Genomic DNA, 230,686 nt, shown 5'->3' with positions numbered 1-230,686 from the left:
AAATTGCCGAACAATGTCTGACGCAACTGACGGGCGATTTGAAACGAACCCGCGATTTTGATCCGCAGGCGATGGCCCCCAAGAAAATCCGGCCGAAAGCGCAGGAGTTTTACATCCGGGGCGAGATTCCGAAGGGCGAACTGGGCTTCTTTTTCCGGGCCGATGGTCGGTCGGATGTGCCGTTCCGCTGCCGGGCGCGGTCGTGTTCCTACCACAATCTGTCGGTCATCAGCGAAATATCCAAAGGCGCGATGATTGCTGATTTAGTCGCGATTATTGGCTCGATCGATGTCGTGATGGGCGAGGTCGACCGTTAGGCGAGCACCAGAATTTCTTTCGTGTTGCGGCCAAAACCGTCGTAATCCAGGCCGTAGCCGACCACAAACTGGTTCTGAATTTCAAAACCGACGTATTTAATGGAGACCTCAACCTGCAAAGCTTCGGGTTTGAACAGCATCGTCGCGATTTCGAGCGATGCGGGTTTTTGCTCCATCAAGTGCTGAGAGACCTGCTGAATCGTCAGACCGGTGTCGATAATATCTTCAATCAGAATCACATCCTGGCCGGCCAGCGATTCACTCAATCCCAGAATCTCCCGGACGACGCCCGTCGAAGTGGTTTTCTGGTAAGAATTCACGCGAATAAAGGTTACCTGGCACGGAATGGTGAGGTGGGTCATCAGTTCAGCCGCAAAAATGAATGCGCCGTTCAGTACCACCACCAGCATAGGCTCCTTGTTCTGGTAATCCTGATTGATTTGTTCGGCCAGCTGAACAATGCGGTTTTTCAGCGTGTTTTGATCAATGAACGGAACGAAATTCTTGTCTTTGATAGTCAGCATAAAGTGCCAGTTGACGCAAAAGTCAAAGGTAAGGCATCCGGCGGGTTCGTAAAAACATTTACTCGCGTAAACTGGAAATTCAAAAACTTCGTTGATAGAAGACGATACCAGTGTCCCTTAAAAATGAAAAAAAACATTCTTGTTCTAATCGGCCTTCTATTGACCCTGTCGGCTCGCGCTCAGGTCTATTCACTGGCTGAATTTGACAAAAAATACGATATGCTCCTGAAGCATCCGGGCGTTCAGATCGAGTCGGCGGAGGCTATCAATAACTTGTATAATTACAAATTTTACGAAGCCGACAAAGAGTTTCGCTGGCTGAAACTGCGGTATCCTGACCACCCGATGCCCTACTTTCTGATGGCGCTGGCCGAGTGGTGGAAAATTGTTCCGAATACCGAAAATACCGACTTCGATGACAAGTGTCTGGCGTATCTGGACACCACGATTACGAAGGCGGAGAAACTCTACGACAATAAGGAAAACAAAGTTGAACCGGCCTTTTTTCTGGCGGCTGGCTACGGTTTCAAGGGGCGGTTGTATTCCGAGCGCAAGAAGTGGGCAAAGGCCACCTGGGCCGGTAAAAATGCGCTGAAATATTTCGATAAATGCAAAGGCAATGGCGATTTGACACCGGAATTGCTTTTTGGCGACGGTCTTTTCAATTATTACGCCCAGTGGATTCCTAAGAATTATCCGGCCCTGAAGCCTATTCTAATGTTTTTTCCGAAAGGAAACAAAGCAGAAGGGATTCGACAGTTGGAAGCAACCGCCAATAACGCTTTTTATACCCGAACGGAGGCCCGGTATTTCCTGCTCCAGATTTATAGCATGGAAAACCAGTACGATAAGGCGTATGATCTGGCCAAATACATGTGGCAGCAGTATCCTGACAATCCCTATTTTGAGCGGTATTATGCCCGAACGGCCTTCGTCCGCGGCTATACCAACGAGGCAACGGCGGCTTCCAACAGTATTTTAAGCAAAATTGAACGGGGAATGGATGGTTACGAAGGCGTTGGCGGGCGAACGGCAGCGTATATTCTGGCGTATACCAACCAGCATTATACCCACGACTTAGCCAAGGCAAAAGCCTATTACCAGAAAACCATCGATTTTGCCAAGCAAACCAATTCCTACGATGCGGCTTATTACTGGGCGTCGGTATTGAGTCTGGGCAAAATTGCGGCTGCCGAAAAAAACTATGATCAGGCGCAAACGTATTATAAGGAAGTTATCGACAAAGCCGACCGCAAATCCAGCCAGCACAAAGAAGCCAAAGACGGCCTGGATAGTTTGAAGAAACTGAGAAGAGAGGAGCGGAGAAAAGCTAAAAGGGGTTAAGAGTGATGAGTTAAGAATTAAGAGTTAAATGCTTCGCTATATTAAATGCGTCAGCTAACTCTTAATTCTTAACTCTTAATTCATAATTCTTAACTCCTTCAGGGAATTGGAAGTACTTTGCTTTCTTTAAAAGTGGACAGAATCACCATCGTTTGGGTACTGGCCACTTCTTCAATTTCGTTGATTTTTTCCAGCATCAGAACCTGATACGAGGCAATGTCTTTAGCGATGACTTTGAGGAGAAAATCGCCTGAGCCGGTAATGTGGTGGCACTCAATAATCTCCGGAATTCCCTTCACGGCATTGACAAACGATTCGGTCACCTGCTTCTTGTGACCAACCAGCGACACCTGCACAAACGTAGTAACACCCAGGCCAACCCGATCCCGGTTCAGTTGAGCGTGGTAGCTCTGAATAATTCCTGAAGTTTCTAGTTTTTTGACGCGCTCAAGGGTCGGGGCAGGGGATAAACCAATTTCCTTTGACAGTTGAGCGTTGGTGATTTTGGCGTTTGTCTGTAGAATTTCTAATACTTTCCGATCGATCTGATCGAGTTTGATTCCTGACATGATAGTAATGACCTTAAAACTTTATCCAACCAATATGAGATCCCACAAAACTAAACACAATCCTTTTATTTTTATAAAAAAATATGGATTATTTACTAAAACGTAAAATAATGATTGGTTTTGTGCCCCAATTTTCTCCTCAAAATTACTGTATACAATAGTTATACCAAATACTGTTCAACATCAAAATCCGCCGTTCTTAATTTTTTTCCAAATATTATTTTGTGGCTAAACGAGCGGTTTCATAAAACGGGTTTGAAAAGAAAAGTGATTGTCTTCTTAAAATCCAAAAAGGAAAGCGGCTTTAGGCTGTATGGCGTAGGCGCAACGCAATAAACCAATTGGTAACAAAGTTTGAAAGGGGAGACGGTTCTTCCGTATCTTTGAGCATCATCTTTTATTGATCAACCGTTTGCGCATGCGCTTTCATTCCCCGGCTTTCTTCGTCTTTTTCGTGTGTTTTTTTTGGAAATTGAGTGACGCAAGTGCGCAAAATCCGCCCAAACGGGAGTTTCGTGCGGTCTGGATTGCGACGGTGGATAATATCGACTGGCCGAGCGTGCGAGGGATGCCGGCCGATAGCCAGCGGGCGGAATTTATTGCGATGCTCGATCAGCACCAACGGGCGGGTATCAATGCGGTGGTGGTACAGATTCGGGCGGCTGCGGATGCCTTTTATGCCAAAAGCACGGAGCCGTGGTCGTTCTGGCTGACGGGGCAGCAGGGCCGCGCGCCAGTGCCTTTTTATGATCCGCTGGAGTTTATGATTCGGGAAACCCACGATCGCGGTATGGAATTTCACGCCTGGTTCAACCTCGACCGGGCCACTTATAGCAAAAACTCCACTGTTACTTCCGATCACATTAGCCTCCGCAAACCGGAATGGATGCTTCAATACGGTGGTCGGAAATTATTCAATCTGGGCTTGCCCGAAGTTCGGAATTACGTAACCAGTATCGTGACCAACATTGTCCGAAATTACGATGTGGACGGAATTCACTTCGATGATTACTTTTATCCGTATGGAATTGCCGGACAGGTCATTCGGGACGAAGTGACGTACAAGACGTATTTCAACGGCATGAACCTGGCCAACTGGCGCCGGGAAAATATCAATCAGCTGATTCTGCAACTTCGGGATTCGATTCGGGCTTTGAAACCGTACGTAAAGTTTGGCGTCAGTCCGTTCGGGGTTTGGAAAAACCGCAGCCAGGACCCTGAAGGTTCTCAAACGACGGGCGGTTTAACTTCCTATTTCGATCTGTATGCCGATACCCGCAAATGGATACGCGAGGGCTGGATCGATTACATTGCTCCCCAAGTGTATTTTAGTACGGATTTTCAGAAGGTTCCGTATCGGCTTTTGGTCGATTGGTGGATCAAAAATGGGTTTAACCGGCATTTGTACATTGGCCAGGGAGCCTTCCGCATCAACCGCTCGACTCCGCGCGACCGGGCCTGGAACAACCCCGAGGAAACGCCGACCCAGTTGCGCTACAACCGGCAGTTCCCGCAGATTCACGGTAGCATTTTCTTCAGTTCCCGTTCACTTACCGATAATTTAAACGGTGTTCGTGATTCCTTGTTGACCGATTTTTACCGGTATCCGGCGCTAATTCCACCGATGCCCTGGAAAGATCCCGAGCCACCTCTTTCGCCGAAAGATTTGAAAGCAACGCCCACACCGGAAGGCGTCGAACTGTTTTGGCAGGAACCCGGTCCGGCCCCGGATGGCGACAAAGCCCGGTATTACGTCGTATACCGTTTTGAAAAGAAAGAAAAGATTAACACCGAAGATCCCACTCGAATTCTGGCCATTTGTGTGGGCGAACGAACGACCCATTTCATCGACCGAACTGCCGGGTCCGACAAGCGGTATGTTTACGTCGTCACCTCGTTTGACCGGTTGCATAACGAAAGCGCCCCTAACCAGGTCAATGTCCGGGTGCCAGAACAGTAGAGACGCGATTCATCGCGTCTCCGTATTTCAATGCACGGTTATTTTATGTTTGGAGACGCGACGCGATGAATCGCGTCTCTACCAATTTTAAACCGTTTTCAAAAATGCCAGCCCTTTCACGGCAATATCTTCACCCGAGGCTTCAATATCACGCCAGATGGCCGCGGCTTTGGCAATGGCTTTCACTTCGGGCGTAAACGACTCAATGACCAATTGCCCTTTAAAATCGATGTCTTTCAGCGCCTGACGAATAGAATTCCAGTCGATGTGATCATTGCCCGGAATACCGCGGTCGCAGCCACAACTGTGCAGCAGATCCAGGCGTGACCCGGCTTTGCGAATAGCGTCAGCCTGAAATTTCTCCTCGATGTTCATGTGGAACGTATCCAGGTGCAAACGAACGGCGTCGTTCCCGACCAGATCCGCCAGATGAATTGCCTGATCCGCCGTATTGATGAAGTCGGTTTCAAAACGGTTCAGCGGTTCGAGCGCAATTTTCAACCCCTTGCTTTGCGCGTAAGCAGCCAATTCCTTCAAGTGACCAACTACGGTTTTTTCCTGCTCTTTATACACGTCTTTCGGTGTGGCTTCGGCGCGCCCAACGCTCGAATACAGAGGTCCCACCAACATTTCGGCACCGATTGTTTCCATGAAATCCAGCAACGCTTTCAAATACGTCATGGCCGTTTGCTGCTGCTCATCGTCTCCGCGAAAATCCCGGTCCGGGCCCATAGCCGCGCAAACCGTTTTGCAACCTAAATTGGCATCGGTCAGCGCCTTTTTTACGAGTTGGGGATCGACATTCCAGGGTTCTTCTAATCCGATTTCAACGGTATCGAAACCCCATTCCGCGAATTTTGAAAACCACTTTACACTCTCATTCGTGAAGGGCGACGTAAACAAAAACGTGTTGATTCCAATGGTGTACATACTTGCTGATTAGTTATGATCCGATCTTGTTTCTACGGTTTTCCGGATCGACCTGCCGTTTAAAGTACGGCAAATCGCCCGGCACCTTTTAGAGAAGGCAAAGGCCGGTTTTCGATCTTTTTACTGTGATCGGGAGACATTTGTGGTGATTTGTCCCGGTATGTCAGGCTGCAAACTGCTGCGTGACTTCCGCCATAACCTCGTCGATTGGCCGGGCGTCGTCAAAAAAGGAAACGATTTTGAGAAGAATTCCTTCGACTACCGCGTCGGGGCAGGACGCTCCGCAGGTCAGCAAAACGGTGACCGGTTTTTTATCCGGAAGAAAGTTTTCCGTAACAACTTCCTGTTTGAGAGGAATATTAAAATGCCGGATCAGGTCACGGGACAGGATTTTCTGCTCGGTTTCAATGAAATACGTCGGCAGTTTTTCTTCGCATAACTCCACGATGTGCAGGGTGTTGGAACTGTTGTAGCCCCCCGCGACAATGGTGAAATCGGCAGGGTAAGCCAGCAGTGCGTAAGTCGAATCCTGGTTGTCGTTGGTCGCGTAACAAAGCGTATCACGAGTATTGGCAAAACGATTATCAATTTCCTCCGGCATCAAACGATGGTGGCGAATCATGACGGTTTTCAGAAAATCCGCAATTTGCTGCGTATCCGATGCCAGCATGGTCGTTTGATTTACTACACCAATACGCTGTAAATCCCGCTCGGGGTCGAAACCGGGCGAAAATTGCCCGTCGAATTCGATATAAAACTGTTCTTTGGTGGATTCTCCGGTCAAATACGTTGCCAGTCGCCGGGCCTGCGCCATGTCTTTAACCACAACCGTCGGCGCCGACTCTTTGCTGTGTGAAAATGTGGCGCGGGTTTCTTCGTGAGACGGTTTTCCGTGGACCACTACAGTATACTCTTTCTGCCCGATCTGGGTAGCTTTATTCCACACTTTTTCGACAAACGGGCAGGTCGTATCGTATTGCTCCACGTTCAGGCCAATGTCGGTGAGTTTCTGCTGAATTTCAATCGTCGTACCAAAGGCCGGAATCACCACCACATCGTCCGACCGCAGGTCTTCCCAGGGAATAATTTGTTTACCAGAGGTTTCCATGATAAACCGCACGCCACGTTCCTGCAAATCCCGGTTTACATCCGGATTATGAATCATTTCACTCAGCAGAAAAATGCGTTTGCCGGTATTTTCGGCAATGGCTTTGTAGGCAATTTCAATCGCATTTTCCACGCCGTAACAGAAGCCAAAATGCCGGGCAATCAGAAAGCGAACCGGGCCGAAATCAAGCGTCGTGGGCGTAAAATCGCGTTTGAGTTTATCGCGTTTCCGTCGAAGCTCTTTGAGCGGACTAATAATATGGCTGCGGTAATGATCCGGTATGTTGAAGGATTTCATTCGGGCAAAATTAGACAGACTTCGTCGGAAGAACAACGGCAGCAAAAGCTTCGTTCGGCCAGCCCTTTCGGCTTGTCAGGAGAATGTAGTCAAGCGGCCCAGAATATCGTCCAGATATTCCCGGTTGTTGCTCAGACGCGGCACCTTGTGTTGCCCGCCGATTTTACCCCGGGTTTTCATCCAGTCATAAAACGTTCCCCGCGGAACGGCGTGGACGATGGGCGGGTGCAACACCATATCGTTATACCGCTTGGCGTCGTAGTCGGAGTTGACTTGCCGCAGCGTCTGATCGAGAATCTTGCAAAACGTATCGAAGTGGTTGGGTTCGCTCGAAAATTCGATGATCCATTCGTGACGGCCATTGGTGCCGCTGCCCATGTAAACCGGACCGGCGGTATAGTCGCTTACCGTTGCGCCCGTGGCTGCACAAGCCCGTGTGATGGCGGTTTCAGCATTTTCAATGATGACTTCTTCCCCAAACGCGTTGATAAAATGCTTGGTCCGGCCACTTACTTTTAGCCGGAACGGGTATTTTGAGGTAAACCGCACGGTATCACCAACCCGGTAGCGCCACAGGCCGCCATTGGTCGTGATGATCAGCGCATAATTTTTATTGAGTTCAACTTCCTCGATCGTGAGGGCTTTCGGAAACGGCTTATCGGCTTCGTCCATCGGGACAAACTCGTAAAAAATGCCGTAATCAAGCATGATCAGCATTTCGCCAACCCGCTTCAGGTCATCCTGAATCGCAAAAAAACCTTCCGAAGCATTATAGATTTCGAGATACCGGATTTCCTGGGAAGGAAAAATTTCGTTGGAAAACAAGTCCCGGTAGGGCTGGAAAGCCACCGCACCGTGGATGAAAACCTCAAAATTGGGCCAGACTTCCAGAATATTCTGCTTTCCGGTTATGGCCAGTACTTTTTCCAGCAACACCAGCGCCCAGGTCGGCACGCCCAGAATGCTCGTTACATTTTCGCGGGCCGCTATCTCGGCCATGCGGTCGATTTTTTCTTCCCATTTGTCCATCAGCGCTACCTCGATGGAAGGCGTGCGGATGTATTGAGCCCAGGGGGGAAGATTTTTCATGATAACCGCCGACACGTCGCCTGCGTAGCCGTGCGGGCCATACGGATTTTCGTGTAAACTGCCGCCGATGGACAGGCCTTTGCCTTCAAAGGTGAGGCTGGTGGGATTGTTGGCAATGTACAACGCCATCATATCCTTGCCGCCCCGAAAATGACTTTCGTCTAGCGATTCCTGCGAAACCGGAATGAATTTGCTGCGGGCATTGGTTGTTCCCGACGATTTGGAAAACCAGTGAATGCGGGAGGGCCAGAGCAGTTTTTGCTCCCCTTTCATCGTCCGCTCAATATATGGAAAGAGGTCTTCGTAAGAAGAAACCGGCACGCGCTCCTGAAAATCCCGGACGGTCCGGATGGAGTCATACTGATGTTGCCGCCCCCATTGGGTATGCCGCCCTTTGCTGATGAGTTGATGAAAAACCGCCTGCTGGATTTCGCCGGGGCGCGCCATCATAGCTTCAATGCGCGGCACTCGCCGGAGCAGCAGCCATTTCAGGGTCGTATTCAGCAGGGTCATACGTGGAAAGGTAATTCTAATTCAAACTTACTAAAAATGTTGCATTTAGAAGAACTTTGCTTCATAACCTGATTAGACGGATATTGTTCGGTCGACCCGTTTTGCGCGTGAAAGGGAAAAAACATTGTTCAGGTGCTCGTATGGGTATAAAGCGGGAATAAAGTTTCTTTGTATAGATTCCGGTACGTTCCGATTCCCGTATGAAAGTATTCAAAGCCCTTCTTAGCCTGCTTGTTGCCATTAGTCTACTGGTTGCCTTAAATCGGCCGTGGGGCAGTGTTCCGGCTTTTGGCCGTTTACTAAGCCCGTTTGAGGGTTTTTGGCAAAATGCCGAAACGAAGGACCACGCAACGGGCCAGAACATCGCCGTCGAAGGTGCGCGCGACGAAGTCACCATTTTATATGACGACCTGCATGTTCCGCATATTTTTGCCAAAAACGATTACGACGTTTATTTTGCGCAGGGGTATGTAACCGCCCAAGACCGGCTGTGGCAGATGGAGTTTCAGACCTACGCGGCCGCCGGGCGGATTTCGGAACTGATCGGCGACCGGGCTCTCGAACTCGATCGCTATAACCGCCGACTCGGAATGGCTTACGGGGCTGAGAAATCGCTGAAAGGCATGTTGAGTGATCCCGTCACAAAATCAGTACTCGAAGCGTATTCGGCGGGCATCAATGCCTACATCAATCAGTTAAAACCGGCTCATTACCCCATTGAATACAAATTGCTGGGCTACGCTCCTGAGCCGTGGACGCCCATAAAAGTTGCTTTTCTTCTCAAACAAATGACCCAGACGCTGGCCGCCGGTGCCGACGATCTGATGATGACCAACGTCCGGCAGAAGCTTGGACCGGCACTGACGGCCGACTTATTTCCGGATTATCCGTTTAAAGAAGATCCGATCATACCGGTCGGAACTCGCTGGGATTTTACGCCCGTCAAACGACCTGCTCCGCCCCAAAACGCCGATACCGACAGCAGTGTTGCGCTGAACTGGCAACCGCACGACCCGGCTATCGGTAGTAACAACTGGGCCGTTGGTCCGCAGAAATCGGCGACGGGCTACCCGATTCTGGCCAATGATCCGCACCTGACGTTGAGTTTGCCTTCCATCTGGTATCAGATTCAGTTGGTTACGCCCACCCTGAATGTGTATGGCGTGTCGTTACCCGGTGCGCCCGGTGTCATCATCGGTTTTAATAAGGATGTGGCGTGGGGCGTTACCAATGTCGGAGCCGATGTGCTGGACTTTTACAAAATTCGCTTTCGTGATAATCGGCGGCAGGAATACTGGCACGACGGCAAATGGAAACCGGTCCGTCAACGGATTGAAACCATTAACGTTAAAGGAAAACGGGCGGTTGTTGACACCGTATTATATACCCATCACGGTCCGGTGGTTTATTTGCCGGAAGAAAAGCCTTTTCAAAGCTCTATTCCCACGGGTTACGCGGTTCGCTGGATTGCGCATGAAGTTGACAACGGAATCAAGACTTTTTATGATCTGAACCGGGCCAAAACCTACGATGATTATGTAACGGCTTTGTCGTATTACGTGGCTCCGGCGCAAAATTTTGTTTTTGCCAATACTGCCAAAGACATCGCGATTTCACCCAATGGACGGTTTCCGCTAAAATGGCGCGATCAGGGCAAGTTTCTGCTCGACGGCACCAAGGCCGCTAACGATTGGCAAGGCTGGATTCCGGCCGCTCAGAATCCGCGGGTCAAAAATCCGCCGAGAGAGTTTGTCAGCTCGGCCAACCAGTCGTCAACCGATCCGACGTATCCGTATTACATCAACTGGGAATTCGAAACGTCGGACCGGGGTATGCGGATTAATCAGCGGCTTGCGGGTATGCAAAAGGTAACGGTGGATAGCATGCGCCGGTTACAAAATGATGTGTATAATCATCAGGCTTCCAAGTTTCTACCTGTTTTGTTGCCACGTATTCAGGAAACCAACCTTTCCGAGCAGCAGAAGCAGGCGTTGAAAACCGTTCGGCAGTGGAATTACCAGCAGGATACGGCTACCATTGCCGGAACCATTTATGTGGACTGGATCAATCGCCTGGAAGACGCCATCTGGGCCGACGATTTTCCGTATGAGGCCAGCCGCCCCATGCGGTATCCCAACGCCGACCGAACGTGGCAACTCCTGCTGGAAGAGCCTGATGCCCGCTGGTTTGATAATGTCCAAACGCCCAACCGCAAAGAAACGATTGGTGATATTGTCACCGGCAGTTTTCAGGCTACGGTCGATTCGCTGAGCAAGCGGCATGGGCCGCTGGGACAAACCTGGGCGTGGGCGGCTCATAAAAAGACCGCGGTGCGACACCTGATTCCTGGTCTGGATGCGTTCAGCGCCCTGGATGTACAGATTGGTGGCGGTAGCGGGATTGTCAATGCGGCCGGGCGACGAGCCGGGCCGTCGTGGCGAATGGTGGTTCAATTGGGCCCCGAAGTCAGTGCATACGGCGTTTTTCCGGGCGGCCAATCGGGCAATGCCGGGAGTCCGTATTACCTGAATATGCTCGAAACCTGGCGGAAAGGCGACTTATACGAACTGCTTTATTTGAAATCGGTAACCCAAAAACACCCGCGAATCCAATCTACGCTCAAACTGACCCATTAAAATGATGCTGCCTTTTTTAGTAATTGCTCTGCTGAGTGCCGTAGCACAGTTGTTTTTGCCGTGGTGGGTCATTGCCCCGGTTGCTTTTGGCGTTTGCCTGTGGCGCAGCAAAACCGGCTGGCGGGCCTTTGGGAACGGTTTTTTAGGAATCGCCGTGGTTTGGTTTGTCTATGCATTGAGTATTCATCTGCAAACCGACGGTATTCTGACGGGCCGGATGGCGGATCTTCTTTTCAAAATTAAAGCGCCCCTGGTATTACTTTTGCTTACGCCCCTGATTGGCGGTCTGGTGGGTGGATTGGCCGGTTTGGCGGGCCAGCAACTTCGGGCCGTTTTTTCGACAGATCCTAATCATAGGGCTGCGTAGTCTGATCGGATTGCTACGTAACTAGTAAATCGTACCTTTGTAAAATCATTAATCCATTAATTAACTGTTTCTTGTGAAAAACGCATCTCTTGTTTTAAACGCCGTGTTGGCGGTTGCTGTAGCAGTTTTGTACTACCTGCACTTTTCGGATAAAAAAGCCACTGAACCTGTAACTGCCAGTACAACGAAATCGGCGCCCGTCCGCAAGACGGTTTATGTCAATGTCGATTCGTTGCTGACTAATTATGATTTTTTTAAAGATACCCGGAAAGTGCTGGAAAGCAAGCGGTTTCAGCTTGACAACGAGTTGAATAACAAAGGGCGTTCACTGCAAAACGAAGTCGCTTTTTTTCAGCAACGTGCTCAGACAATGACGATGGAACAGGGACGCGCAACGGAAGCGGCCTTGCAAAAAAAGCAACAGGATTTGATGGCTTACCGCGACCGGATTGTCCAACAATTAGCTGCCGAGGAACAGAAAAAGAACGAAGAGCTTTACAATCAGATTTACGATTATCTGAAAAAAGTTAATAAACAGAATCAGTATGACTTTGTAATGGGTTATTCAAAAGGGGGCGGAATTCTCTTTGCTGATACCACACTGGACGCTACTAAATCCATTATCGGCGGTTTGAATAAAGAATATCAGGAAAAGCAGACTAAGAAATAAAAAAGGCTCTAGACTTTATTAAAGAGCGTCATCTCATCAGGGGTGGCGCTCTTTTTTTGTTCTTTTCTAATAAAATAAGGATTCATTATAGGTTTTTAGAATGCCGACGGCAATGCGGCATAAAATTTGTTAAATGTTGTATGTATCGACAACTAGCAGAGCCGTAATCTTCAATATTGTTTCTAAATAACGACTGTTGAGACGGGAAGGCACTATTTATTTCAAAATTCTTACATGCATACGGTGTGTATGAATAAAAATATCCTGGAGAACGCCGGTGTGTACAGAAGGGTCTTGAGGCTGTGATTCGGCTGTGCGCCTTGTCTTTTGATAAGGTTAAAACACCGGCTTCGCCAGGAAATCGTAGAAAGTTAAGTACAGAACTTGTCCATCATTTGATACCCCGGAGAATTACTTCGGGGTATTTTTGTTTACAAATCGGTAATTTTGAATTAAAATTTTAAACTGTGTCAGTTATCGGTCTGCCCGAATTCCGGTTTCAATAAAAAAGCGGAATAGGTAGGGACTCGATTACCAGACAGATCATACTATAATTATGTCTGATAAAACGCTTGCAAAACACATTGAGATCCGGAACCGCCGGGCCTCATTTGAATATTTTTTTCTGGAAACCTTTATTGCAGGAATTATGCTAACCGGCACGGAAATCAAATCGGTGCGCCAGGGAAAAGTGAATTTGGGCGATGCCTACTGTCTGTTTTCCAGAGAGGAGTTGTATGTCCGGCAAATGCATATTTCACAGTATACGGAAGGAACCTACAACAATCATGAGCCACTCCGCGACCGGAAGCTGCTGCTGCAAAAGCGGGAACTCAAACGGCTGGTAAATAAATTGACGGATCAGGGGCTGACTATCATTCCGACCCGGCTTTTTATCAACGACCGCGGTTTTGCCAAGTTAGAGATTGCGTTGGCTAAAGGGAAAAAATTATACGACAAACGCGATTCGATCAAAGACCGGGATGTTTCGCGGGAAATGAGCCGAGAGCAATTTTGAGCCCTACCCGCTGACAGTCAGGATGATAAAGAACATCTAAAAAAATACGGAGGATTCATCCAATAACCTGTTATTTATAATGATATTTCATTAACTTGCTTAAAAAAGTAAGGAGTCAGATACATTGTTTATGGGTAGGAAGGTCCTGGTACTTAATCAAGACTATAGCGCATTAGGCATCTGTTCTGTACCGAAAGCGTTCTTGTTAGTCTACCTGAACAAAGCGGAACTGGTTGCCAAATCACAGGGTTTCGTCCTGCGAACGGTAGACGATGAATACCCGTCTCCAACCGTCATCCGCCTGCATCGTTATATTCACCTGCCCTACAAGGGCGTTATGCTCAACCGTCAGAATATCTTCAAACGGGACGGAAACCGCTGCCAGTACTGCGGCAAACACGAGGATTTAACCCTCGATCACGTACTCCCAAAATCACGGGGTGGTAAAACCAACTGGGATAATCTGATAACGGCCTGTAAACGCTGCAATTCTCAAAAAGGCGACCTCACTCCGGAAGAAGCCGGAATGAAATTATACCAGAAACCCTTCAAGCCCTCGTTTCTGGTTTTTCTGCGCGACTTCTCCGGCTCGGTAGAGGAAACGTGGATGCCCTTCCTGGCTAAACGCGAAAAAATGTACTGACCCGCCTTTTCATCGGCGTTCTGTTGATGGAATTGATATTTTTTTGCCTTCATCGGATACAATTCCAGAAAACATTACTATTTTTGCACCTCGTTTTTGGGGCAGTGTCTCCATGTATCAACTTAAAGTCAGCCAGGAAGGCCCGGGGGCTGATGTATCGATGGGCCACAACCAAACTTTTATGAGCAAAACGCAAACACTGCCTGATTTTGATTGGGATAAGGCAGACAACCGGGGTTTTGGCAGCGGTTATTCAGACGAAGAACGCAATCGTCTGTCTGAGCTGTATGATAACACTCTGGCGCAAGTAAATGAGAAGGAAGTAGTGATCGGAACCGTTGTCGGTATTACCGACCGGGAAGTTATTCTAAACATTGGTTTCAAATCGGATGGTCTGGTTCCTGCGTCGGAATTTCGCGACCTGCCCGATATGAAGATTGGTGATGAAGTAGAAGTTTACGTAGAAAATCAGGAAGACCCCAACGGTCAACTGGTGTTGTCGCGCAAGAAAGCCAAAGTCATTACGGCCTGGCAGAAAATTCAGCGTGCTCTGGACGAAGACTTGGTAATCGAAGGTTTCGTAAAACGCCGGACCAAAGGTGGTCTGATTGTCGATATTTATAGCATTGAAGCTTTCTTGCCCGGTTCACAGATCGACGTGAAGCCGATTCGTGATTTCGATGTGTTCGTTGGCAAGAAAATGGAAGTGAAAGTGGTGAAAATCAATTACGCTAATGATAACGTAGTTGTTTCGCACAAAGTACTGATCGAAAAAGATCTCGAAGCACAGCGTCAGCAGATCCTGAACAACCTGCAAAAAGGTCAGGTGCTGGAAGGGGTGATCAAGAACATGACCAACTTCGGGGTATTTATCGACCTCGGTGGTGTCGATGGTCTGCTGCACATCACGGATATTTCGTGGGGCCGTATCAGCCATCCGTCCGAATTACTGCACCTCGATCAGAAAGTCAATGTCGTTGTACTCGATTTCGACGAAGACAAGAAACGGATTTCTTTGGGTATGAAGCAACTCCAGGCGCATCCGTGGGATTCGCTGCAGGAAGGTTTGCAGATCGGCTCGAAAGTGAAAGGCCGGATTGTCAACGTGGCGGATTACGGCGCATTCCTGGAAATCATGCCGGGTGTCGAAGGTCTGATCCACGTATCCGAAATGTCGTGGTCGCAACACCTGCGCAATCCACAGGATTTCCTGAAAGTGGGCGATGAAGTGGAAGCGGTTGTGTTGACGCTGGATCGGAATGATCGCAAGATGTCACTCGGTATCAAGCAACTGACGGCTGACCCCTGGTCACGTCCGGAGCTGGTCGAAAAATACGCCATCGGTACCAAACACAAAGGTGTGGTTCGGAACCTGACCAACTTCGGTTTATTCCTTGAACTGGAAGAAGGCATCGACGGCCTGGTCCACGTATCGGATTTGTCGTGGACGAAAAAAATCAAACATCCGTCCGACTTTATTAAAGTTGGTGAAGAACTGGAAGTAATTGTTCTGGAACTGGATGTTGAAAACCGCCGTCTGGCACTGGGTCACAAACAACTCGAAGAAAATCCTTGGGATACGTTCGAAAGCGTCTTCACTCCGGGTTCTGTTCATCGTTGTACGATTCTGTCGAAAAACGACAAAGTAGCTACGCTTGAATTACCGTACGGGATCGAAGGTTTTGCTGCATTGAAAAATCTGCAAAAAGAAGACGGTTCCTGGGCTGATGTAGGCGAAACGGTTGATTTCAAAGTCATTGAATTTTCGAAGGAAGAAAAACGCATTATGTTGTCACACTCAAAAACGTGGCAGGAAAAAGGCGAAGATCGCAAGCCGGAGAAAAGACAAGCCGTTGCGAAGGCCCCGGCAACCAGCAGCAAAGAGCCCGAGCGCGCAACGCTTGGTGACCTCGATGCCCTGGCCGCTCTGAAAGAGCAAATGGAAGGCCGCTCTTCGAAAGGAGAATAAGTTTGATTTTTTGAAAAGCCGCGCTGTCTGGAATGAATTTTGTAGTAAGTTTGCGGCATAGTAATAAGTAGTGGAGTTTGGGAATTTAAGAATTCAGGCGGTTTTTCTAAGTAGAACTCCCCATTTTTTAGATTCCCAAACTCCAACACAAAAGGTCCTGTGGCCGAGTGGCTAGGCAGAGGTCTGCAAAACCTTTTACAGCGGTTCGAATCCGCTCGGGACCTCTTCCGGTGTATCGTACGGATACAATATTATTTAAATACCCAAATGCCATCTGACACTGCTCTTGCAGGCATCAGATGGCATTTTTTTTAGATTTAATTACTGATTAGAATGATCTTTCCGCTCTTGGAAAAGTAATTACTTAGACAAAGTATAAATAAAATTGTGTACTAAAATATCAAACCGCAAGTGTTTGATTAAAACCGTTCCTGTGCTACTTTTGTGCGTTAATGGAAAATAATTAGTAGGTATGCATACTGATTTTGTCAGTTTCTCATGGATTAAAATGTATTCGAAAAGTGTAATAAGTACGTTAGTAATTGTACTGATAGCACTGTTCAGTAGCTATCAGTCTGTGGCTCAGGAAGCCCCCGCTGCTGGTGGTGATGCGGCAAAAGGGAAGGAATTATTCTCTACTTTATGTCAGCAATGCCACGCGGTAACGGATGAAAAAGTGATTGGCCCCGGTCTGAAAGGGGTCACGAAACGCCGTGATACCGCCTGGTTGATAAAGTGGGTCAAGAATCCACAGGCGGTTATTTCCAGTGGTGACCCATATGCCACTGCCCTGTACGCTAAGTTTCAGCCCGTGGTGATGCAGAGCTTCCCGGACCTGTCGGATGATGATATCAAGAACATCCTGGCACACGTCGACGCATCTGCGGCTCCGGCTGCTGCTCCAACTTCGGGAACCGCAAGTGGAGGACAAACGGCAGGTACTGCTGCCAGCGAAAGCCCGTCCGGTTTATTTACGGCGGTATTGATTGGCCTGCTGGTCGTCATGCTGCTGGTGCTGGGCGTTTTACTGGTTCTGGTAACGATCCTGTCAAAAGCCGTTGGTCCAACTCCTGCCGGTGCGGCTGATCAGTCGGTGCCTTTCTTCCAGCGGTTGAAAAGCAACCTGAGTGCCGCAGCCAGTAACAGTACACTGCGTTCCATCGTTCTGTGGCTCTTTGTTTTTGTTGTAACCAAACAAACGTTCGACGGCTTATACAGTGTCGGTGTTTCGCAGGGGTATGCCCCCAAGCAGCCCATCGCGTTTTCGCATAAATTACATGCCGGTCAATACCAGATCAACTGTAATTACTGCCATACCGCCGTTTATAAAGGAAAATCAGCGACCATTCCGTCGGCGAATATCTGTATGAACTGCCACGGTGAGATCAAACGGGAATCACCGGAAATCCAGAAAATCTACAAGGCCATTGAAGAAGATCGCCCTGTTGAGTGGGTACGGGTTCACAATCTACCGGACTTTGCGTATTTCAACCACGCCCAGCATACCAATGTAGGTCAGGTTCAGTGTCAAACCTGCCACGGAGAAATTGAAAAGATGGAAGTGGTGGAACAACGGTCGTCACTCACGATGGGTTGGTGTATCGATTGCCACCGGAAAACCGAAGTTGCTACGAAAGATAATGCCTACTACGATAAATTAGTTGCCCTCCACAAAAAGGGAAGCAAAGAACCGTTGCGAGTGGCTAATATTGGTGGCCTCGAGTGTTCAAAATGCCATTATTAATCACACCGAATCCCATTAAACAGTTGAACGAATCAAAAGGACTGTATGGAAAGTACAAATAAACGGTATTGGAGGGGACTGGAAGAGCTACGAAACGACGAATCTTTTGTTAAAAACGCGTATAAGGAGTTTCCAGAAGCCACTGATAATAAGTCTACCGAATCAGGAAGTATAGTCGATGGCATTAGCAGTGACCGTCGGGATTTCTTAAAAGTATTAGGATTTGGCATGGCAGCGGTAACGCTGGCTGCCTGCGATACGCCGGTTCACCGCGCTATACCTTATATTAATAAGCCGGAAAGTACATTTCCGGGAATTGCCGATTATTATGCTTCTACTTATACGGAAGGAGGAGATTATGCCCCGATTCTGGTAAGGACCCGCGAAGGTCGACCGGTCAAAATTGAAGGAAATAATTTGTCGAGCATAACCAAAGGAGGCACCTGGGCACGGGTGCAGGCTTCCGTTTTGTCACTTTATGATATCGACAAACTGAAAGGACCAAAGCGGGGTGAAGCTGACAGCGACTGGGCAACGGTTGACAAAGAAATTCCAGGTCTGCTGCAACGTGGTGGTGCCATTCGGATTGTTTCCTCAACACTGGTAAGTCCGGCCACAAAATCTGCCATTGCCGCTTTTATTGCCAAATATCCGACGGCTACGCATATCCAGTACGACGCGAACTCCGTTTCCGGACTGATTCAGGCCAACCAGACTTCGTTTGGTCAGGCAGTAGTGCCTTCTTACGACTTCAGTAAAGCTAAAACGATTGTCAGCATTGCTGCCGACTTTCTGGGTAGCTGGATCGCTCCGTTAGAATTTTCGAGACAATACGTCGCAACCCGGAAAATCGGAGCAAACGCCGGTAATAAGAAAGACATGTCCCGGCACTACCAGTTTGAAACCGGTTTGTCCATTACGGGTTCCAACGCCGATTATCGGACACCCATTAAGCCTTCGCAGGAAGGGCTGGTTGTTGCGGCATTATATAATAAGGTAGCGGCTAAACTGGGTGGAACCCCGGTAAGCACGGCTGCTGTCGATGTTGCTTACCTGGATAAAGCTGTCACTGATCTGGTGGCTGCCCGGGGGAGTGCGCTGGTCGTTTCCGGTTCAAATGATCCCAACGTTCAGGTGATCGTTAATGCTTTGAATAATCTGCTGGGTAGTTACGGCACAACCATCGATCTTACCCACCCGGTTAATTACCGTCAGGGGAATGATGCCGCCATGAACACCTTCATCAGCGATGCCAAAGCAGGACGGATTCAAGCGGCTATCTTCTATGGAGCAAACCCGGTCTATGATCACCCACGGGGTGCCGAACTGAAAGAAGCTTTGCCAAAGATCGGTTTATCGGTTTCGTTTGCCGACCGGTCTGATGAAACGGCTTCACTTTGTAAATACACGTGTCCGGCTCCTCACTATCTGGAATCATGGGATGTGGCCGAGCCGAAACCCGGGTTCTACAGCCTGACTCAGCCGACGATCAATACGATTTTCAAAACCCGTCAGCCACAAGTTTCATTGTTGAAATGGGCCGGGTTAAATTCAGATTACGAGGCATTTATTAAAAATTACTGGCGCACCACGGTTTATCCACAAGCCGGAAGCGGTTTGCCCTTTGATCAGTTCTGGATTCAGTCCCTGCACGATGGGGTACTTGAACTCAAAACCGCTCCGGCTACCGCAGCAGGCACTTTCAGACCGGAAACCGTGGCCGCTGCTGCTGCTGCTGTAGCGCAACGCTACAAACCCACTGCAACAGGACTGGAATTAGCGCTCTATGAAAATGTAAGCATTGGAACCGGAGCGATGGCCAATAACCCCTGGCTTCAGGAGTTGCCTGATCCGGTTACTAAAGCGTGCTGGGATAATTACGCCTGTCTTTCACAGAAAACCGCCCGTGAACTGGGTGTTGAACAAAACGATCTGGTCACGATTGAAGTAACGGGTAAAACCGCTATTGAGTTGCCGGTTTTGATTCAGCCCGGTCAAGCCGACGGTACTGTTTCTGTTGCGATTGGCTACGGTCGTGAGAAAGCCGGGAAATCGGCCGATGGAGTTGGCAAGAACGCCTATCCGTTGGCATCGGTTTCGGCCAATTCGGTACTGTTTGCCGCTACAGATGTCAAAATTACGAAAGCAGGCGGAAGCCGCGCAATTGCTCAGACGCAAACGCACGATACCGTAATGGGTCGTCGGGCGGTTATTCAGGAATCGATCCTGGCAGCGTATAAAAAAGATCCTAAGGCCGGTCGGTATTTCCCGAAAGTAGTCACTTCGGAAGGTCCGGTTTCGCCGACAGATATCACGCTTTGGAAAGGGTACGAAAAACCGAACCATTCGTGGGGGATGATTATCGACCTGAACTCCTGCACCGGGTGCGGAACGTGCGTGATTAGTTGCAACGCCGAAAACAACATCCCGGTCGTTGGTCGGCAGGAAGTGATCAACCGGCGCGAAATGCACTGGATGCGGATCGACCGTTACTACAGCAGCGATGCGGAAGCGGAAGATCGGAAAGGGCTCGAAGTAGCTTCGGCCAATCCGGAAGTCGTATTTCAGCCGATGCTGTGTCAGCACTGCTCCAATGCCCCTTGCGAAACGGTATGCCCGGTATTGGCAACGACGCACAGCACGGAAGGCTTGAACCAGATGACCTACAACCGGTGTGTTGGTACCCGGTATTGCGCCAACAACTGTCCTTATAAAGTTCGCCGGTTTAACTGGTTCAAATATTTCGACAACGACAATTTCGATTACCACTTCAACAACGATCTCGGAAAGATGGTTATCAATCCGGATGTAACCGTTCGTTCGCGTGGTGTCATCGAGAAATGTTCATTCTGCGTACAGCGTATTCAGGAAGGCAAACTGACGGCCAAAAAAGAACGCAGAAGACCGGAGCCAGATGAAATCCAGTCGGCCTGTGCGCAGGCTTGCCCAACCGGAGCCATTATTTTTGGCGATATGAACAATCCGGAGAGCACGATTTCACAACTGCTGAAAGTGGAAAATGAAGGCCGGGCTTTCCAGGTGCTGGAAGAAATCAACACCAGACCGCAGATTTCGTACCTGACCAAGATTCGGAATAAGGATGAAGAACATAAGCCGGTTGCGGCTGTAAAAGAAGGGGCGTAGTTTCACCTCAGATTGTGAATCCATAGTTCATTAACTAGTAAAATCAACTACCATGCACGTTACATCACCCGTGAGAACCCCACTGGTAACCGGGGGCAAGACATATGCCGACGTGACGGAAGACATCTGCAAGCAGGTTGAAGGCAAACCTACCCGCGCGTGGACGATCGCTTTTGTCATTTCTTTTGTCGTATTGATTTACGGTACCTGTTGCGTCTTCTGGACCTGGTGGGAAGGTCTGGGCGTCTGGGGATTGAATAAAACCGTTGGCTGGGCCTGGGACATCACCAACTTCGTGTGGTGGGTGGGTATCGGTCACGCCGGTACGCTGATCTCCGCCATTCTGTTGTTGTTCCGGATGAAATACCGGACATCGATCAACCGGGCGGCTGAAGCCATGACCATCTTCGCCGTTCTTTGTGCGGCCAGTTTTATCCTGATGCACATGGGCCGTCCCTGGCTGGCCTACTGGGCGTTACCCCTGCCAAACACCTTTGGCTCGTTGTGGGTGAACTTCAACTCGCCCCTGGTCTGGGACGTATTTGCCATCAGCACGTACTTCACGGTATCACTGGTTTTCTGGTACATGGGGTTAGTGCCTGACTTGGCCACCATCCGCGACCGGGCAACGAGTAAAGTATCGCGCTATATTTATGGTGCTTTCTCACTCGGCTGGAATGGCGGTGCCAAAACCTGGGCACGGTATGAATACATCAGCTTGATTCTGGCCGGTATTTCAACGCCACTTGTATTATCTGTTCACACGATTGTAAGTATGGACTTTGCCACGTCGGTTATTCCGGGCTGGCACACGACCATCTTCCCGCCTTACTTCGTTGCGGGTGCTATTTTCTCCGGTTTTGCGATGGTACAAAACCTGATGCTCATTACGCGGGTCGTTTTCAAACTGGAAGACTACATTACGTTCGAGCACATCGAGTCCATGAATAAAATCATTCTGCTAACGGGTTCGATCGTAGGGGTAGCTTATATTACGGAGTTCTTTATCGCTTGGTATTCGGGCGTCGAGTATGAGCGGTATGCGTTTCTAAACCGGATGATGGGACCGTATTGGTGGGCCTACTGGATGATGATGAGCTGTAATGTAATTTCTCCACAGCTATTCTGGTCACGCCGGATTCGCCGGAGCATTACCTGGACCTTCGTATTGTCCGTAATTGTAAACATCGGTATGTGGTTCGAACGGTTTGTGATTATTGTTACATCACTGCACCGCGATTACCTGCCTTCAAGCTGGGCCATGTTTACTCCCACGATGTTTGACATTGGTGATTATATTTTCTCATTCGGATTTTTCTTTACGCTGTTCCTGCTATTTGCTAAATTCTTGCCGGTTATCAACATGTTTGAAGTTAAGGCAATTATCCGCTCAGCATCCGAAAGACTACCAACGTCGGTATCGGGTGTTGCAAAGGGCGAAAGCGTTACAAATCCAACCTTTAATAAAAACGTCGAGTAATTGGGTTTTTCCATTACCTGCTTGATTACCCTGGACAACCAGTTACTCATTTACCAAAATTTCATTAAAAGCAATGTCAGTTCAACATAACGATAGCGCGAAATTTCTGGTAGGCGTTTATGATGACGATGAAGTCGTCCTGAAAGCCGTTACAGAAGTTAAAAGCGCGGGTGTGCGGATTCACGAAGTCTACTCCCCATTTCCCATTCACGGGCTTGATGTCGCATTAGGCCACCCACGTACGCGGATTGGTATTGCTGCCTTCCTGTTTGGTTTATCAGGGCTGCTTACGATGATTGCCCTGACGTACTACACCATGGGCTATGACTGGCCTATGATTATTGGGGGGAAAGATCATTATGCTTATCCCGCCTACATACCGGTTATGTTTGAGCTTACGGTACTTTTTACGGCGCTTGGCATGGTCGGTACGTTTCTGGTATCCAATGGCTTAGGTCCCACGGTGAAACCGCTGATGTTTGATCTACGCAGTACGGATAACAAATTTGTAATGGCAATCGATTTGAGCAAAAACAAGCAATCAGAAGCTGAGATTGCAACGGTTTTGCGCGCATCCGGCGCTGCAGAAGTAAATGTAAAACAATTTTAATCCGACTGACGACACATGAAGTTTATGCGATTGAACCGCTCTCTTCTGGTGATGGCAGCCGCCATGCTGACAATAACCGCCTGCAAGCGGGGTCACGACAATCCAGGTAGCGAGTATGCACCAAATATGTACGAGCCGGTCGGTTATGAGCCTTACAAACAAGTTGATGGGTTCAAAACTCCTTATAATAGATATGGTACGGCTTTATGGCTGCCCGTAAAAGGAACCGTCTCGCGTCGTAATTACAATACGACTTTCGGAGAAGGAGATAGCACGGTTAGAAACCTGATGATTTACAACATCCCTTCGGATAGTATTGAAATTGCGGAACGGACCCTGGTAAATCCCATTCCGCTCAACGAGAAAACCCTGGCCGAAGGAAAAGAATACTATACCCGTTTCTGTCAACACTGCCACGGTGAAACCGGTAAAGGCGACGGGCTGGTAGGAGCCCAATATAAAGGGGTTCCTAATTATGCTTCCATGTCGGGCATGAAAGAAGGGCATATTTTTCACGTGATCACCTATGGTAGAAACCGGATGTGGCCTCATGGCTCCCAGATTACACCCGAGGATCGCTGGAAAATCGTGCATTACGTCCAGAAATTGCAAAACGGCGGTTAAACAGTACATTGAATACTCATTATAGTTCACAAAGGAATGGCTCATACACATTCAATCCCGTCTGTTGACGAACAATTTGAATTTACAGCCGAAAGCAAACGCCGACTGACCATCGGTATTATTGCTGGGGTCGTACTGGTTGGCATTGGTGCTTTCATGGCCGCAAAAGGAATTGGCGGACACGAACATGCTGAAGCGGCTCACGGAGCTGCTGCGCATGGCGGGGCTGCTCACGAAGCCGCAACGGAAGCACACCATTACAAATGGACTACCCGTTTGTGGGCCAACGTTTGGGTGAATAGTATTTATTTCACGGGGGCGGCCGTAGCAGGCATGTTTTTCCTGGCCTATAACTACCTGGGGCAGGCCGGCTGGTCGGCCGTATTCAAACGCGTTCCTGAAGCCTTGCCGGCTTTTCTGCCGGTAACAGGTGTCATCATGCTGATAACCTTCTTTGTTGCCGGACATGATCTGTTTCACTGGACGCACGAAGGCTTGTATGAAGTAGGTGGCCCGGAATATGACCCAATTATTGCCGGCAAAAAGGGCTTTTTAAATACGCCCTTCTTCCTGGGACGAATGATTTTTTACTTCGTATCCTGGTACGGATTGTGGAGAGTAGTTCGTAAATACTCTTTGCAGGAAGATCTGGAAGGTGGAACAGCCTATTACGAAAAAAGTATCAAGTACTCGACGGCGTTTCTGGTTGTTTTTGCTGTCACCTCCTCCACCTCTGCCTGGGATTTGATCATGTCGATCGATACCCACTGGTTCAGTACCATGTTTGGCTGGTATACGCTGGCAAGCTGGCACGTAACGGGCTTAGCCGTGATTACCCTGGTAGTAGTAAGCCTGAAAGAAAAAGGCTATCTGAAAGGTGTCAATGACAGCCATTTTCACGATTTGGGCAAGTTTATGTTCGCTTTCAGTATTTTCTGGGCTTATGTATGGTTTGCACAATTTATGCTCATTTACTACGCTAACTTACCGGAAGAAACCATTTACTATCGGGAACGGTTTAGTGGGTATGGCGGTATCTATAAGGCCCCGTTTTTCATCAATATCTTCATGTGTTTCGTCTTCCCTTTCCTGGTTCTCATGACACGGGATGCTAAACGGACGCCTATTATTCTGAAAATTGCCTGCTGGGGAATTCTTGTCGGTCACTATTTTGACTTCTACACGAATATTATGCCTGGAACGGTGGGAGAGCATGGCGGATTTGGACCGATTGAGTTCGGAATGATTCTGATCTTTGCCTGTGCCTTCATATGGTCAGTATCTGCACAGTTAACGAAAGCAAACCTGATTCCTAAAAATCACCCGATGCTCGAAGAATCTTTGCATCACGATATTTAAGAACCGGTTCTTTTTTGTATTCAAATTCATTCACAGATTGCTATGGTTTACATTGTAGGACTGTTGTCGTTGGTATTTCTCGTACTGGCTATTCTGGTACTGACGCGATTGACCTCTGTTTTAAAAGGCGTTAACACTGACGCAACAACCGAGGAAAGTATAGGATCAAGTGTAAATAACCGGATAAACGGGTTTCTGTTCCTGGCGTTTTTTGTGGTAGGGCTGATAGCCGCAGGTTGGTCATTTATACATGCTTCACAGTTTTTTCTGCCCGAAGCATCGTCACCGCACGGTCGCCATACGGATAGCTTGTTTTGGTTAACAATGACCATCATCACTATTGCTTTTGTGGTGACTAATGCACTCTTGTTTTACTTTGCCTTTAAATACCAGTACCGGAAAAATCATCGGGCAACGTATTATCCGGAAAATCACAAACTTGAGTTGATCTGGACCGTTATCCCGGCGATAGTTATGGCGTTGCTAGTCTTTACCGGCTGGCGGGCATGGCGTGATATTACCAAAGAAGCGCCTGAAAACGCATTGGCGATTGAAATTGTGGGTAAGCAGTTTAACTGGGAAATGCGGTATCCCGGTGTTGATAATGACAAACTGGGCAATTACAACTATAAGTTGATCGATGCCGCCAACAGTCTGGGGATCGACCTGGAAGATGAAACGTCGTTCGATGACGTAACGGTATCGAGTGAAATGCACATTCCGGTTAACCGGCCGGTTCTGCTCAAAATCCGGGCGAAAGATGTACTCCACAGCGTTTTTATTCCGCACATGCGGGTGAAAATGGATGCGGTACCGGGAATGCCTACGCGGTTCTGGTTTATTGCCGATAAAACAACGGAACAGATGCGGAATGAAACCGGTAATCAAAATTTCAAGTATGAGATTGCCTGTACGGAAGTGTGTGGCCAGGGGCACTTTTCGATGAGAACAACACTAGTTGTTGAAGACGAAGATGCCTACAACAAATGGATGGCTGAACAGAAACCGTGGCTGACCAAAAACCCGGATTATCTGGCACGTGTACCGGAAAAACTGAAAGCAAAAGCGGCAAAATATATACCGGCAACTCCGGCTGAAACCCCAGCGGACAGCACAGCAGCACCTGCTGAAGGAGCCGGAGCAACTACCAGTGCATCGTTGCGCTAACTAATTAACCTACGACTTTATAAATCTGATACTATGGCAACCGTTGAAACGAATGCAGCATCATCGGCGGTTCATGTTGAAGAACATGACCATCACGAGGAGCTAAGTTTCTTAAGGAAATATGTATTCTCGGAAGACCACAAGACGATTGCAAAACAATATATGTTCTCAGGTATTTTCTGGGCCATTATTGGAGCATCGCTTTCCGTGCTGTTCCGTCTGCAATTGGGCTTCCCGAACATGACCCTCGAATGGCTTCGCCCCATTCTTGGCGGATGGATCGACGAATCCGGAAAGCTTGATAAGGAATTCTATCTGGCGATGGTTACCATGCACGGTACCATCATGGTTTTCTTTGTGTTAACGGCCGGATTGAGTGGTACATTCAGTAACTTCCTGATTCCCCTGCAGGTTGGTGCCCGCGATATGGCATCCGGTTTCCTGAACATGCTTTCTTACTGGTTTTTCTTCATCTCCAGCGTTCTGATGTTTTCGTCGCTGTTTATCGAAACAGGACCAGCCTCCGGCGGTTGGGTAATTTATCCGCCCCTGAGCGCTTTGCCACAAGCCATGTCCGGCTCTGGTTTGGGGATGACTCTCTGGTTGATGAGTATGGCCATTTTCATTGTCTCTCAATTGCTGGGCGGTATCAACTACATTACGACCGTCATTAACCTGCGGACGCGGGGTATGTCGTTCAGTAAAATGCCATTGACCATCTGGGCTTTTCTGCTGACGGCTATTCTGGGTTTGATTTCTTTCCCGGTATTATTGTCAGCAGCTCTGCTGTTGATCTTCGACCGGAGTATGGGAACCAGTTTTTACCTGTCAGAAATTTACATTGGCGGAGAAGCGTTGCCGAACATCGGTGGTAGCCCGATTCTGTTCCAGCATTTATTCTGGTTCCTGGGCCACCCGGAAGTATACATCGTATTGCTCCCGGCGCTGGGGATCACCTCCGAAATTATCGCTACGAACTCCCGTAAACCCATCTTCGGGTATCGGGCCATGATTGCCTCCATGATCGGTATTGCGTTCCTGGCGTTCATTGTGTGGGCTCACCACATGTTTGTAACGGGGATGAACCCATTCCTGGGATCAATCTTTATGTTCCTGACGCTGATCATTGCCGTTCCATCGGCGGTAAAAGCGTTCAATTACATTACGACGCTGTGGCGCGGTAACATTGTGTTTACACCTGCCATGCTATTCTCGATTGGCCTGGTATCTTTCTTTATCTCGGGCGGTTTAACAGGTATTATTCTGGGAAACAGCGCGTTGGATATTCAGCTGCACGATACCTACTTTGTCGTTGCCCACTTCCACCTGGTTATGGGGGCTGCATCGGCTTTCGGATTCCTGGCCGGGGTTTACCACTGGTTCCCGAAATTCTTCGGTAGAATGATGAATTCTACTCTGGGACATATTCACTTCTGGCTCACCTTTGTCGGTATTTATCTGGTATTCTTCCCGATGCACTACATTGGTATTGCCGGTTTCCCGCGTCGGTATTATTCATTCACTACCTACGAAGCATTCCGGACGTTCGGTGATCTGAACATGTTTGTGAGTATCGCAGCTATTTTCACCTTTACAGCTCAGTTCATCTTCCTCTTCAACTTCTTTTACAGCATTTTTAAAGGCAGAAAAGCTTCGCTGAATCCGTGGAGATCGAATACGCTGGAATGGACTACTCCGCTGCATCCGGGACACGGCAACTGGCCGGGCGAAATCCCACCGGTATATCGCTGGGCTTATGATTACAGCAAACCGGGTGCGACTGATGATTTCATCCCCCAAAATGTACCTTACTCCCAAACGCCGGAGTCCAATCTGCCGCATGAAAATGCACTGATTGCCATCGAGAAAGAGATTGAGGCACAGAACTATAATGACCAGTTCAAACAGCCTCACTAATCAACGTGAACACCTGTTCCGGCGCCTGGCCCTTCTGACAGTTATTTTCATTTACCTGCTGATTCTTGCAGGTGGGATTGTCAGAAGTACCGGCTCCGGAATGGGCTGTCCCGATTGGCCGAGGTGTTTTGGACGATGGGTGCCGCCAACGGAAGTTTCTCAACTGCCTTCAAATTATCAGGAAATCTACGGCGCAAAACTGAAAGGAGAAGTTGAGTTCAATGCGGTTAAGACCTGGATCGAGTACGTTAATCGCCTGTTGGGTGCTTTTGCTGGTCTATCGGTTTTTGCCCTGCTCGTTGTTTCGATTCCTTACCTTCAAAAAGACCAGCGGTTTTTTTACGGCAGCCTCATTTCGTTCATACTGATTGGCCTGAACGGCTGGCTGGGTTCGCGCGTGGTGGCAACGGAATTAGCCCCGTATCTGGTAACCTTGCATATGTTGTTGGCAATTCTGGTTGTATTTGCCCTTCTTTATGTAATGGCTATTTCGTATACCGGCCGGGTCGCTGTTGAAACCATTGTTACGAACAAAGCCAGTGTTAACCGGATCCTGTTTTGGGCGATGATTTTTTCGGTGGTTCAGGTGTTGATCGGAACGCAGGTGCGGGAGTCTATTGACGAAGTCATTCAGCGAATTGGCTACAGCGAGCGGTATCGGTGGATTGACAGCTTGGATTTTCGCTTTTACGTTCACCGGTCATTCTCTTTGATTATTCTGGTATTCCATCTGGCCGTTATTTACCAGTTGCGGAAAAATACCACCACCAAAGGACTGCTTTCTCAACTGACCACCGCTTTACTGGCCTTGGTTCTGATCGAGATTTTAACGGGCGTCGTGATGGCGTATTTTGCGGTTCCAGCCGCGGCCCAACCCATTCACCTGACGCTGGCCATTGTGATATTAGGAATACAATTTACGGCGATGCTGATGCTGAATGCCGACCAATTGTTAAAAAATCGGGCTGTTCAACAGCCTCATTATTCAAAACTATAGAATGCAACAAACCAAAACCATTGGTATCAGTGCGTTTGCATTAAAAGGTAAAGCGTACTTCGATTTGCTGAAGTTCCGGCTATCGGTTTTTGTCGCCTTGTCGGGCATGTTCGGTTACAGCCTGGCTGTTAGCCGGATCGACTGGTTAAAGCTGGGTTTATTGTTTATTGCGTCGCTGGCTATGACCGGTTCAGCAAACATCATCAACCAGATTATTGAGAAGGAATACGATAAATTGATGAAACGAACGGCGGGGCGGCCTTTGCCGACCGGTCGGTTAACGGTTCAGGAAGCAGCCATTTATGCATTTGCCCTGTTCATTGTTGCCTGTTTTCTGTTCATTGTATTTTTCAACCTCCGGTCCTGTGCGCTTTCCGTTCTTTCTTTGCTGCTCTACGGATTTGTGTATACACCCTTGAAGCGTGTTGGGCCAATTGCGGTTTTTGTTGGCGCCTTACCGGGAGCATTTCCCCCCATGATTGGCTGGGTTGCGGCCACCAATCACTATGGTCTCGAACCCGGTATTCTGTTTGCTATTCAGTTTTTCTGGCAATTCCCTCATTTCTGGGCTATTGCTTGGGTTGCCGATACCGATTATACCAAAGCCGGTTTCAAATTGCTGCCATCGACGGGTGGTAAGGATGAAAAAACCGCTTTGCAAATCATGATTTACACCCTTTTTCTGTTACCGGTTGGCTGGCTGCCTTACGAATTAGGCATGACCGGTATCAACTCGGCAATCGTTGCCATGGTGTGTGGAATTCTATTTCTGACTCAGACGTTTTACTTAATGAGAAAGCGAACGGATAAGGCAGCTTTACAGATCATGTTTGGATCATTTCTGTATTTGCCGATTCTTCAAATCGCCTTTTTGTTAGACAAATTGTAACAGACTATGAGCGAAACGATTAAAATCTTGCCGATGGTTGAGGAGCCCGAAGAAACCCTATCAATGAACCCCAAAAAGTTCATTGTCTGGATGTTCGTGGTCAGTATTGTGATGTTGTTTGCAGCTATGACGAGTGCTTATCTGGTTCGTCGGGCAGAGGGAAACTGGTTGGAGTTCAAAATGCCGGCTATTTTTATGTATAGTACGGTGGTATTGCTCATCAGTAGCGTATCGATGCATTGGGCCTACCGGGCGGCAAAAAAAGATGATTTTGGGGTATTGAGAACAGCAATTTCTATTACTTTTGCGTTTGGGCTGGCGTTTTTAGTAATGCAATTTATAGGTTGGAAAGATCTGGTAGCTCAAAACGTGTATTTTGTCGGTAATCCATCCGGCTCATTTATGTACGTTTTTACCGGGCTTCACGCTTTTCACCTGGTCAGCGGTCTGATTGTGCTTTTATATGCACTGCGGGCGGCTTTTCAGTTGAAAATTCATGCTAAAAACCTGACTCAGATTGAAGTTTGTATGACCTACTGGCATTTTTTAGATATCTTGTGGGTCTATTTGTTTGGCTTTTTATTGTATTTTAATTGATTCAATTTCCGTAAAGCATGGCTGCTACTGCAACAACCGAGGCACCGGTGTTCGACAAGAAGACCTGGATGGGTGGGGTAGAACCGATGAGAGTGAGCTACGGTAAGCTCATGATGTGGTTCTTCCTGATTTCCGATACCTTCACCTTTTCTGCATTACTGGTAACCTACGGGTTTATCCGTTTCAGTTACCAGGCCTATGATCCGGCCATATTTGGAGAGTATCATTTTTCAAATCTCTACTGGCCAATCCCGGAGCGGGTGTATGAATCTGTGCCCTTTTTGCATGGTGTTCAGTTGCCGCTGGTGTTTGTCGGTATCATGACCTTTATCCTTATTTTCTCATCGGTTACAATGGTTCTGGCCGTTGAAGCCGGTCACCGGATGGACAAAGCCGCCGTCGAGAAATATATGCTCTGGACTATTCTGGGTGGGTTGACTTTCTTAGGCAGTCAGGCCTGGGAATGGACTCACTTTATTCACGGAACCGATGAGGGAACCGTGATCAGGGAGTTGGTGAATGGCCAGTGGATTGAACGCACTATTTTTGGTGCTAATCTCACCGAAAACCAATACGGTCCTCCGGCTTTTGCGGATCTGTTCTTCTTTATCACCGGATTTCACGGTACCCACGTGTTGAGTGGCGTTGTCTTGAATATCCTGATTTTCTACCGGACTTCCTTTGGCTTGTATCAGCGTCGCGGCCATTATGAAATGGTTGAAAAAGTAGGGCTGTACTGGCACTTTGTCGACCTGGTTTGGGTATTCGTCTTTACGTTCTTCTACCTGGTTTAATTTTTTTGGAGATACAATTATGGCAGATCATAGCTCACATCACCACGATACGGAATCCGGCGTTATTGCCGAGCCACAAACCAAAGCAATCTGGAAAACCTTCGTTATTCTTTCCGTTCTGACGGCGTTTGAATTCCTGATTGCTTTTACATTACACCACGGTTTTCTCAAAACGTCGATTTTCGTCTTAATGACCATTGTGAAAGCCTTCTACATTGTTGGTGAATTCATGCACTTAAAGCACGAAGTGAAATCACTGATCTGGGCCATCGTGTTGCCCTGTATCTTTGTAGTTTGGTTGCTGCTTGCCTTGCTGATGGAGGGAGGCTTCGTTTTCATCGCAAGATAATATGGCGCGCATTATAAAAGCCGGAATCCTCCTGCTCCTGTTGGTGGTTCCGGCTTTTGTTTTTATCTTCCTCAAGCTCTTCGGTCAGAACCAGTTCACGCTCCAGACCTTTTTTCCGGTTATCGACGCCAAAACCGGGAAGATAGAAACCCGGCCTGCCGCCAAGTCTGGTTGGAGCGGAGAAACCCGGGATACCGTTTTCTACACCATTCCCCAGATCACAGGTGCATTACCGGATAAAAAACCGTTTTCTACGGCGGCCTTAAAAGGTAACGTGTACGTTGCTTCCTTCTTTGGTCTAAACTGCGATACAACCTGTGCCCGGGTGGCCGGTCAATTGAATCGGGTACAGGACATTTTTACCCAAAACCCGAACGTAACTCTGGTCTCTTTTGTCGACACGGATTCGGCCGCAAGGCAGGTTGTAAAATCGTTTGAAGTGCAGCCCGATCGATGGCTTATCGCTAAACCGGATACCCTGGAAACCACCTTTATTGGCGAACAATATTACCGGATCAAACAACGCCCGATGACGGGCCGTAAACACGAAACTTTTACGCTTTATGAGGGGTTGGTATTGGTAGACCACGAAGGACACATCCGGGGGTTTTACAATGGAACCGACAAAACCGACGTTGATCGTTTGGTGCTGGAAATCAGAGTTCTACTAGATATTTACGCAAAATAACAGGCCGATTCAGGTATGGTAACCTTGCAAATTGAACAAAGTAAAAAATACAGCCGGCTGATTAATATTCTGGCGATTGTCATTCCGCTGGTAGTGGCGGTTCTGTTGGGAATTCGTCAGAAAGTCGATCTGGGCGATTGGACCACCTATTTGCCACACATCAATGCGGTTATTAATTCGGTGACGGCAATTTTATTGCTGATGGGCTTGTACTTCATCAAACAGAAAAATAGAGCGGCTCACCGCACAACAATGCTTACCGCCTTTGCGCTGGGTTTTATTTTTCTTCTGAGTTACGTTTTATACCACCTGTCGAACGAGTCGACGCCGTTTGGCGGGCAGGGCTGGATTCGGCCGGTCTACTATTTTTTGTTGATCAGTCACATTAGTTTATCGATTGTCGTAGTGTGGTTCGTGCTGCGGGCGGTTTATTTTGCCTTGAGTGGCCAGATAGCCAAACACAAGGCGACCGTGAAGTGGGCGTATCCCATCTGGTTATATGTCAGTATTACCGGTGTGGTCGTTTATTGGTTAATTGCTCCCTATTACAATCATTAATCCATCGGGCTATGAAAATCTGGAAAAGCTTTTTGGCCATTGTCGTACTTTACCTGCTTACTTTCACCGACACGTTTGCTCAATGTGCCATGTGCCGGGGAACGGTAGAAAGCACCATGAGCAACGGACGTAACCATGTCGCTGTTGGATTGAATACCGGTATTCTCTACTTGCTGGTAACGCCCTATTTGCTGGTAGCAATCATTATTTTTCTTTGGTTAAGAACCAGTAAAAAAGAACATGGCAAACGTCTCGCAATTGCAAGCCGTGTCAAAGGGGCTATGTCCTAGGTGTAGACAGGGAGCGATTTTCAAGTACCCGGTTTATGAACTCCGGCGATTTGATGAAATGTACAAACACTGTCCGCACTGCGGCATAAGGTACGAAATTGAACCCGGTTACTTCTGGGGTGCCATGTTTGTCAGTTACGTTCTGTCAGCCGGTGTGGCTCTGGTGCTCGGTTTTTTAATTTTCTACGGATTGAATGATCCAGGTGGTTGGACCTATGCGCTGCTCATCTGCCCGGCACTAGTTTTAATTACCCCCGTCAATTTCCGGATTTCCCGCATCGTCTGGCTTCATTTCGTCTCGGGGATTCAGTATGAGCCGGATAAAACATCCGAATTTTAAGACATTTCAAGCCCGGTCCTGCAGGACCGGGCTTATTTTTTGAATAATTTCAACCCACCATGCAACCTCGACCGACCCGGTTTGCATCTTGTTTCTGAAAACGATTTTTAACCTGCATGATTCGACGATTACTCGGATATTCAACGGAAGCGCAGATGATCACTGCACTGCAACGGGCCGACGGCCGGGCGCAGAAGGCATTGTTTGAGCGGTATTCGTCGAAAATGCTGACAATCTGCGTCCGGTATGTCTCTAACCGCTACGAAGCGGAGGAAATCCTGATGGACGGTTTTATGCGGGTTTTTGAAAAAATCGGGCAGTACAAAAGCGAAGGAAGCTTTGAAGGCTGGATTCGGCGGATCATGGTGAATGAATCGCTAATGTATCTGCGGAAGAACAAACAATGGCGGGCCGAAATAGCGCTGGAAGATACACTGCCGGAGGCAGACACGACATTTGCCGATCAGGATTTGATTGCGGAAGATTTAATGAATCTGCTCGACCAATTGCCCGCAGGTTACAAAACGGTATTCAACCTGTACGCAATTGAAGGATACAGTCACGCTGAAATAGCCGAATCATTAGGAATAACCGAAAGTACCTCCAAATCGCAACTGCACCGCGCGCGGGCTCTCCTGCAACGGTTGCTGATGCAGTTGGACGTAAAAAAAAAATCAATAAGTTATGAGCCAACATCCTATTGACGATCTGTTCGCCAACCAGCTAAGGGATCACGGAGTAAAACCGCAACGGGCTTCGTGGGACGAATTACAACGCCGGATGAACGAGAAGGAGGAGCGTAAATCGCCCTTCATCTGGTGGTATGCGTCGGCAGCCAGTGTTGCGGTAATCCTGTTGGCATCGTGGTGGCTATGGTCAGGAAATGAAACCGGGAAAACCGGTTTTTCAACCAACCCGATTGCGCAACGATCCCATAAGAAGTCCGTACCTTCTCAAACTCACACACCGGCTGCGGAACGGAAGACGGAAGAGGTACAGCACGCTGAGGAGCCGGTAGTTGCTTACGAAAAACCGATCGATTCCCGACAAAATGCCCAAACCGTAGCGCATCGCCAACCCGCTAAAACCGTACAACCGGCGCGTGAAGAACCATCCGTGATTGAGCCAGTTGCAACACCCGGTTTGTTGGAAGAAGCTCGGAAACCGGAAACGGTCGTCGCCGAAGTGAAACCGAAGCAGACCGAACGGACCTTGGTCGTACAGATTGCCGCTCCGGAACTTGCAGCAACGTCTTTAGCTGCGTCGGCGGAGTCGGAAACATCCGGATTTGCCGAAAGCAACGACGATCAACCGAAGAAAAAGCGCTTCCGGCTGGGCCGGGTTCTGCGCCAGTTCAATAAGCTGAAAGCCGGCGAGTCCGTTGAGTGGGAAGAAGTTGGGGTTCAGCCGGGCGCTCTGCTGGCGCGGGCATCGGAACGTGTGCAGGAAGGAAAAGAAAAAATATCGAATTCCTACGAAAACCTGCGCTACAACGCATTCAAGAAAAATTCAAACAACAAATAGGACCATGAAATACGTAGTCACCACCCTCCTGATGCTGTTCGGAAGCCTGGCGTGGGCCGCTCCCGAAAGTCTGAAAGCCGATTCGCTCGTTATTTTATTCGGCAATAAAACCCGTTTGGTGATCCATTCCAATGATAAGGAAGGAATCCGGCAGTTGTCCAATTATGACATCAATAAAATTATCCGGGATATGGGTCTGAAACTGGATTCGGCCAAAGCGGGAGAAACGTTCATTGTGATTGATGAAAACCGGGTGCAGCGGTATTTGCAGGATACGGTATTGGTTGTAACGCGGAGAGATGGCGAAGTTCAGGTGACCATTAAAGAGTCGGAAGGAAGGCCGTCCAATCGTTCTGATAATGACAATGATTCGGATTGGTCCAGTCGCAACCACAGCCGGCGTCGGAAAAAAGACAACTGGGACATCGGAGCCGAAGGCGGTGGTATTGGCTTGAATAGTCTGATTGAGAAAAGTCCTACCGCCGGTTATCCTGGCGAAAGTTACCGACTGCGCCCCCTGGGATCGCGTTACATCAGCCTGGCATTAAGTCAGGCACCAACGCTGGCCCGGAGCCAACACGTTTCGTTCAAGCTCTTTTATGGTCTGGAGGTGTCGTGGAATAATTACATGTTCGACAACGACGTAATTGCCCAGAAAGGACCCAATGGCGTTGTGTTTGCGGAGGCCGGGCGGGAATTGAAGAAAAGCAAATTAACGGTTTGCTCGGTGAATTTGCCGGTAGTACCCCGATTGAGCTTCTACAACAGCAGTGGCCGTAAGCTGGGGCATCTGGGCTTCGGCGGGTATGCGGGGTATCGGGTGGATAGCTATACGAAAGTAAAAGAGCTGGATAGCAAGAAAGATCGTCAGCACTCAAACTTCTACCTGAATGATTTCCGCTACGGTCTGATTGCACACATCGGGATTGCCCGCACTAACTTTTTTATCAAGTATGATCTGAACCCCTTGTTCGTTGCCGACAAAGGTCCAAATGTTCGTTCATTGAGTTTTGGGATCGGTTTATAATATTTCTTCTGCCGTAGAAACCGCCCTCTGCTTACGTCAGGGGCGGTTTTTAATTGCCTCTCTATCGACTGAACTAAATTTATTTTAAGTGAATAGTTGACTTAGCAAAAAAAGCATGTAATTTTGCAACTCCATTGGCAGAAGTGCTGGTTGAATGACATCAAAAAGTACTTTTTAAGGGCTGAAAGGGGAGTTTCCAGAGTGGCCAAATGGATCAGACTGTAAATCTGCTGGCGTACGCCTTCGGAGGTTCGAATCCTCCACTCCCCACAAAGTAAAAGTGTAGTTAGTTTATAGTTTTAAATTTATCGTTTTGATCAGAAACGATAAACCACAAACTTAAAACCGACAAAAGCGGGAGTAGCTCATTTGGTAGAGCGGTAGCCTTCCAAGCTTCAGGTGGCGGGTTCGAGCCCCGTCTCCCGCTCCAGATAATGAATAGTGTATAATGAACGTGACGAGTCAATCATTTTCATTCTGCATTATTCATTTTTCTTAGTATACGAGTACATAAAAGCCGTTGTAGCTCAGTGGTAGAGCACTTCCTTGGTAAGGAAGAGGTCAGGGGTTCAAATCCCCTCAACGGCTCAGAAACGGCAAATTTCAATCAATTATAATAACCAGTTCAATTTAAGCTTTTCCAACAATGGCTAAAGAAAATTTTGACCGTTCCAAGCCGCACGTCAATATTGGTACGATTGGTCACGTTGACCACGGTAAAACGACCCTGACCGCTGCCATCACGAAAGTGTTGTCAGAAAAAGGTTTGGCCGAAAAACGCGACTTCTCGTCCATCGACAATGCTCCGGAAGAAAGAGAGCGTGGTATTACGATCAATACCTCGCACGTAGAATATCAGACGGTAAACCGTCACTATGCGCACGTTGACTGCCCAGGCCACGCTGACTATGTGAAAAACATGGTTACGGGTGCTGCTCAGATGGACGGTGCCATTCTGGTTGTGGCTGCTACAGACGGCCCAATGCCCCAGACGCGTGAGCACATTCTGCTGGCTCGTCAGGTAGGTGTACCTCAGCTGGTTGTTTTCATGAACAAAGTGGATATGGTCGACGATCCGGAACTTCTGGAACTCGTTGAAATGGAAATCCGCGAACTGCTGAGCTTCTATGAATACGATGGTGACAACATTCCGGTGATCCAGGGTTCTGCTTTGGGTGGTCTGAACGGCGACGCCAAATGGGTAGCAACCATCGAAGATCTGATGGCCAATGTCGATAGCTACATCCCACTGCCTCCGCGTCAGACGGAACTTCCGTTCTTGATGCCGGTAGAAGACGTGTTCTCCATCACGGGTCGTGGTACGGTTGCTACGGGTCGGATCGAACGCGGAATTATCAACTCTGGCGAGCAGGTTGAAATTCTGGGTATGGGTGCTGAAAACCTGAAATCAGTTGTTACAGGGGTTGAAATGTTCCGGAAAATTCTGGACCGTGGCGAAGCCGGTGACAACGTAGGTCTGCTGTTGCGGGGTATTGAAAAAACCGATATCCGTCGTGGTATGGTTATTTGCAAGCCCGGTTCAGTAAAACCGCACGCTAAATTCAAAGCAGAGGTTTACGTTCTGTCGAAAGAAGAAGGTGGTCGTCACACGCCATTCTTTAACAAATACCGTCCGCAGTTCTACTTCCGTACCACGGACGTAACGGGAGAGATCTCCCTGCCTGCGAACGTCGAGATGGTTATGCCCGGTGATAACATCACGATTGAAGTGCAACTGATCAACAAGATCGCCATGGAGAAAGGTCTTCGTTTCGCTATTCGCGAAGGGGGCCGGACGGTTGGTGCAGGTCAGGTAACTGAAATCCTCGACTAAAGTAACGTCGTTAACAGAGCAAGTGCATTTCTTTCGGGGAATGCACTTGTTTTTTGTGAATATTTAGTAACTTTGCAGTCCGTTTCGGCGGGCAACAGAAACGAAGAGAAAAGAGATAGGATAAAAGAGTCGATTACGCATCTTTTGTCTTATTTCCGCATCAGCGGTCCGATTTTTTTTCTTTCTTCTAACTAAACACGGGTGTAGTTCAAGGGTAGAATAGCGGTCTCCAAAACCGTTGATGGGAGTTCGAATCTCTCCACCCGTGCCAATCACATCACAGATGGACAAGGTTACCTCATTTCTGAAAGACTCCTGGGAGGAGGTTCAGCATAATGTTACATGGCCAAAGTTTGGCGATCTCCAATCCAGTTCAACGCTGGTATTGATTGCATCGCTGATTTTTGCACTGCTGGTAGGAGGCATCGATTTTTTGTTTGAGAACGCGCTGAATCTTTTTTATCAGTCGTTTTGATGCCAGGTCATAATTGTCTCTGTGTGATTCGGAGTTGGTAATCATTCAGTAACAATTACAAATCGTAACGAATTCACGATGGAAAGCGGAATCAAATGGTATGTCGTCCGGGCCATTTCTGGTCAGGAAAAGAAAGTCAAGTCTTATCTGGAAAACGAAATTACCAGACAAGGTTTGGGTGACTTTGTTCCACAGATTCTGATTCCTTCCGAGAAAGTTTACGAAATGCGGAACGGAAAAAAGCGGGTTCGTGAGAAAACGTTCTTTCCGGGCTATATTTTGATTTCCGCCGATCTCTCCAATGGGGAAGTCTCGCACTTAATCACCAGTATGCCCGGTGTACTGGGTTTTCTGGGAAACGCCAACGGCCCGACCAAAATACCGGTACCGTTGCGGCAGGCCGAAGTAAACCGTATTTTGGGGAAAGTCGATGAGATTACTCAGGAAGTGACAACCCCAACGGTTTCGTTCCTGAAAGGCGAATCGGTGAAAGTGGTGGATGGCCCCTTCAGTGGCTTTATCGGAACCGTCGAAGAAGTGTTCGACGAACGGAAGAAACTGAATGTTGTGGTCAAAATTTTCGGTAGAAATACCCCTGTAGAGCTGAGTTACGCACAAGTAGAAAAGGAAAATTAACTGGCTATGCCCGAGACAACGCCGTCGTATGCTTCCCACTGGACGGCCCAGTCATTCGCAGGGCTTAGCGTAACAAACCAGAAGCAATGGCAAAAGAAGTAGTTGGCTACGTGAAATTGCAGGTGAAGGGTGGTGCTGCCAACCCCTCTCCTCCGATCGGACCAGCGTTGGGTTCCAAGGGTTTGAACATCATGGAATTCTGCAAGCAGTTCAACGGACGGACGCAGGACAAGGCGGGTATGATTCTCCCGGTACTGATCACGTACTACAAAGACAAATCGTTTGAATTTGTCATCAAAACACCGCCTGCACCCATCCTGTTGATGGAGGCCGCCAAAGTAAAAACCGCATCGGCTCAACCGAACCGGAACAAAGTTGGCTCAGTAACCTGGGATCAAGTTCGGCAGATTGCCGAAACGAAAATGCCGGATCTGAACGCCTTTACCATCGAATCAGCGATGAAGATGATTGCCGGTACCGCCCGGAGTATGGGCATCACGGTATCGGGGAAAGCTCCCTGGGACAATTAATTTCAGCAGTCAAATTCAGAGAAGATAATGGGAAAATTGACTAAAAAACAAAAGGATGCTCTGAGCAAATACGAAGCTGCGAAAGAGTACTCATTGGCGCAGGCTGCCGAGATTTTAAAGACAATCTCGTATACGAAGTTTGACGCTTCGGTGGACATCGACGTTCGTTTGGGCGTTGACCCCCGGAAAGCCGATCAAATGGTACGGGGTGTTGCTACACTGCCACACGGTACGGGTAAAACCGTTCGGGTGTTGGTATTGTGCACACCGGATAAAGAAGCCGAAGCGAAAGAAGCCGGTGCTGATTTCGTTGGGTTAGACGAATACATTACCAAAATCGAACAAGGCTGGACGGACGTCGATGTGATCATCACGATGCCGAATGTAATGGCTAAAGTTGGTAAACTGGGCCGGGTTCTGGGACCGCGCGGATTGATGCCAAACCCGAAATCGGGTACGGTAACGCCGGAAGTAGGCAAGGCCGTTCGTGAAGTGAAAGCCGGTAAAATCGACTTCAAAGTTGATAAATTCGGGATCATTCACGCCGGTATTGGTAAAGTGTCGTTCGACCCGGACAAACTGGCCGAAAACGCACAGGAAATTATTGCAACCCTGCTGCGCCTGAAGCCTTCGTCCTCAAAAGGTACGTATGTAAGAACGATTCATTTGTCAAGCACGATGAGTCCGAGTGTAGTAATTGATAAAACGACGGTATCAGGACTGTAACATGACACGGGAAGAAAAAGGAGCGATTATTGAGGAACTGAGCGAGAAGTTCAAGACGGTTCCCTACTTCTATATCACCGATGCCAGTGGCATGTCGGTTGCCGAAGTAAACAAACTGCGTCGGATGTGTTTCGACCAGGGTATCGAATACCGGGTTATCAAGAACACGCTGATCAGAAAAGCATTGGAAACACTGGATACCGATTATACCTCCTTCGACGGAACGGTATTGGCGGGATTCTCCGGCGTTATGTTCCACGCTGAATCGGGTAAAGTTCCGGCCAAGCTGATCAAACAATACCGCAAAGAAGCCGGTAATGATAAGCTGAAACTGAAAGGCGCTTCGGTTGATTACAGTCTGTTCATTGGTCACGACCAGTTGGAGACGCTGTTGACGCTGAAAACCAAGAACGAACTCATTGGCGACGTTATCGCCTTGCTGCAATCACCTGCCAAGAATGTTATTTCTGGTCTGCAGAGTGGTGGCAACAAACTGGCCGGTATCCTCAAAACACTGTCGGAGCGCGAAGCCGCCTGACGCCATGTACCCACGGACGTCGGTCCGTGAGCGTACAGACTAGTAAAACACGGATTAAAGGCCGTGGATATTTTTAATCAATTTTGTAACAATCTAATCAAGAATACGAAAATGGCAGATTTGAAAGCGTTCGCGGAGCAGCTTGTCAACCTGACGGTAAAAGAAGTTAACGAACTGGCTGCTATTCTGAAAGATGAATACGGCATCGAACCAGCAGCAGCAGCTCCCGTTATGGTAGCCGGTGGTGGTGGCGGTGAAGAAGTTGCAGCCGCTCCTGAGAAAACGTCTTTTGACGTGATCCTGAAAGCAGCAGGCGCCAGCAAACTGGCCGTTGTGAAATTGGTGAAAGACCTGACGGGTCTGGGCCTGAAAGAAGCCAAGGAATTGGTTGACACAGCTCCAAAACCAGTGAAAGAAGGTGTTGCGAAAGACGAAGCGGAAGCGCTGCGCAAGCAACTGGAAGAAGCCGGAGCAGAAGTTGAAGTGAAATAACCCTGCTTAGGGAATCACATTCTCCCCCGGGAATAGGCCTGGCATCTGTCAGGTCTTTTCCTGTTTGGGGAGTTTTGCGCTGTACACACGGGAAAGCAAACTATTTTCCTGTATATTACGTTGTCCGTTTACGCCCTTTTGTATACTAAAAGTAAGCGGACGAGTTAATCTCGATCACTATAACTAAACGCAACGAAGTCTTGGCTACGAAAACAACCACGCGTATAAGCTTTGCGAAAATCAAACCAGTGATCGAATATCCGGATTTTTTGGATGTTCAGATACAATCTTTCCAAGATTTTTTTCAGTTAGACACCCCTTCTGATAATCGTTCGAAAGAAGGTTTGTTTAAAGTTTTTCAAGAAAATTTCCCGATTTCCGACTCCCGCGAAAATTTCGTGCTGGAGTTTATCGATTATTCGGTGGATCCCCCGAAATATTCGGTCGATGAGTGTATCGACCGGGGTCTGACGTATTCGGTGCCGCTGAAAGCTAAATTACGGCTTTCCTGTAACGATGCGGATAACGAGGATTTCGAGACGATCGAACAGGAAGTGTTTTTAGGGAATATTCCGTACATGACAGCGAAAGGTTCGTTTGTCATTAACGGAGCCGAACGGGTAATTGTTTCTCAGTTGCACCGTTCACCGGGCGTGTTCTTCTCCATGAGCAAGCACACCAACGGTACGAAATTGTATTCAGCACGGATCATTCCGTTCAAAGGATCCTGGATTGAGTTCTCGACCGACGTCAACAACGTCATGTATGCCTACATCGACCGGAAGAAGAAATTCCCGGTAACGACGTTGCTGCGTGCCATTGGCTTTGGCTCGGATAAGGAAATCCTGGACCTGTTCGGATTATCTGAAGAAATACCGGCAACCCCGGCAAACCTGAAAAAAGTGGTGGGCCGTCGGTTGGCTGCCCGGGTTCTGCGGACGTGGACGGAGGATTTTGTGGATGAGGACACGGGTGAAGTGGTGTCAATCAGCCGGAATGAGGTATTGATGGAGCGTGATTCCGTTATCGCGGCTGATCACATCGACACCATTACCGATTCAGGACAGAAGTCGATCATCCTGCACAAGGAGGATATGAACGTCGCTGATTATAACATCATTTATAATACGCTGCAAAAAGATAGCTCCAACTCGGAGAAGGAAGCGGTTGAGCAAATCTATCGGCAGCTCCGGAATACGGAAGCTCCCGATGAGCAAACCGCTCGTGAAATCATCCAGAGTTTGTTCTTCTCGGACAAACGCTACGATCTGGGCGATGTTGGACGCTATCGGATCAATAAGAAACTGGGTCTGGATGTCGCGCCCGATACGAAAGTATTGACGACCGAAGATATCGTTTCCATTGTGAAATACCTGATCGGTCTGATCAACTCCAAAGCTGTTGTCGATGACATTGACCACTTGAGCAACCGGCGCGTCCGGACGGTCGGTGAGCAATTATACGCCCAGTTTGGTGTCGGTCTGGCACGGATGGCGCGGACGATTAAAGAACGGATGAACGTTCGGGATAACGAAGATTTCAAACCGGTCGATTTGATTAATGCCCGGACATTGTCTTCGGTCATCAACTCGTTCTTCGGTACGAACCAGTTGTCGCAGTTCATGGACCAGACGAACCCGCTGGCCGAAGTGACGCACAAGCGTCGAATGTCGGCACTCGGGCCCGGTGGTCTGTCGCGCGAACGGGCCGGATTTGAAGTACGTGACGTTCACTACACGCACTACGGTCGTCTGTGTACGATTGAAACGCCGGAAGGGCCGAACATCGGTCTGATTTCGTCGCTTTGCGTCTACGCGAAGGTAAACAGCATGGGCTTTATCGAAACGCCTTACCGGATCATTGATAGCGGTAAAGTGCTTCCCGATACGCCGGTCAAATACCTGACTGCCGAAGAAGAAGATACGCACTACATTGCTCAGGCCAATACGCAGGTCGATACGAAAGGGGTACTGACGGGTGACCGCATCAAGTCGCGGTTTGAAGGTGACTTCCCGATGTCGGAACCGTCGAGTGTAACGTATATGGATATTGCGCCGAACCAGATTGTTTCGGTGGCCGCTTCGATGATTCCGTTCTTGGAACACGATGATGCCAACCGGGCCTTGATGGGATCGAACATGCAACGTCAGGCCGTTCCGCTGCTCCGTCCGCAGGCTCCGATTGTCGGAACCGGTCTGGAAGGGCGCGTCGCGATTGACTCCCGTGCGCTGGTCATTGCTGAAGAAAACGGGGTGATCGAGTTCGTGGATTCAACCAAAATTGTGGTTCGCTACGATTTGGCCGACGATCAGCGATTGATCAGCTTTGACGACGATCTGAAGACCTACAACCTGATTAAATTCCGCCGGACGAACCAGGATACCTGTATCAACCTGCGGCCGATGGTTCTGAAAGGGCAGAAAGTGAAAAAAGGCGAACCGCTTTGCGAAGGCTACGCAACAGAAGGTGGTGAGCTGGCGCTGGGCCGGAACATGAAGGTGGCCTTCATGCCCTGGCAGGGCTATAACTTTGAGGATGCGATTGTGATTTCGGAGCGCGTTGTTCGCGAAGATATCTTTACGTCGATCCACATTGAAGAATTTGAACTCGAAGTACGGGATACCAAACGTGGTGAAGAGGAATTGACGGCTGAAATTCCGAACGTTTCGGAAGAAACCGTGAAGAACCTCGACGAAAACGGGATTGTTCGGGTCGGTACGGAAGTGAAGGAAGGCGATATTCTGATTGGTAAAATTACGCCGAAAGGAGAAAGCGATCCGACGCCGGAAGAAAAACTGCTTCGTGCCATCTTTGGTGACAAAGCCGGTGACGTGAAGGATGCTTCCAAAAAAGCACCACCGTCGTTGAAAGGCGTTGTGATCGATACCAAACTGTTCTCCCGTCCGAACAAAGACGAACGGTCGAAACACAAGGATGAGATCAAGGCGTTGATGAAACGGTATAGCCGGGAGTTGATCGGTGTGCGTGAGCGCATGATCAACAAGATGTCGACGCTGCTGGAAGGGAAGACTTCGCAGGGAATCAACCACAAATTTGGCGACAACATCACGAGCAAGGGCGTTAAGTTTACCCGTAAGAATATCACGGATAACCTGTTCCCGGACAAAAACCCGTATCGTGATGAAAGCAGCTATTCGGTTCCGGAAGAAGTAAACTTGTTGGGTGACCTGTTGATCGAAGGATGGACAGATGATCCGCACACGAACAAGTTGCTGACCCAGATGGTTAAAAATTACAACAATCGTCGGAACGAAATCACCGGCCGCTTCAAGCGGGAACGGTTTACGCTGGAAGTTGGTGACGAATTGCCGGCCGGTATTGTAAAACTGGCGAAAGTCTACGTTGCCAAGAAGCGGAAGCTGAAAGTGGGTGACAAGATGGCCGGTCGTCACGGGAACAAAGGGGTTGTTGCGCGGATTGTTCGGGATGAAGATATGCCGTTCCTTTCTGATGGATCGCCGGTCGACATCGTATTGAACCCGCTTGGTGTACCTTCCCGGATGAACCTGGGTCAGATTTACGAAACCGTCTTGGGCTGGGCCGGTTTGAAATTGGGTCGCAAATACGCAACGCCCATTTTCGACGGTGCCACTGAAGATCAGGTGGTTGCGGAATTGAATGATGCCGGGCTGCCTTCGTTTGGCCGTACGTATCTCCACGATGGTCTGTCGGGCGAACGCTTCGATCAGCCGGTAACCGTGGGGGTGATTTACATGCTGAAACTGGGTCACCTGGTTGATGATAAGATGCACGCCCGTTCGATTGGGCCTTACTCACTCATTACGCAACAGCCGTTGGGTGGTAAGGCACAGTTTGGAGGTCAGCGGTTTGGTGAAATGGAGGTTTGGGCGCTCGAAGCATTCGGAGCATCGCACATTCTCCAGGAAATCCTGACCGTCAAATCCGATGACGTTGTGGGTCGTGCCAAAGCATACGAAGCAATCGTGAAAGGCGAAAATCTGCCGAAGCCTAATATTCCGGAATCGTTCAACGTGTTGGTACACGAATTGCGCGGTCTGGCCCTTGAGGTGACGATGGACTAATAAAGATAGCTTTACCGGTCGATTCAGCTGAATCGACCGGTATTGATTATTCGCTCAACGGATTTTTCGGTGTGACACCAAAACTCATAAATTTCTGAAAAAGCTACAAGTACACGGTTGAAAGTCATCAATCTACGTGCTTGTTTTTTATGCATATGCGCTTTTACATTGCCAGATTTAAATTTCTTTCTCTCCCATAAGAAGCGCAGGATGATTTACGATTCGCTACATAACCCAGAGAGTGCGTGCGGGCAATCACGCCGGTGAATGATAGTTACGTAAAAGTTGTTAAATCTAGTGATGGTTAGCTTTTAAAAAATCCATACAAGTATGTCCTTTAAGAAGAACAAAAAACTCAACAGCGACTTTTCCAGGGTGCTGATAAGCCTGGCTTCGCCTGAGTCCATTCTGGAGAGTTCGTACGGGGAAGTGACCCAACCTGAAACGATCAACTACCGGACTTACAAGCCTGAGATGGGCGGTTTGTTCTGTGAGCGGATCTTTGGGCCGGTCAAAGACTGGGAATGCCATTGCGGTAAATACAAACGGATTCGCTACAAGGGCATTATTTGCGATCGCTGTGGGGTGGAAGTAACGGAGAAAAAGGTGCGCCGGGAACGCATGGGACACATCGAACTCGTGGTTCCGGTAGCCCACATCTGGTATTTCCGGAGTCTTCCGAATAAAATTGGCTATCTGCTCGGACTTTCTACTAAGAAGCTCGACCAGATCATTTATTACGAACGATACGTTGTCGTTCAAACCGGTATCAAAGGTGAAGATGGTATTCAGGAACTTGACTTCTTAACGGAAGACGAATACCTGGATATTGTTGATAAACTGCCGAGTGGCAACCAGCTTTTGCCGGATTCTGATCCGCAGAAGTTCATTGCCAAAATGGGCGCTGAAGCGCTCGAGATGCTGCTGTCACGCGTGAAGTTGGACGAACTGTCGTACAACCTGCGCCACGCTGCTGCCACGGATACGTCGCAACAACGGAAGGCAGAAGCCCTGAAACGTCTGAAAGTTGTTGAAGCTTTCCGGGATGCCAACACCCGCGTGGAAAACCGCCCCGAGTGGATGGTGATTCGCATGGTGCCGGTCATTCCGCCGGAACTTCGTCCGCTTGTTCCCCTGGATGGTGGCCGGTTTGCTACGTCTGACTTAAATGACTTGTATCGTCGGGTGATCATTCGGAACAACCGTCTGAAACGCCTGATCGAAATCAAGGCGCCGGAGGTGATTCTGCGGAATGAAAAACGGATGTTGCAGGAAGCGGTCGATTCTCTGTTCGACAACTCGCGGAAAGTAAACGCGGTTCGCTCAGAAGGAAACCGGGCGTTGAAGTCGCTGTCCGACATGCTGAAGGGAAAACAGGGACGGTTCCGTCAAAACCTGTTGGGTAAGCGGGTCGATTATTCGGGCCGTTCGGTTATCGTCGTCGGACCGGAATTGAAACTGCACGAATGCGGTTTGCCGAAAGATATGGCGGCTGAATTATTCAAACCGTTCATTATTCGGAAACTCATCGAGCGCGGTATTGTAAAAACCGTCAAATCGGCAAAGAAAATCGTTGACCGGAAAGACCCCATTATCTGGGACATTCTGGAAAACGTATTGAAAGGTCACCCGGTTCTGTTGAACCGGGCTCCAACGCTGCACCGATTGGGTATTCAGGCTTTCCAGCCGAAACTGATTGAAGGAAAAGCCATTCAGTTGCACCCACTCGTTTGTACGGCATTCAACGCTGACTTTGACGGTGACCAGATGGCCGTTCACGTTCCGCTGGGACAGGAAGCCATTCTGGAAGCCTCAATGCTGATGCTGGCGTCGCATAATATCCTGAACCCGGCCAACGGTGCACCAATTACCGTACCGTCGCAGGACATGGTTTTGGGATTATATTACGTAACGAAAGGTCGCAAGAGTACGCCCGAATATCCGATCATCGGCGAAGGCATGACGTTCTACGGTGCTGAAGAGGTAATTATTGCCATCAACGAAGGCAAAGTCTCGAAGCACGCGAATGTGAATGTTCGGACGAAGGTTCGGAATGAAAAGGGTGAGCTGGAAACGAAAATTATCGAAACCGTAGCCGGTCGGGTACTGTTCAACCAGTCCGTGCCGGAAGAAGTTGGTTATATCAATGAACTGCTGACGAAGAAAAAACTGCAGCAGATCATTTCGTACATCTTCAAGATTTCGGGTGTATCGAAAACCGCTCAGTTCTTGGATGATATCAAAGAACTCGGTTTCCAAATGGCCTTCAAAGGCGGTTTGTCAATCGGTTTGAGTGACGTGAAGGTCCCTGATGCGAAAGAAAAACTGATTGGTGAAGCCAAACAGGAAGTTGAAGTGGTTTGGAACAACTACCTGATGGGTCTGATTACGGAAAATGAACGCTACAACCAGGTGATCGACATCTGGACGCGTGTCAACAGCCGGATCACCGAGACCCTGATGAAGCAGTTGGAAGCCGATCAGCAAGGATTCAACTCGATCTTTATGATGATGCACTCCGGTGCCCGGGGTTCACGCGAACAGATTCGTCAGTTAGGCGGTATGCGGGGTTTGATGGCCAAGCCACAAAAGAACCTGCAAGGTTCAGTGGGTGAAATCATCGAAAACCCGATTCTGTCGAACTTTAAAGAAGGTCTGGACGTACTCGAGTACTTCATCTCGACGCACGGTGCGCGGAAAGGTTTGGCCGATACGGCTTTGAAAACGGCGGATGCCGGTTACCTGACTCGCCGTCTGCACGATGTGGCGCAGGATGTGATTATTACAGAAGACGATTGCGGTACGTTGCGCGGTCTTCAGATTTCGGCATTGAAAGACAACGAAGACATTGTTGAACCATTGTCGGAGCGGATTCTGGGTCGGGTCACGGTTCATGATGTCTACAATCCGTTGACGAAAGAACTGATCGTGGCGGGTGGTAGCGAAATCAACGAAGAAATCGCAGCCGCCATCGATGAAACCAGTATCGAAACCGTTGAAATCCGGTCGGTATTGACGTGCGAAGCCAAAAAAGGCGTATGTGCGAAATGCTACGGCCGGAACCTGGCAACGGGTCGGATGGTCGATATCGGTGAAGCGGTCGGCGTGATTGCCTCGCAGTCCATCGGTGAACCGGGTACGCAGTTGACGCTTCGGACCTTCCACGTTGGGGGTACGGCTTCAAACATCGCGGTCGATGCGTCCATCCGGGCGAAGTTCGACGGGGTGGTTCAGTTTGAAGAAATGCGGACGGTTGAATCCGTCGATAACGAAGGCAACCCGATTACGGTTGTGATGGGTCGTTCCGGTGAAGTTAAAATTGTTGATCCGGCTAATCCGAATCTGGTGTTAATCAGCAACAACGTGCCGTACGGTGCTTTCCTGCGGGTTAAAGAAAACCAGCCGGTCAAGAAGGGTGACGAACTTTGCGCCTGGGATCCGTACAACGCCGTTATCTTGTCCGAATTGACGGGTAAAGTAGAGTTTGAAGCCATCGAAGAAGCCATTACCTACCGCGAAGAGTTTGACGAACAAACCGGCTTCCAGGAAATGGTGATCATCGAAAGCCGCGACAAAACCAAAAACCCGGCGATTGTAGTAAAAGGAACCACGACACTGCTGGAAGACACGACGGAAAAAGGGTATAACCTGCCGGTTAGTGCCCGTCTGGTTGTGAAAAACGGTCAGTCGATCAAAGCCGGTCAGCCGGTGGCAAAAATTCCGCGTAACGTCGGTAAAACCCGCGACATCACGGGTGGTCTGCCCCGGGTAACGGAACTGTTCGAAGCGCGTAACCCGTCGAACCCGGCGGTTGTGAGCGAAATCGACGGTGTGGTAACCTACGGTACGATCAAACGCGGTAACCGCGAAATTTATATCGAGTCGAAAGACGGAACGAAGAAAAAATACCTGGTACCGTTGTCGAAACACATTCTGGTTCAGGACAATGACTTCGTTCGGGCGGGTGATCCGCTGTCGGATGGTGCCATTACGCCGTCGGACATTCTGTCGATCAAAGGGCCAACCGCCGTGCAGGAATACCTGGTGAACGAAATTCAGGAGGTATACCGTCTGCAGGGTGTGAAGATCAACGACAAGCACATTGAAGCGATCGTTCGTCAGATGATGCAGAAAGTTGAAATCATGGACGCTGGGGACACGATCTTCCTGGATATGCAATCGGTTGACAAGTGGAGTTTCCGGATTGAAAACGACAAAATCATGAACATGAAAGTGGTCATGGATCCGGGTGATTCCGAAACGCTGAAAGCCGGTCAGATTATTTCCGTACGTCGTCTGCGCGATGAAAATTCGAGCCTGAAACGTCGGGATATGAAACTGGTTGAAGTTCGTGACGCGATGCCAGCTGTTTCACAACCGACTCTGCAGGGTATTACGCAGGCGTCGTTGGGTACGGAAAGCTTCCTGTCGGCGGCTTCGTTCCAGGAAACGACCAAAGTATTGAGCGAAGCGTCGATCCGTGGAAAAGCGGATTACCTCGAAGGCTTGAAAGAAAACGTGTTGGTAGGCCACCTGATTCCGGCTGGTACGGGAACACGCCGGTACGCCAACATCATCGTCAACTCGAAAGAGGAATACGAATCGTTCGTTGAGACGCGTGAGAAATTTACGCGCAGCAAAAAACGCGAAACGGTTTAGTTTCACTAGCTGAATGATAAAGAACAGGGTCAGGCCATAGGGTCTGGCCCTGTTTTTGTATTGATGAAGGCCAACTGCGTCAGGTGTTGCGTGCGGTGTATAGCCAACGGGTTGTTTATCAGGCGGGTAAAAAATAAACGCACTTTCTTTGAACTACGTAAAACCGCAGAGAGTTCATTATCTTTGATTCTTACATGCAATGAATATGGAAAACCAGTTACCTGATCAGGACGGCCAGATCAATATCGAATTGACGGAAGAAATTGCCGAAGGTATCTACGCCAATCTGGCCATGATCGCTCACTCCAACAGTGAGTTTATTGTCGATTTTATCCGGTTGATGCCCGGTATTCCCAAAGCCAAAGTCAAATCCCGGATCATCCTGACGCCCGAACACGCCAAGCGGTTATTGACGGCTTTGAAAGAAAACATCCGCAAGTTCGAAGATACCTACGGCGACATCAATGGAGCCGATGAAGCGTTCCGGTTTCCAACTCAGTTTGGCGGGCCTATCGGTGAAGCCTAAACCGGTAATAAACAGATCGCTACTTGAAAATAATTCCGTCAGCCCTTTGGTTTTCCAGCCGATTTAGCTAATTTTGCACTCCTATTTTTCCAGAGGACTGTAGTAATACCAATTCTGATACAATGCCTACGATACAACAATTAGTACGCAAGGGCCGTGAAAAGCTGACTTTTAAATCAAAGTCGCCGGCATTGGACTCTTGCCCACAACGCCGTGGTGTGTGTACGCGTGTGTACACAACCACCCCTAAAAAGCCAAACTCGGCTTTGCGTAAAGTAGCCCGTGTGCGACTGTCACATGGCAAAGAAGTTAACGCCTATATTCCGGGCGAAGGCCACAACCTGCAGGAACACTCCATCGTTCTGGTACGTGGTGGTCGGGTGAAAGACCTTCCGGGTGTGCGTTATCACATCGTTCGTGGAGCACTTGATACGGCTGGCGTAAGCGGCCGGAAACAAGCCCGCTCGAAATACGGTACGAAACGTCCGAAACCGGGTCAGGTAGCTGCACCGACGAAGGGAGCCCCAGCTAAAAAGAAAAAATAATAGCTCCCGGATTTAAGTAACTGAGCGTTGCCAACGATGCACAACGTTTAGAGTAAGATTTATCATCTGAAGATCATGAGAAAAGCAAAACCAAAAAAGAGATACGTTCTGCCCGATCCTAAATACAAGGAGACGCTGGTAACGAAATTTGTAAATAACCTCATGTACGAAGGTAAAAAAAGCCTTTCGTACTCCATTTTCTACGACGCACTGGCGCAGGTTGAGAAAAAAACCAACGACAACGGCTTAGACGTTTGGAAAAAGGCGTTGAACAACGTAATGCCTTCAGTTGAGGTGAAAAGCCGCCGGGTAGGTGGTGCCACATTCCAGGTTCCGACGGAAGTACGTCCTGATCGTAAAGTATCAGTAGGCATGAAATGGCTGATCAAGTATGCCCGTTCACGTGGTGAAAAAACCATGGTCGATCGTTTGGCAGCGGAAATCGTAGCAGCAGCAAAAGGTGAAGGCGCTGCCGTCAAGAAAAAGGATGACACCCACCGGATGGCCGAAGCCAACAAGGCATTCTCCCACTTCCGGTTCTGATCCGAACCAATCCAGTATGAAAAAAGCCGCCTTTCCGGGCGGCTTTTTTTCGTTTAAAACGCCATCATAAACTCGTTCAGGTTCGCTTCCTGCGGCAGATCCAATCGTTTCCGCAAGCGGTATCGTTTCAGTTCGACGCCACGAACGGTAATGTTGAGCAATTTGGCGACTTCTTTACTCGACAGGTTCATTCGCAAATAAGCCGCCAGCCGCAGGTCGTCGGGCGTTAAACCGTCGTACTGGCTCAACAATCGTTTGAAGAATTGCTCGTGAACCTTATTGAAATTCTTCTCAAAAACTTTCCAGTCCTGACGGCTTGAGATGTTGGAATCGATCAATTTGACAAGTTGATTGATGTGTCCCGTCGCCTGATCGATGGTTTGCCGTTGCTGAACTTCATCTTTCAGCTTTTCGACTTCGCCCTTTAATTTGAGCAATAAATCGTTTTTATGAATCAGGTTCATCGTCGTGTTGGCCAATTCTTCGGACTTGCCGATGACGTCCTGCTCCAGTTTTTCCTTCTGAACCTGAATAAGTTGCTGCCGGTGACGCTCCTGTTCCCGCGCCAGTTTCTGTTCCATTTGCTGCCGAACCTTGGTTTGATGAGCCGCTACCTGACGTCGGTGGACATAAAAACTGAGGCCAACCAAACCACATCCAAGCAAGCCATAGGCAACATACGCCCACAGGCTCTGGTACCACGGTGGCGAAATTTCAAAAGGAAGCGATGTGACGGAACCGTCCGAGGTAGAGCGTACCTGAAATTCATAGCTCCCCGGCATCAGACTGGCGTACTCTTTTTCGGCCAGCGGACTGAAATCAGACCAGTTCTCATCCAATCCGATCAGACGATAGCTGAATAAAGGCTCCTGAATGGCTTCGGGTTGACTAAACTGAAAAACCAGATGGTTTTCTTTTGCCTTTAAAACGGGTAAAAACGATGCCAGGGCCGACGCCGTACGAAAGGTATAAGAGCGACTTTGAGTACCGTTTATAACGGCCAATTGCCGGATCAGGGGTTTGTTTTTTAGTTGCTGATGTTGCACGGCCGAAAGCTCCTGCCGGGGTAAAAGCGCGTAGCCTTTTTCAAAACAGAGCAGGTAAAACGTAGAGTCCAGCGGCACAATAGCTTCGTAATCGTCCATCCAGGCGATAGGACTGATGGCAAACTCCGCTTTTAGTCCGTTCGGTTGAGTAACCAGAAGGCTACCGTCCTGTCGCAAAAAAAGGTGCTCGCCCTGCCAGCCGGTAAAAATCCGCCGGATTTTACCGGATACGTTCAGGCTTCGTTTTAAGGCTTCGTCCTGAGCAGAAGCCGGTGTCCACCTGAGCCGGTTTACGGTCCGCAAATCCGCCGATAGCTGAATGGAATACACCCCGCGGTGGGCGTGACGCAACCAGATCCGCCCGTCCGAATCTTCCCAAACTTCCCGAATGGGTTCGCTAAAACCCGCGATTAAATGGCTGAATTGCCATTTCCCAGCCGCATCACGGCGATAAACGCCTAAACCGGTGTAGGTCCCCTGCAAAGCAAAGCCGGGTCGGGAAGCCAACGCTCGCAAATTCCAGCCACCCGCCTGCGTAAAAACCGCTTCCCAACCACCCGCGGGCGTTATCCGAAACGTGCCCGCATTATGTCCGCACAACAACTGTCCGTCGAGCACCGTCAAATCCCACACTTGCCCCTGCGAACCTTCAATTAGATGGTAAGCCGGTACGCCGGAAGTCGGAAAATCGCACCAGTAAACGCCGTGGTTCGTCCCTAAATAGAGCCTGTTGTTATACAAAACCGCATCATAAGGCGTTCCTAACTGTCCGTTGGGATCGGTGAAATATTTGAGCGGATAACCAAATGCAATAGCAGTGATACCGTCGTCAAGCCCGGCCCAGACACTGCCCTTGGCGTCGAGCGTCAGGGAGAGAACCGTGTTGTTCTGCAAGCCTTCCCGCTGATTGAGCGAATACAAAATGGCACCCGTAGTATCGGTTATGATAATGCCGTTGAGAATCGTACCGAACGCATACCGCCCATCCGGTAAGGCCAGACCTTTGTTGCATTGATACCGCTGCAAAAACCGGCTGGCTGCGTGATTCAAACGGGAAAGGTGTCCCTTTTCATACTGGAACAAACCATGATCGCGAGTACCGATCAGCAGCCCTTTAGTACCGTATGGTAGAATCGAATGAACAGCCGTAGAAGCCAGTTCATTTGTACCCGGAAGGGTGATGAACTTTCCATTTACTAACTCATACAACCCTTTTCCAATGGATTGAAGATAGTATCGGGTACCGACTTGGTACAGGAAGAGCACATTGCCCGGTAAACGAACTTCGGTAACCTGACCATTCTGGTACAAAAAGCCGGTCGAAAAAGATTGAAAGAATACAAAATCCGGCCCGGGAACGATATTCCAGATTTCTTCCTTTGGAAAAAGCCTGTTGGCGATTAGCCGGGTGAGTGAATGGTAACGCAGTAATCCGGTGGCTGTAGCCTGCCAATAGCCGATCTCGCCCAAACCGCCGGTGTAAATTCTCCCTTTCTGATCACTGGCAACTGAGCGGACAATCTGCTGTTCAGGCAACCGATAGGTCTGCCAGCGTGTTCCGTCGAATTCCAGCAAACCCCTGGAGTTGGCGGCATACAGGAAGCCGGTGGTCGTATCCTGGCAAAGTGACCAGTTTTGGTTGTAGGCCTGGTAGTCCTGCTTGGAAAAATTACGAAGATACGGGGCAAAGAATAAATTTCGGGAAGTTGGTGCAGCATTCAAATTGGATACAAAGAGTAACCAAATAAGGATATTTATAAATAGAGCTGTTGGCTGATTTCTAATTGGCATGATGAGTAAGCGTAGTCTTCAAGAAAAATTATCTAAAATATAATTTCCTGTTTATTAGGTTATTAACTAATTATTATATAGCATTTTCTATCTTTTAACTATTTTTATAGTTAAAATGATGTAGTACTGATGTACCCCTTTTTAACAGAATCTGGTAGGAGTTCGTTTACCTTTGAGCTAAGAATAAGCAAACTATTTATCAGAAAAATTATGGAGAGGGGTGTACTGGGTTTAATTACTCTTTTGCTGTTTACGGCCTCGGCCTGGGCGCAGCAACGGGTCAATGGGAAGGTGACGGCAGTCGACGGTTCGGTATTGCCGGGCGTTAGCGTTCAGATTAAGAATACAACAAAGGGAGCGAATACCGATGCGAACGGTCAATACAGCATTGAAGCTAACCAGGGAGACGTTTTGGTTTTCAGCTTTATTGGAATGAAAACCGCCGAACGCACCGTAAGCGGTTCGACGGTGGATGTCCAACTGGAGGAAGATGTAACGACGCTGACGGAAGTTGTTACGGTTGGATACGGTGTGCAACGGAAGGCGGACGTAACGGGGGCCATTTCTACCGTGAGAGCCCAGGATATTGCCAGCCGTCCGGTTTCTACTGCGACACAAGCCCTGCAAGGCAAAGCCGCCGGGGTGTTGATCACCACCAACCAGGGCTTGCCGGGAGCGGCACCAAACGTTCGGATTCGGGGCGTTGGTACGGTGGGCAATAGCAATCCGCTGTATGTGGTCGACGGGATGTTTGTCGATGACATCCGGTTTTTGAACCCATCCGACATTCAGACTATCGATGTATTGAAAGATGCCTCTTCGCTGGCCATCTACGGGGTTCGGGGCGCCAATGGCGTGGTTTTGGTGACAACCAAAAGCGGCAAATCCGGCCGGACAACGTTCAATTACGAAGGCTTTGGCGGGGTTACGCAGCTCAGTAAAAAGCTCAAAATGACGAATGCCAGCGAGTTTGCCACTTTGGTAAATGAAGTGGCCGTCAGTGAAGGCGGGCAGCCCAAATTCCCGAATCCAGCCTCCTTTGGTGCCGGAACGGACTGGTTCGATTACATCTTCCGCAACGGGAGTGTGCAAAGTCACCAAATTACAGCTTCGGGTGGGAACGAGCGGGTTACCTTCAACGTGAGTGGCAGCTATTATGACGAAAAAGGAATCGTCGATCAGTCAGCCTACAGCCGATTGACGTTCCGGTTGAACAATACCTACAAGCTAACGGGCAATTTCCGGCTTGGCAACAACCTGGCGTTCTCACGGTCGCAATCCAATAACATTCCGGCGGGAATTGTTCAGACTGCCTACAACGCCGATCCGACCATCACACCGATCAATGCCAACGGAACCTACGGTTTTTCGAGCGTCAGTACGGTGGCGAATCCGGCAGCGGTATTGGCTTATCAAACCGACGACATTGCCAAAAGTGGCCAGCTGGTCGGGAATATTTATGGTGAGCTCGACTTTCTGAAATCGTTTACGGCACGTTCCAGCTTCGGAGTAGATCTGGGACTGACCAACAGCAGCGTTTATCTGCCGCAATATCTGGTGTCGGCCAGCCAGCGGAATGACCAAAGCAAACTGACCCGTGAATATGGCCTCAATACCACCTGGTTATGGGAAAATACGCTGACATTCAACCGGACGTTCAATAAGATTCATAACGTGAACGTACTGGTGGGAGCTACGGCGCAGAATAGTCGTGCCGACGTGTTGCAGGGCATCCGATTCAACGTGCCGGGGTATAACAACAACGTTAAATTCCTTTCGCTGGGCAGTACCGTCGGCGCGCAAACGACCGACAATCCCGACAACCGGAGTTACGAATTCACCTACGCATCGTACCTGTTTCGGGTCAACTACAATTTGCTGGACCGGTATTTACTGACGGTGAGTCTCCGGCGGGATGGCTCGTCGCGCTTTCCGCCCGAAAGCCGGTGGGCCACCTTTCCGGCCGTTGGTCTGGGCTGGCGTATTATCGACGAACCCTTCATGGCAAACCAGGAGTTGTTCAGCAATCTGAAATTGCGGGCTAGCTATGGCAAGCTCGGTAACACCAACATTCCCAATTATTTGTACTATTCCCGCATTAGCAGCGGCCTGAACGCCATTTTTGGATCAGGACAAACCCTGCAGCAGGGCGCCACGTTGCAAAGTACCAACACCTCGAACCTGCTCTGGGAAACCGTTACCCAAACGGATATTGGCCTGGAAATGGGATTTTTCAACAACCGTCTAACGGCCGAAATTGACTATTACAACCGGAATACGTCCGACATGATCCTGAATGTCAACATCGGGAATGGCCGTCAGGTGCAGGCCAATGCCGCCAGTGCCTACAACCGGGGTTTTGAATTAACGACGGGCTGGAACGATACCGCAGGGGACCTGAAATACAGCCTGAACGCCAACCTGACGACGGTACAAAACGAAGTGACGAACCTCGGCAATGGCGGTATTCCAATCATTGGCGGTAGCCTGGGCAACGGACGGACGGCCACACTGACGGACGTGGGCCGACCCATTGGTGCGTTCTTCGGCTACAACCGGGTGGGCGTTTTCCAGTCCGCCGACGAAGTGCGGGGCAGTGCTCAACCCAACGCCAAACCGGGCGATTTGCGGTATGAGGACGTCAATGGCGATGGCGTAATCAATGGCGATGACCGCGTTTACCTGGGAACACCCATTCCGAAACTGTTCTGGGGCTTCAATACCAACTTTGCCTTCAAAGGCTTTGATCTGGGCGTCGATTTGCAGGGATCGCACGGAAACAAAATTTACAACGGTCGGCGGGCCGTGCGTTTCGGAAACGAAAACTACGAACGGATTGCTCTGGAACGCTGGACGCCCCAAAATCCGTCGACCACCCAACCGCGCCTGACCAACGGCGGACCCAACTACGATGTGTCGAATTACTTCATCGAAAGCGGTTCCTTCGTCCGGATCCGGAACATTCAGATCGGCTATACCCTGCCTGCGACCTTGCTGCGTTCGCTGGGCGTTCGCTCCATCCGGGCGTATGTCAACGCGCTGAACCCGGTTACGTTCACCAACTATTCGGGCTTTTCGCCGGAAGTGGGCGGCAACGACGCCAGTACGCTGAGTCGTGGGGTCGATCTGGACGTCGTACCGGTATACCGCACGACAACGGTGGGTTTACAAATTGGATTTTAATCTTAAAACGGGCAACAACCATGATTTCCATATCGAAACAGTTTTTAAGAATCGCCCTGGTGGGTTCCCTCATGCTGACGGGGCAGGCCTGTAGTGAAGAATTTCTGGACAAAAAACCGCAGGGCGAACTGATTACCGAGGATTTTTTCAACAGCCAGGAAGGGGCTGTTCAGGCTACCAATGCCATTTACTGGCAGCTTCGCCAGTGGCCAACTCACGTTTTTGCGTTTATCGGTATTTCAAGTTTAACGTCGGATGACGCCGAAAAAGGGAGCGAGCCGGGCGATGCGAGTTTCCTGAGCGAGTTCGACCAGTTTACGGTTACATCGACCAACGGCGGGTTGAATGATTTCTGGAATGGTCAGTATCTGGGTATTGCCAAAGCCAACCAGGTGATCGAACGGGTTCCGGCCATCGAAATGGATGAAACCCTCAAAGCGCGGCTGATTGGCGAAGCGAAAATGCTGCGGGCCTACCTGTACTTCAATCTGGTGCGGGCCTTTGGCGGTGTTCCGCTCATTACGCAGTTGCAGGACGACAACGCCCCGGCCGTGCCGCGGGCCAGTAAGCAGGCGATTTACCAGCAGATTGAAAAGGATCTGAACGATGCCATTGCGGTACTGCCGGAAAAATCACAATATGCAGCCACCGAACTGGGCCGGGCCACCAAAGGAGCGGCCAAAGGCTGGCTGGCGAAAGTGTCGATGTATCAGGGAAAATGGAGCGAAGTGCTCCGGCTGACGACCGAAATCATGCAATCGGGCCAGTACGACCTGAAAACGCCTTACGAAGTCATTTTCACCGAAGCCGGGGAGAATACATCCGAATCGCTGTTTGAAGTACAAAATGCTGCCTTGCCACAAGGTGGGGGAGGATCGCAGTACGCGGAGGTTCAAAGCGTGCGCGGACAATTTGGCTGGGGATTCAACGTGCCATCCGAAGATCTGGTGAAATCTTACGAACCCGGTGATCCGCGAAAAGCGGCCACGATCATCGAGCGGGGCGAAACCATGCCCGATGGGGTCGTGATCATTCAGAATGCGACAAATCCATACTACAATCAAAAGGCGTATGTGGCGCAGAATGAAACCAGGTCGCCCAACGGTCTGGGTGATTCCAACAAGAACATTCGCCTGTTGCGGTATGCCGATATTGTGCTGATGAATGCCGAAGCCGCCAACGAACTGGGGCAATCCCAGCAAGCCGTCACGTCGCTGAATGCCGTTCGGGCGCGGGCGCGGGGCAGCAATGCCGCTATTTTGCCAAACGTGGTTTTCGCCAGCAAAGAGCAATTGAAAGCCGCCATCTGGAAGGAACGCCGGGCCGAACTGGCCATGGAACACGACCGCTTCTGGGATCTGGTCCGGCAGGGCAGAGCCGGTACGGTCTTGCGGGCGCTCGGGAAGCAATTTGTCGACGGAAAGAATGAAGTAATGCCCATTCCGCAGCCGCAGATCGACGCCAGCGGGGGCATCTTGACGCAAAATCCCGGTTATTAATTTGGTGATGATGGGAACGCGGATTGAACGGATTGAACGGATCAAAACTGATTTTTATCTGTGTTAATCCGTTGTATCCGCTCAATCCGCGTTCCCATCCAATTCTGTAAGCATGAGAATTTTAAAAGTACTTTTTCTCTTTTTCCCGGTTTTGAGTTGGCTGGCCACCTGTTCGGCGCAGTCTCCGAAAGAAACCCTTCTTCCCCTTGCCAACGAATACAGTGAGTACCTCGAAACCGTCCAGAAAGCAACTTTTCAGTATTTCTGGGATTTCGCGCACCCGGTTTCCGGACTGGCTCCCGAGCGAACCGCCACGCCCAACATCGTGACGACGGGCGGCAGCGGTTTTGGTATTATGGCCATCATCGTGGCCGCCGACCGCCGTTGGGTAACCCGCGACCAGGCCGTGCAGCAGTTGCAGAAGATAACCGGTTTTCTCGAAAAAGCCGACCGGTTTCACGGCGCCTGGCCGCACTGGCTTGATGGCAATTCCGGGAAAGTGATTCCGTTTTCGGAACACGACAACGGCGGGGATCTGGTCGAAACGGCTTTTCTGATCAACGGCCTGCTGAGCGCGCGGACGTATTTTGATGGCAACACCGCTGCCGAAAAAGACCTGCGGCAACGGATCGATAAACTCTGGCGGGACATGGAGTGGGACTGGTACGTCCGCGACGGCAAACTGCTCTGGCACTGGTCGCCCAATCACGAATGGAAAATGAATCATCCCCTTCGCGGGCACGACGAAACGTTCATTACTTACGTGCTGGCGCTCGGTTCGCCGACCCACGCCATCAAACCGGAGGTGTACCAGAACACCTACAAACAAGGCGACCATTACGTCAACGGGCAGACGTATTTCGGGTATAAACTGCCGCTGGGTTTTCCGATGGGCGGGCCGTTGTTCTTCACGCATTATTCCTTTTTGAGCCTCGATCCGCGGCTGATGCAGGATGAGCAGACAAACTACTGGCAGCAGAACCTGAACCACACGCTCATCAACCGGGCGCACTGTCTGCAACCGCGTCAGGCGATGTTTGGCTACGGGCCGGGCAACTGGGGACTGACCGCCAGCGATGACTATAATTTCTACGACGCCCATTCGCCAACGAACGACAACGGTACCATCAGCCCGACGGCGGCCTTGTCTTCATTTCCGTACACGCCGTATTACTCGATGCAGGTGCTGCGTAATTTGTACTTGCGGGAAGGCAACCGGTTTTTTGGACCTTACGGTTTTTACGATGCCTACAACAAAGGATTGAACTGGTATTCCAACCAATATCTGGCGATCGATCAGGGTCCAATTGTGGTCATGATGGAAAATTACCGCTCGGGTCTGCTCTGGAAACTGGGTGAAAAAACGCCGGAACTCTGGACGGGATTAACCAAAATGGGTGTCAAAAAACCGGTTTATCCGACCGGTTTCTATGCCTACGCCCCGGACTTCCGGACCGGGTATGTCGATCTCTGGAAACACCCCGACCGGGGCGCGTATGTACTGGATTTTGCCGTAAAAGGCACCCAGGCCGTAGTGCTGACGGTTTTTGACGAATCAGGCCGGGAGGTACGCCAACTAATCGACAACAAAACCTGTCCTGAAGGCATGCAGCAACTGACGTTCCAGATTCCGCAGGGGAAATACGAATTTGAATTTGTGCAGGGCGCTGAAAAGCAGCGTGTTAAGATGTCACTTCATCAAAGTGTTGACAACCAGTAATAGGACTAGAAAAGTGAATAAATAAACGGAGCCAGCGCCGAACCCGTCGTTAAAATCGTCAAGGCACTCAGGAGCAGCAGGAGAATCAGCAACGGATAGAGCCAATACCGCTTGCGGGTGCGCATGAAAAGCCAGAATTCGCGTAGAAACTCCATCACTCGGATTCGTTTTTAATTGCCTGAAGTTGGGATTTTAATTGCAGAGCCACGGCATTCCGGGGGTCGGTTCGGAGCGATTTCGCCACGTACTTAGCCGCCCCGGCGGTATTGGCAAATTTCAAATAACCGGCGGCTAACTGATTGCTCATCAGCACGTTCGTAGTGTCTGTTAAATACCGGTTTTTGACGGCAACCAACTGCTCGACGAAGGTTTGCAGCTCGTTCAGGCTGAACTTCGTTTCGTTGTGGGCGGCTGCGTAGCGCAGATAAACCAGTGCTTCGTCCGGACGATCCAGTTTCAAGAGTGTAATAAACAAGCTCTGCGCCGTAGAAAAGGTCTCCTCCAGTTGAAAGGCTTTTTTCAGGTACCAGACCGCCTGCTCATGCTGGTTTAGATTCAGGGATAATTTCCCGGCCTGTTCGTAAAAACCGGGTTCATACGGATATTCCAGCGACAAGGCTTCGGTGACCCGTAACGCGCCCTGTGGATTATTCACTTTCTGGTAATGCGCCAGCAGTTGATCCATCGCGTCGCGCCAGGAAATCTGTTTTACTACCAACGCCCCCGCCAGTTGCTCTTCCACGGTTTTGGCCCGCTTTTCTTCCGGCGGCATCCGTTCGTTAAAAGGCCAGCCTTCCTTCAGAATCATCATTTCAAACACCCCTTTCAGCGAATCGACCGGCGTAATTGGCATCTGCTTTCGTACTTGATCGAACGAAATTTCGTTTTTCCAGTCGGCGGCAATGAGTCGCTTTTTTTTCAGGGCTTCGTAAAATGCATCCGACAGGAGCGCATACCCGTACAAATTGGGGTGAACATGTTCCAGTAAGGTTTCTTTGCCCAGAATCCCGTTGGGTGAATTCCGTTCAAAAACCGCTTTGGCGTCCACTTCCGTCACGTTCGGGTAGTGGGCGGCCAACGCCCGAATGACCTGGTTGATGGCTTCCGGTGCCCGAAACCGCAACAAATCCAGCTCTTTCGCCCGACTAAACCGCTGCTTGGCTTCTCGAAAATGGCCACTCGTATAAGCTTGATTAGCAAGGCTATACTGGTATTGAGCCGATTTTTCGGTAGTACCCGGCGCACTGATGAACGGTTTCAAATCTTTTTCGTTACTGACCAGATTGCTGATCAAGACCGGAATGCGACGTTCCGAAAAGAGCTGGCAGAGGTCGTTGAGGTTAGTTTTGAACTGGTCAATTCCGGTCTGATACGTGTCCGAACCGTACGGGATTTGCTGGTCGGCGGCCATGCGTTTCATCAGGTTTTCGCGCAAATCAACGGTTCCGCCCGACGCGATTTTGCGAACCCCGGCCAGCGTGCGGTTCAGAAGCTGCATCAACCGGAATTCGCGAAGTTTCAGAACCAGCCGCACCAGGGCCGGATGACCGCCCAGCGAACTGGTGGAACCAACGCCCATCGCGCCGTAATATTCATTGTGGCCGGTGTAAATCAAAACCGCATCCGGCTCATACTCAATTAGCTGCTTGCCAAAACCGAAAACCGTGTAGGAGTTAACCGCCGTCAGCGACAGGTTGATAATTTCAAAATTGCGGCCTGGAAACGTGTGCAAAAGCCGGTAGTGCAGCCAGCGATGGAACGACCCGTTGTGGAAATACGGATAGCCAATCGTAGTCGATTCGCCCAGCACAAAAATCCGGAAAGTACCCTCGGACTTTTTTTGCCGGAAAGGCTCAAAATTACCGACGGTGGCGTTTTCGGTTTCGGTAAAATACCGCTCCGACGCGTGCGGATTCATGATCAAATAGCCTTTGCGCTGCGGATCGTCCACGAATAACCGGTAATCATGGCCATAGCCGAACAGCCGGAGCAGCCCTTCGGCCAGCGCCAGGGCCAGCAACGGCAACAACAACGCCAGTCCTTTAAATAGCCATATCCGCTTCTTCATCACTAAAATACCCGGCGGTTAGGGGAAGGTTTGAAATTCTTCATGACAGAAAACGAAATGCCCTACAGTTTTTCAACGGGCTGGTTGGGCAAAACCCCGGAGGGGTTTCATGTTAATAGCCATTGCTGCAATGAATGGCGCATAAGCTCCGGAGGAGCGTCCTAGGATTAAGGACGCTCCTCCGGAGCTCATCATGAAGAATTTGCCGATTCTGCTATTAACATGAAACCCCTCCGGGGTTCAAGCGGCCCGTTGAAAAAGAGAAATTCTTGCAAAGAAAAGCTATTTAGACTTCCTTACCGGTCTTTTATGGCCGGATAATGGTTCCGTCAATTTTCCGTACCTGCCAGTTCGACTTGGTACCGATGGGGTATTTGGCCGCTTCTTTTTCGTTGATGTCCACACCCAGACCCGGCACTTCGTTCACCGACATATACCCTTTATTCATTGTCGGACAGCCGCTGAAGACTTCTTTCATTTTGTCCGAAAACTGCACCGCTTCCTGAATACCGAAGTTCCAGACTGCCAGGTCGATGTGTGCGTGAGCCGCGTGACCCACCGGCGACACATCGCCCGGACCGTGCCAGGCTGTCCGAATATTGAACCATTCGCCCAGTCGGGCTACTTTCATGGCGGGCGTAATACCGCCGATCTGTGAGACGTGAATCCGGATAAAATCGAACCACTGATTCACCATCGGCTCTTTGAATTCATTGATGTTGTTGAACAGTTCGCCCATCGCAATTGGCACCGACGTCGCCTGACGAAGCTGCGCAAACCACTTCATGTTTTCGGGCGAAAAGGGATCTTCGATGAAGAACGGGCGGTATTCCTCCACCTGCTTGATCATGTTGATGGCATCGATGGGCTGAACCCGCTCGTGGATGTCATGCAGCAATTCGATCTCATCTCCGCATTGTTTCCGAACATACTCAAACATTTTGGGAACGGATTTCAGGTACATCCGCTCGTTCATGTAGTTGTCGGTTTGACCCCCAAAACCGGCGGCTTTGAAGTCAGGCTGTGCGGTATTGGCTCCCACGGCCCCGTAGCCACCCTGCTGAATCCGGATGTATTTGTAACCGTCTTCCATGAGCTTTTTCACGCTTTCGGCGGCCGCTTCGGGGGTGTTGCCGCCCGCGTGGGTGTAACACGGAATCGCAAACCGCGCTTTTCCGCCCAGCAACTGATACACGGGCATGTTGGCGCGCTTGCCCTTGATGTCCCACAGTGCCTGATCAAGCCCCGAAAGAGCGTTGTTCAAAACCGGGCCGTTGCGCCAGTAGGAACTGACGTAAGCCGCCTGCCACATGTCTTCGATGTTATCCACATCTTTTCCCACACAAAATTCATTCAGGTAGGTATTGATGGCGACCACCACCACCGCAGCCCGTTGTGTAAACGTCGCGCAGCCCAGACCGTATAAACCCGGTTCGGTGGTTTCAACTTTGACCACGATGAGGTTCGATCCCTGGGGCGCGGTGGCAATCGCTTTCACCGATTTGATTTTGACCGGAGCCATTGCTTTGGCGTACGAGGGCGTCCCTTGCTGCTCGCGGGCTTCGGCGGTGGAGATGCCCCCGAATAAACCCAGCAAACCGGCTGACGAGCCAAAACCTATTTTCTTCAACGTCTCGCGACGGCTGTTCATTTCGGCAAAGTTTTCGTTTTTTTCCATGTTTATCAGAAAAAGGTTTAGATGCAACTTTGAATGAGTTTATGGTTTAAAGTTTAGCGTTTACAGTTGAAGCCGGATAAGGATAAAAATGGCTAAGTGACAGAACTTAAAAACCATAAACTTTAAACCATGAACTGTCTTACGGCAAGGCAAACGCAATGTACGAACCGCCCGGTTTGTGACCATTTTTAACTCCACCGGCGGCAATGACGACGTATTGTTTGCCACCAACCTGGTATGTGATCGGCGTAGCAAAACCGCCCGCCGGAAGTTGGTATTCCCAGACTACCTTGCCGGTTTTTTTGTCAAAAGCCCGGATTCGCTCGTCTTTGGTAGCGGCAATAAAGACCAGGCCGCCCGCCGTGACGATTGGCCCGCCGTAATTTTCGGTGCCGGTAATCGGTACGCCTTTTTTGGTTAACTCCGGAAATTCGCCCAGCGGAACCCGCCACAAATACTCACCGGTATTCAGATCAATGGCGTTGAGCGTGCCCCAGGGCGGTTTTACGGCCGGATACCCGTTCGGGTCGAAAAACCGCGTGTAGCCATTATTGATGTAAGGCGGGATGTACGGAAAATCTACTTTTTCATCCGTTGCGGTCAAAACCGGGGCGTTGTGCTGATCCTGACTTTCGGCGGGTTTGGGTTCCGCTTGTTTGGTGTCGGCATTCATCAAATACCGGACGAGCGTAAAGCGGTCCTGATCGGAAATGTGCTGAAACGACGGCATCCGGCCCCGGCCGGATTTCAGCACGGCGTTGATTTCGGGGGGCGAAAGCCGCTTGCCAATGTCGACCAGGCTGGGGTATTCCTGGCCGCTGCCTTTCCGGTCGGGCCCGTGACAGGCCGCGCAATTGGCCTGATACAGCGTTTTTCCTTTCGAGGCAATTTCGGCGTTTCGGGCCGCCAGGTCCGCCATCCTCAAATCCCAAACCATTTCGTTCGAGTTCTGGTACAGAATACCCTGCGGATCGCTGGCGTTTCCGCCCCATTCTGCTCCGCCACCGATTCCGAAAAACAGCGTTCCTTCCAAACTGGGGGGCATGAACTTGTCGCCGGAGCGGGTTTTCGAAAACCGTTCTTTCACAAAGGCGTGCGCTTCGGGTGTGAGGTCGGTGATGTCGGCTTCCGTAAACACCTGCCGGGCAAAGGGTGCGGGTTTTAGCGGGAACTTCTGCGTCGGCCAGGGAACTTCGCCGGGCAGCGCGGGCGAGGTCGGCACGTTTCGTTCTTCCACCGGGAAAAGCGATTCGCCGGTATCGCGATTGAGCACATACACCAGACCATCTTTGGTGGTTTGGGCCACGGCGTCGACGGTTTTTCCGTGGTGCTTCACCGTCACCAGATTGGGCGGACAGGGCAGATCGCGGTCCCACAAATCGTGGTGAATCGTCTGGTAAAACCACTGCATTTTGCCGGTTTCGGCATTCAGCGCCAGAATGCAATCGGAATACAGATTTTGTCCGGCCCGAATACCGCCGTAGAAATCTACGGAAGGCGAACCGGTTCCGAAATAAACCATTCCCCGCTTTTCGTCGAGGACCATACCAGCCCAGTTGTTAGCACCGCCAATGCGTTTGTAGGCATCTTTGGGCCAGGTTTCGTAGCCTTTTTCGCCCGGTTGCGGAATCGTGTGAAAGACCCACAACACCTTTCCGGTCCGGATGTCGAAACCCCGAACGTGGCCCGGTGCCGCATCGCCCTGTTCCGAAACCGCCGAACCCAGCACCAGAACGTCTTTGTAGATGACGCCCGGCGTGGTGGAGGTCACCGACAGTTTGCTCAGATCCCGCTTCGATTCGTCTTCCAGCCCCAGCCGCAGATCGACTTCGCCGTTTTTGCCAAAACCGGCAACGGGTTCGCCCGTCAGTGCGTCGAGGGCATAAAGCGTTGAACCGGCGGAATACAGAATGCGTTTGTCGGTGCCCGGTCCGCCGTCGCGGCTTTCCCAGTACATAACGCCCCGGCTCTGGTTGAACCGGGGTGATTTGTTCTTAAACGGATCGAAAATCCAACGCTGTTCGCCCGTTCCGGCATGAACGGCAAAAAGCTTCAACATTGGCGTAAGCCCGTAGAGAATTCCGTTGACCATAATAGGCTGGCATTGAATTTCCAGCGGTCGACCGGCTTTACCATCGGCACCCGCTGCGTCGAACGTCCAGGCTACTTTCAGGTTTTTTACGTTTTGAAGGTTGATCTGGTTGAGGGGCGAGTAGCGGTTTCCGGCTTTGTTGCCCCCGTAGGAAGGCCAGTCCTGGCCCGCCGGTGGGTTGTTCCCTCCGCCTTTCTGATTCGGAGCGATGGCGGAAATTCCCCAAACCAGCAGCCCCAGCACGATGAATTGCAGCGCATACTTCATGATTGTATCCGGAATAGAAAAGGATGAATTAGCGAGTCGATGCGGTTTTAGGTAGGGTGTAATAGTCGTACGAAATTTTCCACCTGAACGTCTGTCCCGGTTCGGCTTTTATCTGAATATACGGTTCGGGGCAAACCGTTGTGTTGATGGACCAGAACGCCAGTTGCACGATGGGCTGATCACCAACGACGCGGACACCAGCGCCGGTTTTGCGGTTTTCAACGCGAAAATCATAGTCTTTCGCCGAGTCGCCAAAACCGGTCAGGTAACAGTGGGTACTTTCGCCTTTGGGCAATTCGTTCAGATACACAAACCGGTTGCCCTGAATCGTAGCGAAGGTGCCGATGCCCCGCGTGGGTTTTATTTGTAAATCGAAAGGAAAGGTAACCGAAACATCCGGGCCGGTGGGCTGGTGGTCCAGCATGAAGAAGTTGTGATCATACACCGTCGTTTCGATGGTTTTCGGTCCGGTATTTTTCAAACTGTGTTCCAGAACGAGTACCGGTTTTCCCTTTAGAAGTTTGACGGTTTTCTGGTAAACATACGAATACCCGGCGGCATCGCTCAGTTCGTGCGTGAAAACCACCGCATCGCGACCGGTTTTGACAGTCCGTTTTCCGGGATTGACAATGGCATACGGTGTGGCAAAACGATACGGTGCCTCCTTCGATTTTCGCAGCGAGCCGACGCCAATCTTCAGGAAATCGCCACCCGGTTTGGCTTCGTCGTACCCGATGGGCGTGAATTCTTCGACCGGGCCGCTGATGGCGTCGTGCCCTTTCGGATCGTTTTTCTCAAACCACTGACCGAAATACGAATGGTCTTTGTAATCGAGGCTGGCAATCACGCCCGACCAGTCGAACCGGACGCCCTGGTAATACCCGCTGACCGAATCCGGCAGATAGAGTTTTGCCCGAATAATCCCGTTGGTAATTTCCGTCTGCGGGAAGGGCGGCAGGAGAGTGGCGCTGGCCAAACCGAGGAGAATGCCGATAAAAACAACGATTTTTTTCATACGAAAAACTAACCCCAATAGATTCTATTGTGCAGCCGAATCACCCCGGAGGGATGTCCTGTTAATAGCCATCCGAATTATGATTTATATGCAAGCTCCGGAGGAGCGTCCTAGATAGCGGTTTGGGATTTCAGGACGCTCCTCCGGAGCTTAAAACGATTGATCGATCCGCTATGCTATTAACAGGACACCCCTCCGGGGTGATTTAGCTGCACAATAGACATTTTGGGTTGAATGAATTGATCAATACCCCGGATTCTGCTTCATCTTGACGTTCGAATTGATTTCGTCGATGGGAATGGGCTGCGCATAATCGGTGGCTTCCCATTGAATGGTGCCGCCCCGAATCCGCTGGTAATAAGCCGCTTCCTGTGGACCCAGCTGCCAGCGCCGGACATCGATCCACCAGTGACCTTCGCCGAACAATTCCGCCCAGCGTTCATACTTGAGCGGGTCGGCTTTGAGCACGGCGTCGGGCGCTTTAGTGGCATCGGTCAGGCTTTTGTAATCGACCGGCGATGCGGCATTGACCGGATACCCGTACGCCCGCCGTTTCACCTTGTTGATGTATTCCAGCGCCGTGGCATTATCGCCGGTATGGGTGAGCGTTTCGGCATACAGCAGGTAGACATCGGCTAACCGCAGCAGCAGGATGTTGTTGCCATTGGCCATATTGAGTTCGGTTTCCGTGGCATCGATGCTGAGGTATTTGCGGAAGCTCCAGGCTTCCATATCCATTTCACTGATGTCGAGAAAGTGCGAAATAGGCCGTTTTTTGCCGTTGACCACCATGCTGTCCACGTACGGCTGCCAGCAGGAAACCCACAAACGCGGATCGACGGTTTTGTTCTGACGGGCCTGAACGGATCGGGTGATGTAGGCCGGATCGACGTTGGTGGCCAGCGGTTGGGTGGTTCCCGGTTTGAAGTAATGTCCCTCATTGAAGCCGAAGCGGGCGAGGTTTTTGGCGTGCGGAAACACGTTCGACCAGGCCGAAGCCGCCGGCAGGTTGTTATCGCCCACATACGTTGGGGCCAAAACCATCCCGATGCTCGATCCCATCGACGTTTCCGTGTTGCCGCGGGCGGTCAAATCCACGTTCAGATTCATTTCCAGCAGCGATTCGGAATTGAATTCGTTTTTGCCGTTGAACATGTTCTTGTACACATCGAACGCAACGAGCGACTTGCCGCTGTTGTTGATCACATCCGCCAGCGAGGTTTTGGCGTTGTTCCAGTCCTGCGTATACACATACGCTTTACCCAGAGCGGCTTTTACCGCCCAGCCGCTGATCTTGTGCTTGTCGTTGGCACCTGTCCAGGTTTTACCCGCCAGCAGGGTTTCCGCCGATTTCAAATCGCTGATGATAAAATCCCAGACCTGCTTTACGGTGGCCCGTTCCACCTGCGTTTGGTCAAGGCTAGTGGATGCTTCGGTGATGATAGGAACCCCCATTTTATCACCGCCCTGGCCGTTGATGATGAAGGCTTCACCCCAGATCGTAATCAGATACTGATAATACCAGGCGCGGAGGAAAAGTGCCTGACCTTTCATGAGGTCAATCGCCACTTTATCGGATTCCAGCGTTGCTTTCGGACGGTATTTTTCGATGTTGACCAGCAGTGTATTCGCCCGCTGAACCCCTTTCCAGGTATCCCGCCAGGTTTCCGACAGAAAACCGTCGTTGGGCTGCGAGTTGTTCTGACCGAGTTGAATCCAGGTGGGTGTTCCCTGCCAGCTCAAATCAGTGGTATGATCCCACATGTAAAAACCTTTGCCGTAAATATTGTGGCCGAAAAGGCCCGGCGTATGCTGCGTACCGTAGACGCCCGTCAGCAACTGCTCCAGATCCGTCACCGTACCGGGGTAATTGTTGGTGGAAAGCGCACCGGGATTGGTCACATCGATAAAATCTTCTTTACAGCCGGCCAGACCGAGCAAGGCCATAAAGAGGGTAATTTTCAGAAATGGCTTCATCGTATGAAACATAGTTGTATCAACTGAGTAAGATCTGGTGAATTAGAAAGTGGCATCGATTCCCATCGACATCAGTGTGGTGCGCGGGTAGGAATAAATCGCGTCGATTCCGCGTCCGGTTGTTCCGTTCCGGCCCAGCACTTCCGGGTCCATGCCCTTGTACTTGGTCAGCGTCATCAGGTTTTGCCCCTGGAGGTAGATGCGAAGGCTGCCCATTTTGATCTTGCTGGTAATCGCCGTCGGCAGCGTGTAGCCAATTTGCAGGTTACGCAGTTTCAGATAAGCTCCGTTTTCCACGAAATAATCCGAGATGCGAGTGTAGTTGGAGTTCGGGTCGCGGATGTAGTTGCCGGACGCATCCTTGTAGCCCACGCGTGGCCGGTCGGTCAGGCCGTTTCCGTTGAAGAAAGACGTCTGGAAAATGTCGTTGGTGGTGTTGTAATCCCCCACGAAAAACTGCGTGTAATACCGGTTGGCGTTGTAAATATCCAATCCCTGCACACCCTGAAACAAGGCCGAAATGTCGATGCCTTTCCAGCCCAGATTCAGCGTCAGGCCGTACGTCATTTTTGGCCAGGGAGTTCCGATGTAGGTTTTGTCGTCGATCGTGATGCGGCCGTCACCGTTGGTATCTCTGAATTTGAGGTCACCCGCGCCGGTTCCGGCAGCCTGGTAAAATACGCCCGTTGTGGGCTTTCCGGCGGCTGCGGCTTTTTCCTGCGCCTGCTGGTTGAGTGTCGTTACTTCCGCATCGCTCTGGAAAATGCCTTCCGTGATGTAGCCGTAATACTGACTCATGGCGTATCCGGCCTGCGTGCGGGCGATGGTGCTTTCCAGGTAATCACCGCCCGTTCCGTCGTTGATCGGGTTGTTGTTGGTGCCACTCAACTGCTTCACCAGGTTCTTGTTGAAGGCCGCATTGGCGGCAATGCTGTAGGTGAAAGCGCCTTTTTTGCCCCGGTAGTCAACGGCTATTTCAAGCCCCTTGTTGCTCATCTGCCCGATGTTGGTGTACACTTTGGAACCCGCAAAACCCGCTGAATTGGGAACCGGCACCTGATAAATCATATCCTGGGTCTGGCGGCTATACCAGTCGATGACCAGATTCAGGCGGTTATTGAACAGCCCGATGTCGGCCCCAATATCGGCCTGGTTCACCTCTTCCCACTTGATGTTTTCGTTGGGCAACTGGGCGGTCAGGGCGTATCCTTTAGAACGGCTGCCGTCCGGTAATCCCTGAATGTTGGTGCCGCCCGTACCGCCGTAAGACGCCTGATAGGTAAACTGCGGAATGTTGCTGGTGCTTCCGAGTTTGCCATAACTTCCCCGGATTTTAAGATTCGAAACGGCCGGAATATTCCGCATAAACGCTTCTTCGGTTACCCGCCAGCCTACCGAAAACGACGGGAATACACCCCAGCGGTTGGCGGGACCAAACCGGTCGGAACCGTCCCGGCGGATGTTGGCCGTAAACAGGTATTTGCCAGCGTAGGTGTAATTGATCCGGCCGAACTGTGACAAAAGCCGGGTTTGCGGGTATTCGCCACCGCTGGCGCGGTAGGTGCTGGGGTCGGTGCTCAGGCCCAGGTTATAGGTAATAATCTGAAAGCCCTGCGCTTCGGCCGTTAAATTGCTCAAATCCTGTTGAAAGGCTTCGTAACCCGCCATCGCCTTGAATTCGTGCTGACCAATGGCTTTGTCGTAGGTCAATACGAAGTTGGCCGTCAGGTTGCGCTGATTTTCCTGCGTCCGGGTTAAGTAGGCGAGGGTGTTTTTAACAACGCCAAAATCATGCGCTTCCCGGAACAGATAGTTCCGGCGGCTGTAGATCGACGCCCCGAAGGTCGAGCGGAAGTTTAACCCTTTCGTGATTTCCCAATCGGCATATAAATTTCCTTCGAGCGCATACGTATCTTCCAGCCGGTGGTGAATATTTTCCCAGCCAACCAGGTTTGGACCGGTGAAAAACGAACCGGTTTTGGCCCAGCCACCGAACGGATTCGTTTCGTCCCGAACCGCCACCAGGGGTGCCGAGCGGAAGGGAAACGTGGTGCTTTGAACGGGATTCGTACTGGTTTTCCAGGCAAACAGCGTTTCGCCGATCTTCAGGCGTTTGTTGATCTTGAAATCCGCATTGGAGCGAATACCGTACCGTTCAAACGAGTTGTCGATGATGGTACCGCCTTCGCGCTGGTAATTGGCCGACAAATAATAGTTGGCTTTGGCCGATGCGCCCGCCAGCGAAAGCGAATAGCTCTGCTCTTTGCCGTTCTGGAAAACTTCGTCGACCCAGTCGGTATTGGGTAAGGTGGCCGGATCGCCATATCCGCTCGTATTGACCCCAAAAGCCTGTTTGGCTTTGATATAATCCGCCGTATTCAGCATTTTGTACAGATTCCGGGGCTGACGAACGCCGTAGTACGCGTTGAAGTTGATGCTCATTTTGTCCATCTGGGTTCCCCGCTTGGTGGTTACCAGCACGACGCCCCCCGCAGCCTGGGCTCCGTAAATGGCGGCTGCACTGGCATCCTTCAACACTTCGATGGACTCGACATCCTGCAGGTTGAAGTTGTTGCCCGCGCCCATCCGGATTCCATCCACAATATAGAGGGGCGACATGCCGCCGATGGAGCCAATACCGCGGATGACGATATCGGAGCTTCCACCCGGTGTGCCGTCCGGACGCGTTACCTGCACCCCGGCCGCCCGGCCCTGCAAGGCTTCATTGACGCTGCGAACGGGAAGGTTTTTGATTTCCTGCGCTTTGACGGACGATACCGAGCCCGTCAGGTCCGACCGTTTCTGCGTGCCGTACCCGACCACGACCACTTCGCTGAGGTTTTTGGTATCGGTCAATAAGCTGACGTTTATCTCCGTCCGGTTACCCACCGTAATTTCCTGGGACGTATACCCGACAAAACTGAACACCAGAATGGCGTCGCCCGTAAGCAGGTTCAGGCGGTATTGACCATTGCCGTCCGTGGTCGTACCGCGCGTGGTGCCTTTTACCACCACACTCACTCCCGGAAGACGAACACCGGCTTCGTCAGAAACCGTTCCCGCTATCGTTTGGTCAACAGCGGCTGCGTCGTTGTTGCGCAACACCTCTTCCGCCGACGGAATGGGCAGCGGTTCCAGATTGAGAATAATCTGGCGACCTTTTACGTAGTAGGTCAAACTGAGCGGTTTCAGTAATTTATCCAGTATTTCGCTCAGCGGTTGGTTAGTGGCGTTGAACGATACGCGCTGATTCAACTGCACCAGGGCCGAGCGGTAGGCAAAGCGAACGTCGGCCTCTTTTCCGAGCTGGCTCAAAACCGTCTTCATGGGCTGGTTGGTGGCCTGGATCGTAATGCGCTGATCCATGATTCGCTGCGCTTCAACCGGGCGGGCAAAGGCCAGTCCGGTGAACAGCGCGGCCAGGAGTAACTGGTAGAAAGTCAATTTCATAAAGCTACGCAACAGGCTAAGCGGTTGTCGAAGTTTTTTCATACTTTTGGTTGTTTTTTGGCTGTTTGGGGTTACGAATAGACAAAAAATACCCTTCTTCATCCTGGATGAGGTTGCTTAAAAAGGGTTTTGTAGGGTCAGTGATGCTGGTACCATCATTGACCTTTTTTTGTATTGCACGGGTTAATCAGGCATAGGCGAGGGGATTAAGGGTCGAGATGGTACAAAAATGTATAGGGTTTAGGAATAAGTTCAATGGCATCCTTTGCTGGTAATGACAATCTGCCCGTCCAGCATCTCATACGAAGCCCCGATAATCTGACAAATGACATCCAGCCGCTCCAGTAAATTCTCTTCGTTAAACGTCACGTTTACCAGACAGGCCGCCAACGCTTCTTCGTCAAAAAGCAGTTTGATTCCGTAGGTTCGCTCGATACTCGAAAACACTTTGGCAACGGGAGCGTCCTCAAAAACCTGCTCGCGGCTGGGCCGGTTGGCAATCAGAGCCGCCGGTTTTTCAACCAGCGCCTTCACCAGCTTATTATCTTCCAGGGTATACGTCATCTGCTGGTTTGGGGTCAAGACCACGCCCTCGACGCGCCGGAGACCGGATTGCTGCGCCAGTTCATAATCCTTCTGCGAATACACCGAAACCCGCCCGGTTTTTACCATCACTGTTACGTCTTTTTCGCCCCTGTAAGCCCGCACTAAAAAGCTGGTCCCCAGTACTTTGGTAACGGTTTTGTTGGCATAGATTAAAAACGGTTTGGCCGGATTCTTCATCACGTCGAAGAAGGCTTCACCACTGAGGTAAACCGTGCGTGTAGTGGCGTCGAAATGATTCGGATAACTCAATCGGCTGTTGGGATTCAGCGTGACCACGCTGCCATCACTCAGCAGAATATTGATCGCTTTCGGACCGGTATTGACTTTTTCCTGAAGCGGTATCGGTACGGTTTTCGTCAGGTATTCGTACGGATCCGGCGCTGGTTTGGGAACGCGATTCAGGTAAAGCCACGTACTGATGCCAACCAGCAGCACCGAAGCCGCTGCTGCCCAGCGCCACCAGGATCGCCGATTGAGCGGCAGCACCGGTGCCTCCGACTCGGCATCCCGGTGTTCGACGGCTTTGTTCATCAACTTCGTCAGTTCATGCGTCAACCGGTCGTCGGAAGCATCGTCGCGGTAATGGTCGTCCAAAGCCCGAACCAGCTCCCGGGCCTGCCGAACCACATCGGCGCGATCCGGATTCTGAGCCAGCCACCGATTCCAGAAAACGGCGGCTTGCGGAGAACCCTCCGCCGTCCACTGTCGGAATGACTCATCGAACAGGAAGTCTTCAGCTTCGTACGTTCTATAATTAATCATTGAGTAAATAGTATTCTAGGGCTTCTGCTTCTATAGTGCCGGATTTGGTGGGGCAATACTCAAAAAGAGGATATTTTTTTTGGAGAAAATTCAAAAGTGGCTTCAATCAGATTGAAATACGCGAAGAAGGCTGTTCATCTTACCCCGGCGGGGTTTGCTGTTAATAGCATTTGGGCCGTTCGCAACGTTTCCAAGCTCCAGCGGAGCGTTCTACGAACAGGCCAGGACGCTCCGCTGGAGCTTGGTGTCCCAACCCATAGGATTGCTATAAACAGGTGGCCCCGGCGGGGCCAGAAGAGGGTCGGGATTTACGCTAATCGGACCATTTCCAGAAAAACCAGCAACAGACTGGACGACCATTGGTGGCGGAGTTCTTTGAAGGTTCGATGAAGCAGATTGGCCACGCTTTGCCGCTCCAGGCCCATGATCTGGGCGATTTCGTGATTTTCCAGATTCTGGTAAAACCGCAGATACAACACTTCCTGCTGGCGTTTGGAGAGCGACGCCATGAGCTGGTGCAACAGGCGGGTTTGTTCCGTCTGGTTTTCGTCGTCAATAATCTGCTGTTCGATGGAGTCGGAAAAGGGCAGTTGAGCTGGCTCCGATTCGTCGAGGTGAACAGCCAGATTTTGGGGAAGAACTTTTAAAAGTTTATACCGGAGGGCTTTCAGTAAATACGTTTTGACAAATACCGCATCGCCGACGGTCGTTCGGTGATCCCACAATTCCAGCAGCAAATCCTGAATGGTATCCCAAACCAGTTCAGAATCCGTCGTGAGCCGCAAACCGTAGTTATACAAACTGCGGTAATGCACCTGGGCCAGTTCGCCGAAAGCCAGTTCGTCACCGGCTTTGAAGCGTTGCCATAGTTCCTGGGGTGCAAGGGTTTTATAATCAGCGGCAGTAAAGCGTTCCAATGGATGATGACCGTCAAGGACTAACTTTAATTGTACCAAATGTAGTGTTATTTTAACACAGATGGTATTTTGTGGGTGAAATCTATAATTAAAAGAATTTAAAATATGCCCATCCGCGAGGCTGAAAAAAGACCGGACGCCGGAAGAAAAGCAAAAAGCAGCAGACGGCTTTAAATAAACCGGCAGATGGCTAACTTTGATGAATTATTTCTTTCAGAACTGACGGGTTCAACACCGGGATTGATCTAACGAATAAGCCACACCATGAACAACCGTTTTAAAATATGGCTCAAGCGCGTCGGCTGGCTGGGTTTTCTCTTCTTCCTCATCAAAGGCCTGCTCTGGCTGCTCATTCCCTATTTGATTGCGAAAGGCGTTTTTTCGAAATAAACTAGTGCCAGAAAGCCCGATAACAATAACATAATCACTTTCCAGGCGGTTTAGTGGGTAACGGAAAGGGGACCGGATGCAAGGCCGGACGGTTTTTTTAATGGAAAGATGACCCGCTATCCAACATTCATCGTCTAAAGTGCGTATTAAAGAGAGATTAAGACGGAATGTAGGCGATTGGCTACCCGGTGACTGATAAAAGGAACGTGAAAAAATTTCTGACGGTTTTTTTTCTTGCCATACTGGCCCTGATTTTTCTGGTAATTGGCTTTTTGGGAGTTGTCGCTACGACCTCCTGGGGGCAGGAATTTGTGACCCGCCAGGTGAACAGTTACCTCGCCGGAAAGCTGAAAAGCCCCTTTCGGATCGGCCGGATTACGTATGATATTCCGGATTATGTCGGCCTGGAAGATGTGCTGTTTATTACTCCCAAAGGCGATACGCTGCTGGCGGGCCAGAAGCTCCGGGTTGATCTCGATATGATGGGGCTGTTAAAAAACCGGGTTGCCCTCAACCAGATCGAACTCGAAAACATCCGGGTGAACCTGAACCGGACCCTGCCGGATACCGCCTTCAATTTTCAATACATTATCGATGCTTTCGATACGGGTGGACCCGCCGAACCCGTCGATACGACAGCCACTCCGCTGGACATCAGCCTGACCGGAATTTCGCTGAAAAACGTTCGGATTCGCTACAAGGACGATGTGGTTGGAGCCGATGTCGGCGCGTACCTCGACAGCCTGCGCGCTACGTTCGATGAAACCAACGTGGCCAAATCCCTATACCACCTTCGCGATGTCAACGTCGACGGACTGGTGGCCACCACCCGGCTGTATAAAGGCATCGATACGCCCGAAACGCCGACTACCGCATCGCCAGGCGATACGCTCGATTTGAAATTAGGTACCTGGAAATTGACCCGCACGCGCTGGGATGTTAACGTGGAAGAGGCTGATTTCCAAACCAAAGGGACGGCCGGGCGACTGGCGATGAACGCTGATTATTTGTACCTGGAGGGGCAACGCATCAGGATCAAATCCCTCGAACTCGAAAATTCGGACATAACCGCTATCCTGACCAAAGCGACTAAAAAAGCAAGTTCGCCCACCTCAACAACGGCCGCCACTGCCGACGGTTCGGGCGGCTGGCAAGCCACCATCGGGCGGGTGGCGCTGGCCAAAAACCGCATCCGGTTTGATGACCAAAACCAGCCTAAACAGAAAACCGGCCTGGATTACGGCCACCTCGATCTGCGCGATTTGTCGCTAACCGCTCAGGCACTCCACTATACCCCACAACTGATTTCCGGGAAGTTTCGCGGAGGTCGTTTCCGCGATCAAAGCGGTTTTGCGCTCCAGCGGCTCGATGCCGACGTCGTTTATAGTGACACGCTCACGTCCGTCAACCGGTTATATGTGCAGACACCCCAGACGCTCATCCGCGATCAGCTGATTCTGCGGTACGATTCCATCGGTCAACTAAGCCGTCCGCGCGAAGCCGGGCGCGTGGGGGTGCGGGTCAATCTGAAACAAAGCCGGCTGGCAGTGGCTGACATTTTGCAACTGGCTCCTTTTCTGGCCGATACACCCCCGTTTTCCGGAAACCAACAGGCGGTTATTCGCGTCAATACGCTGATGCGCGGGACCCTGGCCAATCTGAGCATTCCGACGTTTGAACTGGATATGCTGTCGGGAACGCGGCTGCGGGCCAGCGGTCGATTGCGCAATGTGACCGACATGAACCGGATGGCAATGGACATTAACCTGACTGAAGGTTCGACGCAACTTCGCGACATTCGGCAACTGGTGCCCAAAGGAACCTTGCCGGATTCGTTCAACATTCCACCCAAACTCCGGCTGACGGGCCGGTTTCAGGGTGAACTCGACAACCTGAATATCAAGTCTGCGCTGCAAACCGACTGGGGAAATGTCGATTTCGATGGCAACGTCCGGGGTTTTGTGGCCGGCAAAGGCCAGGCTTATAAAGGAACGCTGGCCCTGGCGAATTTTGAAGCCGGACGCTGGCTGAATCAGCAGGGAATGATCGGGAGTATTACGGCCGATGCTACCGTCGATGGCCACGGAATCGATCTCAAAACCATGCAAACCGCTTTCCGGCTCAACGTCCGGCAGGCAGAGTTGAACGGCTATACTTACCAGAATTTTGCCGCCGAAGGCGAACTGGACCGGGGCACGCTGGATGTAAAAAGCACGCTCGACGATCCGAACGCCAAACTGGCGCTGAATTCGCAGGTGGGTTTGCTGACCACCTACCCCAGTATAAAAGGTGGAATGACAATTGATAAACTGGATGTAACCGCGCTGAAGTTCTATAAAGATCCGCTCAGCGTGGAAGGGCAGATGCGCTTCGATTTTACGTCTACCGATCCGGTCAATCCGGTGGGAATGCTGACGGCCCGCGAAACCGTTGTCCGACTGAATGGAAAAACCTATCCGTTGGATTCGTTCTACGTCAAAGCCGCCACGGAAGGTGTTCGCAAAATTGTGGAGGCCCGATTGCCGTTTGCCAAAGTGAACCTCGACGGCCAGTTTGAATACACGCGCCTGTATGACATTGTTGCCGGTGAATTCAGTAAATACATCGCCTTGCCTGATCTGACGTACAATCCGGTGAATCCGCCGTACAGTTTCAATATTACGATGGCGGTCAACCAGCACCCGCTGCTGACGGCTTTTCTGCCCGCGCTCACCCGAATGGACCCGGTCACGCTGAGGGCCTACATCGATAACACGCGGGATACGACTTTTCTGGCGTCGCTCAAAACCGGCACGATCGAGTATGATACCATGCGGTTTCAGGCAGTAACGATGGGACTTCAGGCCGTCGCGGGTCGTTTGACGGTGCAGAGTCAGATCAACGCCGTTCATACGGCCCAGGTCGATCTGAACGTGACCCGATTCAACGCCGAAGCCATCAAAAACCGCCTGCATTTCGACATTATTTCGGAAGATTCAACGGGCCGCGCCTGGTATGCTTTATCCGGAAATCTGGGGGTAGCCGACCGGGCCTATCAGTTTCGTTTCAACCCGGACGGCATGATGACCAATTACCAGCGCTGGACGGGCGACACAACGGGGTACATTCAATACAGTAAAGAAGGCATTTTAGCCAACAAGTTTTTACTCCAAACCGGATCGCAGAAAATTCTGGTCAACAGCATTGCTCCGCAACCGAATGCACCCCTGGAGGTGAAGCTGGAGAACATTGATCTGACAAACATGGCCAAACTGGCCAATCAGGACACCACGATGGCGGGCGGATTGCTGAATGGCGATGTTGTGCTGCGGAATGTGATGACCAATCTTTCGTTTACCGGTAATCTGACCGTCGATAGTTTGAAAGTAATGGCCAAGCCGCTGGGAAATCTGACGGCCCGTTTCGAAAACACGACGGATCAACGGATTTCGACGGAAATTGCGCTGACGGGTGCTGGCAACAGGGCGCGGGTATCGGGATTTTACAAGGCGTCGGACCCGGCGAATGCGCTGGATTTCAAAATCAATCTGGATGAATTGAGCGCCCAGACGATCGAAGCGTTCAGTTTCGGGCAATTGCGGCAGACTTCGGGCCGGTTGCGCGGGCAGGTCGATGTGTCCGGTTCAATGGATCAGCCCCGGATGAATGGATCGATGTTGTTCGATTCGCTGGCGTTCAATGTGGCGTATCTGAATGCCACATACCGGATTGACGACGAAACCATCCGGTTCAACGAGAAAACTATTACGTTCCAGGATTTTAGCATCCGGGATGCCTTAAACCGCAGCCTGACCACCAACGGAACGATAACACTGCGGAAACTGCCCGACGTGGCGTATAACCTGCGCATCAATGCCACCAATTTTCAGGTGCTGAACGCAACCCGGAAAGACAATGATCTGGCGTACGGAAAAGCGGCCATCAGTGCCAACCTTACCGTTCGCGGCAGCGGCACCAGCCCCACCATCGGTGGTTCGGTCAAGCTGGAAGACGACAGCAAGGTGACGATGGTTTTGCCCGATCAGACGGCGTCGGCCAACGAAGCCCGCGAGATCGTTACGTTTATCGATCACAACGATACACTGGCCTTGCGGAAGTACCTGACCGTAGCCAGGCCAGATACGGCTTTACCCCGAATTGCTTTTCGGGAACTGAGCAATGCTCAGATTGACTTAAGTCTGGAGGCCACCGAAAAATCAGAAATTACCGTCATCGTCGACGAACTCAACGGCGATAATCTGCGCATCAAGGGGAATGCCCGTTTGAACGTCGGCATGACCCAGAGCGGGGCCATTTCGCTGCTGGGCCGGTATGATGTAACCGAAGGAGAATATTCGCTGACCTATCAGGTCCTGAAACGTACATTTTCCATTCAGAAAGGCAGTTTCATCACCTGGACCGGCGATCCGTTACGGGCCCAGCTCGACATCACCGCGATTTACCAGACCACGGCGGTGCCCTCCAATCTGATTGCTAACGAAACCAGCGAGCAACTCCGGACGGCTTCCAAACAAAAAATACCGTTCAATGTTTTGCTGAAGATGAAGGGCCGTCTGGCGGCTCCCGACATCAGCTTCGATATTGTGATGCCGGAGGAAGATTTTCTGGCTTCCCGCACGGTAATCGATGCCGTGAATTCCAAGCTGACGCAGTTACGCAACGATCCTTCGCAGTTGAACAAGCAGGTCTTTGGATTGATGGTATTGGGCAGCTTCATTGCTGAAACCTCCTCCAGCTCGTCCGGGGGCGGAATCAATACCGAAGAAATTGCCCGCAGCAGCGTCAGTAAAATCCTTTCCGATCAGTTGGAGCGCTTTGCGTCCAGCCTGCTGAAAGGATTCGATGTCGATTTTAACCTGCTTTCATCGACCCAGTCGGCACAGGCCAATAACACGGTGGGGTCCCGAACTGACCTGAACGTGGGCGTTTCCCGCAGCTTCTTGCAAGGGCGACTGACGGTTTCGGTCGGGCGAAACTTTGTGCTCGAAAGCAATCAGAATACGATTACCCGCAATCCAAACGAGGTATTTGATAACCTGTCGTTAAACTACAATATTACCCGCGACGGTCGGTACATGATGCGCGGCTATCGCAAGAGTGATTATCAGGCGGTATTGGAAGGATACGTAATCGAAACGGGCATTGGCTTTGTGATTACCGTCGACTACAATCAGTTGAATGAGATATTTCGTAAACCGGAGGAAAAAGTGAATCAATGAAAAAGGGTCTACTCTACATATCTTTTTTCCTCCTTCTGACGGGGTGCCACATTGCCCGACACATTCCGACCGGCGAGAAACTGTACGTCGGCACGGACATTAACGCTCAGGTCGATTCAACCGTTTCCAAAACCGAAAAAGGCCAGATTGAAACGGCATTGGCTGAAATGGCGCGTCCAAAGCCCAACAAGACCTTGTTCGGCTATCCGTTTCGGGTGGGCTTATACTACTGGGTAGGCGAGCCTAAAAAGGAGAAGGGATTTCGGGCCTGGTTCCGGCGGAAACTCGGTGAAGCCCCGGTTTTTGCCAGCGCTAAAGCCTTGTCGTCCAACTCCGCGATCTGGATGTCTTTTCTGGAAAACGAAGGGTATTTCCGGTCAACGGTTTCGGGTAGTTTAAAAGAAGACGGCTACAAGGCCACCGGCGTTTATCAGGTGCAGGTCCAACCGCGTTATTACATCGATTCGGTGGCTTTTCTGATGGATTCAACTACGTTGCGAAAGCCGATGATCGAAATTCGAAAGCGATCGTTGCTGCAAAAAGACAATCCGTACCGGTTTGATCTAATAAAAATCGAACGGGAACGCATCGCCGATGCCTTGCAACGCCAGGGCTTTTTCTACTTTCAACCGGATTACCTCGCGGTATTGGCCGACAGCGTCCAGGGCAATCACCGGACCCGTCTTTATCTGGCTGTGAAGCCCGAAACGCCCCCAGCCGCCTTGCTGCCCTATTCGGTTCGGGATATCTATGTCTATCCAAATTACAGCCTTTCCTCCAATACGACGAACCGGGACACGTCATTGAGCCAGGCCGTTCAGTTTGGCAAACTCAATATCGTGGATCCGGCCGGTATTTATAATCCCAAACTCTTCCGGGATATTATTGCTTTACGGCCCGGGCGACGCTACAACAGCCGGGCGCAGGACCAGACGTTGTCGCGGTTCATCAACGTGGGGTCGTTTAAATTTGTCCGGAACCGGTTTGAGCCGGATCAACAGGGCGACTCTGCGGTACTGGATGTTCATTATTACCTGACGCCCTATCCTAAAAAATCGGCCCGGCTTGAAGTGGCCGGTACCAGTCGCTCCAACAACCTCGTGGGGTCGCAGCTCTCGCTGAACTGGCGAAACCGGAATGTATTTGGCCGCTCGGAGCTGTTTACCATCAGCGCTAATGCCGGAATTGAGTTTCAGGTCGGTTCCCGCGGGCAGGGCGTGGCCAATTACCGGTATGGCATTCAGAACAGTCTGACGTTTCCGCGGCTGGTGTCTCCCATTCCCATTAAATACTACCAGCGCGGGCAGGCATTGCCACAAACGATTATTTCCCTGGGCTACGATTTGATTGTTCGGGGCGAACTGTATCACCTCAATTCCTTTCTGACGACCTATGGGTACTCCTGGCGGAGCAGTCCGCAGACGGAGCACATCTTTCAGCCTATCAGCATTAACTACGTCTTGCCCTCCGGTTTTACGGAAAAATTCTACGCGCTGGAAGACGACCCCAGTACACGGCAGCAATACATCAATATCCTTCGTTCCGAACAGCTTATTCTAAGTACATTATATACGTATAATACCGGCTCATCGCCCCGCACAACGTCGGCGTATACCCACCGGTTGAGCATAAATGTTGAACCCGCCGGGAATCTGGCATCTCTGCTGGTTAACAAAAAAAATGAATTGGGAGAAGAAGTGATTTTTGGTGTGCCGTATTCGCAGTTTATTCGAATGGATTTGGATAGTCGGCATTTCTTCAAGTTATCGCCGGGCATGACCTGGGCCAACCGGTTTTTCGGCGGCTTTGGTATTCCCTACGGCAATTCCGATCAGTTACCCTTTGTCAAACAATACTTTGTGGGCGGGGCTAACAGTTTGCGGGCCTTCCGGCCCCGGGCCGTTGGGCCGGGTATCTTTACCCGAAACCTCGATGGTACCGTGCAGCTTCAGGACGGCGGGGGGGATATCAAGCTGGAATTTAACACGGAACTGCGCCCTAAATTCAATAAATACCTGCAGGGGGCTTTATTTCTGGACGTCGGCAATGTCTGGATGTATTCCGACAACACCTTGTACGGGGCCGGAACGCAGTTTAAATCCGACTTCTACAAGCAACTGGCCGTGGGTACCGGTGTTGGCCTGCGGATCGACGTATCCTATTTTGTCGTCCGGTTTGATTTGGCGTTTCCCCTCCGCAAACCGTGGCTACCCGAAGGCCAGCAGTGGGTTTTTGATCAAATCGATCCCGGCAACCGGGCTTGGCGCCGGGACAATTTGATCCTGAATGTGGCCGTTGGCTATCCATTTTAATGACCATTTTCGCTTAATCTTCCCGCCCTTCCTTGCGGTTGGCGTCGGCCATCCGGACGATTTTTGGCGTAAACTTTGCCAGAACCGACACCAGATCGCGCTGGGCGTCGAGAACGGTTTCGATGTTTTTGTACACCATTGGGGCTTCGTCCAGGTCCCCGCCGATCAGTTGAATATCCGCTTCTCTTAAAGCCGTGTTCCATTGGGAGCGCGTCAGGGTATTGAAGGCCTGCGTCCGTGACATCAACCGGCCCGCTCCATGTGAGGCCGAGTTCAGCGAATCCGCGTGGCCCCGTCCGCGAACCACAAAACCGGGTTGCGTCATCGACCCCGGAATAATGCCCAGCACACCAGCACCGGCAGGCGTAGCGCCCTTGCGGTGCACAATGACGTCACGACCGTCGGCCAACTGCTCCTTCCACGCGAAATTGTGGTGGTTTTCAACCATCGTCAGCGGCTTTTCACCCAGTGCTTTCGCCAGTTTACGGTGAATTTCGTGGTGATTGGCGGAGGCATAGTCACCGGCCAGATTCATGGCAATCCAGTATTCCTGGCCTTCCTCCGTGTTCAGATCCAGCCAAGCCAGATGAGCTGCCTGTTTAGGCAAGCGGGTTTTCTGCATCGCCAGTTTGGAATAGTAATTGGCGACCGTACCACCAAAACCGCGCGAACCGGAGTGCGACAACAACGCCAGGTATTCGCCCGGCGGCAGGCCCAACTGGTCGTCCTGTTCAGGCACGTCCACAATTCCCCATTCCACGAAGTGGTTTCCGGTACCGGAGCTTCCCAGTTGCCGATACGCCTTATCTTTCAGGTCACGAATGACCTTCGTTGCGCTCCATTCCGGCAAGTCCATGACGCTCTCGTCGAACTTTTCGCGGGTTTCGCCCCCCATTCCAAATTTGGTTTTCTCCACTAATGCTTTCTTCAGCAAATCCGGCTGACGTTTCAAAAAAGCCGGGGGCAGATCGAACACCGACAGACACATGCGGCAGGCAATATCGACCCCGACGGCAAACGGAATAACCGTATTGGCTTCCGTCGCCAGAACGCCCCCGATTGGCAGACCGTAGCCCTGATGAGCATCGGGCATAAGCGCCCCGGCTACAGAAATCGGCAGGCTGGCCGCTGTTTCCATCTGTTTCAGAGCACCCTCCTCGATCTGCTCACGACCAAAAACCGCATACGGCAGGGAATCGGTACGCAGGTCAACGGTGCGATCTGCCTGTTTTTCACTGACGCCCAGCACATACGGAGCCGGTTCGGGTGGCAAATACGTCAGGCCAATTTCACTCAGTGGAACCGCAATTCCCTGCTTGTTCAGTGCGTAAACGGCCTGAGCCAGGTTGGTGACTTTATTTTTGGAAAAAGCGAATTTTTTCGGATTATGAAGCATCTGCGCCAGCAAACCCATCACTTTTTCTTTCGGAAAACTGGCGCGTTGCATCAACCCGTTGGCCACACGCAGAAAAGGCGTTTGCAACGATTCCGGGATGGGCCCCAGCGTAAGAATATCTTCAATTTGAACCGATGTTTCCATGATTTTACGGTTTACCCGACCCTCCCGAAAGATCAACACGTTCGGGAAGGCCCAGGAGTTTTACAAAATTTGCCGATCTGGCCGACGGACGAGAATTTCCTTCAACTGATCGACCATCGAGCCGCTGTTGGAGACCGAAATCGAACCAATCTTGTCCGCAATTTTTTCGACGTACTCCATCTCTTTCAGTTTCCAGAGCATCTCGTTGTCCTCCATAAGTTTGGCGGTATTCAGCAAACTGCGGGTCGATGCGGTTTCTTCCCGGCGCATGATGCTGTTGGCCTGTGCTTTCTTTTCGGCCATCAACACCTGGTTCATGATGTCGCGCATATCGCCCGGCAAAATGATGTCACGCACGCCACCACCCCGGAGTTCGACGCCCAACTGGGCTGCCGTTGCCGCCGTTGCCAGGAGGATGTACGGGGCTACCTCGCCTTTCCTGTCCAATAACTCATCGAGCGTCAAACCGCCAATGTATTCGCGCAACGCTAACTGGACCGAAACGTACAACTGCTTCTCGTAGTCCTTGTTTTCAACCAGCGCTTTTATCACATCCTGAACGATATATTGGACGAAGAAGCTCAGCCGCAGCGACGCTTTGTCTTTCGTCAGGATTTCCTGTCCCGCGATTTCAACCTGTTGCTGGCGCGTGTCGACCTTGGTAACGTGGACAGGAATGGTATTTTTCCACCAGTAATAAGTGCCGGGCGTTAGAATCCGGTCAAACTTCCAGTCGATGAACAGGACCCCTTGTTCGTAGGCTTCAACCGTATGGGTTCGCACAAAAGCCGACAGCGGTTGGGGCATCAGCGAAAGCAGGTTGATAGCAGCCGGGATCTCAAGCTGGCTCAGATCGGCCTTGATGTAGGAATACTGTTTTATACCCTTCCAATACGCCCAGCGACCTTTTTGCAGAATGGTCTGGAAGCGGTCACTCTCGAATTGCAGGGCAATCTCGTTATCTTTGACCTCAATCACGTCGAGCCGATCGGCAATCGCCGGATACGACAGCAATGCCGTCAGGTCGCAGGGCGGGTTCTGCAAGAGGGAGCCCTGGTCGTAAACCGAGACGCTTTCACCCGGCCAGATCCAGTGGTTTCCGGCCGAAAGCAATCTTTTAAATTCGCCATGTTTAAACACCAGCCCGATTTGGCGGGACAGAACGCGTACGGTTTTCATCATTTTATGAACTAAAAAAAGAGTGTCAATTTTATAGACCGTTCGGAGCTACCCGTTTAGGCAGAGCGGAAATCCGTTGGCAGTTGTCCTGATACGAAGGTTCGGAAAAAGCAGGTTGGCAGCAGAATTGTCCTGGCACTCAATGAAATTACCAGGAGCACTCCAAGCAACTCAACGCTTTCTTCAAAAACAACGCACGCCCGACAAGTGCGGTAAGGATCTGCTGGCGCTGGCCAAACTGTTACCCGTTCATTCGAACGTGCAACGGGGTAGCTCCTGCCGGTTTTATACAGCAAGGGGCCTTTTTAGAAGTCGCCGTCTTCTCCATCCACCGGATCAACGTGTCAAGTTGAAGCAGGAGTCGAACCTGCATTTTGGGGATAGAAAACATTCCTGGCCAACAGCATATCGGAATCAGCCAGAGGCTGCGATACTATGGGGCTATTCAGAAACCCGCATCTGGTTTGGCCATTGACGTTTCTAATCCGCTACAAAGATTCCGGGTACCTGCGCAGTGTTTTTGCGTAGTTCAGAATATTTGTCGATTTTTCTCAAAAAATTCAGATTGCTCCATGCCTGTCAACCGGAATGCCCTAATTCGTTATAAAACGCTGGATGCCTGTCTGCGAAACCGGCAACGCAAATGGACGCTCGACGACCTGATCGAGACGGTATCGGAAGCGCTTTATGAGTATGAGGGAATTGACAAGGGAATCAGCCGACGTACCATTCAGGCCGATTTGCAACTGATGCGGAGCGACAAACTCGGTTATTTTGCGCCGATCGTCGTTCTGGAGAAAAAGTATTATACCTACGAAGATCCTACTTATAGCATCACGAATATTCCGCTGTCGGATGGCGACTTGCTTCGAATGAACGAAGCCGTTGAGGTGCTGAAACAATTCAAAGGGTTTTCGCACTTTGCGTCCCTCAACGAAGTCGTTCAGAAACTCGAAGATCACGTGTATTCGACCGTCCGGAGGTCGGCCCCGGTGATTGATTTCGAGAAAAACGAAGGCTTGAAAGGACTCCATTTCCTGGAAGAACTGTATCAGGCGGTAATTCAGAAACGGGCGCTTCAAATCCAGTATCAATCTTTTTCGGCGCGGCTTCCGCAGGTCTTCACCTTTCATGTCTGGTGGCTGAAGGAGTTTAAAAACCGCTGGTTTGCGGCCGGGGTTCAGAAAGAGAACCAAAAACAGGGTATTCTGCATCTGGCGCTGGACCGCATGCTGGCGATCACCCCCGCACCGGATGCCGATTACATTCCAAACCGGCACGTTGACGCGGATTTGTATTACCGCGATGTAATTGGCGTGACGGTCAGCGAGAATCTGCGCGCTATGTTGGTAAAGTTGTTCGTTACCCGTCTGCATGCCCCCTACGTGGAGACCAAACCGCTTCACCATTCCCAGCAGGTAGTTGAACGAACGGCTGAAGGCATTGTCATTCAGCTCCGGGTGCAACACAATTATGAACTGGAGAAAGAGATTCTGGGATTTGGCGACGGCATGATCGTAGTGGCACCCGAACGACTTCGGGTAGCCATCCGGCAGCGCTTGCAAGCGGGCCTGAAGGCCTACGAAAGCGAATCCCCGCAGCCCGATGCAACGGCGTCGTAAGCCGGGGCTTTTAAAACCGGTAGGGCTTCATTTCCTGTCTATTAACTTTTAGAATAGTCTTTGCAATAGTTTTGTTTTTCCACGCCAAATTCCCTATCTTTGCGCTCTGATTCGCGAAAAGTGCCTTTTTACTACCATTGAGTTGCTTTTTCGGATCCCTGCAATTGTAAATTAACTTCTGTAATTATACTTCATTATGGCAACTGATCTTCGATACCTGCGAAACATTGGTATCGCTGCCCACATCGACGCCGGTAAAACGACTACCACCGAGCGGATTCTTTATTACTCCGGGGTCAGCCACAAAATCGGCGAAGTACACGAAGGGGCCGCTACCATGGACTGGATGGAGCAGGAACAGGAACGAGGGATCACCATTACGTCGGCGGCAACCACCGTCAACTGGAAATACCGCGACCAAAACTACCATGTGAACATCATCGACACCCCGGGTCACGTTGACTTTACGGTGGAGGTAAACCGCTCCCTGCGGGTTCTGGACGGTCTGGTGTTTTTGTTCAGTGCCGTCGATGGTGTTGAGCCTCAGTCGGAAACCAACTGGCGGCTTGCCAACAACTACAACGTAGCCCGTCTGGGGTTCGTCAATAAAATGGACCGCGCCGGTGCCGACTTCCTGAACGTCTGCCAGCAGGTGAAGGACATGCTCGGTAGCAATGCCGTGCCGCTGCAATTGCCGATCGGCGCCGAAGATAACTTCAAAGGGGTGGTCGATCTGGTAAACTTCCGCGGTATCCAGTGGAACGAGCACGATAAAGGCATGACCTTCCAGGAAGTTCCGATTCCGGACGATATGCTGGAAGAAGCCAAAGAATGGCGTGAAAAACTCCTCGAAGCCGTCGCTGATTACGACGAGTCGCTGATGGAGAAATATTTCGAAGATCCGGAATCCATCACGGAAGACGAAATTCTGACCGCCTTGCGTCAGGCCACCATCGAGATGAAAATCGTTCCGATGTTGTGTGGTTCATCGTTCAAGAACAAAGGTGTTCAGACGATGCTCGACTACGTGATGTCGTTGCTGCCTTCTCCGCTCGATAAACCGGAAATTAAAGGTACCAACCCGAATACGGATCAGGAAGTGGTTCGTCATCCGACGGAAACCGATCCGTTTACGGCTTTAGGTTTTAAAATTGCTACGGACCCCTATGTTGGTCGTCTGTGTTTTGTGCGGGTTTATTCCGGCATCCTGGATTCCGGTTCTTACGTTCTGAACACGCGTTCGGGCAACAAGGAGCGGATTTCGCGGATTTTCCAGATGCACGCCAACAAGCAAAATCAGATCGATAAACTGCGGGCGGGTGATATTGGTGCGGTTGTCGGGTTTAAAGACATCAAAACGGGCGATACGCTTTGTGATGAGAAACACCCGATTGTTCTGGAATCCATGGTTTTCCCGGATCCGGTTATTGGATACGCCATCGAACCGAAGAAAACGGCTGATCAGGATAACTTCTCGAAAGCCATCGGTAAACTGATCGAAGAAGATCCGACCCTGAAAGTCGAAACCGACGAAGAAACCGGTCAGACGATCATCCGGGGTATGGGTGAGTTGCACCTTGAAATTATTATCGACCGGATGCGTCGTGAGTTCAAAGTGGAAGTCAACCAGGGCGCTCCGCAGGTAGCTTACAAAGAAACATTGACCAAGAGCTTCGAACACCGCGAGCTTTACAAAAAGCAAACGGGTGGTCGTGGTAAATTTGCCGACATCGTGTTCGAAATCATGCCGGGCGAAGAAGGCAAAACCGGTCTGGAATTTATAAATGGTATCGTGGGTGGGGTTATTCCACGCGAATTTATCCCGTCGGTTGAAAAAGGGTTCCGCGAAGCCATGTCGACGGGTCCGTTGGCGGGTTATCCGTTGGATTCGATGAAAGTACGGTTGTTCCACGGTTCTTTCCACGATGTTGACTCCGATTCACTGTCGTTCGAATTGGCGGCTCGTCTTGGTTTCCGGGAAGCGGCTAAAAACGCGGGTCCGCGACTTCTTGAGCCGATCATGGCCGTTGAAGTACTGACGCCGGAAGAATATACCGGTCCGATCACGGGTGACCTGAACCGCCGTCGCGGTATCATGAAGGGGATGGATTCACGGGCAGGTTCGCAGGTGATCAAAGCTGACGTTCCCCTGTCGGAACTGTTCGGATATGTAACCGACTTGCGTACGATGTCATCCGGTCGCGCCACGGCTAACCTGACCTTCTCGCACTACGAACAAGTGCCAACCAACTTAGCGGAAGGCATCGTTGCGAAAGCAAAAGGAACCGTTAGAGCTTAATTCTAAATGAAGAATGAATGGTTGTTTGCAGTGAAAATAACCATTCATTCTTTCAATACACCTTCCCTGCTGGAGTAAATGGTTCTTTCGGCAGCGGATTTCCGTCGGTTACTTACCGGCTCACTATAACCAGAACCACAACTTGTCATGAATCAAAAAATTCGGATTAAACTGAAGTCCTTCGACCACATGCTGGTCGATAAGTCGGCTGAAAAAATTGTTAAGGCGGTAAAATCAACGGGTGCGATTGTCAGCGGCCCAATTCCTCTGCCGACGGAGAAAGAAATCTTTACGGTTCTGCGGTCTCCGCACGTCAATAAAAAATCCCGGGAGCAGTTCCAGCTTTGCACGTATAAGCGTTTGGTGGATATCTATTCAACTAGCGCCAAAACGGTCGATGCGTTGATGAAACTGGAGCTACCGAGCGGGGTGGATGTTGAAATCAAGGTATAACGCTAAAATCTTCATTAACTTTTGCTGAAAAAGTTTTTTGAAGCCAGAAAATAGCGTACCTTTGCAAGCCGAATTTAGAATTAAGGGCAAAGACATACCTCGGGTGAAGGTCCTTTCCGGAAACCGCATCTGACTAATTTAGTACGGTAACACATGCATTTGTGTCAACCGAGCGAAAAGGTCAGGTGGAACACGCCTGGCCTTTTTTGTTTTTGTCTGATTTTGAATTGGTTGGAATAAATAAAATACGGTTTGGAATAAAAGTTACTAATTCCTACCTTTGCACTCCGATTTTTCGGGTTCATAACTATAAATTCCTGCTTTACAACCACTTATTTATGTCTGGTTTAATTGGAAAGAAGATTGGGATGACCAGTCTGTACAATGCTGACGGGCAGGCTCTGGCATGTACAGTTATTGAGGCTGGTCCCTGTGTCGTTACACACGTAAAAACGCAGGATACGGACGGCTATCAAGCTGTTCAGTTAGGGTACGGCGAGAAAAAAGAAAAACGTACAACCAAGCCATTGCTGGGGCACTTTAAAAAGGCCGGTACGACGCCGAAACGCAAGTTAGTTGAGTTTAAAACATTCGAAAGAGAGCTGAGTCTGGGTGAAACCTTACAAGCTGCGGATGTTTTTGTCGAAGGCGACTTCATTGATGTCGTCGGAACGGTTAAAGGTCGCGGTTTCCAGGGCGTTGTGAAACGTCACGGTTTCGGTGGTGTTGGTGGACAAACCCACGGTCAGCACAACCGCGCTCGTCACCCGGGTTCTATCGGTGCCTGTTCATTCCCTTCACGGGTTTTCAAAGGCATCCGGATGGCCGGTCGCATGGGTGGCAACCGGGTGAAAGTTCAGAACCTTCGTGTTTTGAAAGTACTGTCAGAGCAAAATCTGATCGTTGTGAGCGGCTCGGTACCGGGCGCAAAAAATTCGTTCCTCATTTTAGATAAGTAAATCATGGAGGTAGCAATTTATAACTCGAAAGGAGAGGATACGGGCAAGAAAATTACCTTGTCTGACGATATCTTCGGAATTGAGCCGAGCGAGCACGCGATCTACTTAGACGTGAAACAATACCTGGCCAACCAACGTCAGGGAACGCACAAGGTTAAAGAACGTGCCGAGAATGCTCACTCGACCCGTAAAATCAAGAAGCAAAAAGGTACGGGTGGTGCTCGTGCCGGTTCAATCAAATCGCCGGTATTTGTTGGCGGTGGAACCATCTTCGGTCCTCGTCCCCGCGATTACTCGTTCAAATTGAACAAGAAGGTGAAGCAACTGGCCCGTAAATCGGCTCTTGCTGCCAAAGCGCAGGGAAACAGTGTCTCCATTCTGGAAAATTTCACCCTGGAAGGACCACGTACGAAGTCATACATTGAGTTTCTGAACGGTTTTGAGGCATTGAACACGAAAACATTGTTGATTCTGCCGGAGGTAGATACCAACGTAGTTCTTTCCAGCCGCAACCTGAAAAAAGCGAAAGTGGTGACGACCGATAGTCTCAATACCTATGATTTGATGCATGCCGACCGTCTGCTGATTGCTGAAGGGGCTTTGTCGAAATTAGAATCTCTTCTCCAGTAATTGATTATGGAAAACGTACTGAAAAGACCGATCATTACCGAAAAAGTGACGGCCCAGAATAAGAAGGGACAATACGGGTTTGAGGTGTCAATGAATGCCAATAAAATCGAGATCAAAAAGGCTGTCGAGAAATTGTATGGCGTTACGGTGAAGGAAGTCAATACGATGCGTTGCTTCGGACACATGAAGTCGAAGAGCACGAAGAAAGGTGCCGTTACGGCGGGCCGGACGTCCACCTGGAAGAAAGCAATTGTTACAGTTGCTGACGGGGAGATCATCGATATTTACGCGGAAGCATAAGGCAACCCAACCACGAACGACTAAACGAAGTAGTTAGGAATCATGGGAGTTAAGAAACTGAAACCAACAACCCCGAGTCAGCGTTTTCGCGTGGCCCCGGACTTTGCCGAGATCACGACGGACAAACCGGAACGGAGTCTGCTGGTATCGATAAGCAGATCAGGTGGCCGCAACAACCAGGGCCATCGTTCGATGCGCTACATTGGTGGCGGTCATAAAAAACAATACCGGATTATCGACTTCAAACGCGATAAAACAGATGTACCGGCAACGGTTAAGACCATCGAGTATGATCCAAACCGTTCGGCCCGGATCGCCCTGTTGTTCTACGTTGATGGGGAGAAGCGTTATATCATTGCCCCACAAGGCCTAACGGTTGGACAGCAGGTCATTTCAGGCCCGTCCGTTCCGCCGGAAGTTGGAAACGCGCTGCCCCTGTCGGCCATGCCGATTGGTACGATCGTTCATAACGTGGAACTGAAACCCGGAAGGGGAGGAGCGATGGTCCGGAGTGCCGGAACGTATGCTCAGTTGGTAGCCCGTGAAGACAAATACGCCATTCTGCGGATGCCTTCGGGTGAGCAGCGGATGGTACTGGGCACCTGTATTGCCACAGTCGGCTCGGTCTCTAACCCGGATCACATGAACGTGAGCATGGGGAAAGCCGGGCGGAACCGTTGGTTGGGTATTCGTCCCCGCGTCCGTGGTGTTGCCATGAACCCAGTCGATCACCCCATGGGTGGTGGTGAAGGTCGGGCTTCGGGTGGTCATCCACGTTCACGTACAGGTCTGTACGCGAAAGGCAAGAAAACCCGTCCGGTGAAGAAGTATTCAGATCGTCTGATCATTAGTAAACGAAAAAAATAAGAGGTAGATGGCACGCTCACTTAAAAAGGGTCCCTACATAGATTTTCGTCTGGAAAAAAAGGTGGATACTATGAATGATGCGGGTAGAAAATCCGTCATCAAAACCTGGTCCCGCCGTTCAATGATTTCTCCGGATTTCGTTGGCCATACGTTCGCTGTACACAATGGCAATAAGTTTATTCCGGTGTATGTCACCGAGAATATGGTGGGTCATAAATTAGGCGAATTTTCGCCTACCCGTAACTTCCGGGGGCACGTTGCGAAGAAAGACAAAGGCAAACGGTAATAATAGTTTACGGTTTTTGGTTTAGGTTTTTAGTTGAAATACTAGCGCGACCGAAGGCCACAGACTACAAACGGAAAGAAACATGGAAGCAATAGCAAAGCTAAAAAATGTGCCTTCGTCTCCTCGTAAAATGCGGCTGGTAGCCGATATGATCCGGGGTCAGAAGGTTAGCAAAGCATTGGGTATTCTGCGTTATCAACCCCAAGCCGGTGCAGCGCTGCTGGAAAAGCTGGTGCTCTCGGCGGTTGCTAACTGGCAGCAAAAAAACGAAGACGAGCGGGCTGAAGACGCTGACTTGTACGTAAAGACAATTTTTGTCGATGGCGGTCGGATGCTGAAACGTCTGCGCCCTGCACCACAAGGTCGTGGCCACCGGATTCGTAAGCGCTCCAACCACGTTACCATCGTGATTGAAAGTGCCGCAGGAGCACTGACGGTTGCACCCGTAGTATCAACAGAAAACGCAGCATAACAAGACAATAAAATGGGACAAAAAGTAAACCCCGTTGGTTTTCGGCTTGGTATCGTCAAAGGATGGGATTCAAGCTGGTATGGCGGCAAAGAGTTTCCTGATAAGCTGGTTGAAGACGAAAGAATTAGAAAATATATTCAGGCACGTATTCCGAAAGGATCGATAGCCCGGGTTGTTATCGAACGTACCCTGAAGCGGATTACCCTGACAATTCACACGGCGCGTCCGGGTATTGTGATCGGTAAAGGCGGTGGCGAAGTCGATAAAATCAAGGAAGAGCTAAAGAAAATTACCGGTAAAGACGTTCAGATTAACATTTTCGAAATCAAACGTCCGGAAATCGATGCTAAACTGATTGGCGAAACGATTGCCCAACAATTGCAGGCACGGATTTCCTACCGTCGTGCTATGAAACAGGCGATCAGCTCCGCGATTCGGGTTGGTGCTCAGGGAATCAAAGTTCGCGTATCAGGCCGTCTGGGCGGTGCCGAAATGGCCCGTACGGAAGAATACAAAGAAGGTCGGGTGCCTCTGCACACGCTTCGGGCTGATATCGATTATGCGATTTCAGAAGCGCAGACGATTTACGGAAAAATCGGTATCAAAGTTTGGGTATTCAAAGGTGAACTGTACGGCAAGCGTGATTTATCACCGGCTGCACAAATCACGGCCGCTCAGTCCGATCGCAGCGGTGATCGGGGTGATCGCCGGAATGATCGCGGAGACCGTCGCGGAGAACGCGGGGGTGAAGGTGATCGCGGTGATCGTCGCCGGGGCCGTAATGATCAGAATCGGGGTGGTGCCGGTGGTGGCGCTCCGCGTGGTCAGGGCGGACAAGGCGGTGGTGGTCAACGTGGCGGACAGGGCGGAGGTCAACGTGGTGGTCAAGGCGGAGGCCAGCGACCGGGCGGTGGCGGAGGCCAAGGTGGTGGCCCGCGCAAAAGATAGTAAGAACATCGGACGTCATACCAGGCACGTCCTTTAGATACGACTAAAGATGTTACAACCAAAAAGAACCAAGTTTCGTAAGCAGCAGAAAGGCCGTGTCAAAGGCATAGCCGGACGGGGTCACCAAATCGCTTTCGGATCGTTTGCCATCAAGTCGCTGGAACCCGGTTGGATTACAGCCCGTCAGATTGAAGCGGCCCGTATTTCCGTAACTCGTGCCATGAAACGTGAAGGCCAGGTTTGGATCCGTATTTTTCCAGACAAGGTAATTACGAAGAAACCCGCCGAAGTACGGATGGGGAAAGGAAAGGGAGCTCCTGAGTATTGGGTGGCTGCCGTAAAACCGGGCACCATCCTGTTTGAAGCAACAGGTGTTCCCCTGGACGTAGCCAATGAGGCTCTGCGTCTGGCGGCTCAAAAGTTACCGATTAAAACAAGATTCGTTGTTCGTCGGGATTATCAGGAAACAGAAGACTAATCAGTCATGAAAAAGAACGAGATCAAGTCGCTGACGGTTGAACAATTGAATGAGCAGGTAGCGGCTGAGAAAGATCGCTTGCAAAAATTAAAGTTTGCGCACGCTATTTCGCCCATCGAAAATCCGATGCGAATTCGCACCACGCGTAAATTGATTGCTCAATTACTGACCGAGCTGACTGTTAAACAAAGCGCCAGCTAATAAAACGGTATCGACTCATGGAGCAGCAAGAAAGAAATTTAAGAAAAGAACGAATTGGTAAGGTAGTAAGCAACAAGATGGAAAAATCCATCACCGTTGCGGTCGATCGGAAAGTGCAGCACCCTATTTATGGGAAATTTATGCACCGGACGAAGAAGTTCATGGCTCATGACGAAAAAAATGAATGCGGTATCGGTGACACCGTTCGCATCATGGAAACCCGTCCGCTGAGCAAGAACAAATGTTGGCGATTAGTCGAAATCATTGAAAAGGCGAAGTAATCATGATCCAGCAAGAATCACGTTTGGGCGTAGCCGATAACAGCGGTGCCAAAGAAGTACTCTGCATTCGGGTACTGGGTGGAACCGGAAAGCGTTTCGCTACGGTTGGAGATAAAATTGTAGTGACGGTTAAGCAGGCGCTTTCTTCGAGTAACATGAAGAAAGGAACTGTTTCCAAAGCGGTAGTTGTTCGCACCAAAAAAGAAATTCGTCGGAAAGACGGTTCTTATATCCGGTTTGAAGACAATGCGGCCGTACTGCTGAACAACAATGACGAGCCGCGCGGTACCCGCATTTTTGGGCCAGTTGCCCGCGAATTGCGCGAGAAGCAGTTTATGAAAATCGTTTCTTTGGCTCCAGAAGTATTGTAACCCATGAAGAAAGTAGCAGACAAGCCTGCGAAGTTACACATCAAAAAGGGAGACGCTGTCAAAGTGCTCTCTGGTAACTCGAAGGGCCAAACCGGCACCATATTGCGCGTTTTGGTCGATAAACAACGTGCCGTGGTTGAAGGGGTAAACATGATAACCAAACATGTGAAACCATCCGCAGCCAACCCACAGGGAAGTTTGGAAAAACGCGAAGGAACCATTCACATCAGCAATCTGATGGTGATCGAACCCGCTACCAAGGAACCGACTCGTACCGGCCGCAAACTGAATGACAAAGATAAGTTGCAACGGTACTCGAAAAAGACCGGTAATTTTATCTAATTGATTAAGAATCAGGAACGTATTAAACAGATACGAAAGTGGCAACACCGAGGCTGAAAGAGAAATATACAAACGAGATCGTGGCCCAGTTGAAGGAGCGGTTTCAGTACAAAAGCGTTATGCAGGTACCGAAACTCTCTAAGATTGTTGTAAACAAAGGGATTGGAGCCGCTGTCGCTGACAAGAAGTTGGTCGATGTAGGTGTCGAAGAACTGACGATGATTACAGGCCAGAAAGCCGTGGCAACCATTGCGAAAAAAGCCGTCTCTAACTTTAAGCTGCGCGAAGGCATGCCGATCGGCGCTAAAGTGACACTGCGCGGAGAGAAGATGTACGAATTTCTGGATCGTCTGACTGCGGTTGCACTACCGCGCGTTCGTGACTTCAAAGGAATTAGCGACAAGGGCTTCGATGGTCATGGAAATTACACGTTCGGTGTCCAGGAGCAGATCATCTTTCCGGAAATCACGATTGACAAAGTGAGTCGGATCTCAGGAATGGATATCACGTTCGTCACTACGGCGAACACGGATGAAGAAAGCTTTGCATTGCTGAAAGCGCTGGGTATGCCCTTCGCCGGAGGTAAAAAATAACGCATAACGCGAATAAAAACATGGCAAAAGAATCCATCAAAGCAAGAGAGCGTAAGCGGATTGCCCTAGTTGCGAAATACGCTACCAAGCGTGCCGCACTGAAAGCTGCCGGAGACTACCTCGGGTTAGACAAACTGCCGAAGAATGCTTCGCCGGTACGTCTGCACAATCGGTGTAAGTTAACGGGCCGCCCTCGCGGGTACATGCGGAAGTTTGGTATCTCCCGCGTGACGTTCCGTGAAATGGCATCGGCCGGTAAAATTCCGGGTGTAACAAAGGCAAGCTGGTAAGTTTTACGCCATCTTAGCGATTATCGAAACAATTCCCTAATTTTGCAGGCCCGTTTAAAACGGCTATTCCGTCAGCGAGGTTTGCAGTTACTAATCAGGAGGAAATGAATACTGATCCCATAGCAGATTATCTGACTCGCATCAGAAATGCGATCCGCGCCAAGCACCGGGTCGTGGAAATTCCTGCTTCCAATATAAAGAAGGAGATCACTAAGGTACTCTTTGATAAAGGCTTTATCCAGAACTACAAGTTCGACGAGACAGGCCCGCAAGGAAGTATTAAAATTGCACTGAAGTACAATCCGGTTACGAAACAACCTGCAATCGTTGATTTGCAGCGCGTGAGCCGCCCGGGTCTGCGTCAGTACAAAGGTGCTACGGATATTCCGCGGATTCTGAACGGCTTAGGTGTTGCCATCGTCTCGACGTCAAAAGGCGTGATGACGGACAAAGAAGCCCGGACGCTGAACGTAGGCGGTGAAGTGTTGTGTTACGTATATTAATCAGAAACTATGTCACGCGTAGGTAATAAATCCATTGCACTGCCCGAGAAAGTGTCAGTTTCGGTCGAGAACGGTAACACAGTTACGGTGAAAGGCCCGAAAGGGGAACTGTCGCAGAGCATCAACCCGGATATTAAAGTAGAAATCGTCGACGGAGAACTGAAAGTGGTTCGCCCGAACGACCAGAAGCGTTTCAAAGCTTTGCACGGTCTGTATCGTGCGCTGGTCAACAACATGGTGACGGGTGTTAGCACCGGTTACCGGTTGGAACTCGAAATCGTCGGTGTCGGTTACAAAGCCGTTGCAACGAATAACATTTTGCAGTTGACGCTGGGGTATTCACACGATATTTATGTGGCCATTCCAACGGAACTGAAAGTAACGGCTGTAACGGAAAAAGGGCAAAACCCGAAAGTCATTCTGGAAGGAATCGACAAGCAACTCATTGGCGATGTAGCGGCTAAAATCCGTTCATTGCGGAAAGTTGAACCGTACAAAGGGAAGGGTATCCGCTTTGTGGGCGAGAAAATTCGTCGGAAAGCTGGTAAGTCTGCTTCCAAGAAGTAATAGGTGAACCATATAATAAGCACAGGCGAAAATGGCTGTCACGAAAGAAAGCAGAAGACTGCGTATCAAGAATCATATCCGGAATAAAGTTTCCGGAACGGCTGACCAGCCGAGACTATCTGTCTTCCGGTCAAATGCCCGTATCTATGCCCAAATCATTGATGATGAAAAAGGCCATACCCTGGTCAGTGCTTCATCTGTCGAGATTACCGGCAACGATAAGAAAGGTGTAAACGTCGAACTGGCAAAACAAGTTGGACAGGCTTTGGCAGAGAAAGCAACGACCAGCGGTATTTCCAAGGTGGTTTTTGATCGGAATGGTTATTTATATCATGGTAAGGTGAAAGCTTTGGCCGACGGTGCCAGAGAAGGCGGCCTTAAATTTTAAGCAAAACAATGGTAACCAATACAAGACCTGCTAAAGTTAACGAGTCTGAACTGAAAGAACGCGTTGTTGCGATCAACCGCGTTGCCAAGGTAGTGAAAGGTGGTCGGCGTTTTAGCTTTGCGGCCATTATCGTAGTCGGCGACGGCAACGGTGTGGTTGGCTACGGCCTCGGTAAAGCAAACGAAGTAACGGATGCGATTGCCAAAGGAATTGAAGATGCGAAGAAAAACCTCGTTCAGGTTCCATTGTTGAAACACACGGTTCCTCATTCGATGGAAGGTAAATTCAGCGGTGGCTTTGTCCTGCTGAAACCAGCTTCTGAAGGAACGGGCGTTATTGCCGGTGGTGCTATGCGTGCGGTACTGGAAAGCGCCGGTATTCGCGATGTATTAGCAAAATCGAAAGGTTCATCCAATCCGCATAACGTCGTAAAGGCAACCATCGATGCCCTGCTGAAAATGCGGGCTCCGCATCAGGTAGCGTTCCAGCGTGGCGTGAAACTGAGCAAAGTTTTTAACGGATAAGCATCCTTAACAGCGGCAATAAAATGGCACGGGTTAAAATAACACAGGTTCGCAGCATCATCAAGCGGCCAAAAACACAGAAACTGGCGATTCAATCGCTTGGTCTGGGTAAAATCAACCGCAGCGTTTCATTGGAATACAATGACGCAGTTGGTGGTATTATCCGCAAAATTCAACATTTAGTTACTGTAGAAGAAATCTAAAATTATGAATCTTAATACACTTAAACCTGCGGAAGGATCAGTCCGTCAGCGCAAGCGAGTAGGTCGGGGTACGGGTTCTGGGATGGGTGGAACATCAACCCGTGGCCATAAAGGTGCCCAGTCGCGTTCCGGTTACAGCGCCAAGAAGAACTTCGAAGGTGGCCAGATGCCACTGCAGCGCCGGGTACCGAAATTCGGCTTTAAGAACATCAATCGGGTTGAATACAAACCGATTAACTTAGATACGCTTCAGCAGTTGATTACCAGTGCAGGGGTTACCTCAGTCGATATGGATGTATTGATGCAACACGGTCTGGCTGGTAAAAACGACAAAATAAAAATCTTAAGCCGGGGTGAAATCTCTTCAGTAGTGGAAGTGAAAGCGCATGGCTTTTCGCAGAAAGCGATTGAGGCTATTGAGAAAGCAGGCGGTAAAGCAATCAAGCTCTAATCAGCTTGTTCGTTCAATGAGTAGAATTAGCCAATATTTTTTCGTAAATTTGGTGACTTTTTTCGGACGAGCAGCTTGAGACACTAATGAAACGATTCATCACGACCCTTCAGAATATTTTTTCGATCGAGGAACTGAGAACCCGCATTCTCAACACATTGTTGTTTGTGACGGTTTTTCGATTCGGTTCCCAAATCGTACTGCCCGGCGTTGACCCGAGCAAACTGAATCTGACTCCGCAAGGGTTGTTAGGATTGCTGGATACCTTCCTGGGTGGAGCGTACAGCAAGGCATCGATTTTTGCGCTGGGTATTATGCCGTATATCTCGGCATCCATTGCCATTCAGTTGCTAACGCTAGCCTTACCTTACTTTCAGAAAATGCAGAAGGAAGGTGAGTCGGGTCGGAAGCGTCTGAACCAGATTACCCGCGTTCTGACGATTTTTGTGACGGCTGCCCAGGCAATTACTTATTTGACCACCACCATTCCGAATGAAGCTGTGATGATCAGTCCGGCGACGTTTCGGATTGTATCTGTTTTTATTCTGACCGCCGGTACGATTTTTTGTATGTGGCTGGGAGAACGCATTACGGACAAGGGAATTGGAAACGGGATTTCGATGTTAATCATGATCGGGATTGTATCCCGGTTCCCGGGTGCGGTATACGGAGAAGCTTTATCCCGTGGATCAGGAGGGGCGTTACTTTTCGTTCTTGAAATTGTCGCCCTGTTCTTTGTGGTCATGGGCGCAGTGGTATTGACTCAGGCGGTTCGCCGGATTCCGATTCAGTATGCCAAGCAGGTAGTTGGCAATAAAGTAGTAGGCGGTCAACGTCAATACCTTCCTTTGAAATTAAATGCAGCCGGCGTAATGCCGATCATTTTTGCTCAGGCTCTCATGTTCGTCCCGTCACTGGTGGCTTCCCTGTTTGCCGAAAAAAGTGATTTTGCCGGCTCGGTGCAAACGGTTTTTGCCGATTACACCTCGTGGCAGTATAATGTGTTGTTTGCCGTTCTGATTATCGTCTTTACGTTCTTTTACACGGCGATTTCGGTCAATCCGAATCAGATTGCAGATGACATGAGACGGAGCGGAGGTTTTATTCCGGGTGTGAAGCCGGGGTTTATGACTTCTGAATACATTGGTCAGGTATTGGATCGAATCACTTTACCGGGTGCTCTGATGCTGGCAATTGTGGCTATTCTACCCGCTATTGCTTCGCTGCTGGGTATGACCCGCAACTTCTCGCAGTTTTTCGGAGGAACGTCGCTGTTGATTATGGTTGGCGTTGTACTCGATACCCTGCAACAAGTTGAAAGTTATCTTCTGATGCGTCGTTACGAAGGCCTGATGCAGTCAGGACGGGTGACGGGCCGCACGGAGAGTATAACGGCTTAACGAAATGATTTACCTGAAATCAGACGCCGAAGTAGAACTGATCAAGATCAGTGGGCAGGTTCTTGGTAAAGCACACGCCGAAGTGGCTAAACGGATTCGTCCGGGTGTGACTACCAAAGAATTGGATCGCGTGGCTGAAGAGTATATTCGCGACAACGGTGGAATTCCTTCTTTTAAAGGATTCAATAATTTTCCGGCCGCTTTGTGTATTTCGGTTAATGAGACCGTTGTACATGGGTTTCCGAGTAAGTATGAATTGAAAGAAGGCGATATTATATCGATCGATTGTGGTGTAAAACTGAACGGATACCATAGTGATAGCGCTTATACCTATCCGATTGGTGAAATTAGTCAGGAAGTCCGTGACCTGCTGATCCGTACCAAACAATCCTTGTATTGTGGTATTGAGAAGGCGACAGAAGGAAACCGGATTGGTGACATTGGGTATGCGGTACAGAGCCACGTCGAAAAATTCGGGTATTCAGTAGTTCGTGAATTAGTGGGTCATGGACTCGGAAAGAGTCTTCATGAGAGCCCGGAAGTTCCCAATTACGGTAAACGCGGCCAGGGTGTCAAGCTGAAAGAAGGCATGGTGCTGGCCATTGAGCCGATGGTAAATCTGGGTAAAAAGAACATTATTCAGGAACGGGATGGCTGGACCATTCGTACGGCCGACCGACGACCGTCTGCTCATTACGAGCATTCGGTTGCCATACGGAAAGGGAAAGCTGAAATCTTGACCACCTTCCAATACATTGAAGAAGTAACGGCCAATACCAGCTTAATGATTGAAGTCAACGAAGTGACCATAGCGTAACGAATGGCAAAACAGACATCCATCGAACAAGACGGTACCATTGTAGAAGCACTCTCGAATGCCATGTTTCGGGTACAACTCGAAAATAAGCATGAGGTAATTGCTCATATTTCCGGAAAAATGCGGATGAATTACATCAAGATTCTGCCCGGTGACCGGGTAAAATTAGAAATGTCTCCGTATGATCTGACCAAAGCACGAATTGTTTATCGGTATAAATAAGGTTTAAAGTTTACGGTTTATGGTTTACGGTGGGCTGACACAAGGCAGCCATAATCGAAACCTGAAAACCGAAATCTGAAAATCGTAAAACGGAGAGTAAAACCATGAAAGTCAAGGCGTCGATTAAAAAGCGCAGTGTTGATTGTAAGGTGATCCGCCGGAAGGGGAAGCTTTACGTTATCAATAAGAAGAATCCTAGGTATAAACAAAGACAAGGTTAATCACTGAATATGGCACGTATTGCAGGGGTTGATATTCCCGACCGGAAACGCGGTGAAATTTCGCTGACTTACATTTTTGGCATTGGCCGGAGCTCAGCGCAGAAAATTCTGAATAAAGCAGGTGTTTCTGTTGATAAGAAGGTAAGCGAATGGAACGACGAAGAGTCGAACGCCATCCGGACCATCATCAGCGCAGAACACAAGGTTGAAGGGGCCCTGAAGTCGGAAGTCCAATTGAATATCAAGCGATTGATGGACATTGGTTGCTACCGCGGATTGCGCCACCGGAAAGGCCTGCCGGTTCGTGGACAACACACGAAAAACAACTCCCGCACGCGGAAAGGTAAGCGTAAGACGGTAGCAAATAAGAAGAAAGCAACTAAATAATGAGTTGGAGGTTTAAGGTTTAAATTCGGTCGCAAAGACGTTTTTAAGCTTTAAACCTTAAACTGATCAACTGAAAAATGGCTCAGGCAAAACGCAAAGACAAAGCGAAAAAGCGGGTAGTGGTGGTTGAACCCGTTGGACAGGTTCACATCAGGGCTTCGTTCAATAACATTATCATTTCTATTACGAACAGCTCCGGACAGGTAATCTCATGGGCATCGGCGGGTAAAATGGGCTTTAAGGGTTCAAAGAAAAACACGCCATATGCTGCTCAGACTGCCGCTCAGAACTGTGCTACCGTAGCGCATGATTTAGGGATGCGCAAGGCAGAAGTGTTTGTAAAAGGTCCCGGTTCCGGTCGTGAATCAGCCATCCGGACCATCCAGAACACCGGTATTGAGGTTATGTCGATCAAAGACATTACACCCCTGCCGCACAACGGTTGCCGTCCTCCAAAACGCCGTCGCGTTTAACTAGTAATTACATTCTGCGGTTTGCCCCAGGCAAGCTGCTTCACCAATGAATACGGGCAGGCGACATTCGGTTGTGTCTGTTCATCGTTTTTCGTTATTCATTCTTAGCACAAATGGCAAGATACACTGGCCCCAAGGCCAAAATTTCCCGTAAGTTTGGTGAGCCTATTCTAGGCCCCAGCAAAGCACTGCAAAAGAAAGCCTACGCTCCCGGCCAGCACGGACGGGGTCGGAAACGGAAACAGTCCGAATACGCTGTTCAGTTGCAGGAAAAACAGAAAGTAAAATATATCTACGGTATTCTGGAGCGCCAGTTCCGGGGTTTATTTCACCGGGCGGTTGTTAAACAAGGCATTACGGGTGAAAACCTGCTCAAACTTTGCGAAGCGCGTCTGGATAACACGGTTTACCGTTTAGGCATCGCGCCAACCCGCCGGGCTGCCCGCCAATTAGTCTCTCACAAACACATTGCCGTTGACGGCGAAGTGGTAAATATAGCTTCCTACTCATTGAAACCCGGTCAGCTGATCAGCATCCGTGAGAAATCGAAGTCACTAGAGGCCGTTACAACCAGTTTGTCTGCCCGCAATGCAAAGCGCTACAACTGGCTGGAATGGGATCAACAACAATTGCAGGGTGTGTTTACCAACTACCCGGAACGTGATCAGATTCCTGAGAATGTGAACGAGCAACTGGTTGTCGAATTATATTCTAAGTAACAGTTTTGGTTTTTGGTATTCTGTTTCGGATTTCCGTCAGATTGCAAATCAGTCGCACCGGCAACCCGGCAAAAACAAGATACCAAAACCGTAAACTGAATTTCATTAGTTGAACGGTTAAAAACAAATTCGTATGTCAATATTAGCGTTCCAAATGCCCGATAAAGTTGTCATGGAGCGAGCTGACGACTTTCACGGGTTGTTTGAGTTCAAGCCACTCGAAAAGGGCTATGGCGTGACCATAGGGAATGCGTTGCGGAGAATTCTGCTGTCATCGCTGGAAGGCTATGCCATTGCCAGCGTACGTTTCCCTGGCGTACTGCACGAGTTCTCATCAATAGAAGGCGTCGTTGAAGATGTTACCGAAATCATTCTGAACCTGAAAATGGTTCGGTTCAAGAAAATTTCGGACATGGTCGACAACAAAATTACTGTTACGATCAAAAACCAGTCGGTTTTAAAAGCCGGTGATATATCGAAATTTACCGCATCGTTTGAAGTGTTGAATCCTGAACTGGAGATCTGTCATATCGACGATACGCGTGAGTTGGAAATGGAAATCCACGTTGAAAAAGGTCGGGGTTACGTTCCGGCTGACGAGCCACGTGCCAACGAACTGCCTTTCGGACACATTCCGATCGACGCGATTTATACGCCGATCAAGAACGTTCGTTACAGCGTTGAAAACACGCGGGTTGAGCAGAAAACCGACTACGAACGGTTGCTGCTGGACATCGAAACCGACGGTTCCATTCACCCGGAAGAAGCGTTGAAAGGCGCGGCAACGATTCTGATTCAGCACTTTATGCTATTCTCCGATCAAACCATGACGTTTGAAACGGCGAAAGCAGAAGAAGATAATGTGGTAGACGAAGAAATGTTGCACATGCGGAAGTTGTTGAAAACTCCGCTGGCCGATCTGGATCTGTCCGTACGGGCTTACAATTGCTTGAAATCAGCCGATGTTAAATCCCTCGGCGATCTGGTTAAACTGGAGATTTCAGATATGATGAAATTTAGAAACTTCGGTAAGAAGTCACTGACTGAGTTAGAACAGCTGGTGGCCGAAAAGAACCTGACTTTCGGCATGGACATTACCAAATACAGATTAGACGAGGACTGATACCATGAGACACGGTAAAAAAAATAATCACCTTAGCAGGACCCATTCCCACCGGGCGGCAATGCTGTCGAATATGGCATCCTCGCTGATTCTGAGCAAGCGCATCGAAACGACGGTTGCCAAAGCGAAAGAACTGCGGAAATACGTTGAACCCCTGTTGACCCGCGCCAAAGACGATTCATACCAGAACCGCCGGGTTCTTTTCTCGTACCTCCAGAACAAGGAGACGATGAAAGAATTGTTCAACGTTGTATCGGACAAAATTTCAAACCGGCCAGGTGGCTACACCCGCATTATCAAACTGGGAAACCGGTTGGGCGACAATGCTGAAACCTGTATCATCGAACTGGTTGACTTCAACGAAACGTTGTTGACAGCCGCTTCTGAAGAACAGAAAGCAACCCGGACCCGTCGTGGTCGTCGGGGTGGTCGGAAAGCTGGTGAAACGACTGGCGCTGAAGCGGCAGAAGCTACGCCGGTTGCTGTAGCTACGCCGGAAGCCGCTCCGGTTGTGGAAGAAACCGCAACTGAAGCAACACCGGAAGCTTCGGCAGAAGCCGCCCCGGAAGCAACGGATGACGAGGTAAAAGCCTAAAAAGGGCTATTCAAGCGCTAGCAGGTAATGCTGGCCCGCGATAGTAACTTTATTGAGTTGGAAATCCCGCAGGATGAACTAAATGCCAGTCGAGCTAGTTAATTAGTCATTGTGAAGAACAAACTCAAATATCAGATAGAGGGTTAACCGTAACGGGTTAGCCCTTTTTTTTAACTAAATAATCCAGCGTAATTCATGAAACAGGTTCAGCAGCCAGATGCTTTACTGGTTTTGAAAGATGGTTCCGTGTTCAGAGGAACAGCACTCGGTAAAATTGGAACGGCAGGCGGTGAAATATGCTTTAATACGGGCATGACCGGCTATCAGGAGATTTACACGGACCCTTCGTATTACGGACAGGTGATCGTGAACACGACTTCGCACATTGGAAATTATGGTGTGCAATACCAGGATGAAGAAGAGTCCGGAAGTGTAAAAATCCGGGGAATGGTCTGTAATTTCTTTTCGCAGATCCATTCGCGGCATACGGCTGACACCTCTTTACAGGAATACTTCGAACGAGCCAACATCGTTGGTATCAGTGGAATCGACACCCGGCAGGTCGTTCGGCACATTCGGGATAAAGGCGTAATGAACTGCATTATTTCATCCGAAATTATGGATCCGGCCATTTTACTGGACCGGTTGCACCAGATTCCGGACATGGAAGGGCTGGAACTATCGTCGGAAGTCAGTACCCCAAAGATTTATGAAGTAGGTGATGCCGGCAGGGCCGAATTTAAAGTGGCGGTTCTGGATTTAGGAATCAAAAAAAGCATTCTGAACAATCTGGCCAGTCGGGGTGCGCATTGCCGGGTGTTTCCGGCCAAAACGCCATTTGAAGAGATTAATGCCTGGAACCCGGACGGCTACTTTATATCCAATGGTCCCGGCGACCCGGCAGCAATGCCTTACGCTGTTCAAACCGTAACGCAGGCGCTGGAAACCGACAAACCGCTGTTTGGTATTTGCCTCGGACACCAGATTCTGTCGCTGGCCAGCGGTATTACAACTTACAAAATGCACAATGGCCATCGGGGGTTGAACCACCCGGTCAAGAATCTAATCACGGGCCTCTGTGAAGTGACGTCGCAAAATCATGGTTTCGCGGTAAGAGCCGATGAGGTACTGGAAAATCGTGATGTTGAGCTGACGCACGTGAACCTGAACGATAAAACGATTGAAGGAATCCGTCGGAAAGACCGCCCGGCCTTTTCCGTGCAATATCACCCTGAAGCTTCGCCGGGACCACACGACTCCCGGTATCTGTTCGATGAGTTCGTAAAACTGATCGAAGTAGAAGTTCGATAAGATGAAAAACCGGCCACGCGCCGGTTTTTTTGTGGAGAATACCCGCGCTATGTTGCTGCTATTTGGCGGAAAGCTAACTTGTGAATAGAAATAAAACCCTACGCCATGTCAGCCACCGCCATCCTTCCACTGAACCGAGTAGCCGCCCGCATTCTGAGCATCGACGCGGTACGGGGTATTAGTATGGTCATCATGGCGTTGGATCACACCCGTGATTTCATTCATTACAACGGGTTTTTCTATAATGCCACGGATTTGAATACCACCACGCCCATCATTTTTATGACGCGCTGGATAACGCACTTCTGTGCGCCAACGTTCGTCTTTCTGGCGGGAACATCGGCTTATTTGATGAGCCGTAAAAAGACCAGATCGCAACTGAGCCTGTTTCTGCTGACGCGCGGTTTATGGTTGATGATTTTTGATGTAACCGTCGTCAACCTGACGATCTGGTTCGATTTAACGTTTTCCGTGACGGCTCTGGAGGTCGTTTGGGCAACGGGATTCGGGATGGCGGTTTTAGGTGGAATGCTGTTTTTGCCCCAACGAGTCCTTTTAGCACTTGGTCTGCTGATTTTGTTCGGGCACAATGCTCTGGATGGCGTTTCCTTTCAACCCGGAACCGCAATGGACATCATCTGGTCGATGCTGCACCGGCGCAATGCGATTCCCCTGGGCCCGGATCGGGTTGCTTTTACGAGTTATCCGGTGCTTCCGTGGATCGGAATTATAATCCTGGGCTATTGTTTGGGGGAATTATTCCGCTCTGATAGCGAACCTGAGCAGCGTCGACGGAAGCTCCAATGGATCGGAATAGGCGCTATAGCGATTTTTATTCTGATGCGCACCCTAAACCTATACGGCGATCCTGCTCCGTGGACAGCGCAGAAAACGCCGTTGTTTACCTTCTTTTCGTTTATTAATCTGACCAAATATCCGCCATCCCTGCTCTACACACTGATGACGCTGGGACCGGCCATTTTGCTACTGAGCTGGCTGGAAGGCAAGCGGGCCACCTGGGTGCCGTTTTTTATTGTTTATGGCCGCGTTCCTCTTTTTTATTTCGTTGTCCACTTCTTCCTTATCCACGTTTTATCGATTGTTCTCCTGCTGGCGGACGGCATTCCCTGGTCATCCATCAATTTCCAGAATAAAACTGCCGGAACCCTACCCAATCACGGTTTGTCGCTCGGTATGACCTATTGCGTATGGATTTTGGTGGTGTTGGTGATGTATCCGCTTTGTAGATGGTATGGGCGGGTTAAAAATCAGAGCAGCAGTCCGATCTGGAGCTATCTTTAAGCTACTGCCATATCGGTGGCGAACCATTGCAGTTTTGCGGCCCGGCTCGGCGTAAATCGCGCTGAATAATTTTCATATTCAAGCGTTCGGTAATGAAGCGAAATTAAATAAAGCTGATACGTTTCTTCAGTAGGAATATCCAGGGAAAGATCCATGCAACCATCCCAGGTCTTCGATTCAGCGAGTGAATGAGTCATACGTGCGTTAGAGAAATAGCAAGTACGGGCTCATGGTATTATGAGCCCGTACTTGAATGCATGATCCGAACAGAGAAAAAAGCAATGTGCAATATTGAAGAATTTATCGCAAAGGGATTCGCAATTTCCGGACAATTACACTCAATTTTCAGACAATACATTACGAATGTAGTCGGAAGGAGACAAGGTGAAGAGTTCTTTGAAGCATTGGCCGAAATAGGAAGGGCTCTCAAAACCAACCTTATAGGCGGTTTCTGAAACCGGATAACCAGCTTTTAACAGGTCGGCTGCTTTTCGGAGTCGATAAGTACGGATAAATTCACTGACGCTCATGCCGAGCATGGCCGTCAGCTTACGATTCAGGGTCCGGGAGCTCATAGCTACTTCAACGGCCAAATCATCAACCGAAAATTTAGCGTCATCCAGGTGCTTTTCCAGGGCTTGGTACAGCTGGTTCAGGAATGCATTTTGGTAGGCCGGAAGTTGGAGGCTGTCGGGTTTACTAAATTGCAGGTTGTAGAATGTACGCAATGCCAACTGGTAGTGCAACAGGTTCGTAACCCGAAGATGCAACTCACGTTGACTGAATGGTTTCGTTAAGTAATCGTTCGCACCGGCAGATAAACCCTCAAGTTTACTTTCGGAGGCTGTTTTGGCCGTCAAGAGAATAACCGCAATGTGATTTGTCCGGGGTGTTTGTTTGATGAGCCGACAGAGTTGATAGCCGTCCAGTACCGGCATCATGATGTCGCTCACAACCAGATCCGGTAACTCGCTCTGGCAGATTTCCCAGCCTTCCTGGCCGTTGGCAGCCGTTAGAATCCGATAAGTGGCTGCCAGTCCATTGGCAATCAACTGGCGCAGATCGTCGTTGTCCTCCACCAGCAGGAGAACGGGCAGATTGCCGTGAGCAGTTGACTTCGGGTCAGACCAGGGCGCGGGAAGCGTCTGCGGTGTTTCCGGCCAAAGCAAGTCGGGTAAGGAAGCCTGAAGCTTCGGATGATCGGCATACGGTTGACGAACCGGACATGCTACCGTAATCGTAGTCCCCTTACCCACTTCACTTTCGAGGGAGATTCTTCCTTTCAGCAAATCCGTCAGTTCTTTTACCAAAGCCAGCCCAATACCGGTTCCTTCATACGGGCGGGTTCGGGAATCATCGACCTGATAAAACCGGTCAAAAATATGGGGAATCTGATCCGCAGCAATACCGGTTCCCGTGTCGGAAACCGACAACCGCAGCAGCATTTGCCCAGCTGTTCCAAAAGATTCGGTCACTAAGTCCACCCGTACTGAGCCTCCGGAAGGCGTATACTTTAAGGCATTAGACAGAAGATTCGATCCAATTTTACCCCATTTATCGTCATCGAACAACAGTTGTTCCGGCAATTGCCCGGGTTGATACGTAAGCTGAATGCCTTTCATTTCGGCGGTTATTCGGAATGAATTGACGAGATCATTCATGAATTGGACCGCATCGCCCTGCGATTCCCGGACTTTGAGGCTACCCGATTCCAGTTTTGACAGATCGAGTAATTGATTGATCAGTTGCAGCAGTTGACGGGCATTCCGATGAATCGTGGCCAGTGTATTGTTGATAACCGAGCGTTCAATCGTCGGACTGTCAGCGGTTGTCCGTACCAATTGCTCGATGGGAGAAATAATGAGGGTTAGTGGTGTTCGGAATTCGTGGGTAATATTGGCAAAAAACCGGTTTTTTACTTCTTCCACTTCCTTGCGCCGGTCGGCTTCCTGCCGCTTCAGAGCCATTTGCTCGATAACCTGATTGGCCGTTTTTAAATCGATCGTAAGCGCTTCCGTTCGGGCAAAGGCCGATGAAAAACGAATCGCCAGCAGCAACGACTGACACAGCGTAAACAAGACAACCGCAGTAGAAAGTAAATAATACGTGTGGATGATGCCGGCCTGGTAGAGCGAATCGTTGAAAACACAGACCGCCAATATAATCATATCACAAAAAAGGATGAAACCGCCTTCTTTTTTTAGCCGGAAAGCCCGGAAGGAAATCGAGAAGAAATAACCGCATTCCAGAATCGCTAATGGACTGATCAAGGTGCCCCAGGCCGAGTAGGTTGTGGCAGGGGTGAAAAGAACCAACGCAAGAAAGGCCAGATTTAAAGCCACAATACTTTTTTTGAAAACCGCCGTTATCAGATCGGGAAACAGGCATTGTAAATATAGCGTGAGGCCAATAATACCGATTGGAAAAGCACAATACAGGGCTTTATTGGCTAAAAACCAGTTGGCTTCAGGAAAAATCAGGAAGAACAGGCTTTCGGAATTGAAACTCTCACGAAAAGCGGCCAGCAAACACAGCGTTCCGAATAGGAAAGGAGCCCGATCCTGTTGTCGAAGCGCATACAGAACGAAGTGATACAGGCCGATGATAAACAGTACGCCAATGATAAAAGCGGAAATGAGGATGCTTTTTTCCCGGCTCTGTGAAAGGATCGCCGGATGGCCCAATTCCAGACTTTTCCAGATACCACCGTAGGCAAAATGGTAATTTGCTACCTGGATCAACAGAAATGCTTCTCGTCCCGGAACCGGAAAGGAAACAACTGTCGAATTGGTGCCCGGTTTCATGGAGCGGTCGGTAGCCAGCTGCCCGGTTTGGGCCACCAGCTGGCCGTTTACAAATAATTTATAAGCCGTTCTGATCGGTGGAATTCGTAAGGCCCATTGTTGGCCTGAGTCCGGAAGAATAATCCGCAGTCCGTAGGTACCGTGACCCAAATCCTGTGGAAATAACGTAAAGCTTTTCGTATAAGAATGCCAGTTTCCGGGCACGGAAATGTAATTTTTGCTGGCACTAAGGCTTGAAGAATCAGCGAATTGGTTCCATTTGAAAAACCATTCGCCCCTCAGCGAAACCGGCTCGGTGGACGCATGGGAATAGGAAGAAAGATCAATGACGCCATTTTGCGCAACGGGGATACGGTTTTTTTGGGCCCGACACACCAAGGCCAGGGCGCCCAGCAGGAGGGCGAGAAACAAAGAACGTATGGTCCGTTGAGGTGTCGTAAAAATATGCATAGCCCATTTCCCACCGAGACACCAAAAATACCGGGTCAGATGGCCGAATCGTCGTTGGGTACTGATTGGGTATTACCAAATTGCTTAATTCGCAGGGTACTCCCTACAAACCGAAAAAATCACTTACTTTGTAGGGCAAAAATCGTGCTATAACCAATTCATTAGACGGGGTAATGGCATCATTGACTTCCTGATCAGGAAGTTTTGTATCCATTCGGTTTTTTTAGTTTACAGAATATTAACCAACTTTTTTAGACACAATGAGTATTATTCAGTCCATTCATGCCAGACAGATTCTGGATTCGAGAGGCAATCCAACCGTCGAAGTAGATGTTCGCACCGAAAACGGGTTTTTGGGTCGTGCGGCCGTTCCATCGGGAGCCTCGACCGGTTCACACGAAGCCGTCGAATTGCGCGATGATGATCCGAAACGGTACGTCGGCAAAGGCGTGTTGCGAGCGGTTCAGAACGTCAATGAGCTGATCTTCCCCGAACTGGTAGGGTCGTCGGTATTCGATCAGAGCATGATCGACCGGATTATGATTGAACTGGATGGTACTTCCAATAAAGGTCGTCTGGGTGCCAACGCTATTTTAGGCGTATCGCTGGCCATTGCCAAGGCGGCTGCTCAGGAAGCTGGTCTGCCCTTGTATCGCTACATTGGCGGAGTCAATGCCAATACGCTGCCGGTTCCGATGATGAACATCCTGAACGGAGGTAGCCATGCCGACAATTCGATTGATTTCCAGGAGTTTATGGTCATGCCGGTCGGAGCACCCAGTTTCTCGGAAGCGCTGCGCTGGGGCACGGAAGTATTCCACTCGCTCAAGAAAGTGCTGAAAAGCAAAGGCATGTCGACCAACGTCGGTGATGAAGGCGGTTTTGCCCCCAACATTCCGTCGAATGAAGAAGCTATTCAGATCATTCTGCAAGCCATCGACAAAGCCGGTTATCGCGCCGGTGAGGATATTTATATTGCCATGGATGCCGCAGCGTCCGAGTTCTATGAAGCCGATTCGGGAACGTATCACTTCAAAAAATCGTCCGGTGACCGGCTTAGCTCGTCCGAAATGGCGAATTACTGGAAAGAATGGGTTGACAAATACCCGATCATTTCCATCGAAGACGGTATGGCTGAAGACGACTGGAGCGGTTGGAAAGAACAGACCGAACTGATTGGAAAGAAAACCCAACTCGTTGGTGATGATTTGTTTGTGACAAACGTTACGCGTTTGCAACAGGGAATCGATCAGGGAATTGCCAACGCCGTGCTGGTGAAAGTGAATCAGATCGGTTCGTTGACCGAAACCATCAATACCGTTAATCTGGCAAAACGCAATTCGTACAAAAACATCATGTCGCACCGTTCCGGCGAAACCGAGGATGCAACGATTGCCGACCTGGCCGTGGCCTTGAATACCGGCCAGATCAAAACCGGTTCGGCTTCCCGTTCGGATCGGATGGCGAAATACAACCAGTTGCTCCGGATCGAGGAAGAACTGGGCGAAATCGCGTATTTTCCAGGTATTAAAATGTAATCACGTTCACCCCCAACCGTCTGAAGGGAGCTAAAAAGCCCGTCCTTCAGGGGCTGGGGGTGATTTTTTTTAAATCCCATGCTTACGAAGATCCTTCGAGTCGTCAAAAACTTCTATTTCGCAACCGGTGTGGGGTTGTTGCTCTGGATATTGTTCTTTGATGCCAACGACATCATCTCACAGGTTCGTAACAGCCTGAAACTGGGTGATTTAGAAACGGATCTGGTCTATTACGACGAGAAAATCAAGGAAGTAGAAACGCAGCGCCAGTCCATGTTGGGCAATCCCCGCTTGCAGGAAAAATACGCCCGCGAAAACTACCTCATGAAAAAGCCGAATGAGGATGTTTACGTGCTGGTCAATGAGAAAAATGAACCGGTAGAGAAATAAGGGCGATTCACCACGTGGGTCACCTTGCTATCGTTCATCATCCCTAGTTGATTATTATGATAAACGTTCTGTTCGTCTGTCTGGGAAATATCTGCCGGTCGCCGGTTGCAGAAGGGGTATTTCAACAGTTGGTAAAAGAACGGGGTCTGGAAGCGTCAATTCGGTGCGACTCCGCCGGAACATCATCCTACCACATCGGTGACCTGCCCGACCGCCGAACCCGTGAAAATGCGCTCGAACACGGGATTAAACTCACCCATCGCGCTCGCCGGCTCTCGGGCGAAGATTTATCGCAGTTCGATTACCTGGTAGCGATGGACGAATCGAACTATGAAGCTATTCAGTATTTTAGCCACCGCAGTATCGGCCTTTACAGTGAAGAAAATACGGTTTTGCTGCGCGAGTTCGATCCTCAGCCCGACAGCGGGCCCAATGGACTCAGTGTTCCCGACCCTTACTACGAAGATGCTGCGGTTTTTGAACAAGTCTACCAGATCGTCTACCGATGCTGTAATAATTTTCTGAACTACCTGGTGGAGCAACACCAGCTACAGCCGCAGTCGGAGCGGCAAAGCAAAGAATAATGAATTGGCAGATCGACTTCAACTACAGATATATTCTTATTCAGTGAAATCCATAATTCACGGCAGCATCCTGACTTTATAATTTTATCTTTTAGTCTGATAATTTCCATTAACTTAATAAAGTTTGGTAATTAATTTGATAGAAGTACTCAATAACAACGCCTAAAAATAGCCTGATTACATGATGAGAATTAAAAAAGCAGTGATTACGGCTGCCGCCCGTGGTGAACGATTGTATCCGGTTGCTGATACCATTCAGAAGGCCATGCTTCCGGTAATTGATACCGATGGTTTGCATAAGCCGGTGATCCAGATTATTGCCGAAGAAGCGTTTGCCAGTGGAATCGAAGAATTATGCGTCGTTTGTGCACCCGGCGACGGAGACCGGTACCTGAAAGCTTTCGCTTCGTTACGGGATAATCTCTTCCATTCATTCAAAGGCGTTGACTGGGCGAAAAAGGAAGCGGAAAAAATCGACCATTTCCTCGACCGGGTTCAATTTGCCGAACAACAGGAACCGCTGGGGTATGGTCATGCCGTCTATTGCGCACGGAGTTTTGTAAATAATGAGCCCTTTCTGCTGCTTTTGGGCGATTATCTCTACGTTTCCAATCTGAAACTCAAAAGTTGCGCGGCCCAGCTTCTGGAACTTGCTGCGCAGGAAAACTGCTCGGTCTCGGCCGTCAACCCGACCATCGAACACCAGATCAGTCGCTACGGGACGCTTACCGGCAAACAGGCCGCCAATCGATCGGGCGTGTATCAAATCGAAAAAATTATTGAAAAACCGCCCCTGAGTGTGGCTGAACTGGAACTCCAGACCCCCGGATTACGGGCCGGTTATTACCTCTGCTTTTTTGGCATGCACGTTTTTACCCCCGCTATTTTTGCCATTTTACAGAAATATATCGAACAGGATGGCGGCAATATCTTACTGACGCCCGCCCTCCAGGAACTGGCCGAAACCGAAAACTACCTGGCGCTGGAAGTAAAAGGCAATCGCTATGATTTAAGTAGACGACACGGCTTGTTGCGGGCTCAGATTGCGTTGGGATTAGCCGGTGATGCGCATAGTGAAATCTTGTCGACCATGGTAGAATTACTGGCCGAAGCAAACAGCAGAACTGTCTGATATATGAATGTTTTTATAGAGACGATTACCTCGACCAATCCCGAAAAACGCAACCGTTCTTTCTATGAACTAAGTCGCCGGTTGTCGGGAAAAGAGTTGCTGGGAATGCTGCGCGAATTGGATGAATTTCGGAAATCGACGCCCAATTTATACGATAAAGTGAGAGCCATTCTTTTCCTTTATGCGGGTTTTCGGTTTTTCCTGATGGAGAATCCCGAAACGCCCACCACCGGAAAAGTGCCTTACGCCGGTTTTGAAGATTTGCTGGCCCGGCGGTTTGAACATGCTATTGCCACGTTTTTGCACGAGCTGGACAAGCAGGGTCCCAATGCGGCTTTGTTCAGTGCCCTGGCCGAAAGTTACCACCATCTGTCGTTCCAGATTCTGGCGGGTCAGGTTCGGAAAAGCGTGCGCTCGAGCAAAGGAAATCAGTGGATGTTTCGGGTTGGACACCGCGAAGAACATCCCATCCGGATTCATGCGGCTTTGCTCAAACGCCCGGAGAATTCGCTCTTTTATCCTATTCTGCACGAACAAACATCGGTGCGGATGGATTTGACCCACAGCGGCTGGTCGGATATTTTCTTCCTTGGAATGGATTATCCGGAAGGCGCGCGGGTGGTAAACATCTCCATCGATCTGGGCGTTTTTGGGCGCGATGCCGACATTCGTCCCCCGCTGAACTGCTACGTTCGGGTGATTCCGGACCCGGTTTTGCGCCTGACCAGCATTGACCTGAATACCACCAAAGACATTGATGATTTAGCCGATTTATTCAATTTCGGAAATGACTACCTGAGTCTGGTCAAAGCCGGTGTCATTGCCTCGGGCCTTATCCCGCCTTCGTTCGAAAATACAAATCAGTCGCTGCCTGATATTTTGTCCAGGATTGTAGCGCCGGGCATGGGAATCGAACTGGTGACCAAAGTGAACGATATTCCGAAAGGCTCGCGGTTTGCGGTTTCGACCAACCTGCTGGGTTCGATCATCAGTCTGCTGATGCGCGCGACGGGTCAGACGAAAAAGCTGGAAGGCGGTCTGGAGGAAAGTGAGCGACGGCTGGTGGCTTCCCGGGCGATTCTGGGCGAATGGATTGGTGGTTCGGGTGGTGGCTGGCAGGATTCCGGCGGGGTCTGGCCCGGCATTAAAGCTATTCAGGGTACGTTTGCGCAGGAAGGCGATCCCGAATCCGGGATTAGTCGCGGGACGTTATTGCCGCGTCACCGGGTGTTGGAGGGCGAAGACATTCACCCGGAAATGGGCGAAAAAATCATGAATTCGCTGGTGCTGATGCACGGCGGAATGGCGTCGAACGTCGGGCCCATTCTGGAAATGGTCACCGAAAAATACCTGCTCCGTGGTGAAAACGAGTGGCATGCCCGGCAGCAAACCAACCAGGTTTTCGATAACATTCTGTCGGCCATCAAAGAAGGCGATATTCAAAAGCTGGGTGCCAATACCGCCCGCAACTGGGAGGGTCCGATTAAAACCATCATTCCGTGGGCTTCCACGTATTTCACCGAGCAAATTATTTCCAAAGCAAAAGCCGCCTTTGGTACTGATTACTACGGCTTTTTGATGCTGGGCGGTATGTCCGGTGGCGGTATGGGCATGTTTGTCAATCCGGCGGGCTACGAAGACTATAAAATGAAGGTGCTGGACATTCTGCGAAAAACGAAAGCGGAATTGTCGGCGTCGCTGCCGTTTGCGATGGAACCGGTGGTCTATAACTGGCGCATCAATTACAAAGGAACCTGGGCGACGTTGCAGGCCGGAACGGAAGCCCTGATGCCGGAACAGTATTACGGGATTCATGTGTCGGAACTGGTGCGGAAAGACCCCGCTTCGATTTCGTACATCCGGCGGGCCGAGATGGACGTTTTTACGACCTACTGCGAGAAAAACAACCTGGCCTATCCGCTTCTGCGAACCATTATCAGCAATCTGTTCAAAGTTTCCGACCCGACTTCACAAAGCAATCGAAGTGTCGAAAACGAAAAAGCCGATCGGATCAAGAAAGAAAACGGGTTTGATTACATCCAGCACGAAGAAATCCGGGAAGATTTACAGAAAGGTCGTATTGGGCTGTCGCGCAACCGGTTAGCCGCCGAGACGACCATTGAAGATGTCCAACCGGACGATATTGTTCAGCTCGATGAACTGGCGGGCGCGGTGAAAACCGGTGAAGCGGCTATTCGGGACGGAAAAGTGGCGGTTTTGAGTCTGGCGGCCGGCGTCGGTAGTCGGTGGACCAAAGGCGCTGGCGTCATCAAGGCCCTGAATCCGTTTGTGGAAATTGAGGGCCGGCACCGGAGCTTTCTGGAAATCCATTTGGCCAAAACCCGGAAAGTAGCGGAAACCTACGGCGGCATGATTCCGCATCTGGTGGCGACCAGCTACCTGACGCACGAACCGATTCGGCAAACGCTGGAACAAACCCGCAACTTTGGCTATTCCGGAACCACGTACCTTTCGCCGGGCCGTTCGATCGGTCAGCGATTTGTGCCGATGGAGCGCGATCTGCGGTTTATGTGGGAAGAAATGCCGCAGGAAACGCTCGACGAAAATAAGCAGAAAGTGCGGGACGCCGTTCGCCAGACGATGATTGGCTGGGCCAAATCGAAAGGAGAAGGGTCCGATTACGTCGATAACATTGCGGCTCAGCGGTTTTCGCCTTTGGGCCACTGGTATGAAGTTTCCAATTTGCTCCGGAACGGAACATTGGCGCGTTTGCTGGCCGAACATCCGCAGTTGGAAACGGTGATGTTGCATAATATCGATACACTGGGAGCAGATGTAAACCCGGCGGCTCTGGGTCATCACCTCGAATCGGGCAATATGCTGACGTTTGAGGTCGTTCCCCGCCGGATCGAAGACCGTGGGGGCGGACTGGCGCGGGTCAACGGCAACCTCCGTTTGCTGGAAGGACTGGCGCAACCCCGCGAAGAGGACGAACTGAATCTGAGTTATTACAACTCAATGACCACCTGGATTCAGATCGATCCGTTGCTGGCGCTTTTCGGTCTGACGCGCCAGGATTTGCAGGACGGCGACGAAGCCCGGCTCGCCAAAGCCGTTCGAAGCGTGGCCCACCGAATTCCGACCTATGTGACCACCAAAGACGTCAAATACCGCTGGGGACACGGTCAGGAGGATATTTATCCGGTGGCGCAGATTGAAAAATTATGGAGTGATATGTCGGCGCTGACGGATGTCCAGTGCGGCTACATTGCCGTGCCGCGTATGCGCGGGCAGCAAATGAAAGATCCGGCGCAACTGGATGCCTGGGTCACCGACGGCAGCAAAGACTACATCGCCGGTTTGGGGACGTTTGAGTTTTGACAGGAACGCGGATTGAACGGATTAGACGGATTTTAACAGATAATTTAATCCATCTAATCCGTTCAATCCGCGTTCCTATCAACCATTTAACCATTCTTTAACGATTCGATAGCGTCTTTTGCCGCTAATGTTGTTAATTTCGAGGCATGAATAAGAAAGTCATTTTAATGATTCTGGACGGCTGGGGAATTGCCCGAAAGATTGATGTTTCAGCGATCGACGCGGCCAACACGCCTTTTGTTGATTCGCTCTATGCCAACTATTCACACAGCCAGCTGGAAGCTTCGGGTCTTGCCGTCGGTCTGCCAGCGGGTCAGATGGGTAACTCTGAAGTCGGACACATGAACCTCGGCGCGGGCCGGATTGTGTATCAGGATCTGGTGAAAATTAACCTGGCCGTCGAGCAGCACACGCTGGACACCGAGCCGGTTTTGCTGGATGCGTTGAATTATGCCAAAACCAACGGCAAAAAAGTTCATTTCATCGGTCTGGTATCCAACGGTGGGGTTCACTCCCACATTGAGCACCTGAAAGGACTTTGCACCGTGGCGCATGAGCAGGGACTGACGGATGTATTTATCCACGCCTTTACCGACGGCCGCGATACGGACCCGAAAAGTGGATACGGTTTTCTGGCCGATCTGGAAAACCATCTGAAAGCCACAACCGGGCGGATTGCCACCATCACCGGGCGGTATTACGCCATGGATCGGGATAACCGCTGGGAACGCGTCAAACTGGCCTACGACGCGATGGTGCGGGGTATTGGCCATGAGAAATGCGAAGTGGGAGGGGAGTTGTCGGCCATTCATGAATCGTATGAGAATGGTGTGACCGACGAATTCATCAAACCCATCATCGTTACCAATCCCGACGGCAGTCCGCTGGCGACGATTCAGGATGGCGACGTGGTGCTGTGCTTCAACTTCCGGACCGACCGGGGCCGCGAAATTACGCTGGCGCTCAGCCAGCGGGATTATCCGGAGCAGGACATGAAGAAATTGAATCTGTATTATGTCACGCTGACCAATTATGACAACGAGTTTGTGGGCGTAAAGGTCATTTACGACAAAGATAATCTGACGAATACGCTCGGTGAAGTGGTTTCGAAAGCGGGTAAAAAGCAGATTCGGATTGCCGAAACCGAGAAGTACCCGCACGTAACGTTCTTCTTTTCCGGTGGTCGGGAAGATGTTTTTGAGGGCGAAACCCGCATGATGTGCCCATCACCCAAAGTGGCGACCTACGACCTGAAACCGGAAATGAGCGCGTTCGACATTCGTGATGCTATTATTCCGGAACTGGAACGCGAGCAGGTCGACTTCGTCTGTCTGAATTTTGCCAATACCGACATGGTGGGCCATACCGGCGTGTTTTCAGCGGTTGTAAAGGCCGCCGAAACCGTCGACCAGTGCGCTCAGGCGGTGATCACAACGGCTTTGCAACACGGATACACGACCATTGTCATTGCCGATCACGGTAATGCGGACTACATGATCAACGACGACGGTACGCCCAATACCGCCCACACCACCAACCCGGTTCCGTGTATTTTAGTGGATAACGATTTTCATCCGAAGCTCAACAACGGGGTTCTGGCCGACATTGCCCCAACCATTCTGCACCTGATGGGCATCGAGCAACCCGCCGTAATGACGGGGCACAGTTTGATCGCTGAATAGACCGAGACAAGAAAGTTGATCGATCCTGAGCCGGGTCTTTTGTCGCACTCCCGGCTCTTTTTTCCAAGGAAAAACTTTTCGGCTTGGGTTGGTGTTCGCCAACTAGACAGTACTGCACTCCCCCTGATTGGAAAGTCAGGGGGTATTTTTATCATGATGAAATTCAGTTACGGACTTGTTCTTATTCTGGCTTTGGCCGCCTGCACCAATCCAACCAAAGAGGCACCGGTCGGCACCTATTACGATCTGAAATCGTACGTCGAACAACAGATTGGCCAGTTGAAAAGCCAGCACCCAACAGTGGTAAAACAGGCCGGTTTTGGCAATGAGAAGGAGCAGCAAACTACCAAAGATATTGACTGGAGCCGCGAGCTGGATCTGTTTCTGCAAGCCGACATCAACAAGCAGGCATACCAGGCCAGTTACCAGAAACTCCGCCCGGATTCGCTGACCTACGAATATACCCTGAAACCGGGCGAAAAGCTGCCGGTTCGGTTTCTGCGCATCGAACTGGATTCGGTAACCCGCGAGCCCCGGCTGGTAAAAGCAACCTTGCGAACCAAAAATTCACTCTACGAATCGGAGCGAAACGTCTGGCTGCAAAGTGAGAAGGGCGTTCTCAAACGCTACCACATCGAAGGATTTCAACAGCTGGCGTGGCTGGATCAAAAGCGGTTTTTGATTGATGGGCAGATTAGAATGCCATGAACGAGGTATGAGAGAAAAGCGTTAATTTGCTGAAAAAAATAGTAAACTCATGCAGATGACCCATAGAGCAAGCGCAGATTCTTTGAATAGTGGATTTCTGGAAGCTATCAAAGAGAGATTTGGTGCAAAAGAGGTTGAGATAATCGTCAAGGATGTGGAAGACAATAAAGTTGTCAATCAAATGGAGACTTTTCACAAGCTGGAGAAGCTGCGTAGAAAGTTAAAAAGTGTCAAAATAGATCCGGCTCTAGATCTTTCAGCGCTTGCCAACGACGTAAACTTGTAACCTGAGATGATTTATTTTGATACTGATGTTTTGATAAATTATCTTATTGAACAAGACTCTGTTAAAAATCAAAAAGCCATTCAATTATATCAGGAAGCCTCTAAAAATGGAGTTTTCTTTTGTTCCCTGCTATGTTTGCAGGAAGCAGCTTTTGTATTAGCCCGCCTGAAAGTATCCGCAAATGATATTAAAACCATGGTCGACGGGTTAATGACCTCCCAAACGGTTAATTATGATGTCGTAAACTATAGGAGGGCCATTGAATTGGCCAGAAAAATTGGTTTTCAAAACATCAACGATTGTATCCATACGGCTCTTGCCGAAACGCACTGTAAGGAGCTTTATACGTTCAACCAGTCAGATTTCAAGAAAATTCAAAAACATACTCAGTTAAAATAACGGTATTCTAGGGAGCACCTATTGGAATAAACCTAATAGTCCCCGCCGGCACCGCCCCCGCCGAAGCTCCCGCCACCGAAGCCGCCAAAGCTGCTGCCCCCGCCACCTCCTCCACCCCAGTTACCGGACGAACCGCCCCAGCCGGAGAAGGTTGAGGTTGGGAAAGGAACCGGAAAGAAGCCACCGCCCCGGTTTCGGTTACTGCCCCCACCGCCCCGGTTCCGGCTGATCCAGATGATGACGATGATCACGACGAAAATAATGACGAAGAAGATGAGTCCGCCCCCGTCGTCTCCGCTGTCCGAGGGGTCGGCTTTGTATTCTCCGCTCGCCCGCCGAATGATTTCGGTAGTGGCTTCGTCCAGACCGGCGTACCATTGTTCGTTTTTAAACCGCGGAACGATGATCTGGCTGACAATCCGCTTGGCAATGGCATCCGGAATGGCACCTTCCAGACCGTAACCCGTAGCAATGAACACCTTACGGGTTGAAGGTACCCAGGCCAGCACCAGACCGTTGTTTTGTCCTTTCTGTCCCACACCCCACTTCCGACCGATTTGAAAGCTGTAGTCACCAATGGGGTAAGGATCCGTGGACTTTGCAATCACAATGACAATTTGCGTGGAAGTCGAGTCGTTATAAACCCGCAATTTTTCTTCCAGTCTCGCCCGCTCATCGGCACTCAGAATGCCCACAAAATCATTGACCAGACGCGGTGGATTCGGCCGCTCGGGAATGACATCATCCTGGCCGTAGGTCTGAAACGAAACCACGGCAAAGACGAGAATCAAAAAGATTTGAATCGGCAGGGCAAAGCGATAGAAGACGAAGCGAAGAGTCATTTAGTGGGAAATTTCGTCGGAAAGCTCGTTTGAATCATTGTTCAGACGAGGAAAATACTGTCGTAACTGCTGTCCTGCCCGTTCAATTCCCAGACAGAAACCTTGCGTAAACCGGCCCGCGCGAAAATTTTCGCGCATGACTTCTTTGGTGGTTTCCCAGAAATCGGCGGGCACGACCTTGTCGATTCCTTCATCGCCCAGGACGGCAAACTTTCGGTCGTCGGTGGCCAGATAAAACAGAACCCCGTTGCGCTGCGCCGTCTGATCCATGTTCAATTGCCGGAACACCTGCACCGCGCGGTCCATAACATCGGGGACCGGACAAAGCAGCTCGATATGCACCCGGATTTCTCCCGACGTTTCCAGTTCAGCCGACCGAATCGCCTGAATGATCTGCTGCTGTTCTTCGGGCGTGAATAGGTTGATTGCGGACATGGATGAAATAAGGAACGATGAATGATGAACGATGAATGGAAAGGTAAGACTCATTCATCGTTCATCATTCATAATTCATCATTTAAAATTGGACGGATGGGGCATTCTGGGCGGCTTGCGACGCTTCGAAGAAGCCTTTGGGTGAGAAACCGAAAATACCGGCGAAGAGATTGGCCGGGAACGTGCGGACGGAGACATTGTAGTCTTTTACGGCTGCGTTAAAATCGTTCCGTGCCACACTGATGCGGTTTTCGGTGCCTTCCAGTTGTGATTGAAGTTCGGAGAAGTTCTGCGTGGCTTTCAACTGCGGATAATTTTCCGACACGGCCAGCAGACGCGACAGCGTTCCCCCCAACTGATCCTGAGCCGCCTGGAACTTCTGGACGTTTTCGGGCGTCAGTTGGTCCGCCGTCAGTTGCACGCTCGTTGCTTTTGAACGGGCTTCCATAACCGCCGTCAACGTACTTTTTTCAAAGTTGGCGGCTCCTTTTACGGTATTGACCAGGTTCGGAACCAGATCGGCCCGGCGTTGGTATTGCGTTTGTACCTGCGCCCATTTTTCGCCGACATTGGCGTCTTTTCCGACAATTCCGTTATATGTGCTGCATCCGAAGAAACCAAAAATCAGCGCCAGGACGATGACAATAATAAGACCTTTAGACATGTGTGTTAGTAGGTTAATTTGACGGTAAAGTTGGTTAAATCTAGAATGGTATCGTAAAAAATTACACTATCGGACGCTTTTGCCCTTAATCCATGCGCCGGAGTTGATGATTGGGAAACGAAACGGCTAAACCTGTTTCGGGTAAGCGGTTTGGATGAATAACCGATTACTTCTACCAATTGATTGGTAAATTAGCAAAAATCTTGGCGTAAAGCCGCTAGTTAGGATTTCAGTCGGAAGATTGGCTGGAACTGTTACACATCTGATGACTTAAAACCGCATTCCTATGAATCTTTCGCTTACCGGGAAAACCGCCGTCGTCTGCGGTAGCACCCAGGGAATTGGGTACGCTTCGGCCGTTGAACTGGCGTTGCTGGGGGCTCATGTTACGCTGCTGGCCCGGAATGAAGAAAAACTGAAGGCCGCCATTAACTCGCTGGACACGCAGCAGGGGCAGAAACACCAGTATCGGGTGGCCGATTTTGCCAATCCGGAGCAGGTAAAAACCGTCATTGACGCCTATCTGGAAGAATTTCCGGACGTTCATATCCTCGTCAACAATACCGGCGGTCCGGCGGGTGGTCCGCTCATCGACGCCCAGCTGGACGAGTTTACCAAAACTTTTGCCGCCCATCTCCTGAACAACCAGATTTTGGCACAGGCCGTGGTGCCGTCGATGAAACGACTGGGCTACGGCCGGATTGTCAACATCATTTCCACGTCCGTCAAGCAGCCGATTGTGGGCCTGGGCGTTTCCAACACCATTCGCGGGGCCGTGGCGCAGTGGGCCAAAACCCTGTCGCTGGAGATCGCTCCATTCGGCATTACGGTCAATAATGTATTGCCGGGGTATACGCGCACCGCCCGTCTGGATGCGGTTTTGACGATGCGGGCGGGTGCTCAGGAAAAATCACGGGAAGAAATCGAAGCCCAGATGCAGGCCGAAATCCCGAGCCGGCGGTTTGCCGAACCGGAAGAAGTTGCGGCCGCCGTGGCTTTTCTCTGCACGCCCGCTGCGGCTTCGATCAACGGCATCAACGTGCCGGTAGATGGCGGGAAAACCGGTGGTTTGTAGGCTGTGAATCACGCCCTAAACCGTAAAAACGATTCCTGCAAGGGTTTAAACCGCTCTTCGGTAATCGGGAAATCGCCGTACCAGATGTATTCAAACTGCGTTGTGAGCGTTTCGAACTCCGGTTGCAGGGGCGACTGCGCCAGTTCATAGACGTAACTGCGGTTGGTTTTATTGGGCTTCCAGTCGATCAGGTTGTGGTTGCTCAGGTGTTTCAGCGTTTGCAGGTACAGCAGCCGCACCGCCAGACGGTAGTTCCGCTGGGCAACAGCCGCGTCGATTTGCTGTTCAAAGTCGATTTCGTGAATGTTTTCGGTGAGCGTTTCGTAGTTCAGAGCGACGCCTTTGGCGCCTTTACTGAAAATGAATCCCAGAATTTCGGCTTTGATCAATAGCCAGATCACCAGCCCCGCGGCTGCGGCCAGGAAAACATATTGCCAGAAGTTCTGGTAGGAGCTGCTGTTCAGGAACGCACCCACTTTTCGCCAGAACCATTCCCAGAACTTGGCCCACAGGTTGTTGGCCGGTTTAAAATCCTGGCCATATTGGTAATCGCGGTCGTTGCGGTAGTCGTTGAGCCTGGCGGGCGATGGCCGTCGAACCCGCACCGGGCTCCGGTCGTCGGGAGCCAACTGCGCCCGGGCCGTGTCCTTCTTCATGGAAACCGGTACTTGCGCCCAGGCCGAAATACCGCTCAGCGCAACCAGCAGGAGGAACCCGGCCAGCCGAATTTTGGCGATGCGGTTAATAGTCACCTTCATCGTTTGAACGGGGAATGGGCGGAGGAGTGGCCGAGCCAATGCTGTCGATGGCCGACAGAATGCTGCGCCCATCCCGCAATTCAACAAGGTTAAAATACTGGAAACCAAGGCTAAGAGCGATGAGCGATGAAACCACCACACTACCCACGGTGCTGAGGATACTGGTCAGAATCGTGACATAAACCGGCATGCTGGGGGCCAGTTTCAGGGCAACCATCATATTGACGGCGGCTGCCGGAACCGTAAAGACGAAACTGAGAATGTAAGCGATAAAACTGATGATGATGATGAGTCCGAACGTCGACCACCATTTGTCGCGGATCAGATCGAAACAACGCCCCATAAACGTGCTGGCCGAACCGTCTTCAAAAACAACGACGGCCAGCGCCAGTGAAAAGACCACCCCCAGATAAATTCCCGGAATTATAAAAAAAAACGTAGCGGCAACCACCAGAATACCAACCACCAGCCAGGTGAGTACTGCCCGTCCCAGTGCCTGCTGAACTTCGGACCAAACGGCTTCAACGGTTACCGGTTCGCCGTGGTTACGGTCGTAAACTTTCAAATGGGCGTAAACGGTGAGGTAAACCAGCAGCGGAATGAGCATGGCAAAGATGATGGCCACAATGTAATAGGGACTGGAAACCTGTTGTACGAGCCAGAAACCCATTTTGTAACTGGAATCGCGTCCGGTCGGCTGGGTTGCCAGCATCGACGCCGATGCCATGCCCGAGGCAATCCCGGCAATGAGCGCGGGCGGCCCGGCAATGTACAGCAAAGCCATTCCGAGACTGCGGATTTGCTTGACGGCATATTGAACTGTGGCGTTGATTTTTTCGCCAAAATCGCGCGTTTGATACAGGTTCATGGGGATTGATTCAGTTATAATTCATTTTTGATGGATGGGAACGCGGATACGGCGGATTGAACGGATTTACACGGATAAAGTAAATCAGTTTTAATCCGTTCAATCCGCCGTATCCGTGTCCCCATCCATCCTTTTCTCCAATTGAATCGGATACAGAATAAAATACCAGACAATAAACGCAGCGGAGGCCAGAATAATGGCCGAACTGACCACCGGAGGCAGGGGAAGGCGCGTGACGAAGCTCTCCAGAAAACCCGCCGTGATGAAAACCGGTACCAGACCCACCACAATTTTCAGGCCCTGTTTGGCTCCGCGTTTAAACGATTCTGCCCGCGACCACGTCCCCGGAAACAACAGGCTATTGCCGAGCGTCAGACCGGCGCTTCCCGCAATCACGATGGCCGAAATCTCCAGCGTTCCGTGAATCCAGATGGTCAATACCGACGGAAGCAGCAAACCGCGTTCGTAGAAAAAATACTGGAAGGCCCCGAGCATCACCCCGTTTTGAAACATGACGACAAGGGTGCCGAAAGAGGCAAACAGGCCCAGAATGAAGGCCACAAACGAAACCCGGATGTTGTTGATGGTAATGCCCAGAAACATATCGGCCTGGCCGCTGCCTTTATAAACCGCCAGCGGATCGCCTTTCCGGATGTTTTCGAGGGTCATATTGACGTAATCGTCGCCCAGAATCAGCCGCACGAACAGCTCATCGTGAGCCGCCGACACCCAGCCCAACGCGGCCGCCACCAGAAAAATGAGGAATGAAACGAGCAAAAGCCGGTGCGATTGCCGGAACAGCAACGGCAGTTCGATCCGCCAGAACTGGACGAAACGGCTGCGGTCTTCCCGTTTGTTGAGCATCAGCCGCCGGTGCATCGTGGCTGCCAGACCGTTGAGGTAGCGTGTCACCGGCGAGGTCGGGTAAAAGGTTCGGGCGTACGACAGATCGTCGGTCAGCTCGATGAAGTGGTCGGTCAGCACATCGGGGTTGGAACGGTCGCTGGTGGTCACCGGTTCGCTCTCGATTTCTTTCCACTTCTCCGTATTTTGTTTGATAAAAAGAGCTTCACGCATGAGAAAACCGGGTTATGGGCCCTAAACCCCTTGGGTCGGATAAATTGCAAATCAAATTTCGTATTTCAAAACCGTTCATACCAACCGGGGCTATACCGTCGATTTCGATAACAAATAGCCGTTGTCAAAGGGTTTCTCCGTAAGTTTGCAGTTTCGGCGCGTATTTGGATGATTTATGAAAATATTGTTTGACCATCAGGCCTTTACAGGGGTGCGGTATGGAGGAGTGTCCCGGTATTTTTACGACCTGATGGTGTCGCTTCAGCAAAAAGGGGTTGAAACCCATCTGTCGCTTTTATTTTCCAACAATGCCTATTTACTGGAAAGTGACGCGTTTCGGGTGCAGTCTTTTCGGTATTTTCTGGGCTTTATGCCCACCAACAGGCTATTTTCGCAGGTTAACCGCTTGTGGAGCGTGACGCAATTGATGCGCAACCACTACGATGTTTTTCATCCAACTTTTTTTCATCCGTATTTTCTAACCTACACGCAGAAACCGGTTGTCCTGACGTATCACGATGCCATTAAGGACAAATTTGCGGAGCAATTCGGGCATATTGACAACGCATCGAAGGAGCTGAAGCAGAAACTCTTCGACCGGAGCGCCCAGGTGATTGCCGTGTCGGAAAATACCAAAAAAGATCTGATCGAGCTTTTTAAGATCAAGCCGGAAAAGATAACGGTCGTTTACCACGCAACGGCTTTTCAGAACCTGAAAGTACCCGAAACATTCCAGATTCAGGTTCCTGAAGCGTATTTGTTGTATGTTGGTGCCCGAAATGATTACAAAAATTTCATTCCCTTTCTGAAGGCGGTTGCGGTTATTCTCCAAAAATACCGGCATGTTCAGCTGATTTGTGCGGGTGGTGGTTCGTTTAATGAAGAAGAAACGCAGTGGATTCAGCAACTCGGCCTGACGGATCGGATTAGCCAGCGAAACATCGACGATTTTACGTTGTTTCGATTATACCAGCAGGCGCTGGCGTTTGTCTATCCGTCACTTTACGAAGGCTTTGGCATTCCAATTCTGGAGGCCTTTGCCGCCGGTTGTCCGGTCATTTTGAGTCGGGCGTCCTGTTTTCCGGAAGTGGCCGGGGAGGCCGCCTTGTATTTCGATCCGGAATCGGCTTCGGACCTGCAGCAGCAAATTGAAAAGGTAATTCTGGACGATTCCCTGCGTCAATCGTTCATTCAAAAAGGGCACGAGCGCGGCCAGTTCTTTTCGCTGGAAAAAATGGCAAGTCAAACACTTCAGGTTTACCAACGGATTGCATAAGTGAACAGAGCGAAGAAAATCCTGCTTTTTGATACCATCATCGACGGCCACCACGCTGATTATTTGACGCATTTGATCACGTATTGGGTGGAAAACCGCCCCGAAGGCGAGCTGATTGTCGTTACCCAGCAATCGTTTCAGGAGCAATTCAAGGCGTTACTTACCGATAAACCGGGCGCCGGAACCGTGCAGTTCATACCGATTTCGGAGGAGGACATTGCCCTTGTCCACGGGGCATCGATGGCGACCCGTTCGTTTAAAGAATGGAATTTGGTGTTGAAATACAGTCGAACGCCTAACCCTGACCACGTTCTGCTAATGTATTTTGACCTGTTCATGCTGGCAACCTGGCTGGGTCGGTCGGCGCCCTGTGCGGTGTCCGGTATTTACTTTCGTCCGGATTTTCATTACAAAATCCGGCCCGGTTTGAAGGCTCAACTGAACGGAATTCGAAAAAAAGTAACCTTAAACGGTGTTCTGAAGCGTAAAGGGTTAACCAATCTGTTTTGTCTGGACCACTCGGCGGTCGACGGGTTGCGGGCGTTGAGCCCGCACGTCAAAATCTGGCCCCTGGCCGATCCGGTCGAATCGTATACAATTACGCCCGCCGAAATCGAACAACTACGAACGAAGCTGCAACTTTTGCCCAACCGCCGGGTCCTGCTGCTTTTTGGACACCTTGACGACCGCAAAGGCATTGAACCGCTGCTCGAAGCCCTGAAACTCCTGCCACTGGCTCAGCAAAAAGCGGTTTCTTTGGTGCTGGCGGGTCCAATTCAACCCGATTTTCGGGAAAAGATTGAGTCAAAAATTGCCGAAGTGGGTCAGGATGTGCAAATTGTCTGCGCGTTCGAAGAAATAAAAGGGCGACAGATTCAGGTTCATTTTGAGTTGTCGGACTACGTTTTAGCGTTATACCAGAACCACATCGGCATGGCTTCGGTGGTGGTGCGGGCTGCGGTTTCGGGCAAGCCGGTTCTGGCCTCTGATTTTGGGTATCTGGGTCATTTGGTCCAGACGGAGGAACTGGGTGCGGTAACGGATGCAACGTCGCCCGAGGCCATTCGGATGCTGCTGCAAAAGGTGTTGACGGAAAAAATACCGTACTCGGAAATAAATCTGCAAAAATTAGCCGACCGGAACTCAAACGTTTATTTTGCGGAGACAATTTTTAACCATCTATGAGTTTTCCGTACGGTTCTGGCCGTTTAATGTATATTGATTGGATATGACCGTTTCAATTCTGACTTCCCAAAATGTTGCGCTGGAATACGAACCCGCCAGTTTGGGTGACCGGATTCTGGCGTTGCTGCTCGATTATCTGATTTTTTTGGGATGGATGATGCTGTATTTTGTCCTCCTGACGCAACTGCCCGGCGATTTCCGCAGCAGTTTCTGGAGTTATGTTTTTTTGCTGTTGCCGTTCATGCTGTATGATTTGGTGTGTGAGGTGTTTCTGAACGGACAAAGTTTAGGCAAAATAGCGATGAAAATCCGGGTCGTTATGCTGGATGGATCACAACCCGGTTTGGGTGCGTATCTGCTGCGGTGGTTGCTCCGGCTCATCGAATCGCCATTGTTCATGGGGGGTGTTGTTGCGGTCGTTGCCATTGCGGCCAACGGCCGGGGGCAGCGGATTGGCGACATTGCCGCCGGAACCACGGTGGTCAAACTGACCCGTTCCGTTACGCTCGCCCACGTTACATATCGGGCGTTGCCCGAAAATTATCAGGTTCAGTATCCCGAGGTGGCCCAACTTTCCGATCGTGATTTGAACATTGTCCGGGAAGCCCTGCGGTTGAATAATCCCGACATCAGTGCGTTAGCCGCCAATAAAGTAAAACAGGTCATTGGCGTTCGGTCGGAACTGGATGATACAACGTTCCTTCGGACCCTGATCAATGATTATCAGTTTTTAGCAAGTACTCCCGGATTTTAGTCCGGGAGTCTTATTCTACAACGCTCACGGGCTAAAGTCCGTGGGGACGAACTATGAAAGACCAGATCAAAACATTAGCCCGGCAGTATGCGGCCGATATGGTGGCCAACCGACGTCATTTGCACGCCAATCCTGAACTGTCGTTCCACGAGTTCAAGACGGCAAAATTCGTGGCCGAACAGCTCAAAGCCATCGGCCTGACGCCACAGGAGGGCGTTGCCAACACGGGTTTAGTCGCCCTGATTGAAGGGCAGGCTGGCCGATCGTCCGAAAACCGGGTGGTGGGGTTACGCGCCGATATGGACGCTTTACCGATTCACGAAGCCAACGATGTGCCGTATAAATCGACGGTCGAGGGCGTGATGCACGCCTGTGGGCACGACGTCCATACGTCTTCGCTACTGGGGACTGCGCGCATTTTGCAACAACTCCGTGACCAGTTTGAAGGAACCATCAAACTGGTTTTCCAACCGGCGGAGGAGAAAGCCCCCGGTGGTGCTTCGCTGATGATCAAAGACGGGGTGCTGGAAAACCCGGCGCCGGCCAGCATGCTCGGCCAGCACGTGGCACCGAACGTTCCGGTTGGGAAAATCGGCTTTCGGGAAGGCATGTACATGGCCAGCACGGATGAGCTTTACCTGACCGTGATCGGAAAAGGCGGCCACGGTGCCATGCCCGACCAGTTGATCGACCCGGTTTTGATCGCTTCGCACATCATCGTGGCCTTGCAGCAGATCATCAGCCGAAACCGCAAACCGGCCAATCCGTCTGTCCTGTCGTTTGGGCGGTTTATTGCCGACGGTGTTACGAATGTGATTCCCAACGAGGTGAAAATCGAAGGAACGTTCCGGTGCATGGACGAAGAATGGCGGGAAGACGGCCTGCGCCGGATGAAGAAAATGGCCGAAGGCATGGCCGACGCGATGGGCGGTCGTTGTGAATTTACCGTCGTGCGCGGCTATCCATTCCTGAAAAATCACCCTGAACTAACCCGGCGCATGCGCTCGGCAGCCACGGAGTATATGGGTTCTGAAAACGTCATCAACCTCGATTTGTGGATGGCAGGGGAGGATTTTGCCTTCTATTCGCAGGTAGTCGATTCGTGTTTTTACCGACTTGGAACACGAAACGAAGCCCGTGGTATTGTTTCCGGAGTTCACACGCCCACGTTCGACATCGACGAATCAGCCCTGGAAATTGGGGCCGGTTTGATGAGCTGGCTGGCCCTGGAGGAGTTACGAGTGAAGAGTTAAGAATTTTCCGGTCTCATGAAAATCTGTAAACTACTTCCGGTTCTGTTTCTGTTGATCGGCTTGACGGCCTGCTCGACATCCACGGTTTACGTGGTCCGTCACGCGGAGAAGATCAACGAAACCGACAGCAGCGGGTTGACCGTCGCCGGATTGGAACGCTCGCTGGCGCTCGCTAATCGACTGGCTGATGAAGAAATCAGTGTGATCCTGACCACGCCGTATCGCCGGACGCAGCAAACCGCCGGTCCGCTGGCGCAGCAACTCAATCTGCCCATCGAATCGTATCCCGCCAAACCGGTCAGTGCCGTCGTGGAACAGCTTGAGAAAGCGAAGGGGAAAAATGTCCTGGTGGTCGGCCACAGCAACACGATTCTCGAAATTGTGCGCGGGCTGGGAGCGAAACCGACAAAGGAAACGATTGCGCCCGGCGACTACGATAACTTACTGATCGTGACCATTAAAAATGGTCTGTTCGGCCAGTCGGTCGAGCTTAAGGAGGAAACCTATGGCAAACCGACCGCACCTTGATTCGGTCCCTTTCCAACCGGAACGGGCATCAAATGGGCAATTTTTTACCGTTTAGTCAGTTAAGAATATAGTGTTAACCCAAATGGAATCTGTTTAATGAGTTTACGAATTGTGAGATTGTTCTTTGTTTTTTGGTTGACGTGGATTTTTAAAACGGGCGTTGTCAATGGGCAGGAACCGGCGACAACGGGTTCAACGTTTCCGAATCGATTTACGGGCCGACAGATTGTTGTGGCCATCGGCAGTGACACCGACCGCCCCGAATACCGGCTGCTGGACAATGGATTGATGTATTACCGGGAAGGTTCCGAAGGCGGATTTACCCAGTTGGGCCAGCAAAAGAAAGATACGACTCAGAAAGTGTTCGCTACGCTGGAACAGGAGTGTAAAATCAGAACTGCGAAAGTGGAAAAGCCCGAAAAACCGGATGTGACGATAACCTGGAAGCGGGCCAAAACCGAGTTCGATGTGGGTTGGGAAAAGCGTAACGCACCCGAAGTGTACGAGCGGTTTTATGACCGGTTTATGAAGCTGTTTCCTCAAAAGAAGAAATAAAACAAAAAGCCCCGGCACGATGAATGCCGGGGCTTTTTGTTTTACTTGTCGGCGGGTTCAAATTTGATCGGCAGGTTATATTGAACCCGCACCGGTTTGCCGTTCTGGGTGCCCGGTTTCCAGCGGGGCATGGCTTTCAAGACCCGAATGGCTTCTTCATCGGCTCCAAAACCAATTCCTTTCAGGATCTGAATGTCCTGAAAACTGCCGTCCGTGTTGATGACAAACCGAAGAAATACCTTCCCACTGACGTGCGCTTTCCGGGCGGCTTCGGGATACTGCACGTTTTTGACGATGAACCTGGTAAGCTCGCTCATGCCACCCGGAAATTCAGGACTCTCCTGAACGACGGCGAAAATGGGCTCCTTGTCCCCGTCGGCTGTCAGTATTTCGACCTGATGCTTCGAGTTAACGGTTTCGCCCGAAAACCGGGAGGGTTTTCCGTCAGAACCTTCAATCAGCCGGGCATTCACAACGGTTTTTCCACCGACCGAAATTTCCTGACTTTTATGCCCAACGAACCCAACCAGCAAGGCTCCATTGGCCGGCACTTTTAGCTTATACCGACCATTAACATCCGTTGTTGTGCCCTTTGCCGCCCCTTTCAAAACAATATTGGCCCCCGGAAGCGGCTGGCCGTCGCCGGAGAGAATCTGCCCGGAAACCGTTATTTCCCTGTCGTTGACCACATCCTGCTTCGCGCGGTCTTCGCAGGCCGCCACGAACACAACTAAACTCAGGGTCAACAGGGCCACGAAGCCGTATTTGGCCATTGCCCAGCGATTTGTTTCTGATTTCTGTAGCATGAGAATGCGTTGTTTTAACGTGGATGATTGGAAGAATGGCGTCACAAAAGCCGACGGTTTTGGCCCGAACGTGTAGGCAATGAGTCGGTTATCGAGTCGGCGCTGGCAGAAGCGGAGCCGGGCGGAGACGGTTTTGGAAGGCTTCATGACGGGGTTATTTTTTGGAAGTGGCCTTGATGGTATACGTGGGTTTAGTATGATCAGCCTCGACACTTTGCAGGCTCTTGGGGTCCAGTTTCTGGAACTCCTCCCGCGTGATGATTTCATTGTCCAGCATATAAACCGGTGGCTTGCCATCGTAATCAATCCGACCTGACTGGCGGATTTTCTCGCTCATTTCGCTTTGTTTGGTCGTAACCAGAATCACGCCGTTCTGGCCTTCATCACCGTACTTCGTCGTTGCCGTTGCCCCTTTCAACACTTCAATCGCTGCAATATCATTCGGATTTACATCAGCTAGAGGTTCGTGTTTTTCACGCGCGGCCAGTTTTTGCCCATCTACCACATAGAGCGGTTTTCGGGTCGGATCAGCATTGAAACCATCACGGATGATGACTTTAGCAGGATTCATTTTGTCGTCCATCACCTGACCGGAGCGCTTGTCTTCTTTTCCATTCAACTGAAACTGAATCGGCAGAACGTATTGTGTCAACACCGGTTTTCCATTTTGGATGCCTGGCGTCCAACGTGGCATCTGACTCACCACCCGAACGGCTTCTTCGTCGCAGCCGGAACCAATGCCTTTCTTCACCCGCAAGCCGTAAATGTCGCCGGTTGTGTTGACGGTGAATTGCACAAATACCGTTCCCTGGGTGTTATTTTGCCGGGCTTCGGCGGGATACCGGATGCTTTTGGTCAGATATAATCCCAAGGCCGACATGCCGCCCGGAAACTCCGGGTTTTGTTCAACGACCGAAAACGTTTCGCCTTTTCCGGGTGAAGTAGTCGATACCGGATTAGCAGAAACAGGTGTAAGCGGTTTTTCAGAAGTGCCAATTACTACCACCCGTTGTAGCGAATCAACTTTAGCGCTCAGCGTAAAATCAAGCGTTTTTTTGCCAGATACAGCTTTCACCTGCGATTCAAAGCCAACAAAGCTGGCAACGATTTTGGCGTCCGACGGCACATTTTTTAGTTCGTAACGGCCCTGCGCATCCGTCTGGGCGCCGGTGGTGGTCCGCATCACCACCAGCGTCGCGCCGGGTAAAGGCTGCCCTTTACTATCCTGTACTTTCCCCGAAATCGTGCCTTCTTCAGTAGAAGCCGTAATGACCAAGTCAGTCAGTTGTTCGCGGGCGGAGGTCATCGCCAGCAAGCTCAGCAACAGCGGCAGCACCAGTATGTATTTGCCCAAAGCCCAGCGGCTGGTGGCCCGGCGTTGCAGCATCCTGATGCGTTCCTTGAGCAGCGATGGTTTGAAAAAACCGTTGGTGACGGTATTGGGTTGAACGCCAAACGCATAATCAATCAGGAAGGTGGCGTATTGATGTTTGTCTTCCGCCTGGGCGTCGGCCAGAAACTCGTGCACTTGCTGAATGGCCTGTTTGTAGAGAATCAAAACGGGGTTTATCCAGAAAAAAAGCTGAACGACTTCCAGCAGCAGCACGTCGAAACTGTGTCCCTGGCGGATGTGAACCAGTTCGTGGGCCACAATCGGCGTATTGGAAGTTTGCGCATCCCGGCGGCACAGGACCAGATACCGGAAAAACGAAAACGTCGGCACCCGCTCGTCAGCCGGCAACACCAGCGTATAATCGTCTAAATGGTGCCGTTCCGAGCGTTTGATCAACCGTCCAACGCCCGTTATCTGCACCAGCAAGCGCAGGAGCATGACGGCGGCTACCAGCCCATAGACCCAATACCCGATGGTTTCCCAATCCGGCCCCGTGGGTTGGTCCGCCGTGGCAATGGCAACCGGCAACGAAAAGGCAACCATCGGTACGGGAATGGTTTCGGCGGCTTCGGCGGGCAATTCTACCAGCGGCAGGGCGAGCGAAAGCAGGACCGAGACGATCAGATAAGTCCGGTTAAGCCGAAAAAAAGTGTGTTTCCGCAACCAGATCCAGTAACAACCGTAGAACAATACGAGAAACAGGTTGGCTTTCAGCAGGTATTCGAGGGCCGCATTCATGATTCTTTCTGGCGGTTTAAAAGATCAATAATTTCGTTGGCTTCTTTCAGGCTCAGGTTGCGGTCTTTGACGAAAAACGACACCAGCTTTTTCAGCGAATTGTCGAAATAACCGGACATGAGCTGCTCCATTTCGAAGCGCTTATAGGCTTCTTCCGTGATCAGTGGATAGTATTCGTGCGTTTTGCCGTAGGCGCGGTATCCCACCAGGCCCTTTTTTTCGAGAATCCGGATGATGGTCGAGACGGTATTGTAGGCCGGTTTGGGCTCCGGGAGTTCGGTCAGAACATCCTTCACAAACCCTTTCTCCAGCTTCCAGAGCACCTTCATGATTTCCTCTTCGGCATTGGTCAATTCGCGAACTTGCATAGAACCGGGATAATTGATGTTGATGTAAAAAACGGCGACGAATCAAATGTATGACTAATGGTTTAGTTTTACAACTAATCTATTAGTTTTTTGTTTGAAAAAATGTTTTTGTTGGGTTATTGGAGGATGGAGAGCCGGTGGAAGTAGTTGCAGAAATTTTAACCGGTATGAAAGCCCGCGGTTAAATCGTAGGCTGATGCTTATACTGCGGCACGCTATAGTTAATTACTACCGATCACCTGACTTCCCCCGCCACCGGCCGTTGCCCGGTTTGTGCCCATTGCCGCAGTTGATCGAAAACCGCTTCGGTCTGGGCGGGGGTGAACCGGCAATGGCCCTGCCCGTCGGTGAACTTCATCACAAAAAGCCGGTCGTTACCCGCCTGTCTGACAATGGCATCGTAAGCGGTTCCGTCGGCGGGCGGAATCAGCTGGTCGTAGGTCGTATGGACGAGCAAAACCGGGTCGCTGATTTTGCCACTGAAGGTGGTGTAGGGGCCGAGAAACGTCCGGGGTTTGGGCTGGGCGGCTAGCCGGGTTGCCCGGCGATTCACCAGGGCGTCGTCCGGAAAACCGCTGTAGAGAACGTTGGAATTGTCGAACGGATTACCCCCCGCCTGCTGGCTGAGATCCCGGTAAATCTCCTGAAAAAACCAGAGCGTACCCGGTAAGTCGCTGTATTTTACGGCAAACCGGCGGGCAAATTGCTGACCGAGCAGCGAATCGGCCTGTAGTTTTTGCCGGATCACCTCCGGCGCGGTGGGTGTTCCGGTTCCGGTTGCCAGCTTTTCCAGAGCCACTGTATTCGCAAAAAGCCCGTCGAACGTGGTCAGCATCGCAAACAGGTGGTTCTGAAGGGATTGGTACAAATTCCCCGATATGGTACACAGCGGCAGAGCGCCCTGGTAGTTGTCGGGGAATTTTTCGATTGTCGCCAGCGTAATCATGCCGCCCATCGAGTGTCCGGTAATAAAAGTAGTATCGGGCTGGCCGTATTTCCTGACAAAATACTGGCGCAGGGCTTCGGTATCGTCTACCCCCTCAGCAACCGCCCAGCCCTGCCGCCGATAGGCCGATTGCGCCACGGCAAAGCCTTTTTTGGTAAAGCTTTCCATTGTGCCGCCACTCAGGTTCCCGCGTTTGTTCTTGATCGTTTCGTAGCCATGTGCGTACATCAGCAACCGCTTCGGGTTCCAGTTGGCCGGAATATCGATCCGGTAGCGGGCTCCGCCAATGGTTCCGGTATCGACGCGGGCTACTGAGGAAGATTGGCCCAGCGCGTTCATGGCCAGGCAGATAAGAGCAAAAAATAAACTGGATTTCATAGCCGGAAGGAAGGAAAGAAGGAACAACAAACCGATTTAACGGAATGGATTGGAAAAAGCAAGGCCATTGCCTCAAAACCCCGTCCCAGCTCAATTCGCTTTCCCGTTCCGGAAGGTTTATAACCTGATTGGCACCTTTTTTTATTCATTTGTTGTTCTAAAACAATAGAACTTACGCTCACAACCTGAAGTAGAAATGAAGTTAAGTGTTTTAGATCAATCGCCGATCCGGAAAGGGAGCAACGCGCGGGAAGCCTTGCTGGAAACCGTAGCGCTGGCCAAACTGGCGGAAGAATTGGGGTATACCCGGTTTTGGGTGTCCGAGCATCATAATGTTACCTCGCTGGCCGGAACGACACCGGAGATCCTGATCGCCCACCTTGCCGGACAAACCCAGACCATCCGCGTCGGGTCGGGCGGGGTAATGATTCCGCATTACAGCGCCTTGAAAGTGGCCGAGAATTTTCGGATGCTGGAAGCGCTTTTCCCCGGCCGTATTGACCTCGGTATGGGCCGTGCGCCCGGTGGTGACCGCGTTACGGCCAGCATTCTGAATCCGACCAATACCTTCAGTGAACAGGATCTGGTGCAGCAACTGTTTGATCTTCAGAATTATCTGAACGATCGCTACGCGCCGGGCAGCGTTCAGGCCAAAGTACGGGCCATGCCCATTCCGCCGTCCGTACCGGAGCAGTGGATGCTCAGCTCCAGCGGCCACAGCGGCCTGCTGGCGGCTCATTTCGGCATGGGATTTTCGTTTGCGCACTTCATCAATCCGCACGGCGGACCCGAAGCGGTGCAGAATTACCGGGCCCGTTTTCAACCGTCCGAAAACCTGGAAGAACCGCAGGCCAATGTCGCCTTTTTTGTCTTTTGCTCCAACGATCCCGAAACCGTTCACCGGCAACAGGCCATGATCGACTACCGGTTTTTACAATACGAAACCCGGGGAAAAGTGGATCCATTCGACTACAACGATCTGAAAACCGTGTCGTATTCACCGGGCGAGGAAGCGCGGATTCAGCACAACCGGCAACGGATGATCATGGGCAACACGGAAGAAGTGAAACGCCAGTTGCTGCGGTATGCCGATCAATACCAGGTCGATGAGCTGATGCTGGTCAATGTGGCTTCGGAATTTGAAGAGCGGCTGGAGTCGTATCGCCTGCTGGCCGAGGTGTTTGAGCTGAAGAGTGTGGCGGTTTGATTATCGTTTACGGTTTTCAGTATTCGGTTTACGGTGGCTGACGCATGCTTACGAATAAGCTCTTGATTCCTGTGTCAGCCACCGTAAACCGAATACTGAAAACCGTTAAACCGAAAACCTATTTCTTCTTGTACGCAATGCGGAAAATGGTTCCGCCCAGGTCGTCGGATACATACAGCGAGCCATCGGTTCCCTGCGCCAGGCCACAGGGGCGGTGTTGAACGGGTCCGGTGGGTTTTACCAGATCGATACCGGCAAAATTGTCGGCAAAAATCTCCCACGCTCCCGACGGTTTTCCATTTTTAAACGGCACAAACGCGACCAGATAGCCTTTTTGCAGTTCGGCCGACTGGCTGTGAAAGGCAACGAATGCGCCATTGCGGTATTTTTCGGGAAACATCGTACCGGTATAAAACAATAACCCGTTCGGGGCCAAATGCGCCGGGAAGGCCATAACGGGGTCCATCGCTTTTTCTCCACCGGTTTTTTTGCCGTCACCGCCGTATTCGGGAGCCAGAATTTTCTTCTTCTGCATGTGGTCGTAATACACATACGGCCAGCCACCGTCTGATCCTTTTTTTACCTCATACATGGTTTCGGCGGGCAATTCGGCGCTTTGCTTGGGCGTATAATATTCCGGATAGAAATCGTGGAACTTGCCCCGACCGTGCTGGACGACGAACAGCGAGTTGGTTTTGGTGTTCCAATCCAGCCCGACCACGTTCTTTAAGCCCGTTGCAAACCGGACGCCGTCGCTGTACGACTGGTTGAGCCGGTTGGTTTTAAATTGCCAGATTCCGGCGGCTGAATCCAGCAGCGGACACGGCATCAACCCTTTGCCCGTTCCGGCCTGGCGGCAGGCATCGTTGTCGGAAGCCACGTTCACGTACACCATCGACTGGTTATCGACCGCAATCGATTTGGACTGGTCGCGCTCTTTCAACCGCAGCCCTTCCACGATTTTCTCCGGCTGATCGGGCTGGATGACCTCCCCTTTTTCATTCAGCTGATACCGGTAGATGCCACTGTTGGAGGATGCGTACAGGTAATCGTTTTTGATAAAAATGCCGGTGCCGGGGTAATCACCAAAACCGGTTTGCTCATCGATCACGCCGTCTTTGTTGGTGTCCCGCAGCCGGTAAATGCCTTTGCCATCTTTCAGTTTGGCTAATTTGACGTAAATATCACCGTTTTTGCTGACGGCCATGTGCCGGGCCGCCCCCAGATCCGTGGTCAGAATAGTGGCCGAAAAACCGGCGGGTACTTTAATGGCGGCTGGCTCGACGGTTTTGGGTTTTTTCTCCGAAGAAACGGGCGTGTCGCCGGTGGCCCAAACCGAATTGAAGCCGGCCAGCGCGCTAACCAGACAGAGGGTCTGAATAAATGTTCTTTTCATTGAAAGGTTTAGTAGTTAAATAGGGAACCGTGAGCCTAAAGATTGCTATTTTCTGTGTATTTTGGCAAAATCACTTGATAAAATCATACTATTCCTACGATCATGACCTTAACTCGTCGATTTTTTCTCCATCAGCTGGGGCTGGGTGCTGCGGGTCTTGCCGTGGCCGGTTCACTGCCAGCGTCGCTCCAGGCCACGCCCCTCCGGTCTTTCCATCTGCCGCGCAGCCTGCCCGAAGCGCAGGGCGTTTCGTCGTCGGGGCTGCTGGATTTTGTCAACGCCGTTGAAGCAGGGAAACTAAACCTGCACAGCCTGATGGTGGTCCGGCACGGGAAAGTGGTGGCCGAAGGCTGGTGGGCCCCCTACGCCCCCGAACTCAAACATACGCTGTATTCGCTGAGCAAAAGCTTTACGTCGTCGGCCGTTGGGATGGCCGTTGCCGAAAAGCGGCTGACGGTTAATGATAAGGTGGTTTCCTTTTTTCCGCAGGACGTACCTGCTACCGTGAGTGCCAATCTGGCCGCCATGCGCGTGAAGGATTTGCTGATGATGGCAACCGGCCACGATAAAGATTCGACGGGCTCGCTTCGGGCCGATCCGGAGAAAAACTGGGTGAAAGCCTTTCTGGCGCAACCCGTTGAACACGAACCCGGAACGTTTTTTGTCTACAACAGCGGAGCCACCTACATGCTGTCGGCCATTGTTCAGAAAGTGACCGGCCAGCCGCTGCTGGACTATCTGAAACCCCGGCTTTTCGAACCGCTGGGCATCGAGGGGGCCGACTGGGAAACCGACCCCAAAGGCATTGCTACCGGCGGCTGGGGCCTGCGCGTCCGAACCGAAGACATTGCCAAGTTTGGCCAGTTATACCTGCAAAAAGGCGTCTGGAACGGCAAGAGGCTTTTGCCCGAAGCCTGGATCGAGGATGCGACTAAATTTGAAATTCAGTCGAAAGGCGGATCCCGCACGAAGGAGGAAAACGACTGGCTGCAGGGCTACGGATACCAGTTCTGGCGTTGCCGAAACGACGCGTTCCGGGGCGATGGTGCCTACGGTCAGTATTGCATTGTGATGCCGAAAGAAGATACGGTAATTGCCATTACGAGCGAAACGAGCGATATGCAGGGCATTCTGGATCAGGTCTGGAAACACATTCTGCCCGGTATTCAGCCGACGGCTATCACTGCCAAGTCCACGGTTCCGCTGAAACAGAAACTGGCGTCGCTGGCCTTGCCGCTGCCAACGGGGCAAGCCGCTTCGCCGACGGTGGCGCGGGTGAGTGGGAAATCGTACCAAATTGCCGACAATGCTCTGAATATCAAGCGGGTTTCGCTGGCGTTCCAGAACGGCTCGGGCGTCTGTACGCTGCACGACGATCAGGGTGAACACCGGGTGGTTTGCGGTTTGGGTAGCTGGAAAGAAGGAGAATCCGATTTGTCGACCGTTCCGCTGAAACTGGTTCCGACGTCGGTTCCGAAAGAAACTAAAACGAAAGTGGCCGCCAGTGGTGCCTGGAGTGACGAAAATACGTTCACCATGACCTGGCGGTTTATCGAAACCGCGCATTATGAAAACGTGACCTGCCGGTTCGATGGTGACAATCTGCGGCTTGAATTCCAGAAAAGTCTGGCGGTTTTATCAAACAGCAAAGACCCGCGCCCGGTGCTGGAAGGGAAACTGCTGGCCGCGGTTTCGCAGGGGAAATGAGCGGGTTGAAGCTCAGGCAGGTTAGGCAGGATGTGCCTCACTGGCGCAACCGCCGGTTGCGTTGAAAATTGGCAGAGGCCGTCTCAAAAGGAACGGCCTCTTTCATTTCAATCACTGTCCGAGGATTTTCTTCCGGTGATTGACGCCCCAGGCATGCAGTTCCATCATCACACTTTTCAGCGTGCGTGAATAATCCGTGGCGACGTACTCGATTAAAACCGGATACTCGTCATGGACGATGCGTTTGATCAGCTGATGTTCTTCCATGTCTTTTAATTCTTTGGAAAGAATCTTGGGATTGATTTTGGGGATGCTCGTCTCTATTTCTTTAAACCGCCGGTTGCCATGCATGATGGACGTCAGAATCAACATTTTCCACTTGCCGCTGATGACATCCAGCGCATCCCGGATTGGAAGCATCTGTTCCAGACATTCGATATGCTTCGTTTTGCCTTCCGTTAAAATCATATCGCTTACGTTAAGGTAACTGCTTACTTTTTGAAAGCTAAAGTAATGACCTTTGCCCATCGAACCAACTACTCGTTAAGCCGGTATGACCAGTCAGCCAAAAAAATCAAAAACGCTTCACATTATCCTCTGGATTACTCAGGCACTGCTTGCAATCCTTTTCATCGGCACGGGAATTTTCAAGCTGGTTACGCCAGTTCCGACGATCGCCGGACTGTGGCCCTGGGCGGGAGAGTATCCGAACCTGCTGCGTATAACGGGCGTGTTCGATCTGGGTGGCGGCATCGGCCTCATTTTGCCTGCGCTTACCGGTATTAAGCCTGGGTTGACGATATGGGCCGCATTGGGATGCGCTGTGCTTCAGTTGAGTGCCATTGTCTTTCATTTTTCCCGTGGAGAGGCTGCCAACACGCCATTCAACTTTGTTATGCTGGCCCTCGTTCTTTTCGTTTTTTGGGGACGTGGTATGAAAGCACGGAGCAATCGTTAATCCCTGTTTCCGATCCATCAATCGGTTTCAATTACTACCTTCACGGTGTGAATTTGTCCGGAAGTCGAAAGTCGCAGCAGGTATAGTCCCGGGGCGGTTTTCAGGGTCACTGGCACCGGTCCCGACGGTTTGCTGCTGTATGAACGGCTGTAGACTTTGCGGCCCAGATTATCGACCACCTCCAGCTCGCCTGACCGGAAGGCGTTGGGCCATTCGATCCAGAAGGTGCCTTTGCCGGGATTTGGATACACCTTCAAAGTGCCTAAGGTGGGTTCTACCGCCGTAATAAGCATCGGGTCCGACTCGCTGTAGCAGCCCTGTTCCGTCACGCGGACGCGGTAGGTTCCGGCCCCCGGATTCCGCAGCACTTGCCGGGTCGAGTCCGGCAACGGATTGCCGTTCAAATACCACTGGTTATTGACCGGGCTGCTCGACCGGAATCCGGCACTTTCCAGCGTAATGGTCGGTTTAGGCGGTTTGGGTTTGAAGGTCAGCGTAACATAAGCGGATGTTGGCCCTGCCAGACTGCCCCGCCTGGGCGTGACGGCCACCGTCGCATTCTGTTTATACACCCGGCTGTTGCTGGTGGTTACCACGGCCGCACCTTCTTTCGTCAGCCAGGTGTAGGAACTAAAATTTTCGGGCGCTTTCACCACGATGCTGTCGCCCGAACAGGCCGGATTACTGCCGGTTATGGCCAAAACCGGCTGCTCGATCCGGATCGAAACCGGTTTTGACAAAGCGGAACAGCCCTCTTTTACTACCCGAACGGTATAGTCGGCCAGTAAAATAGGGCTGACAGTATCCTGCGTAGTTTCCTGCCAGCGTTCGCCGTTGATGTACCAGTTAAAACCACCGGAAAAAGCACCCGCGGGCGTTACGCGCAGCCGGTAGCGATCCGGGAAGGTTTCCAGCGTCAGAACCGGCGTTGGAGGACCCGGTTTTTCCGTCACGGCAATACCTTCGCTGCTGATCTCCTGGCCGCACTGTTTAGCCTTTGCCGTATACATACCGCCTTGACTAACCATCAGTTTATTGCTTTTCGCGCTAGTGATTTCCTGCCCGTTGCGGAACCAGCGGAAGTCCGTAAACGTCCCGGAAACGTGGAGCGAAACGGTGTCGCCGGGGCAAATGGATAACGAACCGGGCGTTGAAATAACCAGCGGTTCGGCATTCGTACAGGGCGGATCGAGCAGCAGCAGCGGATCGCCAAGCAGGTATTGGGCATCATTAAACGCAAACCCGTGCCGGTAGGCATCGCTGACATAAGCCCCCTGGGCAAACGCCTGAAAGGGTTGTTTTTCCTTGAATTTTTCCAGTAAAGGCGATTCGTTTTCGCGCGTAGATGCAAATATGGTGACCGAATAGGCATTCACAAGCAAGGTGTTTCCTTTATCCAGATACGTACCAGCCAGATAATCCCGTACATCGATACCGCCAACGGAGCAGGCAAGGAAGTCAAAAAGAAGGGTATTAAGTTTGCCAAGATTCTGAATATCAGCGGGTGTTATTTCAAAATAATGCAAATTCGGTGAACCATGCCCGTAAAAAGCTGCTATTTCGTAGGAGTTGCTGCCTACCTTTTTGAGGTAATCCGCCCGCCAGATCGGGTCTGTCCCGTGAAAATTTGGACCATATTTCTTCGGAACGGTTATGGTATCGTTGTGGGTCCAGCGACCGGTTAATTCTTCGATTTTTTTCGGATAACTCCCATCGTAATAGAACGTATCGGCCAGCAAAACTTTTTTGTCAAACTTAATTTTACCGGTTTTGTATTGGTGTAATTTTTCAAAATACCGCAGGATGTAAGCTTTTCCTTCTTCTGGACGCGTAGGCACAAGGGCACCGTAGGAAATGTCGATGACGGATGATTGAAAATACGTAGTCGATATGTCATTGGGAATTGGCTCAGCTCCGATGGCCTGGCAGTTGTATCGACGGTTTATAAAAGCGTTTTGCTGGGGATCGAACGGGTAATCCTGGGTCAGGATTTTGGCATATACCCCGATGCCGGGTAAACTATAAATGTCGCCCGGTCCCTCCAGATTGGTTTTAGGGTTCAGATGATACGATCGAATGTAGGTACTGGCATTTCGTCCGATGAAAAACAGGTAATGGAGCGGAGTCGTGGAATCGAAATACCGGTTCTTGATTTGCTCGTAGAGTTTTCCCTTTTCGGCAGGATCGGTTGAGAGGTAGTACGGTTCAAAAACGAGATTCGGATCGGCGCGGTTTGCGTCGGCTTTATAAACCGATAGCGCCTGTTCAATCTGCGGATCATTTTCGTACTGTTTGTCAATAACCAGCAGGATCTTTTTAGGCTTTTGCAGCGCGCCACTCGTTTTATAATGCGCTTCAGCGATTGTTTCACCGGTGCATTCGTTGGAATAGAGGAGCGTGAAGTAATAATCCGTGTTGGCATTCAAGCCACCAACCGGTATCTGCATGGTACGGGAAGCTTTGTCGACGGCCTTATTTGAAATATAGATGACATTTGTCTGACTCGTCAGGTCGGAGGATGTTCTGATCAGCAGTATAAAATTGCTGCCATTGTTCACATTAATTTCCGGGCCAAGTGACACTGAAATAACGGCCGCATCGCCCGGACGTCGCGCATCAGCCGCAATGGATACCGTCACATTCGACGCCTTTCGGGCGGCTGAGGAAGGGAACGTTGCTTTTTTCTGAATCTGATAAAAACCGTTCGGATCCGGCTGAACGGAGTACGATTGGCCAAAAAGAAGCGATGTCGTATTCAACAACAGGCAAAAGCAAAGAAAATAGCTCCTAAAACCGCTGCTTTGGGTAGCATAAACGACCCTGCGAAAATTCGATGGTGGCGTTTCCATAGCAACAGGATTCCGGTTTTCAGGAAAGGGTTTGGTCGACTCCTTATAAAAGTACACATAATCCTATATTTCTATAAAATAGTAACCAAATACTAGTAATCGGGAACTCTGTATGGGTTAGGGCTGGCTGTTTCTGATCAGCGTTACGTAAAACCGGATCATATTCCGGTAGTCTTTGAGACTGATTCGTTCGTTGGTGCCGTGAACCCGCTGGGTGTCTTCGTCGTTCATAGGCGTGGGTGAAAACCGGTAGATTTGCGAACAAACCGGGGCATAAAACCGCGAATCGGTGCCGCCCAAGGTCAAATACGGGGTGACAATGGTTTCGGGAAAAACGCCTTTGATGGTGCGGTGAATCCGTTCAAAACCGGGGGCCGCCGGATCGGAAACGGGGGACGGTTCACTAATGAATTTTTTCAGTACGTTGATCCTAATGCGCTCATCATCAATTACTTCTTTTACATGCTTCACAACGGTTTCAACCGTTTCGCCGGGCAGAATCCGGAAGTTAATGGTGGCGGTGGCTTCGATCGGCAGCACGTTGTCTTTCACTCCGGCCTGAAAAATGGTGGGTGCGGTGGTGGTTCGCAGGGCCGCACTACCGGAGTTCGATTGAACCATGATCCGGCTGATCAGGGGAGCAAATAGCCACTGGTTGGCGAACACGATCCGCTGCCCGACCGGCATTTCGGGACCGATGTAGGTAAACATCTGATCCAGACCCGCATCGAGCCGCGCCGGAAACGGGTTCTTTTCCAGCTTGCTGACCGCTTCAGCGATCAGGCCGATGCTGGTTTGTTTGGGCGGCATCGACGAATGACCGCCCTTGCTGACCGTCGTCAGTTCGATGCTGGCGTATCCTTTTTCGCCGATTCCAATCAATGCGACCGGTTTGGTAAGACCGGGAATACCGTCGGTTTTAAGCACACCGCCTTCATCCAGGACGTATTCCAGCGAAACTTTCCGTTGAGCCAGGGCGGCTGCTATGGTTTGGGCACCCCGAAAACCGGTTACTTCTTCGTCCTGTCCGTAGGCCAGAAAAACCGTCCGTTCGGGCCGAAAACCGGTGCTGAGCAGCCACTCGACGGCTTCCAGTTGCGCCATCACGCTGCTTTTGTCGTCCAAAGTGCCGCGCCCATACAGAAAACCGTCTTCGATCAACCCACCGAACGGCGGCTTTTTCCACATTTTCTGCGTTCCCTGAATCACCGGAACCACATCGTAATGCCCCATCAGCAACACCGGTTTTAGCGCCGGATTTTGCCCTTTCCATTCATACAGTAAACCGTATTGGTTGAAGGTTTCGCGCTTGAGCTGGCGGTGAATCCGGGGAAACGATTGCTGAAGTAAAGTCAGAAATTTCTCAAACTGCGTGGTATCCGTCAGCGAATAATCCGAATACGAAACCGTGCGCAGTTGCAGGGCTTTTACCAGCCGGTTAATGGCCGAATCGCCGACCGAAACGGCGGGGGCGGGGGGAACATCGGTGAGTTGCTTCGATGAAGACCGGAGGGTGTTCAGGACCAGAACACCCATCAGTACAGCCAATCCAATCAGTAACCAGCGGAGTCGTTTCATTGGGTTTAAATCATACCCCGCGCTTTCAATTCGAGGTATTTATTCACGGTGTCGGCGGTCAGGTTTTGCGGAGCGGTCAGAATAGCCTGAATACCGTATTGTTGTAATTCTTTGACAATCAATTTCTTTTCGTAATAAAACTTCTCGGCAATGGTTTTCTGGTAAATCTCCTCCGTCGTGTTGGCCGGGTTGGCCAATAAACTTTTTAATTCGGTATTTTCAAAGAAAACCACAATCAGCAGGTGTTCTTTGGCCATCCGGCGCAGGTAAGGCAGTTGGCGACGGAGCGCGTTAACGGTTTCAAAATTAGTAAAAAGCAGCAATAAGCTTCGCTGCCGGATGTGCCGGCGAATGTTGGTATAAAGGGCTTCGTAATCCGACTCCAGAAAGCGGGTTTTCTGCCGATACAGCACTTCCAGAATCTTTTGAAGGTGGCCCGGCCGACGCTCGGCCGACACCAGTTGCCCGATTTGGTCGGAGAACGTCAGCAGTCCGGCGCGATCCTGTTTGAGCAGGGCAATGTTGCTCAGCACGAGGGAGGCATTGATGGCGTAATCCAGCAGGCTCAGGCCCTCAAACGGCGACTTCATGACGCGGCCTTTGTCGATGAGGCAATAAATGGCCTGCGATCTTTCGTCCCGGAATGCGTTCACCATCAGGTCGCTCTGCCGGGCGGTGGCTTTCCAGTTGATCGTCCGGACGTCGTCGCCCCGGCTGTAGGCCCGCACCTGTTCAAACTCCATGCTGTGGCCGATCCGGCGGACTTTTTTGATGCCCACTTCGGTCAGGCGGTTCGAAATGGCCAGCAATTCATACTGCCGCATTTGCAGAAACGACGGAAAAACCGCCACGAGTTTATTCTGCGAAAACGCGTAGCGTCGTTTCAAAAACCGCAGGGGCGTCATCACAAAGACATTCACCGCACCGAAACTGTATTCGCCCCGTTTGGTCGGCCGCAGGTCATAGCGTACCGTTTGCGTTTCGTTGGGCTTCAAGGTGGCGGCAAACAGCACATCCCGTTTTTGGAACTGGAACGGTATTTCGTCGATTACTTCCACCGGCGTCTGAAACGGATAGCGGTTTTCCAGATAGATAGACACCGGATTTTCGTCACCGTTCGACAGCCGGTCGGGCAGTTCGCGCCGGGCAAAAAAAGCCGCCCGTTCGGTCCGGTTTCGAAACAGCAGAACGCCATCCAGCAGCAGCAGCGCCACAAAAACCGCCAGCAGCAGTTTCACAAACGGAAACAATACCGGAAACACGTACGCCAGGATGAACAGCAAAACGAACGCGATCAGCAGCAGCCAGACCCGGGTCGAGATGTAGAGCGCGCGGAAGAGGTTCATCGCGGCACTTCAATCTTCTGCACCACCTGGCCGATCACCTCGTCGGCCGTGCCACCTTCCATCTCGCGTTCGGGCGTGAGCAACACGCGGTGCCGCAAGACCGGCGCGGCCAGTTCCTGCACGTCTTCGGGCGTCACAAAATCGCGGCCCCGGAGCGTGGCGAGGGCTTTCGAGCTGTTCAGCAGTGCCACCGAAGCGCGGGGTGATGCGCCCAGAAACAGCGACTTGTGGGTGCGCGTACTCTGCACGATCTGGGCGATGTATTCGAGCAGTTTGTCTTCGATGTGAACGCGGTGAACCTGCGACCGCAGGGTTTGCAGCTGTTCAGCCGTCAGCGCCGGTTGCACGGCTTCGACGGCGTCGGCCAGATTCCGGCGCTCGTGGTGGCCTTTCAGAATGTTCACTTCTTCCAGGATGTTGGGATACCCGACGACAACTTTGAACAAAAACCGGTCGAGCTGGGCTTCGGGCAGGCGGTAAGTGCCTTCCTGTTCGACGGGATTTTGCGTAGCCAGCACCAGAAACGGCTCGGCCAGCAGGTAGGTGATGCCGTCGTTGGTGGCCTGACGCTCCTCCATGACCTCGAACAAAGCCGCCTGCGTTTTGGCCGGGGCGCGGTTGATTTCGTCGATCAGCACAATGTTGGAAAAAATGGGTCCCCGGCGGTATTCAAAATCGGTAGTTTTGGGATTGAAAATCGAGGTTCCCAGCACGTCGGACGGCATCAGGTCGGGCGTGAACTGAATCCGGCTGAAATCGACCGAAATGGTTTTGGCCAGTAGTTTGGCAATCAACGTTTTAGCCACACCGGGAACGCCCTCGATCAGCACATGGCCGTCGGCCAGCAAAGCCGTCAGCAGCAGGTCGATGGTTTGGTGCTGTCCGACAATGACCTTGCCGATTTCGGCCCGGATGGCATCGACGGCGGTTTTGAGTTCGGTTAAATCCTGACGGGTTTCGTATTGAGACATGGGGTGAATTCGCGGTTATGCTTTCGCCTGTACATAAAATTTTTCAATCAGTTCATTCAATCGAATCAAGTCATACTCGCTCATGATTTGCTGTTGTGAAAAAGCAATCTGCCGAAATAAATCATGAACAACCTGCTCCGAAACGCCACTTTTACGCGCCAGCGCCTGCTTGAATTCTTCGTCCGGCAGGGTCGTGTTCAGCCCAAACTGTTCCCGAACATACGCCAAAAAATACTGAATTTTCTTTTTGGCCAGATTCCCGTGGTCGGCGCGTTGGAAATACAAACGCCCAATGTTTTGCACGAACGCCAGCGAGGTGTTTTTCAGCGGTTCCACCACGGGAATGACGCGTTGAGTTCGCTTGCCCGCAAAAATAACGTACAGCACCAAGCCTGCGACGGTCAGGTAATAGGCCCACACCAAGGGCGGCTGGGTCAGAATATACCGCAGGAGCGACTGCTCATCTTCGTCGAAACGCCCCAGTTTCTGGTATTCGTCCCAATAAGTCGGGAGCGCGGGCAAATACGACAGGGCTTTGTAGGCATAATCGTCCGTCGCCGGGTCGAGCACGTAAAAATTGGTGAATGCCAGCGGCAGATTATGAATGTAAAACGTGCCTTTTCCGTACCGGATTTTCAGAAAAATCGGTTCGTTTCGGGCGTTCCGGCCCAAAACCGTCATTTGGGTGGCTTTCGTGGTGACCAGAAAATTCCGGCCGTCGTCGTGCCGGAAGTGGTAATCGAGCCGGTTTTTAAGCGTCGGGTTGGTGAAATTCATGCCCAGCGTTGTGTCGCGCAGGGTGGGCGTTTTAAGGTCAGCCCGAAAACCCAGCTGCCTGGCCAGCGAATCCGGAAATTCATAGGCCGAAATAAAAACCGTATTGCCCCGGCTGACGTAATCCAGCAGTTTCGTTCGGTCAAAGCCGGTCAATTTCAGCGTATGGCAAACAAAAATATAATTGCTCCGTGCCGGTAATTTTTTATCTGACAGATGGTTATAAACCGGCAGGCGCAGGCTTGTCACCGGTTGCCGGTTCATGATATCAGGCAACAGATCAAACAACACCCTGGTGCCGAACGGGATCTTGTCCTTGTTCGTGTAGGTGGGATTCCAGTCGATGGGTTTGGGGCGGTAATATTCAAACAGCCCGTACGCAACGATGGTTGTAAGCAGAAAGAGAAGGTATTTATTCGGTTTCAAACGATATTGGTTTTTCTTGCAGCTTTGCAAACGTGAACGGTTGGTCCGGACCGTTGAGTTTACTGGTGCGATTGCAAGTTATAATAACGGTAGAAACCCGCAACCAAACAAATTTTCATACCTTTCCAGATATCTACCTAAAATAGTTGTGCTATGAAAAAAGTATTATGGATCGTCGGCATCATTGCGGTGGTTTTACTCCTTGGTTTTTTCGGACTTCGTTCGTACACCAAGTCGAGCAGCCCGGAGGCTGTTGCCGAAATTAACGAGAATGGCGTTCAGGTGAAAGTTGAATATTGCCAGCCGTATAAAAAAGGACGCAAAATCTTTGGCGGCCTGGTGCCCTACGGCGAAGTCTGGCGCACGGGCGCCAACGAAGCGACGATTATCACGCTCGAGCAAAACGTGACGGTGGCCGGTCAACCGTTGGACGAAGGAGAATATTCGCTCTGGACCATTCCGTCGGAAGGCAGTTGGATGGTTATTTTCAACCGCGAAACGGGGCAGTGGGGTACGAATTACGACCAGACAAAAGACGTGTTGCGGGTTCCGGTAGCCGCCCGCAAACGCAATGCCGTTGCCGAACAGTTTTACATCAGCTTTGCACCGCAATCGGGCGGAACGGACATGTTGCTGGCCTGGGATCAGACCGAAGCCATCGTGCCGATTCGGGTTCGGGAAAATCAATAAACTCCTGAACCGTAGCTACTTGAGGAAAACGATTTGCCGGAAACCGGATCACAATGCGTGCATGAAATACGTAGCAATCGCTCTCAGTTTTTTATGTTTGGGTGAGACTGGGTACGCACAGAAAACCACCCTTTCGGTGCCGCTCAGTCCGCGAATCGCCAATTACCAGATCGACGTTCAACTCAATACCGAAACCAAACGGCTGGAAGGAAAAGAGACGCTGGTCTGGAAAAACACGTCCGGCGACTTCATTCGTGAATTGCAGTTTCATTTGTATCTGAACGCGTTTCGGAACGACAAATCGACGTTCATGCGCGAGTCGGGTGGTCAGTTGCGGGGTGATTTTATCGATCGAAATGATCCTGATTCCTACGGCTGGATCGATATTGTTTCGATAAAAACCCGCAACGGTCCATCGGGCAAAACGGAAAACCTGACGGGCCACTACCGGTTTATCCAGCCTGACGACGCCAATTCCGACGACCGGACCGTTATACAACTGCCGCTCAATCAGCCGCTTGCGCCCGGCCAGAGCCTTGTGCTCGACATTGCCTTTCGGGCCAGGCTGCCCAAAATCTTTGCCCGAACGGGGTATAGCCGCGATTTTTTTCTGGTAGCGCAGTGGTTTCCCAAAATTGGCGTTTATGAACCGCCCGGAACCCGCTATGCCAAAACCGGTCAGTGGAACTGTCACCAGTTTCACGCCCACTCGGAGTTTTATGCGGATTATGGAGTCTACGATGTTGCCCTGACGACGCCCAAAAGCTTTCGGATTGGTGCGACCGGCCTTTTGAAAAGTGAACGCCAAAATCGGGACGGTACCAAAACCCAGCGCTGGCACGCCGAAGACGTGGTCGATTTTGCCTGGACGGCTTCCCCGGATTTTGAAACGTTCGATGCCCGCTGGCGGCATGTTTCCATTCGCGCCCTGATGCAACCCGAACACGCGAGTCAGGCGCAGCGACACATCGACGCGGCCAAGGTGGCGCTGGCTTATTTTGACAAAAAGCTGGGGCGATATCCCTTTCCTAATCTTACCATCGTGGACCCGCCGGTTTCGGCGATGGGCGCAGCGGGCATGGAATACCCGACGTTCATTACCGCCGGAACGAGCTGGGAAATCCCCGCAGGAATCCGGATTCCGGAGCAGGTTACCATCCATGAGTTTGGCCATCAGTATTTTATGCAGCTGCTGGCAACTAACGAGTTTGAAGAAGCGTGGATGGACGAGGGCTTTAATCAGTATTACGAAGGCCGGATCATGGACGAAACCTACGGCCCGAAATCATCGGTCATCGATCTGTTTGGCTACCGGATGGGCAATCTCGAATTGTCGCGCACTTCCTACGTCCACCTCGATCATCCGGCCATTGCCCCTTCTTTTGGCAATGTCTGGCAACTGCCGGATTCCTATTATGGCGAACTGACCTATTTTAAACCAGCTACGTGGATGAGGACGCTCGACGGATTGGTCGGCCGTCCGGTGATGGACGAAATCATGCGGACGTATTTTGAACGCTGGAAGTTCAAACATCCCAATGCCGATAACTTCATAGCAATTGTGAATGAGGTGGTTACGAAACGATTCGGCAACCGGTTTGGCCCGAATATGAACTGGTTTTTTGATCAGGTGCTGTACGGCACTCAGGTGTGTGACTACGAACTGCATTCGGTAACCAGCACGAAGCAGGGGAGGAGTTACCGCTCTGCCGTTACGGTTTACCGAAAAGGCGACGCCCAACTACCGGTTGAGGTTCTGGTGCATTTCGAAAATGGAAGGGAGCAACTTCTGCACTGGGACGGCAAAGCCCCCAGCCATACCTTTACCGTAACACAGGCCACCCGCGCCGACTGGGCCAAAATCGACCCGCAACAGAAGATCTATATCGATACCAATCTGAACAACAACAGTTTTACCGTTCGCCCGCCCGGCAGTCCGTCGGCTAAATATGCCGCTAAACTGATGTTCTGGGTGCAAAACTGGATGCAGTGGCTGGGGTGGCTGGTCTAAAATGGATGCTGAACGATGGGTTTTTATACGGTTTTATTGAAGTACTATGTTGATTAGTCGTGCATTTCTTCTCGTCTGTCGCGCGTGGCGTATGGTTTTGTGGCTGTACTTTGTTAATTTTTCAGGTGGTTTGCTGGTGTTATTGCCCGCTTATGCAACACTCCAGAAACAAACCGGTTCTTCGCTGGAATATTTAAAATTACTGAACAACTTCGACTATACGGTTTATTCTGATTTTATGCAGAACAGCCAATCGGCAATCGATCCGCTGCTTTCCGTCGGGAGTTGGTTGGGCGTTCTGTATCTGGTTGGCAGTATTTTTTTTTCGGGCGGTATTTTGCTTTCCGTGTCGCCTTCGGCCGAACTCCGGCAACCCTTTCGATTAAGCCGGTTTTTACCCGCCTGTATCCAGTTTTTCGGGCGGTTTTTTCGGTTATTCCTGAGCATATCGGGCCTGATTTTGGTCGTGGCCGTCTTTTGGATGCTGGTTGGCTTCGTAGTCGGAACCAGCCTGAGTGACACGGCCAATGAAAAGGATATGATCTGGGTGTTCCTGATTTGCCTGTTCTTCTTTTCCCTGGTTACTTTATTCCTGTTGTGTGTGGGCGATTGTGCCAAAATCCTGTTGTTTCGTCACGACGAAACCCGGGTGTTTCTGGTATTCCGGCAAGCCATGCGCTTGGTGTGGACGCACTTTCTATTAATTTTTGGTTTTTATTTGCTACTCATGAGTATGGGAGCGGCCTGTTTTGCTATCTACTTCCTGATCGATTCCTGGATAGTCACCCGTGGCTGGCTTTCGATTGCAGCGCTGTTTCTGTTTCAGCAACTCTTCATTTTTTCAAGAGTATTCCTGAAGGTTTGGACACTGGCGACCGCCCTGCAGCTAGTTACCAGCCGCGAAGGACAACCGGCTTTGTATCGACCGGTTTAAATAACAACCTAATCAGGGCAACCTTGGCTCATTAAGTTGGTCAAATGTGGCTAAATCGGTAACTTGCCAATCCTTATTTTTTCCTAACAACCTTTTACCAAACGAATGCAATCCATAGTTCCTCCCCCGCCAAAGGTATCGTATAAATCCCTGTTTGGCCTGCCCGTCATTGTTGCCGCTTTAGGCTATTTTGTTGACATCTACGATCTGCTGCTGTTTGGTATCGTCCGCGTTCCCAGCCTCCGGGATCTGGGGTTGAACGACGAGCAGATTTCCCGCGTCGGCGCTACTATTCTGAACTGGCAAATGGGCGGGTTGCTCATCGGCGGTATTCTCTGGGGTGTGCTGGGTGATAAACGCGGGCGGCTGTCGGTGCTTTTTGGTTCCATCATTACCTATTCGATCGCTAACATTGCCTGCGGTTTCATCGACCGCGTGACGTTTATGAACCCGGTCGATTATTATGCAGTCATGCGGTTTATCGCGGGCGTCGGGCTGGCCGGCGAACTGGGCGCGGGCATTACGCTCGTCTCCGAAGTGCTGCCGAAACAACTGCGCGCCATCGGGACGTCGCTGGTGGCCGGTGTTGGGTTGTTCGGAGCGGTGGTGGCCTATTTCACCGTTGAGTTATTCAACTGGCAAAACGCTTTTCTGATCGGCGGAGGCATGGGAATCGGGCTGCTATTGCTGCGAATCGGCGTGATCGAGTCCGGAATGTTTACGCAGGTATCGGAACAGAAACACGTTCAAAAGGGCAATTTCTTCTCCTTTTTTACCGATTGGGAGCGGTTTTCGAAATACATGAAATGCATCGGTATTGGACTGCCAACCTGGTTTGTCATCGGCATTCTGGCCACGTTCAGCAATGAATTCGGCAAGGCGTTCGGAATTGCCGAACCCGTCAAACCGGGTCTGACCATCATGTGGTGCTACATCGGTCTGGCCATCGGTGACCTGGCGAGTGGCTTGATCAGTCAGGGGTTAAAATCCCGCAAGCAGGCGGTTTCGTTGCTGATGGGTTTTACGCTGATTGTCAGCTTGGTATACGTCTTTGTTGGTCCCAAAACCGTTACGGGCCTGTACATGTATTTTCTGGCGATGGGCTTCGGAATTGGGTATTGGGCCATGTTTGTTACCATTGGTGCCGAGCAGTTTGGTACGAATCTCCGGGCCACAGCCGCCACCACCGTCCCGAATATGGTGCGCGGAACCGTCATTCTGATGACGAGCCTGTATAGCTACCTCAAACCGTCCTTCGACATCGTCAATGCCGGAATTGCGGTTGGCATTCTCAGTTTTGCCATCGGTTTCTATTCCATTTTGACCATTCCCGAAACGCACGGCAAAGACCTTAATTATTTGGAGGAGTAAAGGAGAACCTCTTGACGAAACGAAATACTAAATGGAAAATGATAAAGGATTTCAGAAGCGCCAAGCTACTTTTCCATTTATCATTTTCCATTTAGTATTCTCTTAAAAATTAAACCGTCCTCATTTCGTCTTTCCCTGACATGATTCCTTCCCCGCCTTCCTTATCCTACCGCCCGCTGTTCACCTTACCGGTAATTGTGGCGGCTTTGGGCTATTTCGTGGATGTCTACGATCTGTTGTTGTTCAATATTGTTCGCGTACCGAGTCTGAAAGACCTGGGTCTCGACGAAAAACAGGTATCGGTCATCGGGGGCACGGTCTTGAACTGGCAGCAGGCCGGTTTGCTTTTGGGCGGAGTTTTATGGGGCATTTTGGGGGATAAACGCGGGCGGCTGTCGGTGCTGTTCGGTTCTATCATTACCTATTCACTGGCCAACATTGCCTGCGGTTTTGTGCAGGATGCGGACACGTATGCAGTCTTGCGTTTTGTGGCCGGACTGGGGCTGGCCGGCGAACTGGGTGCGGGCATCACGCTCGTTTCCGAAATTCTGCCGAAAGAACTCCGCGGCTACGGAACCTCGCTGATTGCGGGTGTGGGCCTGTTTGGCGCTGTCGTCGCGTATTTCACCGTTGTGTTGTTCGACTGGCGGACGACCTATTTCATCGGTGGCGGCTTGGGCTTGTTCCTGTTGCTGTTGCGGGTGTCGGTTTTCGAGTCGGGTATGTTTCTCAAAATCAGGGAGCAAACCGTCCAGCGCGGTAATTTCTGGTCCCTGTTCACCAATCGAAAGCGTTTGCTGACCTACCTCCGCTGCATGGGGCTGGCCGTTCCGACGTATTTTGTCATCGGTATTCTGGCCACATTCAGCAACGAGTTTGGCAAGGCGCTGGGCATTGCCGAACCCATTACGCCGGGCCGGGTCGTGATGTTTACGTATATTGGTATGGCGGTCGGGGATCTGGTGAGCGGCCCGCTGAGCCAGTGGTTTCACTCCCGCCGACGGGCCATTGGGGCTTTGATGACGCTGAATCTGGTCTTTGTGGCGGTTTATCTGTTTGCCGGTATATCGTCGCTCCCGGTATTTTATGCCGTTTGCGTCGGTATGGGCTTTTCGATTGGTTACATCGCCCTGTTTCTAACGGTATCCGCCGAGCATTTTGGTACGAACCTGAGAGCAACCGCCACCACGTCCATCGCCAACAATGTCCGGGCCACCACCCTGCTCACCATTCCGCTCTTTCAATCGCTCAAACTTTCGGTTGGTGTCATCGGGGCGGCCACGATCGTTGCTTCCTGTTGCTTTATCATCAGTTTCTGGTCGCTGGCAACACTGGACGAGACCTACGGGAAGGATCTGAATTACACGGAATCCTGATCAACGGGTCCTTGTAACCGTTTATCCCTTTTTTCGGCCATTTCTCCCAATACTCCGCTCCGCCGGTTGGGGTGCTCCGTCTTTTTGGTGAATCTGAACAGTAAACAACAAACCTGTTAAACACCATGAAAACGATCATCCGCACCGCCAGTGCGTTCATGCTGGGTGCCCTTCTCTTTGCCGGAATCCCCTCCAACGCACAAACGACAGTTGAAAACAAACCCTTTTTAGTGGCAACTTATCCGTCAGCGGACCCTTTAAAGTTGTGGATGAATATTCAGCGGAACGACCCGAAAAGTAAAATCATTGTTCGGCTGCTCGATCAGAACAACCGGGTCGTATTTGTGGAAAGTGTGCCCAGAAATAAGGATAAATACCGTCAGCGGTTTGATATGAGCCAGATGGTAGACGGTGCCTATACGTTTCTGGTCACGAACGGGAATGAGACCATTGAAAAAACATTTCAGTTGAAAACCTCCGGCATTCAGGAGCGTACTACGCAGCGTCTGCTGACGGTTGTGCCCAGCGGTGAACAGTTGACGGGAATGTAACGAAAGAAAGAAGTGAATCACCACTTCTTTCTTATTACTTTTTTGCCCAGGCGGTATAGGTAAACGGATTAACCTGGCGTCTGATCAGTTGGGTAGATTTTTCGTCGTATTCTGCCATTTCGCCCTGCTGCAGGTTGTATTTCTTCATTTCGCCCAACATATCCGAATAGTGAATGATAAAGCTGGCGAGGCCCTGTTCGACAACAACCCGGTTTTTTTTGTTGTGCCGGCCAACATACAACCGGGCTTTCTGCACTTCAGTTACCACGTGGTCGGCGGTATAAATCAGAAACCGGAAACCGTTGGGTTGTTCGGCAACGGTAATCAGCGCTTCGCCATTTAGCCAGATGCTGCGATTGGGCCCCGACCAGTCGGAAGAAACTTTTAAGGTTGAGTTTTTATTGAGAATAACGGTAGAATGATCCGTCAACTCGACGCGCATCGACTGATCGACCGCGGATTGGTAGATAACATCGGCGGGCAAATTCGCCTGACGCAGAAACCGGATGGTGAGCCCAAAGGCAATGATGCAACCGACCCAGATCGCAATGCGGGCAATCTGGCGCCATACCGTCCGGTAAAGGGGTGGTTCGGGTTCAGCGGGAAGGTCTTTGGTTTGTCGGGAAATGTCCAGCCAAATGCGCTGCCAATCGGGGGATTCGACACCGGAAACGGATGGATTACTCCATTGTTTCCGCATCAATCCGCGCAAACGCGATTCGTTGTCCGGGTTCTGCAACCAGCCAATAACCCACTGCTCTTCTTCAGGGCTGCATTCATTCCGGGTGTATTTAACCAGTAACTCTTCCATTACAATGGGTGAATGCGTGAATTTGGAATCCGTGACTAAATGGCTAGACTTTCGGTGAAGTAGTCACGCATTCAAGGTTTACGCATCCAAAATTCAGTACGTATGCCGTTGAAAATAAGCGCCTAAGGTATCATAGGCTTGCATGAGATGATCTTCGATGGTTCGGGTCGACAAATTCATGCGGTCCGCAATTTGCTGGGACGTGTATCCTTCATGACGGCTGAGCAGATAAATTTCCCGACGGCGCGGGGGAAGCTGCGCCACCGCCTGCTGATACAGTAATTCCAGTTCCTGATACAGCACCTGTTCTTCCGTGTCCGTACCCGATTGCGTGGTTAACCGCTGCAGTATTTCCTGCGGCTGGCATTGGCTGTGCCGTTCGCGAAAAGCCGCAATCACCAACCCGTAAGTCATCGTAAATAAATAACCGTTCAAGGGAATATCTTCATCAAGCGTACTACGGCGTTCCCAGAGCGTAGTGAAGACATCGCGCACAATCTGCTGAGCTAATTCCGGGGATTTAAGAAAGCTTGTTGTGAAGTAATAAATCCGTTGAACATACCGGTCATAGACACGCCGAAAAGCAGTCGGGTCAGCATTCCTGAGTTGTCGAAGAAGTGTTTGTTCAGCTTGCATTCTAATTACACGTTTTTTAACAGGAGTCTGATCACTCTCGATTATCAGACGCCGAACTCAACAGGTTGGTCGACAAACTCCGGATACCATGGTCACCGATTTGCTCCTGGGTATTTTTGACAACCTCCGGGTGGACTAGAGCAGTAGCTGCAGTCAGGAAATACATGAGGAGCGTATTATCTATTCTGATGGTACAAATTGTGAGGGTAAATATACACAGAATTGTCAGAAATGCAGAAAGTAGGTTTACCGATAAGTAAACAATAGCTGTGGAGGGCTGTTCCATCAATACAGCAGGATTCCGATTAGTTCAGGGTATAGTTAACCGGTTTGAACTTACTAATTTTTTCGATATTCTGTATGCTTTTACCGAAAAAACCGCCTAGTTTTATCGGTTATTGTCCTATTTTGAGTCGTAAACAAACCACACATATGAATTTACAGGAATTTACCGATCAGATTCGTCAACGGATTGGCACCGGTAGTGGATTAAATGCCACGGTCAAATTGGCTACTGATCAGGGGATTGTGTTTATCGACGGCCGGCAGTCCCCAGCCGTCGTTACCAACGAAGATAACGAGGCCGATTGCACCATCAAGGTTTCGCTGAGTGATTTGCAAAAATTAGGAACCGGCGATCTGAATCCCATGACGGCGTTCATGCTCGGCAAATTAAAAGTGCAGGGTGATATGGCGCTTGCTATGAAAATTGGCCAGAAACTGAGCTAACGGCCTGGTAGTTTCTCCCGTATTTCAACTCCTAACTTCCTAAACCATCATGAAATTCACCGCTCTTTCCCGTCGGAAATTTATTCAGGGGAGTGCCCTGGCCGCAGCCGGGTTTACTATTGTGCCGCGTCATGTGCTGGGGGGCTCCGGTTTCACAGCGCCCAGTGATAAACTCAATATTGCGGCCGTGGGTTGTGGTGGCAAGGCGGATGTGAACATTCGGCTGGCGTATAACAACGGCTCGGATAACATGGTCGCGCTCTGCGATGTTGACGACCGCCAGTCGAAGAAATTTCGCGGCCAGTTTCCCAAGGCGCCCTATTTTAAGGATTACCGCCAGCTGTTTGATAAGGAAGCGAAGAATTTTGAAGCGGTCATTATCTCGACGCCCGACCACATGCACGCGCCGATTGCGATGGCCGCCATGCAGTTGGGAAAACACGTTTACTGCGAAAAACCGCTGACGCACGATATTTACGAAGCCCGGATGCTGACCGAAGCCGCCCGCAAATACAAGGTCGTTACCCAAATGGGCAATCAGGGCAGCAGCGGGGATGATACGCGGAAAATCGAAACCTGGATTCAGAAAGGCGTCATCGGTCACGTTCATACCGTCAACTGCTGGACCAACCGCCCGGTTTGGCCGCAGGGCGTTCGCTCGCCGAAAGACAAAGGCGAATCGCAGCCGGTTCCGGCCGAGGTCGACTGGGATTTGTGGCTCGGTACGGCACCGCTCCGCGATTATCACGAAGCCTACATGCCCACCCGCTGGCGGGGTTACTGGGATTTCGGTACGGGCGCACTCGGCGACATGGGCTGCCACTTCATGGATGTGCCGTTTCGGGCCTTGAAGCTGAAGTATCCGACCTCGGTCGAATGCAGCGTCGGTTCGGTGTATTCCGATTTTTTTAAGGAAGCATTCTACGACGACGTTTGCCCCCCTTCATCGGCGATTCACCTGACGTTCCCGTCGGACGACAAGAAGGTGAAAGAAATCAAATTTTCGTGGTACGACGGCGGTATTCGTCCTCCATTACCGGAAGGAATTCCATACGAAAAAGTGTTTACAAACATCGATGGCGGCATGATGTTCATCGGCAGCAAGGGCATACTGGTTGCCGAGCTGTTTGGCAACAATCCCCGCCTGTTTCCGGAAGAGAAGTTTGGCGATAAAAAAATGCCGGAGGCCGAAAAACCGCTGGTCGAAGGCAAAACCGACGGCCACCAGCAGCAGTGGGTCAAAGCCTGCAAGCAGGGGTACGGGGCGTATACCAGCTCGTCGTTCGATGAGTCCGGCCCGCTGACCGAAACCGTCTTGATGGGTAATCTGGCCACCCGCAGTTATTTGTATCGGGAGCCCAAAACCGGCGGAGGATTCAGTTTTCCCGGCCGCAAGCAACTTCTGTGGGACGGCGCGAACATGAAAATCACCAATTTCGATTACGCCAACCAGTTTGTAAGACGGCAATACCGGGGAAGCTATACGCTTTGAGACCCGATTCGATTCGATCTAACCTGTCGGGTTTTCAAAACCTGACAGGTTAGATCGAATCGAATCGGGTTATTCAGTTCTTGCGAACCGCCACGGCTTCAATCTCGATCAGAAAACCGTAGTGCAGTTCCTTCGTTGGAACCACGGCGCGGGCGGGTTTGTGATCGCCGAAAAAAGCCGCATAGACGGTATTGACCTGATCCCACAGCGAAATGTCGGCAATATAGACCGTCGTTTTCAGGACGTGGGCCCGATCGCTTCCGGCGGCTTCCAGAATTGCCCCGACGTTTTCCAGCACCTGCCGGGTTTGTACGTCGATCGGGCCGGTCAGTTTCTCCTTCGTGACGGGGTGGATCGGCAACTGGCCGGACACAAAAATCAGGTCGCCCCAGACGGTGGCCTGGGCGTAGTGGCCGGCCGCAAGCGGAGCATTGGGCGTTTCGATGAATTCGATCATGGGATGGACAAGAGAAGATAGACAAGAGAGGATAGACTTTTTGAACTGGTAATCAATTTAGTAGATCTCTACTCTCTTGTCTATCTTCTTTACTCTAATTCTTTCAGGTACAGTTGAATGGTATTTTCCAGTCCCAGATACAGCGCGTCGCAGATGAGCGCGTGACCGATGGATACTTCGAGCAAACCGGGAATATTTTGTTGAAAATACCGCAGATTCTCCAGACTTAAATCGTGACCGGCGTTGAGCCCCAGTCCCAGTTCGTTCGCCACGTTTGCCGCCTGAATAAACGGGGCAATAGCGGCTTCCCGGTTTTCGGCGTACTGGGCCGCATATGGTTCGGTATACAATTCGATCCGGTCGGTACCGGTTTCTTTGGCACCCCGAACCATCTGCTCGTCGGCATCCACAAAGATCGAAACCCGAATTCCCAGGGCCTTAAATCGATTCACCAGATTCGTCAGGTAGAGCCGGTGTTTGATGGTGTCCCAACCCGCATTGGACGTAATGGCATCGACGGCATCGGGAACGAGCGTTACCTGCTCGGGCCGGACGCGCGTCACCAGCTCGATAAACCGCTCATCGGGATTGCCTTCAATGTTGAACTCGGTGGTGACCACTTTTTTCAGATGCAGCACGTCGGTATACCGGATGTGCCGTTCGTCGGGGCGTGGATGAACCGTGATGCCCTGCGCGCCAAACCGTTCACAATCGAGGGCCACTTTGACAACATCCGGATTATTTCCGCCCCGCGAATTCCGCAACGTGGCAATTTTATTGATATTAACACTCAGACGCGCCATTTTTTAGTGAAGAGTTATGAGTTAAGAGGGATGAGTTGCAAACAAGCCCATGCCGTTTTCGTAACTTTGCCACACGGTCATTGGTTCCGAAACGGAAACTCTTCACTCATAACTCTTAATTTTTAACTGAAATATGGCGCTGAAACAACAAATCGATGCTGACATCAAGGAGGCCATGAAGGCCAGAGAGCAGGATCGGTTGCGGGCATTGCGGGCGATCAAGTCGCTGATTTTACTGGAAGAAACCAAAGACGGTTCGGCCGGGGGCGACATCAAGCCCGAAGACGAACTAAAACTGCTGACCAAAGCCGTTAAACAGCGGAGAGATTCGGCCGATATTTACCGGGCACAGGGCCGCGACGACCTTTTGCAGGCCGAACTGGCGGAAATTGCCATTATTGAACATTATTTGCCGCAGCAACTTTCGGAAGCCGAACTAAAAACCCGGGTTCAGGAGATCATCGCCCGCGTTGGGGCCACCGGTCCGTCGGATCTGGGAAAAGTGATGGGCGTTGCCACCAAAGAACTGGCCGGACAGGCCGAAGGAAAAGCTATTTCCGCTTTGGTAAAGAATTTGCTGAGTTAACGTACCAACGGGCTTTAGCCCGTATGACCAGGAATTGGGTAGTTTGCTAAAGCACACGGGCTAAAGCCCGTAGGTACGTTATATGAAAATCCTCGACATCATCATCCTCATCACGTTGCTCTATGGCGCGTACAATGGCTACCGCAAGGGTTTGCTGGTGGAAATTGTGGCCATCATTGCGTTCATCGTGGCGATGATCGTCGGATTTAAGTTTCTGGGTTTCGGCATCGACCTGCTGGCTCCGTACATCAGCATGGAAGTGGCCCGGCGCTTGTTGCCGTGGCTGGGCTTTTCCATTATTTTTTTTCCGACGGTTTTTTTGATCAACCGCATCGGCTTTTCGCTGCGCCAGTCGCTGAAATATACGCTGCTGGGAACCTTCGACAGCCTGGCCGGAGCCGCCGTTGGAATTTTTACCTGGGTATTCGGAATTAGTGTAATGCTCTGGTTGTTAACCTGGATGGGAATACGAATGCCCGTGAAACACACGCAGGAAACGTATCTCTATCCGGTCGTCAAACCCATCGCGCCCATCGTCATGGACGTAACCTCCGGCTGGATTCCGGTGGGAACGAACTGGATTCGGAAACAGAAAGAAGAATTCTCGCGCAACGGGTCTGACAACGATACGGACGATGCCAACGGGGAAAGACCCAACAAAAAAGGATGATTACGACGAAGCAGGACATACGAAAACTCAGTGATGACCAACTGAAAACCTGGCTGACCAGTCACGGAGAACAGGGTTTTCGGGCGAAACAAATTCAGGAATGGCTCTGGAAACATTCGGTACGAACGTTTGAGGAGATGACGAACCTGTCGCTGAAAACGCGGCAATTGCTGGCGGAGCATTTTGAAGTGCGCACGCTGGCGGTATCGAAACAGCAGCAAAGTGCCGACGGAACGATTAAATCGTCGTTCCGGCTTTACGACGGCAATCTGGTGGAAGGCGTGTTGATTCCGTCGCTGCGGAAAAGTGAGGACGACCGCATGACGGCCTGTATTTCGTCGCAGGTGGGTTGTTCGCTGACCTGCAAATTCTGCGCAACGGGCTACATGGACCGCAAACGCAATCTGGAAGCCAGTGAAATGGTCGACCAGGTGGTGGCCATCGACCGCCAGGCGAAGGAAGCCTACGGCACCGGTCTGACCAACATTGTGTACATGGGCATGGGCGAACCGCTGCTCAATTACGCCAATATGCTGGCGTCGGTGGAACGGATCACGTCGCCCAACGGCCTCGGAATGGCCGCCAAACGGATTACGGTTTCGACCGCCGGTATTGCCAAAATGATCAAAAAACTGGGTGACGATCAGGTGAAATTCAACCTGGCGCTTTCGCTCCATGCCGCCAACGACGAAAAGCGCAACCAGATCATGCCCATCAACGAGAGCAATTCGCTGCCTGCTCTGGCCGAAGCGCTGACGTATTTTTACCAGAAAACCGGTACGCGGGTTACCTTTGAATACATCGTTTTCAACAACGTCAACGACACGCTGGACGACGCCAGGGAGTTGTGGCAATTCACCAAAAAAGTGCCCGCAAAAGTCAATATCATCGAATACAACCCGATTACGGAGGCTGATTTTAAAAATACCGATCCGCAAACGCTCGACCGGTTTGCCGGGTTTCTGGAAGATCGGGGCGTGATCGTCAACATTCGCCGGAGCCGGGGCAAGGACATCGACGCGGCTTGCGGGCAATTGGCGGGGAAGCAATAAACTACGGCCCCCGTCAGGTTTTCAAAACCTGACGGGGGCCGTAGTTTATTGCTTAACATTTAGGTAACATTGCCATCAAAAGTTTACCGTACTTTTGGACAAAATTGATTTGTTGAGTTTTTACTAAGACTCAGTTTCACAGACTTGTATCTGCATGTTCGGATTAGAAACGGATATTTTTATCCTCCTCGCTCTTTGTCTCTTCGCTGCCTGCGCTTTTGAATTTGTCAATGGATTTCACGATACGGCCAACGCCGTCGCTACGGTAATTTACACCAACTCCCTGAAACCCAACATTGCCGTTGTCTGGTCCGGTATCTGCAACTTTGTCGGGGTATTATTCGGCGGTATTGGCGTTGCGATGGGCATTGTCAACCTGCTGCCGGTCGAATTGCTGGTCGATCAGAATGTCTATCACAGCATTGCGATGGTGCTGGCCCTGTTGTTCAGTGCGATTATCTGGAATTTGGGAACCTGGTATTTTGGCTTGCCCAGCTCCAGCTCACACACCCTGATTGGCTCCATTCTGGGGGTGGGACTGGCTTTTTCAACGATGGGCCGCGCGGGCGAACGGGGTGGCGTCAACTGGGAAGAAGCCGAAAAAATCGGAAAAGCCCTGCTGCTTTCGCCACTAATCGGGTTCAGTCTGGCCATTATTCTGATGTTTCTTCTGCGCCGGTTGGTGGGTAATAAAGACCTTTTTAAAGAGCCCAAGAAAAATACGCCCCCGCCGACCTGGATTCGGTCCATTCTGATTGCCACCTGTACCGGTGTCAGTTTTTTCCACGGTTCGAACGATGGACAGAAGGGGGTGGGGCTTATTATGTTGATTCTGATCGGCATTACACCGGCGTATTTTGCCCTGAATAATAACATCGACCCAACCACGATGCGCGGGAATCTGGTGCAGATTTCACAAATCATCAACAAAATCGACACAACGGGCTTATCGGATACGGACCGGCGACGAATAGCCGAAACGAAGGCTGAAACTTCTGACCTGCAAGGCGTTATCAGCATACCGCTCGAAGATGGCAAATTTAAATCGGGGGAACGGTTGCAAATTCGCCGGGATTTGCTGCTGATCAACAACAACGTCAAAAAGTTGATGGAAAGCGAAGATGTCGACCTGAGTGCGACGGATATCAATACGCTGACGACCAACCTGAACGAAAAAGTGGGCCTGCGCCGGTTTACGGATTACGCCCCGCTGTGGGTTATCCTGATGATTGCGTTGTCGCTCGGCTTAGGAACGATGGTCGGCTGGAAGCGGATTGTGGTAACGATTGGTGAAAAAATCGGGAAACAGCATTTGACCTACGCCCAGGGCGCTTCGGCGGAGTTGGTGGCCGCTACAACCATCGCCCTAGCGACGCTCTACAAAGCCCCGGTCAGCACGACCCACATGCTCTCGTCGGGAATTGCCGGAAGTATGGTGGCCAGCAAAGGGATCAAGAACCTGCAAGGCGGTACGGTTCGGAACATCGCCCTGGCCTGGGTCATGACGGTACCGATTTCGATTACGCTGTCGTTCACGCTGTACCTGCTTTTCCGCTGGATTCTGGATTAACGTAACGTCACAGCCACGTCAGTTTCTCTTTCGGAATATCCTGCTCGATGGCTTCCCGCACTTTGTCGATCAGCGATTCGACGGACTCATCGGCACTGTATGCCAGGGGCGGTTTGAAACGTACGCTCAGTTGTGTATTCCGTTTCTTGAAGCGCAATCCTTTTTTATCAAACGCCCGCCGAAACCCGTTGATAACCACCGGAATAACAATTGGCGTGTTATTTTTAAGAATGTGCGCCGTGCCTTTGCGGATCGGTGCGTAGGGGCTCGTAGTTCCCTGCGGAAAACTGATCACCCAGCCGTGTTCGAGGGCCGCTGCAATGCGGTCGTTGGCCGTAGTATCGACTTCCCGTTTCACATCCTGCCCTTTCGCCCGCCAGGAACGCTCAACCTGGATGGCACCTCCCAGCGCAAAAATACGGGGCACCAAACCGCCGTTCATCGTTTCACTGGCCGCTACGTAATAGTTTCGAGCGCGGGGCCAGAGCAAATAAACCGGCGGCACAATGGTGTTTTTGAAACCCCATTTGACGCTGCAGAAAATGTGGTAAAAGGCAATTACATCCGCAAAATAAGTCTGGTGGTTGGACAGAAAAACGACGTTATTAATCGGTAAATCCGCCAGGTGCTCCGTCCCCTCAATGGTTAGTTTGTTGTAAAGCGTATACCGGAAATACGTAACCCAGCCAATGATGGCAATCATTATCCGCTTGATAAACATCGCATTACCAAACGGATCTCTTTCAAAAACGCCCAGAAAGTCCAGTCGGTCAAGCGGTTTTGGCAAAAAACTGTATCGGGTTGGTTTTTTGTAGGTTATCATTCCGGGTCGGTATGGGCGAATAGGTAGTAAATCAACAAAGACACTACAATGTTTTCGGCAAAAAGTACTATAAGATCAACGAATTAGAAAGAAACCCGAAGAAAAATAGGGGCCGCCATTAATCCATTGCTACCGGCGAATGTCCAAGCATCAAATTACGAAATCAACCGGGAATACCAGCGAATAGAACGGAAGCGACCGGTTTGCAATCCAACACAACCAACCAAGCTTTTTATCAGTCATGAAACGCATCACATGGGCAGGAATCGCTGCGATGACCTTTTTACTAATTCAAACAGCCTCCGCTCAGGTTCAGGTCGGCTTTCGGGCGGGAGCCAATTGGGGAGCGGTTTCCAAACCGGAGTTCCTGGACAGTTTTTCGCCCACTTTCCGCCTGTCGGCCGGTCCAACCGGCGCTTTATTTCTGGAAGTGCCCCTCAGCGACCGCGTAAGTATACGCCCCGAAATTTCGTACGTTCAGAAGGGTTTTGTGATCGATGAGGGGTTTAAACTGCCAATCGGGAACTGGAGTTTGCCACTGGGTGCGCGGGCGGCTTACCAGACGCGATACGTGGAAGTGCCGGTATTGGCCAAAATCAATTTGAATGAAGGGCCGGTTCAGGTCTATATGCTGGCTGGGGCCGCAGCGGGTTACGCCGTCAACGGCCGCATTCGCTCCCGCACCAGCGGTATTTTTCGGAGCCAGCCCATCGACGTCGACATGAATATGGGCTCGTTCGGCTATAACCGCTGGGATTTTAGCGCCATTGGCGGGCTGGGACTGAGTGCCGAAGCGGGACCGGGTAAATTCTTTGTCGAAGCACGCTATGAACACGGTTTTTCGCGCCAGTATGATCTGCCCTTCATTCAGCTTCCCATCCGGAACCGCGGAATCAGCGCGTCGATTGGGTACTCGTTTGCAATTGGGCAATGAAAGGAAGAACGATAAAATAGCGAATAATGAAATCATCAGCCGACTGACTTCGGTGTTCGCTGGTCAATCGTAATTCAATACAAGACAGTTTGTGTGTGTTTAAGGGTTAGAGTTGAACTGGAAAAGCCCGGTGCGTTTGCGCCGGGCTTTTTTGCTTTTTTCCAATACCGCGCTTTTATAGAATCCCTTTCACGAATCCCAGAACACTATCCAGTTGGCCCTTCACGGCGGGTTCGGCGGCTTTCGCCACAACGCCCCCTTTGCTCAGTTTCGAGAGGCCGCCCAGCGCTGTCGTCACCAGCGAATTGCCGGTGCTGGCGTTGCTTCCTCCCAGCGCCGAAAGACCGGTTTTGACCAGATTCAGATTGCTCGTCAACCCGCTCACTTTTGAGATAAGATTTCCGCCACCCATCAACTTTTCGATCTGATTGGCACCCAAAGCGGTTTTGGCCAGACTAACGGCTTTTTGCAACACATCACCCTTGAGCAAACCGCTCTGTGCCAGCGGAATGAGCTTTTTCAGATTGCCAACCTGGGCCAGTAATTTGTCTTTCAGACTGCCGGTGCTGCTTTTCGCTTCGGTTTCGAGAGCGGTGGTTCCGGCCTGCAACGCCTTGACGGTGCCGGCTTTGTCGCCACTCGTACTGGCCGCTACGGCTTTATCCAGCAGGGCGGCTGTTGAGTCGGAGCTTGTCTGAAGGGTGTTCTGTGCGGCAGGAGCCGCCAGAACTGGTAAAGCCGCTGAGGCAATTGGAGCAAAGCCAGCAGCCGCGAGCGAGACCGCCAGGCTGACAACGATTTTTTTCATACGCGGGTGATTCATACGGTTTTAAGACAGATTTGATTGATTTCGTAAGCGGACAGAAAGTTAATGCTTTTACAAACAAGAATAAGAACCGAAGCAGAGTTTAGTTTTTCAGCAACCGCTTTCTGTCCGTACACTTTTGTCCGCATTTGAACAGCTATTGTCCGGCTTCGTACACCTAAGAAGATGGTGTTATTTATTTATACGTTGATTATCAGTTGGTTATAAAATTGACAAAGCCCTGGCACGGCGTTGGCATATAGATAATCGAACAGGTAACAACGATACTAAGACATAAACAACACAGTTAAACAACAAATACCATGATGAATTTACTGAGTAATCTGATCTGCACGGCTATCTTAAGCACCGCACCAATCGACAATGCGCCCGCTGCTAAAACCCTTTCGTTCGATGCCAGCGCCTACGTCACCGTTAACAACCAAATTCGGGTTGCCGTTGCAAAATCGAAACTGGAACCGGTAATGATTCTGCTGCGGGACGAAAACAACCGGGTTATGTACCAACAGTTTGTTGGTAAAAAGCAAGAGAAATACGCCGTCAAACTGAATGTGGCCGAGTTGCCAAACGGAAAGTATGAACTGGAGGTAAAATCGAAAGACGGTAGCATCCGTAAAGAAGTGAATTTGGGCTCTGAGCCCATCGAAGCGCCTACCCGACTGATTGTCATGAAGTAAGCCATTTTCGAAGGTTAAAAAATCAGAAAGGCCAGGATCGACCTGGCCTTTCTGATTTTTCAACCAATGTATTTTTTTCGATCACCAGACTGGCGGTCGACCATCCAACCCGGATATTCGGGAGCCAGTTTGCTGATTTCATCCAGCTTTTTCAACTCATCGGCACTCAAAACGACGTCGACGGCTTTGAGGTTATCTTCGAGCTGCTCCGGTTTTTTGGCTCCGATGATCACCGTGGTTACCACGGGCTGGTGCAACAGCCAGGCCAGGGCGATCTGAGCTACCGAAATGCCTTTTTCTGCGGCCATCGGCTCCATGACATCCAGAATGTCGTAGGCTTTTTCTTTATTGACCGGCGGAAAATCGAACGTCACCCGGCGCGAATCTTCCGGCTGTTTGTTCCGGCCGTATTTGCCGCTCAGCAAACCGCCCGCCAGTGGGCTCCACACCATCAGACCCACTTTCTGGTCGAGCAGCAAGGGAACGACTTCACGCTCCAGATCCCGCCCGGCAATGGTGTAATAGGCTTGCAGGGATACAAATTTGGCCAGGTCCTTGTGCTCTGAATACGACAGGGCTTTCATCAGATGCCAGGCCGCCAGGTTGCTGCAACCAATGTAGCGCACCTTTCCACTGCTGACGAGATCGTCGAGCGCGCGGAGTGTTTCTTCCAGCGGAGTCAGAAAATCGAAGCCGTGAATCTGGTAGAGGTCGATGTAGTCGGTATTCAGTCGGCGCAGACTTTCTTCCGCCTGGTGAATGATGTGCTTCCGGCTCAATCCGATCTGATTTGGCCCTTCGCCCATTTTGCCGCGCACTTTGGTCGCAATCACCAGATCATCGCGATGAAGACCGAGGTTTCGGATGGCCTGACCGGTCAGTTTTTCCGAAACACCTTCAGAATAAACATTGGCGGTGTCGATGAAATTGATGCCCGCATCGACCGAGCGTTTAACGAGTTGATCGACCGGTTCCTGATCCAACTGGCCAATGGATGCCCACATGCTCGTTCCGCTGCCGCCGAACGTCATAGTGCCTAAACAAAGTTCGGAAACCAGCAAGCCGGTATTTCCCAGAAGGTTGTATTTCATTTTTATGCTGATTTTAGGGTTATGGGTACCGCTTCGGGCTGCTTTGAGAAGCGTAATCCTGTTGACTTTAACAAAACCGGCTGCAATTCGTTTCATTGATCAAATGATCTCTAGTATGCGCCCGATTTTGCTGTTTCTCGTTTTTTGTTTTTCGGCCGGTTTCTGTTTGGGTCAAAGTGATACGCTTCGTCAAAAACCGCAACAACTGCCAACCACCATTGCGCCCGTTGTGACACCTTCGAACAGCGTACCGATGACGAGCCCGGCTGCGGAGCCCCTGTCAACCCCCGGAACGGTGATCAGCCCGCGCGAGGGGCGGGGCAAACGCAAAGTCCGGGTTGTTCCACCGAGCGAACCCAATGCGTTTGGGGTGGGTGCCACGCTGGAAAAAAGAGATACGACCCGGCGCAAAGACAACTAACTGGATTATTGACTTTGCAGCGTTACCGAACCGCCCGGTTGTATATTTAATGTCACAAAACCGGGTTCGGCGGGCTGAACCGTCGCCCATTGCGATGCTTTGACGGCGTAGGTTTTAAATGGCAATTTCAGGCGGGTCGTTCCGCCTTTCTCCGATTTTAGGGTAATATCTGTTACGGCCCCGGCCCGTCGCTGGGCGCTGACCAGAAAAGCGCCTTCCGTTCGTAAATCCGTAAAACCGGCGTCAGCCCAGGTGGCGGGAATGGCCGGGAAAATCTCGATAAAACCGGCATAACTCTGGATCAGCATTTCCTGCAAACCGGCGGCAAACGCAAAATTCCCTTCCAGCGTAAAGGGGCGGTACGTAAACTTCGACTTTCCCGATTTGGTCTGATCGCCGTTTAGGTGGAACGAATTCACGGAACAAAAAGCGGAGGCAAACGTGTGCAGGGCTTCGGCGGCACCCGGTCCGTCCTTGGCCCGCGCCTTTAGGCTCCCCAGCCAGGCGTAGGAATACCCGCACCACCAGTCCGGCCCGACGCGGTCGAGCAACGCCAGCGAATTCCGGATAATTTGCTGCGACGCTTCGCCGTCTTCCCACCGAATCAGGCCCAGCGGATGGATGGCCATGAGGTGTGAAAAATGGCGATGCGATTCGTTGTAAGGCAAACTGGCGGCAAACATCAGTTCGTTCTGATCGCTCAGGGCAAAATCCGCCAATTGATTTTGAATTGCCTGCCAGTGTTTGACGTCGGCATCAATGCCCAAAACCGTTGCCATTTCCGTAGCGGCTTTGAAAACGAACTTCATCAGCGCCAGATCGTAATTGGTATTGGTCGGAAACCAGGCCGCCAGGCTGTTGTTTTTGATCTCCGGGCTGGAACTGATGGGCAGTTTGCGCTTCCCGTTTTCATCCAGAACCGTAACCTGTTCCAAATGCCGGGCAACGCCTTTCAGCCACGGATAGGCTTTCTGGCGTAGAAAAACCGCATCCTGACTATACCGCCACTGCCAATGATAATGCTGGGCCAGCCAAGCCGAAACCGTCGGCGAAAGCGAATATTGAATCCAGCCCCCCATTTCCTTGCCCGTCAGCGTCGTAACACCGGGCACAGCAATACCGTCCGTTCCGAAATACCGCTTCGTGTAATCGCGATACGTTGGCAGGTTCTCTTCGAGGTGATTGATGTAACCGATGCTTTCTTCGAGGTGGTTTCCGCTGTAGCTCGGCCAGTAGCTCAGTTGCGTATTCAGATCGTGGTGATAATCGCCTTTCCAGGGCGGAATCCGGCCGTTGTCGGCGGTCCAGACGGCCTGGAGCGAAATCGGCGGGGCGTCGGCGCGGGCGGTGGCTCCAAACTTGTAGGTTTCCAGGTACCACTGTTTTCGGAGCAGGGAGTCGGGCACCTGAACCGACGATTTGGACCAGAACCGTTGCCACCAGGTTCGGTGTGAAGCCAGGTCGGCGGTATATGTCCGGGCCGAAGAGCCGGTTTTTGTCAGACTGGCGGTTTTCTGTTTTTGGGGATACGCCGACGAAATGGCCCAGGTCCCTTCCACCGTCTTTCCTTTCTGGGTCCATTGCACCGTAACATCATACGAAAAACCGCCCCAGCCGATCTGATGATACGTTATCTTGTTTTTTTGCCGGGAAACTTTCCCCTGTGTATAGCCCAGTCGCACCAGATCGTCGCCATCGACCACCGCGTTTTCGGCTTTTTCCTGAATGGATTTTCCGTACGCAGGCGGGATCAGTTCGGGGATGAAGTTGGCCGGAATATTCTCGAAGCGAAACCAGCCAACCGGCTCGGTCGCGTGGACAAACGAACGTAAAACCGCCCCGTTCTGCCAGTTTACCTCCGAAACCGCATCCCGAATAAGCAGGCGGGCGGATTGGACCGGACCCCAGCCCGCCGTATTGAATTCCAAAGCCGCCCCCGGAATTTTGGTGGGTCCCGGTTCTTCATCATACGGTTTGTCGAAATAATCCTGAACGATCTTGTACTCTTTTTTCTTTACCTGTTCCTGAACCCACCGGAAACTGAATTCGGGCCGGTCGATTCCTTTCATCGGGCGTAAATCCCACAAATCCACCCGATCGAGTGAAAACCGGAGCCGGTCGTTTTTCTGCCAGATCAGCGCCCCCAGAACGCCATTTCCCAGCGGCAGGGCTTCATCCCAGCGGGTCGGCAGTTGCGAAAACCGTAAATCGTTTGGACTGACCTGGAGTGATTGGGCACATGTGGGCTGATTTCCCAGCAGAAAACTGCACACGACTCCGGCCAGAAAGAAGCGAAGCCGGTTCGCGCGGACGATTTTAGTGATCATAAAAAGGAAAGGGTCAGTACATTGGAAGAGCAAGGTCTATAGGGGCGTTCAAAAAAGCAAATGAGCGTAAAGAAGTGGGTGAAAGAATTCAGATAAGTGCCGGACGAGGTATCTTTTTTCCCACGTCTTTCCTCTTTAATCCCGGCTTAGTATCTTGCCACTCCATAAACCTGATCCCATGAACCGATTTAAAAACTTCCGTTTCGGAAAACTCCGCGATTACGCTCCCTTTTCAATCCTGATTGCGCTCTATTTGTTGGTCAATCTGGCGGCTCAGGCCCAAACCGGCTCGCTGGCCGACGTCAGCTTTATGGAAGGCCGCTGGAAAGGAACGTTCAACGGCGGGCCGATCGATGCCGCCTGGGCAGCTCCGCAGGGCGACAATCTACCCGGTTTTATGCGCATGATGAAAGACAACAAGGTGACGATGTACGAGATGTTGATCTTTGAACAGACCGAAAAAGGGCCGATTGTGCTGGTCAAACACTTCAAACCCGGTTTGATCGGCTCGGAAGAAAAAGATAAATCGGACCGGTATTCGTTCATCGAAGCCAAAAAGAACCAGGCGCTGTTTGAGAAAGAAGACGGCTCGATCCGGATTATTTACGAAAAACGGTCGGACAACCAACTCGTGATTCAACGCGGCAACCAAAAAGACGGCAAGTGGGTGTTCGCCGATCTGTTTGTGTTCGACCGGGTGAAGTAAAGTCAGTAAAAACTCTCGATTTTAAGGATTTGCTCTTCAACGGCGGGTGGAATGACCCGCCGGTTTCGCAAAATAAAAGGGGCCGCCCGCAGGGCTTTCAGATACCCTTTGCGCACGTCGGCATTGGTACGGCTGGCGCGATGAATGAGTAAGGTGTGCCGCAGCGCGTAGTACCACGGACGGCGCAGCCAGTAATACCAGAGCGTATCCCGCGTGATGTTTTGTTGCCGAAACGAATAATTGCGCACCGGCGACGGGTAATGATGGGCCACCAGATCCTCGGCGTAGGCCAGACTCCAGCCTTTGGTCCGCATGTCGACCGAAAACATCCGCTCTTCGCCCGCGATCGCAAACCGCCGGTGAAAACCGCCCACGTCCATAAAAGCCGCCTTACGAACCACCACCGCACAACACACGAATCCTAAAATGGCTGGTCCGGGCAACGGGCGCGGGTCCGTCAGCGGGCTGTTCTGCATGGCATCACAGACGGGGTCCAGGGTTTCGTCCGCATTCACCAGCACCTTTCCCGCCAGCACGCCCAGGTGCGGGTACTGTTTAAAATAAGCAACGGCTTTCGTCAGAGCGCCCGGTTCCCAGAACGAATCATCATCGCAAAACGAAACCAAGGGCGTTTGGGCCATCCGGACGCCTTCGTTGCGGGCAGAACAGGCCCGGTTTTCGCGTAATTCCACCACCATTAAATCCGGAAAACAGGCCCTAACCCGCTCCGGCGTGCCATCCGTCGACGCATTATCGACCACAATCAGGGGCGGTTTTTCGGGTAAGCGGGTTAGTTTGTCCAACGTCCACAAGAGGGTATCGATCCGGTTGCGGGTCACAATAACAACAGAACAATCTTGCATAATCAGAATTCCGGTTGATTTCATCTCTCGTCACAACGCGTTTGGGGGAAGACGGTTGGGGAAGAATAAGGATACGGACTGCGGGTTTTTGGGCAAAGGCCGGAACTAGGCCGAACACCAGGGTGTTCCCTGTCGAATGCCTGCCTGATCAGCAGCACCCACCCCGTTTGTACTGATGAAAAAAGTCCTGAAAAGAATGGCCCTTATCTTCGTTTCTCTGCTTGTTCTTGCCGTAGTTGCTGTCATTGCTTTCGTAAATCTGGCCCCCCAATTCGGTGAAAATGCCACCGGCGAGCGCTTGAAACGCATCCAGGCTTCCCCCAATTTTAAAGACGGTACGTTTCAGAATCTGGTGCCAACCAGTGTCGATATGCCCGCTGGTAAACTGGTGTCTGCCACCTATAAAATGATGACGGGCGTACCGGGTGCCGAACCCGCCGATACCATCCAAACCGTACCGTTCGATGTGAAAACGTTTGAAGGCAACGGCGGACCGGATCAGGTGGCCATCAGCTGGTTCGGCCATTCGTCGCTGCTGATCCGGATTCAGGGAAAAACGCTGCTGACCGACCCGGTTTTTGGTGAGCGGGCGTCGTTTGCGTCGTTTGTTGGTCCGAAACGATTTCCGTACGACCATTACATGAACGTGGATGAGTTGCCGCACGTGGATGCCGTCGTCATGTCGCACGACCACTACGACCACCTGGATTATGAAACGTTTACCAAGTTAAAGGGAAAAGTGACCCGGTTTTTTGTTCCGCTTGGGGTGGGGGCGCACCTGGAAAAATGGGGCATTTCACCCGACCAGATAACCGAACTCGACTGGAATGAATCCACCAAATTGGGCGATCTGACGCTGGTTTGTGCCCCGGCTCGGCATTTTTCCGGTCGCGGTATTACCAACCGAAACGGAACGCTGTGGTGTTCCTGGGCTTTGTTGGGGACGCAAAAGCGCGTTTATTACGGGGGCGATACCGGCTATTATCCGGGCCTGAAAACGATCGGCGAAAAATACGGTCCGTTCGATCTGGCTTTGCTGGAGTGCGGGGCCTACAACGAAGACTGGATCGATATTCACATGATGCCCGAACAAACCGCTCAGGCTCAGCTGGATGTCAAGGCCGACCTGCTCATTCCAATTCACTGGGGTAAATTCAATCTGGCGTTACACACCTGGCGCGATCCGATTCGGCGGTTGTTAAAACGGTCGGCGGAACTGGGCACCAAAATCGCTACGCCCCGGATTGGCGAAGTAACGGTTTTGGGTTCGACGGTGCCAACCGGGCACTGGTGGGAAGCAATGCCGTAATCGCTAAAGCTGATTCAGCAACCCTTTCATCATTTCCACAAAATACGCCCCGTTTTCCGGCCCGAACCAGTTCATCGTCAGGGTTTCATAGGAGTTTTTGTGGTAGTATTTGTCCGGTGTAATGTAGCCGACATACCCGCCATTGAAGCTCGTTACCATTAAGTTAAAGCCTTTGCGGTCCGCTTCCCGCCGGAGGTCGGCCACCAGTTCGCCCGAAAAATCGCAGGGCGTACCGAGCAAAACCGTCTGGCCGATGCGCAACGCTTTCAGATCGGAAGGATAATCGCCATACACGGAATGAAACAGCCAGCCGCGCACCCGCCAGTCGTCGGTCACCCGCGCCTGCGGTTCGCGCAATTGCAGCGGCAAGGTCAGGAGTTCCAGCGTGCTGTCCGTCTGCATCCGGAAGGTGGGTAAGCTGGGCGAAATCCGCGCCGTCAGCGTATCGGCATACGTTCGGATGGTGGCAAACTCGTCTTTCCCGGGCTTGGTTTTTGAGCCCGTGCTGCCAACGGAACCCGCCATAAAGGCCACAAAACTGCCCGATTGTTTTTCCAGCCGGTCGACCAGCGCACCGGGATAATCGCGGCTGAGGTACTGAAAATCGGCCGCCCGGAAAATCGTGGCATGAGCCCCAAACGTGCAGAGCAGCGCCGACTCGCCGGTATTTTTTTTCAATTTCAGAAGCCGTACTTCGCTGTCCACTTTTCCCTCGTCGTTCATGCGGTTGTAGACCAGGTCCGGGGCGTCGATTTCTGCGAAACCCACCTGCGCCGGAGCGAGTTGTTTTTGAGCCGAAACGATGGATTTCAAAATGGTGTCCGTAATGTGATCGACCACCCGTTGATCAAAATCTCCCGAAAACAGTTCGCCAACCAATCCGGGCGCCCAACCGCCCAGGCTATTGTGGCTGTGAATGGCACCCGTGAAGATATTCTCCCACCGAAATCCGATTTCCGGCAATCTTTTTTTGAGTTGTTCGGTTACGGTTGGGGGGGTAATCAGCAAATCCAGCGCAATAATGGCTACTTTGGTGCCGCCGTTGTCGAGAACAAGGGTTCGGACATAAATAGAATCGCTGACGGTGGACCAGTGTTTTCCTTTTCGCGCCCCGTAGCCGCCCGTTGGGGTGGTGAACGAAGGCGTCAGGTTGACCTTCGCCCAGCCCGCCCGCAAACCCGTCTGCGGATTGGGTGGTGGGGCTAAATTCAGCAGTTGTTGCCGCGTATGTTTGTAATACTCGGTTTTTCGATATGGGTCGTCGTCGACCGGAGCCAGGCTAGCGGCTAAAAAAAGGAGAATGGCCCCGATCAGGCCCAACACCAATTTGAAGAAGATACGGAGGTATTTCATGATTTTCGAATACCAAAACTAACAAAATCTAACCTTGTATCATCAAAACCAGTTAATAGATTGAATTTATTCTTTTCGGACCGTATGATGCTGATTATACGTTCTTTGTAAAACCGACAGGTGATTAATTTAACGGATGCAAGCCAGCACGACCTCTTCCAAAAATGACACGTCCGCCAAACCGGTGGTTTCCCGGCGGCTCGACCGTATGTTTCTGGCTCTCAACGATGTGGCATCGTTTGTAGGGCAGTTTTTTAAAGAAGTATTTGTTCCGCCATATGAAGGCAAGGAAATTATCCGGCAATGTTACGAAGTGGGGGTTCGCTCGCTGCCGCTGATTTCGCTGACGGGTTTTATCACCGGTATTGTGTTTACCAATCAGTCGCGTCCGTCGCTGGCTACCTTTGGCGCGACCTCCTGGTTGCCTTCCCTGATTTCCATTGCGCTGGTTCGTGCGCTGGCACCGTTGGTAACGGCCCTGATTGCAGCCGGTCGGGTGGGGTCCAACATCGGTGCCGAACTGGGTTCCATGCGGGTTACCGAGCAGATTGAAGCGATGGAGGTTTCCGGAACCAACCCGTTCAAATTTCTGGTGGTTACGCGGGTTATTGCCACCACGTTCATGATTCCGGTTCTGGCGATGTTTTTCGTTTTTCTGGGCGTCATGGGTTCTTACGTCAATGTGGCCCAGAACGAAAAAACCAGTTTCATGTCCTTTATTGAAACATTTTTCAGCTCCATTTCTTTTCTGGACATCAATTCGGCGGTGATCAAAGCGATTATGTTCGGCTTTACCATCGGGATGGTTGGTTCCTATAAAGGGTATAATTCCTCAAAAGGGACTGAAGGGGTGGGAAAAGCCGCCAACGCATCCGTGGTCACGTCGATGTTTCTGGTTTTTATCGAAGAACTGCTATTCCTCCAAATCATAAATGCCATTCGCGCTGCGTAACGCATGACTACCGTAAAAACAGAAAATAAACAGCGGGAGGCCGTTATCGTTATCCGGGACCTGAAAATTTCTTTTGGCGATTTGCACGTATTGCGGGGCGTCGATCTGGATCTTTATCAGGGGGAAAACCTGGTTGTACTGGGGCGCTCCGGCACGGGAAAGTCGGTATTGATCAAGATTATTGCCGGTTTGCTGCAACCCGATCAGGGCACGGTCAAGGTGCTGGGGCAGGATGTCGACCAGTTAAATAGCCGGGAACTGGATGCGTTGCGGCTGAAAATCGGGTTTTCATTCCAGAGCAGTGCTTTGTACGACAGCATGACCGTTCGCGAAAATCTGGAGTTTCCGCTCATCCGCAACGTTCGTAACCTCAGCCGTTCGGACATCGACAAGGCCGTGGAAGAAGCGCTGGCCGATGTTGGGCTGAGCCAGACCATCAACCAGATGCCGTCGGAACTGTCGGGTGGTCAGCGAAAGCGGATTGGGATTGCCCGGACGCTGATTCTGAAACCGCAAATTATGCTCTACGACGAACCGACGGCGGGTCTGGACCCGATTACGTCGACCGAAATTAATAACCTCATCAACGAGGTAAAAGAACGCCACAATACGTCGTCGATCATCATTACTCATGACCTGACCTGTGCCAAAACCGTCGGTGATCGCATCGCGATGTTGCTCGACGGGCGGTTTGAACGACAGGGAACCTTCGAGGAAGTTTTTGAAGATTCGAACGATGAGCGCGCAAAACAGTTCTATGAATACAACTTTGTTAATTAGGGATTTAGGTACTAAAAAATACGTAATCCATACCTCAAAAAGACATTAAATGAAAGCTGCAGAAAATAAGCGCGCCATTTCCGTCGGTATTTTTGTTCTGGTCGGAATTGTCATTCTGATTACCGGAATCATGGTGCTGGGCGGTCAACAGAAACGGTTTGTCAAAAGTATCCGCGTCAATGCCATTTTCGACAACGTTGGCGGTTTGCAGGCGGGGGCGAATGTATGGTTTTCCGGCGTTAAAATCGGAACCGTCCGCAAGATCCAGTTCTACGGAAACTCCCAGGTGGAAGTGACCATGAACATCGAAGAATCCGTCCAGCAGTACATTCGCAAAGATGCACTGGCGGCCCTGAGCACCGATGGGTTGATCGGGAACAAAATCGTAGAAATCGTCGGGGGCAGTAAAACCGCCGGCACCGTGGAGGATGGCGATATTCTGCACGCCAAAGCCGCCCTGAACACGGACGAAATTATGGCGACCTTGCAGAAGAACAACAACAACCTGCTTCGGGTGACGACCGATGCCAAAAATATTCTGGACGAAGTACTGAAAGGAAAAGGCATGGCCGGGGCGGTTTTGCGGGATTCGACCATGGCAAACCGGTTCAAAAGTACGATTTCCAACTTGCAGGCGGCTTCGAACGGGGCGGCTCAGGCTACCAAGTCACTGGCGCAGGTTTCGTCGTCACTGACCCAGTTTTCGAGCAAACTCAATACGAAAGGTACGCTGGCGAATGATCTGGTGTCCGACACGGTGATTTTCCATGATTTGCGGGCGTCTTCATCCAAGTTGCGGCAGGTGTCGGGAACGGCGGCTGAGGCTACGGAAAATATCAAGAAAGCAAGCGATAAACTCAACAGCAGCGACAATGCGATTGGCATTCTGCTCAACGACCAGGCCGTGAACAAGAACCTGAAGAATACGATTCGCAACGTGGAAAGCAGCAGCTACAAACTGGACGAAAATCTGGAAGCGTTGCAGCATAATTTCCTGTTGCGCGGTTTTTTCCGGCGTCGGGCCAAGGAGCAGGCCAAACAAAAAGGAGCCGCCACGACAACGGCCACGGCGACCACCGACACGAGCGTACAGAAGTAAGAAGCTGTATATTTGCCGCATGTCAGAATCCCAACCCATTGGCGTTTTCGACTCCGGCTACGGCGGTTTGACGGTGTTGAAGTCCATTGTCCAGCAACTGCCGCACTACGATTACGTCTATCTGGGCGACAACGCCCGCACGCCCTACGGAACACGCTCGTTCGAGACGGTGTATCACTACACACTCGAATGCGTTCAGCACTTGTTCGACAAGGGGTGCCGGCTGGTCATTCTGGCTTGTAACACGGCTTCGGCCAAGGCGTTACGGAACATTCAGCAGCTCGACTTGCCCATCATTGCGCCGGATCGCCGGGTTCTGGGTGTTATCCGGCCCACCACGGAAGTGATCGGAAATTACTCCAAAACCGGTCACGTCGGGATTTTAGCCACGCGCGGAACGGTTACCTCGGAGTCGTATGTCGTCGAAATTGAAAAGTTTTTTCCGGCGCTGAACGTCTACCAGGAAGCGTGTCCGATGTGGGTTCCGCTGGTCGAAAATGGCGAACACCGCGATCCCGGTGCGGATTATTTCGTAAAAAAACACCTCGACCGGCTTCTCAACCAGTCGCCGAATATCGATACGCTGCTGCTGGCCTGCACGCATTACCCGCTTTTACTCCCCAAAATCCGGCAGTTTGCGCCCGCCGACCTCACTATTCTGAGTCAGGGCGATATTGTGGCCAACAGTCTGCGGGATTACCTGCACCGCCATCCGGAAATTGATGCGCAATGCAGCAAAGGCCAGTCCCTGACGTTTTACACGACCGATTCTGCCGAAGAATTTGAGCAGAAAGCCGGTTTATTTTGGGGAAAACCGGTGCGGGCCGCGTGGTTGAAGTTGTAAGCTTAATTGATTTTCGGTAACGTTGGTTTTACCAGAACCCGGCCGGCAAATGATCGGGTATCAACGGTATTTGGGTCAATGAACCGGTTGTCAATCAGGCCATTCCGATACGATTGGATGGTTGCCTGTAGCTGTTGTTGCAGGTGTTGCCGGCGTTTCTCATCCCGGAGTTGCCGGTACGTTCGGGCATCATACAGAACACCGGGGCCATCGAGCGGCATTTCTAAATACACCCCTTCCTCGACCAGCCGAAACCTACCGTTGGCGTACTGAAATGCCTGCCCCGGCGCACAGGTCAGCACCGACTGCCCGAACGGTAAAGGCGGATGCTCGTGAAGCTGGAGATAATGCAAAACCGTCGGCAGGATGTCGGTATGCTGGCAAATCCGGGCCGTGTCGGTTTGCTGTTTAAGGGCCTGCACAACCCGACGGTCAGCGTGGAAAAGCAGCAACGGAACCCGGTAGGCACCCAGCGGATTGGCATACGTTGGTTCGGTATTGGCCTGCGTATGGTCGGCCGTTAACACAAAGAGCGTCTGGCTAAACCAGGGCTGTTGCCGGGCCGTTTCGAAAAACCGGCGCAGGGCGTAATCCGCATATCCGACGCTTTCGTGAACTTCCGCTTTCCCCTTCGGGAACCGGTTTTTGTGCCGGGCCGGAATGGTATAGGGCATGTGGGAACTGAGCGTAAACAAGACCGCTCCAAACGGCTGCTTCGACTGATTTAACTGCCGGGCAACATTTTGAAGATACGGTTCGTCGAAAATGCCCCAATTGCCGTCGAAATCCCGTTTTCGCAACGAATCCGGATATTCATTCAACCCGTAATACTGCTGAAAACCGGCTTGCTGCGAAAATCCTTCGAAACCCATCGAGCCATTGCGGGCCGCGTGGAAAAAGTGGGTCTGGTAACCATTTCGATGCAGGATGTCACCTAACCCTGTAAAACGGTTCGATTGATACGTCGACGTAATGAAAGGTTCGTCCATGAGTTGCGGAATGGACGCGGTAATGGCCGGAACCGCCATGATCGACTCGCGTCCGTTGGCAAAACTGTTGGTAAAAAACACACTTTGTCGCGCCAGCGAATCCAGAAAAGGCGTGTAGCCTTGATACGGATTGCCATATCCCATATACTCCTTCGCAAAACTTTCCAGAATAACAATAACGACATTTTGCGGGGGTTGGATGGGAAGGCGAAGCGGGAGCGGTGCCGGGTGATGAATCAGCGACCAGGCGGTTTTGGGATTTGGAAAAAACGCCAGCCGCTCGGTGCCGACGGCGTCGATCGACGTCAGAAAAGTAAAGGATGAATTGAGGGTGAGGTTCCCTAAGCTACAGTCATTCAGCCGGAAAGCCTGATTGGCGCGCAGCGGTTTTTCCTGAAATCCGCCCCGGAAGATGAGAATACTTAGACCCAGAGCCAACGCCAGACCCGCCCAGCCCGGCAGCAGGGACAGGCGGTTTGGCGGGTCCGTCGGCATCCGGTTCGGATACGTTCGCCATAGACTCAGGGCCATTCCCGCAAAAATCAGCGGTACATACCAGTAGTGCGCGATCAGCGAAGGCACCTGATCGGTAATATCATCGCCCAGTTCGAGTACGTTGAAAATGCTCCGGCGACCCGTGAACCGATAATAGTTTGCATCGATCAGGTTCAGCGCCAGCAGCGGGAGATTGACCGCAAAATACAGCCCTTTCAGGAAACGGTCCCACCTACACGTTGTCGACCAGCCGAAAGGCAGGAGTGAAAAAAAGGTAAATAGAAGGTTGCTAAGCGCAATAATCGACCAATCGAAGCGAATACCGGGGATGAATGATCCGAGTATGGCCTGAAAACCAGCGTTTTGGAAGGCATCCCGGTTATAATACCAGAAAAGAAACCGGCAGGCCGTGTAAGCCAGCCAAAGCAGCCCGAGCCGTTGCAGCCACAGGCTATAGGATTTTTTCATGAATTTACGGTGGTATCGCACTAAACCGTAAAGGTAGCAAAAGAAACCACAGGACCGAATTTCTACTGAGCAACCGGTAACGGACGGCTGATGACTACGCAAATCCGCCCGCGCTGGTGATCAGAAATTCGTCAGGCGGTTTCTGATTACCAGCGCGGGCGGAGGGCCAACCCGTCAGTTTATTTTTAAAACCGTATAAGCCGCCTGGTTCGGCTGGCGGATTTGCGGACCAACTTTTGTGGCCGCGCGGTCGTCGTCGTGAATCACCAGCAGGTGGTTGGCGTCGATCAGCGTCAGGTCTTCGGCTTTGTGGTTAAAATGAACCGGCTGGCCGGTTGCGTCGCGCACCACGGTAAAAGGCCGGTTGTTCAGCAGGGCGTCGGGCGTCGCCGTCCAGAGGTACGCGTCCAGTTGGCCGTTGATTTCGATGGACGTCAGGAGCCAGAACAGCTTGCGCGTACGGTCGTATTCGAGACTCGACAGGGCCAGTGGTTTGGGTAAACCGGCAACCGTCGCCGGGTCGAAGTCGGCCACGATGCGCCAGTCATTCCGCAAAGCCAGCCGTTCGCCATCGGCGGTTTTTTCCACGAAAAACGGCACCGTCACGATGCGGACCCGGTAGTCGAATTTGTCGTATTTTTCACCCTCTTCCCGAATCCCGAACAGCAACAGCGAATCCATCACGGCCAGTCCTTCTACTTTGAAATACGGCATTCCGTTCGGAAAAGCCGGGCGGTTTTGGGCCAGTACGTTACCGAGTTGTTCCCGGAAAGCGACGGAGTTTTTCGCACCCGGTTGGGGAGCCAACACCTGCGGATTGGCTTCGTTGCCCTTCTTCCAGTACAAAATGGTGTTGTAGCTATCCCAGTCCGTCGAACCCGGCTTGACCCGGTCGAAGGCGGTGGTTAGGAAAACATAGTCGCCGTTGGTCGCAAAATCTTCGTATTTCCGGGTGGTCCGAAACGCTTCGGCCAGCAACGGAGTCGGCCGAACGGTGGAATCGGCAAGGGCTTTCCAGGGTTTGGTGAAGACCGGGCTCAAACCGGCGGGCATGTCTTTGTCATTGGCGACGTAGACCGTGCCGTTGTCGAACAAAACCGCCGAAGCTTCGCACCAAACCGGGCTGCCGTCGGGCATCTTCGTGCCAAAATCACAGCAGGAAAGCAGGTTTTCGGTTTCAAGGGAAGCACTCAACACCGACGTCGATTTGTCGGCGGCTTTTCGGCCGGTTTTACACTCAACCAGCGAAAGAGACACCAGCAACAGGCTGGCCAGAACGAAATGGGTTTTCATTTGATAAAATCGGGAATACTGAAAATGGCAGATCTGACTAGCAAAGGTAGCCGCAAAGTCTTTAGGAGGGTGTTCTTGCAACACTTCTTCGATGCTCCGCGTATCGTCAATATAGATAAAAAGGTTAGAATTACATGCCCCGGTGCTTGCTGGGGTTTTGTTTTTCAGGAGTTTACGGAAAATAGGCCAACAAGAAAGAGTTTTACTCTATATATTTACGCTTGTACCTAAGGAGTAACATTCTGCATGAAGCAACTCTACCCGATTCTTCTGACCGGATTTATTTTCTCTCATACGGTTTTTGCTCAACCACTTTCCCGGCAACAAAGCCGGTTTTATGCCGAAATTGGGGCGTTAGCCTCTTCCACCGACCGTACGCCTTTCTGGCTTCGGGCCAATCAGTTTGGCAGTGTGCCGCTATCGGCTCCGTTCGGAACGCTCCGGGTTGGTGTGGCCGGAGCGGTGTTGCTCAGCGATACCACCGGTGGCCATCATGCCCGTCGTAACCGCCCCTGGACGTTGGAATACCAGGTTGAAGCGGTTGGAAATGTCGGAAAATCAAGCCAGTTGCTGGTGCCGGAAGCCTATGTTAAACTGGCGCACCGGGGCATCGAATTTGTTGCGGGACGTCGGCGCGAGGTGATCGGTCTGGTGGATTCCACCCTGTCGTCCGGTTCCTATGCGTGGTCGGGCAATGCCCTGCCTATTCCCAAAGTGCAGTTTGGCACGCGGGGTTTTACGCCACTGGGTCGCCGGGGCTGGTTGTCCATAAACGGTTTTATCGCGCACGGCTGGTATGCCAAAACCTGGTATCTGCGGCATTCTTTCCTGCACCAGAAGTCACTGATTTTCCGGATCGGAAAACCGGCTTCGACCGTTCGCGTGTATGCCGGCATCAATCACCATGTGCAGTGGGGCGGTCAATCCGATTACATCGACCCAAAATTTGCGGTCGATGGAAAACTGCCCGGCCGATTGGCGGATTTTCCGAACGTGCTGTTTGCCATCCGAACCAACGGGCTCAACAATGATCGCCTTACCTCCTTCGATTATATCAACTTATACGGCAATCACCTAGGTTCCATCGACTTTGCCGGCGAACTGCGGTTTCCGGCTGTCAATTTGTTTGTATATCACCAACACGCTTTCGATGATGTGACGGGTATGTTTTTCAAGAACTTGCCCGACGGCCTGAGCGGTATTCGACTGCGAAATACCCATCCGGTTGCTTCCGGTTTTCAGCTGAACGAAGTGTTGCTGGAATTTCTGACCACGCTGAGCCAGAGCGGACCCACGTTGTACCAAACGAATAAACCCTGGAAAGGAGCGGATAATTACTTCAACAACTCGCAATACCGGCAAGGCTGGACGTACCAGGACCGGGTGATTGGCACGCCATTTCTAACCCGTCGGCAAGACATTCAGGCGGCTTATCAAAATTCCAGTGACTGGGCTATTGTAAACAATCGGGTTCAGGTCTATCACGCGGCCCTGCGGGCGACGCTTGCCCGGCAGATCGACTTGCGCGTTAAACTATCCTACAGCCGAAACTACGGTATTCCTGAAGTTTTTCTGGCAGGTCAACCCCGGCAGCTATCGACACTGGTGCAGGTTGGCGTTCCGCTACGCTGGCTCGGCGGATCGTATCTGACAGCCGCCTTATCGGCTGACGCGGGTCAGTTGTACGATGACGCTGTGGGCGGTTTTATTGGGCTGCGAAAAACCGTCTGGGGCGGAACGAAGTAAATTCCCGGGCTTGATTCATTTCTTTTAGGAGATCCACAAAATTAAATGGCGATTTGTCCGTTGTAGGATTGCCACCTGAACGGCGTAGTAGACGTTTACCACTTAAGTCGCTTTTTATACGCTTCAGTTTATGGTTTCCCCAGTTGGTTCTTTTAACGATTTGATTCGCATCATTTGGTTACCACTTTTGTATCATCGTGATGGATGGCACAGTCGACCTCTTTCCCGAACAGTAAACAACATCAGGAAGTAACCGGCACTACATTGTGAACAAAAAAGAACTTTACACCTTTCTCGTACTTTTCACGGTTTCAACACCCTGCTTTTCGCAGATAGCCCGGAAAATCAATGTCATGCTCAATATGGGCATGGGAATGCAATCCTATGATTTGGGTGGATTGTGTAACGGTGCTTCCTTTGAACTGGGTTTTTCGGAAAAGATCAGCGCCGGTGGGTTTTTTGACTACGCCCTGTATGGTACAAAGTTTGGCGATCACCGGTGGAAAGCGCAGTATCTCAGCTACGGTGTCCGTGGTTCCTACCATCTGGCCAAAGTTCTGGCCATCGGAAATGATAAATTTGATCCTTATGCGGGTTTTTCGGTGGGCACGCGCAGTTCCATTCACCGGACCCGAACCGAACAGAACAGCTATTTTATTCCTTATCCTACCGGTATTTTTCCCGGCGTACACATCGGCGGATTCTACCATTTCAGCAAAAAAATTGGCGGATTCACCGAATTAGGCTGGGGCACAGCCGCCGTCCGGTTGGGCATAACCGGGAAATTCTAACGTACCTACGGACTTTAAACCGTATTTTTCTACCAGTTAAGGCAGAGAATATAAATACAGACTAAAGTCCGTAGGTACGTTATCAATCTTCGTAACCGTCGCTCTTCATCAACGCCTGTTCTTCTTTCAGCCGCATCCGCTGGACGTAGCCAGACACCCAGATACTGACTTCATAGAGCAAAACCAGCGGTATGGCTACCAGAATCTGGCTGTACACATCGGGAGAAGGGGTAATAACGGCAGCCACAATCAAAATGACAACGAGGGCATGACGGCGGTATTCCCGCATAAACTTGGGTGTCAAAACACCAACTTTTGATAACACAAACGCCACAATCGGCATCTGGAACGTCAGTGCACAACCCAACGTCAACGTGGCCAGCGTAGAAATGTAAGAGGTAATATCAAATTCGTTGACAATACTTGGGTCGAGCTGGAAGTTAGCTAAGAAATTGATTGCCAAGGGCGAAACGATATAATAGCCAAAAAGTACGCCCATCATAAACAAGGCCGTCACGTAGAAAACCGCTCCCCGTGCCGCTCGGCGTTCCGACATTTTCAGGCCCGGCATGATAAAACGCCAAACTTCCCAGAAAGCATACGGGAAAGCAAACAGCAGCCCAATCATCAGCGATGACGTCAAAGCGGTCGTAAATTGGCCGGCCATCTCGCGGCTTTGCAGCGTGAAGTTCAGTTTCTCAATGCATAAATCCGTAAAACCGGTTTTTTTCGATAGCTCGCACATCATGCGGTAGGTCCAAAAACTGGTTTTGGAGGGCGCCAGGATAACACCATCGTAAATTTCATGGATGTAAATGAAAGCCAGGATCGCAAATACGACAATCGATCCAATGGCCCGTACAATGTGCCACCGAAGTTCCTCCAGATGTTCAAGGAAGGTCATTTCGCCTTCTTCAACCTCGCTCTCGCTATCAAACTCTTGGTCTATGGGATTCATTGAAGTAAATGAGTAAATGAGTGAATGAGTGATTGAGTGAATAATCTGTAAAAGGATCGGATTCCCGGCAAACCATTCACTCAATCACTCAATCACTCATTCACAATTAATTATAAAGTGGAAACGCTTTCATCCAGGAATTGATTTCTTCTTTTATCACCTGAATTTTAGCTTCATTATCGTGGTTCATCAGCACGTCGTCTATATATACGACAATTTGCTCCATATCAGATTCTTTCATACCGCGTGTGGTTACGGCCGCCGTGCCTACCCGCATCCCCGATGTGACCATTGGGGATTTGTCATCGAAAGGAACCATGTTTTTATTGATCGTAATATCGGCTTTGATGAGCGTGTTTTCCGCCAGTTTTCCCGATAGTCCTTTCGATCGTAAATCGATCAGCATCAAATGGTTATCGGTTCCGCCCGAAATAATTTTATACCCTTTCGCTACAAAAGCCGCGGCCATAGCCTGCGCATTTCGCTGAATCTGATTGGCATAATCGCCAAATTCATCGGATAAAGCTTCGCCGAACGCAATGGCTTTAGCGGCAATAATATGTTCCAGTGGACCACCCTGTGTACCCGGAAACACGCCCGAATCGAGCAACGACGACATCATCCGCAAATCACCTTTGGGGGTTTTGATGCCAAACGGGTTTTCAAAGTCATTCCGCAGCATAATCATCCCGCCACGTGGTCCGCGCAGGGTTTTGTGCGTGGTCGTGGTAACAATGTGGCAATGATCCATCGGATCGTTGAGCAACCCTTTGGCAATCAGGCCGGCCGGGTGCGAAATATCCGCCAGCAACAACGCCCCCACCGAGTCGGCAATGGCGCGCAAACGAACGTAATCCCAATCGCGGCTGTAGGCCGAAGCGCCACAAATCAACAGTTTGGGGCGTTCGCGGTGGGCCGTTTCTTCTACGGTATCATAATTAATTACACCGGTTTCCTGCTCGACGCCATAAAAAGTGGGCCGAAAATATTTTCCTGAAATGTTGACCGCCGAACCGTGGGTCAGGTGACCACCGTGCGACAGGTCGAAACCCAGAATGGTATCGCCCGGTTTCAGGCAGGCCAGAAATACCGCTGTGTTGGCCTGAGCGCCCGAATGCGGCTGTACGTTGGCCCACGAAGCTCCGAACAGTTCTTTCACCCGGTCGATTGCCAACTGCTCGATTTGATCCACCACTTCGCAGCCGCCGTAATACCGTTTGCCGGGTAAGCCTTCGGCATATTTATTCGTCAAAACCGTTCCGGCCGCTTCCATCACTTGTTTGGAGACGAAATTTTCGGAAGCGATCAGTTCAATACCGGATTCCTGACGGTGCTGTTCTTGGGCGATCAGCTCAAATACCTGCGTATCACGGATAATGGGAGAAACGAGTGTCGACATAATAAACGGTTTGCCGAAGCGGTTGGTTATTAACAAGTTAACGATATAGTTGACGCCCTACGGATCGCACGGACGCCCCTGCTCAGTCCGTGAAATTTTTAAATTAGCAACTAAGAAATACGGACTAAACGGGGGTGCCCGTGCGATCCGTAGGTACGTACTACAAAAGTACGGAGAAAAACAGCATTCTTGTTGTCTTCTACTTATTATGTTGCAGCGACTGGTATTTCAGGGGCGTCGTACCGTTATGCAGTTTAAATTGCCGGTGAAAATGCGAAATATTGTTGAATCCGCATTCCAGACCAACCTGACTAATGCTGAGATCCGACTGCACCAGCAATTTACGGGCGTGGCTGATCCGCAGTTCGTTGAGATACTCGATAAACGATTTGCGGGTCCGCTTCCGGAAATACCGGCAAAAAGCTGCCGGAGCCATACCCGCCACGGAAGCCATATCGTCCACCCGGATTTCTTCCCGAAAATGGGCCAGCATAAAGTCGAGTACCCGTTTCATCCGCTCGGTTTCGGCTTCACTGGCTTTCAATTCATAATTGTCGCTCGCCAGCATCACGGCGTTGGGGTCGTCGGTGAGTTGTTGCAGGAGATAAAGCAGGCGCAGTAACCGTTCGAGACCGTCGCAGAGCAACAACCTTTCCAGAGCAGGTTTTACGTCAGCCGCCTTTTCGACCCCAAACCGCAACCCATACCGGGCCTGATTTAATAAGGCGATAAGCGGTTGTGTTTCCGGTAATTGGGGTAATACGGTATCGCCCAGCGTCCTGGAAAACTGGACCACGATGGCTTCCGCCTGCTGGTCCGAATCCGGGTGGTAATATTCATCATCATTGCGCCAGAAGTGCGGTAAATCGGGTCCTAACAACACCAGGTCACCGCTGTAGAAGGGTTCAATATGATCACCGACAAACCGTTTGCCGTGGCTGCGGATGATATACGTCAGTTCATATTCCGGATGAAAATGCCAGGGAGCATCAAAATAAGGCAGCCGGACGTGCGTCACCCGCAGGGAAGTGTGATCTCCCAGTTCAATTTTTTCAAATAAAGCTTTCACAACATGCAGTATTTTTACTCTTGGGGAGTAATAAGGGGAACATAAAGTCAAAATTATACACTTATTGGAATAATAATTAAATTTTTACAAGAAACAATTGAACCAATTTTGTACTACTGATTTTTCCTAAACCCATTGCCCGTATGCAAGTGACCGTTGATACCGCTTCTTTAGCACAGGAACTGAATGAAGACTACATTGTCAGTCCGGAAGCGATCGCGTTTTATCAAAAAAACGGTTATGTAAAGTTAAAACACGTGCTTAGCCCGGAAGTTCTCCGGCATTATGGCGATGTGATTACCAAGCTGGTAATTAAGCTAAATACGTTGACCAAGTCAATGGAGGAACGCACGACTTATGAGCGGGCGTTTCTCCAGATTATGAACCTCTGGCGGGAAGACGAAACGGCCCGGGAGTTTGTCTTTTCGCGCCGGCTGGCCAAAATCGGGGCCGATCTAATGGGCGTCGACGGCGTCCGGCTCTACCACGACCAGGCGTTGTATAAAGAACCGTCGGGTGGCTTCACACCCTGGCACGCCGATCAGTTCTACTGGCCCCTGTCGTCGCCCAAAACCGTTACCGTCTGGATTCCTTTGCAGGACACCCCCATGGAAATGGGACCGCTGGCCTTTGCCGAACAAAGCCAGGGCGTGGAAATTGGCCGAAATATTGAAATAAGCGACGAAAGCGAGCGATTGCTGGCCGAAGAATTAGCCAACCAGAATTTCAACATCAACGATACGCCATTTGAACTGGGCGAAGTGAGCTACCACGCCGGCTGGACGTTCCACCGCGCCGGGCCGAACACCTCCAGCACCCCGCGTAAAGTGATGACGATGATTTACATGGATAAAGACCAGACTATTTCTAAACCCCAAAATACGTATCAGGAAGCCGATTGGACGACGTGGCTGGGTAGCTACCCCGTTGGCAGCAAACCGGAAAGCGAATTAAATCCACTGCTTTTCAGTCGTGCGGAATAGATAAGAGAGTTTAGACAAGAGAATACAGACTGATGGCCTTCGTAATCGAATTAGTCTTCTTTACTCTTCTGTCGTTGCTCTTTTGGCTCTTCTAAAGCTTTTGACTAAAATATAGGTTGGTTGTGTAGAACACCCCGCTGGAACTCCGGCAGGGTGTTTTTTTTGCTGTTCGATGATTTGTGAACGGATTGGAAATATTTTTGCAGAAATCGTGTTGTAACATTGGGCAAATTAGTAAGCCATTGATATGAAACAAGTTGGTAGTTTTTTCTCTTTTTTGACGGCTTTTTTTGTCGTGCTGACGGCTGCAGCACAAATTCAACCCGATCCAACGCATTGGACCTTTACCGCGTCAAAAACCGACGCCAGGGTTGGTGATGTGGTTGAAATCCGGATGAATGCCACCATTGATAAAGGCTGGCACATGTACGCATCCGATCTGAATCCGGATATTGGCCCGATTCCGACCACCCTGAAATTGAAGGAAAACGGAAGTTTCGAAAAAGTGGGCGCCTTTGCCTCGCTCGCTCCAAAAGAAGAGTTTGAAGAAGTCTGGAATAGCAAAGTACGGTTTTTCGAGACAAAAGCCGCGCTGGTTCAGAAGGTCAGGATCCTGAAAGCCAACCCGGTTATCGAAGGCACCCTTGAATACCAGACCTGCTCCGGAACCAATTGCCTGCCGCCCACCGAACACGAATTTACGGTCCGTATTAAAACGGCCGGTGTTGCTTCTACGCCCACATCAGGAACTCCGGCTACTTCGACCCTTGCGTCGAAAACCGCAGCATCGGAGCCGGTTTCGACGAATCGGGACACGACCCGTTCCCGTGTTGCGGTTGCGCCTTCGGCCGAAGCTGTAGGGGCTGATTCAGAAACGGTAAAGCCCGCCGAAGCGCCGGTGGCCGATCCGCAACTCGCCCTTGATGAGGCCAAAAAGCCTGAAGAGTCGTTGCTCGGTTTTATGATTGCGGCTTTTCTGTCGGGTCTGCTGGCATTGCTGACGCCCTGCGTCTTTCCGATTATCCCGATGACCGTCAGCTACTTCACCAAACAGGATCACGGTTTGTGGAAAGCGGTTCTGTATGGTTTGTCCATTATCTTTATTTACGTGCTGATCGGAACGGTGGTTTCCCGAATCAATGGTCCGGCTTTTGCCAATTTTGTCAGTACACACTGGCTGCCAAATGTTCTGTTTTTCGCTATCTTCTTCATTTTTGGCCTGTCTTTTCTGGGATTGTTTGAAATCGTCCTGCCGAATTCGCTGGTCAATTCAATGGATGCCAAAGCTGAAAAAGGCGGTATTGCCGGTATTCTGTTCATGGCTTTCACGCTGGTGCTGGTGTCGTTTTCCTGCACCGGGCCCATTGTCGGCAGTTTGCTGGTAGCGTCGGCGGGGGGCGAAGTGGTAAAACCCATTGTCGGTATGGCGGCATTTTCGGCGGCTTTTGCCATTCCGTTTACGCTGTTTGCGGCTTTTCCGCAGTGGCTCAAAAGCTTGCCCAAATCGGGGGGCTGGCTCAATTCGGTAAAAGTGGTTCTCGGTTTTCTGGAACTGGCGCTGGCCCTGAAATTTCTGAGTATTGCCGACCAGGTTTACCACTGGAATCTGCTCGATCGCGAAGTTTATCTGGCTTTTTGGATCGTTATTTTCGCTTTGATCGGTTTTTATCTGCTCGGGAAAGTTCGTTTGCCACACGACAGCGAAACCAAAACCGTCAGCGTGCCGCGTCTTTTGCTGGCCATTGTCACGTTCGCGTTTGTCGTTTACATGATTCCTGGTTTGTGGGGAGCACCCCTGAAAGCCCTGGCCGGTTATTTACCGCCCGAAACCACCCAGGATTTTGGGTTTCGGAGCACTAGCGGTTCTGCCCCCGAGCCGGATGCATTGGGGGAAAAACCGAAATACAGCGAGCTGTTTCGCTTACCGCACGGACTTCAGGGCTTTTTTGATTACAAACAGGCACTGGCCTATGCGGCAAAAGTGAACAAGCCGGTTTTTATTGATTTTACCGGACACGGTTGCGTGAATTGTCGGGAAATGGAAGCCCGGGTTTGGTCGGAAGAGCCGATCATGCGCCGGTTGCAAAACGATTACGTCATTCTGGCGCTGTATGTCGATGACAAAACCGAATTGCCCGAATCGGCCTGGTACACGTCGACCTACGATAAAAAGCAGAAGAAAACCATCGGAGCACAAAATGCCGACTTGCAGATCGTGCGTTACAACAACAATGCCCAGCCCCATTATTGCCTGGTAGACCACACGGGGAAACTGTTGGTCAAACCCAAAAACTACGACCTGGATGTCAATAACTTTGCCGGTTTTCTGGACGAAGGCAAGCAGATTTTTGCAGCGTCGGTAACGCTTCCGGCGGCTTCATCGGCCCCAAACCAGCCGGTATTATCAGCTTTGAAATAAGAAGGGTCAGGTAACAAATCCATTCCACGTTTGGTTAAACCATGACCATCCTCTATCGTCATGGCAAAAACTATTCTGATTACCGGCGGCACCGGAACCATCGGCCGCCGGCTTACCCACCTTCTGATTCAGCAGGGCTTTCAAGTTTCGCTTCTCAGTCGCTCGGCGGCAAAAAAAGAGATTTCGAACGTAACGGTTTATCAGTGGGATATTGATAAAGGTCATATCGACCCGCAGGCCATTCTGACGGCCGACCACATTATTCACCTGGCCGGGACTGGCATTGCCGACGAGCGCTGGACCGACCAGCGCAAGCAGCAGATTATCGAAAGCCGAACCAAATCGACTCAATTATTGGCCAGTGCCCTGCGCTCGGGCAAACACCACGTTCTGTCTTTTATAGCGTCGTCGGCCATTGGCTATTATGGGGGCGACACCGGCGATCGCCCGCTGACCGAAACCAGCGAAGGCGGCAGTGATTTTCTGGCGCAGGTGGTTCGGGCCTGGGAGCGTTCTGTCGATGAAATTGCCGGGCTGGGCATTCGGACGGTCAAGCTCCGGACCGGAATTGTGCTGACCATGGAGGGCGGGGCATTGCCCAAACTCGTGCAACCCATTCGCCTGGGAGCGGGTGCTCCCCTGGGTTCGGGGCAGCAGTATATGTCCTGGATTCACATCGATGACCTCTGCCGGATGTACCTTCAGGCGACTACCGAAGCGCATTGGCAGGGAGTTTATAACGCAGTTGCGGCCAAGCCTGTGACTAATGAGACCTTCACACGTCAAATAATAGAACTACTCGACAAACCTCGTCTTTTGCCCCGCGTTCCGGCTTTTGCCATTCGGTTACTTTTTGGCGAAATGGCGATTGTCGTCTTGGGAGGTAATTATGTGTTAAACAAGCGGATACGGGAGGAAACCACATTTAAGTATTTATTTCCGGATTTATTACCAGCCCTGAAAGACCTGTTGAAATAAGGAAATGATACGAATTTAGAATGATTATTTTTACTAATTTATAGTTGATTGTATTAGCAAATAACATAAATTCATTTCTAAATAGAATTTGAAACGGGTGAAATAGCCGTACTCACCGACCTGTAAGATGATTGAACTCTTCTTAAAAACAACAGCTACGCGTTTCGTGTCCAGCTATCTGGTGTTAAGCATCGATGTACTGATTTGTATTGTGTCGTTCTCGGTTGCTTACCTTCTGCGGTTTAATTTCGAAACAAGTGAGCTGAACCGGGCCGATTTTCTGTATTGCCTGAGTAGTGTCGTAAGTATTCGGTTTCTGTTTTTTTTACTGTTTCGGCCGTATCAGGGCATTATTCGACACACCAGCCTGGAAGATGTGACGTTACTGGTTTATGCCGTTACCATTAGTGGCGTAGTCACTGCGGTTGGTTCATTGCTGATTTGGCATCTGTCAGACCAGGTGCATTTTTATATTCCACTTTCCATTCTACTGATCGATTATTTTTCCTGCCTGGTATTGTTGTCGGTTAGCCGGTTTATGGCCAAAGCGTTGTATTGGACCCTAAGGGCCAGAAACGGAAGGGTTCGTCAGCCGGTTTTGATTTATGGTGCGGGCGAAACAGGGCTATTAACGCGCAAGGCATTGGCGCAGGATTCAGCACAGCACTATGTAATCCTGGCTTTCATTGACGACAATCCGTACAAAATTCAGAAAGTAATTCAGGGGATAAAGGTGATTTCGCGGCAGGAAGCCTACGAGCGTTACATCCGAAATCAGGCTGTTCTGCCGCAGGTAATTTTAGCCATGGGAACCGCCGATTTACTTCAGAAGAATGAAATAACGGAGTTTTTTCTCCACCATCACGTCAGTGTCAAAACCATTCCGACCGTTGGGCAATGGATCGACGGCGAACTGAAATCTTCGCAGATTCGGGACGTTCGGATCGAGGATTTGCTGGGACGGGCTGCCATTCAGGTTGTCAATCCGGCCATTGGCGAGCAAGTGCGCAATCAGGTTGTGCTGGTTACGGGAGCTGCCGGGTCCATCGGGAGCGAACTGGTGCGGCAGGTACTCAGCCATAAGCCACACACCATTGTGTTGCTCGATCAGGCGGAGTCGGCCTTGTTTGATCTGGAATTCAATTTGCGCAGGGAGTATAAAAGCGTAGTGGAAGTTACCAAATTGATCCTGAAAATTGGCGATGTGGCCGATGAAGTGCGGATGCATCATATTTTCCGCGACGTTAAACCGGATTTTGTCTTTCATGCAGCCGCTTATAAACACGTTCCGCTGATGGAGCAACACCCATACGAAGCCGTACGGGTCAATGTGCTGGGCACTCAAATCGTGGCGGATTTGTCGCTCAGATTCGGCGTCCGGAAGTTTGTTATGATTTCGACCGACAAAGCCGTTAACCCAACCAATGTGATGGGGGCAACCAAACGGCTGGCCGAAATGTATGTGCAAAGTCTGAATTATCAGGGTGGGAAACTACCGCAAACCCGGTTTATTACTACCCGGTTTGGTAATGTACTGGGGTCAAATGGTTCGGTGGTGACCGTTTTCCGGCAGCAAATTCAGACCGGCGGACCGGTAACCGTTACGCACCCGGACATTATTCGCTACTTCATGACGATTCCTGAAGCGTGTCAGCTGGTACTGGAAGCCGGAACAATGGGAAAAGGGGGCGAAGTCTTCGTTTTTGATATGGGCGAACCCGTCCGGATTGCCGATTTAGCCCGAAAAATGATTCATCTTTCCGGGTATAGTGCGGGAAAAGAGATCCAGGTGGTTTATACCGGTCTGCGCCCGGGCGAAAAATTGTTTGAAGAGTTATTAAATACCAACGAACGGACTTTACCGACACACCATCCTAAAATCCTGATTGCCCGCGTCAATACACCGGATGTAAAAGAAATAAAAGCCGTTTTAGAAGAGCTACGCTATCGGTTAGTCGAAGGCGATGCGAACAAATTAGTGCATATTATTAAGCTGGTAATCCCCGAATACATTAGCAAAAATTCAGCCTTCACGGCCCTTGATGCCCGGAAACCAATAACTGCTGCGCTGTAAGTACGGAAAGACCTGCCCGGGCGAAAAGAAATGCTTCGGTTGCCGTTCGATTTTACGTTAATTAGTTGCGGCCTACCCGCCATACCGGTAAGTTTGTTTTTCGATACCGTATGCGAACATACGGTTTTAAACAAGCACAAACCCGTATGGCCCAAGCCTTCATTTATGACGCTGTCCGGACGCCCCGTGGCCGGGGCAAAAGCGACGGTTCCCTCCACGATGTTCAGCCAATTCAGCTGCTGACCCATGTTCTGCGTGAACTCAAAGACCGCAATCAGCTCGACACGGCTCTCCTCGATGACGTAATTATGGGCTGCGTAACGCCCATTGGCGAACAGGGTGCCGACATTGCCCGTACGGCCGTCATCGAAGCCGGTTACGCCGAAAGCGTCGCCGGCGTTCAATTAAACCGCTTTTGCTCCTCCGGACTCGAAGCCATCAACATGGCGGCAGCCTATATCATGTCGGGACAGTTCGACGCCGTCGTGGCTGGCGGTGTGGAATCCATGTCGCGCGTGCCCATCGGTTCCGACGGCGGTGCGCTCTTCATGAATCCGCAGATTGTGGCCCGGCATGCCATCGTTCCGCAGGGGATTTCGGCTGATCTGATTGCAACCAGATACGGTTTCAGTCGCGCCGATGCCGATGCATTTGCGGCCGAATCCTACCGCCGTGCCACCCTTGCCCAGCATGAAAACCGGTTTGGCCGGACGCTTGTCACAATTAAAGATGAACTCGGCCTCACCCTGCTCGACCGCGATGAAGGCGTACGGCCCGGTACCACCGCCGAAAGCTTATCGAAACTAAAACCGGCTTTCGAAGCGATCGGGAAGGCGGGTTTCGATGCGCTGGCCTTGCTAAAATATGCCGATCTCGCCCAGATTGACCACATTCACCACGCCGGAAATTCTTCGCAGATTGTCGATGGAGCCGCCGGAATTCTGATCGGCTCGAAAGAATTTGGTGAAAAAACCGGTCTGAAACCCCGCGCAGTCATCAAAGCCTTTGCGGTTATTGGTACCGAACCGACCATCATGCTCACCGGCGTGGTTCCGGCGACGCAGAAAGTACTGAAAAAAGCCGGTATGCAACTCAGCGACATCGATCTGTTTGAAGTAAACGAAGCCTTTGCCGCCGTTCCCCTGCTCTACATGGATAAACTGGGCGTCGATCACAGTCGGCTGAATGTCAACGGCGGAGCGATTGCACTGGGGCATCCGCTGGGTGCCACCGGAGCCATGATTTCGGCCACGCTCCTGGATGAGCTGGAACGAACCGGCCAGGAAACCGGTCTGGCAACGCTTTGTGTCGGCGGAGGAATGGGTGTCGCCACGGTTTTTGAACGCATAAACTAAGCCCTTGACCATGATTAACTATCGTATCGACCGAAACGTGGCCATTCTGAGCTGGAACATGACCAGTTCGCCGATGAACGTTCTCAATGACGACTCCATTCCGGCGTTCGAAGCGGCCCTGCAACGGGCGTATGACGATCCGGAAGTAAAAGGAATCATCATTACATCGGAAAAAAATGAATTTATTGCCGGGGCTGATCTGAAGATGATTCTCCGCAATACTGATAAAGATCCGGCCGAAATGCTGAAAGTTTCGGCGGACCTAAACCGGGTTTTTCGTGCTATCGAAACGTCCGGGAAGCCGGTGGTGGCCGCCATCAACGGCACGGCTTTGGGCGGAGGGTATGAAGCCTGTCTGGCCTGTCATCACCGCATTGCGCTCGATAACCCGAAAGCCATTATCGGTTTGCCCGAAGTGACGCTCGGTCTGCTGCCCGGCGGGGGCGGAACCCAGCGATTGCCCCGGATGCTCGGCATGGAAGCCGCGCTGCCGTTGCTGCTGGAAGGCAAACGGGTAAGCCCGAAAGAAGCCCGGGCGCTGGGGATGATCGACGACCTGGCGGTTTCCCGCGAAGAACTGCTGGAAAAAGCGTTTGCGTGGATTAATGCCAACCCCGAACCGTTGCAGCCGTGGGACGAGCGCGACCGAAAAACCGGTCGAATCGTCGGAAAGGAGAATGTTAAGGTGCCGGGCGGAGCGGTCCAAAGCCCGGTGGGCGCGCGGGTGTTTAGCGCGGGAACAGCGATGGTGATGGAAAAAACGCGCGGCAATTACCCCGCACCTCTCGCCATTCTGTCGTGTGTCTACGAAGGGTTACAAGTCAATATCGACCGGGCTCTGGTGATCGAGGCCCGGTATTTTGTAAAGGTTGCGACGACGAAAGTGGCCAAAGGGCTGATCCAGACGATGTTTCTGGGGTTAAACGAAGTTAACAAAGGCATCAGCCGTCCGAAAAACAGTCCGCCCACGGAGGTCAGGAAAGTCGGAGTTCTGGGTGCCGGTATGATGGGGTCGGGCATTGCCTATGCCGCTGCCATCGCCGGTATTGAAGCAGTTTTGAAAGACGTGACGGTGGAAGCGGCCGAAAAAGGCAAAAATTATTCGCGAACGGTTTTGCAAAAAAACATCGAGCGCGGAAAAGGAACGCCCGAAAAGGCCGAAGCGGCTTTGAGCCTGATTAAAACAACGGCCGATGCCGAAGATCTGCGGGGCTGCGACCTGATTATTGAAGCGGTTTTTGAAAACCGTGAACTGAAAGCGCAGGTGACGCAGGAAGCCGAACCCATGTTGGCGGAAGCGGGCGTTTTTGCGTCGAATACGTCGACCCTGCCGATCAGCGGACTGGCCCAGGCATCGGCCAAACCCGAAAATTTCATCGGTCTGCATTTCTTTTCACCAGTCGATAAGATGCAATTGGTGGAAGTCATTGTGGGGAAACAGACGTCGGACTATGCGCTGGCTTTTGCTCTGGACTTTGTGAAGAAAATTCGCAAAACGCCGATTGTCGTCAACGATTCGCGCGGCTTTTACACGTCGCGGGTGTTCACCACCTACACCTCGGAAGGAATGGCGTTGCTGAAGGAAGGCGTCAATCCGGTATTGATTGAAAATGCCGGAAAAAACGCCGGTTTTCCGGTGGGTCCGCTGGCGGTTTCCGATGAGGTTTCGCTGGATCTGATCTGCAAAATTTCCGGGCAAAGCATCGAGGATGGTGCGTTGGACGAGACCGATACGGCTTATCAGGTGGCCGGGAAACTGGTGGCGCTGGGCCGGTTGGGCAAAAAATCGAAAGCGGGTTTTTATGCCTATCCCGAAGGGGAAAAGAAACACATTTGGCCGGGTCTACAGGAAATCTTTCCGCTGGCCGACAGCCAGCCTTCGGTTGAAGAAGTTAAAAAGCGGCTTTTGTATCGCCAGGTGCTCGAAACCGTCCGCTGTTTTGAAGAGGGTGTGATTCGGACGCAACTGGATGCCGACATCGGTTCGATTCTGGCCTGGGGTTTTCCGTCGTACACCGGTGGAGCGCTGTCGTTTGTCGATTACGTTGGAATTGCGAACTTCGTATCGGAAGCCGACCGGCTGGCCGACGCCTACGGAGACCGTTTCCGACCAACCCAGACGCTGCGTGAAATGGCCGAAAAGGGAAAAAGTCGCTTTGAACCTACCAATTAACAACCATACACTTCACAATGATGCCGAAAACATACGGTTTCCTGTTAACCGGTTTTTTACTTTCCGCCATCGCGGTGGCCCAGCCGGTGGCTAAACTTCCCGAATCCAAACTAAGCCGAACCGAACTCGAAGCGCACCTGCGTTTTCTGGCTGCCGACGAACTGCAGGGTCGGCGGACGGGCGATCCGGGCAATTTCATAGCCGCCCGTTACCTGGCCGAACAGTTTCGGGCACTGGGTCTGAAACCGGTGGCCGGGCAACCGGATTATTACCAGAAAGTGCCTTTTCTCCAGTCGAAGCCGGCGGCTTACGGCAAGCTGCTGATTGGAAACGATTCTTTACAACTCGGCAAACAGTTTGTGGTAGTCAGCGGGCCGGAAACCAATCTGAAAGCCGGGACGGTTTATGTAGGCTACGGCCTGACCGAAGGTGCCGATGGCTACAACGGGCGTGATGTACGGGGCAAAATCGTCGTTGCGCAGGTCGGTTCGCCGGACGCCACCACCAACCGCGGCTTGCTGGCGGCTTCGGAACAAAAACGAAAAATAGCCGCCGAAAAAGGCGCCGTTGGCCTGATTGAACTCTACACGAGCGGAACGTATCCGTGGCCCATTATCACCCGGGCTTTGCAGAATGAGCAAATGACGCTGGCACCTGCTACACCCGTGCCCACGCTGCTGCACCTCTGGGTGGATAACGGTAAAAACCAGTTAACCGGTTTGAAAGATGCCGTTCAAACGGTTTCGGTCCAGACGTCGGGACGGGCGCAGCGGATCGTCGATGCGGTAAATGTGGCGGGTGTAATTGAGGGCACCGATCCGAAACTGAAAAATGAATACGTTTTGTTGTCGGCGCATTTCGATCATGTGGGCATTGGCAAACAAGGCGGTCGGGAATATACGTCGGCCGACAGCATCTTCAACGGCGCGCGCGACAATGCGTTTGGAACGGTTGCCCTCCTGGCGTCGGCGAAGGCTTTGCAGGCCCAACGCCCAAAACGTTCAATCTTGATTCTGGCGTTGACGGCGGAGGAAATGGGATTACTGGGCAGCCGGTATTACGCCGAACACCCGTTGATACCGCTGAAACAAACGGTATTTAACCTCAACAGCGACGGCGCGGGTTACAATGACACGACGCTGGTTTCGGTGGTTGGGCTGGATCGGACCGGCGCGAAAACAGAAATTGAAACCGCCAGTAAAGCGTTTGGATTGAGCGTTTTTGCCGACCCGGCTCCCGAACAAAACCTGTTCGACCGTTCCGACAACGTCAGTTTTGCCGTGAAAGGGATTCCGGCACCCACCTTTTCGGCCGGATTCAAAAAGTTCGACGACGAATTGATGAAGTATTATCACCAGCCGGCTGATAATCCGGAGACGGTGGATTTTGGCTATCTGCTTAAATTCAGCCAGGCTTTTTCGTATGCGGCCCGGCTCATTGCCAACAAGCCAGCGCGACCGCAGTGGGTTGCGGGCGACAAATACGAAGCGGCTGCCAAAACCTTGTACGGCCAATAACGTATTTACGGAACGCACGGGCGGCTCCGTTTAGTCCGTTTTTTCTAAGCAGATTAGAATTAGAAAATACAACTATGGACTAAACGGGGCCGCCCGTAGGTACGTTTAGTAATTCCGTCCGACGCCGAAGCTGTAACCGACCGTAAATGAGAGGGTTGAGTTGCCAAGCCATTGGGGTGACTTCTTGACATCGGTAACGCCGAGCGTATACCGGGCGTCGATCAGAAAACGCTGACGATCTCTAACCTTGAAATTGGCCTGAAACCCGGCTGTTGCGCCTAAATCAACGGATTCGAACTCATCTTTGTCATCCGCATCCGCATAACTTGTTCCCCGATCAATCGTTTTGGTTCGTTTGGCATTCAACAGAACCCCCAGCGATGGACCAACGAAGATGTTGGGACGGAAATTTCCGCTCAAATTCAGATAATACCGGGCTACGACCGGGATTTCCAAATAATTGAGGTGCTGGATATGGCTGCTTCGGTCGCCGGGATTATCATATTTGGCGCCCCGCTGTGAATACAGGACATCCGCCGAAATACCGAAGTGATTGATGGAACTGTAACTGACAAATCCACCGGCGACCAGGCCCAGTTTCGATTTGAAAAAATCGTCTTTGCCATACAAACTCGAAACATTCAGTCCAATGCGTGGGCCGGCACTCCAGCGTTGCTGGGCCAAAAGGGTTGACGCGCTGGCCAATAGAAACATCATTCCAAATACTATTCCTCTTTTCATTGTGCAATTTAGTCGAGTCATTCGAGTGAAGTAAGTTTGATTAGCATTCAATACAACTGTTCCGGCTGTTAAATGTTTTTTAACCGGCTAAGGGGCGCAAAGATAACGGTTTCGCTAAAACAGTGACGATTTAAAAGTCCCGTTTGATCGGAAAAAAACAGCATGGCCCCTGGCAGGTTTTGATAACCTGCCAGGGGTACAGGTTATCAAAGTGCAATTTCTGGTTCCGGATGCGGCTTCCAAAAGCGGCCCGCAGGTTGTTAATGGCTTGCAGGAGCGATTTTTTCGGATAACGATCGTGCTTCACGGATCACTTCCCCCGGATACCCGTTCAGTTCCAATATTCGGATGGCATTTCGGGTTTTAAGATTCCCTTTTTTGAGTTTATAATCAAAGGCAATTTTATCGGTCTCCACCACTTCCGTGAAGTGGTATAAATCGAAGGTGTCTTTTAAATAATCTGTCAATTCGATGTCGTGGGTTGAAACAAAAACGATATGCTTTCCTTTATTCAAGTAGGTGAGTACGGCTTTTCCGGCCGCAACCCGCTCAACGGTATTGGTTCCTTTGAAGAGTTCATCCAACAGAAAAAGACTGGTAATGTCAGATTGAGACTCGTCAATCATCGCTTTAATGGTGAGTACCTCTTCAAAATAATAACTCTTTTCGCTCAGTAAATCATCGGTAATTCGGATGGCCGAGAAAACCCGCATCGGGGAGAGAACAAACTCGTTGGCAAAACACGTATGAATGGTTTGGGCCAGAATGCAATTGATACCGATGGTCCGAATAAATGTCGTTTTTCCCGACATGTTCGATCCGGTTAGTAAAACGGATTTATTAACCAGCGTGATGGAATTACCAACAGGATTAGAAATCAAAGGGTGATACAAATCCGTTGCAATAAGTTTCTTTTCAGTTTTAGTAATAACCGGTTGGCAATAGTGGGTTAATCCTTTGCGCAATGAGGCCGTGGAAAGAGCCGTATCGATCATGCCTACATAGTGAAAAACGGTGGCAATTTGTGTTCTCTTCGCATCGATTTGATTGAGCACCCGAAACAATAGTAGCGGTTCGATTAAGAAAAGGGCTTTTAAAAGCTCCGTGATCACTTCCACGATCATGCCCACTTCACTCTGCAGTTTGGATTCCAGTTTGAAAAAAGACATGGAATAGCCCATTTCATCCAGTCTGTTGACGGCTTGATTTAAAGCATCGGTTTTCGGATTTAGCCGCTCGTGTTTGAGAATTTCTTTCGCAACCTGATTCAAACGAAGCAGTTGAGGGATAGAGGCAATGTATTGATAGACATTATTCTTATTCCAGTAATGAATGACGTAATTAATGGTTAATACTCCGAATAAAAAGAAAAACGCCTGCGGATAAAAGGGAAGTAAGAAGAGGATAAAAGCACTGATGAAAGGCAATATTTTCACAATCCAGAACCAGTCTGGAGGTTGTAAGTGGGGTTTTAAAAATAAAGAGGAGATGTAATACGCATTCTGGTGGGAAAGATTGGAAAGGTGAATGCCCACGTCTTCGCGTAATTCGCTATCGGCCTGAAAGGTTTTTGTTAAATTTTCGTGCTGGCTGATTTTAGAATCCACAAAATCAATCGTTCGCAGCCTGGCATATAAATACTGCTGACCTACTTTGGAAATCGTACGGTCAACGAACATAAATACCTCATCAAAGTCCAGGTCTTGATACGTTTTGTCGGAGATACAATGATTCGTTTTTTCTTTTGGACGGTTGGCGAAGAACTGTTCAATTCTGAAAAAATCGAACGATTCTGATTTAGGCTTGCCGTAACCGGCTTGCAATTGTGCCTTTATTTTTGATTGAATCATTGCCGTAGGATTCGAGCGTTCGTACAGCAAGTTAGCGGTATTTACTTCAGGAAACGGATCCGCCGGTTAGACGGTCTTCAGAACGTAATATCCTGTTCTACAAACTGGATGAATGGTTGGCCATTCCGGAAAGCCGGATTCCAGCGCGGGCCTTCGCGGATGAGCCGGATAGCCTCTTCATCGCAGCCGTACCCGAGCGGTTTTACAATGGAAAACTGACTGACGGTGCCGTCGGTTGCGACCTGAAACCGGACGCGTACCGTGCCGGAAATGCCTTTCTCCTTCGCTTCAGGCGGTATTCGGCGGTTTTGTTCGAGATAGGTGTTGAAGTTGGCCGGTGGGGGAGGGGAGTCGGTTTTTAAAATGGTCCGTTTTGCTGTACTACTTGTACTTTCTTTTTGGGCTTTTGCCTGTTGAGCATACCCAACCGCAACCACCTCTAACAAGGCCTTTGAATCCGGATTTAACTGGATTTTCGCCGTCTGAAGGTCGGCAACCCGAACGGTTTTCGTTTCGAAACCGACCGATGTAATTTGTAAAGAGTCATTTTTTAGGACGTTTTCCAACCGAAAGCGCCCCAGCGAATCGGTGCGGCTACTGCGTCGGGCATTTTTGGCAATCACCGAAACGCCCGCCAGAGGTTGATTGGTTTCGTCAGTCACTTGGCCGCTCAATTCCGGATGATCAAGACCGGTCGTATTGTAAACCACGATTTCTTCCGATGCTGAACGAAACCCTCCGGGTGCTGCCATTGGTTTCGACGAGAAAGCTACGCGATGATCCTTCGGGAAAATCAGGCTGTCTTTTTGTAGAACCGGAACCACTTTTCGGGTCGCTAAGGCCGGTTTAGGCGGTATAGCTTTTACCAAAAGCGGCTCGGTCGGACGGTTTGTCGGGTTATCAACGGGTGGAACGACTTTTTTTGAAGCCGAGATTTCAGGGGCCGGAAGACTGACCCTATTTTCCGATTCCGGTTTTTCCTGTAGCCGCAAATACAGCCCGATGCTCACCGCCAAAATTACCGAAGCCGCAGTTGCCGGTATCCAAACCGGTAAGCGCCGGATTTTTTGGTCGCCGATGCGGTTTTGCAACCGTTCACGCAACGCGCCTGACGCCCGGTTCAGTTCAACGCCCTCTTTTTCAGCGACTTCCAGACCTTCCAGCGCGTCGGCATAGAGCGGGTTCTCCAGCAACAGCCGTTCCACCCGGTGCTGTTCAGCCGCCGAAAGCGTGCCGGCCCGGTAGTGGCGCAGGTCGTCGGCGGTCAGGGGAGCGTTATGTCGGTTGGCGTCAGTCATGGCGTTTGTCCATGCAGATTTTCAGGTTTCGTCGGCCATTTTGCAGATGGCTTTTGACGTGTTTGGGGTCGTAACCCGTCAGTTCGGCTATGTCGGCGTAGGTTTTCTGGTTCAGGTAAAACAGCGAAATGCTGGTGCGTTGTTCGTCCGACAACGTTTTCAGGCAATCGTCCAGGTGGTTCAACTTCGTTTCCAGATCCAGACCATCGGTTTCGGGCCAGACCGTCAAGGGTAGGGCGACGATTTCGGCTTCGTCACTCACCTCGCCCGCGATCATTTTCCGTTGCCGCAATTGCATCAGGCAATAGTTTCGGGCGGTCGAATGCAGCCAGCTTTTAAAATTCTGAATCTCATATTTCCGCAAATCCGTAATCAACTGTTCAAATAACTGCATCACCGCGTCTTTGCTTTCCTCTTCGTCGCGTAAGTACTTGTAACACACGGCATATATCAGGTCCATGTACCGCTCAAACAACGCCCCAAGCAGTTCCAGATCGCCCGTAGCCTTATACGCCGAAAGGGCATCGGCGTCGGTAAGGGGTTTGGGTTTACGGAATGGCTTAAAAAACATACAATGGATGCGGCTGCTCTGCAACTTACAAAAAAAAGTTTCGGTGCCGTATGGAATTCAAAACGGGTCTGCATCCATAAGAGAAAAAATACGCTTTAATTCCATACCGCTATGCGCACTATTTTTTCAATTCTGATGCTCGGACTGCTGTTTCTATCGACCGTCCGACCCAGCCGCACCATCACGGGCCGCGTGACGGATGCCCTCACGAACCGGCCTCTGTTGGGCGTCAATGTTGCTTTTCGGGGCGCTTTGGCCGGTACAACCACCAACGCCGACGGTCGCTACACGATTGCGGTGCCGGACGGTCCGCAACTGCTGATCTTCACTTCGATCGGTTTTCAGAAAGCGGAGGTGAAAATTACGACGCAAACCGTAGTCGATGTAAAACTGAATACCGATATACAGGCGTTGCAGGAAACGATAGTGGTCGGGTATGGCACGGTTCATAAACAACGTATGCCGAGTCCTCTGGGAGTGGGGATGAGGTCGGCCACTTCGTATGCAGTTGAACACGTACTTGTTCCGGGTTTCAACACGGAAGATTATAACAAAATTGATGAGACCGGTTTTCGAAACGCTCAAAATCAGCCGGTTACTACATTTTCAGTCGATGTCGACCGGGCCGCTTACGGCAACATCCGGCGGTTTTTGAACGGCGGAACCTTGCCGCCCAAAGACGCCGTCCGGATTGAGGAAATGGTCAATTACTTCGAATACGACGATCCGCAACCGACCGGCACGGATCCCGTGGCGGTCAAAACCGAACTGTCCGAATCCCCCTGGAATCCGGGTTTGCAACTGCTTCGCATTGGTTTGCAGGCCAAAAGCATTCCGACCGGCAACCTGCCCGCGTCGAACCTGGTTTTTCTGATCGATGTGTCGGGGTCGATGGAAGCCGACAACAAATTGCCGCTGGTTAAAACCGCATTGGGTTTGCTGGTCGATCAACTTCGTCCGCAGGATCGGGTGGCGATTGTCGTGTATGCCGGAGCTGCCGGGCTGGTTTTGCCATCGACACCGGGGAATGAGCCGCAGAAAATCAAGGATGCGATCAGCCAGTTGTCGGCGGGAGGTTCCACGGCGGGGGGTGAAGGTATTCGGCTGGCGTACCAGATTGCGCAGGAAAATTTCCGGAAAGACGGCAACAACCGCGTGATTCTGGCCACCGACGGCGATTTCAACGTGGGCGTTTCGAGCGACGGCGACATGCAGCGGCTGGTGGAGGAAAAACGAAAGTCGGGCGTTTTTCTGAGTGTGCTGGGTTTCGGAATGGGCAATTACAAAGACAACAAACTAGAGGTATTATCAGACAAAGGTAATGGGAATTACACGTACATCGATAATTTGCAGGAAGCCCAGAAAGTGTTTGGCAAAGAGTTCGGCGGTACGCTGTTCACGGTCGCGAAAGACGTAAAACTTCAACTGGAATTCAATCCGGCGCGGGTGCAGGGCTATCGGTTGATCGGGTACGAAAACCGGATGCTCGCTAACGAAGATTTCCACGACGACCGCAAAGATGCGGGTGAAATGGGATCGGGGCACACCGTAACGGCGTTGTACGAAATCATTCCGTCGGGTGTCGAAAGCCGGTATTTGCAGAAAGTCGATTCGCTGAAATACCAGCGGCAAACCCTTTCGACGGGCCCTTCGAATGAATTACTGACGCTGAAAATCCGCTACAAAAAACCGGATAGCGAAACCAGCCAGTTGATGAAACACGTGGTGACGGATCGGCCGCAAAAATGGGATAAAACCTCCGCCGACTTCCGGTTTTCCGCTTCCGTCGCCGAGTTTGGGTTGCTGCTGCGCGACTCGGAATTTAAGGGAACTGCGCACTACAACCAGGTCGAAACGTTGGCAAAACAGGCACTAGGCCGTGACCCGGAAGGCTACCGGCGTGAATTTGTTCGTCTGGTCAAACTGGCTCATTCTCTGTCGAATGGGTCGGAAGTAGCCAGAAAAACCGCTGAAAAATAAGTGGGCATTCCAACGGTGCTTTCAAAACCGGGGTCATTCAGTCGGTAGCTACCACACCGTTTGTTTATTTTTCACGAAAAAGTACCCCTATGAAGTTTGTAAAATGGACATTTGCCGCCGTCTGGTTATTCATAGGCGCGGCTTGTCAGGATAGTGAAGTCGACCCCAATGGGCCGGTAACGTTGACCAATTCAGATTTTCGGACCGATACCGATGGCTGGGTTGCTGAAGTAACGGATTATTCCACCGCCCAGGAGAGCATCATCGAATTTCAGTCGGGCCTGAAGGCGTTGCCTGCGCCTTTGGATGCGACCAAAAAGTCGTTCATGACTTCGGGTCATAATCGTAGCGACGATCTGTTTATGTTTCTGAAAAAGAAAGTAACGGGTTTGAAGCCGAATCAGACGTATTTGATTGATTTTGAAATAGAACTGGCGTCACAATATGGCACCAACAGCGTAGGAATTGGCGGTTCGCCGGGCGGCAGTGTGTATCTGAAAGCCGGGGTTTCGGCCACGGAGCCAAAGAAGGTGAAAGAAGGCGACGACTACCGGTTGAACATCGACAAAGGCAACCAGATGGAGGGCAGCGCGGCAGTGCCGGTATTGGGCAACATTGGTGCGGGTGACGATGTGACGCAGTATAAACTCATTCAGCGCACTACGTCGGAGCCGATTATGGCCAAAACGAATGATGCGGGCGAGTTGTGGCTGCTAGTCGGAACGGACTCCGGTTTCGAAGGACTGACAACCTTGTATTACAATAAGATCAAAGCCGTTGCGGAGTTGAAGTAACTAGAAATCCACACCATGAAAAAGCCGCTGTAGTCTGAGGATTACGGCGGCTTATTTGTTTCAAACCTACCTGTTTTTTAATTGTGAATAAATCGGTTGCGTAAGCGTTACTTTCTGGTTTACGACGCGTCTAAGGTAAAAAAGCCGCATGCGTATCGCGCCAAAACTAGTAAAACTTACCTGGTTAACGAGATGGTACTACTAACCGTGATCAGGTTGTTCCAGTTGGGGTATGATTTTTCAAAAGAGCGCATTACCACCCCTCGAAAAATTTTGTCTTTGGATGAATCCCAGCAAACTGAAAAATATTTTTGTATGTATGAAGGATTTAAAACAGAATAAGTTTTCCTCAATAGTACTATTTATTATAGTTTTTTATGCCTCAAGTTTATGCTTCAAGAATTGGGATGCTATTAAACTTAAGGTAATTCATTTGTTAAAATTTTAATTTTATATGAAAAAATAATAATTAATTTACATGGGTGAGTTAGCCTCCTTCCCAGGAAGGAGTTATGGAATTTGTGTGTATTGAGCTGTGTTTTTAATATTAAAAGCGCCTGATTCAGATTGGTTGTTTAATGTTATTCAGATGAAGTACTTAGAATCAGATACGAAGGAGACTATCAATTTATTTCTCTGTATGATAGGGATGTGTATGATTTCATTGGAGATTCTAATGTATTTTTTTGACATTGGGAAAGAGTTTGTCAGATAAAAATTCAGTTACTCTTCACCGTCCCTACCTTCCCGTCCGATTCCCAGACGCAGACGGCGGTTTTGCCCGCGACGGCCACACTGGGCATTTGACCCTTCCCGGCCGGAAGAGCTACCTATTCTTTTGCTGGGTCCTGATTTTAGCCATGATCTGAATCATGCTCTCTTCATCAAAGGCAATCAATTGAACCACTGTGAGGTCATAGAAACGGGCTAATCGCTGTAGAGTTTTGAACGTAGGATCGGTCTGGCCTGCTTCGTATTTACGGTATCCTTCGGTGCTTTTTCCCAGGCCATAGGCTACTCCCTCCAGGGTATAGCCATACAGATCACGTACTTTACGGAGTATTCTCGCGATGTCGATATCCTGTTGCATATGTTAGGTGGGTTTTATGCTCTGACGTTTGTTTATAGTAAAAGTCACCTCAGAAACAGGGATTGTCAGACGTTTGCAAAATAATTGTCAGATTCCCACTCAGAGTAGAATTTTTACCACTCTCAGTGGCAAGACAATTGCTGGATAGTATTTAGGTTTGTGCAACCAATCACTGCTGCTCGCCAGCCCGGGAGGATGAGATGGCTGGGCGATTGGGAGATCTTAACTTTTCCAAACATGAAAAATGAACTGAGCTTAAATTTTGATTTGCAGGAAATCACTGAGAATGACCTGCGGGAAATAAATGGTGGTTATGGTTATTGGGAAGGACACAACCAGGGTTCTGCGGCCGCAGCGAGTTTTTATTTGGTTTTATTAGATACAGCAGCTAATCTATTGGCTTGCTATCCTAAATTATGGTAATTCTTAAAATATAAACAACCATGAAAACGATTCAAGAGTACTTATTAGACTTTGGTTTGCAGGAAATACAGGAAGATGGACTGCAAAAAGTCAATGGAGGTTATGGTTATTGGGAAGGGCATAACCAAGGATCTGCCGCTCTTTCTTCATTAGTTGCAAGTGCTTCGGAAGCGGTTGCAGGTGCGTGGGATGAATTCTGCACAGGTTTCAGCGGTGGTTATTCTAATGCAAGACAAGGAAGGTAAAACAAACTCTTTCATAATCATTCTTACTAATATTAGCACTATTCAAAAATGGAAAATCAACAATTGTCCCAGTGGGGAATCATTGAATTAGATTGCAAATCAATCTCTGAAATTGATGGAGGTAAATGGGCAGAAGACCTTGGATATATATGTGGAGAACTGGTAGGCCATGCTACAAATGCTGTAGAGATATTGAATCAAACACTAAAAGGATTCGTTGAAGGTTTATTGTTTAGTAAAGCTACTGGCCGTTGATAATTTTTACTGGTAGTTATTGCGAGATAACTACCAGTAAAAATAATATATTATGAAAAAGTTTATACATATTACCACTCTCTATTTTGGTAATAGATGGGTAGATAAATTGAAGAGTATTGCGGTTGGTTTTTTTTTACATTATTTTTTTACATTAATAAGTGTAATACTGATTTTAATTGTAGATAAAGTTTTTTTGCCATTGATAAATGTTGATTCTATCATAAAAAATCACTATGAAAGTTCAGGTTTACTAGAAGAATACGGTGTAATTATTGGTACAATGATTGTAACATTAGCTGGGCCATTAATGGAAGAGATTTCATTTCGACTTATTTTAAATCCTACTAGAACAAATACAGTAATTTCACCTATCATATTTTTTTTTCTTACTTCAGGGCCAATTTGGTATTTAAATACTTTTCCCATTATTCGGCTTTTAATGTGTTTATTTATTTTTATATTTTTTTATATTTTTTCTGATTTTTTTAATAACAAATTGCTAGGATTTAATAAGAATTTATTATTGATATTTAGTTCTTTTGCATTCGCTTTATTTCATATCTTTAATTTTTCTAATTTTCAATTTATACTACTCCCAGTATATTTAATATATGTTTTACCTCAATTTTTTTTGGGTGTAATATTGGGTATAGTAAGATTGAAAAATGGATTTTTTTGGTCAGTGCTACTTCACATTTTAATCAACGGTTCTGTAACCTGGCCTAAATTGTTCACATATGGCTGATAATTTACTAACCGACCATGAATTGCTCGTTTACCTCCCCCGTGTCACCGTCCGCAGCCAGCTTCTATACACCGCTGTTTTGCTGGCCATCACAGCAGCCCTTGTCGCCCTGCCGTTCATTTACGTAGATGTGTCGGTTCAGGCCTCCGGTTTAATCCGTCCGGTGGCGGAGCGGAGTGAGGTTAAAACGACAGCCAGCGGCACGGTGGCGGTTTTGTGGGTACAGGATAATCAGGTGGTGCGGGCCGGTCAGCCGTTGCTGCGGTTGCAAACCGATATTGCAGACACAAAACTTCGGTTACTGGCCACGCAGCAAACCCAGAAACGGGCGTATATCCACGATCTGGAACAATTGACCCGGCTGACGGATAATCGCTTGTTTTCGGCAACCGGACTAACTTCCCCGCTCTACCGCCAGCAATATGAGCAGTTCCGTTATCTGGCGCAGGAAAACCTGCAAACCCAGCAGAAACGCCAGCGCGAGTTAGACGTGAACCGGCAGTTGTATGCCGACAAAGTCATTGCACGAATGGAGTTTGAAGACAAGGAATTTGCTTACAAAACCGTCGTGGCCCAATACCGAACGCTGGTGGAGCGTCAGCGGAGTGAGTGGCAAACGGCTTTATCCGAACACCGGTTGCAATTGACCGATTTGATGGCGCAGGAGCGTCAACTCAAACAGGAGCAGGCTTTTTCCACCATCAAAGCGCCCGTGGGTGGCACCATCAGCCAGCTCTCCGGGCGGTACGTCGGCAGTTTCGTGCAGGCTGGGGAAGTGGTCGGTACCATATCGCCCGATTCTACGCTGATTGTCGAATGTTATGCCACACCCAAAGACATCGGCCTGTTGCGGGTTGGACAGAAAGCTCGCTTTCAGATTGCGGCATTCAACTACAACCAATGGGGTTTGCTGGAAGGCCGGATACTGGACGTTGCCAATGATTTTATACTGGTTGAAAACCAGCCGGTTTTTAAAGTCCGCTGCCAACTCAGCCAATCGTTTCTAACCCTGAAAAATGGGTACCGGGGAAATCTCAAGAAAGGAATGACGGTTCACGCCCGGTTTATCGTTACCCGCCGGTCGCTGTTCGATTTACTCTACGACAAGGCCGACGACTGGCTGAATCCGGTGAACCACTCCGTCGTTAGTAGCATCCGTTAGGCCTGTGTCGCCTTCCCACCACACCATGAACAGCCGAATCAAAGTTAAACAACGCGACATTACCGACTGCGGAGCGGCTTGTCTGGCATCCGTAGCTGCGCACCACCGGTTATTGTTGCCGGTGGCCCGGATTCGGCAAATGGCGTCTACGGATCAGAAAGGAACGAATGTGCTGGGTTTGATTGAAGCGGCCCAGAAACTTGGTTTTCAGGCGAAGGGGGTGAAGGGGCCATTTGAGAGCCTCTCTAAAATTCCTAAACCGGCCATTGCGCATGTGGTGTTGAAGAGCGTTTTGCAGCACTATGTGGTGATTTATGACGTAACGTCAAAACACGTTGTGGTCATGGATCCGGGCGACGGTCTCATCCATAGAAAGACGCACGACGAGTTTAAGCAGGAATGGACGGGCATTCTGGTTTTGTTGCTGCCGGATGAAACCTTTGAAACCGGTAATTCCAAAGCTTCGGTTTTGCAGCGTTTCGGTCAATTGCTCCGTCCGCACCGGGCGGTTCTGGCGCAGGCTTTGTTCGGTGCCGTCGTATACACCTTGCTGGGTTTGACCACGTCGATTTATGTGCAGAAACTGGTCGACAACGTTCTGCCGGAAGCGAACCAGAATCTGCTGAATCTGCTCAGTGTGGTGATGATTGTGCTGTTGCTGTTGCAGCTCTTCATCGGTACCGTCAAGAGTTTTTTCAATTTCAAAACTGGTCAGCGCATGGATGCGGCCCTTATTCTGGGCTATTACAAACACCTGCTCAAATTACCCCAATCCTTTTTCGATAGCATGCGCGTTGGCGAAATTGTCTCGCGGGTCAACGATGCGGTTAAAATCCGGACGTTCATTAACGATACGGCGCTCAATCTCATTGTCAATGTATTAATTATCGGCTTTTCGTTCGGACTGATGTTTACGTACTATTGGAAACTGGCCTTGGTGTTGTTGCTGGTGATTCCGATGTACGCCTTGCTGTATTGGATTACAAACCGCATTAATCGGAAAAACCAGCGTCGATTGATGGAGGATTCCGCCGAACTGGAATCGCAATTGGTGGAATCCCTCAATGCCATGTCAACGATCAAGCGTTTTGGATTGGAGGAATATGCCGGCGCTAAAACCGAAACCCGGTTTGTGAAACTCTTGCAAACCATTTTCCGGTCGGGCAGTAGTGCGATTTACGTTGGAAGCATTTCCGAACTGATTTCCCGATTATTTACCATTATTTTGCTGTGGGTAGGGGGATGGTTTGTTCTTCATAATGAGATTACGCCCGGCGAACTCTTGTCGTTTTATGCCTTGATTGGCTATTTTACCGGCCCGGCAGCTAGTTTGGTTGGCGCAAATCGAACCATTCAGGATGCCTTGATTGCGGCCGACCGCTTGTTCGAAATCATGGATTTGGAACGCGAAACTTCTGACAATACCATCCGTCTGAAGCCGGATATGATCGGTGAAATTTCTTTTCGGAACGTGTCTTTCCGCTACGGTTCCCGTGTAAAGGTTTTTGACGATCTATCGCTGACGATTCAGCCCGGAAAAATTACCGCCATTGTGGGCGAAAGCGGCTCCGGGAAATCGACCTTGTTGTCGCTGTTGCAAGGACTTTATCCGTTGCAAAAAGGCAGTATTTTCATTGGTAATTTCGATATCAAACACATCCATCACACCAGTTTGCGGCAGGTCGTTAGCGTCGTACCCCAGAAGATCGACCTGTTTGCCGGAAATGTGATCGACAATGTTGCTTTGGGCGAATCAGAGCCGGACATGAAACACGTTTTGGCCATTTGTCAGCAGTTGGGCATCGCTGATTTCATTGAAAAACTGCCAAACGGCTTCCATACTTACCTGGGTGAAAACGGAGCAATGCTGTCAGGCGGTCAGAAACAACGAATTGCCATTGCCCGGGCTTTGTATCGAAATCCCGAAATTTTGATTTTTGATGAAGCCACGTCCGCCCTTGATTCGGCTTCGGAGCACTATGTCCAGCAAACCATTCACCGCCTTCGTGACGCCGGAAAAACTATTCTGATCATCGCGCATCGGTTAAGTACCGTTCGTCAGGCCGATCAGATTCTGGTCCTGGAAAATGGCAGACTGGTCGAGGAAGGGACACATCATGAACTGGTAGGCAAAGGAAAAATTTATAGCCATTTCTGGCAGCAGCAAACCGAATACCACTGACAACGCTACAACCCCACCACCCCCGTCATCACCTTTGCATCCCGTTCCCAGACGCAGACGGCGGTTTTGCCCGCGACGGCCACACTGGGCATTTGACCTTTGCCGACCGAAACCGCGGGCTTGTTTCCGGATTTTACCCAAACCGTTCCGGCTTCATCCCAGGCTAGCACCGGCCCCGTCGGCCCGGCGGTTAGGGTTATGTTACGGCCGGTGGCGATGGGCTGTTCGGCTTCACCGGGTTGGCAGGTATACAGCGTATTTTCGCGTCGCCAGGCGGTCAGGGGGTATCCCGAAGCGGAAATCGACACCGCGCCCCCGTCCATCGGGCAGGCATTGAGTTTCCAGGTGCCGGTTCCCAGCTGCTGAGCCGGTGCGTACGTTTTTCCGCCGTCGGTCGAGTGAGCCAGGTATACATTTCGGGAACCGTCGAGCCAATTGCGGAACTGGACATACACCTCCTTATTTCGAGCCGCCACCGAAACCTTACAGCATTCGCAAACCGTGCCGTCGGGCGAGCGGTAAATCACCTGATTGGACGACCAGGTCCGGCCCCCGTCGCGGGAGGTTGCCCCCACAATTTTGTTCCGTTTATCGGTACGAAGATCCAACCAGGCCGCATGAAAAGTGCCGCGTGATGCCCCGGCTACGGCTTGAAACCCTTCTTTGGCAATTTCCGGCACATCGTTCATGCGTACGGCGGGCGACCACCGGCCCGTTGACCGATCCAGTGAATACGCAAACAGATCACCCACTTTGTTTACAGCCGTGATGACCACGTAATGAGCGGTAACGGCTATTTGTGGCCCGCGCTTGGCACCCGCCACAAGATTGGGAAGAATCGCTACCACGCCGGGTTGGCCGAAAGAAGCGGTTTTATCGGAAGCCGTGGCGTAATAAATGACCGAATCCTGCCCAAAAACCAGGTGAAGGTTCCCGTTTGGTTCCGAAACCACTACCGGTAGATGGCCGGGTGTTAGTGGATGGCCTAAATCGGTGAATGGATGATCTCCGGTGATGGCGTATAATTGCACGAGTAAATAGATAAAATACTGCATAAGAAAAGGAATGAGTCAGCCTGGTAAAGCGAATTTAGCGATTAATCCGGGTCAAGCAGTTGATTTCTTCAGTTAACGTGTATTTGAAGAACCGCAACTCACTTTTTGGCTGGCATGATTTATGTACCAACTGATTCTTGATAACAATTAAACGTTGCCGGTATAATTGCATTCAAAAAAATATCGCGTTTTTTGTGCTATAATTTGCTTTGTCAAGCAACTTACTAAGTTTTATAAAAATGAGTGACTTTGACATCCTGCGACCCATCTTACCAGCGAGTGGCCACCATTGAAAGTTTGATTACAGCTGTCACAGCTGGTAATTGGTAACCCGACTCATTGTCTAATTACGGAATTAACGACTGAACCCGGTCTTATGGGCAAACGGCCCCGGACACCATTAGTATGGGCACTTGTATTTTGAAACGTTGGCGTAAGCTGTTGTTCACCTGCGGATTGGTTTTTTGCATGGTGGGCTTTTGCGATGCCCAATCCGATACGCTATTGCAACAGGCAAACCGGCAATATACGCTGAAAGCCTATGGCCGGGCCATTGAACTGTATACCCAATGGCTGGCCGAATCGCCGGGTAAGCTGATGGCTGAACAACGTATTATGGCCCAGGCCAATCTGGCGCATTGCTATAAATTAATGGGTGATCTGAAAAAAGCCGAGCGGGCTTATCAAGAGTTGACGGCAACTACCGAATTGACCGGAGCGCAAATTGAAAGTTACCTGCAGTATGCCCAGACCCTGGCTGGCAACGGCAAATACAGCGAATCGCAGGTTCTGTTTGATAAATACAAAAAGCTGAAAGAAAAAACCGTCGAAGCCGAGCGGTCACCGTTTTTAGATTCGGCTACAGGCATAATTGGCAAAAAAACGCCCACCCGTTACCGACTGGAAGTGCTCGCTCTCAATACGTCGAATGCGGAATTCAGTCCGATGTATTACCGTGACGGGCTGGTTTTTGTGTCGGGCAAGAAAGCGAGTGCCGCCATCGAAACCGCCGGTAAAGGGGGTGGGGGGAGCTACCTCGATTTGTTTTACGTTCAGGATCGCCAGCAATTGAAGGCCAGCCAGATAATTAGTGCGGATGGTACGGTCACAAAACCAGTTCAGGCGCGTAACCGAAAAGAGCGCCGGGCGGGAAACAACCAGCGTAGTCGCGCATCGGCCAACGACTCGCGCACGATTGGCGGTTATGACGGCGGTATCAATATTTCGGACGGCTTGCGGTTATCGAAGGGCATTCAGCCATTCAGTCGCTCCATCAACAGCCGGTACCACGAAGGCCCGGTTACGTTTTTTAGCGATGGCTATCAGATGGTGTTTACCCGAAATAACTACGATGGCCGGCGGGTACGGCAAAGTACGGAGGGCGTTACAAACCTGAAATTATATACCGCCAGCCAGCAAAACGGTACCTGGGTCAATATCGAGGAGTTGCCGTTCAACAGCAATGATTATTCGGTTGGGCATCCGGCGTTGAGCAAAGATGATCGGTTGCTGTTTTTTGCCTCAGACATGCCCGGCGGAGTTGGCGGTACGGATTTATACGTTTCCCGGAATGAAAATGGGAAATGGACCAAACCGGTCAATCTGGGCAAAGAGATCAATACCAAAGGCAACGACCTCTTTCCATTTATCGATGAACGGGGCAATCTGTATTTTGCCTCCGACGGGCGGAAAGGCCTGGGCGGACTCGATATTTTTTATGTTCCCCTCGTCGATGGCGCGTTCGCCGGGCCGGTCGAACACCTCGACGCCCCGATCAATTCGGATCTGGATGATTTTGGCATGGTTACCGACGGAAACCGAAAAGGCGGTTATTTCAGCACCAACCGGCAAAAAGGGAATGACGATATTTTTCGTTTTGTCCGGGAAAGTTCGCTGTATGGGTGCCGGAATTTGACCCTGCGGTTCTATGATGAAGTAACGAAGCAGCCCGTCGACAGCGTGGTGGTCGATATAAAAGCCCGGGGCGAAGGCCGTAAAGACCGCACCATGGTTACCCGAAAAGATGGACTGGTGCAGTTGTGTCTGGAATCCAATAACGATTTTATTTTTCGGGCTTCTAAAGACAGTTATGTGACCAATACGGTCGGCTTTTCAACAAATTCATTAACGGACGACTCTCCCTCACGTCTGGAAATTGCCCTCAACCAACCGCCCAAAATTGTCGATACCGTACATTATATACCGCTTCAGCCGAATGATGGATGGGATATTGTCGATTCTCAAAAGGGGCGGGTTCGCGGAACGGTAATGAGCGAAAAAGATCGCAAACCGATTGAAGGGGTGACGGTTAACTTGAAAAATGACTGCGACGGAGTAATCCGCCAAATCGTCACCGGCGTCGACGGCCGGTACGAATTTGAACTAACGGAAGGATGTGATTATACCCTCAGCGCTTCAAAGGAGCGGTATGGCACGAACACCAGCCGGATTAAAAAATTGACGTCCAGAGCCACATCGAAGGTGCTTTCTGCGGATTTGAATATGCTTCGGGTGGGCGATATTGTTCAATTGGACAACATCTATTATGACCTTGATAAATGGACCATTCGGGCCGATGCTTCTCATGAACTGGATAAACTGGTAGCAACCATGCAGAAATACCCTTTGTTAACGGTGGAGCTGCGGTCCCATACCGATAGCCGGGGTGATGCCGTGTATAACCGGTATTTGTCGGCCCAGCGTGCCAATTCGGTGGTCAGTTACCTGGCGTCAAAAGGGATTAGCCGAAAACGGATGGTCGCTGCGGGGTATGGCGAGTCCCTGCTATTAAATAATTGCGCCAACGAAGTCGATTGTACCGAAGCCGAACACCAGCGCAACCGCCGAACGGAATTTAAAGTCTTGTCGATCAAGTAAAATCCCATTTTCAGAATACACAAAAAAGCCGCAGACGATCAATCTGCGGCTTTTTTGTGTATTCTGAAAATGGCTATCGGGTGATAAGCAGTCGTTTGATCAGTTGCTGTTCGGCGGTTTTCAGCTGGACAAAGTGAAGACCCGGTCCGTTTTGGCTTAAGTCCACCGTCTCGCGCTGCACCTGGCCGGTTCCGACTACGGTTTGCTGCCACGTAACCCGGCCCAGCACATCGACTACCTGCAATTTGGCGGCTTTTTGTGCCGCCAGGCGGTAGCTGATCACGACCCGGCCGGTGGTGGGGTTCGGACTTACCGCTAAATCAGCCGTAAATTCAGCATCAGGAACGCCTGTGCGACCGCCATTCGGACAGGTCAGCGTCTTGGGTGACCATTTCAGGGTGAAATTACCACCCGGAATGCGACCACTGATTGAGTGAGTCTGGCCGTCCTTGAGCGAAACCGGAACATCGAAACTGTAACCGTGACTACCGTTGCCTTTCCCGGCTGTTTTCAAATCCTGACGGAAAATGTTGGCATCGACAGAACCGACAACGGTAGTACCATCCAGAAATTCGACGGTGATGGGCGTGTTAGGGCGATTGCGATCCCATACCCAGCCTTGAATCGTAGTACAGTTGACCACATCCAGATACCCTTCATAACTTCCCGGTCCGCTGCCGCCCGTGGTTGGGGGCGGGTTGGTGCCTCCACCGGTGTTGACCGTCAGCGTCAGGTTCGTAGCAACGGCCGGGTGCTTGTTGTCGGTGGCCGAATAGGTCAGCGTGAAAGCGCCCTGCTGGGTGGGTGTTCCGGTAATGACCCGCGTACCCGCATTGAACGATAAGCCGTTTGGCAATCCCGTCAGCGTATAAGTCAACGGATCGTTTTCGGCATCGGTGAAGACCGGCAGTGCACTGGAGGTGAAAGCGGTATTGACCGTGGCCGTCAGAGCCGAAACCGCCGGAGCCACCGGAGCGGCATTCGTCGGTGTTTCGCCCCCGGTACCAACCGTCAGCGTCAGGGTCGTGGCAACGGCCGGGTGCTTGTTGTCGGTAGCCGAATAGGTCAGCGTGAAAGCGCCCTGCTGGGTCGGTGTTCCGGTAATGACCCGCGTACCCGCATTGAATGATAAACCGTTTGGTAATCCTGTCAGCGTATAAGTCAACGGATCATTTTCGGCATCGGTGAAGACCGGCAGCGCACTGGAGGTGAAAGCGGTATTGACCGTAGCCGTCAGAGCCGAAACCGCCGGAGCCACCGGAGCGGCATTGGTCGGGGTGCCGGTTCCGGCGCAATTGATGGTTTTAGGAGCCCATTTGAGGATAAACTCTGAATTCTGCACCCGCGCCCAAATGGTATGGTTCTGGCCGTTTTTAATACTCTCCGGTATCGGGAAGTCGAACCAGTGTATCCCATTTCCTTTTCCGGCATCTTTCAAATGTTGCTGAAAAACGTTCGCAGGAATAGAGCCCAATGGTGTACCGGCGGCAATGGAAGGGCCATCGAAAAACTCGATGGTGACCACGGCATTGACATTGGTACGATCAAAAGCCCAGCCTGAAAGTGTATTACAATTGGCCTCCTGCGTCAGATAACCGTCAAAATTGGCGGCTGGTGCGGGTGGCGGGGTTGTTCCACCCGCAGATACCGTCAGGGTAAAGGTGACCGAAGAGGCTATTTTTCCATCCGTGGCCGAATAGGTCAGCGTGAAAGCACCCTGCTGGGTCGGTGTTCCGGTGATGATCCGACTGCCGGTATTGAAGGTCAAACCGTTCGGCAATCCCGTCAGCGCGTAGGTCAGCGGATCATTTTCGGCATCGGTGAAAACCGGCAGTGCACTGGAGGTGAAAGCGGTATTGACCGTGGCCGTCAGGGCCGAAACTGCCGGAGCTACCGGAGCCGTATTGGTCGGTGGAGCCGCGTTTGTGATCACAAATGTGAGCAGTGCCGAAGCCGTTTTTCCTTTCGGATCAGTCACAATTAAACTGGTCGTGAACGTTCCTAACGTAGTGGGCGAACCACTCAGCGTCCGGGTAGCGGCCGAATACGTTAAGCCCGGAACGGAACCATTGAGGGCATAAATCAGTGACTCTCCTTCTGGATCGGTAAAGGCGGGAATCGTATACGTCGTCGCGACGCCAATTTCCCGGTTTTGCGTAGCCAACACGGGTCCGGTCGGCGCTTGATTCGTCGGATCTTCCGGGAACGGATTGCCCGTTCCCGGGCAGTTGAGCGTTTTAGGGGATCCCATCAATTCGTACGAAGTTCCCTGAACCCGCATTCCGATGCTGTGGTTCTGGCCATTTTTCAGGGTTGCGGGAATGATGTAAGAGTAGCCGTGCTGGCCGTTTCCTTTCTGAGCGCTTACCAGATCGGGCCGCGCCAGTGAAGCGGTAATCGTGGCGATGAGATTATCACCATCCCGCACCTCAATAGCCAGCGGAGTATTCGGCTGATTGGCATCCCAAACCCAGCCAAAAATGTCACCATCACAGTTGATCACGTCCAGATAGCCTTCATAAGCTCCGGCTGGAGGAGGAGTCGATGGGTTGTTGATCGTCAGCGTCAGGGTCGTGGCAACGGCCGGGTGCTTGTTGTCGGTGGCTGAATAGGTCAGCGTGAAAGTACCCTGCTGGGTCGGTGTTCCGGTGATGACCCGCGTACCCGCATTGAAGGATAAGCCGTTTGGCAATCCCGTCAGCGTATAAGTCAACGGATCGTTTTCGGCATCGGTGAAGACCGGCAACGCACTGGAGGTGAAAGCGGTATTGACCGTAGCCGTCAGAGCCGAAACCGCCGGAGCCACCGGAGCGGCATTGGTCGGGGTGCCGGTTCCGGCGCAATTGATGGTTTTAGGCGACCACGTCAGGATAAAGGTCGACCCCTGCACCCGCCCCCAAATCGTATGCGTCTGGTTATCTTTGACACTTTCGGGCACCGTGAAGTTATACCCGTGGGCCCCATTGCCTTTGTTGGCATTCTTGAGGTCCTGGCGATAAATATCGGCCGAAATCGAACCGATGGAGACCGCCGTCGCTGCGGTGGCACCATCCAGAAATTCAACGGTTATTGGCGTGTTGGGTTTGTCCCGATCCCAGACCCAGCCGGAGAATGACGAACAATTGACGCCATCCAGATACCCTTCAAAGTTGCCGGTAACCACCGGGTTGCCGCCTGCTCCAACGACCAGAGTAATGGACAGATCGGTTTTATTCTGACTGTCGGTGGCCGAATAGGTCAGCGTGAAGGTGCCCTGTTGGGTCGGCGTTCCGGAAATGACGCGGGTGCCGGCGTTGAAACTCAAGCCGGATGGTAATCCGGTCAAGGCATACGTCAGCGGCTCGCTATCGGTGAAAACCGGCAGCGTATATGAATACGCTACGTTGACGGTGGCCGCCAGCGGGGATACCGCCGGTTTGACCGGGGGTGGATTCGTTGGCGTTCCACCGGCGGCAACGGCCAGCGTGATCGACAGATCGGTTTTATTCTGACTGTCGGTGGCCGAATAGGTCAGTGTGAAGGTGCCCTGCTGGGTTGGCGTTCCGGAAATAACACGCGAACCGGCATCGAAGCTCAGGCCGGAAGGCAATCCGGTCAAGGCATACGTCAGTGGTTCACTATCGGTGAACACCGGCAGAGTATACGAATACGCTACGTTGACGGTGGCCGCCAGCGGGGATACCGCCGGTTTGACCGGGGGCGGATTCGTTGGCGTTCCGGAGCCTTCGCAGGTTAACGTTTTAGGTGACCAGTTCAGGACATACGTCGATCCCTGGACCCGTCCCCAGATGGTCTGCTGCTGGCTATTTTTAATGCTGTTCGGAACTATAAAACTGTAGCCATGGATACCGTTGCCTTTCCCGGCGGTTACTAAATCCTGACGGAAGATGTTGGCTACCGTCGTGCCGATCACCGTGGCTGATTCGATCGAAGGATTGGAACCGGTTGCTGCCAGAAATTCAACGGTATAGGGCGCATTGGGGCTGTCGTAATTGAACACCCAGCCCGAAATTGTATTGCAATTGACCTGATCCAGATACCCTTCAAAATTACCGGTAACCACTGGTGGCGGATTGCCCGTGCCAGCCGTGTTCACTGTCAACGTAAAGGTGGTACTAACCGCGGGGTTGATATTATCCGTTGCGGTATACGTCAAATTGTAGGAAGTCGCCTGCGTCGGAGTACCGCTGATGACGCGGGTACTGGCATTGAAACTCAATGAAGCAGGTAGCCCGGTCAGGGTGTACGTTAGCGGATCACCATCCGGATCCGTAAACGGCGTCAGCGCATTCGAAGTGAAACTGGCATTGACTGTAGCCGTTAAATTCGCCACGGAAGGTGCCGTTGGCGGCCCGTTGGTGGGTGGCGTAGAGGTTCCGGTGGTGGTTCCGGTGGCGGTATTGCTGTTGGCCGACACGTTTCCGGTGGCATCTACCGCCCGAACGAAGAAATAATATTCGGTGCCCGCCGTCAGACCCGTGGCGTTGTAGCTGGTACCGGAGGTCACGTCACCGATTTTGGCGTTATTCCGATAGACTTCATAACTGGCAACGCCGGAATTGTCTGTCGATGCGTTCCACGTTAACCGCATTGAATTTTGCGTGATGTTACTCAATGCCAGCGAGGTTGGAGCCGTTGGGGGTTGTTTATCCGCAGCGTCGGAAACCACATTGAACGATTTTTCAACCGGGCGCGCAGGTTTGAAACCTCCGCCACCGTGCTGGGCCGCCCGAATGGTTACTTTTCCCAGTCGTCCCGTCAGAAAAACCTTCCCTTCTGCAATCACCGCCGGTCCTTCAATAACGTAGAAAACAACCGGTTTTCCCGACGAGGCTGATGCTTCGGGCGTGAAAGCGGGCGAATTGGGGGCTCGGTCGGCAATGTTATTGAGCGTAATCGTTTGCGCCGTTCCGGGGCAATCCGGATAAATATACCGGATGGTTTCTGACTTCAGGCCCCCCGCATCGGTTACTTCCAGCTTCACGCCATACCAGAAAGTCAGCGTACCGTCGCAGCCGATGGGCGGTAAAGAAGCCGTCGAGGTTTGACTGGTAGTGATAAAATCATCGTGCTGGTGATCATTGTGAAACAACGAAACCGTCCATTTGTAACTCAACTGATTGGCGGGGGTCTCATCGGTGATCACCGCCGACAGGTTTATGTTCCGGATTTCATCCAGATTCATCTGCGTCAGCGCGTCGATGCTGGTGCTGACAATCACCGGAGCCGTATTGTTGGCACTGCTGACGGTGATGACCTTCGTTGTCTGACTGGTCTTGCCATCCGGATCGGTTACGGTCAGTTTGACGGTAAACGCCGTCGAGGTCGCGTTCGTTGTAAACGTATGTTCCGGGTTGGCGGAGGTGCTGCTCGTGTTATCACCAAAATCCCAGGCATACGTTATGGCTTTTCCTTCGGGGTCATAGGAGGTATTACCGGTAAATTTGACGGTTAATGGACTCGCTCCGTTCGTTTTATCCGCTAAAATAATTGCCACCGGAGGGCTGCCGCCGGTTGAACCATTGTAAACCACCCGCCGTACGCGTTCTCCGCCATCTTCCGGATAACGCAGGTAGTACATGTTTTTGTCTATCGGATTGAAAGCGATGCAGGTGATATACTGGTAGGAGCTACCACCGTCGAGGAGCTTCGTCAGCGTTTCGGGTTGGGGCTGGTTGTCGCTGTCAAAAGACATTTTAGAAATCCACCCTCCGTTGAAATCGGCAAAATAATACGCGTTCTGGTATTCGGCCGGGTAATTTCCCCCGCCGGGGTGCCAGCTGCCGCCGATCGAACAATAGCCCGGCAGCACACCGGCCGGGGTGTTGCTGACAGCGGTCATCGTTCCGTTGCGGTTAACCTGCCCCGGTCCGGATCGCCAGGCGATAGACGGTTTAGAGAACGTTACTCCGGCGGGTTTGTATTCCGTTTTGCTGTAAGGACGCGTAGAAGGAACCATGCCTTCTTCAAAAGGCCAGCCGTAGTTGGCTCCTTTCTTAATGACGTTAATCTCTTCCCAGTCCGTAAAGCCCACATCACCCACGTATAAAGCCCCCGGATTGCCGGAGTTTATATCTCCGCTACCCGTGTTTGGACGAACGGAACTCCGGAAGGGTTGGCGAAGCCCCGAAGCGAAAATCCGGCTTTTAATAGACCGGGGCGCGCTGGGGTCATAGTTTGGGTTGCCCGGTACGCCGTCGCCGTTTTCCGGATTGATTCGAAGGACCTTTCCTGACAACGAATAGTCGACCTGCGAACGGTAACTGCCGATATTTTCCGCAGCTGTGATAAACCCGTTTTGAATGGACTGGCTGTAGTACGATTCGGAGTAAGAACCCTGATCGAAGGCCGGCGCGGCTCCGTCGCCGGTCGGAATGAGCAGCGTGCCATCTTCTCCCATCGATATGCCGCCACCCGCGTGTGAACTGGACGTCAGCGGAATACAGTCGCCGGGAACCCCTTTGCTGGGATTATTGGGGTCGGGATCCCCAATTAAAACCTTACGGCTATTGGGTTTGATGGATCGAAAACCGTCATCTTTATTAGCTTCGTAGCGCGTAATCCGGGCATACGTACCCTGCCATTTCACGGAAGCATACTTAATGACGTAATAGAGGTAAAACCGCCCGTTCGTCAGAAAATTGTTATCCAGGGCCATGCCCAGCAATCCAAAATCGTCGTAACGGCCAATTTCACCCGAAATATCCAATAATTGTGATTTTTGCTTCGTCTGGGGATCAACGCGGGTAACCCGCCCATCGATGCCCCAAACATACATAGCCCCGTTTTTGTCAAACGTAAATCCAACGGCACCGGCCAGATCGCTTGCATACACTTCCTCCGAGAAACTGGGCTTATACTGGCTATAAGCCGTCGATACAAAACCAGTGATCAGAGTAAATACCAGGATTAAACTTTTGAGTTGAGTACAGAGGTTTGTCATAAGATAAAGTTTACTTTAACGTGTCATTCAGCGCAGATCGTACTTCACAGCAATAGACAAGATAGGATGGGGAACACTCCATTTCAGGCGATAAAAAGGAATTAACAGATCGAAGTACTGTATATTTAATCCCTGAAATTTTGAATTTTGCAGGGAAATTCTGTTGGAAATATAGGAAAAATCCAAAAGGGTTCAATCTTTAAGTTTACCAAATTTACTAAACGGTAGACTTAAAGTTTTATAATTCAGTGCTATAGTCACATAGGATAACATGCAGTTATTTTAAAAAATTATTAAAAGGTCCCAATCTGTCTTTAATGATACTCTTTCCCAACGCGAAAATTAACCTCGGTTTACACATCACCGAAAAACGATCGGATGGTTTCCATAACCTCGAATCTTGCTTCTATCCGGTTCCGCTGAATGATCTGCTCGAAATCATTCCGGCTTCAAAAAACTCCTTTACGATCAGTGGAGCCACCATCCCGGGCGATTCGGCCACGAACCTGTGTATGCGGGCCTATGAACTTTTGAAGCACGATGTTGAGCTACCGCCCATCCAGATGTACCTGCACAAAATGATTCCGATCGGTGCTGGCCTGGGAGGAGGATCGGCCGATGCCGCCTGTACACTTCGTCTGTTGAATGAGCAATTCAGTCTGGCATTGGCAGTAGAGCAATTGGAAATGTACGCACGCCAACTGGGCAGCGATTGTGCTTTTTTTATTCGGAACCGCCCTCTGTATTGCCTCGAAAAAGGGGACCATTTTGAAGACATTGATGTATCTCTGCGTGGCTATACGATTGTTCTGGTTTATCCCAATCTGGCTATTTCAACGGCGGAAGCTTATGCGAATGTTCGCCCGCAAAAACCGGCAATATCGCTCCGAACTTTGCTACAGGCACCGATCGATACCTGGCAAAAAACAATCCGGAACGATTTTGAAACCAGCCTTTTTCAACGCTATCCTGTTCTGGATACGATCAAACAAGAACTATACCAGTCAGGGGCTGTATATGCCAGTATGAGTGGTTCAGGGTCAACTATTTACGGTATTTTTGAGCAAGCGGTATCCTTACCCGACCACTTCAGCAACTACCAGGTCTGGCAGAAAACCGTATAATCACTAATCCCAAGAATGGTTCATTTAATGAAAAAACCGCCGGTAGCGCTACCGGCGGTTTTTTCATGACCCAAGAAGCTGGTGGGTTAGCGGTTGATCAGCAGGCGTTTGGTGACAATCTGTTTGGCCGTCTGCAACTGAAGCAGGTACACGGCCGGGGCCACCCCACTCAGATCGATCGTTTGCCGCTCGGGCTGGCCGCTGCCCAGCAGCGCTTTCTCCCAGAGCGACCGCCCCAGCAGATCCACTACCTGCAGATCCGCCCACTGCCCGGCGGCCACCTCGTAACTGACTTCCACCCGCCCCCGGCTGGGGTTGGGACTCACCGTCAGCGCCAGGCGCACCTGTGTCCCCCCCTGCTCGACGCCCTGCCGGCTGCCGCTTGGGCAGGTAAGCGTTTTGGGTGACCACTTGAGGGTGTAGCCGCTGGCGGGCACCCGCCCGCTGATGGCGTGGGGCTTGCCATCGCGCAGCGAAGCGGGCACCTCGAAACTGTAGCCGTGGTTGCCATCGCCCTTGCCGGCCGTCTTCAGATCTGGCCGGAAGAGGCCCGCATCGGTGCTGCCTACCACACTGGTGCCATCGACAAATTCGACGGTGATGGGTGTGTTGGGGCGGTTGCGATCCCAGATCCAGCCCTGAATGCTGCTGCAATTGACAATGTCCAGATACCCCTCATAGTTGCCCGGTCCGCTGCCGCTACTGGTCGGCGGGGGCGTGGTGCCCCCGGTGTTGACCGTCAGCGTCAGCGTCACCGCCTGCGAGAGCGGGCCGTCACTGGCCGAATACGTCAGGGTGAACGTGCCACTGGCGGTGGGCGTACCCGAAATTACCCGGGTGGTGGCATTGAAGGTCAGGGGGGCGGGCAGTCCTGTCAGCGTGTAGGTCAGCGGATCGTTCTGGGCATCGGTGAAGACCGGCAGCGTGGTGGTGAAAGCCCCATTGACGGTGGCCGTCAGGGGTCCCACCGCTGGAGCCACCGGGGCCGTATTGGCGGGCGGGGGTGTGCCCGGGCTACCACAGGTGAGGGTCTTGGGAGCATCCTTGAGGATGAACTCGGAGCCCTGCACGCGGGCCCAGATCTGGCGGGGCTGGCCGTCCTTGAGGGCTTCGGGAATGGCAAAGTCAAAGCCGTGCTCGCCGTTGCCTTTGCCCGCATTGAGCAGATCCTGCCGGAAGATATTGGCCGCCGTGGTGCCCAGCAGCTGGCCAGTAGCGATGGACGCGCCCTGGAAGAACTCGATGGTGACCACGGCATTGCCTTTGGCCCGCTCCCAGGCCCAGCCCGAGAGTGTGGTGCAGTTGAGGTCCTTGGCCAGGTAGCCGTCGTAGTTAGCCGCCGGAGCCGGGGGTGTGGTGCCCCCGGTGTTGACCGTCAGCGTCAGCGTCACCGCCTGCGCGAGTTGGCCGTCACTGGCCGAATACGTCAGGGTGAACGTACCACTGGCGGTGGGCGTGCCCGAAATCACCCGGGTGGTGGCGTTGAAGCTCAGGGGGGCAGGCAGCCCCGTCAGCGTGTAGGTCAGCGGATCGTTCTGGGCATCGGTGAAGACCGGCAGCGCACTGGCCGTAAAGGCTACGTTGACCGTCGCTGTCAGGGGGCCCACCGCCGGCGCCACCGGGGCGGTATTGGTAGGCGGGGGTGTGCCCGGGCTACCACAGGTGAGGGTCTTGGGGGCATCCTTGAGGATGAACTCGGAGCCCTGCACCCGGGCCCAGATCTGGCGGGGCTGGCCGTCCTTGAGGGCTTCGGGAATGGCAAAGTCAAAGCCGTGCTCGCCGTTGCCTTTGCCCGCATTGAGCAGATCCTGCCGGAAGATATTGGCCGCCGTGGTGCCTAGCAGTTGGCCAGTAGCGATGGACGCACCCTGGAAGAACTCGATGGTGACTACGGCATTGCCTTTGGCCCGCTCCCAGGCCCAGCCCGAGAGCGTGGTGCAGTTGAGGTCCTTGGCCAGGTAGCCATCGTAGTTAGCCGCCGGGGCCGGTGGCGTGGTGCCCCCGGTGTTGACCGTCAGGGCAATGCTGACCGCCTGCGAGAGCAGGCCGTCACTGGCCGAATACGTCAGGGGGAACGTGCCACTGGCGGTGGGCGTGCCGGCAATCACCCGGGTGGTGGCGTTGAAGCTCAGGGGGGCGGGCAGCCCTGTCAGCGTGTAGGTCAGCGGATCATTCTGGGCATCGGTGAAGACCGGCAGCGTCGTCGCGTAAGCGACATTGACGGTGGCCGTCAGGGATGAAACCGCCGGTGCCACCGGGGCCGTATTGGCGGGCGGGGCCGGGCTGACGACGAGCGAAACAACGAGTGGGGTTTTAGCGCCCCCCTGATCGGTGGCACTGTACGTGAGGCTGAAGGTGCCGCTGGTGGTGGGCGTGCCCGACACCACCCGGCTACTGGCGTTGAAGCTCAGGGGACTGGGTAAGCCCGTCAACTCATACGTCAAGGGGCTCTGCTCCGGATCGGTGAAGACCGGCAGGGGAGCCGAGCTAAAGGCGGTATGGACCACGGCCGCCAGCGGGGAGACGGCCGGTGGCACCGGCG

Annotated in this window: 199 protein-coding genes and 5 tRNA genes (1 of these 204 cut by a window edge); 145 read left to right on the top strand and 59 right to left on the bottom strand. The window is 50.9% G+C overall.

The genetic code is table 11. From position 1 onward, the window contains the following. A protein-coding gene (locus tag EHT87_RS26915) for an NADH-quinone oxidoreductase subunit D (RefSeq protein ID WP_124909879.1) crosses the window boundary here: on the top strand, positions 1-317 show its end. Its footprint begins 919 nt before the window's first position; 317 of the gene's 1,236 nt are visible here — the last part of the coding sequence; its start codon lies beyond the left edge, outside the window; the stop codon is at positions 315-317. On the opposite strand, the gene hpt is transcribed toward EHT87_RS26915, so the two are convergent. Beyond that, positions 314-841, bottom strand: a complete 528-nt coding sequence (hpt, locus tag EHT87_RS26910; RefSeq protein WP_124909878.1) for a hypoxanthine phosphoribosyltransferase — start codon at positions 839-841, stop codon at positions 314-316. The two genes, EHT87_RS26915 and hpt, sit on opposite strands and share 4 nt — an antisense overlap. A gap of 123 nt (positions 842-964) precedes the next feature. Here hpt and EHT87_RS26905 point away from each other — a divergent pair, with 123 nt between their 5' ends. Further along, positions 965-2,185 carry a tetratricopeptide repeat protein gene (locus tag EHT87_RS26905; protein WP_124909877.1) on the top strand — a complete coding sequence of 407 codons (1,221 nt, stop codon included), beginning with the start codon at positions 965-967 and terminating at the stop codon, positions 2,183-2,185. Between the two features lie 98 nt (positions 2,186-2,283). On the opposite strand, the gene EHT87_RS26900 is transcribed toward EHT87_RS26905, so the two are convergent. Beyond that, positions 2,284-2,754, bottom strand: coding sequence for an Lrp/AsnC family transcriptional regulator (locus EHT87_RS26900; RefSeq protein ID WP_114406450.1), 471 nt, complete (start codon positions 2,752-2,754; stop codon positions 2,284-2,286). 418 nt (positions 2,755-3,172) lie between these two features. Here EHT87_RS26900 and EHT87_RS26895 point away from each other — a divergent pair, with 418 nt between their 5' ends. Continuing rightward, entirely contained in the window at positions 3,173-4,714 is a 1,542-nt protein-coding gene (locus EHT87_RS26895) for a glycoside hydrolase family 10-like protein (RefSeq protein WP_124909876.1), read from the top strand. Between the two features lie 87 nt (positions 4,715-4,801). On the opposite strand, the gene EHT87_RS26890 is transcribed toward EHT87_RS26895, so the two are convergent. The 3 genes from EHT87_RS26890 to EHT87_RS26880 all read right to left on the bottom strand — a co-directional run bounded on the left by EHT87_RS26890 (position 4,802) and on the right by EHT87_RS26880 (position 8,651). Then, a complete protein-coding gene (locus tag EHT87_RS26890; protein ID WP_124909875.1) occupies positions 4,802-5,644 on the bottom strand; it encodes a sugar phosphate isomerase/epimerase family protein in 843 nt (280 codons plus the stop codon). A gap of 163 nt (positions 5,645-5,807) precedes the next feature. Beyond that, positions 5,808-7,049 (bottom strand): 4-hydroxy-3-methylbut-2-enyl diphosphate reductase, encoded by a 1,242-nt coding sequence (locus EHT87_RS26885; protein ID WP_124909874.1) that lies wholly within the window; start codon positions 7,047-7,049, stop codon positions 5,808-5,810. 75 nt (positions 7,050-7,124) lie between these two features. Next, complete coding sequence (locus EHT87_RS26880) at positions 7,125-8,651, bottom strand: GH3 auxin-responsive promoter family protein (RefSeq protein ID WP_124909873.1); 1,527 nt, start codon at positions 8,649-8,651, stop codon at positions 7,125-7,127. A gap of 200 nt (positions 8,652-8,851) precedes the next feature. Between EHT87_RS26880 and EHT87_RS26875 the strand changes: the two genes are divergently transcribed. The 43 genes from EHT87_RS26875 (at position 8,852) to rpsG (ending at position 51,620) form a co-directional block, all read left to right on the top strand. Then, complete coding sequence (locus EHT87_RS26875) at positions 8,852-11,287, top strand: penicillin acylase family protein (protein ID WP_124909872.1); 2,436 nt, start codon at positions 8,852-8,854, stop codon at positions 11,285-11,287. 1 nt (position 11,288) lies between these two features. Beyond that, on the top strand, positions 11,289-11,654 hold the full coding sequence (locus EHT87_RS26870) for a hypothetical protein (protein WP_310587581.1): 366 nt from the start codon (positions 11,289-11,291) through the stop codon (positions 11,652-11,654). Positions 11,655-11,727: 73 nt separating this feature from the next. Then, positions 11,728-12,324: an OmpH/Skp family outer membrane protein gene (locus EHT87_RS26865; protein WP_124909871.1), complete on the top strand. Its 597-nt coding sequence runs from the start codon at positions 11,728-11,730 to the stop codon at positions 12,322-12,324. 556 nt (positions 12,325-12,880) lie between these two features. Further along, positions 12,881-13,342: an SsrA-binding protein SmpB gene (smpB, locus tag EHT87_RS26860; protein WP_124909870.1), complete on the top strand. Its 462-nt coding sequence runs from the start codon at positions 12,881-12,883 to the stop codon at positions 13,340-13,342. 130 nt (positions 13,343-13,472) lie between these two features. Then, a complete protein-coding gene (locus tag EHT87_RS26855) occupies positions 13,473-13,985 on the top strand; it encodes an HNH endonuclease (RefSeq protein WP_124909869.1) in 513 nt (170 codons plus the stop codon). 181 nt (positions 13,986-14,166) lie between these two features. Next, positions 14,167-15,954, top strand: a complete 1,788-nt coding sequence (gene rpsA / locus EHT87_RS26850; RefSeq protein ID WP_124910202.1) for a 30S ribosomal protein S1 — start codon at positions 14,167-14,169, stop codon at positions 15,952-15,954. 153 nt (positions 15,955-16,107) lie between these two features. Next, positions 16,108-16,178: transfer RNA gene (locus EHT87_RS26845), tRNA-Cys, on the top strand. Positions 16,179-16,426: 248 nt separating this feature from the next. Next, positions 16,427-17,698 carry a cytochrome c3 family protein gene (locus EHT87_RS26840; RefSeq protein ID WP_124909868.1) on the top strand — a complete coding sequence of 424 codons (1,272 nt, stop codon included), beginning with the start codon at positions 16,427-16,429 and terminating at the stop codon, positions 17,696-17,698. A gap of 45 nt (positions 17,699-17,743) precedes the next feature. Next, the gene (locus EHT87_RS26835) at positions 17,744-20,842 is read left to right on the top strand and encodes a TAT-variant-translocated molybdopterin oxidoreductase (protein WP_124909867.1); all 3,099 of its coding nucleotides are present in this window, start codon (positions 17,744-17,746) and stop codon (positions 20,840-20,842) included. Positions 20,843-20,894: 52 nt separating this feature from the next. Continuing rightward, positions 20,895-22,322 carry an NrfD/PsrC family molybdoenzyme membrane anchor subunit gene (gene nrfD, locus EHT87_RS26830; protein WP_124909866.1) on the top strand — a complete coding sequence of 476 codons (1,428 nt, stop codon included), beginning with the start codon at positions 20,895-20,897 and terminating at the stop codon, positions 22,320-22,322. 73 nt (positions 22,323-22,395) lie between these two features. Continuing rightward, complete coding sequence (locus tag EHT87_RS26825; RefSeq protein ID WP_124909865.1) at positions 22,396-22,932, top strand: DUF3341 domain-containing protein; 537 nt, start codon at positions 22,396-22,398, stop codon at positions 22,930-22,932. A 15-nt stretch (positions 22,933-22,947) separates the two neighbouring features. Further along, complete coding sequence (locus EHT87_RS26820) at positions 22,948-23,556, top strand: c-type cytochrome (protein WP_124909864.1); 609 nt, start codon at positions 22,948-22,950, stop codon at positions 23,554-23,556. A gap of 36 nt (positions 23,557-23,592) precedes the next feature. Next, positions 23,593-24,915 (top strand): quinol:cytochrome C oxidoreductase, encoded by a 1,323-nt coding sequence (locus tag EHT87_RS26815; RefSeq protein ID WP_124909863.1) that lies wholly within the window; start codon positions 23,593-23,595, stop codon positions 24,913-24,915. A 42-nt stretch (positions 24,916-24,957) separates the two neighbouring features. After that, positions 24,958-26,082, top strand: a complete 1,125-nt coding sequence (gene coxB / locus EHT87_RS26810; protein ID WP_124909862.1) for a cytochrome c oxidase subunit II — start codon at positions 24,958-24,960, stop codon at positions 26,080-26,082. 33 nt (positions 26,083-26,115) lie between these two features. Beyond that, positions 26,116-27,999 (top strand): cytochrome c oxidase subunit I, encoded by a 1,884-nt coding sequence (locus EHT87_RS26805; protein WP_124909861.1) that lies wholly within the window; start codon positions 26,116-26,118, stop codon positions 27,997-27,999. After that, positions 27,974-28,996, top strand: a complete 1,023-nt coding sequence (locus tag EHT87_RS26800) for a COX15/CtaA family protein (protein WP_124909860.1) — start codon at positions 27,974-27,976, stop codon at positions 28,994-28,996. Before EHT87_RS26805 ends, EHT87_RS26800 begins: the two co-directional genes overlap by 26 nt. A 1-nt stretch (position 28,997) precedes the next feature. Then, positions 28,998-29,885, top strand: coding sequence for a heme o synthase (gene cyoE / locus EHT87_RS26795; protein ID WP_124909859.1), 888 nt, complete (start codon positions 28,998-29,000; stop codon positions 29,883-29,885). Positions 29,886-29,891: 6 nt separating this feature from the next. Continuing rightward, positions 29,892-30,482, top strand: a complete 591-nt coding sequence (locus EHT87_RS26790) for a cytochrome c oxidase subunit 3 (RefSeq protein ID WP_124909858.1) — start codon at positions 29,892-29,894, stop codon at positions 30,480-30,482. Positions 30,483-30,499: 17 nt separating this feature from the next. Then, positions 30,500-31,276 (top strand): cytochrome c oxidase subunit 3, encoded by a 777-nt coding sequence (locus EHT87_RS26785; protein WP_124909857.1) that lies wholly within the window; start codon positions 30,500-30,502, stop codon positions 31,274-31,276. Positions 31,277-31,295: 19 nt separating this feature from the next. Continuing rightward, positions 31,296-31,625 carry a cytochrome C oxidase subunit IV family protein gene (locus EHT87_RS26780; RefSeq protein WP_124909856.1) on the top strand — a complete coding sequence of 110 codons (330 nt, stop codon included), beginning with the start codon at positions 31,296-31,298 and terminating at the stop codon, positions 31,623-31,625. Between the two features lies 1 nt (position 31,626). Further along, positions 31,627-32,313 (top strand): SCO family protein, encoded by a 687-nt coding sequence (locus tag EHT87_RS26775; protein ID WP_124909855.1) that lies wholly within the window; start codon positions 31,627-31,629, stop codon positions 32,311-32,313. 15 nt (positions 32,314-32,328) lie between these two features. Then, positions 32,329-32,871: a DUF420 domain-containing protein gene (locus EHT87_RS26770; protein ID WP_124909854.1), complete on the top strand. Its 543-nt coding sequence runs from the start codon at positions 32,329-32,331 to the stop codon at positions 32,869-32,871. Between the two features lie 11 nt (positions 32,872-32,882). After that, the gene (locus tag EHT87_RS26765) at positions 32,883-33,161 is read left to right on the top strand and encodes a CAMCR motif-containing small membrane protein (protein ID WP_124909853.1); all 279 of its coding nucleotides are present in this window, start codon (positions 32,883-32,885) and stop codon (positions 33,159-33,161) included. Positions 33,162-33,219: 58 nt separating this feature from the next. Then, positions 33,220-33,501 carry a DUF983 domain-containing protein gene (locus EHT87_RS26760; protein ID WP_229321382.1) on the top strand — a complete coding sequence of 94 codons (282 nt, stop codon included), beginning with the start codon at positions 33,220-33,222 and terminating at the stop codon, positions 33,499-33,501. A gap of 116 nt (positions 33,502-33,617) precedes the next feature. Beyond that, the gene (locus EHT87_RS26755) at positions 33,618-34,205 is read left to right on the top strand and encodes an RNA polymerase sigma factor (protein WP_124909851.1); all 588 of its coding nucleotides are present in this window, start codon (positions 33,618-33,620) and stop codon (positions 34,203-34,205) included. Further along, entirely contained in the window at positions 34,186-35,025 is an 840-nt protein-coding gene (locus tag EHT87_RS26750; protein ID WP_124909850.1) for a hypothetical protein, read from the top strand. The genes EHT87_RS26755 and EHT87_RS26750 overlap by 20 nt, the downstream gene beginning before the upstream one ends. A gap of 4 nt (positions 35,026-35,029) precedes the next feature. Beyond that, the gene (locus tag EHT87_RS26745; protein WP_124909849.1) at positions 35,030-36,052 is read left to right on the top strand and encodes an outer membrane beta-barrel protein; all 1,023 of its coding nucleotides are present in this window, start codon (positions 35,030-35,032) and stop codon (positions 36,050-36,052) included. A gap of 187 nt (positions 36,053-36,239) precedes the next feature. Beyond that, a tRNA-Tyr gene (locus EHT87_RS26740) sits at positions 36,240-36,322 on the top strand. Between the two features lie 84 nt (positions 36,323-36,406). Next, a tRNA-Gly gene (locus EHT87_RS26735) sits at positions 36,407-36,482 on the top strand. A gap of 86 nt (positions 36,483-36,568) precedes the next feature. Continuing rightward, positions 36,569-36,640: transfer RNA gene (locus EHT87_RS26730), tRNA-Thr, on the top strand. Positions 36,641-36,698: 58 nt separating this feature from the next. Beyond that, a complete protein-coding gene (gene tuf, locus EHT87_RS26725) occupies positions 36,699-37,886 on the top strand; it encodes an elongation factor Tu (RefSeq protein WP_124909848.1) in 1,188 nt (395 codons plus the stop codon). Between the two features lie 197 nt (positions 37,887-38,083). Further along, positions 38,084-38,157: transfer RNA gene (locus tag EHT87_RS26720), tRNA-Trp, on the top strand. Positions 38,158-38,169: 12 nt separating this feature from the next. After that, positions 38,170-38,361 carry a preprotein translocase subunit SecE gene (gene secE / locus EHT87_RS26715; protein WP_124910201.1) on the top strand — a complete coding sequence of 64 codons (192 nt, stop codon included), beginning with the start codon at positions 38,170-38,172 and terminating at the stop codon, positions 38,359-38,361. Between the two features lie 78 nt (positions 38,362-38,439). Continuing rightward, on the top strand, positions 38,440-38,997 hold the full coding sequence (gene nusG / locus EHT87_RS26710) for a transcription termination/antitermination protein NusG (protein ID WP_114406417.1): 558 nt from the start codon (positions 38,440-38,442) through the stop codon (positions 38,995-38,997). 86 nt (positions 38,998-39,083) lie between these two features. Further along, complete coding sequence (gene rplK, locus EHT87_RS26705; protein ID WP_124909847.1) at positions 39,084-39,527, top strand: 50S ribosomal protein L11; 444 nt, start codon at positions 39,084-39,086, stop codon at positions 39,525-39,527. A 27-nt stretch (positions 39,528-39,554) separates the two neighbouring features. Then, positions 39,555-40,253 (top strand): 50S ribosomal protein L1, encoded by a 699-nt coding sequence (rplA, locus tag EHT87_RS26700; protein WP_124909846.1) that lies wholly within the window; start codon positions 39,555-39,557, stop codon positions 40,251-40,253. A 1-nt stretch (position 40,254) separates the two neighbouring features. After that, positions 40,255-40,791 carry a 50S ribosomal protein L10 gene (rplJ, locus tag EHT87_RS26695; protein WP_124909845.1) on the top strand — a complete coding sequence of 179 codons (537 nt, stop codon included), beginning with the start codon at positions 40,255-40,257 and terminating at the stop codon, positions 40,789-40,791. Positions 40,792-40,902: 111 nt separating this feature from the next. Beyond that, on the top strand, positions 40,903-41,283 hold the full coding sequence (gene rplL, locus EHT87_RS26690) for a 50S ribosomal protein L7/L12 (RefSeq protein ID WP_114406413.1): 381 nt from the start codon (positions 40,903-40,905) through the stop codon (positions 41,281-41,283). 200 nt (positions 41,284-41,483) lie between these two features. Continuing rightward, on the top strand, positions 41,484-45,347 hold the full coding sequence (gene rpoB / locus EHT87_RS26685) for a DNA-directed RNA polymerase subunit beta (RefSeq protein WP_124909844.1): 3,864 nt from the start codon (positions 41,484-41,486) through the stop codon (positions 45,345-45,347). Between the two features lie 330 nt (positions 45,348-45,677). Continuing rightward, entirely contained in the window at positions 45,678-50,006 is a 4,329-nt protein-coding gene (gene rpoC, locus EHT87_RS26680; protein WP_124909843.1) for a DNA-directed RNA polymerase subunit beta', read from the top strand. Positions 50,007-50,211: 205 nt separating this feature from the next. Next, positions 50,212-50,532 (top strand): DUF3467 domain-containing protein, encoded by a 321-nt coding sequence (locus EHT87_RS26675; protein WP_124909842.1) that lies wholly within the window; start codon positions 50,212-50,214, stop codon positions 50,530-50,532. Positions 50,533-50,654: 122 nt separating this feature from the next. Beyond that, positions 50,655-51,077 (top strand): 30S ribosomal protein S12, encoded by a 423-nt coding sequence (rpsL, locus tag EHT87_RS26670; RefSeq protein ID WP_114406409.1) that lies wholly within the window; start codon positions 50,655-50,657, stop codon positions 51,075-51,077. A gap of 75 nt (positions 51,078-51,152) precedes the next feature. Further along, a complete protein-coding gene (gene rpsG / locus EHT87_RS26665) occupies positions 51,153-51,620 on the top strand; it encodes a 30S ribosomal protein S7 (protein WP_124909841.1) in 468 nt (155 codons plus the stop codon). Positions 51,621-51,673: 53 nt separating this feature from the next. Here rpsG and EHT87_RS26660 read toward each other — a convergent pair whose 3' ends face one another. Next, positions 51,674-54,388, bottom strand: coding sequence for a helix-turn-helix and ligand-binding sensor domain-containing protein (locus tag EHT87_RS26660; protein ID WP_185716358.1), 2,715 nt, complete (start codon positions 54,386-54,388; stop codon positions 51,674-51,676). A 279-nt stretch (positions 54,389-54,667) separates the two neighbouring features. Between EHT87_RS26660 and EHT87_RS26655 the strand changes: the two genes are divergently transcribed. The 3 genes from EHT87_RS26655 (at position 54,668) to EHT87_RS26645 (ending at position 60,859) form a co-directional block, all read left to right on the top strand. Then, positions 54,668-57,640 carry a SusC/RagA family TonB-linked outer membrane protein gene (locus tag EHT87_RS26655; protein WP_124909839.1) on the top strand — a complete coding sequence of 991 codons (2,973 nt, stop codon included), beginning with the start codon at positions 54,668-54,670 and terminating at the stop codon, positions 57,638-57,640. Positions 57,641-57,660: 20 nt separating this feature from the next. Then, complete coding sequence (locus EHT87_RS26650; protein ID WP_124909838.1) at positions 57,661-59,139, top strand: RagB/SusD family nutrient uptake outer membrane protein; 1,479 nt, start codon at positions 57,661-57,663, stop codon at positions 59,137-59,139. A 112-nt stretch (positions 59,140-59,251) separates the two neighbouring features. After that, entirely contained in the window at positions 59,252-60,859 is a 1,608-nt protein-coding gene (locus tag EHT87_RS26645; RefSeq protein WP_124909837.1) for a glucoamylase family protein, read from the top strand. 5 nt (positions 60,860-60,864) lie between these two features. On the opposite strand, the gene EHT87_RS31445 is transcribed toward EHT87_RS26645, so the two are convergent. From EHT87_RS31445 to EHT87_RS26605, 9 genes are all read right to left on the bottom strand, one after another. Then, the gene (locus tag EHT87_RS31445; protein WP_185716357.1) at positions 60,865-61,014 is read right to left on the bottom strand and encodes a DUF5989 family protein; all 150 of its coding nucleotides are present in this window, start codon (positions 61,012-61,014) and stop codon (positions 60,865-60,867) included. Then, positions 61,014-62,927: a GSCFA domain-containing protein gene (locus tag EHT87_RS26640; protein WP_185716356.1), complete on the bottom strand. Its 1,914-nt coding sequence runs from the start codon at positions 62,925-62,927 to the stop codon at positions 61,014-61,016. Before EHT87_RS26640 ends, EHT87_RS31445 begins: the two co-directional genes overlap by 1 nt. 307 nt (positions 62,928-63,234) lie before the next feature. Further along, entirely contained in the window at positions 63,235-64,605 is a 1,371-nt protein-coding gene (locus tag EHT87_RS26635; RefSeq protein ID WP_374756042.1) for an enolase C-terminal domain-like protein, read from the bottom strand. A 139-nt stretch (positions 64,606-64,744) separates the two neighbouring features. Beyond that, positions 64,745-66,964, bottom strand: a complete 2,220-nt coding sequence (locus tag EHT87_RS26630) for an outer membrane protein assembly factor BamB family protein (RefSeq protein ID WP_124909836.1) — start codon at positions 66,962-66,964, stop codon at positions 64,745-64,747. A gap of 28 nt (positions 66,965-66,992) precedes the next feature. Beyond that, the gene (locus tag EHT87_RS26625; RefSeq protein WP_124909835.1) at positions 66,993-67,979 is read right to left on the bottom strand and encodes a hypothetical protein; all 987 of its coding nucleotides are present in this window, start codon (positions 67,977-67,979) and stop codon (positions 66,993-66,995) included. Between the two features lie 243 nt (positions 67,980-68,222). Continuing rightward, positions 68,223-69,956, bottom strand: coding sequence for a RagB/SusD family nutrient uptake outer membrane protein (locus EHT87_RS26620; RefSeq protein WP_124909834.1), 1,734 nt, complete (start codon positions 69,954-69,956; stop codon positions 68,223-68,225). A 42-nt stretch (positions 69,957-69,998) separates the two neighbouring features. Continuing rightward, positions 69,999-73,448, bottom strand: a complete 3,450-nt coding sequence (locus EHT87_RS26615; RefSeq protein WP_124909833.1) for a TonB-dependent receptor — start codon at positions 73,446-73,448, stop codon at positions 69,999-70,001. A 210-nt stretch (positions 73,449-73,658) separates the two neighbouring features. Continuing rightward, a complete protein-coding gene (locus tag EHT87_RS26610) occupies positions 73,659-74,774 on the bottom strand; it encodes a FecR family protein (protein ID WP_124909832.1) in 1,116 nt (371 codons plus the stop codon). Between the two features lie 308 nt (positions 74,775-75,082). Continuing rightward, on the bottom strand, positions 75,083-75,691 hold the full coding sequence (locus tag EHT87_RS26605; RefSeq protein ID WP_124909831.1) for an RNA polymerase sigma factor: 609 nt from the start codon (positions 75,689-75,691) through the stop codon (positions 75,083-75,085). 264 nt (positions 75,692-75,955) lie between these two features. Between EHT87_RS26605 and EHT87_RS31775 the strand changes: the two genes are divergently transcribed. The 3 genes from EHT87_RS31775 (at position 75,956) to tamL (ending at position 83,612) form a co-directional block, all read left to right on the top strand. After that, positions 75,956-76,081, top strand: coding sequence for a hypothetical protein (locus EHT87_RS31775; protein ID WP_262707763.1), 126 nt, complete (start codon positions 75,956-75,958; stop codon positions 76,079-76,081). 206 nt (positions 76,082-76,287) lie between these two features. Then, a complete protein-coding gene (locus EHT87_RS26600) occupies positions 76,288-81,300 on the top strand; it encodes a translocation/assembly module TamB domain-containing protein (RefSeq protein ID WP_229321380.1) in 5,013 nt (1,670 codons plus the stop codon). Continuing rightward, positions 81,297-83,612 carry a translocation and assembly module lipoprotein TamL gene (gene tamL / locus EHT87_RS26595; protein ID WP_124909830.1) on the top strand — a complete coding sequence of 772 codons (2,316 nt, stop codon included), beginning with the start codon at positions 81,297-81,299 and terminating at the stop codon, positions 83,610-83,612. The genes EHT87_RS26600 and tamL overlap by 4 nt, the downstream gene beginning before the upstream one ends. A 13-nt stretch (positions 83,613-83,625) precedes the next feature. On the opposite strand, the gene EHT87_RS26590 is transcribed toward tamL, so the two are convergent. Further along, positions 83,626-85,152: an RtcB family protein gene (locus EHT87_RS26590; protein WP_124909829.1), complete on the bottom strand. Its 1,527-nt coding sequence runs from the start codon at positions 85,150-85,152 to the stop codon at positions 83,626-83,628. A gap of 60 nt (positions 85,153-85,212) precedes the next feature. Next, a complete protein-coding gene (locus tag EHT87_RS26585; protein ID WP_229321378.1) occupies positions 85,213-86,334 on the bottom strand; it encodes a slipin family protein in 1,122 nt (373 codons plus the stop codon). A 569-nt stretch (positions 86,335-86,903) separates the two neighbouring features. Here EHT87_RS26585 and EHT87_RS26580 point away from each other — a divergent pair. The 34 genes from EHT87_RS26580 to EHT87_RS26415 all read left to right on the top strand — a co-directional run bounded on the left by EHT87_RS26580 (position 86,904) and on the right by EHT87_RS26415 (position 108,929). Further along, a complete protein-coding gene (locus tag EHT87_RS26580) occupies positions 86,904-87,953 on the top strand; it encodes a helix-turn-helix transcriptional regulator (RefSeq protein ID WP_124909828.1) in 1,050 nt (349 codons plus the stop codon). A 196-nt stretch (positions 87,954-88,149) separates the two neighbouring features. Continuing rightward, complete coding sequence (fusA, locus tag EHT87_RS26575) at positions 88,150-90,252, top strand: elongation factor G (protein WP_124909827.1); 2,103 nt, start codon at positions 88,150-88,152, stop codon at positions 90,250-90,252. Between the two features lie 147 nt (positions 90,253-90,399). After that, on the top strand, positions 90,400-90,705 hold the full coding sequence (gene rpsJ / locus EHT87_RS26570; protein ID WP_114406391.1) for a 30S ribosomal protein S10: 306 nt from the start codon (positions 90,400-90,402) through the stop codon (positions 90,703-90,705). A 338-nt stretch (positions 90,706-91,043) separates the two neighbouring features. Beyond that, positions 91,044-91,664 (top strand): 50S ribosomal protein L3, encoded by a 621-nt coding sequence (rplC, locus tag EHT87_RS26565; protein ID WP_124910197.1) that lies wholly within the window; start codon positions 91,044-91,046, stop codon positions 91,662-91,664. 3 nt (positions 91,665-91,667) lie between these two features. Beyond that, complete coding sequence (rplD, locus tag EHT87_RS26560) at positions 91,668-92,294, top strand: 50S ribosomal protein L4 (protein WP_124909826.1); 627 nt, start codon at positions 91,668-91,670, stop codon at positions 92,292-92,294. A 6-nt stretch (positions 92,295-92,300) separates the two neighbouring features. After that, complete coding sequence (gene rplW / locus EHT87_RS26555) at positions 92,301-92,594, top strand: 50S ribosomal protein L23 (RefSeq protein WP_114406388.1); 294 nt, start codon at positions 92,301-92,303, stop codon at positions 92,592-92,594. A 42-nt stretch (positions 92,595-92,636) separates the two neighbouring features. Then, positions 92,637-93,461: a 50S ribosomal protein L2 gene (rplB, locus tag EHT87_RS26550; protein WP_124909825.1), complete on the top strand. Its 825-nt coding sequence runs from the start codon at positions 92,637-92,639 to the stop codon at positions 93,459-93,461. A 7-nt stretch (positions 93,462-93,468) separates the two neighbouring features. Continuing rightward, complete coding sequence (gene rpsS, locus EHT87_RS26545) at positions 93,469-93,747, top strand: 30S ribosomal protein S19 (RefSeq protein ID WP_114406386.1); 279 nt, start codon at positions 93,469-93,471, stop codon at positions 93,745-93,747. 82 nt (positions 93,748-93,829) lie between these two features. After that, on the top strand, positions 93,830-94,219 hold the full coding sequence (gene rplV, locus EHT87_RS26540) for a 50S ribosomal protein L22 (protein ID WP_124909824.1): 390 nt from the start codon (positions 93,830-93,832) through the stop codon (positions 94,217-94,219). 12 nt (positions 94,220-94,231) lie between these two features. After that, positions 94,232-95,167, top strand: coding sequence for a 30S ribosomal protein S3 (gene rpsC / locus EHT87_RS26535; RefSeq protein WP_124909823.1), 936 nt, complete (start codon positions 94,232-94,234; stop codon positions 95,165-95,167). 49 nt (positions 95,168-95,216) lie between these two features. Further along, complete coding sequence (gene rplP / locus EHT87_RS26530) at positions 95,217-95,645, top strand: 50S ribosomal protein L16 (RefSeq protein ID WP_114406383.1); 429 nt, start codon at positions 95,217-95,219, stop codon at positions 95,643-95,645. Positions 95,646-95,651: 6 nt separating this feature from the next. Continuing rightward, the gene (gene rpmC, locus EHT87_RS26525) at positions 95,652-95,846 is read left to right on the top strand and encodes a 50S ribosomal protein L29 (protein WP_038119977.1); all 195 of its coding nucleotides are present in this window, start codon (positions 95,652-95,654) and stop codon (positions 95,844-95,846) included. Positions 95,847-95,863: 17 nt separating this feature from the next. After that, a complete protein-coding gene (gene rpsQ, locus EHT87_RS26520; protein ID WP_038119974.1) occupies positions 95,864-96,127 on the top strand; it encodes a 30S ribosomal protein S17 in 264 nt (87 codons plus the stop codon). A 2-nt stretch (positions 96,128-96,129) separates the two neighbouring features. Continuing rightward, positions 96,130-96,498 carry a 50S ribosomal protein L14 gene (gene rplN / locus EHT87_RS26515; RefSeq protein WP_111626186.1) on the top strand — a complete coding sequence of 123 codons (369 nt, stop codon included), beginning with the start codon at positions 96,130-96,132 and terminating at the stop codon, positions 96,496-96,498. A 3-nt stretch (positions 96,499-96,501) separates the two neighbouring features. Further along, the gene (gene rplX, locus EHT87_RS26510) at positions 96,502-96,840 is read left to right on the top strand and encodes a 50S ribosomal protein L24 (protein ID WP_124909822.1); all 339 of its coding nucleotides are present in this window, start codon (positions 96,502-96,504) and stop codon (positions 96,838-96,840) included. A 38-nt stretch (positions 96,841-96,878) separates the two neighbouring features. Next, on the top strand, positions 96,879-97,433 hold the full coding sequence (gene rplE / locus EHT87_RS26505; protein WP_124909821.1) for a 50S ribosomal protein L5: 555 nt from the start codon (positions 96,879-96,881) through the stop codon (positions 97,431-97,433). Positions 97,434-97,453: 20 nt separating this feature from the next. Continuing rightward, a complete protein-coding gene (gene rpsN / locus EHT87_RS26500) occupies positions 97,454-97,723 on the top strand; it encodes a 30S ribosomal protein S14 (protein ID WP_114406378.1) in 270 nt (89 codons plus the stop codon). Between the two features lie 104 nt (positions 97,724-97,827). After that, positions 97,828-98,226, top strand: coding sequence for a 30S ribosomal protein S8 (gene rpsH, locus EHT87_RS26495; protein ID WP_114406377.1), 399 nt, complete (start codon positions 97,828-97,830; stop codon positions 98,224-98,226). 9 nt (positions 98,227-98,235) lie between these two features. Continuing rightward, positions 98,236-98,793: a 50S ribosomal protein L6 gene (rplF, locus tag EHT87_RS26490; protein ID WP_124909820.1), complete on the top strand. Its 558-nt coding sequence runs from the start codon at positions 98,236-98,238 to the stop codon at positions 98,791-98,793. Between the two features lie 31 nt (positions 98,794-98,824). Then, positions 98,825-99,181: a 50S ribosomal protein L18 gene (gene rplR / locus EHT87_RS26485; protein ID WP_124909819.1), complete on the top strand. Its 357-nt coding sequence runs from the start codon at positions 98,825-98,827 to the stop codon at positions 99,179-99,181. 8 nt (positions 99,182-99,189) lie between these two features. Further along, on the top strand, positions 99,190-99,705 hold the full coding sequence (rpsE, locus tag EHT87_RS26480) for a 30S ribosomal protein S5 (RefSeq protein WP_124909818.1): 516 nt from the start codon (positions 99,190-99,192) through the stop codon (positions 99,703-99,705). A gap of 23 nt (positions 99,706-99,728) precedes the next feature. After that, a complete protein-coding gene (rpmD, locus tag EHT87_RS26475) occupies positions 99,729-99,908 on the top strand; it encodes a 50S ribosomal protein L30 (protein WP_124909817.1) in 180 nt (59 codons plus the stop codon). A gap of 4 nt (positions 99,909-99,912) precedes the next feature. After that, positions 99,913-100,359 (top strand): 50S ribosomal protein L15, encoded by a 447-nt coding sequence (gene rplO / locus EHT87_RS26470; RefSeq protein WP_124909816.1) that lies wholly within the window; start codon positions 99,913-99,915, stop codon positions 100,357-100,359. Between the two features lie 86 nt (positions 100,360-100,445). Beyond that, positions 100,446-101,759, top strand: coding sequence for a preprotein translocase subunit SecY (gene secY, locus EHT87_RS26465; RefSeq protein WP_124909815.1), 1,314 nt, complete (start codon positions 100,446-100,448; stop codon positions 101,757-101,759). Positions 101,760-101,763: 4 nt separating this feature from the next. Next, positions 101,764-102,576 carry a type I methionyl aminopeptidase gene (gene map / locus EHT87_RS26460; protein WP_124909814.1) on the top strand — a complete coding sequence of 271 codons (813 nt, stop codon included), beginning with the start codon at positions 101,764-101,766 and terminating at the stop codon, positions 102,574-102,576. Positions 102,577-102,579: 3 nt separating this feature from the next. Then, positions 102,580-102,798: a translation initiation factor IF-1 gene (gene infA, locus EHT87_RS26455; protein ID WP_038119936.1), complete on the top strand. Its 219-nt coding sequence runs from the start codon at positions 102,580-102,582 to the stop codon at positions 102,796-102,798. 104 nt (positions 102,799-102,902) lie between these two features. Further along, positions 102,903-103,019 carry a 50S ribosomal protein L36 gene (gene rpmJ, locus EHT87_RS26450; protein ID WP_091512700.1) on the top strand — a complete coding sequence of 39 codons (117 nt, stop codon included), beginning with the start codon at positions 102,903-102,905 and terminating at the stop codon, positions 103,017-103,019. Positions 103,020-103,028: 9 nt separating this feature from the next. Next, positions 103,029-103,406 carry a 30S ribosomal protein S13 gene (gene rpsM, locus EHT87_RS26445; RefSeq protein WP_124909813.1) on the top strand — a complete coding sequence of 126 codons (378 nt, stop codon included), beginning with the start codon at positions 103,029-103,031 and terminating at the stop codon, positions 103,404-103,406. A gap of 77 nt (positions 103,407-103,483) precedes the next feature. After that, positions 103,484-103,879 carry a 30S ribosomal protein S11 gene (rpsK, locus tag EHT87_RS26440; protein ID WP_114406367.1) on the top strand — a complete coding sequence of 132 codons (396 nt, stop codon included), beginning with the start codon at positions 103,484-103,486 and terminating at the stop codon, positions 103,877-103,879. Between the two features lie 113 nt (positions 103,880-103,992). Beyond that, complete coding sequence (gene rpsD / locus EHT87_RS26435) at positions 103,993-104,598, top strand: 30S ribosomal protein S4 (protein WP_124909812.1); 606 nt, start codon at positions 103,993-103,995, stop codon at positions 104,596-104,598. Positions 104,599-104,731: 133 nt separating this feature from the next. After that, positions 104,732-105,721 (top strand): DNA-directed RNA polymerase subunit alpha, encoded by a 990-nt coding sequence (locus tag EHT87_RS26430; protein ID WP_124909811.1) that lies wholly within the window; start codon positions 104,732-104,734, stop codon positions 105,719-105,721. A 4-nt stretch (positions 105,722-105,725) separates the two neighbouring features. After that, entirely contained in the window at positions 105,726-106,316 is a 591-nt protein-coding gene (gene rplQ / locus EHT87_RS26425) for a 50S ribosomal protein L17 (protein WP_124909810.1), read from the top strand. Between the two features lie 195 nt (positions 106,317-106,511). After that, the gene (gene carA, locus EHT87_RS26420) at positions 106,512-107,627 is read left to right on the top strand and encodes a glutamine-hydrolyzing carbamoyl-phosphate synthase small subunit (protein ID WP_124909809.1); all 1,116 of its coding nucleotides are present in this window, start codon (positions 106,512-106,514) and stop codon (positions 107,625-107,627) included. Positions 107,628-107,732: 105 nt separating this feature from the next. Then, positions 107,733-108,929, top strand: coding sequence for an acetyltransferase domain-containing protein (locus EHT87_RS26415; RefSeq protein ID WP_124909808.1), 1,197 nt, complete (start codon positions 107,733-107,735; stop codon positions 108,927-108,929). Here the strand turns inward: EHT87_RS26415 and EHT87_RS26410 are convergent. Together EHT87_RS26410 and EHT87_RS26405 are read right to left on the bottom strand one after the other, a co-directional pair. Beyond that, positions 108,926-109,126, bottom strand: a complete 201-nt coding sequence (locus EHT87_RS26410) for a hypothetical protein (protein ID WP_124909807.1) — start codon at positions 109,124-109,126, stop codon at positions 108,926-108,928. The two genes, EHT87_RS26415 and EHT87_RS26410, sit on opposite strands and share 4 nt — an antisense overlap. Before the next feature lie 141 nt (positions 109,127-109,267). Continuing rightward, positions 109,268-112,144, bottom strand: a complete 2,877-nt coding sequence (locus EHT87_RS26405) for an ATP-binding protein (protein WP_185716355.1) — start codon at positions 112,142-112,144, stop codon at positions 109,268-109,270. A 299-nt stretch (positions 112,145-112,443) separates the two neighbouring features. On the opposite strand from EHT87_RS26405, the gene eno reads away from it, so the two are divergent. The 9 genes from eno to EHT87_RS26360 all read left to right on the top strand — a co-directional run bounded on the left by eno (position 112,444) and on the right by EHT87_RS26360 (position 122,244). Continuing rightward, positions 112,444-113,721, top strand: a complete 1,278-nt coding sequence (gene eno / locus EHT87_RS26400; RefSeq protein ID WP_124909805.1) for a phosphopyruvate hydratase — start codon at positions 112,444-112,446, stop codon at positions 113,719-113,721. 78 nt (positions 113,722-113,799) lie between these two features. Beyond that, positions 113,800-114,111: an FtsB family cell division protein gene (locus tag EHT87_RS26395; RefSeq protein ID WP_124909804.1), complete on the top strand. Its 312-nt coding sequence runs from the start codon at positions 113,800-113,802 to the stop codon at positions 114,109-114,111. A gap of 56 nt (positions 114,112-114,167) precedes the next feature. Next, positions 114,168-114,695 (top strand): low molecular weight protein-tyrosine-phosphatase, encoded by a 528-nt coding sequence (locus EHT87_RS26390; RefSeq protein ID WP_124909803.1) that lies wholly within the window; start codon positions 114,168-114,170, stop codon positions 114,693-114,695. Between the two features lie 181 nt (positions 114,696-114,876). Then, positions 114,877-115,827 (top strand): UTP--glucose-1-phosphate uridylyltransferase, encoded by a 951-nt coding sequence (locus EHT87_RS26385; protein WP_229321376.1) that lies wholly within the window; start codon positions 114,877-114,879, stop codon positions 115,825-115,827. A 3-nt stretch (positions 115,828-115,830) separates the two neighbouring features. Beyond that, entirely contained in the window at positions 115,831-119,169 is a 3,339-nt protein-coding gene (locus EHT87_RS26380) for a UTP--glucose-1-phosphate uridylyltransferase (protein WP_124909802.1), read from the top strand. Positions 119,170-119,315: 146 nt separating this feature from the next. Beyond that, positions 119,316-120,851: a 2,3-bisphosphoglycerate-independent phosphoglycerate mutase gene (gene gpmI / locus EHT87_RS26375; protein ID WP_124909801.1), complete on the top strand. Its 1,536-nt coding sequence runs from the start codon at positions 119,316-119,318 to the stop codon at positions 120,849-120,851. 153 nt (positions 120,852-121,004) lie between these two features. Beyond that, positions 121,005-121,559, top strand: coding sequence for a hypothetical protein (locus EHT87_RS26370; RefSeq protein WP_229321374.1), 555 nt, complete (start codon positions 121,005-121,007; stop codon positions 121,557-121,559). Positions 121,560-121,608: 49 nt separating this feature from the next. Continuing rightward, on the top strand, positions 121,609-121,845 hold the full coding sequence (locus EHT87_RS26365; RefSeq protein ID WP_124909800.1) for a hypothetical protein: 237 nt from the start codon (positions 121,609-121,611) through the stop codon (positions 121,843-121,845). A gap of 6 nt (positions 121,846-121,851) precedes the next feature. Beyond that, positions 121,852-122,244 carry a type II toxin-antitoxin system VapC family toxin gene (locus EHT87_RS26360; RefSeq protein WP_124909799.1) on the top strand — a complete coding sequence of 131 codons (393 nt, stop codon included), beginning with the start codon at positions 121,852-121,854 and terminating at the stop codon, positions 122,242-122,244. A gap of 32 nt (positions 122,245-122,276) precedes the next feature. Here EHT87_RS26360 and EHT87_RS26355 read toward each other — a convergent pair whose 3' ends face one another. From EHT87_RS26355 to EHT87_RS26345, 3 genes are all read right to left on the bottom strand, one after another. Continuing rightward, a complete protein-coding gene (locus EHT87_RS26355) occupies positions 122,277-123,086 on the bottom strand; it encodes a TPM domain-containing protein (RefSeq protein WP_124909798.1) in 810 nt (269 codons plus the stop codon). Next, positions 123,087-123,521 carry a TPM domain-containing protein gene (locus EHT87_RS26350; protein ID WP_185716354.1) on the bottom strand — a complete coding sequence of 145 codons (435 nt, stop codon included), beginning with the start codon at positions 123,519-123,521 and terminating at the stop codon, positions 123,087-123,089. It lies immediately after the preceding gene. Between the two features lie 82 nt (positions 123,522-123,603). Further along, a complete protein-coding gene (locus EHT87_RS26345) occupies positions 123,604-124,185 on the bottom strand; it encodes a LemA family protein (RefSeq protein ID WP_124909797.1) in 582 nt (193 codons plus the stop codon). Positions 124,186-124,471: 286 nt separating this feature from the next. On the opposite strand from EHT87_RS26345, the gene EHT87_RS26340 reads away from it, so the two are divergent. Further along, complete coding sequence (locus EHT87_RS26340; protein ID WP_124909796.1) at positions 124,472-125,260, top strand: SDR family oxidoreductase; 789 nt, start codon at positions 124,472-124,474, stop codon at positions 125,258-125,260. An 8-nt stretch (positions 125,261-125,268) separates the two neighbouring features. Here EHT87_RS26340 and EHT87_RS26335 read toward each other — a convergent pair whose 3' ends face one another. The 3 genes from EHT87_RS26335 to EHT87_RS26325 form a co-directional block, all read right to left on the bottom strand. After that, entirely contained in the window at positions 125,269-126,018 is a 750-nt protein-coding gene (locus EHT87_RS26335) for a DUF4129 domain-containing protein (protein ID WP_124909795.1), read from the bottom strand. Further along, positions 126,002-126,886 (bottom strand): hypothetical protein, encoded by an 885-nt coding sequence (locus EHT87_RS26330; RefSeq protein WP_124909794.1) that lies wholly within the window; start codon positions 126,884-126,886, stop codon positions 126,002-126,004. Before EHT87_RS26330 ends, EHT87_RS26335 begins: the two co-directional genes overlap by 17 nt. A gap of 99 nt (positions 126,887-126,985) precedes the next feature. After that, a complete protein-coding gene (locus EHT87_RS26325) occupies positions 126,986-127,963 on the bottom strand; it encodes a stage II sporulation protein M (RefSeq protein WP_124909793.1) in 978 nt (325 codons plus the stop codon). 175 nt (positions 127,964-128,138) lie between these two features. Here EHT87_RS26325 and EHT87_RS26320 point away from each other — a divergent pair, with 175 nt between their 5' ends. The 6 genes from EHT87_RS26320 (at position 128,139) to EHT87_RS26295 (ending at position 133,514) form a co-directional block, all read left to right on the top strand. Further along, positions 128,139-129,239 (top strand): glycosyltransferase family 4 protein, encoded by a 1,101-nt coding sequence (locus EHT87_RS26320; RefSeq protein ID WP_124909792.1) that lies wholly within the window; start codon positions 128,139-128,141, stop codon positions 129,237-129,239. Next, entirely contained in the window at positions 129,240-130,424 is a 1,185-nt protein-coding gene (locus EHT87_RS26315; protein WP_124909791.1) for a glycosyltransferase, read from the top strand. Positions 130,425-130,467: 43 nt separating this feature from the next. Beyond that, positions 130,468-131,178: an RDD family protein gene (locus EHT87_RS26310; protein ID WP_124909790.1), complete on the top strand. Its 711-nt coding sequence runs from the start codon at positions 130,468-130,470 to the stop codon at positions 131,176-131,178. Positions 131,179-131,231: 53 nt separating this feature from the next. After that, entirely contained in the window at positions 131,232-132,431 is a 1,200-nt protein-coding gene (locus EHT87_RS26305) for a M20 metallopeptidase family protein (RefSeq protein ID WP_124909789.1), read from the top strand. 15 nt (positions 132,432-132,446) lie between these two features. Next, complete coding sequence (locus tag EHT87_RS26300; RefSeq protein ID WP_124909788.1) at positions 132,447-132,959, top strand: phosphoglycerate mutase family protein; 513 nt, start codon at positions 132,447-132,449, stop codon at positions 132,957-132,959. A gap of 96 nt (positions 132,960-133,055) precedes the next feature. Further along, the gene (locus tag EHT87_RS26295; RefSeq protein WP_221622080.1) at positions 133,056-133,514 is read left to right on the top strand and encodes a hypothetical protein; all 459 of its coding nucleotides are present in this window, start codon (positions 133,056-133,058) and stop codon (positions 133,512-133,514) included. A 41-nt stretch (positions 133,515-133,555) separates the two neighbouring features. On the opposite strand, the gene EHT87_RS26290 is transcribed toward EHT87_RS26295, so the two are convergent. The 4 genes from EHT87_RS26290 to EHT87_RS26275 form a co-directional block, all read right to left on the bottom strand. Further along, positions 133,556-134,467 carry a TonB family protein gene (locus EHT87_RS26290; RefSeq protein WP_185716353.1) on the bottom strand — a complete coding sequence of 304 codons (912 nt, stop codon included), beginning with the start codon at positions 134,465-134,467 and terminating at the stop codon, positions 133,556-133,558. Positions 134,468-134,474: 7 nt separating this feature from the next. Further along, positions 134,475-136,451, bottom strand: a complete 1,977-nt coding sequence (locus EHT87_RS26285; protein ID WP_124909785.1) for a M56 family metallopeptidase — start codon at positions 136,449-136,451, stop codon at positions 134,475-134,477. Then, positions 136,448-136,819, bottom strand: a complete 372-nt coding sequence (locus tag EHT87_RS26280; RefSeq protein WP_124909784.1) for a BlaI/MecI/CopY family transcriptional regulator — start codon at positions 136,817-136,819, stop codon at positions 136,448-136,450. The genes EHT87_RS26285 and EHT87_RS26280 overlap by 4 nt, the downstream gene beginning before the upstream one ends. Positions 136,820-137,054: 235 nt before the next feature. After that, on the bottom strand, positions 137,055-138,143 hold the full coding sequence (locus tag EHT87_RS26275) for an alpha/beta fold hydrolase (RefSeq protein WP_124909783.1): 1,089 nt from the start codon (positions 138,141-138,143) through the stop codon (positions 137,055-137,057). Between the two features lie 196 nt (positions 138,144-138,339). Here EHT87_RS26275 and EHT87_RS26270 point away from each other — a divergent pair, with 196 nt between their 5' ends. After that, positions 138,340-139,350 carry an LLM class flavin-dependent oxidoreductase gene (locus EHT87_RS26270; RefSeq protein ID WP_124909782.1) on the top strand — a complete coding sequence of 337 codons (1,011 nt, stop codon included), beginning with the start codon at positions 138,340-138,342 and terminating at the stop codon, positions 139,348-139,350. 118 nt (positions 139,351-139,468) lie between these two features. On the opposite strand, the gene EHT87_RS26265 is transcribed toward EHT87_RS26270, so the two are convergent. After that, the gene (locus EHT87_RS26265) at positions 139,469-140,746 is read right to left on the bottom strand and encodes a PQQ-dependent sugar dehydrogenase (RefSeq protein WP_124909781.1); all 1,278 of its coding nucleotides are present in this window, start codon (positions 140,744-140,746) and stop codon (positions 139,469-139,471) included. A 102-nt stretch (positions 140,747-140,848) separates the two neighbouring features. Here EHT87_RS26265 and EHT87_RS26260 point away from each other — a divergent pair, with 102 nt between their 5' ends. Then, positions 140,849-142,453 carry a serine hydrolase domain-containing protein gene (locus EHT87_RS26260; protein WP_124909780.1) on the top strand — a complete coding sequence of 535 codons (1,605 nt, stop codon included), beginning with the start codon at positions 140,849-140,851 and terminating at the stop codon, positions 142,451-142,453. A 111-nt stretch (positions 142,454-142,564) separates the two neighbouring features. Here the strand turns inward: EHT87_RS26260 and EHT87_RS26255 are convergent, their stop codons facing one another. Next, positions 142,565-142,921 (bottom strand): winged helix-turn-helix transcriptional regulator, encoded by a 357-nt coding sequence (locus tag EHT87_RS26255; protein ID WP_124909779.1) that lies wholly within the window; start codon positions 142,919-142,921, stop codon positions 142,565-142,567. An 85-nt stretch (positions 142,922-143,006) separates the two neighbouring features. On the opposite strand from EHT87_RS26255, the gene EHT87_RS26250 reads away from it, so the two are divergent. Continuing rightward, entirely contained in the window at positions 143,007-143,411 is a 405-nt protein-coding gene (locus EHT87_RS26250) for a DoxX family protein (RefSeq protein WP_124909778.1), read from the top strand. Positions 143,412-143,428: 17 nt separating this feature from the next. Here EHT87_RS26250 and EHT87_RS26245 read toward each other — a convergent pair whose 3' ends face one another. From EHT87_RS26245 to EHT87_RS26225, 5 genes are all read right to left on the bottom strand, one after another. Next, entirely contained in the window at positions 143,429-146,260 is a 2,832-nt protein-coding gene (locus EHT87_RS26245; protein WP_124909777.1) for a T9SS type A sorting domain-containing protein, read from the bottom strand. 117 nt (positions 146,261-146,377) lie between these two features. Then, positions 146,378-147,838, bottom strand: coding sequence for a M20 family peptidase (locus tag EHT87_RS26240; RefSeq protein WP_124909776.1), 1,461 nt, complete (start codon positions 147,836-147,838; stop codon positions 146,378-146,380). 5 nt (positions 147,839-147,843) lie between these two features. Then, positions 147,844-149,184 carry a DUF58 domain-containing protein gene (locus EHT87_RS26235; RefSeq protein WP_124909775.1) on the bottom strand — a complete coding sequence of 447 codons (1,341 nt, stop codon included), beginning with the start codon at positions 149,182-149,184 and terminating at the stop codon, positions 147,844-147,846. After that, positions 149,181-150,155, bottom strand: coding sequence for an AAA family ATPase (locus tag EHT87_RS26230; protein ID WP_124909774.1), 975 nt, complete (start codon positions 150,153-150,155; stop codon positions 149,181-149,183). The genes EHT87_RS26235 and EHT87_RS26230 overlap by 4 nt, the downstream gene beginning before the upstream one ends. A gap of 15 nt (positions 150,156-150,170) precedes the next feature. After that, positions 150,171-151,355 carry a DUF4350 domain-containing protein gene (locus EHT87_RS26225; RefSeq protein ID WP_124909773.1) on the bottom strand — a complete coding sequence of 395 codons (1,185 nt, stop codon included), beginning with the start codon at positions 151,353-151,355 and terminating at the stop codon, positions 150,171-150,173. A gap of 153 nt (positions 151,356-151,508) precedes the next feature. Here EHT87_RS26225 and EHT87_RS26220 point away from each other — a divergent pair, with 153 nt between their 5' ends. From EHT87_RS26220 to EHT87_RS26195, 6 genes are all read left to right on the top strand, one after another. Next, positions 151,509-152,045 carry a DUF2911 domain-containing protein gene (locus tag EHT87_RS26220; RefSeq protein ID WP_124909772.1) on the top strand — a complete coding sequence of 179 codons (537 nt, stop codon included), beginning with the start codon at positions 151,509-151,511 and terminating at the stop codon, positions 152,043-152,045. A gap of 61 nt (positions 152,046-152,106) precedes the next feature. After that, positions 152,107-154,056, top strand: a complete 1,950-nt coding sequence (locus EHT87_RS26215; RefSeq protein WP_124909771.1) for a M1 family metallopeptidase — start codon at positions 152,107-152,109, stop codon at positions 154,054-154,056. 130 nt (positions 154,057-154,186) lie between these two features. Next, positions 154,187-154,990: a hypothetical protein gene (locus EHT87_RS26210; RefSeq protein ID WP_148096042.1), complete on the top strand. Its 804-nt coding sequence runs from the start codon at positions 154,187-154,189 to the stop codon at positions 154,988-154,990. A gap of 105 nt (positions 154,991-155,095) precedes the next feature. Continuing rightward, positions 155,096-156,361: an MFS transporter gene (locus tag EHT87_RS26205; protein WP_124909769.1), complete on the top strand. Its 1,266-nt coding sequence runs from the start codon at positions 155,096-155,098 to the stop codon at positions 156,359-156,361. A 140-nt stretch (positions 156,362-156,501) separates the two neighbouring features. Then, on the top strand, positions 156,502-157,737 hold the full coding sequence (locus EHT87_RS26200) for an MFS transporter (protein WP_124909768.1): 1,236 nt from the start codon (positions 156,502-156,504) through the stop codon (positions 157,735-157,737). Positions 157,738-157,862: 125 nt separating this feature from the next. Continuing rightward, positions 157,863-158,288 (top strand): T9SS type A sorting domain-containing protein, encoded by a 426-nt coding sequence (locus EHT87_RS26195; protein ID WP_124909767.1) that lies wholly within the window; start codon positions 157,863-157,865, stop codon positions 158,286-158,288. Between the two features lie 34 nt (positions 158,289-158,322). Here EHT87_RS26195 and EHT87_RS26190 read toward each other — a convergent pair whose 3' ends face one another. Together EHT87_RS26190 and EHT87_RS26185 are read right to left on the bottom strand one after the other, a co-directional pair. Then, positions 158,323-159,099 carry a FecR family protein gene (locus EHT87_RS26190; RefSeq protein WP_124909766.1) on the bottom strand — a complete coding sequence of 259 codons (777 nt, stop codon included), beginning with the start codon at positions 159,097-159,099 and terminating at the stop codon, positions 158,323-158,325. Between the two features lie 93 nt (positions 159,100-159,192). Then, positions 159,193-159,735 carry an RNA polymerase sigma-70 factor gene (locus tag EHT87_RS26185; RefSeq protein WP_124909765.1) on the bottom strand — a complete coding sequence of 181 codons (543 nt, stop codon included), beginning with the start codon at positions 159,733-159,735 and terminating at the stop codon, positions 159,193-159,195. Positions 159,736-160,167: 432 nt separating this feature from the next. Here EHT87_RS26185 and EHT87_RS26180 point away from each other — a divergent pair, with 432 nt between their 5' ends. Further along, entirely contained in the window at positions 160,168-160,464 is a 297-nt protein-coding gene (locus tag EHT87_RS26180) for an SCP2 sterol-binding domain-containing protein (RefSeq protein ID WP_124909764.1), read from the top strand. A gap of 49 nt (positions 160,465-160,513) precedes the next feature. After that, the gene (locus EHT87_RS26175) at positions 160,514-161,956 is read left to right on the top strand and encodes a Gfo/Idh/MocA family protein (protein WP_124909763.1); all 1,443 of its coding nucleotides are present in this window, start codon (positions 160,514-160,516) and stop codon (positions 161,954-161,956) included. A gap of 73 nt (positions 161,957-162,029) precedes the next feature. Here EHT87_RS26175 and EHT87_RS26170 read toward each other — a convergent pair whose 3' ends face one another. Then, the gene (locus tag EHT87_RS26170; protein ID WP_229321372.1) at positions 162,030-162,413 is read right to left on the bottom strand and encodes a RidA family protein; all 384 of its coding nucleotides are present in this window, start codon (positions 162,411-162,413) and stop codon (positions 162,030-162,032) included. An 89-nt stretch (positions 162,414-162,502) separates the two neighbouring features. Next, complete coding sequence (locus tag EHT87_RS26165) at positions 162,503-163,216, bottom strand: pyridoxine 5'-phosphate synthase (protein ID WP_124909762.1); 714 nt, start codon at positions 163,214-163,216, stop codon at positions 162,503-162,505. A 133-nt stretch (positions 163,217-163,349) separates the two neighbouring features. On the opposite strand from EHT87_RS26165, the gene EHT87_RS26160 reads away from it, so the two are divergent. The 4 genes from EHT87_RS26160 to EHT87_RS26145 all read left to right on the top strand — a co-directional run bounded on the left by EHT87_RS26160 (position 163,350) and on the right by EHT87_RS26145 (position 167,094). Beyond that, positions 163,350-163,802: a GatB/YqeY domain-containing protein gene (locus EHT87_RS26160; RefSeq protein ID WP_124909761.1), complete on the top strand. Its 453-nt coding sequence runs from the start codon at positions 163,350-163,352 to the stop codon at positions 163,800-163,802. A gap of 82 nt (positions 163,803-163,884) precedes the next feature. Then, a complete protein-coding gene (locus tag EHT87_RS26155) occupies positions 163,885-164,472 on the top strand; it encodes a CvpA family protein (protein ID WP_185716352.1) in 588 nt (195 codons plus the stop codon). Then, a complete protein-coding gene (gene rlmN, locus EHT87_RS26150) occupies positions 164,469-165,524 on the top strand; it encodes a dual-specificity RNA methyltransferase RlmN (RefSeq protein WP_124909760.1) in 1,056 nt (351 codons plus the stop codon). Before EHT87_RS26155 ends, rlmN begins: the two co-directional genes overlap by 4 nt. 154 nt (positions 165,525-165,678) lie before the next feature. Further along, positions 165,679-167,094 (top strand): inorganic phosphate transporter, encoded by a 1,416-nt coding sequence (locus EHT87_RS26145; RefSeq protein WP_124909759.1) that lies wholly within the window; start codon positions 165,679-165,681, stop codon positions 167,092-167,094. Positions 167,095-167,101: 7 nt separating this feature from the next. On the opposite strand, the gene EHT87_RS26140 is transcribed toward EHT87_RS26145, so the two are convergent. Further along, a complete protein-coding gene (locus EHT87_RS26140; RefSeq protein WP_124910191.1) occupies positions 167,102-167,914 on the bottom strand; it encodes a lysophospholipid acyltransferase family protein in 813 nt (270 codons plus the stop codon). Between the two features lie 244 nt (positions 167,915-168,158). On the opposite strand from EHT87_RS26140, the gene EHT87_RS26135 reads away from it, so the two are divergent. Further along, a complete protein-coding gene (locus EHT87_RS26135; protein WP_124909758.1) occupies positions 168,159-168,851 on the top strand; it encodes a porin family protein in 693 nt (230 codons plus the stop codon). Between the two features lie 175 nt (positions 168,852-169,026). On the opposite strand, the gene EHT87_RS26130 is transcribed toward EHT87_RS26135, so the two are convergent. Beyond that, positions 169,027-169,659, bottom strand: a complete 633-nt coding sequence (locus tag EHT87_RS26130) for a hypothetical protein (RefSeq protein WP_124909757.1) — start codon at positions 169,657-169,659, stop codon at positions 169,027-169,029. 320 nt (positions 169,660-169,979) lie between these two features. On the opposite strand from EHT87_RS26130, the gene EHT87_RS26125 reads away from it, so the two are divergent. Further along, positions 169,980-170,354, top strand: a complete 375-nt coding sequence (locus EHT87_RS26125) for a DUF3244 domain-containing protein (RefSeq protein ID WP_124909756.1) — start codon at positions 169,980-169,982, stop codon at positions 170,352-170,354. A gap of 59 nt (positions 170,355-170,413) precedes the next feature. On the opposite strand, the gene EHT87_RS26120 is transcribed toward EHT87_RS26125, so the two are convergent. Then, the gene (locus tag EHT87_RS26120; protein ID WP_124909755.1) at positions 170,414-171,445 is read right to left on the bottom strand and encodes an aldo/keto reductase; all 1,032 of its coding nucleotides are present in this window, start codon (positions 171,443-171,445) and stop codon (positions 170,414-170,416) included. 115 nt (positions 171,446-171,560) lie between these two features. Here EHT87_RS26120 and EHT87_RS26115 point away from each other — a divergent pair, with 115 nt between their 5' ends. Beyond that, complete coding sequence (locus EHT87_RS26115) at positions 171,561-171,866, top strand: hypothetical protein (protein ID WP_124909754.1); 306 nt, start codon at positions 171,561-171,563, stop codon at positions 171,864-171,866. A 5-nt stretch (positions 171,867-171,871) separates the two neighbouring features. Here the strand turns inward: EHT87_RS26115 and EHT87_RS26110 are convergent, their stop codons facing one another. Next, a complete protein-coding gene (locus tag EHT87_RS26110) occupies positions 171,872-174,193 on the bottom strand; it encodes a glycosyl hydrolase family 95 catalytic domain-containing protein (protein WP_124909753.1) in 2,322 nt (773 codons plus the stop codon). Between the two features lie 178 nt (positions 174,194-174,371). Here EHT87_RS26110 and EHT87_RS26105 point away from each other — a divergent pair, with 178 nt between their 5' ends. Next, positions 174,372-174,899 carry a DUF6265 family protein gene (locus EHT87_RS26105; RefSeq protein ID WP_221622079.1) on the top strand — a complete coding sequence of 176 codons (528 nt, stop codon included), beginning with the start codon at positions 174,372-174,374 and terminating at the stop codon, positions 174,897-174,899. A 2-nt stretch (positions 174,900-174,901) separates the two neighbouring features. Here EHT87_RS26105 and EHT87_RS26100 read toward each other — a convergent pair whose 3' ends face one another. Further along, the gene (locus EHT87_RS26100; protein ID WP_229321370.1) at positions 174,902-175,762 is read right to left on the bottom strand and encodes a glycosyltransferase family 2 protein; all 861 of its coding nucleotides are present in this window, start codon (positions 175,760-175,762) and stop codon (positions 174,902-174,904) included. A 175-nt stretch (positions 175,763-175,937) separates the two neighbouring features. On the opposite strand from EHT87_RS26100, the gene EHT87_RS26095 reads away from it, so the two are divergent. Beyond that, positions 175,938-177,071: an MBL fold metallo-hydrolase gene (locus EHT87_RS26095; protein ID WP_124909752.1), complete on the top strand. Its 1,134-nt coding sequence runs from the start codon at positions 175,938-175,940 to the stop codon at positions 177,069-177,071. Between the two features lie 3 nt (positions 177,072-177,074). On the opposite strand, the gene EHT87_RS26090 is transcribed toward EHT87_RS26095, so the two are convergent. Then, the gene (locus EHT87_RS26090; protein WP_124909751.1) at positions 177,075-178,424 is read right to left on the bottom strand and encodes a neutral/alkaline non-lysosomal ceramidase N-terminal domain-containing protein; all 1,350 of its coding nucleotides are present in this window, start codon (positions 178,422-178,424) and stop codon (positions 177,075-177,077) included. A gap of 136 nt (positions 178,425-178,560) precedes the next feature. Between EHT87_RS26090 and EHT87_RS26085 the strand changes: the two genes are divergently transcribed. The 4 genes from EHT87_RS26085 to murI are packed head-to-tail and all read left to right on the top strand — an operon-like array spanning position 178,561 to position 182,099. Then, the gene (locus tag EHT87_RS26085; protein WP_124909750.1) at positions 178,561-179,376 is read left to right on the top strand and encodes an MlaE family ABC transporter permease; all 816 of its coding nucleotides are present in this window, start codon (positions 178,561-178,563) and stop codon (positions 179,374-179,376) included. A gap of 3 nt (positions 179,377-179,379) precedes the next feature. Next, positions 179,380-180,156 (top strand): ABC transporter ATP-binding protein, encoded by a 777-nt coding sequence (locus EHT87_RS26080; protein ID WP_124909749.1) that lies wholly within the window; start codon positions 179,380-179,382, stop codon positions 180,154-180,156. Between the two features lie 49 nt (positions 180,157-180,205). Next, positions 180,206-181,255, top strand: a complete 1,050-nt coding sequence (locus EHT87_RS26075) for an MlaD family protein (RefSeq protein WP_124909748.1) — start codon at positions 180,206-180,208, stop codon at positions 181,253-181,255. A gap of 19 nt (positions 181,256-181,274) precedes the next feature. After that, a complete protein-coding gene (gene murI / locus EHT87_RS26070; RefSeq protein WP_124909747.1) occupies positions 181,275-182,099 on the top strand; it encodes a glutamate racemase in 825 nt (274 codons plus the stop codon). 2 nt (positions 182,100-182,101) lie between these two features. Here murI and EHT87_RS26065 read toward each other — a convergent pair whose 3' ends face one another. Beyond that, entirely contained in the window at positions 182,102-184,051 is a 1,950-nt protein-coding gene (locus EHT87_RS26065) for an LTA synthase family protein (RefSeq protein WP_124909746.1), read from the bottom strand. A 174-nt stretch (positions 184,052-184,225) separates the two neighbouring features. Next, entirely contained in the window at positions 184,226-185,344 is a 1,119-nt protein-coding gene (locus EHT87_RS26060; RefSeq protein ID WP_124909745.1) for a hypothetical protein, read from the bottom strand. 246 nt (positions 185,345-185,590) lie between these two features. Between EHT87_RS26060 and EHT87_RS26055 the strand changes: the two genes are divergently transcribed. Both EHT87_RS26055 and EHT87_RS26050 read left to right on the top strand, forming a co-directional pair. Further along, positions 185,591-187,090 carry a capsule assembly Wzi family protein gene (locus EHT87_RS26055; RefSeq protein ID WP_124909744.1) on the top strand — a complete coding sequence of 500 codons (1,500 nt, stop codon included), beginning with the start codon at positions 185,591-185,593 and terminating at the stop codon, positions 187,088-187,090. 266 nt (positions 187,091-187,356) lie between these two features. Next, positions 187,357-187,881, top strand: coding sequence for a hypothetical protein (locus EHT87_RS26050; protein WP_124909743.1), 525 nt, complete (start codon positions 187,357-187,359; stop codon positions 187,879-187,881). Positions 187,882-187,963: 82 nt separating this feature from the next. On the opposite strand, the gene tatC is transcribed toward EHT87_RS26050, so the two are convergent. From tatC to EHT87_RS26035, 3 genes are all read right to left on the bottom strand, one after another. Next, positions 187,964-188,839: a twin-arginine translocase subunit TatC gene (tatC, locus tag EHT87_RS26045; RefSeq protein ID WP_124909742.1), complete on the bottom strand. Its 876-nt coding sequence runs from the start codon at positions 188,837-188,839 to the stop codon at positions 187,964-187,966. Positions 188,840-188,945: 106 nt separating this feature from the next. After that, positions 188,946-190,238 (bottom strand): serine hydroxymethyltransferase, encoded by a 1,293-nt coding sequence (gene glyA / locus EHT87_RS26040; protein ID WP_124909741.1) that lies wholly within the window; start codon positions 190,236-190,238, stop codon positions 188,946-188,948. A 199-nt stretch (positions 190,239-190,437) separates the two neighbouring features. Then, positions 190,438-191,307, bottom strand: a complete 870-nt coding sequence (locus EHT87_RS26035; protein ID WP_124909740.1) for a helix-turn-helix domain-containing protein — start codon at positions 191,305-191,307, stop codon at positions 190,438-190,440. A gap of 143 nt (positions 191,308-191,450) precedes the next feature. On the opposite strand from EHT87_RS26035, the gene EHT87_RS26030 reads away from it, so the two are divergent. From EHT87_RS26030 to EHT87_RS26000, 7 genes are all read left to right on the top strand, one after another. Further along, the gene (locus EHT87_RS26030) at positions 191,451-192,290 is read left to right on the top strand and encodes a phytanoyl-CoA dioxygenase family protein (RefSeq protein ID WP_124909739.1); all 840 of its coding nucleotides are present in this window, start codon (positions 191,451-191,453) and stop codon (positions 192,288-192,290) included. A gap of 247 nt (positions 192,291-192,537) precedes the next feature. Beyond that, on the top strand, positions 192,538-194,709 hold the full coding sequence (locus EHT87_RS26025; protein ID WP_124909738.1) for a protein-disulfide reductase DsbD family protein: 2,172 nt from the start codon (positions 192,538-192,540) through the stop codon (positions 194,707-194,709). 60 nt (positions 194,710-194,769) lie between these two features. Further along, a complete protein-coding gene (locus EHT87_RS26020) occupies positions 194,770-195,687 on the top strand; it encodes a TIGR01777 family oxidoreductase (protein WP_124909737.1) in 918 nt (305 codons plus the stop codon). Positions 195,688-195,814: 127 nt separating this feature from the next. Next, positions 195,815-197,761, top strand: coding sequence for a polysaccharide biosynthesis protein (locus tag EHT87_RS26015; RefSeq protein ID WP_124909736.1), 1,947 nt, complete (start codon positions 195,815-195,817; stop codon positions 197,759-197,761). Between the two features lie 146 nt (positions 197,762-197,907). Beyond that, a complete protein-coding gene (locus EHT87_RS26010; protein ID WP_124909735.1) occupies positions 197,908-199,116 on the top strand; it encodes an acetyl-CoA C-acetyltransferase in 1,209 nt (402 codons plus the stop codon). Between the two features lie 10 nt (positions 199,117-199,126). Then, positions 199,127-201,289: a 3-hydroxyacyl-CoA dehydrogenase NAD-binding domain-containing protein gene (locus tag EHT87_RS26005; RefSeq protein ID WP_124909734.1), complete on the top strand. Its 2,163-nt coding sequence runs from the start codon at positions 199,127-199,129 to the stop codon at positions 201,287-201,289. Positions 201,290-201,309: 20 nt separating this feature from the next. Then, positions 201,310-202,806 (top strand): M28 family peptidase, encoded by a 1,497-nt coding sequence (locus EHT87_RS26000; protein WP_445478023.1) that lies wholly within the window; start codon positions 201,310-201,312, stop codon positions 202,804-202,806. Between the two features lie 105 nt (positions 202,807-202,911). Here the strand turns inward: EHT87_RS26000 and EHT87_RS25995 are convergent, their stop codons facing one another. From EHT87_RS25995 to EHT87_RS25980, 4 genes are all read right to left on the bottom strand, one after another. Continuing rightward, entirely contained in the window at positions 202,912-203,523 is a 612-nt protein-coding gene (locus EHT87_RS25995; RefSeq protein WP_229321368.1) for a porin family protein, read from the bottom strand. A gap of 284 nt (positions 203,524-203,807) precedes the next feature. After that, on the bottom strand, positions 203,808-205,397 hold the full coding sequence (locus tag EHT87_RS25990; protein ID WP_124909732.1) for a MutS-related protein: 1,590 nt from the start codon (positions 205,395-205,397) through the stop codon (positions 203,808-203,810). Between the two features lie 77 nt (positions 205,398-205,474). After that, the gene (locus EHT87_RS25985) at positions 205,475-206,695 is read right to left on the bottom strand and encodes an energy transducer TonB (protein WP_124909731.1); all 1,221 of its coding nucleotides are present in this window, start codon (positions 206,693-206,695) and stop codon (positions 205,475-205,477) included. Then, positions 206,688-207,266 carry an RNA polymerase sigma factor gene (locus EHT87_RS25980; protein ID WP_124909730.1) on the bottom strand — a complete coding sequence of 193 codons (579 nt, stop codon included), beginning with the start codon at positions 207,264-207,266 and terminating at the stop codon, positions 206,688-206,690. Before EHT87_RS25980 ends, EHT87_RS25985 begins: the two co-directional genes overlap by 8 nt. 111 nt (positions 207,267-207,377) lie before the next feature. On the opposite strand from EHT87_RS25980, the gene EHT87_RS25975 reads away from it, so the two are divergent. Both EHT87_RS25975 and EHT87_RS25970 read left to right on the top strand, forming a co-directional pair. After that, complete coding sequence (locus EHT87_RS25975; RefSeq protein ID WP_124909729.1) at positions 207,378-209,246, top strand: vWA domain-containing protein; 1,869 nt, start codon at positions 207,378-207,380, stop codon at positions 209,244-209,246. An 89-nt stretch (positions 209,247-209,335) separates the two neighbouring features. Next, on the top strand, positions 209,336-210,040 hold the full coding sequence (locus EHT87_RS25970; RefSeq protein ID WP_124909728.1) for a hypothetical protein: 705 nt from the start codon (positions 209,336-209,338) through the stop codon (positions 210,038-210,040). A gap of 826 nt (positions 210,041-210,866) precedes the next feature. Here the strand turns inward: EHT87_RS25970 and EHT87_RS25965 are convergent. Continuing rightward, positions 210,867-211,130 (bottom strand): helix-turn-helix domain-containing protein, encoded by a 264-nt coding sequence (locus EHT87_RS25965; RefSeq protein WP_124909727.1) that lies wholly within the window; start codon positions 211,128-211,130, stop codon positions 210,867-210,869. A gap of 237 nt (positions 211,131-211,367) precedes the next feature. Between EHT87_RS25965 and EHT87_RS25960 the strand changes: the two genes are divergently transcribed. From EHT87_RS25960 to EHT87_RS25935, 6 genes are read left to right on the top strand one after another with little or no spacing between them, the layout of a single operon-like run. After that, a complete protein-coding gene (locus EHT87_RS25960) occupies positions 211,368-211,553 on the top strand; it encodes a hypothetical protein (RefSeq protein ID WP_124909726.1) in 186 nt (61 codons plus the stop codon). A 20-nt stretch (positions 211,554-211,573) separates the two neighbouring features. Continuing rightward, positions 211,574-211,798: a hypothetical protein gene (locus tag EHT87_RS25955; RefSeq protein WP_124909725.1), complete on the top strand. Its 225-nt coding sequence runs from the start codon at positions 211,574-211,576 to the stop codon at positions 211,796-211,798. 48 nt (positions 211,799-211,846) lie between these two features. Next, positions 211,847-212,053, top strand: a complete 207-nt coding sequence (locus EHT87_RS25950) for a hypothetical protein (protein WP_124909724.1) — start codon at positions 211,847-211,849, stop codon at positions 212,051-212,053. Between the two features lie 52 nt (positions 212,054-212,105). After that, entirely contained in the window at positions 212,106-212,801 is a 696-nt protein-coding gene (locus EHT87_RS25945; protein ID WP_124909723.1) for a CPBP family glutamic-type intramembrane protease, read from the top strand. Next, positions 212,794-213,963, top strand: coding sequence for a beta-barrel domain-containing protein (locus EHT87_RS25940; protein WP_124909722.1), 1,170 nt, complete (start codon positions 212,794-212,796; stop codon positions 213,961-213,963). The genes EHT87_RS25945 and EHT87_RS25940 overlap by 8 nt, the downstream gene beginning before the upstream one ends. A 25-nt stretch (positions 213,964-213,988) precedes the next feature. Continuing rightward, positions 213,989-216,145, top strand: coding sequence for a peptidase domain-containing ABC transporter (locus tag EHT87_RS25935; protein WP_124909721.1), 2,157 nt, complete (start codon positions 213,989-213,991; stop codon positions 216,143-216,145). 5 nt (positions 216,146-216,150) lie between these two features. Here the strand turns inward: EHT87_RS25935 and EHT87_RS25930 are convergent, their stop codons facing one another. Beyond that, positions 216,151-217,200, bottom strand: coding sequence for a sialidase family protein (locus EHT87_RS25930; protein ID WP_229321366.1), 1,050 nt, complete (start codon positions 217,198-217,200; stop codon positions 216,151-216,153). Between the two features lie 405 nt (positions 217,201-217,605). Here EHT87_RS25930 and EHT87_RS25925 point away from each other — a divergent pair, with 405 nt between their 5' ends. Then, positions 217,606-220,077 carry a carboxypeptidase regulatory-like domain-containing protein gene (locus EHT87_RS25925; protein ID WP_229321364.1) on the top strand — a complete coding sequence of 824 codons (2,472 nt, stop codon included), beginning with the start codon at positions 217,606-217,608 and terminating at the stop codon, positions 220,075-220,077. A 73-nt stretch (positions 220,078-220,150) separates the two neighbouring features. On the opposite strand, the gene EHT87_RS25920 is transcribed toward EHT87_RS25925, so the two are convergent. After that, positions 220,151-227,020 carry a putative Ig domain-containing protein gene (locus EHT87_RS25920; protein ID WP_124909720.1) on the bottom strand — a complete coding sequence of 2,290 codons (6,870 nt, stop codon included), beginning with the start codon at positions 227,018-227,020 and terminating at the stop codon, positions 220,151-220,153. A 317-nt stretch (positions 227,021-227,337) separates the two neighbouring features. Between EHT87_RS25920 and ispE the strand changes: the two genes are divergently transcribed. Continuing rightward, positions 227,338-228,144: a 4-(cytidine 5'-diphospho)-2-C-methyl-D-erythritol kinase gene (gene ispE, locus EHT87_RS25915; RefSeq protein ID WP_124909719.1), complete on the top strand. Its 807-nt coding sequence runs from the start codon at positions 227,338-227,340 to the stop codon at positions 228,142-228,144. Between the two features lie 86 nt (positions 228,145-228,230). Here ispE and EHT87_RS25910 read toward each other — a convergent pair. Beyond that, a partial coding sequence (locus EHT87_RS25910) for a putative Ig domain-containing protein (protein ID WP_124909718.1) occupies positions 228,231-230,686 on the bottom strand: 2,456 nt, incomplete at its 5' end.

Origin of the sequence: Larkinella knui, from assembly GCF_003858645.1 — a bacterium.
Lineage (GTDB): Bacteria > Bacteroidota > Bacteroidia > Cytophagales > Spirosomataceae > Larkinella > Larkinella knui.
Note: the sequence above shows the minus strand (reverse complement) of the source record. Positions and strands in the feature narration are given on the sequence as shown.

Excerpts from the sequence above, each read along its gene's own strand:
- rpsJ (WP_114406391.1), top strand. The coding sequence starts at position 90,400 with ATGAATCAAAAAATTCGGATTAAACTGAAGTCCTTCGACCACATGCTG.
- rpsM (WP_124909813.1), top strand. The coding sequence starts at position 103,029 with ATGGCACGTATTGCAGGGGTTGATATTCCCGACCGGAAACGCGGTGAA.
- EHT87_RS26120 (WP_124909755.1), bottom strand. The coding sequence starts at position 171,445 with ATGAAATACAACCTTCTGGGAAATACCGGCTTGCTGGTTTCCGAACTT.
- cyoE (WP_124909859.1), top strand. The coding sequence starts at position 28,998 with ATGCAACAAACCAAAACCATTGGTATCAGTGCGTTTGCATTAAAAGGT.
- EHT87_RS26355 (WP_124909798.1), bottom strand. The coding sequence starts at position 123,086 with ATGACTCTTCGCTTCGTCTTCTATCGCTTTGCCCTGCCGATTCAAATC.
- EHT87_RS26780 (WP_124909856.1), top strand. The coding sequence starts at position 31,296 with ATGGCAGATCATAGCTCACATCACCACGATACGGAATCCGGCGTTATT.
- rpsA (WP_124910202.1), top strand. The coding sequence starts at position 14,167 with ATGAGCAAAACGCAAACACTGCCTGATTTTGATTGGGATAAGGCAGAC.
- EHT87_RS26305 (WP_124909789.1), top strand. The coding sequence starts at position 131,232 with ATGAAAGACCAGATCAAAACATTAGCCCGGCAGTATGCGGCCGATATG.
- EHT87_RS25965 (WP_124909727.1), bottom strand. The coding sequence starts at position 211,130 with ATGCAACAGGATATCGACATCGCGAGAATACTCCGTAAAGTACGTGAT.
- EHT87_RS26115 (WP_124909754.1), top strand. The coding sequence starts at position 171,561 with ATGCGCCCGATTTTGCTGTTTCTCGTTTTTTGTTTTTCGGCCGGTTTC.
- rpoC (WP_124909843.1), top strand. The coding sequence starts at position 45,678 with ATGTCCTTTAAGAAGAACAAAAAACTCAACAGCGACTTTTCCAGGGTG.
- EHT87_RS26335 (WP_124909795.1), bottom strand. The coding sequence starts at position 126,018 with ATGAAGGTGACTATTAACCGCATCGCCAAAATTCGGCTGGCCGGGTTC.
- EHT87_RS26080 (WP_124909749.1), top strand. The coding sequence starts at position 179,380 with ATGACTACCGTAAAAACAGAAAATAAACAGCGGGAGGCCGTTATCGTT.
- rplL (WP_114406413.1), top strand. The coding sequence starts at position 40,903 with ATGGCAGATTTGAAAGCGTTCGCGGAGCAGCTTGTCAACCTGACGGTA.
- rpsC (WP_124909823.1), top strand. The coding sequence starts at position 94,232 with ATGGGACAAAAAGTAAACCCCGTTGGTTTTCGGCTTGGTATCGTCAAA.
- EHT87_RS26855 (WP_124909869.1), top strand. The coding sequence starts at position 13,473 with ATGGGTAGGAAGGTCCTGGTACTTAATCAAGACTATAGCGCATTAGGC.
- smpB (WP_124909870.1), top strand. The coding sequence starts at position 12,881 with ATGTCTGATAAAACGCTTGCAAAACACATTGAGATCCGGAACCGCCGG.
- EHT87_RS25990 (WP_124909732.1), bottom strand. The coding sequence starts at position 205,397 with ATGATTCAATCAAAAATAAAGGCACAATTGCAAGCCGGTTACGGCAAG.
- rpsG (WP_124909841.1), top strand. The coding sequence starts at position 51,153 with ATGAGAAAAGCAAAACCAAAAAAGAGATACGTTCTGCCCGATCCTAAA.
- EHT87_RS25995 (WP_229321368.1), bottom strand. The coding sequence starts at position 203,523 with ATGATGTTTCTATTGGCCAGCGCGTCAACCCTTTTGGCCCAGCAACGC.
- EHT87_RS26030 (WP_124909739.1), top strand. The coding sequence starts at position 191,451 with ATGCAAGTGACCGTTGATACCGCTTCTTTAGCACAGGAACTGAATGAA.
- EHT87_RS26755 (WP_124909851.1), top strand. The coding sequence starts at position 33,618 with ATGATTCGACGATTACTCGGATATTCAACGGAAGCGCAGATGATCACT.
- EHT87_RS25970 (WP_124909728.1), top strand. The coding sequence starts at position 209,336 with ATGAAGTTTGTAAAATGGACATTTGCCGCCGTCTGGTTATTCATAGGC.
- EHT87_RS26110 (WP_124909753.1), bottom strand. The coding sequence starts at position 174,193 with ATGATCACTAAAATCGTCCGCGCGAACCGGCTTCGCTTCTTTCTGGCC.
- EHT87_RS25925 (WP_229321364.1), top strand. The coding sequence starts at position 217,606 with ATGGGCACTTGTATTTTGAAACGTTGGCGTAAGCTGTTGTTCACCTGC.
- EHT87_RS26235 (WP_124909775.1), bottom strand. The coding sequence starts at position 149,184 with ATGAACCTCTTCCGCGCGCTCTACATCTCGACCCGGGTCTGGCTGCTG.
- EHT87_RS26320 (WP_124909792.1), top strand. The coding sequence starts at position 128,139 with ATGAAAATATTGTTTGACCATCAGGCCTTTACAGGGGTGCGGTATGGA.
- EHT87_RS26900 (WP_114406450.1), bottom strand. The coding sequence starts at position 2,754 with ATGTCAGGAATCAAACTCGATCAGATCGATCGGAAAGTATTAGAAATT.
- rlmN (WP_124909760.1), top strand. The coding sequence starts at position 164,469 with ATGATTACGACGAAGCAGGACATACGAAAACTCAGTGATGACCAACTG.
- rplO (WP_124909816.1), top strand. The coding sequence starts at position 99,913 with ATGAATCTTAATACACTTAAACCTGCGGAAGGATCAGTCCGTCAGCGC.
- EHT87_RS26585 (WP_229321378.1), bottom strand. The coding sequence starts at position 86,334 with ATGATGAAAACCGTACGCGTTCTGTCCCGCCAAATCGGGCTGGTGTTT.
- EHT87_RS26215 (WP_124909771.1), top strand. The coding sequence starts at position 152,107 with ATGAAATACGTAGCAATCGCTCTCAGTTTTTTATGTTTGGGTGAGACT.
- tuf (WP_124909848.1), top strand. The coding sequence starts at position 36,699 with ATGGCTAAAGAAAATTTTGACCGTTCCAAGCCGCACGTCAATATTGGT.
- EHT87_RS26675 (WP_124909842.1), top strand. The coding sequence starts at position 50,212 with ATGGAAAACCAGTTACCTGATCAGGACGGCCAGATCAATATCGAATTG.
- EHT87_RS26905 (WP_124909877.1), top strand. The coding sequence starts at position 965 with ATGAAAAAAAACATTCTTGTTCTAATCGGCCTTCTATTGACCCTGTCG.
- EHT87_RS25950 (WP_124909724.1), top strand. The coding sequence starts at position 211,847 with ATGGAAAATCAACAATTGTCCCAGTGGGGAATCATTGAATTAGATTGC.
- EHT87_RS26185 (WP_124909765.1), bottom strand. The coding sequence starts at position 159,735 with ATGCAAGCTGAACAAACACTTCTTCGACAACTCAGGAATGCTGACCCG.
- hpt (WP_124909878.1), bottom strand. The coding sequence starts at position 841 with ATGCTGACTATCAAAGACAAGAATTTCGTTCCGTTCATTGATCAAAAC.
- rpsK (WP_114406367.1), top strand. The coding sequence starts at position 103,484 with ATGGCTCAGGCAAAACGCAAAGACAAAGCGAAAAAGCGGGTAGTGGTG.
- EHT87_RS26415 (WP_124909808.1), top strand. The coding sequence starts at position 107,733 with ATGTCAGCCACCGCCATCCTTCCACTGAACCGAGTAGCCGCCCGCATT.
- rpsN (WP_114406378.1), top strand. The coding sequence starts at position 97,454 with ATGGCAAAAGAATCCATCAAAGCAAGAGAGCGTAAGCGGATTGCCCTA.
- coxB (WP_124909862.1), top strand. The coding sequence starts at position 24,958 with ATGGTTTACATTGTAGGACTGTTGTCGTTGGTATTTCTCGTACTGGCT.
- EHT87_RS26160 (WP_124909761.1), top strand. The coding sequence starts at position 163,350 with ATGGCGCTGAAACAACAAATCGATGCTGACATCAAGGAGGCCATGAAG.
- EHT87_RS26010 (WP_124909735.1), top strand. The coding sequence starts at position 197,908 with ATGGCCCAAGCCTTCATTTATGACGCTGTCCGGACGCCCCGTGGCCGG.
- EHT87_RS26100 (WP_229321370.1), bottom strand. The coding sequence starts at position 175,762 with ATGCAAGATTGTTCTGTTGTTATTGTGACCCGCAACCGGATCGATACC.
- EHT87_RS26205 (WP_124909769.1), top strand. The coding sequence starts at position 155,096 with ATGCAATCCATAGTTCCTCCCCCGCCAAAGGTATCGTATAAATCCCTG.
- EHT87_RS26220 (WP_124909772.1), top strand. The coding sequence starts at position 151,509 with ATGAAAAAAGTATTATGGATCGTCGGCATCATTGCGGTGGTTTTACTC.
- EHT87_RS26075 (WP_124909748.1), top strand. The coding sequence starts at position 180,206 with ATGAAAGCTGCAGAAAATAAGCGCGCCATTTCCGTCGGTATTTTTGTT.
- rpmC (WP_038119977.1), top strand. The coding sequence starts at position 95,652 with ATGAAAAAGAACGAGATCAAGTCGCTGACGGTTGAACAATTGAATGAG.
- EHT87_RS26895 (WP_124909876.1), top strand. The coding sequence starts at position 3,173 with ATGCGCTTTCATTCCCCGGCTTTCTTCGTCTTTTTCGTGTGTTTTTTT.
- EHT87_RS25960 (WP_124909726.1), top strand. The coding sequence starts at position 211,368 with ATGAAAAATGAACTGAGCTTAAATTTTGATTTGCAGGAAATCACTGAG.
- rplR (WP_124909819.1), top strand. The coding sequence starts at position 98,825 with ATGGCTGTCACGAAAGAAAGCAGAAGACTGCGTATCAAGAATCATATC.
- EHT87_RS26310 (WP_124909790.1), top strand. The coding sequence starts at position 130,468 with ATGACCGTTTCAATTCTGACTTCCCAAAATGTTGCGCTGGAATACGAA.
- EHT87_RS26330 (WP_124909794.1), bottom strand. The coding sequence starts at position 126,886 with ATGAACCTGTATCAAACGCGCGATTTTGGCGAAAAAATCAACGCCACA.
- rplD (WP_124909826.1), top strand. The coding sequence starts at position 91,668 with ATGGAGGTAGCAATTTATAACTCGAAAGGAGAGGATACGGGCAAGAAA.
- rpsS (WP_114406386.1), top strand. The coding sequence starts at position 93,469 with ATGGCACGCTCACTTAAAAAGGGTCCCTACATAGATTTTCGTCTGGAA.
- EHT87_RS26255 (WP_124909779.1), bottom strand. The coding sequence starts at position 142,921 with ATGATTTTAACGGAAGGCAAAACGAAGCATATCGAATGTCTGGAACAG.
- rplC (WP_124910197.1), top strand. The coding sequence starts at position 91,044 with ATGTCTGGTTTAATTGGAAAGAAGATTGGGATGACCAGTCTGTACAAT.
- EHT87_RS26840 (WP_124909868.1), top strand. The coding sequence starts at position 16,427 with ATGCATACTGATTTTGTCAGTTTCTCATGGATTAAAATGTATTCGAAA.
- EHT87_RS26395 (WP_124909804.1), top strand. The coding sequence starts at position 113,800 with ATGCTTACGAAGATCCTTCGAGTCGTCAAAAACTTCTATTTCGCAACC.
- EHT87_RS26170 (WP_229321372.1), bottom strand. The coding sequence starts at position 162,413 with ATGATCGAATTCATCGAAACGCCCAATGCTCCGCTTGCGGCCGGCCAC.
- EHT87_RS26760 (WP_229321382.1), top strand. The coding sequence starts at position 33,220 with ATGTACAAACACTGTCCGCACTGCGGCATAAGGTACGAAATTGAACCC.
- rpsQ (WP_038119974.1), top strand. The coding sequence starts at position 95,864 with ATGGAGCAGCAAGAAAGAAATTTAAGAAAAGAACGAATTGGTAAGGTA.
- EHT87_RS26370 (WP_229321374.1), top strand. The coding sequence starts at position 121,005 with ATGATGAAATTCAGTTACGGACTTGTTCTTATTCTGGCTTTGGCCGCC.
- EHT87_RS26165 (WP_124909762.1), bottom strand. The coding sequence starts at position 163,216 with ATGGCGCGTCTGAGTGTTAATATCAATAAAATTGCCACGTTGCGGAAT.
- rplA (WP_124909846.1), top strand. The coding sequence starts at position 39,555 with ATGGGAAAATTGACTAAAAAACAAAAGGATGCTCTGAGCAAATACGAA.
- EHT87_RS26250 (WP_124909778.1), top strand. The coding sequence starts at position 143,007 with ATGACCAGTCAGCCAAAAAAATCAAAAACGCTTCACATTATCCTCTGG.
- EHT87_RS26295 (WP_221622080.1), top strand. The coding sequence starts at position 133,056 with ATGAGTTTACGAATTGTGAGATTGTTCTTTGTTTTTTGGTTGACGTGG.
- EHT87_RS26180 (WP_124909764.1), top strand. The coding sequence starts at position 160,168 with ATGAATTTACAGGAATTTACCGATCAGATTCGTCAACGGATTGGCACC.
- rplV (WP_124909824.1), top strand. The coding sequence starts at position 93,830 with ATGGAAGCAATAGCAAAGCTAAAAAATGTGCCTTCGTCTCCTCGTAAA.
- EHT87_RS26775 (WP_124909855.1), top strand. The coding sequence starts at position 31,627 with ATGGCGCGCATTATAAAAGCCGGAATCCTCCTGCTCCTGTTGGTGGTT.
- EHT87_RS26090 (WP_124909751.1), bottom strand. The coding sequence starts at position 178,424 with ATGAAATACCTCCGTATCTTCTTCAAATTGGTGTTGGGCCTGATCGGG.
- EHT87_RS26360 (WP_124909799.1), top strand. The coding sequence starts at position 121,852 with ATGATTTATTTTGATACTGATGTTTTGATAAATTATCTTATTGAACAA.
- rpsH (WP_114406377.1), top strand. The coding sequence starts at position 97,828 with ATGAATACTGATCCCATAGCAGATTATCTGACTCGCATCAGAAATGCG.
- EHT87_RS26790 (WP_124909858.1), top strand. The coding sequence starts at position 29,892 with ATGAGCGAAACGATTAAAATCTTGCCGATGGTTGAGGAGCCCGAAGAA.
- nrfD (WP_124909866.1), top strand. The coding sequence starts at position 20,895 with ATGCACGTTACATCACCCGTGAGAACCCCACTGGTAACCGGGGGCAAG.
- murI (WP_124909747.1), top strand. The coding sequence starts at position 181,275 with ATGTCAGAATCCCAACCCATTGGCGTTTTCGACTCCGGCTACGGCGGT.
- EHT87_RS26195 (WP_124909767.1), top strand. The coding sequence starts at position 157,863 with ATGAAAACGATCATCCGCACCGCCAGTGCGTTCATGCTGGGTGCCCTT.
- EHT87_RS26620 (WP_124909834.1), bottom strand. The coding sequence starts at position 69,956 with ATGAAGCCATTTCTGAAAATTACCCTCTTTATGGCCTTGCTCGGTCTG.
- EHT87_RS26275 (WP_124909783.1), bottom strand. The coding sequence starts at position 138,143 with ATGAAATCCAGTTTATTTTTTGCTCTTATCTGCCTGGCCATGAACGCG.
- EHT87_RS26610 (WP_124909832.1), bottom strand. The coding sequence starts at position 74,774 with ATGATTAATTATAGAACGTACGAAGCTGAAGACTTCCTGTTCGATGAG.
- rplQ (WP_124909810.1), top strand. The coding sequence starts at position 105,726 with ATGAGACACGGTAAAAAAAATAATCACCTTAGCAGGACCCATTCCCAC.
- EHT87_RS26650 (WP_124909838.1), top strand. The coding sequence starts at position 57,661 with ATGATTTCCATATCGAAACAGTTTTTAAGAATCGCCCTGGTGGGTTCC.
- EHT87_RS25945 (WP_124909723.1), top strand. The coding sequence starts at position 212,106 with ATGAAAAAGTTTATACATATTACCACTCTCTATTTTGGTAATAGATGG.
- tatC (WP_124909742.1), bottom strand. The coding sequence starts at position 188,839 with ATGAATCCCATAGACCAAGAGTTTGATAGCGAGAGCGAGGTTGAAGAA.
- EHT87_RS26020 (WP_124909737.1), top strand. The coding sequence starts at position 194,770 with ATGGCAAAAACTATTCTGATTACCGGCGGCACCGGAACCATCGGCCGC.
- EHT87_RS26285 (WP_124909785.1), bottom strand. The coding sequence starts at position 136,451 with ATGAATGCGGCCCTCGAATACCTGCTGAAAGCCAACCTGTTTCTCGTA.
- EHT87_RS26280 (WP_124909784.1), bottom strand. The coding sequence starts at position 136,819 with ATGCAAGTTCGCGAATTGACCAATGCCGAAGAGGAAATCATGAAGGTG.
- EHT87_RS26625 (WP_124909835.1), bottom strand. The coding sequence starts at position 67,979 with ATGAAAAAAATCGTTGTTTTTATCGGCATTCTCCTCGGTTTGGCCAGC.
- EHT87_RS26085 (WP_124909750.1), top strand. The coding sequence starts at position 178,561 with ATGCAAGCCAGCACGACCTCTTCCAAAAATGACACGTCCGCCAAACCG.
- EHT87_RS25935 (WP_124909721.1), top strand. The coding sequence starts at position 213,989 with ATGAACAGCCGAATCAAAGTTAAACAACGCGACATTACCGACTGCGGA.
- rplP (WP_114406383.1), top strand. The coding sequence starts at position 95,217 with ATGTTACAACCAAAAAGAACCAAGTTTCGTAAGCAGCAGAAAGGCCGT.
- EHT87_RS25920 (WP_124909720.1), bottom strand. The coding sequence starts at position 227,020 with ATGACAAACCTCTGTACTCAACTCAAAAGTTTAATCCTGGTATTTACT.
- rplJ (WP_124909845.1), top strand. The coding sequence starts at position 40,255 with ATGACACGGGAAGAAAAAGGAGCGATTATTGAGGAACTGAGCGAGAAG.
- EHT87_RS26095 (WP_124909752.1), top strand. The coding sequence starts at position 175,938 with ATGAAAAAAGTCCTGAAAAGAATGGCCCTTATCTTCGTTTCTCTGCTT.
- EHT87_RS26000 (WP_445478023.1), top strand. The coding sequence starts at position 201,310 with ATGCCGAAAACATACGGTTTCCTGTTAACCGGTTTTTTACTTTCCGCC.
- EHT87_RS26130 (WP_124909757.1), bottom strand. The coding sequence starts at position 169,659 with ATGAAAAAAATCGTTGTCAGCCTGGCGGTCTCGCTCGCGGCTGCTGGC.
- EHT87_RS26785 (WP_124909857.1), top strand. The coding sequence starts at position 30,500 with ATGGCTGCTACTGCAACAACCGAGGCACCGGTGTTCGACAAGAAGACC.
- infA (WP_038119936.1), top strand. The coding sequence starts at position 102,580 with ATGGCAAAACAGACATCCATCGAACAAGACGGTACCATTGTAGAAGCA.
- EHT87_RS26270 (WP_124909782.1), top strand. The coding sequence starts at position 138,340 with ATGAAGTTAAGTGTTTTAGATCAATCGCCGATCCGGAAAGGGAGCAAC.
- EHT87_RS31775 (WP_262707763.1), top strand. The coding sequence starts at position 75,956 with ATGAACAACCGTTTTAAAATATGGCTCAAGCGCGTCGGCTGGCTGGGT.
- EHT87_RS25955 (WP_124909725.1), top strand. The coding sequence starts at position 211,574 with ATGAAAACGATTCAAGAGTACTTATTAGACTTTGGTTTGCAGGAAATA.
- EHT87_RS31445 (WP_185716357.1), bottom strand. The coding sequence starts at position 61,014 with ATGGAGTTTCTACGCGAATTCTGGCTTTTCATGCGCACCCGCAAGCGG.
- ispE (WP_124909719.1), top strand. The coding sequence starts at position 227,338 with ATGATACTCTTTCCCAACGCGAAAATTAACCTCGGTTTACACATCACC.
- EHT87_RS26230 (WP_124909774.1), bottom strand. The coding sequence starts at position 150,155 with ATGTCTCAATACGAAACCCGTCAGGATTTAACCGAACTCAAAACCGCC.
- EHT87_RS25975 (WP_124909729.1), top strand. The coding sequence starts at position 207,378 with ATGCGCACTATTTTTTCAATTCTGATGCTCGGACTGCTGTTTCTATCG.
- EHT87_RS26835 (WP_124909867.1), top strand. The coding sequence starts at position 17,744 with ATGGAAAGTACAAATAAACGGTATTGGAGGGGACTGGAAGAGCTACGA.
- EHT87_RS25980 (WP_124909730.1), bottom strand. The coding sequence starts at position 207,266 with ATGTTTTTTAAGCCATTCCGTAAACCCAAACCCCTTACCGACGCCGAT.
- EHT87_RS26125 (WP_124909756.1), top strand. The coding sequence starts at position 169,980 with ATGATGAATTTACTGAGTAATCTGATCTGCACGGCTATCTTAAGCACC.
- nusG (WP_114406417.1), top strand. The coding sequence starts at position 38,440 with ATGGAAAGCGGAATCAAATGGTATGTCGTCCGGGCCATTTCTGGTCAG.
- rplW (WP_114406388.1), top strand. The coding sequence starts at position 92,301 with ATGGAAAACGTACTGAAAAGACCGATCATTACCGAAAAAGTGACGGCC.
- EHT87_RS26630 (WP_124909836.1), bottom strand. The coding sequence starts at position 66,964 with ATGAAGTATGCGCTGCAATTCATCGTGCTGGGGCTGCTGGTTTGGGGA.
- EHT87_RS26770 (WP_124909854.1), top strand. The coding sequence starts at position 32,329 with ATGGTAACCTTGCAAATTGAACAAAGTAAAAAATACAGCCGGCTGATT.
- EHT87_RS26385 (WP_229321376.1), top strand. The coding sequence starts at position 114,877 with ATGATGAGAATTAAAAAAGCAGTGATTACGGCTGCCGCCCGTGGTGAA.
- EHT87_RS26635 (WP_374756042.1), bottom strand. The coding sequence starts at position 64,605 with ATGGAAAAAAACGAAAACTTTGCCGAAATGAACAGCCGTCGCGAGACG.
- EHT87_RS26060 (WP_124909745.1), bottom strand. The coding sequence starts at position 185,344 with ATGAAAACCCATTTCGTTCTGGCCAGCCTGTTGCTGGTGTCTCTTTCG.
- EHT87_RS26350 (WP_185716354.1), bottom strand. The coding sequence starts at position 123,521 with ATGTCCGCAATCAACCTATTCACGCCCGAAGAACAGCAGCAGATCATT.
- EHT87_RS26825 (WP_124909865.1), top strand. The coding sequence starts at position 22,396 with ATGTCAGTTCAACATAACGATAGCGCGAAATTTCTGGTAGGCGTTTAT.
- EHT87_RS26410 (WP_124909807.1), bottom strand. The coding sequence starts at position 109,126 with ATGACTCATTCACTCGCTGAATCGAAGACCTGGGATGGTTGCATGGAT.
- rplF (WP_124909820.1), top strand. The coding sequence starts at position 98,236 with ATGTCACGCGTAGGTAATAAATCCATTGCACTGCCCGAGAAAGTGTCA.
- rplN (WP_111626186.1), top strand. The coding sequence starts at position 96,130 with ATGATCCAGCAAGAATCACGTTTGGGCGTAGCCGATAACAGCGGTGCC.
- rplB (WP_124909825.1), top strand. The coding sequence starts at position 92,637 with ATGGGAGTTAAGAAACTGAAACCAACAACCCCGAGTCAGCGTTTTCGC.
- eno (WP_124909805.1), top strand. The coding sequence starts at position 112,444 with ATGAGTATTATTCAGTCCATTCATGCCAGACAGATTCTGGATTCGAGA.
- rplK (WP_124909847.1), top strand. The coding sequence starts at position 39,084 with ATGGCAAAAGAAGTAGTTGGCTACGTGAAATTGCAGGTGAAGGGTGGT.
- EHT87_RS26615 (WP_124909833.1), bottom strand. The coding sequence starts at position 73,448 with ATGAAAAAACTTCGACAACCGCTTAGCCTGTTGCGTAGCTTTATGAAA.
- EHT87_RS26820 (WP_124909864.1), top strand. The coding sequence starts at position 22,948 with ATGAAGTTTATGCGATTGAACCGCTCTCTTCTGGTGATGGCAGCCGCC.
- EHT87_RS26345 (WP_124909797.1), bottom strand. The coding sequence starts at position 124,185 with ATGTCTAAAGGTCTTATTATTGTCATCGTCCTGGCGCTGATTTTTGGT.
- EHT87_RS26640 (WP_185716356.1), bottom strand. The coding sequence starts at position 62,927 with ATGAAGAAGCGGATATGGCTATTTAAAGGACTGGCGTTGTTGTTGCCG.
- EHT87_RS26055 (WP_124909744.1), top strand. The coding sequence starts at position 185,591 with ATGAAGCAACTCTACCCGATTCTTCTGACCGGATTTATTTTCTCTCAT.
- EHT87_RS26765 (WP_124909853.1), top strand. The coding sequence starts at position 32,883 with ATGAAAATCTGGAAAAGCTTTTTGGCCATTGTCGTACTTTACCTGCTT.
- EHT87_RS26265 (WP_124909781.1), bottom strand. The coding sequence starts at position 140,746 with ATGAAAAGAACATTTATTCAGACCCTCTGTCTGGTTAGCGCGCTGGCC.
- tamL (WP_124909830.1), top strand. The coding sequence starts at position 81,297 with ATGAAAAAGGGTCTACTCTACATATCTTTTTTCCTCCTTCTGACGGGG.
- glyA (WP_124909741.1), bottom strand. The coding sequence starts at position 190,238 with ATGTCGACACTCGTTTCTCCCATTATCCGTGATACGCAGGTATTTGAG.
- EHT87_RS26340 (WP_124909796.1), top strand. The coding sequence starts at position 124,472 with ATGAATCTTTCGCTTACCGGGAAAACCGCCGTCGTCTGCGGTAGCACC.
- EHT87_RS26025 (WP_124909738.1), top strand. The coding sequence starts at position 192,538 with ATGAAACAAGTTGGTAGTTTTTTCTCTTTTTTGACGGCTTTTTTTGTC.
- gpmI (WP_124909801.1), top strand. The coding sequence starts at position 119,316 with ATGAATAAGAAAGTCATTTTAATGATTCTGGACGGCTGGGGAATTGCC.
- EHT87_RS26580 (WP_124909828.1), top strand. The coding sequence starts at position 86,904 with ATGCCTGTCAACCGGAATGCCCTAATTCGTTATAAAACGCTGGATGCC.
- EHT87_RS26015 (WP_124909736.1), top strand. The coding sequence starts at position 195,815 with ATGATTGAACTCTTCTTAAAAACAACAGCTACGCGTTTCGTGTCCAGC.
- EHT87_RS26365 (WP_124909800.1), top strand. The coding sequence starts at position 121,609 with ATGCAGATGACCCATAGAGCAAGCGCAGATTCTTTGAATAGTGGATTT.
- secE (WP_124910201.1), top strand. The coding sequence starts at position 38,170 with ATGGACAAGGTTACCTCATTTCTGAAAGACTCCTGGGAGGAGGTTCAG.
- EHT87_RS26145 (WP_124909759.1), top strand. The coding sequence starts at position 165,679 with ATGTTCGGATTAGAAACGGATATTTTTATCCTCCTCGCTCTTTGTCTC.
- EHT87_RS26430 (WP_124909811.1), top strand. The coding sequence starts at position 104,732 with ATGTCAATATTAGCGTTCCAAATGCCCGATAAAGTTGTCATGGAGCGA.
- EHT87_RS26245 (WP_124909777.1), bottom strand. The coding sequence starts at position 146,260 with ATGGAAACGCCACCATCGAATTTTCGCAGGGTCGTTTATGCTACCCAA.
- EHT87_RS25930 (WP_229321366.1), bottom strand. The coding sequence starts at position 217,200 with ATGCAGTATTTTATCTATTTACTCGTGCAATTATACGCCATCACCGGA.
- EHT87_RS25985 (WP_124909731.1), bottom strand. The coding sequence starts at position 206,695 with ATGACTGACGCCAACCGACATAACGCTCCCCTGACCGCCGACGACCTG.
- fusA (WP_124909827.1), top strand. The coding sequence starts at position 88,150 with ATGGCAACTGATCTTCGATACCTGCGAAACATTGGTATCGCTGCCCAC.
- EHT87_RS26815 (WP_124909863.1), top strand. The coding sequence starts at position 23,593 with ATGGCTCATACACATTCAATCCCGTCTGTTGACGAACAATTTGAATTT.
- EHT87_RS26885 (WP_124909874.1), bottom strand. The coding sequence starts at position 7,049 with ATGAAATCCTTCAACATACCGGATCATTACCGCAGCCATATTATTAGT.
- rpmD (WP_124909817.1), top strand. The coding sequence starts at position 99,729 with ATGGCACGGGTTAAAATAACACAGGTTCGCAGCATCATCAAGCGGCCA.
- EHT87_RS26390 (WP_124909803.1), top strand. The coding sequence starts at position 114,168 with ATGATAAACGTTCTGTTCGTCTGTCTGGGAAATATCTGCCGGTCGCCG.
- EHT87_RS26240 (WP_124909776.1), bottom strand. The coding sequence starts at position 147,838 with ATGAAACGACTCCGCTGGTTACTGATTGGATTGGCTGTACTGATGGGT.
- EHT87_RS26325 (WP_124909793.1), bottom strand. The coding sequence starts at position 127,963 with ATGCGTGAAGCTCTTTTTATCAAACAAAATACGGAGAAGTGGAAAGAA.
- rpsE (WP_124909818.1), top strand. The coding sequence starts at position 99,190 with ATGGTAACCAATACAAGACCTGCTAAAGTTAACGAGTCTGAACTGAAA.
- map (WP_124909814.1), top strand. The coding sequence starts at position 101,764 with ATGATTTACCTGAAATCAGACGCCGAAGTAGAACTGATCAAGATCAGT.
- EHT87_RS26890 (WP_124909875.1), bottom strand. The coding sequence starts at position 5,644 with ATGTACACCATTGGAATCAACACGTTTTTGTTTACGTCGCCCTTCACG.
- rpmJ (WP_091512700.1), top strand. The coding sequence starts at position 102,903 with ATGAAAGTCAAGGCGTCGATTAAAAAGCGCAGTGTTGATTGTAAGGTG.
- EHT87_RS26190 (WP_124909766.1), bottom strand. The coding sequence starts at position 159,099 with ATGGAAGAGTTACTGGTTAAATACACCCGGAATGAATGCAGCCCTGAA.
- EHT87_RS26655 (WP_124909839.1), top strand. The coding sequence starts at position 54,668 with ATGGAGAGGGGTGTACTGGGTTTAATTACTCTTTTGCTGTTTACGGCC.
- EHT87_RS26800 (WP_124909860.1), top strand. The coding sequence starts at position 27,974 with ATGACCAGTTCAAACAGCCTCACTAATCAACGTGAACACCTGTTCCGG.
- EHT87_RS26105 (WP_221622079.1), top strand. The coding sequence starts at position 174,372 with ATGAACCGATTTAAAAACTTCCGTTTCGGAAAACTCCGCGATTACGCT.
- EHT87_RS26875 (WP_124909872.1), top strand. The coding sequence starts at position 8,852 with ATGAAAGTATTCAAAGCCCTTCTTAGCCTGCTTGTTGCCATTAGTCTA.
- EHT87_RS26880 (WP_124909873.1), bottom strand. The coding sequence starts at position 8,651 with ATGACCCTGCTGAATACGACCCTGAAATGGCTGCTGCTCCGGCGAGTG.
- EHT87_RS26155 (WP_185716352.1), top strand. The coding sequence starts at position 163,885 with ATGAAAATCCTCGACATCATCATCCTCATCACGTTGCTCTATGGCGCG.
- secY (WP_124909815.1), top strand. The coding sequence starts at position 100,446 with ATGAAACGATTCATCACGACCCTTCAGAATATTTTTTCGATCGAGGAA.
- EHT87_RS26745 (WP_124909849.1), top strand. The coding sequence starts at position 35,030 with ATGAAATACGTAGTCACCACCCTCCTGATGCTGTTCGGAAGCCTGGCG.
- EHT87_RS26870 (WP_310587581.1), top strand. The coding sequence starts at position 11,289 with ATGATGCTGCCTTTTTTAGTAATTGCTCTGCTGAGTGCCGTAGCACAG.
- EHT87_RS26750 (WP_124909850.1), top strand. The coding sequence starts at position 34,186 with ATGAGCCAACATCCTATTGACGATCTGTTCGCCAACCAGCTAAGGGAT.
- EHT87_RS26135 (WP_124909758.1), top strand. The coding sequence starts at position 168,159 with ATGAAACGCATCACATGGGCAGGAATCGCTGCGATGACCTTTTTACTA.
- EHT87_RS26005 (WP_124909734.1), top strand. The coding sequence starts at position 199,127 with ATGATTAACTATCGTATCGACCGAAACGTGGCCATTCTGAGCTGGAAC.
- EHT87_RS26380 (WP_124909802.1), top strand. The coding sequence starts at position 115,831 with ATGAATGTTTTTATAGAGACGATTACCTCGACCAATCCCGAAAAACGC.
- EHT87_RS26590 (WP_124909829.1), bottom strand. The coding sequence starts at position 85,152 with ATGGAAACATCGGTTCAAATTGAAGATATTCTTACGCTGGGGCCCATC.
- carA (WP_124909809.1), top strand. The coding sequence starts at position 106,512 with ATGAAACAGGTTCAGCAGCCAGATGCTTTACTGGTTTTGAAAGATGGT.
- rpsD (WP_124909812.1), top strand. The coding sequence starts at position 103,993 with ATGGCAAGATACACTGGCCCCAAGGCCAAAATTTCCCGTAAGTTTGGT.
- EHT87_RS26200 (WP_124909768.1), top strand. The coding sequence starts at position 156,502 with ATGATTCCTTCCCCGCCTTCCTTATCCTACCGCCCGCTGTTCACCTTA.
- EHT87_RS26065 (WP_124909746.1), bottom strand. The coding sequence starts at position 184,051 with ATGAAAAAATCCTATAGCCTGTGGCTGCAACGGCTCGGGCTGCTTTGG.
- EHT87_RS26300 (WP_124909788.1), top strand. The coding sequence starts at position 132,447 with ATGAAAATCTGTAAACTACTTCCGGTTCTGTTTCTGTTGATCGGCTTG.
- EHT87_RS26290 (WP_185716353.1), bottom strand. The coding sequence starts at position 134,467 with ATGAAGCCTTCCAAAACCGTCTCCGCCCGGCTCCGCTTCTGCCAGCGC.
- EHT87_RS26175 (WP_124909763.1), top strand. The coding sequence starts at position 160,514 with ATGAAATTCACCGCTCTTTCCCGTCGGAAATTTATTCAGGGGAGTGCC.
- EHT87_RS26805 (WP_124909861.1), top strand. The coding sequence starts at position 26,116 with ATGGCAACCGTTGAAACGAATGCAGCATCATCGGCGGTTCATGTTGAA.
- rpsL (WP_114406409.1), top strand. The coding sequence starts at position 50,655 with ATGCCTACGATACAACAATTAGTACGCAAGGGCCGTGAAAAGCTGACT.
- EHT87_RS25940 (WP_124909722.1), top strand. The coding sequence starts at position 212,794 with ATGGCTGATAATTTACTAACCGACCATGAATTGCTCGTTTACCTCCCC.
- EHT87_RS26645 (WP_124909837.1), top strand. The coding sequence starts at position 59,252 with ATGAGAATTTTAAAAGTACTTTTTCTCTTTTTCCCGGTTTTGAGTTGG.
- rplX (WP_124909822.1), top strand. The coding sequence starts at position 96,502 with ATGAAGAAAGTAGCAGACAAGCCTGCGAAGTTACACATCAAAAAGGGA.
- EHT87_RS26260 (WP_124909780.1), top strand. The coding sequence starts at position 140,849 with ATGACCTTAACTCGTCGATTTTTTCTCCATCAGCTGGGGCTGGGTGCT.